203 protein-coding genes, 2 tRNA genes, 4 pseudogenes and 2 riboswitches (2 of these 211 running past the window's edge) are annotated in these 230,686 nt (G+C 54.0%); of the genes and pseudogenes, 95 read left to right on the top strand and 114 right to left on the bottom strand.

The window, feature by feature from the left end; genetic code table 11:
- A protein-coding gene (locus tag SOJ49_RS19350; RefSeq protein ID WP_369856106.1) for a disulfide bond formation protein B crosses the window boundary here: on the bottom strand, nucleotides 1-476 show its 5' portion. The gene continues 37 nt to the left of window position 1, outside the view; 476 of the gene's 513 nt are visible here — the first part of the coding sequence; its start codon is at nucleotides 474-476; its stop codon lies off the left edge, out of view.
- A 176-nt stretch (nucleotides 477-652) separates the two neighbouring features.
- On the opposite strand from SOJ49_RS19350, the gene SOJ49_RS19345 reads away from it, so the two are divergent.
- Nucleotides 653-1,060, top strand: a complete 408-nt coding sequence (locus SOJ49_RS19345) for a flagellar basal body-associated FliL family protein (RefSeq protein WP_369856105.1) — start codon at nucleotides 653-655, stop codon at nucleotides 1,058-1,060.
- Between the two features lie 90 nt (nucleotides 1,061-1,150).
- Here the strand turns inward: SOJ49_RS19345 and gshA are convergent, their stop codons facing one another.
- Together gshA and SOJ49_RS19335 are read right to left on the bottom strand one after the other, a co-directional pair.
- Nucleotides 1,151-2,749, bottom strand: a complete 1,599-nt coding sequence (gshA, locus tag SOJ49_RS19340) for a glutamate--cysteine ligase (protein WP_369856104.1) — start codon at nucleotides 2,747-2,749, stop codon at nucleotides 1,151-1,153.
- A 387-nt stretch (nucleotides 2,750-3,136) separates the two neighbouring features.
- Complete coding sequence (locus SOJ49_RS19335; RefSeq protein ID WP_369856103.1) at nucleotides 3,137-4,012, bottom strand: helix-turn-helix domain-containing protein; 876 nt, start codon at nucleotides 4,010-4,012, stop codon at nucleotides 3,137-3,139.
- 161 nt (nucleotides 4,013-4,173) lie between these two features.
- Between SOJ49_RS19335 and SOJ49_RS19330 the strand changes: the two genes are divergently transcribed.
- From SOJ49_RS19330 to SOJ49_RS19320, 3 genes are read left to right on the top strand one after another with little or no spacing between them, the layout of a single operon-like run.
- Complete coding sequence (locus SOJ49_RS19330; protein ID WP_369856102.1) at nucleotides 4,174-6,219, top strand: TonB-dependent receptor; 2,046 nt, start codon at nucleotides 4,174-4,176, stop codon at nucleotides 6,217-6,219.
- Nucleotides 6,220-6,263: 44 nt separating this feature from the next.
- Nucleotides 6,264-7,394 carry a PepSY-associated TM helix domain-containing protein gene (locus SOJ49_RS19325; RefSeq protein WP_369856101.1) on the top strand — a complete coding sequence of 377 codons (1,131 nt, stop codon included), beginning with the start codon at nucleotides 6,264-6,266 and terminating at the stop codon, nucleotides 7,392-7,394.
- Nucleotides 7,391-7,612: a hypothetical protein gene (locus tag SOJ49_RS19320; protein WP_369856100.1), complete on the top strand. Its 222-nt coding sequence runs from the start codon at nucleotides 7,391-7,393 to the stop codon at nucleotides 7,610-7,612. Before SOJ49_RS19325 ends, SOJ49_RS19320 begins: the two co-directional genes overlap by 4 nt.
- Before the next feature lie 46 nt (nucleotides 7,613-7,658).
- Here the strand turns inward: SOJ49_RS19320 and SOJ49_RS19315 are convergent, their stop codons facing one another.
- Nucleotides 7,659-10,016: a Tex family protein gene (locus SOJ49_RS19315; RefSeq protein WP_369856099.1), complete on the bottom strand. Its 2,358-nt coding sequence runs from the start codon at nucleotides 10,014-10,016 to the stop codon at nucleotides 7,659-7,661.
- Here SOJ49_RS19315 and SOJ49_RS19310 point away from each other — a divergent pair.
- Entirely contained in the window at nucleotides 10,000-10,494 is a 495-nt protein-coding gene (locus SOJ49_RS19310) for a hypothetical protein (RefSeq protein WP_369856098.1), read from the top strand. The genes SOJ49_RS19315 and SOJ49_RS19310 overlap by 17 nt on opposite strands.
- A gap of 216 nt (nucleotides 10,495-10,710) precedes the next feature.
- Here SOJ49_RS19310 and rho read toward each other — a convergent pair whose 3' ends face one another.
- Both rho and trxA read right to left on the bottom strand, forming a co-directional pair.
- On the bottom strand, nucleotides 10,711-11,973 hold the full coding sequence (gene rho / locus SOJ49_RS19305) for a transcription termination factor Rho (protein ID WP_369856097.1): 1,263 nt from the start codon (nucleotides 11,971-11,973) through the stop codon (nucleotides 10,711-10,713).
- Nucleotides 11,974-12,145: 172 nt separating this feature from the next.
- On the bottom strand, nucleotides 12,146-12,472 hold the full coding sequence (gene trxA, locus SOJ49_RS19300; protein WP_369856096.1) for a thioredoxin TrxA: 327 nt from the start codon (nucleotides 12,470-12,472) through the stop codon (nucleotides 12,146-12,148).
- 159 nt (nucleotides 12,473-12,631) lie between these two features.
- Here trxA and ppx point away from each other — a divergent pair, with 159 nt between their 5' ends.
- Complete coding sequence (gene ppx / locus SOJ49_RS19295) at nucleotides 12,632-14,137, top strand: exopolyphosphatase (protein ID WP_369856095.1); 1,506 nt, start codon at nucleotides 12,632-12,634, stop codon at nucleotides 14,135-14,137.
- A gap of 68 nt (nucleotides 14,138-14,205) precedes the next feature.
- Here ppx and ppk1 read toward each other — a convergent pair whose 3' ends face one another.
- The 4 genes from ppk1 to rpiA form a co-directional block, all read right to left on the bottom strand.
- Nucleotides 14,206-16,305, bottom strand: coding sequence for a polyphosphate kinase 1 (ppk1, locus tag SOJ49_RS19290; RefSeq protein WP_369856094.1), 2,100 nt, complete (start codon nucleotides 16,303-16,305; stop codon nucleotides 14,206-14,208).
- 9 nt (nucleotides 16,306-16,314) lie between these two features.
- Entirely contained in the window at nucleotides 16,315-17,325 is a 1,011-nt protein-coding gene (gene hemB, locus SOJ49_RS19285) for a porphobilinogen synthase (RefSeq protein WP_369856093.1), read from the bottom strand.
- Nucleotides 17,326-17,489: 164 nt separating this feature from the next.
- Nucleotides 17,490-20,270, bottom strand: coding sequence for a YdbH domain-containing protein (locus SOJ49_RS19280; protein WP_369856092.1), 2,781 nt, complete (start codon nucleotides 20,268-20,270; stop codon nucleotides 17,490-17,492).
- Nucleotides 20,270-20,944 carry a ribose-5-phosphate isomerase RpiA gene (rpiA, locus tag SOJ49_RS19275; RefSeq protein ID WP_369856091.1) on the bottom strand — a complete coding sequence of 225 codons (675 nt, stop codon included), beginning with the start codon at nucleotides 20,942-20,944 and terminating at the stop codon, nucleotides 20,270-20,272. Before rpiA ends, SOJ49_RS19280 begins: the two co-directional genes overlap by 1 nt.
- 136 nt (nucleotides 20,945-21,080) lie before the next feature.
- Here rpiA and ilvA point away from each other — a divergent pair, with 136 nt between their 5' ends.
- On the top strand, nucleotides 21,081-22,598 hold the full coding sequence (ilvA, locus tag SOJ49_RS19270) for a threonine ammonia-lyase, biosynthetic (protein WP_369856090.1): 1,518 nt from the start codon (nucleotides 21,081-21,083) through the stop codon (nucleotides 22,596-22,598).
- A gap of 8 nt (nucleotides 22,599-22,606) precedes the next feature.
- On the opposite strand, the gene SOJ49_RS19265 is transcribed toward ilvA, so the two are convergent.
- The 3 genes from SOJ49_RS19265 to smrA all read right to left on the bottom strand — a co-directional run bounded on the left by SOJ49_RS19265 (nucleotide 22,607) and on the right by smrA (nucleotide 24,357).
- On the bottom strand, nucleotides 22,607-22,921 hold the full coding sequence (locus SOJ49_RS19265; protein WP_369856089.1) for a ribbon-helix-helix domain-containing protein: 315 nt from the start codon (nucleotides 22,919-22,921) through the stop codon (nucleotides 22,607-22,609).
- Between the two features lie 94 nt (nucleotides 22,922-23,015).
- The gene (locus tag SOJ49_RS19260) at nucleotides 23,016-23,582 is read right to left on the bottom strand and encodes a DJ-1/PfpI family protein (protein WP_369856088.1); all 567 of its coding nucleotides are present in this window, start codon (nucleotides 23,580-23,582) and stop codon (nucleotides 23,016-23,018) included.
- Nucleotides 23,583-23,772: 190 nt separating this feature from the next.
- Entirely contained in the window at nucleotides 23,773-24,357 is a 585-nt protein-coding gene (smrA, locus tag SOJ49_RS19255) for a DNA endonuclease SmrA (RefSeq protein ID WP_369856087.1), read from the bottom strand.
- 201 nt (nucleotides 24,358-24,558) lie between these two features.
- Here smrA and SOJ49_RS19250 point away from each other — a divergent pair, with 201 nt between their 5' ends.
- Nucleotides 24,559-25,347: a hypothetical protein gene (locus tag SOJ49_RS19250; RefSeq protein ID WP_369856086.1), complete on the top strand. Its 789-nt coding sequence runs from the start codon at nucleotides 24,559-24,561 to the stop codon at nucleotides 25,345-25,347.
- Between the two features lie 21 nt (nucleotides 25,348-25,368).
- Here the strand turns inward: SOJ49_RS19250 and SOJ49_RS19245 are convergent, their stop codons facing one another.
- The gene (locus SOJ49_RS19245) at nucleotides 25,369-26,088 is read right to left on the bottom strand and encodes a YdiY family protein (protein ID WP_369856085.1); all 720 of its coding nucleotides are present in this window, start codon (nucleotides 26,086-26,088) and stop codon (nucleotides 25,369-25,371) included.
- A 136-nt stretch (nucleotides 26,089-26,224) separates the two neighbouring features.
- A complete protein-coding gene (locus SOJ49_RS19240) occupies nucleotides 26,225-26,380 on the bottom strand; it encodes a DUF2798 domain-containing protein (RefSeq protein ID WP_369858091.1) in 156 nt (51 codons plus the stop codon).
- A gap of 346 nt (nucleotides 26,381-26,726) precedes the next feature.
- Here SOJ49_RS19240 and SOJ49_RS19235 point away from each other — a divergent pair, with 346 nt between their 5' ends.
- On the top strand, nucleotides 26,727-28,166 hold the full coding sequence (locus SOJ49_RS19235; protein WP_369856084.1) for a polyhydroxyalkanoate depolymerase: 1,440 nt from the start codon (nucleotides 26,727-26,729) through the stop codon (nucleotides 28,164-28,166).
- A 187-nt stretch (nucleotides 28,167-28,353) separates the two neighbouring features.
- On the opposite strand, the gene SOJ49_RS19230 is transcribed toward SOJ49_RS19235, so the two are convergent.
- Entirely contained in the window at nucleotides 28,354-29,532 is a 1,179-nt protein-coding gene (locus SOJ49_RS19230) for an acetyl-CoA C-acetyltransferase (protein ID WP_369856083.1), read from the bottom strand.
- 137 nt (nucleotides 29,533-29,669) lie between these two features.
- Complete coding sequence (locus SOJ49_RS19225) at nucleotides 29,670-30,182, bottom strand: MarR family winged helix-turn-helix transcriptional regulator (protein ID WP_369856082.1); 513 nt, start codon at nucleotides 30,180-30,182, stop codon at nucleotides 29,670-29,672.
- Between the two features lie 256 nt (nucleotides 30,183-30,438).
- Here SOJ49_RS19225 and ectA point away from each other — a divergent pair, with 256 nt between their 5' ends.
- The 11 genes from ectA to SOJ49_RS19170 all read left to right on the top strand — a co-directional run bounded on the left by ectA (nucleotide 30,439) and on the right by SOJ49_RS19170 (nucleotide 47,919).
- Complete coding sequence (ectA, locus tag SOJ49_RS19220; protein WP_369856081.1) at nucleotides 30,439-31,047, top strand: diaminobutyrate acetyltransferase; 609 nt, start codon at nucleotides 30,439-30,441, stop codon at nucleotides 31,045-31,047.
- 13 nt (nucleotides 31,048-31,060) lie between these two features.
- The gene (gene ectB / locus SOJ49_RS19215; protein ID WP_369856080.1) at nucleotides 31,061-32,332 is read left to right on the top strand and encodes a diaminobutyrate--2-oxoglutarate transaminase; all 1,272 of its coding nucleotides are present in this window, start codon (nucleotides 31,061-31,063) and stop codon (nucleotides 32,330-32,332) included.
- Between the two features lie 80 nt (nucleotides 32,333-32,412).
- Nucleotides 32,413-32,814 (top strand): ectoine synthase, encoded by a 402-nt coding sequence (locus tag SOJ49_RS19210; RefSeq protein ID WP_369856079.1) that lies wholly within the window; start codon nucleotides 32,413-32,415, stop codon nucleotides 32,812-32,814.
- A gap of 53 nt (nucleotides 32,815-32,867) precedes the next feature.
- Nucleotides 32,868-34,328 carry an aspartate kinase gene (locus SOJ49_RS19205; RefSeq protein WP_369856078.1) on the top strand — a complete coding sequence of 487 codons (1,461 nt, stop codon included), beginning with the start codon at nucleotides 32,868-32,870 and terminating at the stop codon, nucleotides 34,326-34,328.
- Nucleotides 34,304-35,248, top strand: a complete 945-nt coding sequence (locus tag SOJ49_RS19200; RefSeq protein WP_369856077.1) for a hypothetical protein — start codon at nucleotides 34,304-34,306, stop codon at nucleotides 35,246-35,248. The genes SOJ49_RS19205 and SOJ49_RS19200 overlap by 25 nt, the downstream gene beginning before the upstream one ends.
- 171 nt (nucleotides 35,249-35,419) lie before the next feature.
- Nucleotides 35,420-38,896: a hypothetical protein gene (locus SOJ49_RS19195; RefSeq protein WP_369856076.1), complete on the top strand. Its 3,477-nt coding sequence runs from the start codon at nucleotides 35,420-35,422 to the stop codon at nucleotides 38,894-38,896.
- Nucleotides 38,897-39,015: 119 nt separating this feature from the next.
- Nucleotides 39,016-40,110, top strand: a complete 1,095-nt coding sequence (locus SOJ49_RS19190) for a hypothetical protein (protein ID WP_369856075.1) — start codon at nucleotides 39,016-39,018, stop codon at nucleotides 40,108-40,110.
- Nucleotides 40,111-40,276: 166 nt separating this feature from the next.
- The gene (locus tag SOJ49_RS19185) at nucleotides 40,277-41,584 is read left to right on the top strand and encodes a sugar ABC transporter substrate-binding protein (RefSeq protein ID WP_369856074.1); all 1,308 of its coding nucleotides are present in this window, start codon (nucleotides 40,277-40,279) and stop codon (nucleotides 41,582-41,584) included.
- Between the two features lie 139 nt (nucleotides 41,585-41,723).
- Nucleotides 41,724-42,674, top strand: a complete 951-nt coding sequence (gene tal, locus SOJ49_RS19180; protein WP_369856073.1) for a transaldolase — start codon at nucleotides 41,724-41,726, stop codon at nucleotides 42,672-42,674.
- A 230-nt stretch (nucleotides 42,675-42,904) separates the two neighbouring features.
- Complete coding sequence (gene sbcD, locus SOJ49_RS19175) at nucleotides 42,905-44,179, top strand: exonuclease subunit SbcD (protein WP_369856072.1); 1,275 nt, start codon at nucleotides 42,905-42,907, stop codon at nucleotides 44,177-44,179.
- Entirely contained in the window at nucleotides 44,176-47,919 is a 3,744-nt protein-coding gene (locus SOJ49_RS19170; protein WP_369856071.1) for an AAA family ATPase, read from the top strand. Before sbcD ends, SOJ49_RS19170 begins: the two co-directional genes overlap by 4 nt.
- Before the next feature lie 17 nt (nucleotides 47,920-47,936).
- Here SOJ49_RS19170 and SOJ49_RS19165 read toward each other — a convergent pair whose 3' ends face one another.
- The 9 genes and pseudogenes from SOJ49_RS19165 to SOJ49_RS19125 all read right to left on the bottom strand — a co-directional run bounded on the left by SOJ49_RS19165 (nucleotide 47,937) and on the right by SOJ49_RS19125 (nucleotide 55,758).
- The gene (locus SOJ49_RS19165) at nucleotides 47,937-48,296 is read right to left on the bottom strand and encodes a 5-carboxymethyl-2-hydroxymuconate Delta-isomerase (RefSeq protein WP_369856070.1); all 360 of its coding nucleotides are present in this window, start codon (nucleotides 48,294-48,296) and stop codon (nucleotides 47,937-47,939) included.
- Nucleotides 48,297-48,340: 44 nt separating this feature from the next.
- Nucleotides 48,341-48,586, bottom strand: a complete 246-nt coding sequence (locus SOJ49_RS19160) for a hypothetical protein (protein ID WP_369856069.1) — start codon at nucleotides 48,584-48,586, stop codon at nucleotides 48,341-48,343.
- Nucleotides 48,499-49,803 carry a glutamine synthetase family protein gene (locus SOJ49_RS19155; RefSeq protein WP_369856068.1) on the bottom strand — a complete coding sequence of 435 codons (1,305 nt, stop codon included), beginning with the start codon at nucleotides 49,801-49,803 and terminating at the stop codon, nucleotides 48,499-48,501. Before SOJ49_RS19155 ends, SOJ49_RS19160 begins: the two co-directional genes overlap by 88 nt.
- A gap of 80 nt (nucleotides 49,804-49,883) precedes the next feature.
- Nucleotides 49,884-51,125: pseudogene (locus tag SOJ49_RS19150) on the bottom strand (Rieske 2Fe-2S domain-containing protein).
- A gap of 119 nt (nucleotides 51,126-51,244) precedes the next feature.
- Nucleotides 51,245-52,537, bottom strand: coding sequence for an NAD(P)/FAD-dependent oxidoreductase (locus SOJ49_RS19145; protein ID WP_369856067.1), 1,293 nt, complete (start codon nucleotides 52,535-52,537; stop codon nucleotides 51,245-51,247).
- Nucleotides 52,534-52,869: a hypothetical protein gene (locus SOJ49_RS19140; protein ID WP_369856066.1), complete on the bottom strand. Its 336-nt coding sequence runs from the start codon at nucleotides 52,867-52,869 to the stop codon at nucleotides 52,534-52,536. Before SOJ49_RS19140 ends, SOJ49_RS19145 begins: the two co-directional genes overlap by 4 nt.
- A gap of 27 nt (nucleotides 52,870-52,896) precedes the next feature.
- Entirely contained in the window at nucleotides 52,897-54,195 is a 1,299-nt protein-coding gene (locus SOJ49_RS19135; protein WP_369856065.1) for a TRAP transporter large permease, read from the bottom strand.
- 15 nt (nucleotides 54,196-54,210) lie between these two features.
- A complete protein-coding gene (locus SOJ49_RS19130) occupies nucleotides 54,211-54,699 on the bottom strand; it encodes a TRAP transporter small permease (RefSeq protein ID WP_369856064.1) in 489 nt (162 codons plus the stop codon).
- Nucleotides 54,700-54,723: 24 nt separating this feature from the next.
- The gene (locus SOJ49_RS19125; protein ID WP_369856063.1) at nucleotides 54,724-55,758 is read right to left on the bottom strand and encodes a TRAP transporter substrate-binding protein; all 1,035 of its coding nucleotides are present in this window, start codon (nucleotides 55,756-55,758) and stop codon (nucleotides 54,724-54,726) included.
- Nucleotides 55,759-55,951: 193 nt separating this feature from the next.
- Here SOJ49_RS19125 and SOJ49_RS19120 point away from each other — a divergent pair, with 193 nt between their 5' ends.
- Entirely contained in the window at nucleotides 55,952-56,719 is a 768-nt protein-coding gene (locus SOJ49_RS19120) for an IclR family transcriptional regulator (RefSeq protein ID WP_369856062.1), read from the top strand.
- A gap of 227 nt (nucleotides 56,720-56,946) precedes the next feature.
- A complete protein-coding gene (locus SOJ49_RS19115; RefSeq protein WP_369856061.1) occupies nucleotides 56,947-57,612 on the top strand; it encodes an OmpA family protein in 666 nt (221 codons plus the stop codon).
- Nucleotides 57,613-57,747: 135 nt separating this feature from the next.
- Here the strand turns inward: SOJ49_RS19115 and SOJ49_RS19110 are convergent, their stop codons facing one another.
- Together SOJ49_RS19110 and SOJ49_RS19105 are read right to left on the bottom strand one after the other, a co-directional pair.
- Entirely contained in the window at nucleotides 57,748-58,044 is a 297-nt protein-coding gene (locus tag SOJ49_RS19110; protein ID WP_369856060.1) for a hypothetical protein, read from the bottom strand.
- Nucleotides 58,045-58,281: 237 nt separating this feature from the next.
- Nucleotides 58,282-58,366, bottom strand: a tRNA-Leu gene (locus tag SOJ49_RS19105).
- A 137-nt stretch (nucleotides 58,367-58,503) separates the two neighbouring features.
- Here SOJ49_RS19105 and SOJ49_RS19100 point away from each other — a divergent pair.
- The 4 genes from SOJ49_RS19100 (at nucleotide 58,504) to SOJ49_RS19085 (ending at nucleotide 63,177) form a co-directional block, all read left to right on the top strand.
- Nucleotides 58,504-59,520 (top strand): AI-2E family transporter, encoded by a 1,017-nt coding sequence (locus SOJ49_RS19100; protein WP_369856059.1) that lies wholly within the window; start codon nucleotides 58,504-58,506, stop codon nucleotides 59,518-59,520.
- Nucleotides 59,521-59,627: 107 nt separating this feature from the next.
- The gene (locus SOJ49_RS19095) at nucleotides 59,628-60,323 is read left to right on the top strand and encodes a response regulator (protein WP_369856058.1); all 696 of its coding nucleotides are present in this window, start codon (nucleotides 59,628-59,630) and stop codon (nucleotides 60,321-60,323) included.
- A gap of 3 nt (nucleotides 60,324-60,326) precedes the next feature.
- On the top strand, nucleotides 60,327-61,703 hold the full coding sequence (locus tag SOJ49_RS19090) for an ATP-binding protein (protein ID WP_369856057.1): 1,377 nt from the start codon (nucleotides 60,327-60,329) through the stop codon (nucleotides 61,701-61,703).
- 211 nt (nucleotides 61,704-61,914) lie between these two features.
- On the top strand, nucleotides 61,915-63,177 hold the full coding sequence (locus SOJ49_RS19085) for a malic enzyme-like NAD(P)-binding protein (RefSeq protein WP_369856056.1): 1,263 nt from the start codon (nucleotides 61,915-61,917) through the stop codon (nucleotides 63,175-63,177).
- Between the two features lie 78 nt (nucleotides 63,178-63,255).
- On the opposite strand, the gene htpX is transcribed toward SOJ49_RS19085, so the two are convergent.
- Nucleotides 63,256-64,137 (bottom strand): protease HtpX, encoded by an 882-nt coding sequence (gene htpX, locus SOJ49_RS19080; RefSeq protein WP_369856055.1) that lies wholly within the window; start codon nucleotides 64,135-64,137, stop codon nucleotides 63,256-63,258.
- Nucleotides 64,138-64,293: 156 nt separating this feature from the next.
- Nucleotides 64,294-64,399: riboswitch (TPP riboswitch) on the top strand.
- Between the two features lie 114 nt (nucleotides 64,400-64,513).
- Here htpX and SOJ49_RS19075 point away from each other — a divergent pair.
- From SOJ49_RS19075 to SOJ49_RS19060, 4 genes are all read left to right on the top strand, one after another.
- Nucleotides 64,514-66,658: a TonB-dependent receptor gene (locus SOJ49_RS19075; protein ID WP_369856054.1), complete on the top strand. Its 2,145-nt coding sequence runs from the start codon at nucleotides 64,514-64,516 to the stop codon at nucleotides 66,656-66,658.
- 66 nt (nucleotides 66,659-66,724) lie between these two features.
- Complete coding sequence (locus SOJ49_RS19070; RefSeq protein ID WP_369856053.1) at nucleotides 66,725-66,994, top strand: hypothetical protein; 270 nt, start codon at nucleotides 66,725-66,727, stop codon at nucleotides 66,992-66,994.
- Between the two features lie 32 nt (nucleotides 66,995-67,026).
- Nucleotides 67,027-67,698, top strand: coding sequence for a nicotinamide riboside transporter PnuC (gene pnuC, locus SOJ49_RS19065; protein WP_369856052.1), 672 nt, complete (start codon nucleotides 67,027-67,029; stop codon nucleotides 67,696-67,698).
- Nucleotides 67,699-67,700: 2 nt separating this feature from the next.
- Nucleotides 67,701-68,588 (top strand): phosphotransferase, encoded by an 888-nt coding sequence (locus SOJ49_RS19060; protein WP_369856051.1) that lies wholly within the window; start codon nucleotides 67,701-67,703, stop codon nucleotides 68,586-68,588.
- On the opposite strand, the gene SOJ49_RS19055 is transcribed toward SOJ49_RS19060, so the two are convergent.
- Both SOJ49_RS19055 and SOJ49_RS19050 read right to left on the bottom strand, forming a co-directional pair.
- Nucleotides 68,551-69,579 carry a homoserine kinase gene (locus SOJ49_RS19055; protein ID WP_369856050.1) on the bottom strand — a complete coding sequence of 343 codons (1,029 nt, stop codon included), beginning with the start codon at nucleotides 69,577-69,579 and terminating at the stop codon, nucleotides 68,551-68,553. The genes SOJ49_RS19060 and SOJ49_RS19055 overlap by 38 nt on opposite strands.
- Before the next feature lie 23 nt (nucleotides 69,580-69,602).
- Nucleotides 69,603-69,905 (bottom strand): DUF2782 domain-containing protein, encoded by a 303-nt coding sequence (locus SOJ49_RS19050; protein WP_369856049.1) that lies wholly within the window; start codon nucleotides 69,903-69,905, stop codon nucleotides 69,603-69,605.
- A gap of 103 nt (nucleotides 69,906-70,008) precedes the next feature.
- Here SOJ49_RS19050 and polA point away from each other — a divergent pair, with 103 nt between their 5' ends.
- Nucleotides 70,009-72,819, top strand: a complete 2,811-nt coding sequence (polA, locus tag SOJ49_RS19045; RefSeq protein ID WP_369856048.1) for a DNA polymerase I — start codon at nucleotides 70,009-70,011, stop codon at nucleotides 72,817-72,819.
- A gap of 224 nt (nucleotides 72,820-73,043) precedes the next feature.
- Here the strand turns inward: polA and yihA are convergent, their stop codons facing one another.
- Nucleotides 73,044-73,745, bottom strand: a complete 702-nt coding sequence (gene yihA, locus SOJ49_RS19040; protein WP_369856047.1) for a ribosome biogenesis GTP-binding protein YihA/YsxC — start codon at nucleotides 73,743-73,745, stop codon at nucleotides 73,044-73,046.
- Nucleotides 73,746-73,915: 170 nt separating this feature from the next.
- On the opposite strand from yihA, the gene SOJ49_RS19035 reads away from it, so the two are divergent.
- The 11 genes and pseudogenes from SOJ49_RS19035 to SOJ49_RS18985 all read left to right on the top strand — a co-directional run bounded on the left by SOJ49_RS19035 (nucleotide 73,916) and on the right by SOJ49_RS18985 (nucleotide 83,036).
- Entirely contained in the window at nucleotides 73,916-74,224 is a 309-nt protein-coding gene (locus SOJ49_RS19035; protein ID WP_369856046.1) for a cytochrome c5 family protein, read from the top strand.
- 60 nt (nucleotides 74,225-74,284) lie between these two features.
- A complete protein-coding gene (locus SOJ49_RS19030) occupies nucleotides 74,285-74,911 on the top strand; it encodes a cytochrome c (protein WP_369856045.1) in 627 nt (208 codons plus the stop codon).
- A 178-nt stretch (nucleotides 74,912-75,089) separates the two neighbouring features.
- A complete protein-coding gene (locus SOJ49_RS19025) occupies nucleotides 75,090-75,722 on the top strand; it encodes a thiol:disulfide interchange protein DsbA/DsbL (protein ID WP_369856044.1) in 633 nt (210 codons plus the stop codon).
- Between the two features lie 259 nt (nucleotides 75,723-75,981).
- Complete coding sequence (glmS, locus tag SOJ49_RS19020) at nucleotides 75,982-77,805, top strand: glutamine--fructose-6-phosphate transaminase (isomerizing) (protein WP_369856043.1); 1,824 nt, start codon at nucleotides 75,982-75,984, stop codon at nucleotides 77,803-77,805.
- Between the two features lie 195 nt (nucleotides 77,806-78,000).
- On the top strand, nucleotides 78,001-78,123 hold the full coding sequence (locus SOJ49_RS19015; protein ID WP_369856042.1) for a hypothetical protein: 123 nt from the start codon (nucleotides 78,001-78,003) through the stop codon (nucleotides 78,121-78,123).
- Nucleotides 78,124-78,197: 74 nt separating this feature from the next.
- Nucleotides 78,198-78,374, top strand: coding sequence for a hypothetical protein (locus SOJ49_RS19010; protein ID WP_369856041.1), 177 nt, complete (start codon nucleotides 78,198-78,200; stop codon nucleotides 78,372-78,374).
- 42 nt (nucleotides 78,375-78,416) lie between these two features.
- The gene (locus tag SOJ49_RS19005) at nucleotides 78,417-79,520 is read left to right on the top strand and encodes an AAA family ATPase (RefSeq protein WP_369856040.1); all 1,104 of its coding nucleotides are present in this window, start codon (nucleotides 78,417-78,419) and stop codon (nucleotides 79,518-79,520) included.
- Nucleotides 79,517-80,191, top strand: a complete 675-nt coding sequence (locus tag SOJ49_RS19000) for a DUF4276 family protein (protein WP_369856039.1) — start codon at nucleotides 79,517-79,519, stop codon at nucleotides 80,189-80,191. The genes SOJ49_RS19005 and SOJ49_RS19000 overlap by 4 nt, the downstream gene beginning before the upstream one ends.
- 508 nt (nucleotides 80,192-80,699) lie before the next feature.
- Nucleotides 80,700-81,011 (top strand): IS66 family insertion sequence element accessory protein TnpB, encoded by a 312-nt coding sequence (locus SOJ49_RS18995; protein ID WP_369856038.1) that lies wholly within the window; start codon nucleotides 80,700-80,702, stop codon nucleotides 81,009-81,011.
- Nucleotides 81,011-81,397 (top strand): IS66 family insertion sequence element accessory protein TnpB, encoded by a 387-nt coding sequence (gene tnpB, locus SOJ49_RS18990; RefSeq protein WP_369856037.1) that lies wholly within the window; start codon nucleotides 81,011-81,013, stop codon nucleotides 81,395-81,397. Before SOJ49_RS18995 ends, tnpB (SOJ49_RS18990) begins: the two co-directional genes overlap by 1 nt.
- A 26-nt stretch (nucleotides 81,398-81,423) precedes the next feature.
- Nucleotides 81,424-83,036: pseudogene (locus SOJ49_RS18985) on the top strand (IS66 family transposase).
- Nucleotides 83,037-83,252: 216 nt separating this feature from the next.
- Here the strand turns inward: SOJ49_RS18985 and SOJ49_RS18980 are convergent.
- Both SOJ49_RS18980 and SOJ49_RS18975 read right to left on the bottom strand, forming a co-directional pair.
- On the bottom strand, nucleotides 83,253-84,449 hold the full coding sequence (locus SOJ49_RS18980) for an alkene reductase (protein WP_369856036.1): 1,197 nt from the start codon (nucleotides 84,447-84,449) through the stop codon (nucleotides 83,253-83,255).
- 234 nt (nucleotides 84,450-84,683) lie between these two features.
- Entirely contained in the window at nucleotides 84,684-86,162 is a 1,479-nt protein-coding gene (locus tag SOJ49_RS18975) for an MFS transporter (RefSeq protein WP_369856035.1), read from the bottom strand.
- 432 nt (nucleotides 86,163-86,594) lie between these two features.
- Between SOJ49_RS18975 and SOJ49_RS18970 the strand changes: the two genes are divergently transcribed.
- Together SOJ49_RS18970 and SOJ49_RS18965 are read left to right on the top strand one after the other, a co-directional pair.
- On the top strand, nucleotides 86,595-86,861 hold the full coding sequence (locus tag SOJ49_RS18970; protein ID WP_369856034.1) for a hypothetical protein: 267 nt from the start codon (nucleotides 86,595-86,597) through the stop codon (nucleotides 86,859-86,861).
- Nucleotides 86,862-86,936: 75 nt separating this feature from the next.
- Complete coding sequence (locus SOJ49_RS18965; RefSeq protein WP_369856033.1) at nucleotides 86,937-87,989, top strand: NAD(P)-dependent alcohol dehydrogenase; 1,053 nt, start codon at nucleotides 86,937-86,939, stop codon at nucleotides 87,987-87,989.
- Between the two features lie 198 nt (nucleotides 87,990-88,187).
- Here the strand turns inward: SOJ49_RS18965 and SOJ49_RS18960 are convergent, their stop codons facing one another.
- From SOJ49_RS18960 to SOJ49_RS18930, 7 genes are all read right to left on the bottom strand, one after another.
- Complete coding sequence (locus tag SOJ49_RS18960) at nucleotides 88,188-89,087, bottom strand: LysR substrate-binding domain-containing protein (protein WP_369856032.1); 900 nt, start codon at nucleotides 89,085-89,087, stop codon at nucleotides 88,188-88,190.
- Nucleotides 89,088-89,165: 78 nt separating this feature from the next.
- Complete coding sequence (locus SOJ49_RS18955; RefSeq protein WP_369856031.1) at nucleotides 89,166-89,804, bottom strand: NTP transferase domain-containing protein; 639 nt, start codon at nucleotides 89,802-89,804, stop codon at nucleotides 89,166-89,168.
- Complete coding sequence (locus tag SOJ49_RS18950) at nucleotides 89,791-90,852, bottom strand: XdhC family protein (RefSeq protein ID WP_369856030.1); 1,062 nt, start codon at nucleotides 90,850-90,852, stop codon at nucleotides 89,791-89,793. Before SOJ49_RS18950 ends, SOJ49_RS18955 begins: the two co-directional genes overlap by 14 nt.
- Complete coding sequence (locus SOJ49_RS18945) at nucleotides 90,839-93,241, bottom strand: molybdopterin cofactor-binding domain-containing protein (RefSeq protein ID WP_369856029.1); 2,403 nt, start codon at nucleotides 93,239-93,241, stop codon at nucleotides 90,839-90,841. The genes SOJ49_RS18950 and SOJ49_RS18945 overlap by 14 nt, the downstream gene beginning before the upstream one ends.
- Nucleotides 93,238-93,705: a (2Fe-2S)-binding protein gene (locus SOJ49_RS18940; RefSeq protein WP_369856028.1), complete on the bottom strand. Its 468-nt coding sequence runs from the start codon at nucleotides 93,703-93,705 to the stop codon at nucleotides 93,238-93,240. Before SOJ49_RS18940 ends, SOJ49_RS18945 begins: the two co-directional genes overlap by 4 nt.
- 290 nt (nucleotides 93,706-93,995) lie before the next feature.
- Nucleotides 93,996-95,177, bottom strand: coding sequence for an asparaginase domain-containing protein (locus SOJ49_RS18935; protein ID WP_369856027.1), 1,182 nt, complete (start codon nucleotides 95,175-95,177; stop codon nucleotides 93,996-93,998).
- Nucleotides 95,174-95,617 carry a winged helix-turn-helix transcriptional regulator gene (locus SOJ49_RS18930; RefSeq protein ID WP_369856026.1) on the bottom strand — a complete coding sequence of 148 codons (444 nt, stop codon included), beginning with the start codon at nucleotides 95,615-95,617 and terminating at the stop codon, nucleotides 95,174-95,176. The genes SOJ49_RS18935 and SOJ49_RS18930 overlap by 4 nt, the downstream gene beginning before the upstream one ends.
- A gap of 107 nt (nucleotides 95,618-95,724) precedes the next feature.
- Between SOJ49_RS18930 and SOJ49_RS18925 the strand changes: the two genes are divergently transcribed.
- Nucleotides 95,725-96,582 (top strand): SDR family oxidoreductase, encoded by an 858-nt coding sequence (locus tag SOJ49_RS18925; protein ID WP_369856025.1) that lies wholly within the window; start codon nucleotides 95,725-95,727, stop codon nucleotides 96,580-96,582.
- 121 nt (nucleotides 96,583-96,703) lie between these two features.
- Here the strand turns inward: SOJ49_RS18925 and SOJ49_RS18920 are convergent, their stop codons facing one another.
- Complete coding sequence (locus tag SOJ49_RS18920) at nucleotides 96,704-99,400, bottom strand: S8 family peptidase (RefSeq protein ID WP_369856024.1); 2,697 nt, start codon at nucleotides 99,398-99,400, stop codon at nucleotides 96,704-96,706.
- 232 nt (nucleotides 99,401-99,632) lie between these two features.
- On the opposite strand from SOJ49_RS18920, the gene SOJ49_RS18915 reads away from it, so the two are divergent.
- The 4 genes from SOJ49_RS18915 to rep all read left to right on the top strand — a co-directional run bounded on the left by SOJ49_RS18915 (nucleotide 99,633) and on the right by rep (nucleotide 104,963).
- Nucleotides 99,633-101,156, top strand: a complete 1,524-nt coding sequence (locus SOJ49_RS18915; protein ID WP_369856023.1) for a YifB family Mg chelatase-like AAA ATPase — start codon at nucleotides 99,633-99,635, stop codon at nucleotides 101,154-101,156.
- A 193-nt stretch (nucleotides 101,157-101,349) separates the two neighbouring features.
- Nucleotides 101,350-102,567 (top strand): YbfB/YjiJ family MFS transporter, encoded by a 1,218-nt coding sequence (locus tag SOJ49_RS18910; RefSeq protein WP_369856022.1) that lies wholly within the window; start codon nucleotides 101,350-101,352, stop codon nucleotides 102,565-102,567.
- Between the two features lie 81 nt (nucleotides 102,568-102,648).
- The gene (locus tag SOJ49_RS18905) at nucleotides 102,649-102,879 is read left to right on the top strand and encodes a hypothetical protein (protein ID WP_369856021.1); all 231 of its coding nucleotides are present in this window, start codon (nucleotides 102,649-102,651) and stop codon (nucleotides 102,877-102,879) included.
- 56 nt (nucleotides 102,880-102,935) lie between these two features.
- A complete protein-coding gene (rep, locus tag SOJ49_RS18900; RefSeq protein ID WP_369856020.1) occupies nucleotides 102,936-104,963 on the top strand; it encodes a DNA helicase Rep in 2,028 nt (675 codons plus the stop codon).
- Nucleotides 104,964-105,079: 116 nt separating this feature from the next.
- Here rep and SOJ49_RS18895 read toward each other — a convergent pair whose 3' ends face one another.
- From SOJ49_RS18895 to SOJ49_RS18840, 12 genes are all read right to left on the bottom strand, one after another.
- Nucleotides 105,080-106,420 (bottom strand): NAD(P)/FAD-dependent oxidoreductase, encoded by a 1,341-nt coding sequence (locus tag SOJ49_RS18895; protein ID WP_369856019.1) that lies wholly within the window; start codon nucleotides 106,418-106,420, stop codon nucleotides 105,080-105,082.
- Nucleotides 106,421-107,102: 682 nt separating this feature from the next.
- Nucleotides 107,103-108,095, bottom strand: a complete 993-nt coding sequence (locus tag SOJ49_RS18890) for a formamidase (RefSeq protein ID WP_305474940.1) — start codon at nucleotides 108,093-108,095, stop codon at nucleotides 107,103-107,105.
- A gap of 214 nt (nucleotides 108,096-108,309) precedes the next feature.
- Nucleotides 108,310-108,906 (bottom strand): HupE/UreJ family protein, encoded by a 597-nt coding sequence (locus SOJ49_RS18885; protein ID WP_303431056.1) that lies wholly within the window; start codon nucleotides 108,904-108,906, stop codon nucleotides 108,310-108,312.
- A complete protein-coding gene (locus SOJ49_RS18880) occupies nucleotides 108,903-109,631 on the bottom strand; it encodes a cysteine hydrolase family protein (protein ID WP_303431055.1) in 729 nt (242 codons plus the stop codon). Before SOJ49_RS18880 ends, SOJ49_RS18885 begins: the two co-directional genes overlap by 4 nt.
- Entirely contained in the window at nucleotides 109,628-110,017 is a 390-nt protein-coding gene (locus SOJ49_RS18875) for a nitrile hydratase accessory protein (protein ID WP_303431054.1), read from the bottom strand. Before SOJ49_RS18875 ends, SOJ49_RS18880 begins: the two co-directional genes overlap by 4 nt.
- A gap of 1 nt (nucleotide 110,018) precedes the next feature.
- On the bottom strand, nucleotides 110,019-110,639 hold the full coding sequence (nthA, locus tag SOJ49_RS18870) for a nitrile hydratase subunit alpha (protein ID WP_303431053.1): 621 nt from the start codon (nucleotides 110,637-110,639) through the stop codon (nucleotides 110,019-110,021).
- Nucleotides 110,636-111,334 carry a nitrile hydratase subunit beta gene (nthB, locus tag SOJ49_RS18865; RefSeq protein ID WP_303431052.1) on the bottom strand — a complete coding sequence of 233 codons (699 nt, stop codon included), beginning with the start codon at nucleotides 111,332-111,334 and terminating at the stop codon, nucleotides 110,636-110,638. Before nthB ends, nthA begins: the two co-directional genes overlap by 4 nt.
- A gap of 12 nt (nucleotides 111,335-111,346) precedes the next feature.
- On the bottom strand, nucleotides 111,347-112,117 hold the full coding sequence (locus SOJ49_RS18860) for an ABC transporter ATP-binding protein (protein WP_305415484.1): 771 nt from the start codon (nucleotides 112,115-112,117) through the stop codon (nucleotides 111,347-111,349).
- Complete coding sequence (locus tag SOJ49_RS18855) at nucleotides 112,117-112,905, bottom strand: ABC transporter permease (RefSeq protein ID WP_303431050.1); 789 nt, start codon at nucleotides 112,903-112,905, stop codon at nucleotides 112,117-112,119. Before SOJ49_RS18855 ends, SOJ49_RS18860 begins: the two co-directional genes overlap by 1 nt.
- Nucleotides 112,906-112,907: 2 nt before the next feature.
- Nucleotides 112,908-113,897: an ABC transporter substrate-binding protein gene (locus tag SOJ49_RS18850; protein ID WP_303431049.1), complete on the bottom strand. Its 990-nt coding sequence runs from the start codon at nucleotides 113,895-113,897 to the stop codon at nucleotides 112,908-112,910.
- Between the two features lie 136 nt (nucleotides 113,898-114,033).
- Nucleotides 114,034-114,972, bottom strand: a complete 939-nt coding sequence (locus tag SOJ49_RS18845) for a LysR family transcriptional regulator (protein WP_303431048.1) — start codon at nucleotides 114,970-114,972, stop codon at nucleotides 114,034-114,036.
- Between the two features lie 230 nt (nucleotides 114,973-115,202).
- Complete coding sequence (locus SOJ49_RS18840; RefSeq protein ID WP_303431046.1) at nucleotides 115,203-115,688, bottom strand: nucleoside deaminase; 486 nt, start codon at nucleotides 115,686-115,688, stop codon at nucleotides 115,203-115,205.
- A 387-nt stretch (nucleotides 115,689-116,075) separates the two neighbouring features.
- Between SOJ49_RS18840 and SOJ49_RS18835 the strand changes: the two genes are divergently transcribed.
- On the top strand, nucleotides 116,076-117,857 hold the full coding sequence (locus SOJ49_RS18835) for a DEAD/DEAH box helicase (RefSeq protein ID WP_369856018.1): 1,782 nt from the start codon (nucleotides 116,076-116,078) through the stop codon (nucleotides 117,855-117,857).
- Nucleotides 117,858-118,017: 160 nt separating this feature from the next.
- Here SOJ49_RS18835 and SOJ49_RS18830 read toward each other — a convergent pair whose 3' ends face one another.
- On the bottom strand, nucleotides 118,018-118,476 hold the full coding sequence (locus tag SOJ49_RS18830) for a MarR family winged helix-turn-helix transcriptional regulator (protein WP_305452951.1): 459 nt from the start codon (nucleotides 118,474-118,476) through the stop codon (nucleotides 118,018-118,020).
- 388 nt (nucleotides 118,477-118,864) lie between these two features.
- Here SOJ49_RS18830 and SOJ49_RS18825 point away from each other — a divergent pair, with 388 nt between their 5' ends.
- A complete protein-coding gene (locus SOJ49_RS18825; RefSeq protein WP_303431042.1) occupies nucleotides 118,865-119,929 on the top strand; it encodes an efflux RND transporter periplasmic adaptor subunit in 1,065 nt (354 codons plus the stop codon).
- Nucleotides 119,929-122,982 carry an efflux RND transporter permease subunit gene (locus SOJ49_RS18820; RefSeq protein WP_369856017.1) on the top strand — a complete coding sequence of 1,018 codons (3,054 nt, stop codon included), beginning with the start codon at nucleotides 119,929-119,931 and terminating at the stop codon, nucleotides 122,980-122,982. Before SOJ49_RS18825 ends, SOJ49_RS18820 begins: the two co-directional genes overlap by 1 nt.
- A 300-nt stretch (nucleotides 122,983-123,282) precedes the next feature.
- Here the strand turns inward: SOJ49_RS18820 and SOJ49_RS18815 are convergent, their stop codons facing one another.
- The 4 genes and pseudogenes from SOJ49_RS18815 to SOJ49_RS18800 all read right to left on the bottom strand — a co-directional run bounded on the left by SOJ49_RS18815 (nucleotide 123,283) and on the right by SOJ49_RS18800 (nucleotide 135,450).
- Nucleotides 123,283-125,115, bottom strand: coding sequence for a ShlB/FhaC/HecB family hemolysin secretion/activation protein (locus SOJ49_RS18815; protein ID WP_369856016.1), 1,833 nt, complete (start codon nucleotides 125,113-125,115; stop codon nucleotides 123,283-123,285).
- A gap of 24 nt (nucleotides 125,116-125,139) precedes the next feature.
- Nucleotides 125,140-132,309, bottom strand: a complete 7,170-nt coding sequence (locus tag SOJ49_RS18810; RefSeq protein WP_369858090.1) for a beta strand repeat-containing protein — start codon at nucleotides 132,307-132,309, stop codon at nucleotides 125,140-125,142.
- Nucleotides 132,310-133,239: 930 nt separating this feature from the next.
- Nucleotides 133,240-134,109: pseudogene (locus SOJ49_RS18805) on the bottom strand (filamentous hemagglutinin N-terminal domain-containing protein); the annotation flags it as partial.
- Between the two features lie 231 nt (nucleotides 134,110-134,340).
- Nucleotides 134,341-135,450, bottom strand: a complete 1,110-nt coding sequence (locus SOJ49_RS18800; protein WP_369856015.1) for a helix-turn-helix domain-containing protein — start codon at nucleotides 135,448-135,450, stop codon at nucleotides 134,341-134,343.
- A gap of 533 nt (nucleotides 135,451-135,983) precedes the next feature.
- Here SOJ49_RS18800 and SOJ49_RS18795 point away from each other — a divergent pair.
- The 8 genes and pseudogenes from SOJ49_RS18795 (at nucleotide 135,984) to SOJ49_RS18760 (ending at nucleotide 140,967) form a co-directional block, all read left to right on the top strand.
- On the top strand, nucleotides 135,984-136,466 hold the full coding sequence (locus SOJ49_RS18795) for a GFA family protein (RefSeq protein WP_369856014.1): 483 nt from the start codon (nucleotides 135,984-135,986) through the stop codon (nucleotides 136,464-136,466).
- Between the two features lie 811 nt (nucleotides 136,467-137,277).
- Entirely contained in the window at nucleotides 137,278-137,928 is a 651-nt protein-coding gene (locus SOJ49_RS18790) for a hypothetical protein (RefSeq protein WP_369856013.1), read from the top strand.
- A 53-nt stretch (nucleotides 137,929-137,981) separates the two neighbouring features.
- A pseudogene (locus SOJ49_RS18785) lies at nucleotides 137,982-138,089 on the top strand (IS3 family transposase); the annotation flags it as partial.
- A 47-nt stretch (nucleotides 138,090-138,136) separates the two neighbouring features.
- On the top strand, nucleotides 138,137-138,301 hold the full coding sequence (locus tag SOJ49_RS18780; RefSeq protein WP_369856012.1) for a hypothetical protein: 165 nt from the start codon (nucleotides 138,137-138,139) through the stop codon (nucleotides 138,299-138,301).
- Nucleotides 138,302-138,408: 107 nt separating this feature from the next.
- Nucleotides 138,409-138,678, top strand: coding sequence for a hypothetical protein (locus SOJ49_RS18775; RefSeq protein WP_369856011.1), 270 nt, complete (start codon nucleotides 138,409-138,411; stop codon nucleotides 138,676-138,678).
- A 54-nt stretch (nucleotides 138,679-138,732) separates the two neighbouring features.
- On the top strand, nucleotides 138,733-139,032 hold the full coding sequence (locus tag SOJ49_RS18770; protein ID WP_369856010.1) for a hypothetical protein: 300 nt from the start codon (nucleotides 138,733-138,735) through the stop codon (nucleotides 139,030-139,032).
- Nucleotides 139,025-139,381: an IS66 family insertion sequence element accessory protein TnpB gene (tnpB, locus tag SOJ49_RS18765; protein WP_369856009.1), complete on the top strand. Its 357-nt coding sequence runs from the start codon at nucleotides 139,025-139,027 to the stop codon at nucleotides 139,379-139,381. The genes SOJ49_RS18770 and tnpB (SOJ49_RS18765) overlap by 8 nt, the downstream gene beginning before the upstream one ends.
- A 23-nt stretch (nucleotides 139,382-139,404) precedes the next feature.
- On the top strand, nucleotides 139,405-140,967 hold the full coding sequence (locus SOJ49_RS18760; protein WP_369856008.1) for an IS66 family transposase: 1,563 nt from the start codon (nucleotides 139,405-139,407) through the stop codon (nucleotides 140,965-140,967).
- A 454-nt stretch (nucleotides 140,968-141,421) separates the two neighbouring features.
- Here the strand turns inward: SOJ49_RS18760 and SOJ49_RS18755 are convergent, their stop codons facing one another.
- Both SOJ49_RS18755 and SOJ49_RS18750 read right to left on the bottom strand, forming a co-directional pair.
- A complete protein-coding gene (locus SOJ49_RS18755) occupies nucleotides 141,422-142,291 on the bottom strand; it encodes a TIR domain-containing protein (RefSeq protein WP_369856007.1) in 870 nt (289 codons plus the stop codon).
- A gap of 167 nt (nucleotides 142,292-142,458) precedes the next feature.
- On the bottom strand, nucleotides 142,459-142,707 hold the full coding sequence (locus SOJ49_RS18750; protein WP_369858101.1) for a hypothetical protein: 249 nt from the start codon (nucleotides 142,705-142,707) through the stop codon (nucleotides 142,459-142,461).
- On the opposite strand from SOJ49_RS18750, the gene SOJ49_RS18745 reads away from it, so the two are divergent.
- On the top strand, nucleotides 142,627-142,794 hold the full coding sequence (locus SOJ49_RS18745) for a phage integrase N-terminal SAM-like domain-containing protein (RefSeq protein WP_369858089.1): 168 nt from the start codon (nucleotides 142,627-142,629) through the stop codon (nucleotides 142,792-142,794). The genes SOJ49_RS18750 and SOJ49_RS18745 overlap by 81 nt on opposite strands.
- A 117-nt stretch (nucleotides 142,795-142,911) precedes the next feature.
- Nucleotides 142,912-143,388, top strand: a complete 477-nt coding sequence (locus tag SOJ49_RS18740) for a tyrosine-type recombinase/integrase (protein ID WP_369856006.1) — start codon at nucleotides 142,912-142,914, stop codon at nucleotides 143,386-143,388.
- A gap of 150 nt (nucleotides 143,389-143,538) precedes the next feature.
- Here SOJ49_RS18740 and SOJ49_RS18735 read toward each other — a convergent pair whose 3' ends face one another.
- From SOJ49_RS18735 to SOJ49_RS18725, 3 genes are all read right to left on the bottom strand, one after another.
- Nucleotides 143,539-144,429: a transporter gene (locus tag SOJ49_RS18735; RefSeq protein ID WP_369856005.1), complete on the bottom strand. Its 891-nt coding sequence runs from the start codon at nucleotides 144,427-144,429 to the stop codon at nucleotides 143,539-143,541.
- A 165-nt stretch (nucleotides 144,430-144,594) separates the two neighbouring features.
- Nucleotides 144,595-145,833 carry an MFS transporter gene (locus tag SOJ49_RS18730; protein WP_369856004.1) on the bottom strand — a complete coding sequence of 413 codons (1,239 nt, stop codon included), beginning with the start codon at nucleotides 145,831-145,833 and terminating at the stop codon, nucleotides 144,595-144,597.
- 124 nt (nucleotides 145,834-145,957) lie between these two features.
- Entirely contained in the window at nucleotides 145,958-147,586 is a 1,629-nt protein-coding gene (locus SOJ49_RS18725; protein ID WP_369856003.1) for a GMC family oxidoreductase, read from the bottom strand.
- A gap of 322 nt (nucleotides 147,587-147,908) precedes the next feature.
- On the opposite strand from SOJ49_RS18725, the gene SOJ49_RS18720 reads away from it, so the two are divergent.
- Nucleotides 147,909-148,853, top strand: coding sequence for a helix-turn-helix domain-containing protein (locus SOJ49_RS18720; RefSeq protein WP_369856002.1), 945 nt, complete (start codon nucleotides 147,909-147,911; stop codon nucleotides 148,851-148,853).
- Nucleotides 148,854-149,010: 157 nt separating this feature from the next.
- Here the strand turns inward: SOJ49_RS18720 and SOJ49_RS18715 are convergent, their stop codons facing one another.
- Entirely contained in the window at nucleotides 149,011-150,417 is a 1,407-nt protein-coding gene (locus SOJ49_RS18715) for an aldehyde dehydrogenase family protein (protein WP_369856001.1), read from the bottom strand.
- 220 nt (nucleotides 150,418-150,637) lie between these two features.
- On the opposite strand from SOJ49_RS18715, the gene atzF reads away from it, so the two are divergent.
- Together atzF and SOJ49_RS18705 are read left to right on the top strand one after the other, a co-directional pair.
- Nucleotides 150,638-152,443: an allophanate hydrolase gene (gene atzF / locus SOJ49_RS18710; protein WP_369856000.1), complete on the top strand. Its 1,806-nt coding sequence runs from the start codon at nucleotides 150,638-150,640 to the stop codon at nucleotides 152,441-152,443.
- The gene (locus SOJ49_RS18705; protein ID WP_369855999.1) at nucleotides 152,444-153,166 is read left to right on the top strand and encodes a GntR family transcriptional regulator; all 723 of its coding nucleotides are present in this window, start codon (nucleotides 152,444-152,446) and stop codon (nucleotides 153,164-153,166) included.
- Between the two features lie 95 nt (nucleotides 153,167-153,261).
- Here the strand turns inward: SOJ49_RS18705 and hemW are convergent, their stop codons facing one another.
- The 19 genes from hemW to SOJ49_RS18610 form a co-directional block, all read right to left on the bottom strand.
- Nucleotides 153,262-154,407, bottom strand: coding sequence for a radical SAM family heme chaperone HemW (gene hemW / locus SOJ49_RS18700; RefSeq protein ID WP_369855998.1), 1,146 nt, complete (start codon nucleotides 154,405-154,407; stop codon nucleotides 153,262-153,264).
- Nucleotides 154,408-154,410: 3 nt separating this feature from the next.
- Nucleotides 154,411-154,896, bottom strand: a complete 486-nt coding sequence (locus tag SOJ49_RS18695; RefSeq protein WP_369855997.1) for a hypothetical protein — start codon at nucleotides 154,894-154,896, stop codon at nucleotides 154,411-154,413.
- Between the two features lie 95 nt (nucleotides 154,897-154,991).
- Nucleotides 154,992-155,600, bottom strand: coding sequence for an RdgB/HAM1 family non-canonical purine NTP pyrophosphatase (gene rdgB, locus SOJ49_RS18690; RefSeq protein WP_369855996.1), 609 nt, complete (start codon nucleotides 155,598-155,600; stop codon nucleotides 154,992-154,994).
- Between the two features lie 16 nt (nucleotides 155,601-155,616).
- The gene (locus SOJ49_RS18685) at nucleotides 155,617-156,084 is read right to left on the bottom strand and encodes a DUF4426 domain-containing protein (protein WP_369855995.1); all 468 of its coding nucleotides are present in this window, start codon (nucleotides 156,082-156,084) and stop codon (nucleotides 155,617-155,619) included.
- Nucleotides 156,084-156,680 (bottom strand): methionine biosynthesis protein MetW, encoded by a 597-nt coding sequence (gene metW / locus SOJ49_RS18680; RefSeq protein ID WP_369858088.1) that lies wholly within the window; start codon nucleotides 156,678-156,680, stop codon nucleotides 156,084-156,086. The genes SOJ49_RS18685 and metW overlap by 1 nt, the downstream gene beginning before the upstream one ends.
- A 20-nt stretch (nucleotides 156,681-156,700) precedes the next feature.
- Entirely contained in the window at nucleotides 156,701-157,855 is a 1,155-nt protein-coding gene (locus SOJ49_RS18675; RefSeq protein WP_369855994.1) for a homoserine O-acetyltransferase, read from the bottom strand.
- Between the two features lie 64 nt (nucleotides 157,856-157,919).
- A complete protein-coding gene (gene tatC / locus SOJ49_RS18670) occupies nucleotides 157,920-158,681 on the bottom strand; it encodes a twin-arginine translocase subunit TatC (protein ID WP_369855993.1) in 762 nt (253 codons plus the stop codon).
- Nucleotides 158,678-159,100: a Sec-independent protein translocase protein TatB gene (gene tatB, locus SOJ49_RS18665; protein WP_369855992.1), complete on the bottom strand. Its 423-nt coding sequence runs from the start codon at nucleotides 159,098-159,100 to the stop codon at nucleotides 158,678-158,680. The genes tatC and tatB overlap by 4 nt, the downstream gene beginning before the upstream one ends.
- Complete coding sequence (gene tatA, locus SOJ49_RS18660) at nucleotides 159,100-159,369, bottom strand: Sec-independent protein translocase subunit TatA (protein WP_369855991.1); 270 nt, start codon at nucleotides 159,367-159,369, stop codon at nucleotides 159,100-159,102. Before tatA ends, tatB begins: the two co-directional genes overlap by 1 nt.
- Before the next feature lie 21 nt (nucleotides 159,370-159,390).
- Nucleotides 159,391-159,723 (bottom strand): histidine triad nucleotide-binding protein, encoded by a 333-nt coding sequence (locus SOJ49_RS18655; RefSeq protein WP_369855990.1) that lies wholly within the window; start codon nucleotides 159,721-159,723, stop codon nucleotides 159,391-159,393.
- Between the two features lie 36 nt (nucleotides 159,724-159,759).
- Complete coding sequence (locus tag SOJ49_RS18650) at nucleotides 159,760-160,092, bottom strand: phosphoribosyl-ATP diphosphatase (protein WP_369855989.1); 333 nt, start codon at nucleotides 160,090-160,092, stop codon at nucleotides 159,760-159,762.
- Between the two features lie 41 nt (nucleotides 160,093-160,133).
- The gene (gene hisI / locus SOJ49_RS18645; protein ID WP_369855988.1) at nucleotides 160,134-160,517 is read right to left on the bottom strand and encodes a phosphoribosyl-AMP cyclohydrolase; all 384 of its coding nucleotides are present in this window, start codon (nucleotides 160,515-160,517) and stop codon (nucleotides 160,134-160,136) included.
- A gap of 229 nt (nucleotides 160,518-160,746) precedes the next feature.
- Complete coding sequence (gene ubiB / locus SOJ49_RS18640) at nucleotides 160,747-162,384, bottom strand: ubiquinone biosynthesis regulatory protein kinase UbiB (protein WP_369855987.1); 1,638 nt, start codon at nucleotides 162,382-162,384, stop codon at nucleotides 160,747-160,749.
- Nucleotides 162,385-162,387: 3 nt separating this feature from the next.
- The gene (locus tag SOJ49_RS18635) at nucleotides 162,388-163,092 is read right to left on the bottom strand and encodes an SCP2 domain-containing protein (RefSeq protein ID WP_369855986.1); all 705 of its coding nucleotides are present in this window, start codon (nucleotides 163,090-163,092) and stop codon (nucleotides 162,388-162,390) included.
- Complete coding sequence (gene ubiE, locus SOJ49_RS18630; protein ID WP_369855985.1) at nucleotides 163,092-163,853, bottom strand: bifunctional demethylmenaquinone methyltransferase/2-methoxy-6-polyprenyl-1,4-benzoquinol methylase UbiE; 762 nt, start codon at nucleotides 163,851-163,853, stop codon at nucleotides 163,092-163,094. The genes SOJ49_RS18635 and ubiE overlap by 1 nt, the downstream gene beginning before the upstream one ends.
- Before the next feature lie 104 nt (nucleotides 163,854-163,957).
- On the bottom strand, nucleotides 163,958-165,733 hold the full coding sequence (gene dauA / locus SOJ49_RS18625) for a C4-dicarboxylic acid transporter DauA (protein ID WP_369855984.1): 1,776 nt from the start codon (nucleotides 165,731-165,733) through the stop codon (nucleotides 163,958-163,960).
- Between the two features lie 149 nt (nucleotides 165,734-165,882).
- Nucleotides 165,883-166,473 (bottom strand): YggT family protein, encoded by a 591-nt coding sequence (locus SOJ49_RS18620; RefSeq protein ID WP_369855983.1) that lies wholly within the window; start codon nucleotides 166,471-166,473, stop codon nucleotides 165,883-165,885.
- A gap of 57 nt (nucleotides 166,474-166,530) precedes the next feature.
- Nucleotides 166,531-167,349, bottom strand: a complete 819-nt coding sequence (gene proC, locus SOJ49_RS18615) for a pyrroline-5-carboxylate reductase (RefSeq protein WP_369855982.1) — start codon at nucleotides 167,347-167,349, stop codon at nucleotides 166,531-166,533.
- A 33-nt stretch (nucleotides 167,350-167,382) separates the two neighbouring features.
- Nucleotides 167,383-168,087 (bottom strand): YggS family pyridoxal phosphate-dependent enzyme, encoded by a 705-nt coding sequence (locus SOJ49_RS18610; RefSeq protein ID WP_369855981.1) that lies wholly within the window; start codon nucleotides 168,085-168,087, stop codon nucleotides 167,383-167,385.
- 148 nt (nucleotides 168,088-168,235) lie between these two features.
- On the opposite strand from SOJ49_RS18610, the gene SOJ49_RS18605 reads away from it, so the two are divergent.
- Together SOJ49_RS18605 and SOJ49_RS18600 are read left to right on the top strand one after the other, a co-directional pair.
- Nucleotides 168,236-169,270, top strand: a complete 1,035-nt coding sequence (locus tag SOJ49_RS18605) for a type IV pilus twitching motility protein PilT (protein WP_369855980.1) — start codon at nucleotides 168,236-168,238, stop codon at nucleotides 169,268-169,270.
- Nucleotides 169,271-169,304: 34 nt separating this feature from the next.
- Nucleotides 169,305-170,420 (top strand): PilT/PilU family type 4a pilus ATPase, encoded by a 1,116-nt coding sequence (locus tag SOJ49_RS18600; protein WP_369855979.1) that lies wholly within the window; start codon nucleotides 169,305-169,307, stop codon nucleotides 170,418-170,420.
- Between the two features lie 107 nt (nucleotides 170,421-170,527).
- Here the strand turns inward: SOJ49_RS18600 and SOJ49_RS18595 are convergent, their stop codons facing one another.
- The 9 genes from SOJ49_RS18595 to pyk form a co-directional block, all read right to left on the bottom strand.
- Nucleotides 170,528-171,340, bottom strand: a complete 813-nt coding sequence (locus SOJ49_RS18595; protein WP_369855978.1) for a class III extradiol ring-cleavage dioxygenase — start codon at nucleotides 171,338-171,340, stop codon at nucleotides 170,528-170,530.
- Nucleotides 171,341-171,415: 75 nt separating this feature from the next.
- The gene (locus SOJ49_RS18590; protein ID WP_369855977.1) at nucleotides 171,416-171,877 is read right to left on the bottom strand and encodes an isoprenylcysteine carboxylmethyltransferase family protein; all 462 of its coding nucleotides are present in this window, start codon (nucleotides 171,875-171,877) and stop codon (nucleotides 171,416-171,418) included.
- Between the two features lie 76 nt (nucleotides 171,878-171,953).
- Nucleotides 171,954-172,451, bottom strand: a complete 498-nt coding sequence (gene moaE / locus SOJ49_RS18585) for a molybdopterin synthase catalytic subunit MoaE (RefSeq protein WP_369855976.1) — start codon at nucleotides 172,449-172,451, stop codon at nucleotides 171,954-171,956.
- Nucleotides 172,452-172,453: 2 nt separating this feature from the next.
- Nucleotides 172,454-172,705 carry a MoaD/ThiS family protein gene (locus SOJ49_RS18580; protein ID WP_369855975.1) on the bottom strand — a complete coding sequence of 84 codons (252 nt, stop codon included), beginning with the start codon at nucleotides 172,703-172,705 and terminating at the stop codon, nucleotides 172,454-172,456.
- Entirely contained in the window at nucleotides 172,702-173,160 is a 459-nt protein-coding gene (gene moaC, locus SOJ49_RS18575) for a cyclic pyranopterin monophosphate synthase MoaC (protein WP_369858087.1), read from the bottom strand. The genes SOJ49_RS18580 and moaC overlap by 4 nt, the downstream gene beginning before the upstream one ends.
- Nucleotides 173,161-173,304: 144 nt before the next feature.
- Complete coding sequence (gene moaB, locus SOJ49_RS18570) at nucleotides 173,305-173,850, bottom strand: molybdenum cofactor biosynthesis protein B (protein ID WP_369855974.1); 546 nt, start codon at nucleotides 173,848-173,850, stop codon at nucleotides 173,305-173,307.
- 5 nt (nucleotides 173,851-173,855) lie between these two features.
- Entirely contained in the window at nucleotides 173,856-174,473 is a 618-nt protein-coding gene (locus tag SOJ49_RS18565; protein WP_369855973.1) for a molybdenum cofactor guanylyltransferase, read from the bottom strand.
- Between the two features lie 32 nt (nucleotides 174,474-174,505).
- On the bottom strand, nucleotides 174,506-175,495 hold the full coding sequence (gene moaA / locus SOJ49_RS18560) for a GTP 3',8-cyclase MoaA (RefSeq protein WP_369855972.1): 990 nt from the start codon (nucleotides 175,493-175,495) through the stop codon (nucleotides 174,506-174,508).
- A riboswitch (molybdenum cofactor riboswitch) is annotated at nucleotides 175,483-175,655 on the bottom strand. It overlaps the preceding gene by 13 nt.
- Nucleotides 175,656-175,773: 118 nt before the next feature.
- The gene (gene pyk / locus SOJ49_RS18555) at nucleotides 175,774-177,210 is read right to left on the bottom strand and encodes a pyruvate kinase (protein WP_369855971.1); all 1,437 of its coding nucleotides are present in this window, start codon (nucleotides 177,208-177,210) and stop codon (nucleotides 175,774-175,776) included.
- A 513-nt stretch (nucleotides 177,211-177,723) separates the two neighbouring features.
- On the opposite strand from pyk, the gene SOJ49_RS18550 reads away from it, so the two are divergent.
- From SOJ49_RS18550 to SOJ49_RS18530, 5 genes are all read left to right on the top strand, one after another.
- Complete coding sequence (locus tag SOJ49_RS18550) at nucleotides 177,724-179,082, top strand: ammonium transporter (protein ID WP_369855970.1); 1,359 nt, start codon at nucleotides 177,724-177,726, stop codon at nucleotides 179,080-179,082.
- Nucleotides 179,083-179,158: 76 nt separating this feature from the next.
- Nucleotides 179,159-179,329, top strand: coding sequence for a hypothetical protein (locus tag SOJ49_RS18545; RefSeq protein WP_369855969.1), 171 nt, complete (start codon nucleotides 179,159-179,161; stop codon nucleotides 179,327-179,329).
- 239 nt (nucleotides 179,330-179,568) lie between these two features.
- The gene (locus SOJ49_RS18540) at nucleotides 179,569-180,960 is read left to right on the top strand and encodes an ethanolamine ammonia-lyase subunit EutB (RefSeq protein ID WP_369855968.1); all 1,392 of its coding nucleotides are present in this window, start codon (nucleotides 179,569-179,571) and stop codon (nucleotides 180,958-180,960) included.
- A 1-nt stretch (nucleotide 180,961) separates the two neighbouring features.
- On the top strand, nucleotides 180,962-181,789 hold the full coding sequence (gene eutC, locus SOJ49_RS18535) for an ethanolamine ammonia-lyase subunit EutC (RefSeq protein ID WP_369855967.1): 828 nt from the start codon (nucleotides 180,962-180,964) through the stop codon (nucleotides 181,787-181,789).
- Between the two features lie 45 nt (nucleotides 181,790-181,834).
- The gene (locus tag SOJ49_RS18530; RefSeq protein WP_369855966.1) at nucleotides 181,835-182,038 is read left to right on the top strand and encodes a hypothetical protein; all 204 of its coding nucleotides are present in this window, start codon (nucleotides 181,835-181,837) and stop codon (nucleotides 182,036-182,038) included.
- Here the strand turns inward: SOJ49_RS18530 and SOJ49_RS18525 are convergent.
- On the bottom strand, nucleotides 182,008-182,262 hold the full coding sequence (locus SOJ49_RS18525; protein ID WP_369855965.1) for an accessory factor UbiK family protein: 255 nt from the start codon (nucleotides 182,260-182,262) through the stop codon (nucleotides 182,008-182,010). The genes SOJ49_RS18530 and SOJ49_RS18525 overlap by 31 nt on opposite strands.
- Before the next feature lie 324 nt (nucleotides 182,263-182,586).
- Here SOJ49_RS18525 and SOJ49_RS18520 point away from each other — a divergent pair, with 324 nt between their 5' ends.
- The 3 genes from SOJ49_RS18520 to SOJ49_RS18510 all read left to right on the top strand — a co-directional run bounded on the left by SOJ49_RS18520 (nucleotide 182,587) and on the right by SOJ49_RS18510 (nucleotide 184,970).
- A complete protein-coding gene (locus SOJ49_RS18520; RefSeq protein WP_369855964.1) occupies nucleotides 182,587-183,240 on the top strand; it encodes a TorF family putative porin in 654 nt (217 codons plus the stop codon).
- A gap of 68 nt (nucleotides 183,241-183,308) precedes the next feature.
- Entirely contained in the window at nucleotides 183,309-183,647 is a 339-nt protein-coding gene (glnK, locus tag SOJ49_RS18515) for a P-II family nitrogen regulator (protein ID WP_369855963.1), read from the top strand.
- A gap of 54 nt (nucleotides 183,648-183,701) precedes the next feature.
- The gene (locus SOJ49_RS18510) at nucleotides 183,702-184,970 is read left to right on the top strand and encodes an ammonium transporter (RefSeq protein ID WP_369855962.1); all 1,269 of its coding nucleotides are present in this window, start codon (nucleotides 183,702-183,704) and stop codon (nucleotides 184,968-184,970) included.
- A gap of 407 nt (nucleotides 184,971-185,377) precedes the next feature.
- On the opposite strand, the gene SOJ49_RS18505 is transcribed toward SOJ49_RS18510, so the two are convergent.
- A complete protein-coding gene (locus tag SOJ49_RS18505; protein ID WP_369855961.1) occupies nucleotides 185,378-185,566 on the bottom strand; it encodes a PA3496 family putative envelope integrity protein in 189 nt (62 codons plus the stop codon).
- 112 nt (nucleotides 185,567-185,678) lie between these two features.
- The gene (locus SOJ49_RS18500; RefSeq protein WP_369855960.1) at nucleotides 185,679-186,566 is read right to left on the bottom strand and encodes a MurR/RpiR family transcriptional regulator; all 888 of its coding nucleotides are present in this window, start codon (nucleotides 186,564-186,566) and stop codon (nucleotides 185,679-185,681) included.
- Between the two features lie 147 nt (nucleotides 186,567-186,713).
- Between SOJ49_RS18500 and uvrD the strand changes: the two genes are divergently transcribed.
- On the top strand, nucleotides 186,714-188,894 hold the full coding sequence (gene uvrD / locus SOJ49_RS18495; protein WP_369855959.1) for a DNA helicase II: 2,181 nt from the start codon (nucleotides 186,714-186,716) through the stop codon (nucleotides 188,892-188,894).
- Between the two features lie 109 nt (nucleotides 188,895-189,003).
- Here uvrD and SOJ49_RS18490 read toward each other — a convergent pair whose 3' ends face one another.
- Nucleotides 189,004-189,405, bottom strand: coding sequence for an acyl-CoA thioesterase (locus tag SOJ49_RS18490; protein WP_369855958.1), 402 nt, complete (start codon nucleotides 189,403-189,405; stop codon nucleotides 189,004-189,006).
- A gap of 292 nt (nucleotides 189,406-189,697) precedes the next feature.
- On the opposite strand from SOJ49_RS18490, the gene SOJ49_RS18485 reads away from it, so the two are divergent.
- The 7 genes from SOJ49_RS18485 (at nucleotide 189,698) to SOJ49_RS18455 (ending at nucleotide 195,704) form a co-directional block, all read left to right on the top strand.
- A complete protein-coding gene (locus tag SOJ49_RS18485; protein WP_369855957.1) occupies nucleotides 189,698-190,738 on the top strand; it encodes a substrate-binding domain-containing protein in 1,041 nt (346 codons plus the stop codon).
- Nucleotides 190,739-190,845: 107 nt separating this feature from the next.
- Complete coding sequence (gene pstC / locus SOJ49_RS18480) at nucleotides 190,846-192,219, top strand: phosphate ABC transporter permease subunit PstC (protein WP_369855956.1); 1,374 nt, start codon at nucleotides 190,846-190,848, stop codon at nucleotides 192,217-192,219.
- Nucleotides 192,212-193,486, top strand: a complete 1,275-nt coding sequence (gene pstA / locus SOJ49_RS18475; protein WP_369855955.1) for a phosphate ABC transporter permease PstA — start codon at nucleotides 192,212-192,214, stop codon at nucleotides 193,484-193,486. Before pstC ends, pstA begins: the two co-directional genes overlap by 8 nt.
- Nucleotides 193,487-193,511: 25 nt before the next feature.
- A complete protein-coding gene (gene pstB / locus SOJ49_RS18470) occupies nucleotides 193,512-194,315 on the top strand; it encodes a phosphate ABC transporter ATP-binding protein PstB (protein WP_369855954.1) in 804 nt (267 codons plus the stop codon).
- A 13-nt stretch (nucleotides 194,316-194,328) separates the two neighbouring features.
- Nucleotides 194,329-195,084: a phosphate signaling complex protein PhoU gene (gene phoU / locus SOJ49_RS18465; RefSeq protein ID WP_369855953.1), complete on the top strand. Its 756-nt coding sequence runs from the start codon at nucleotides 194,329-194,331 to the stop codon at nucleotides 195,082-195,084.
- A gap of 106 nt (nucleotides 195,085-195,190) precedes the next feature.
- Nucleotides 195,191-195,266: transfer RNA gene (locus SOJ49_RS18460), tRNA-Thr, on the top strand.
- Between the two features lie 117 nt (nucleotides 195,267-195,383).
- Nucleotides 195,384-195,704, top strand: a complete 321-nt coding sequence (locus tag SOJ49_RS18455) for a DUF3392 family protein (RefSeq protein WP_369855952.1) — start codon at nucleotides 195,384-195,386, stop codon at nucleotides 195,702-195,704.
- Between the two features lie 789 nt (nucleotides 195,705-196,493).
- On the opposite strand, the gene trmH is transcribed toward SOJ49_RS18455, so the two are convergent.
- Nucleotides 196,494-197,201: a tRNA (guanosine(18)-2'-O)-methyltransferase TrmH gene (trmH, locus tag SOJ49_RS18450; protein WP_369855951.1), complete on the bottom strand. Its 708-nt coding sequence runs from the start codon at nucleotides 197,199-197,201 to the stop codon at nucleotides 196,494-196,496.
- A 74-nt stretch (nucleotides 197,202-197,275) separates the two neighbouring features.
- Between trmH and cysZ the strand changes: the two genes are divergently transcribed.
- Entirely contained in the window at nucleotides 197,276-197,995 is a 720-nt protein-coding gene (cysZ, locus tag SOJ49_RS18445) for a sulfate transporter CysZ (protein WP_369855950.1), read from the top strand.
- A gap of 56 nt (nucleotides 197,996-198,051) precedes the next feature.
- A complete protein-coding gene (locus SOJ49_RS18440; protein WP_369855949.1) occupies nucleotides 198,052-198,933 on the top strand; it encodes a response regulator in 882 nt (293 codons plus the stop codon).
- Here the strand turns inward: SOJ49_RS18440 and phoR are convergent.
- The 4 genes from phoR to SOJ49_RS18420 form a co-directional block, all read right to left on the bottom strand.
- Nucleotides 198,914-200,221: a phosphate regulon sensor histidine kinase PhoR gene (gene phoR, locus SOJ49_RS18435; protein ID WP_369855948.1), complete on the bottom strand. Its 1,308-nt coding sequence runs from the start codon at nucleotides 200,219-200,221 to the stop codon at nucleotides 198,914-198,916. The two genes, SOJ49_RS18440 and phoR, sit on opposite strands and share 20 nt — an antisense overlap.
- A 5-nt stretch (nucleotides 200,222-200,226) precedes the next feature.
- Nucleotides 200,227-200,925 carry a phosphate regulon transcriptional regulator PhoB gene (gene phoB, locus SOJ49_RS18430; protein ID WP_369855947.1) on the bottom strand — a complete coding sequence of 233 codons (699 nt, stop codon included), beginning with the start codon at nucleotides 200,923-200,925 and terminating at the stop codon, nucleotides 200,227-200,229.
- A gap of 109 nt (nucleotides 200,926-201,034) precedes the next feature.
- Entirely contained in the window at nucleotides 201,035-201,940 is a 906-nt protein-coding gene (gene ubiA / locus SOJ49_RS18425; RefSeq protein WP_369855946.1) for a 4-hydroxybenzoate octaprenyltransferase, read from the bottom strand.
- A 2-nt stretch (nucleotides 201,941-201,942) separates the two neighbouring features.
- A complete protein-coding gene (locus tag SOJ49_RS18420) occupies nucleotides 201,943-202,527 on the bottom strand; it encodes a chorismate lyase (RefSeq protein WP_369855945.1) in 585 nt (194 codons plus the stop codon).
- Nucleotides 202,528-202,674: 147 nt separating this feature from the next.
- On the opposite strand from SOJ49_RS18420, the gene SOJ49_RS18415 reads away from it, so the two are divergent.
- The 4 genes from SOJ49_RS18415 (at nucleotide 202,675) to SOJ49_RS18400 (ending at nucleotide 204,270) form a co-directional block, all read left to right on the top strand.
- Nucleotides 202,675-202,839, top strand: a complete 165-nt coding sequence (locus SOJ49_RS18415; RefSeq protein ID WP_369855944.1) for a rubredoxin — start codon at nucleotides 202,675-202,677, stop codon at nucleotides 202,837-202,839.
- 78 nt (nucleotides 202,840-202,917) lie between these two features.
- Nucleotides 202,918-203,157 carry a hypothetical protein gene (locus SOJ49_RS18410; RefSeq protein ID WP_369855943.1) on the top strand — a complete coding sequence of 80 codons (240 nt, stop codon included), beginning with the start codon at nucleotides 202,918-202,920 and terminating at the stop codon, nucleotides 203,155-203,157.
- A gap of 249 nt (nucleotides 203,158-203,406) precedes the next feature.
- Nucleotides 203,407-203,679, top strand: coding sequence for an HU family DNA-binding protein (locus tag SOJ49_RS18405; protein WP_369855942.1), 273 nt, complete (start codon nucleotides 203,407-203,409; stop codon nucleotides 203,677-203,679).
- Nucleotides 203,680-203,685: 6 nt separating this feature from the next.
- Nucleotides 203,686-204,270 (top strand): DUF1415 domain-containing protein, encoded by a 585-nt coding sequence (locus tag SOJ49_RS18400; protein ID WP_369855941.1) that lies wholly within the window; start codon nucleotides 203,686-203,688, stop codon nucleotides 204,268-204,270.
- A gap of 135 nt (nucleotides 204,271-204,405) precedes the next feature.
- Here the strand turns inward: SOJ49_RS18400 and SOJ49_RS18395 are convergent, their stop codons facing one another.
- The 3 genes from SOJ49_RS18395 to SOJ49_RS18385 form a co-directional block, all read right to left on the bottom strand.
- Nucleotides 204,406-205,800: an HDOD domain-containing protein gene (locus tag SOJ49_RS18395; RefSeq protein ID WP_369855940.1), complete on the bottom strand. Its 1,395-nt coding sequence runs from the start codon at nucleotides 205,798-205,800 to the stop codon at nucleotides 204,406-204,408.
- Nucleotides 205,801-205,891: 91 nt separating this feature from the next.
- Nucleotides 205,892-207,970 carry an ATP-dependent DNA helicase RecG gene (gene recG, locus SOJ49_RS18390; RefSeq protein ID WP_369855939.1) on the bottom strand — a complete coding sequence of 693 codons (2,079 nt, stop codon included), beginning with the start codon at nucleotides 207,968-207,970 and terminating at the stop codon, nucleotides 205,892-205,894.
- Between the two features lie 12 nt (nucleotides 207,971-207,982).
- The gene (locus tag SOJ49_RS18385) at nucleotides 207,983-208,879 is read right to left on the bottom strand and encodes a hydrogen peroxide-inducible genes activator (RefSeq protein ID WP_369855938.1); all 897 of its coding nucleotides are present in this window, start codon (nucleotides 208,877-208,879) and stop codon (nucleotides 207,983-207,985) included.
- A 282-nt stretch (nucleotides 208,880-209,161) separates the two neighbouring features.
- On the opposite strand from SOJ49_RS18385, the gene SOJ49_RS18380 reads away from it, so the two are divergent.
- The gene (locus SOJ49_RS18380; protein WP_369855937.1) at nucleotides 209,162-210,010 is read left to right on the top strand and encodes an SDR family oxidoreductase; all 849 of its coding nucleotides are present in this window, start codon (nucleotides 209,162-209,164) and stop codon (nucleotides 210,008-210,010) included.
- A gap of 21 nt (nucleotides 210,011-210,031) precedes the next feature.
- Here SOJ49_RS18380 and spoT read toward each other — a convergent pair whose 3' ends face one another.
- Both spoT and rpoZ read right to left on the bottom strand, forming a co-directional pair.
- A complete protein-coding gene (gene spoT, locus SOJ49_RS18375; RefSeq protein WP_369855936.1) occupies nucleotides 210,032-212,149 on the bottom strand; it encodes a bifunctional GTP diphosphokinase/guanosine-3',5'-bis pyrophosphate 3'-pyrophosphohydrolase in 2,118 nt (705 codons plus the stop codon).
- A 35-nt stretch (nucleotides 212,150-212,184) separates the two neighbouring features.
- On the bottom strand, nucleotides 212,185-212,415 hold the full coding sequence (gene rpoZ / locus SOJ49_RS18370) for a DNA-directed RNA polymerase subunit omega (protein WP_369855935.1): 231 nt from the start codon (nucleotides 212,413-212,415) through the stop codon (nucleotides 212,185-212,187).
- Nucleotides 212,416-212,689: 274 nt separating this feature from the next.
- On the opposite strand from rpoZ, the gene SOJ49_RS18365 reads away from it, so the two are divergent.
- The gene (locus SOJ49_RS18365; RefSeq protein WP_369855934.1) at nucleotides 212,690-213,601 is read left to right on the top strand and encodes an intradiol ring-cleavage dioxygenase; all 912 of its coding nucleotides are present in this window, start codon (nucleotides 212,690-212,692) and stop codon (nucleotides 213,599-213,601) included.
- Between the two features lie 2 nt (nucleotides 213,602-213,603).
- Here the strand turns inward: SOJ49_RS18365 and gmk are convergent, their stop codons facing one another.
- From gmk to SOJ49_RS18340, 5 genes are all read right to left on the bottom strand, one after another.
- Nucleotides 213,604-214,230, bottom strand: coding sequence for a guanylate kinase (gene gmk / locus SOJ49_RS18360; protein ID WP_369855933.1), 627 nt, complete (start codon nucleotides 214,228-214,230; stop codon nucleotides 213,604-213,606).
- Between the two features lie 72 nt (nucleotides 214,231-214,302).
- Entirely contained in the window at nucleotides 214,303-214,863 is a 561-nt protein-coding gene (locus tag SOJ49_RS18355; RefSeq protein WP_369855932.1) for an AEC family transporter, read from the bottom strand.
- Nucleotides 214,864-215,193: 330 nt separating this feature from the next.
- Complete coding sequence (locus SOJ49_RS18350; protein WP_369855931.1) at nucleotides 215,194-215,454, bottom strand: hypothetical protein; 261 nt, start codon at nucleotides 215,452-215,454, stop codon at nucleotides 215,194-215,196.
- A gap of 118 nt (nucleotides 215,455-215,572) precedes the next feature.
- Nucleotides 215,573-216,148, bottom strand: coding sequence for a glutathione S-transferase family protein (locus SOJ49_RS18345; RefSeq protein WP_369855930.1), 576 nt, complete (start codon nucleotides 216,146-216,148; stop codon nucleotides 215,573-215,575).
- Nucleotides 216,149-216,322: 174 nt separating this feature from the next.
- The gene (locus SOJ49_RS18340; protein WP_369855929.1) at nucleotides 216,323-216,997 is read right to left on the bottom strand and encodes a glutathione S-transferase N-terminal domain-containing protein; all 675 of its coding nucleotides are present in this window, start codon (nucleotides 216,995-216,997) and stop codon (nucleotides 216,323-216,325) included.
- 306 nt (nucleotides 216,998-217,303) lie between these two features.
- On the opposite strand from SOJ49_RS18340, the gene SOJ49_RS18335 reads away from it, so the two are divergent.
- From SOJ49_RS18335 to SOJ49_RS18320, 4 genes are all read left to right on the top strand, one after another.
- Entirely contained in the window at nucleotides 217,304-220,594 is a 3,291-nt protein-coding gene (locus SOJ49_RS18335) for a TonB-dependent receptor domain-containing protein (RefSeq protein ID WP_369855928.1), read from the top strand.
- Nucleotides 220,595-220,637: 43 nt separating this feature from the next.
- Nucleotides 220,638-225,083: a hypothetical protein gene (locus tag SOJ49_RS18330; protein ID WP_369855927.1), complete on the top strand. Its 4,446-nt coding sequence runs from the start codon at nucleotides 220,638-220,640 to the stop codon at nucleotides 225,081-225,083.
- Nucleotides 225,084-225,552: 469 nt separating this feature from the next.
- Entirely contained in the window at nucleotides 225,553-226,878 is a 1,326-nt protein-coding gene (locus tag SOJ49_RS18325; RefSeq protein ID WP_369855926.1) for a hypothetical protein, read from the top strand.
- Nucleotides 226,879-227,096: 218 nt separating this feature from the next.
- On the top strand, nucleotides 227,097-227,501 hold the full coding sequence (locus SOJ49_RS18320; protein ID WP_369855925.1) for a hypothetical protein: 405 nt from the start codon (nucleotides 227,097-227,099) through the stop codon (nucleotides 227,499-227,501).
- Nucleotides 227,502-227,615: 114 nt separating this feature from the next.
- On the opposite strand, the gene SOJ49_RS18315 is transcribed toward SOJ49_RS18320, so the two are convergent.
- Nucleotides 227,616-230,603, bottom strand: a complete 2,988-nt coding sequence (locus tag SOJ49_RS18315; protein ID WP_369855924.1) for a hypothetical protein — start codon at nucleotides 230,601-230,603, stop codon at nucleotides 227,616-227,618.
- Between the two features lie 68 nt (nucleotides 230,604-230,671).
- On the bottom strand, nucleotides 230,672-230,686 hold the final stretch of the coding sequence (locus SOJ49_RS18310; protein WP_369855923.1) for a FecR family protein. 1,041 nt of this gene lie beyond the right edge of the window; 15 of the gene's 1,056 nt are visible here — the last part of the coding sequence; its start codon lies off the right edge, out of view; it ends in the stop codon at nucleotides 230,672-230,674.

The raw sequence follows: 230,686 nt of genomic DNA, 5'->3' as shown, positions 1-230,686 counted from the left end.
AGCGCAATCAGACCCGCGATGGCAAAGGCAATAAAGAACAGACGAGTCCATTCCGGCATGCTCATGTCCCAGAACATCCAGGACACATCGGCGCAGTTGCCGTCGCCATGCAGCATGATGCTGATCAATTCGTTCATGGGCAGGGTTTCAAGCAGGTAATCAAAGCTGGGGCCACAGGCCGGCACGTCTTCTGGCGGCAGATGCTGAATCCAGATGTGATGGTCAGCAACAACGGCACCAAAAATGGCAGACCCGGTAGTCAGCGCCAGTGCCAGGCGCGACATCCAGCGAAAACCATCAAAAATAAATGCCAGCAAGCAGCCAATGCCGATTAGCAGGGTTGCCAGGCGCTGCACCATACAGAGCGGACAGGGCTCCATGTAGAGCACAATTTCAAAATAATAGGCTGCGCCAAGCAGGGCAGCACAGGTCAGAAATCCGGCCAGATAGCCAAAACGCAATAATCTCGGGCTCATGGGTTTGCCTTATGCGAAATCGTGATGATGGGCGAGTGTATCACAGCCTTTTGTACGGGAACCCGATCGTGGCGGTGCAAAACCTGCGTTTGCAGCAGGGCCTGCTAAGCTTGTTTCAGAGGTTCTTCAATTCAAAGTGGCCGCGATGGCGGATGTCAGTCAGCGGGGAGTGAAAAATGTTCCGTCTGGTCGGGTTTTTGTTGTTTATCGGGATATTGGCAGGTTCTCAGGCGTATGCTGAAGATGAGCAGGACGCGGTGCCAGCAACCCAGTACATTTATTTTGAGCCAGCGCTGGTGATCAATTTTGGCAGCAGTGGCCGTATACGTTATTTACGCACCGAGATTGCGCTCAAGGTGTCATCGAAGGAAGCGGCGGGCAAGGTCAGTCAGCACAAGCCTTATCTGCGTAATACGTTGGTATTTTTGCTCAGTGGACAGGAATCTGACGCAGTGAATACGTCCCAAGGGCGTGAAATACTGCGCAAGCAGGCGCTGGAAGCGGTGCGGGTTACCTTGCAAACCCTGGAAGGGATGCCTTATGTCGACGATCTGTTTTTTAATACGTTTGTGGTTCAGAACTGAGGGGATGCCCCACGGTTTTGAACCACAAACACCATTGTCATCGTCTTGTTTCAATTCTGGTTGGCTGAACGCTGATCCTCTGATTGATGCTCAGCGTTTCAGGTAATCGGCAAGGAAGTCTTCGAACGAGAGGGTATCACTGGCTTCAATCCGGGCCTGTTCGTCCAGCGACTGGCGCGCCAGAGCTTGCCAGTGACGGTTAACCTCGGCTGCCAGTGGTTGTGACAGGGCTTTACGGTGTTGCCTGGCCTGTTGCAGGGTAAATTCGCTGAACTCCAGTCCTTGCTCCTGCAGTGCCGCCAGTACTTGTGCCGACGGTGTGTGCGACGGATCCGTCAGTTTCAACCCTTGTTGACCGAGTGTGTCGATGTGAAAGCTGTGGTGGTTGGCGGCGTCCATTTGTTGCGCCAGTGTTTGCATGTCATCCAGTAGAGCCAGTCCCCATTGCTGCAGACTGCGCTCCTCGCCTTGGCAAATCAGTGTCAGCCCTGGCTCCCGACCACGCATCACAGTGCGTTGCTGATTGGTCTGGATATCCTGATATTCGTTGTCGGCAATGGCATCACTGGATTGCAGCAGGCAGTAGCACAGGAACAGATCCATAAAGGCCGTTTGTGGCACATCGATGCCAACGGGCATAAAGGGGTTCAGGTCGGTATTCCGCACTTCGATGTATTCCACGCCAAATTTGTCCAGTGCTTCCAGCGGTTTTTCACCCTGGCGAGCGATCCGTTTCGGGCGGATATCGCTGTAGAACTCGTTCTCGATTTGCAGCAAGTGGGTATTGAGCTGCTGGTATACGCCGTCGTTGTTTCGTACTCCCAGCTTTTCGTACTCGTCGACCTGAACATGAATGGCATCGCCGAGTGTCGCGACGTAGTCGTCGACGCTGTTGTAACACACCCGCAAGCTGGACTGGGCATTGTTCTGATAGCCCAGGTCACTCATCCGCAAGGAGGTAGCGTAGGGCTTGTACAGCGTGTGCTGATGCAAGGTGTCGAGGTTGTGTTCTCGTCCGGCGAGGAAGCTGCTGCTGACCGCTGGTGACGCGCCAAACAGGTACAATAATAACCAGGAGTACCGGCGGAAGTTACGGATCAGGCCGAAATAGCGTCGTGAGATAAAAGACTGCATGGATTCGTCGGGCCGGTTATCCAGTGCTTTCAGGATTGGCCAGAGTTCGTCAGGGAGCGAGAAGTTGTAATGGATCCCGGCAATACATTGCATGGTGCGGCCATAGCGGTGCCACAAGCCATGACGATAGACATGCTTGAGCTGACCCAGATTGGAGCTGCCATAGGTCGCAATCGGTATGCTCATCTCGCCCTCCAGAATACAGGGCATGGAGCTGGGCCAGATCAGTTCGGCATCCATCTGGCTGAAGGCAAAGCGGTGTGCGATATCCAGGCAGGCGATCGCTTCATGGCCGCTGCGGTAGACCGGAGTAATAAATTCCAGCAAGGCTTCAGAGTAATCGGTGGTGATACTCGGGTGCGTCAGGGTCGAACCGAGACCTTTGGGATGGGACTTTTGGCTGATCACGCCGTCGTTATTGCAACGCAAACCTTCCTTCTCGATACCGCGCTGTAACCGGGTCAGCAGGGCTGCGTGTTGCGGGTTTTGCAGCAGAGCCAATGCGTCACGATAGGCTGCATCTCGGAAAGTATGAGGAAGGGTTGTTGTCGCCAAGGTCGTCTCGATTCAGAACAAATGTTGGCGGAGTATAAAAGAAACTTCGCTGCTGTAGTACGGGGGTCTTTTAGTCGCCCGGAAAATCACTTTTCCACTGCGGGGTATCGATGATCCCCCGGCGCTGATGATTTGTGGGCGGGGTCATGCACAATTTGATTTTTCGACACATCTTCACGGCGGGTGTTTGCTGAACAAAGCCAGTTATTTTTGTGGCCTATGCTCCCAGCGCTGAGAACCTGGCTTTGGCGAGACGGAGCTATTTCGCTGGCTATATTCGAAACCATCCGAAACCATCCGAAACCATCCGAAACCATCCGAAACCATCCGAAACCATCCGAAACCATCCGAAAGCCCAAAGCGGGCACCGGATTAAATAGATGTCCCCTATTGGTTGTGTGAATTTTTCCACTGATTGGGGAGAATGCCGACCCAGTGCCTGAACGCAGCGGCGAATTTGGCTGGGTTGGAATAGCCCACCCTCAGGGCTGTTTCAGTGACCGTCGTGTCATTCAATAAGAGCAGCCGAGCCAGTTTCATTCGTTGAAACGTCAGGTACTGATAAGGGGTGTAACCGGTTTGGCGCTTGAAGGTGCGGGTGAAGGTTTTGGCATCCAGACCGCAGGCATGAGCCAACTCCGTGACTCGCAGGTCACCGTCCAGCCGGGTATCCATCATTGCCATTGCGGCCTCCAGTTTTCCGCAATTACTGGCTGTTATGCGCGTCGGGTAGCGCTGACTCTGCAGTAGCTGGGTTAACCGGTAGATCAGCAACGATACCCCATGGTCGAAAAAGGCCGATGCTGCGCCATGGCATTCGGCGTTGCGTAGCAGGGCCAGCATCAGTTCCGTCAGCAGGGTGTCATCCAACAGTTGTCGGGTAGCCGGGCGCAATTCTTCCGGGTTGATCGAGCCACTGTGGCAGGCGGGAATATCGTCGATATCAAAGGCGATAGCCAATGTGTCCATGGCGGGGGTGAAACCTTCGGCAGCGCTTTCCGGCAAGGCAAAGCCCGCTCTGCCTGGTTGCCAGACATCGTCTAGCAGGACGCTGTTGTTTTTCCTGACCGTTCGCCCACCACCCCCAACGCATAACATAAATACGGCATAGGGCCGGTCGCGGCCGATTCCTGAAAATGCCCCGTAGCTGGCCTGGCTGATAACGACTGAACCAGACGGATTGGAAATCAGTGTGTTGCTGCCCTCGCCAAGGGAGTTGAGTTGTTGGTAAAGCTTATCGCGGTGGTTCGACCAGTTCGTCATGGCGTCTTCAGTTTGTCGTGATGACCTTGCCAAGTGTCCTTTTTGGAGTGGTCGGAGTTGGTTGTAACGCTACTATTAATACGAAGGATTTTCAATTGCAACTATTGAAGGTCACGTATCCCATAACCAACTGACAATGTAATCAAGCCAGGAGAATCGTCGTGAACCTGAAGATCAACCCGCTGGTGTGGCTGGGCAGTGCTGTGGTGGCAACCACATCTGTTGCATCTTTGGCAGAATCTGGCCAGCAGATAGAAGATAACCGGATTGTGCTCATTGAAGAAATCGTGGTGAGGGGAGAGAAAACCAGTCGCCCCCTGAGTGAAACGGCGTCCAGTGTGTTGGCCAAGACAGGAGAGGATCTGGACAGTATGGCGGGGGTGCAGATGTCTGGCGATTTGCTGGAACATATTCCCAATATCGTAACCGTTGAGCCGGGTAACGATGCTCCGGCCGTGCGTGGTATTGATGGTACCGGGCCAGCGTCTGGCGCCAATGCCTTTCTGGCCGGCACCCGACCGCGCCTGACCTATCAGGTGGATGGACGTACACTCGGTTTTAATGAGTCGGTTTTCCAGTCTGCGAGTTTGTGGGATATCGATCAGGTCGAGGTCTACCGGGGGCCTCAGAGCACGCTTCAGGGGCGTAACTCTATTGCGGGTGCGGTTGTAATGACAACCGCAGATCCCTCGTTTGAATGGCAAGGAAAAGTTCGCGCCATGGTCGGTCAACAGCAGCATCGTGGCGGTTCATTCGTGGTGTCTGGTCCGCTGCTGGGTGACACGCTGGCTTTTCGTTTGGCGGGTGACTCTCAGCAGCATAAAACAGCGGTGGATTTTACCCCGTATGCGGAAGAGGACGAACCGGATCGCTATCGAACCCAAACGCTGCGAGGCAAGCTGCTATTTGTACCTGTTGAGGGTTTTCGTACCCTGCTGACGGCAGGTGTGACAGATGGTCGCGCTCCTCAGTCCGAGCGAGTTGTGCGACCGTTTGAAGAACGTGAAGCTGAATTTCCCAATCAGCCGACATTTCATTCCCGTAACGTTTACGGGGTGCTCGATAGCCAGTGGCAAGTGTCGGATCTGATCGCGCTGGATGTTGCTCTTCAAACCACTGACTTCCACACCGACCGCCATGCTTTGACGGGCCAGGGTAACCTGGAGATTGATGGCGTGGAGAAGGTCTTTCAGCCCATGCTGCGTATTGGTGATGCCGCGTATGACACTGTCTCCGGTTTTCTTGCGGCCTATGTGTTTCGCAGCGAGCAGGATGAATATATTGATCTGTTCGGCGGCGGTACTTTCCGCGATGAAACGGATAATGATGCCGTTTTGGGTGAACTGAACTGGCGCATCAGTGAGGCAATGGCATTGATACTGGGCGCTCGTTACGAAGAAGAATCCCGCTACCGGGTCGGTGGCGCTGGCCCGTTGCTGATTGACTTCGAGGATGAGTACAAAGAATTTTTGCCAAAGATCAGCGTCAGCTTTTACCCCGACGAACTTTGGACGCTGGGACTCTCTGCCGGTCGAGGATACAACGGCGGTGGTGCCGGAATTACGCTCAGTTCGCCATTTGTAGATTACAGTTATGACCCGGAATACATCTGGAATTACGAAGGCTTTATGCGTGGGCAGCTGATGGATCAGCGGATGGGCGTTACGGCCAACGTTTTTTATAACCGCTTCAGCGATATGCAACTGCCGTTCAATCTCGCCTCCGGTTCGACGGTAATTCGTAATGCCGACAAGGCAACCACCTGGGGCCTGGAAGCGGGCATGGACTACTATTTATCGGAAGGGAATGAAGTGTATCTGAACCTGGGCTTGCTGAAGACGCGGGTCGACCGTTACGACGACGATACGGTTGAGGGCAATCAGCTGGCACGTTCCCCGGCCTACTCTCTGGACACTGGTGTACTGGCGACACCATACGATGGTCTCGAACTGACACTCAGCGTGCTGTATACCGATGCGTACTACTCGGATGCGACCAATACGCCGCGTGGCAAGGTCGATCCGTACGCCGTCGTCAACGCTCAAGTCAGTTACGCGATCAAGCAAACCCGGCTGTTCCTCAGCGGTAAGAATCTGCTCGATAACGACAGCGAAGTCTCGATACTGACGGGCGACACCGCCGCCGATGATTCCGCGACCTTATTGCAACCCAGAACGCTGTTGGCCGGCGTTGAGTTTGGGTTTTAGGTGGCGCTATGACATTAACTGGGCGAACGGTCAGGCGTTGGTATTTGGTTCACAAGTGGTCCAGCCTGATATGCATGCTGTTTATGTTGCTGCTGTGTATTACCGGGCTACCACTGATTTTTCACAGTGAAATTGATCAGTTGACTCACAAACCGGAGTTTATCGGAGCGGTGCAGGGGAACTCGTCTGCCAGTCTCAACGACATTGTTGAGCAATCAAAGATGGCAAAGCCGGGTTGGGAATTGGTGTTTTTGGTCTGGGATGACGAGCAGCCGATCATACGTGCCGTCATGGGTGAAAGTATGAACGTCAGTGAAGGCACGGCGTATTTTCTTACGTTTGACCGACGTACTGGCAAGCGTTTGCTGGCCCGCTCTCCCAATGAAGGCATCATGTTCTTTCTGCTTGATTTGCATGGCAGCTTGCTGGCGGGACTACCGGGAGCCTTGTTCCTGGGTTTGATGGGAGTGCTGTTTGCGGTTTCTGTCATCAGTGGCCTGGTGGTCTATGCACCTTATATGCGCCGCTTGCCCTTTAGCGCAGTACGGCGTGAACGGGGGCCTCGCATCCAATGGCTCGATATTCATAATACGACAGGCATGGTGACGACCAGTTGGGTCATGATCGTCGGAGTGACCGGTATCATACTGACGCTGGTTCAGCCGCTCAGTTTGTTGTGGAAACATGGCCAATTGGCCGAGATTGCTGCGGAATATCAAGGTACTGCCCTAACAGCCACGGTGGTCGGCCCGGACAGGATTCGAGATGCGGTGTTCACCAACGTGCCGGATGCGGATATCTCTTTTATGTCGATGCCTGGTAGTCCATACGCGACACCGCACCACTATACCGTGGCCTTGAGAGGTAATACGCCACTGACGGAACGCCTGATCAAGCTGGCGATTGTGGATGCGGAGACTGGCCAGTTGGAGGATATCAAGAACACACCCTGGTACCTGACCATGGTGAACCTGTCAGTGCCATTGCACTTTGGCGATTATGGTGGGTTGCCACTTAAAATTATCTGGGCAGTGCTGGATCTTATAACCATCGTCGTGTTGGGATCCGGGGTGTATCTGTGGCTGGCCCGTGGCCGCAAGGGCGCAAAACGAGTCGAGGAAATATACGACGCTGCAGCACAGCAGCAAGAACCACCCCATGGAGACAGCGTATGAACAACCCCGGAAGATTACGCTCTGGCTGGGAAATTTATCGCTGGCCGCTGCTGGTTAATATGATGGCGTTAGCGGGGATTTTTGCGGCACTGATTGGTAATGGCTGGTGGGATGGATTTTCCTGGCTGACGCTGGGGTTGTTGTCGGTCGGAGTGTCATTGACTATCGGGACACGGCGACTCAATGTCATGGCGAGAAAGCATATAGGCCCTGAATAGGGGCAGTAACACCCCGCGTTACATGCGGGGTGTTGATCGTTTCAACTTATTTCTTTTTGGCGTTGGACAAAGCCGCTGCCAGTGCCCCGGCCATGGCGCCCTGGCCTTGTGGCTGTTTGTCGCCAAACGAGGTCTGATTGCTGCCACCGCCACGTTTATTACCACCGTTGCGTTGCCCCCGGTTTGCCTGTTCGGCGGCTTTTTCATTGGCGTCGTCGCTCAGCCGCATTGACAGACCGATACGTTTGCGGTTGGGGTCGACTTCCATGACTTTTACCTTGACGATATCACCGGCTTTGACGACATCGCGCGGGTCTTTGATATAGCTGTCAGACAGCGCGGAAATATGCACCAGTCCATCCTGATGCACGCCGATATCCACAAAGGCACCAAACGCAGCAACATTGGTGATCACGCCTTCGAGCACCATATTGGGTTTCAGGTCGGAAATTTTTTCGACACCCTCCTGGAATTCGGCAAAGCGGAACTCCGGGCGCGGGTCACGACCCGGTTTCTCCAGTTCGGAAAGAATATCTTTTACTGTGATTAATCCGGCCTGCTCGCTGACAAACTGCTCGGCATTAACCGATTTGAGAAACGCGTGGTCACCGACCAGGCTGCCGATATCCTTGCCGAACTGCTTGGCGATGTTATTCACCAGCGGATACGACTCGGGGTGTACGGCGGAGGCGTCGAGAGGGTTGCTGCCGTTCATAATACGCAGGAAACCGGCCGCCTGTTCGAAGGTTTTGGCCCCCAGTCGTGGCACCTTGGCCAATTCCTTACGGCTGGTAAAGGCGCCGTTTTCGTCACGAAAGGCGACAATATTGTTAGCCAGGGTACTGTTCAAACCAGAGATGCGGCTCAGCAACGGGACAGAGGCGGTATTCAGGTCGACGCCGACCGAGTTCACACAATCTTCTACTACGGCATCCAATGAACGGGCCAGCTGACTCTGGTTGACGTCGTGCTGGTACTGGCCAACCCCAATGGACTTGGGTTCGATTTTCACCAGTTCTGCCAGTGGATCTTGCAGACGTCGGGCAATAGAAACGGCGCCACGAATGGTGACGTCGAGATCCGGAAATTCTTTTGCTGCCAGCTCTGATGCCGAATACACCGAGGCACCGGCTTCGTTGACCATGATTTTTTGCACTTTCTGGTTGGCATCCAGCGCCGGATTGATCTTTTTCAGCATATCGCCGACAAACTTGTCGGTTTCACGGCTGCCAGTGCCGTTGCCAATGGCAATCAGTTGCACGCCGTGTTTGGCGATCATGACTCTCAGTACCGCTTCCGATTCAGCAAATTTGTTCTGCGGCGGCGTGCAGTAAATCGTGCTGTGGTCGAGCACCTTGCCGGTACTGTCGACCACGGCAACTTTTACGCCGGTACGCAAACCAGGGTCGAGACCCATGGTGTTTTTGGCGCCAGCGGGGGCGGAAAGCAGCAAGTCTTTCAGGTTGTCAGCAAAGACCTTGATGGCCCCTTCTTCGGCACTTTCCCGCAACTGCCCGACCAGTTCGGTTTCCAGATGCGTCAACAGCTTGATGCGCCAGGTCCACTTGACGACTTCGGCGAGCCAACGATCTGCGGCCCGGCTTTCATTTTTGAGGCGGAAGTGCCCCGCAATCATGGCTTCGCACGGACTGCCTGCTTGTTTGTCTGCCAGCTCGGCTTGTGTCACCAGTGAGAAACCCAGTATGCCTTCGTTACGACCCCGCAGAATCGCCAGCGCACGGTGACTCGGCACGCTTTTTAACGCTTCGTCGTGTTCAAAGTAGTCGGCAAACTTGCTGCCTTCGGCTTCCTTGCCGGGGATAACCCGGACAGACAAGGTCGCTTCTTGCTTGAGAAACTGGCGTAGTTTGGCCAGCAGGTTGGCATCTTCGGCAAACCGCTCCATCAGGATGTATTTGGCTCCATCCAGCGCGGCCTTGGTATCTTCCACGCCCTGCTCGGCATTGATAAAGCCTGTGGCTTCGGATTCTGGCGTCAGGGTCGGGTCTTGCAGCAGGCGTTCGGCGAGTGGTTCCAGCCCAGCTTCAATGGCGACTTGGCCCTTGGTGCGGCGTTTTTTCTTGTAGGGCAAGTACAAGTCTTCAAGCCGGGTTTTGGTATCGGCAGTGAGGATGTCGCGTTTTAACTCGGTGGTCAGCTTGCCCTGCTCTTCAATGCTTTTCAGGATACTGCCGCGACGATCTTCCATCTCGCGCAGATAGCGCAACCGCTCTTCCAGATTCCGCAGCTGGGTGTCGTCCAGTGCGCCGGTGACTTCTTTCCGGTAGCGGGAGATAAACGGCACCGTAGCACCTTCATCCAGCAAGGTAACGGCGGCGGAGACCTGTTGCGGGCGGATGTTGAGTTCTTCTGCAAGGCGTTGGCCTATGGATTCGAGCAGCATAAGGAAAAGATCCAGGTTCGATTTTCAAAGCAGCGCGAAGTATAGCGGGATTGGCGGGCCGGTGCTGCAGGTCGCTTTTTTCTCAGGCGTTGACGGTTCCATGTGTGCCAGAATTGTGACACATCGAGCAGCTTGGAAGGGCTGTTCAATGTGTCAGCAAGCAGGAGTAGGCGGTTCAAGAAAATTGTCGCTGACAGTTAGGGGGCGGTCGGTTTCGACATGTTTATACTGCTACTGGCAAAAGGAAAATGAAGAGGAAGCAAACAAGGCATTTGCAGCGGCTCTGGCCAATTTGCCGCTGATTAGCCGCAGTTCGGCACTTACCTTGGTTTGCCAACTTTCCGGGGTACTGGAATCCCGTCCTGAATGTGCCGAGGTCTATGCCTCGTTGCTGGAAAAAATAGCGTTGCGGCGATGGACCCGAGAGCACCCCGCGCATTTTGGTGACGAGCGAAAGGGCTTGCCAGTCAGAGAGTGAAGAAATTGATTCAGTGAGGTGTGCTGAACAAGCTCAATGGTATTGACGAAAGTGCACTTGAATTCAAAGCATAAAAAAAATCCAGAACCCGGTGTGAGTTCTGGATTTTTTGTGTTCGATCATTCAGACAAAGCACTTAACGGATAAAAATCAACCGAACGGTGCTTTTTGTTATCCGCTCAAACATGGTCTGAGCGGATATTTAGCGCATAAACATTACTTGCCGCCACGCATGGAATCGAAGAATTCATCGTTGGTCTTGGTTTGGCTCAGCTTGCCAAGCAGGAATTCAATCGACTGTACGTCTTCCATTTCTGTGAGCAGTTTGCGCAGAATCCACAGACGTTGCAGGGACGATTCATCAAACATGATGTCTTCGCGACGGGTGCCGGAACGGCGGATATTGATCGCAGGGTAAATCCGCTTTTCCGCGATCTTGCGATCCAGATGCAGCTCCTGGTTACCAGTACCCTTGAACTCTTCGTAAATCACTTCGTCCATTTTGGAGCCAGTGTCTACCAGTGCGGTGGCGATAATCGTCAGGGAGCCGCCTTCTTCAACGTTACGGGCGGAGCCGAAGAAACGTTTTGGCTTTTCCAGTGCGTTGGCATCAACACCACCGGTCAGTACCTTGCCGGAGCTGGGTACTACGGTGTTGTAGGCCCGTGCCAGACGGGTGACCGAGTCGAGCAGAATCACCACGTCACGTTTGTGTTCAACCAGACGCTTGGCTTTTTCGATCACCATTTCGGCGACCTGGACGTGACGCGCAGGAGGCTCATCGAAGGTTGATGCGACGACTTCACCACGAACCGAGCGTTTCATCTCGGTCACTTCTTCCGGCCGCTCGTCAATCAGCAGCACAATCACATCACATTCCGGGTTATTCCGGGTGATGGACTGGGCGATGGTCTGCAGCAGCATGGTTTTACCGGCTTTGGGCGGCGCAACAATCAGACCGCGCTGTCCTTTACCAATCGGGGCTACCAGATCCAGTACGCGGGAAGAAAGGTCTTCGGTCGAGCCATTGCCTTGTTCCAGAAAGAAGCGATGGTCAGGGAAGAGCGGGGTGAGGTTTTCAAACAGAATCTTGGATTTGGCGTTTTCAGGTTTGTCGTCGTTGATTTCGGCGACTTTTAACATCGCAAAATAACGTTCGCCATCTTTAGGGGGACGGATTTTTCCTGAAATCTTGTCACCCTTGCGCAGATTAAAACGGCGAATCTGGCTGGGTGAAACATAAATATCATCAGGACCGGCAAGATAAGAGCTACTGGAGCTTCTTAAAAAGCCAAAACCATCCTGCAGGATTTCCAATACCCCATCACCATAAATATCTTCCCCGCTCTTGGCATGATGCTTGAGAATGGCAAAGATAATATCCTGTTTACGGGTACGACTCACATTCTCGAGATTCATTTCCTTGGCGATATCAAGGAGTTCGGGAACGGCTTTCAATTTAAGGTCGGAAAGATTCATAGGGAAAGATAAGTGCAATTTAGTGGGTGTTGGGGCGGAGCTTGAAACGATATCAAGAGGAGAAATGCTTTGGAGAACCCAAGGCGTAAAGAAACTATAGACTCAATATATGGGGGTGTCCAGCCCAAAAGGTGCGGTGGCACCTTTTGGGTGTTGCAAGCAGGGTGAATACTTACAGAGCTTGCTGGATAAAGGCCGTCAGTTCGGATTTGCTCATGGCGCCAATCTTGGTCGCTTCAACGTTTCCGCCCTTGAACAGGATCAGGGTCGGAATGCTGCGGATACCGTATTTGGGTGCTGTTGCTTCGTTCTGGTCGATATTCAGTTTGGCAATTTTCAGCTGACCCTTGAATTCTTCCGCAATTTCTTCCAGCACAGGAGCAATCATTTTACAGGGGCCACACCATTCAGCCCAAAAATCTACCAGTACCGGCAGGTCGTTACTCAGTACGTCCGTTTCAAAACTGTCGTCACTCGTCATCAGAATGAGATCGCTCATGGTTTCCCCTTGCGTGTTGAGGTCATAATTAATGTCATTGTACGCTGGACCCTGTGGGAATCAATCGCAGAGATAGATCAAAGATCTACTGGACGCATGCTCTTGTGAGTTGCATATTCGGGGCTTGCCCTAAAAAAGACAGTTTCAGGACTTCGAGTTATGTCAGATACCTCAGCCCAGCCAGGCGAATTGATTGCAGCGGTTGATCTGGGCTCCAACAGTTTTCATATGGTCGTCGCCCGCGAATTTCATGGTGAATTTCGTACTCTGGAACGGCGTGGACAAAAAGTGCAGCTAGCTGCTGGTCTGGATGAGCACTACATGCTGTCGGAAGAGGCACAGCAACGCGGTCTGGATTGTTTGCGAGAGTTTTCCCAGCGTTTGCAGGGCATGGATCCTGCCAAAGTGACGGTGTTGGCAACCAACGCGCTGCGTGCCGCCCGTAACCGCCAGGAGTTTATTGAACGGGCCGAGGCGGTACTGGGTTATCCCATCGAAGTCATTGCCGGGCGCGAAGAAGCCCGCCTGATTTATCTGGGCGTTGCGCATACGCTGGCGGATGATATGGGGAATCGTCTGGTGGTCGATATTGGTGGCGGCAGCACCGAGTTTATTATTGGTGAACGGTTTGAACCGAAGGCACTGGAAAGCCTGCATATGGGTTGCGTATCGTTCACCCGGCGATTTTTTGCCGATGGCCTGATTACCGAAGCCGCGTTTGAGCAGGCAGTTGCCGCTGCTCGTCAGGAGTTGCTGAACATAGAAACCCATTACAAGCAGCTTGGCTGGCAAAACGTGGTGGGATCTTCCGGCACGATTCGGGCAGTTGAGCAGTCCGTGGTGGAATTTGGCTGGTCAACGGAAGGGATAACACGTCCGGCGCTAAAAAAATTACGCAAGCAGGCACTGCAATTTGCCACGCTGGATGATGTGGTATTACCTGGGGTCAAGGTCGAGCGTCGTCAGGTGTTTATTGGTGGACTGGCGATTTTGACGGCGGTATTTGACACCTTTGATATTGAACACATGGTGTATTCCGATGGTGCCTTGCGTGAAGGGGCGTTGTGGGATTTGTTCGGGCGCTCGAGTCACGAAGATGTACGCCAGCGCACAGTTCAGTCGCTGAAAGAACGCTTCTATGTCGATGATGCGCAAGCGGCCAGGGTGAGTGACATGGCTCGTGCCCTGTTTGTGCAGGTGAATCAGCACTGGGGGATGGACGACAGCCTGGTGCGCTGGCTGTTGTGGGGGGCAGAGTTACATGAGATTGGCTTGAGCCTCTCTCACAGTGGTTTCCATAAACACGGTGCCTATCTGCTTCAGCACGCAGACATGCTGGGCTTTACCCGCCAGGGGCAAGTGAAACTGGCAGCTCTGGTACGTTGTCATCGGCGTAAATTCAGCCTTGAGGAATTTGCGGCGGTATCTCCCGGACGTCGTCAATTTGTGATTCAGTTGACCCGACTGCTTCGCATCGCGGTTATTTTAAACCACAGCCGTGGAGCGCATCCGGTGCCGGTGCCTGTTGTTACCATTGCTGAGGATAATCAACTGCAACTGCAACTGCCTGAAGGTTGGTTGGCGGAGCATCCGCTGACGGCCGGTGACCTGATGGCGGAAGTGGAATTCCAGAAAGCTGCCGGCATGGCGCTTGGTGTGATGTAGCCGTATGGAAGTGGATTGGCCGCACGATATGCCGTGCGGCTACTTAACCCGGAACCCGGTGATATCAATCAGCTTGATGTGGTTGCGAGCGTGGCCAGCAAAATACTCTGGGCGCGGATGGTTTCTTCACCCTCGGCGGGTTGGAGGCGAACATAGCGGCCATCCGACTGCAGTACCCAGGCCTGGCTGTTGTCCAGCATATAGGCTTCCAGCTCCGATTTGACCCGATCTTTCAGTTTGTTGCTTTCGATCGGGAAGGCGGTTTCCACCCGATTCAACAGGTTACGTTCCATCAGGTCGGCACTGGCGGCATATACTTCGTCCTTGCCGTTATTGAGGAAGTAATACACCCGGGTGTGCTCCAGGAAGCGGCCAATAATCGAGCGTACTTCAATGTTCTCAGAGACACCGGGAATCCCAGGTTTGAGACAGCACATGCCGCGAATGATCAACTCTACCTTCACGCCAGCCTGCGAGGCCTTGTAAAGCGCCCGGATCAGTTTTGGTTCGGTCAGGCCATTGGCTTTCAGGCGGATCAGTGCCGGATGGCCTGCTTCTGCATGAACCCGTTCCCGTTCAACCAGTTCGATCAGTTTTTTGTGCAGTGTGAACGGTGCATGAAACAGCTTCTTTATTTTTAATGCGGCGCCCATGCCGGTCAGTTGCTGGAACACGGCGGCGACGTCTTCACCCATGACATCATTGCTGGTCAGGAAGCTGTAGTCGGTGTACGCCCGTGCGTTGCCAGCGTGGTAGTTGCCGGTGCCGAGGTGCACGTAACGTTTGTAGCGGTCTTCTTCTTTACGCACTATCAGCATCATTTTGGCGTGGGTCTTGTAGCCGACCACGCCATACACCACCACGGCACCGGCTTCCTGCAGGCGGTTGGCGAGGTAGAGGTTTTCTTCCTCATCAAAGCGCGCACGCAGTTCAATAACAACCGTGACTTCCTTGCCATTACGGGCGGCATCCACCAGCGCATTAACAATTTCAGATTTGGCACCCGTGCGGTACAACGTCTGTTTGATCGCCCGCACCGCCGGGTCTTTGGCGGCTTCGCGCAGCAGGTCGACGACGGGTGTAAAGGATTCAAACGGATGTAGCAGCAGCGTATCGCGCTCGCGCATGCTTTCGAAAATGCTCTTTTTGAACTTGATGTTCTTGGGCAGCCCGGGTGTAAAAGGCGTGTACTGCAAATCCGGGCGGTTGATCTGACCAATCACTTCCATCATCCGGCCCAGATTCACCGGGCCATTGACCATGTACAGGTCGTTGGCTTCCAGGCTGAATTTGTGTAACAGGAAGTTCACCAGCTCGGACGGGCAGTTATCTGCCACTTCCAGACGCATCTCTTCGCCAAAGTTGCGTGAGTGCAGCTCATCTTCAAGGGCAGAGGCGAGGTCGTTGGTGCCGTCTTCGTCAATCTCCAGATCGGCGTTGCGGGTAACCCGGAACTGGTAACAGCCCTTGACTTCCATGCCAGGGAACAGCTCATCGGCATGTTCGTGAATCATGGACGACAGGAAAATAAAGTGATCACCGCCATTAGTCAGATGATCTGGAATACGAATAATACGCGGCAGCGAGCGCGGTGCCGGAATAATGGCCAGCCCTGTTTCACGACCAAAGGCATCCTTGCCATCCAGTTCAACAATAAAGTTCAGACTCTTGTTCACCAGACGCGGGAACGGATGGGAAGGATCCAGCCCGATCGGACTGATCAGCGGCTGGATACTGTCGCGGAAATAGCCTTCAACCCAGAGCCGTTGCTCTTCGGTCCAGTCACGGCGGCGCTGGAAGTGGATATTTTCCTGTTCCAGCGCTGGCAGAATGGTTTCATTGAGAATTCGGTACTGACGTTCAACGGTTTCGCTGCAGAGCGTATGAATAGCGCTCAGCACCTGTTGTGGGTGCATACCGTCAGCCCCTGCCTGTTCGCGGGCGAAGGTCAGCTGCTGGGTCAGGTTGGCGACTCGGACTTCGTAAAACTCGTCCAGATTGCGGCTGAAAATACACAGGAAAAACAGCCGATCAAGCAGTGGGTGGCTTTCATCCAGTGCCTGCTCCAGCACCCGGATATTGAACTGTAAATGGCTCAGTTCACGATTGAAGTAATACTCACTGCTACTCAGGTCGATACTTGCTTCGGTTGTCTGTACGTCGCTCATTCTGCTTCCTTAAGCGTTGATCCACTCTGCGTATTGTTTGGCGTAATAGGTAAGAATGCCATCGGCACCGGCGCGCTTCATGGCGGTGAGGGCTTCCACCATAACGGCGTTATCATCCAGCCAGCCATTCGCCACTGCCGCTTTGTGCATGGCGTACTCACCGCTGACCTGATAAACGAAGGTGGGGGCGCGGAATTCATCCTTGATGCGGCGAACGATATCCAGATACGGCATGCCCGGCTTGATCATCACCATGTCGGCACCTTCGGCCAGATCCATAGCCACTTCATGCAGCGCTTCATCGCTGTTGGCCGGATCCATCTGATAGGTTTTCTTGTCGGCTTTGCCGAGGTTGGCCGAAGAACCGACCGCATCGCGGAAAGGGCCATAGTAGGCCGATGCATATTTGGCGGAATAGGCCATGATGCGGGTGTTTACAAAACGATCTTCTTCCAGCGCAACGCGGATATCACCAATGCGGCCGTCCATCATATCGGAAGGAGCGACAACGTCGGCGCCAGCTTCGGCATGAGACAAAGCCTGTTTCACCAGCGTATCGACGGTGCGGTCATTCAGTACATAGCCATCCTGATCAATGATGCCATCCTGGCCATGGGTGGTGAACGGATCCAGGGCAACGTCGGTAATCACACCCATCTCGGGCACGGCATCCTTGATCGCCCGCACAGCGCGTTGAGCCAGACCATTAGGATTAAATGCTTCTTCCGCCAATTCGGACTTGGCACTGTTCGGCGTTACCGGGAACAGGGCAACCGCCGGGATACCGAGCTGGTACAGGTGCTTGACCTCGGCGACCAGCAAATCAACGGACAGGCGTTCGATACCTGGCATGGAAGCAATCGCTTCACGTTCCTGATGGCCTTCGAGCACAAACATCGGGTAAATCAGGCTATCGGTCGTCAGCTGGGTTTCGCGCATCAACCGACGGGAAAAATCATTGCGGCGCATACGACGCAGTCGAGTTTCTGGAAACATGCGTTGAGAGTCAGTGAAGGCCATGATGTGCTCCTGAGTTACCCGTGAAAAAACAACCCGGATTGTAGCTCGCTTTGGCCGGGGCTGGTGACTTTATCCTGGAGGATAGCGCCGAATTCCGAACCTGAATCAAAAGACGGGCAGCCTAGATCAAATACATGACGGTTTTGCGGCAATCAGAAAGGTTGTTATTGGTATTTCTGTTCCAGCCGATTGATCACGTCGTCGGCCACCCGCAGGCTGGACAGCAGGTCGAGCAGGTTGTATTCCAGATTGACGTTGAGGTGAGTGGCCTGGCCGTTGAAGAAATCGGGGTTGTTGCCTTCAAATTTGAGGCTGAGGTTAAGTGAACCATCGGGTTGGTAACGCACGCCGGAGCTGAGCTCTTTGAAATGAAAATTTTCCAGTAATTGCATTGCCAGGGCGACACTGGGGTCACTTTGTTTGAGGGCTTCACTGGCATCGGTTTGATAGCGGATAGTGCCGCCGGGGGCGCGGGCAAACAGATTGCCTCCCGGAATACTGGGGCCTTGTTGAGTCAATACAATTGGCAGTACGCCATCGAGCAGGCCATCGGCTTCCAGTTCGGCGCTGGGTTCCAGCTGCGCCAGGCTGGCCAGCTGTAATTGGTCAATCGCAATGCCGAAAGAGTTGATTTCCTTGCGGCTGTCGTACATGACCGCCGGAATGTAAATACGACCCCCCAGCAGGCGGGTATGCAGCTCGCGGATGTCGGCGCTGGCCCAGCTGAAGTCGTGGGCGAGGGTGACGTCTGCTCTGGCCAGCAGGTCGGTCATTTCGACCCCGGTGTTGAGAGTGTCGCCTCCCACCTGGCTGTTGATCTGATAATTACCCTCACTGCCCGGCCGCATCGCCATTAAAAACTGCCAGTTGTCCAGGGTGATGCGGTTGTCGTAGACCAGGCTGATATTGTCGCCACGTAGCATGATGTCGGGCTGGAAACGTTGCTGCTCAAGGTTCCAGTCAACCCAGCCCTGACCCGACAATTCGCCGCTGAGAATATCGACGCCGGTCAGGTCGGGCATGCTGTTCAGCCCCAGTTTGTTCCAGACAATACTGCTGTTGAGGAGCTGAAATTGCCAGGAACCGGCACCGGATTCGAGTTGGTGCTGGAGTTGGCTACGCAGCTGCAACTCGCCGTTGCCCAGGCGAATCTCGGGATTGGCAGTGAGCTGCGTAGTGGCGACGTTGTAACGAATATCGGCGCTCAGGCGAGCATCTGGCAGCGGCCATTGCTGCCACTGTGATGGCCGAAGTAATAGCCGCAGATGGCACAAGGGTTGTACCAAATCGACGGTGCAGCGTAGTTGTGAGGCGCCGGTACGAATAATCCGCTCTGGTTGTTGCAGTGTCAGCGGATCGAGGTCAAATGCCAGCTCGGAGAGCGGCGTAAAAGGTGTCTCGAGTTGATTGCTGTCCCAGGTCGCGCCAAAACGGCCGCTTTGGCGGATGTGTAAGGCGGCGACGCGCCACTGTTCAATCGGTTGCGGACTGGCGTTGAAGGCGGTGTCGTCGAGGTGAAGGGTCAGTGGGCCGGTACGATTGAGTGTGAGTTGCAAGTGACTGGTCATATCCCAGGCACTGGTAATGGCAGCGCTGCGCAGGTTGCCCTGGGCGGCCAGCTGAATCTGTGCGGTTAGCATGGGCTGGTCGGTCGTGCTGACGCGATTCCAGTCCAGTTGCAAAGGCAGATTGGCGGTGCCATCCAGATGTTGTTGATCCTGATCTTGCTGAAAACGCAAGGTGGGGCTGGCACTGGCATGGCACTGAGACAGTAACGGGTTGCACTGTATCTCTGCTTCCCAGGGGCTGATATCCAGGGTCTGGTTTGGTAGCTGAAGCCGGATGGCGGGGCCACTCAGTTGGCTGTGCCAGGCATCTTGCTGATGTTGTAGCTTGAGCTGCCATTGCCTGGAGAGGGTGTTGGCGGTGGCTTGGGTTTCGATTTGCAGCTCTGGCAGATCTCGACGGATCAGGTGCTTGCCGGGTGCCATGGTTAACCGGGTGACCGCTTCCAGTTGCAGGTCTTGTGGTAAGCGAAAACGATTGTTAACGGTCAGGGTAGCGGTGGATTCCAGTGTATCAAGGGTCGCCAGCACCGGGTGAGCGGTGAACATCTGGCGTATTTCTGGCGGCAAGCGATAGGCCTGACGGGACAGCTCGGGCAGTATCAGTACTTGTCGTAACTCGGCTCGAGTGGTGGTTGCATCCTGTTGCAGTTGGATAAACCAGTGCGCCAGCAGGGTGGACTGATCGGATAGCTGCGCCAGTATCTGGCCATTGGCCAGCAGCTGCAGATTGAGGTTCCAGGGTGGCGCGGGTGGTACGTCGGCGGTGATCTGGGTAGCCGGGAACGGCGTCAACTGACCGAGCAACTGCCAGTGTTGCGCATTCAACTCGACAGCTAATCTGGCCTGCAGCAGGGGGTGATCGAGTTGCAGTGTCTCAATGCTGATGTCTTTGATCGGCAGACTTGTCAGTAGCTGGTTCAGTGCCGGCAACTCGATCCATTCATTGTCCAGCTGTGCGCGGGCGGCGGCCTCGGTGCTGTTGGCTTGGGCGGCAGCGAGGCGGGTACTGGTACTGCCAAGCACAATGTGCAGCTCGCGGATACGCAGTTGCTCCAGCTGACCGCCGAGCAAGCCCAAGGAATCGTATTGCAGCTCGCCATCCAGCAGCGCAAGAGTGGTGCCGTCAGCCAGCCGGGCAGTGAGGTAATCCAGTTCGAGTTGATGCCATTGCAGGGTTTTTATCTGCCAGCTGACTTCGATTCCGGTGATTTGTTGCACCAGCGCCGGAAGCCACTGGTTGGCAGCGGATTTCACCAGGGTTGGCAGCGACACCAGAACAACAAGCAGCAGGCACACGACCAGCAGCCCGAATGCCGCCAGGCCCCGGCTGAGCCAGGTAAGCGTGATCCGCCAGCCGCTCGGGGGCCGGGTACTCATTACTGTGCGGTCAGGGTTTTAACGCCCTCATCGGTGCCTAGCAACAGGGTGTTGGCCGGACGCATGGCGAACAGACCGTTGGTGATCACGCCGGTGATCTGGTTCAGCTGTTTTTCCAGCGTGATGGCGGCATCAATACGGAGGTTGTAGACATCCAGAATCTGACCGCCGTTGTCGGTGATTACACCATCGCGATAGACCGGATCGCCACCGAGTTTGACGATTTCCCGTGCCACATGGGAGCGAGCCATGGGAATCACTTCAACCGGTAGCGGGAAGCTGCCCATGGTAGCGACCAGCTTGCTTTGATCGGCAATGCAGATGAAGTGGCGGGCGACGGCGGCGACGATTTTTTCACGGGTCAGCGCCGCACCGCCGCCCTTGATCATCTCCAGCCGGTGGTTAATCTCATCGGCGCCATCAATGTAGTAGTCGATGCTATCAACGGCGTTCAGATCGTAAACCGGAATGCCATGCTCGCGCAGGCGTTGGGCCGAGGCTTCAGAGCTGGCGACGGTGCCATCAAACAGATGTTTGTGCCGGGCCAGGGCATCAATAAAGCAGTTGGCGGTAGAGCCGGTGCCAACGCCGACAATGGTGCGTTCTTCAAGGTGAGGCAGAAGATATTGTGCTGCGGCGTCACCGACGGCTTGTTTGAGTTCGTCTTGAGTCATGTTGATTCCGTATGTCCAAGAGGTGCGGGTCGTGCTTAAACGGCACCCATTATAGAGCGCTGTGCGTTACAATGCCTGGCTTCATTCTTCCTTGCCAGGCAATCCGGTCTGGCCTTGCTTCAGGATTGGCCACTTCATGTTGAACGAGTATCTGAAAAAAATCCTTACCTCGCGGGTTTACGATGTTGCCATCGAGACGGCGCTGCATATTGCCCCATTTTTGTCAGAGCGACTGGGTAATCAGATCTGGATTAAACGTGAAGACCAGCAAGGTGTGTATTCCTTCAAGATTCGTGGTGCCTACAACAAGGCGGCACAGCTGACTGATGAAGAAAAAGCCCGTGGTGTGGTGACGGCTTCTGCGGGTAATCACGCCCAGGGACTGGCATTGGCAGCCCGTGATCTGGGATTAAAAGCCGTGATTGTGATGCCCCGCACCACGCCGGAAATCAAGGTGCGCTCGGTCAAGGCCAAGGGGGCCAAAGTGGTGCTGCATGGCGATGCCTTTGACGATGCCTTTGCCTATTCGCAAAAGCTGGTCGCTGAGAAAGGCATGACCTATATCCATCCGTACGATGACCCGGATGTGATTGCCGGACAAGGCACCATCGGTATGGAAATTCTGCGGCAGATGCAACAGCCCGTGGATGCGGTGTTTATTCCGGTTGGCGGTGGTGGTCTGGTGGCGGGTGTGGCCGCTTATATCAAGGCGCTCAAGCCGGAAGTCCGGATTGTCGGGGTTGAATGTACCGAGTCCGCCTGTCTGGCGGCGGCGCTGGCGGCGGGTAAGCGTGTCACCTTGCCGGCAGTGGGTATTTTTGCTGATGGCGTTGCCGTGGCCACCATCGGTGAGCATACCTGGGCGATTGCCAAGGATTGTGTTGACGAGGTGATTACCTGTACGCCGGATGAAATTTGTGCCGCGATCAAGGATGTCTTTGATGACACCCGAGCTGTCTGTGAACCCGCCGGGGCACTGGCGATTGCCGGGGTGAAAAAGTACGTTGAGCGCGAAGGCTGCGAAGGCCAGAATCTGGTGACCATTCTGAGTGGCGCTAACGTCAATTTCGATCGCTTGCGCTATATCTCGGAAGTGGCAGAAATCGGCGAAGGTCGTGAGATCATTCTGGCGGTCACCATTGCCGAACAGCCTGGTAGCTTCCAGCGCTTTTGCTCGTTACTGGGCAAGCGTCCGATCACCGAGTTCAACTATCGTTATGGCGATGATGACAAGGCGCGTATCTATGTTGGTGTCAAAGTCGGCCCTGAGCCAGGTGCGCGGCAGGCCCTGCTGGCGGAGTTGCAGGCGGACGATTACCCGGTGCTGGATCTGACCGATGATGAAATGGCCAAGTACCATATTCGTCATATGGTCGGTGGTCATGCGCCCGCTGCGGTCGATGACGAACGCCTGTATCGATTTGAGTTTCCCGAGCGTCCGGGGGCGTTGTTGCTGTTCCTGAAAACCCTGGGCAAGCGCTTTAATATTTCGTTGTTCCACTACCGTAACCACGGCGCGGCCAGTGGCCGGACGCTGGTGGGGTTGCAGGTGCCGGAAGAAAAGCTGGCCCAGTTGCACGGTTATCTGGATGAACTTGGTTACCCCTACTGGGACGAGAGCGACAATATGGCCTACCAGTTGTTTTTGCGCTGATTCAGTCGTCAGTGCTGAATATCCGGGCTCAAGCGGGCCCGGTCTGGTGGTACTGTCAGGCGCTGGCCCTGGTTGAGGTGCGTGGTGCAGGCGACTCGCAGCAGTGAGGCAAAGTTACCGACCTCGCCTCGCCGTGCAATCACTTCGCGGTGAATGCGGCTTAGAAACGTACCCAGTGACAGCTCCGCATCACTGGCGATGTCTTCTAGCAAATGCCAGAAAACCGCCTCCAGCCGAATACTGGTGACAACACCATCCAGGCGGATGGAACGGGTTTTTAATTCAAACAACTCAGGTTCGGCAGCGGAATAAATTTCACACATATCGCCTCCTCTGGCACCGGCCAAATTCAGAATGCCCTGCGGATATGGCAGGGCGTATCTGGACGATTCTAGCGGGTTTGGCCAGAAGGGAAACTCACAACGCCATTAGTAGCTGATTAAATTGAGCCAACCATGACGGATGAGCAGGCCAGGCCGGAGCGGTCACCAGATTGCCGTCGGTAACGGCTTCGGTCACCGCGATATTGGCGTAAATACCACCGGCCATCGTAACTTCTGGCGCGCAGGCGGGGTAGGCGGAAATCGTACGCTCACGAATAACATCTGCCGTGGTCAGAATCTGGGCGCCATGGCAAACGGCCGCAATCGGCTTGTTGGCGTCGGCAAAGTGTTTGACCATGGTGATCACGTCGCTGTTCAAGCGCAGATATTCCGGGGCGCGACCACCGGGCAGTAGCAGGGCGTCGTAATCCGCGGGGTTGAGGCCCGCAAAATCAGCGTTCAGCGCAAAATTATGGCCTGGTTTCTCCGTGTAGGTCTGGTCGCCTTCAAAGTCGTGAATGGCCGTTTTGATGATGTCGCCCGCGGCTTTATCCGGGCAGATTACATGCACTTCGTGACCCACCATCTGCAATGCCTGAAAGGGCACCATCAGTTCGTAGTCTTCAACAAAATCACCGGCAATAAACAGTACCTTGGCCATGAGTCAGTTCCTTATTGTTATCTGGAATTGTTATCTGGACTGTCGTCACAACGACGACGGGCTTTTACTTTAAGGGCTGGTTAACGGCGGTGGGTAACAGCGGAGTACTACATGATGATGCCATGCTGGGTGGCCGACATCCCGGATGCGGCAATAGCGGTAGTCGGAGTTGGTTTGCCGCTGGCTGATATTACAGCCGTCCCTTGCTGTACAGTTCTCTGGCTTGCTGTTTCTTGCGTTCGCTTTTTCGCAGTAATACATAAAACACCCCGGCTCCGCCGTGCTGCGGTTGGGCGGTATGGTAAGCCTGGACGTCATCAATCTGTTCCAGCCAATGCACCAGGTAGCTTTTTAATATTGCGGAATCACCTTCACTGCGTTCACCTTTACCGGGCAACACAATCACACTGCGAATGTCGTGTTCCATGCAGTCCTGAAAAAATCGGAACAGTTGTCGGCGGGCCTCTTCTACCGTGCGGCGATGCAGGTCGAGACGCGCCTCGCTCTCATATTTTCCCAGACGTAACTTGCGAAATACGCCATCCTGAATCCCTGGACGTTTAAAGCCAACGACATCGTGTGGGCCAATACGTTTGATGTTGCTTGTCTGTAAATAATTGGGGTCGCGTTTGGGGCTGTCATCAATGGCCGCAAGGCGGCGTGCCTGTTGTGAGGCCAGTGTAATATCCCCCTTTCGAAGAGCGACTTTGGCTTGGGTTTGCAGAGGTTTGACGTCTTGCATCTCCTGGAAAAACGTATCGTCGTGATCGGTCATGGGGCTGCGCTCTAACGAATGTTCCCACCTATAATAACCAGTATTGGTGCTGGACGGTAACCGGGTGGACGGATTCAGGTATGGATACTTGCAGATGAACTGTGACAATTCTTTGCTCAGGCTCACACATCCAGGACGGTTAGATGTCTCAATGTGATATATCGTTGAGTGGTTTATAAATAAGATTGCAGAAGGCGTGACATGAGAATTTTACGACAATGGTTGCTTCTGATCAGTCTGCTGCCCGTGCTGGGCTTTGGTATGGAAGTTTGTGCGTTCGAAGGGCCTCATCGGGTGATGGACTGGTCGGAGTTGCTTGATCTCAGCAGCAAACAGCAGGCTGAAATGGCACGTATTGAAACCGGTTTTCGACAGCACTTTCAGCAACTGCGTGACGAATCTATTCCACGCTGGGGGCAGGGGTTTGACGAGCAGCAATGGCTCAAGCAACGGGCGCAAGAGCGTGAATTGGAAGTCGGGATGCGAAAGCAGTTGCAGCAGGTACTGACTGAGGCTCAGCGTTTGCAGGCGGATACCATTGTGCAGCGCTTTCACCGCAAAGCGACCGCAGAAATGCTGGAGCGTATGGTGCAAGAGTTGGCGCTTTCTCCGGCTCAGTGGCAACGGCTGGAACACTCGCAGGCTGCCATTACGGCTGATTTTGATTGGCCAATGGATCATAGTCAGATGGAAGCCGCTCGGATTGGAATAGAAAAGCTGTTGAGTAATGTTCTGACGCCAGAGCAGCTGGCGGAGGTTCAGCAACAACAACGACGGCGTGAGAAAAGGAAGCGCTGGCCGAAACCGGAAGATTTTCGGGATGGCCCTGGAAAAGGTGGTGCAAGATTGCCTTGGAATTTACCTTCGCCGCCTGAACCCTCAGCCAAACCGGATCGATGCTTTGACGAACCGGCAGGCAATAGCAAGTTCTGCCAGCAATCCGGGAGCGACTATCCGGAATGGCCCGCCTGGGAGCCAGACCGGTCATGATGGTCTGGCTCCAGCGTATCCTCAGAAGCTGTATACGAGGGTAACGCCGAATTCCTTGTCCAGGTTCTTGTTTTCTTCGGGAACCTGATCAACGTATTTTATTTTATAAGTCAGCTTGGTGGCCAGTGAGCCATTGATCTGGCTTTTCAGGCCGGTTTCGCTTTTATAGGTGCTGTTGTCACCACCCATTTCCGCGCTGGCTGTTTGGGTAAAGACGGTGCCCTTGTTGATTTCCCAGCCATATTTCAGTACCAGCCGGGCAATACCCTGATCTTTAATCTCGCCAGAGTTTTCCAGCTTGTCACGGTTGTAACCGGGGCCAGCTTCGAGATCCAGTTTCATGGTGTCCGATTCGATGACCCGGTAACCGTAGCCAATTGAGACGGTACTTTGATAGGTAAAACCGGAAAAACGCGCCCGTTCCTGATCGGCGTGAATGGCCAGGTAGGAGTGTTCGCCGAAGTTACGATCAAACTGCACCGAGCCGTAGTAGGTTTCCTTGGAGACGGTGCCATCTTCCTCGCTGGTCAGAGCCTCAAGGCGATAGTTGGTATCCCAGTCGATACCTTTGCGCCACAAGGCGAACTTGCCATTCAAACTGCTGGTCTCGGTATTGCCGGAGGTAGTAATACTGCCCAGCTCGGCAGCTCCTCCCCAAAACGGTGGCGTCTTTTCTGCGTCTGATGCCTGGGAGTGTGCGGCGAGAGCCAGTAAGGTCAGAGCAAGGGCCTGTTTGATCATGGATATCTCCGTAAGAGGCGTAGCAATTTAATGCGGCAGGGTAACGGCGCATGTTTGACAATTCAACCTCAGCAACGGCGTTTTCGTCATGGGTGCTGACTGGGTGGTTTTACGGGACGGGGCATCTTGACCAGGCTTATTTCGACAGCTTTTGCGCTAAGTGGAGAAGGCTTGGGCCTGCAAGAAACGAAATGACCAATGCGGGCGGCCACGCCAGCCCCCAGGCTTTCATCCAGAGTGCAAAAAAATGACTGGAGTAGCCGAGGTTGATATATAGAATCCAGCAGCTCATCAGCAGGCTGAGTACGCCGGACATCATGGTGCTGTGTATCAGTCTTAGTTTCAGGTGCATCGATAGGTTTCCGTAACGTTAGGGGAATGTGCCACTGGCAATTGTAAACCGTCATTATGCCGCCATGACGGGGCCGCAGTTGTAAACACTGTTGCGTGATCCTGCCTATTGTACAAAGGGATGGGGTAATACAGGACAAACATTACAAACGTCCATGTTGGTTATTTGTTGTTCGGTTTATAGATGATTTCGACCTAATCCTTCATCATACGGATCAACCGATTTCTGTTACGATTTTGGTTACTTATCAGGCCTGTGTGTCAGGCGGAAGCGAGGGAAACAGATCATGCTCTATAACATGAATGCTCAAATGATGGACGCCATGCGGCCCATCCACATCCTGTCTCGAATGACCAGACAGTTCCTGTATCAGCCTGTTAACCCTCTTAATTACGGCTGGACTTTCCGTACCATGCGAGCCTGGCTGGAAACCGTTGAGCGACTGACCGATTGTTATGAAACCCCTACCTGGGAATTGGATGCAACCGAGATTGATGGTCGCGAAGTTGCCATAGAATACGAAGTGATCGTGGATCGTCCTTACTGCAATCTGTTGCATTTTCGTCGTGAGAATGCGCCCGAAAATCAACCCAAGGTAATGATGATCGCGCCTTTGTCAGGCCATTATGCGACCCTGTTGCGGGGGACGGTACGGGAGTTTTTGCCTGATCATGAGGTATATATCACTGACTGGAAAAATGCCCGTGATGTACCTATGGCAGATGGCGCTTTTCATTTTGATGATTATGTCGACTACCTGATTGAATTCTGTCGTGCCCTGGGGCCAGACGTTCACGTGATTGCGGTGTGCCAGCCGTGTGTACCAGCTCTGGTGGCTGCCAGTCTGATGTCGAAGGATAACGACCCTTGTTTGCCAGCCAGTATGACGCTGATGGGTGGGCCGATCGATGTCCGTATCAATCCGACCGAAGTGAATGATTACGCCTCGGGCAAGGATCTTGAGTGGTTTGAAGATAACGTCATTTGTCGGGTGCCTCGTGGCTTTACCGGCCGTGGTCAGTTGGTGTATCCAGGGTTTATTCAGCTCTCCGGTTTTATGTCCATGAATATGGACTCTCACGTCAGTAAACACTTCAAGTTCTTTGCCGATTTGGTCAAGGGCGATGGTGAAAGCGCCGAAGGGCATCGGCTGTTTTACAACGAGTATCTGTCTGTAATGGATATGCCAGCGCATTATTATCTGGATACCATTCGTCGGGTGTTTCTGGATCAGGCGTTACCCAAAGGTGAAATGGATTACCGTGGCAGCAGGATTGATCTGGCTGACATCACTGACATGGCGATGATGACGGTTGAAGGTGAGCTGGACGATATCACTGGTCGTGGCCAGACATCGTGTGCGCTGGAGCTGTGTTCCGAGATTGCAGAGGATCGCAAGCAACATTTGGAAGCGGAAGGTGTGGGCCACTACGGCATTTTTAATGGCCGTCGGTTCAGGGAGATGATTGCACCGAAAGTGAAGGCATTTATTGCGGAGCAGCCAAAAAGAGCCAGTGAACATAAAGATCTTGCGGTTGTTGAGGCGGTAGAGCCGGTTGTTGAAGAAGCTACGCCGCAGCCAGCGCCTGTTGCTGCCATCAGTAAGTCGTCGCCCAGTGCCAGTGCGCCAGAACCCGCCAGCGCCATATCACCGCCCCCGGCTCGTAAGCCTCGTGCGCCAAGAAAGCCTGCTCCGAGCAAGCCAAAGACTGAAACTCCGGAGTAAGTGACGTTGCCGCTGATCGGCTCTTGCCGAATAGCGGCTTCTTGACGCCAGAGAGGGCAACGGCAGCATCCTTGCTACAAATTGTTATAAAAGACAAAAAAGGCCAGCGACTGAAACAGTCCTGGCCTTTTTTGTCTTACACTGTCTGGGCGATAGCTGTCATGCGGCTATCGCCAGATCTGACTGACTAGCGTTCGATAGCCAGAGCGACACCCATGCCGCCACCGATACACAGGGTGGCCAAGCCTTTTTTGGCATCCTGACGAATCATTTCATGCAGCAGGGTAACCAGGATGCGGCAGCCAGAAGCGCCGATCGGGTGGCCCAATGCAATCGCACCGCCATTGACGTTGATTTTCTCGACATCCCAGCCCAGCCCCTTGTTGACGGAGAGAGCCTGCACGGCAAAGGCTTCGTTGGCTTCAATCAGATCCAGGTCTGAAATTTCCCATCCTGCTTTTTCCAGACACTTTTTGGTCGCAGGGATTGGACCAGTACCCATGATTTTGGGGCTCACACCCGCGTTGGAATAGGCCTTGATGGTGGCCAGAACAGGCAAGCCCAGAGCGTCGGCCTTTTCCTTGCTGGCCAGCATGACAGCGGCGGCACCGTCATTCAGGGAGGACGCATTGCCAGCGGTGACGGAACCATCACGCTTGAATGCCGCACGCATGCCCGCCAGTTTTTCAGCCGTTACACCGGCGCGAGGGCCTTCGTCAGTATCAAAAATGAGTGGATCACCTTTGCGCTGTGGAATCTCAACGGCGGTAATTTCATCTTTGAACTTGCCAGCTTCAATGGCAGCAACAGCCTTGGCCTGGGAAGCGGCGGCAAAGGCATCCTGCTCTTCTCGTGTGATGTTGTATTCGTCGGCGATATTTTCGGCGGTAACACCCATGTGGTAGCCATTAAATGCATCCCACAGGCCGTCGGAAATCATGGTATCTACCATGTTCCAGTCACCCATGCGTTGACCATTGCGGGAGTTTGGCAATGCGTGGGGAGCGTTGGACATGGACTCTTGTCCGCCTGCGATCACCAGATCGGCGTCACCGCAAGCGATGGATTGTGCTGCCAAGTGCAATGCCTTGAGACCTGAACCACAGACCTTGTTGATGGTCATGGCCGAGGTCGTTTCTGCCAGACCTGCCTTGATTGCACTTTGGCGGGCCGGGTTTTGTCCGCAGCCAGCGGTCAGTACATGACCCATGATTACTTCGTCGATTTGATCGTCAGCAACGCCAGTCTTGTTCATTAGTGACTTGATGACCTGTGCGCCGAGTTCGACAGCAGACAGGCTGGCCAAGGAGCCGCCAAAGCTGCCGATGGCGGTACGGGTTGCTGCAACTATTACTACGTCTGTCATGGACTCTCTCCGTCCTGGGTTGATAGGGGCTGTCCTATTGAGTATCACAGCCGGCGTGACAAGTGTATGACCAACGTCAGTTAGCCCGCCTAAGTCGGACAATCACTGTTGGGGTTGTCCTGAGATGTAGCGGATGGTCAGGGGTTCCCTGATGAATGCTCTGTCGGGGAATTATTTCCTATTCGGTCGAGGGCGCCAACATCCAGTACCGGGGAGGCGTCGATGTGTTGCGCATCCATCATGTAGGCCACTCGCTCCAGAGAGCTGAGGATCATGGTCTGCTCCCACTCTTGCAAATCCTGGAATTGTCGGATGAAGCTTTCCTGCAGTGGCCGTGGTGCATTCATCAGCGCTTTGTGTGCCTCTTCCGTCAGGTGAACGTAAACCTTGCGCTTGTCACTGCTGCCACGCTCTCGGACAACGTAACCACGCTTTTCCAGACGATCAATGATCGTCGTGACTGTGGCCTGGGACAGGCTGACCTTGCGCGCCACTTCGCCCACTGTCATGTCATCGTTGTGGCGCAGGGTCTGCAGGATCAGGAGCTGGGGAGCGGTTAACCCTGACGTTTTACTCAGTTGTTTTGAATGCAGGTCAGTGGCGCGAATAATACGTCGCAAGGCGACCAGGACTTCATCATAACGTTTCATGAGCAGCACAACTGTGGATAGATCGGATGATTCTACCTTGCTGGCAATGATTAGAGTACGAAGAAAATGGTTGTTGCCCGATTGTGGCGGATCTTACAGCTGCGGCCATGAATGGCGCTGACACAGGTGGTGAATAAAAAAGCGGGTCAATAAAAGACTTGCCTGGTTAAATTTTGATCTAAATATTGCTTAGGGTTGTAAGTATCTTGGTGAGCGGCTAAAATGCTTCGTGTACTAAATAAATGGTTGGGCCGTAATGAAGCATCTTTTGGCTTCAGTAGGCGGCTCTAGAAAATGTGTGACTGATATATTGTCAGAAATGTCCGAAATTACCAATACAGATCAAAGTAATATTCTCTTCCGGAAACCAAATTCCACTGATGGGAATCGGGTTTTCAAGCTTATCAATGAGTGTAAGCCCTTAGATGTCAATTCAATGTATTGCAATCTTTTGCAATGCTCTCACTTCCGGGATACCGCTATCTTGGCTGAGTCACAGGGGCAGCTGGCTGGGTTTGTCTCCGGCTACCGGGTGCCGGAACAGCCAGATGTACTGTTTGTCTGGCAGGTTGCTGTTGCGCCACATGCCCGTGGCCAGGGACTGGCCAGCCAGATGCTGGCACGACTGATCGAGCAACAAGGGCCTCTCGTTCGTTTTGTTCACACCAGCATCACCGCTGCCAATGAAGCGTCCTGGAGTACCTTCCGCCGTCTGGCGCGGGATCTGGACGCAGAGCTGGCTACTGAGGTGATGTTTGATCAGCAACAGCACTTTGATGGTGCGCACGCTACCGAGACCCTGGTCTCGATCGGGCCATTTGCCGAGACGGCTACCCCTTCACTTGAACCACTGGAAAAGCAATAAGGAGCACTGGATTATGGGTATTTTTAAAGACATCGAATCAAACGTTCGTGGTTACTGCCGTGCATTTCCGGTGGTGTTCCGCAAAGCATATAACGCTACTCTGGTGGATGATCAGGGTAAAGAGTATGTCGATTTTCTGGGTGGTGCAGGGACGCTGAACTACGGCCACAACAACCCTGAATTCAAGCAGGCGCTGATTGATTACATCGAGGCTGACGGCATTACGCACGGTCTGGATATGCATACCGAAGCCAAGCGAGATTTTCTCGAGACGTTCCAGAGTCATATCCTTGAACCTCGTGGCATGGACTACAAGGTGCAGTTTACCGGCCCGACCGGCACCAATGCGGTGGAAGCGGCGTTAAAAATTGCCCGGATGAATACCGGTCGTCAGACCATTGTGTCGTTCACTAATGGTTTTCACGGTGTCACTCAGGGAGCGGCAGCGGTTACCGCTAACGGCTATTACAAAAAGGCCAACGGCATGCCAACGACAGGTGTGCAGTTTATGCCGTTTGATGGTTATCTCGGCGATTTCGATACGCTCAAGTATTTTGAAAAGGCTCTGGAAGACGGCTCTTCCGGTCTTGGCCATCCCGCCGCAGTGATTGTGGAATGTATCCAGGGTGAAGGCGGTCTGAATGTCGCCAGTGCTGAATGGATGCGCGGCTTGCAGGCACTGTGTCGTCGCCACGATATGTTGCTGATTGTCGATGATATTCAGGCGGGTTGTGGCCGCAGTGGCACCTTCTTCAGCTTTGAAGAATTTGATATTCAGCCCGATATTATTACCCTGTCCAAGTCTCTCGGCGGCTATGGTCTGCCGATGGCAGTGGTGTTGCTGAAAGAAAAATACGACACCTGGAAGCCGGGCGAACACAACGGCACATTCCGGGGGAATAACCATGCCTTTGTTACGGCGCGCCGGGCGCTGGAAACCTACTGGAGTGATGATCGCTTTGCGACAGAGGTCAAACATAAGGCATTTTTGCTGAAAAGCCGTCTGAAAAGTATTCAGGCGCGACATGCTGGCGATTGCAAGCACAAGGGACGCGGTATTATGCAGGGGCTGGAGTTTGCTTCCGGTGAGGTGGCGTCCGAGATTACCGAGCTGGCGTTCAGCCGGGGGCTGATTATCGAAACCAGCGGCTCCGATGATCAGGTGGTCAAGATTCTGACACCGTTGACGATTGAAGAAGCCAATCTCAATAAAGGTCTGGATATTCTGGAATCCTGTATTGACGATGTGTTGGCTGAACGACTCAAGGTAGCCAACGCTTCCTGATCCTCTTGCTCGCGGGTGGCCCGCTGTCGTGGTTACCCGCCCCGCACTTTCCCTATCTCAAAAAACTCAAGGTTATATTCATGATTGTTCGTACTTTGCAGGACTGTGACAACTCTGAACGCGCAATTGATGGCGGCACCTGGAAAAGCGTCCGCATGCTATTGGCTGACGATAACATGGGCTTTTCATTCCACATCACGACGATTTTCAAAGGCACTGAAACCCCTATCTGGTACAAAAACCATCTGGAATCGGTTTATTGCATCAGTGGTGAAGGCGAGATTGAAACCTGTGCCGATGGCAAGGTGTATCCCATCAAGGCTGGCACTCTCTATGTGCTTGATCAGAACGACAAGCATTTGTTGCGTGCCACCACCGAGGATATGCAGATGGCGTGTGTGTTTAACCCGCCATTAAACGGCAAGGAAATTCATGATGATGATGGTTCCTACAAACTGAACGATGAACCTCTCTCGCTGTAAATCGGGAATATGGCATCACGCTCAGTCAGAACCTATCAGGAGATCATTTTTACATGACACACAGTGTCGAAAAAATCGGCGGCACGTCGATGAGTCAATATCAACATGTACTGGAAAATATCTGGATGCGTCCGCGTTCGGTAAATGGTGCAGAAACAAGCCTGTATCGACGGATCTTCGTAGTGTCCGCTTACGGCGGGATCACCAATGGCTTGCTGGAGCACAAGAAAACCGGTGAAGCCGGTGTCTATGCCTTGTTTGCCGAAATGGATGATGGCCGCTCCTGGCAGTCGCGCTTGCAAGATGTGCTGAATGCCATGCTGGCGGTGAACATGGGCATATTCGGTTCCGGGGGACTCAACAACGACATGGTACGCAAGCGTGCCGACCAATTTATCTCCAGCCGTATGGCCGATGTGCGGGATTGTCTCGAGCATCTGGAAGCGGTGTGCAGCTTTGGTCATTTTCAGCTCGACGACCACTTGCATCGTGTCCGTGAAATGCTCAGTGCCATGGGTGAAGCCCACAGTGCCTACAACTCGGTGCTGTTGTTGCGTCAGCACGATGTCAATGCCCGGTTTATTGATCTTACCAACTGGCGTTCAGATACCCAGATGAGTTTTTCAGATCATATTCTCAAGGCGTTTCAGGGTGTCGATCTTGATAAGGAAATGCCCATTGTCACGGGGTATACCCAGTGTCGCGAAGGCTTGATGCGCACCTATGATCGTGGCTACAGCGAAATGACCTTCAGTAAAATCGCGACCATGACAGATGCCTGCGAAGCGGTTATTCACAAGGAATACCACTTCAGTACGGCCGATCCGCTGCTGGTGGGTGCAGACAACGTCAAGCCGATCGGCATGACCAATTACGATGTCGCTGATCAGCTGGCGAACCTGGGTATGGAAGCCATCCATCCTCGTGCCGCAGCCGGTTTGCGTAAAAAGAATATTCGCCTGATCGTACGCAACACCTTCGAGCCGGAACACCAGGGCACCGAGATTCGCCGCGACTATTGCAGCAGTACGCCAAAAGTCGAAATCATCGCCGGAACCCGTAACGTCTGGGCGCTGGAAGTATTTGATCAGGATATGGTCGGTGATGCCACCCACGGGCAGAAAATGGCCGATCTGGTGTTTGAATCAGGCGTACGGGTACTGACCAAGGATTTTAACGCCAATACCGTAACTTTTTACCTGAAAGGTAACAAGCGCCGTATTAACTGGTTGATGGATCGCCTCCAGCAGGTTTACGCCGATGCCGATATTCGGGTTGAGAAACTGGCGATGGTCAGTGCGATTGGCAGTGATATGAAAGTGCCTGGCTTGCTGCAAAGTGCGGCGGGTGCCTTGTCTGATGCGGGGGTCAATATTCATTCAGTGCATCAGGCGATGCGTCAGGTGGATATGATGTTTCTGGTCAGTGATGCGGACTACGCTACGGCCGTCAAGGCACTCCATTCCCGGTTGGTAGAGCAGGCAGATATATGGCAACAGCAGCAAACAGCATAACGCATACGACGAACTTGCTGCTTCGGCTTGGCGCAGCAACCGGCTTCTGGCTGGTTGCTGCGTTTTGCTTTGCCGCACCCGAACCTGCCGCCGAGGGTGTCTCAATATCCGCAGACGAAAAAGCAGCAACCACCATAAACCACCTGCAAGCACCGCTTTATACCGCCTTCACCGAACGTTACATCCTTGATGAAGTGAAAAACCTGCGCCAGATGCTCGCCGATGCACGGGTCGAATTTACTGAAAAAGTGGTGGAACGCGAGTTTCAGGTAGCTGATCGGGCACTGACCTACGCAACCGATACGGTGACCTATTTTTTCTACCTGATTGCCGGAGCCTCAACCTTATTGGTGCTGGTTGGCTGGAACTCCCTGCGCGACATCAAGGAGCGCGTGGGCGCCTACGCCAACGATGAAGTCAAACGGATTACCGACTCCTACGAAGCCCGACTGGACAAGCTGGAACTCGAGCTACACAGCAAATCACGGCATATTGCTGCTGCGCAGGAAGAAATAGAACTGACCAACGAAATACATTCGCTCTGGCTCAAAGCATCACAGGAAAGCAGCCCGCAAAGCAAGATAACCATCTATGACCAGATTTTGTTACTGCGCCCGGATGATGTTGAAGCATTAACCTACAAGGCCGATGCCGCACTCTTGCTGGGGCAAGCGCAGTGGGCCAGCCGTCTGGCGAACAAGGCACTGGATATTGATCCGGAAAACAGTCACGCCATGTATCAGCGTGCCTGTGCGCACGCCGAATCGGGTTACATCGACGAAGCATTACAAGATCTGGAGCAGGCCATCAATCAATCCGAAACCCTGCGTTTGCAGGCCCGCGACGACAGCAGTTTTGCGGCGATGGCGGAACATGAGCAGTTCTTGATGCTGGTGTCTGGCTTGGCGCCCGAAGAGTAGTTGCTGTTGCTATTGTAGCAGACCGAAGGTTGGCAGATTTTGGTGCTCTTAAAGGGGGAGAACGGTTTTCCTTTGAGCGATTTTCAGCCATTATTAGTACAGTTGCATCTGATCTGACAGATACGCTGTTGCGTTGGATGCCTGACAATCCAACCAACACGGACAGTGAATATGATACGGTTTTCCTTAACGCCACTGGCATTCGCCATGGCGCTGGCTCTCACCGCATGTGGCGGCGGCAGTAGTGATAGCGATAGTGGCAGTGATGCTGGCACAGACAACACTGGTACGGATACAGGCACAGATACAGGTACAGGTACAGGTACGGATACGGGTACCGAAACGGTTACCCGGGTCAGCCTGACCGGTCTGGCAGTCAAGGGTATTCTGACTGGCGCTGACATCACGGTGACCAGCCTCAATGGCAGCACCGAGTATGGCACGACGACGACGAATGCGACCGGCCGCTATACTCTGGCAGAGATGGATATTCCATCCGATGTGCCCGTCAAGGTCACCATGACCACCAATTCCTCTACCCAGGTCAAGTGTGACGCCGCAGGGGGATGTACCTGGGGAGGCAACAGCTACACCTTCGGCCAGTTCTATGACTACGACAATGCCGATTTCAAATTGACCGCCATTTTACCGTCTTATGGCTCCGAAACGGCCAAGACCCTGATGGTAACCCCGGTCACTCACCTGGCGGCGACCCGTGCGGCAGCGGCTTATCCCAGTGGCGCGACTGCGGCAGAAGTAACGGCGGTGAACAAGGCAACCGCGACTTTGCTGGGCCTGGATAACGTTGATATCACCAATACCTCTCCTGCCGACATCACCAGTTCAGACTCTGCCAGTGCCAATATTGATAGCCAGAAGTACGGTGCCATCGTGGCGGCCATTGCCACTGTTGCCAGCCGGAAAAATACCGATATTGCCAACGTCGTGAATAGCCTGGCAGCAGACTACAGCGATGGCGGAGTGGTGATTAATTCCAGCGATGAAAATGCTGTTGATCTGGAAGATGTCTTTGCTGGTGCCGCCGATGCGGCGGAAGAAGCGGGGACTAATCTGGGTGCTACCGGTGTGGCGATTGCTACCGAATACCATCTGGATGAACTGGAAGCCAGTGTCGCAGCAGAAGACGAAGAAGAAGTGGCTGAGGTGGTGGTTGAAGACGAAACCACCACCGAGCCAACCGAAGAGGAACTCAAAGCGCAGGCGGTGGCCGCTTCGATCAGCCTGATTGAAGATCTGAACAACTGGAATGATGCGATCCAGAGCGTGGATACCGACACTCTGGTGACCGCTCTGGATACCGAAGCGGCAGAAACTGATGCACTGGTGAGTGCAATGGAAAGCAAGGCAGATATCTTCCGTGGTTTTCAAGAGCTGGTGGTTGAAAGTGAGCTGTATGAAGACTGTTACTGGTGGGATAGCAGCGACAACTGCCTGGAGTACGATACCTACGAAGAAACTCATCCGGGTGTGGTATTCCAGGCAACCGGCATCATGCTGCAGAACGTTGCCTTGGGTGCCTATATCGTGCAGAACTATAACGATTTGGATAGCACCGATAACGGTGATGGCAGTTTCACCATTACGGCAACCGGGTTGTTAGCCAGCGGTGTTCCTCTACCCATTATTGATTTTCTGGATGCAGACGAGGATGGCCAGCCAGACGATGGCAAAGACGTCAGCGTCACCTATACCACCACCACGCTATTTGGTGCCACCTATGTTGATGCCCTTAGCTTCTCCGGTGAAGGTGTTGGTGCCACGATTGATGATGGTTCTGCGATGACCGTGAGTATCAGCTTGAGCGGTGCCCTGACGGCGAACATCACTGCTTTTAATATGACGGGTCTGGAGGATGGCGAATCCTTCTCCGCCAGCGGTAGCCTCGGCTTGACTTTTGATTCTCTCGACAGCCTGACGGCCTTTGTTGAAACCGAAGCGATCGATGGCCTGAAAGACATGAGCATCCAGCTCGACAGCAGCATTGACGGCATCAGTGAATTGGCGGACGACACCGACTTTGCCCAGGCCAGTGCTGACCTGAGCATTGATCTGACAGTCAGCCGTGCGGTCGATGGCAGTGGTGACTACACGGGTGATCTGCAAGGTTCACTGGCAATGGGTGTATTACTGCAAAATGATGCTGGTAACGATGACAAGATTGAAGGCACCCTGACGGCTACTATCGGTGGCTCTTCAGACGACATCAATGACCTTGAGAGCTGGTTTGTGGCTGATACTGCCGCCATCACTTTTGTTGGTGCGCTACAGGCAACGGATACCGACGGCAATGTGCTCACCTTCGACGGCAGTATCGGCATCGTACCGACGCTGGCTGATGGTGAAGATGCCGGAGTGGATCTGAACTTCGACGGTGCCACCAAGCTGGTCAAGGCGAGCGGATATTCAAGCGCTTTTGATGGTTCGATCGGCATGCGTGACGAAGCTATTCTCGCGGCCAATGGCTCGATCATAAAAGATGGTTATGACTCTCCGATCTATGTGCTCACCGAAGCATCGCTGTCGGGTGATCTGGAAGTGATTAATGGGGCCGGTACCACCCGCTTGCATCTGTCCGGCTATATCGGTGCCAACAATCTGCAGGAAGTGGCGGCGTTGGCGGGCTTTGGTAGTGGCCCGGTTGATCCTGGTTATGGCACGGTGATCGACAGCATTACCATCACCGGAGTGACGGTAAACTATAACGACGATAACTCTGTCAGTCTGACGTTTGAAAGTAACTACGACCCATCGTTTGCCAGTCTGTTAACCAATATGACCGGGTATGGCTGGACTGGGTATGTGTCTGATGGCAGTGCCTATATTCCATCCGAGACGCAGATTACGCTTGAAAATTGCGTTGGTGATACAACCGCTGGCTACGATTGTGAAATCTATATTGCTGGTATCAGTGCTCAGGATGTCCATCTGGACGGTAGTGTTGATATTGATGATGCGACTGACTGGTGGGCCGCAGTATCCGACAGTCTTTCCTATTATGAATATGCGTCAGCCTCTTTAACCGTTGCCGATCAGAATAGTGCACAAGCCTGGTTATACGGCTCTGAGTACGTTTATCTGGAAGACTTGTTAGCGGGTAATGCCGTTACGCTGGAGATTTATGTTGAAGGGGTCGATCTCTATGACGCCAGTACTGAGAGCCGCATTCTGGATGCTGAAACCGCCGAGACTTACCTCGAATACTCCGTTGCTTTGGACGTTGATGCCGCCGCCATGGGTATGGACGATGCCAGTATCCGCCTGGTCGGTGAACGCACTGGCCTGGAAGACGGCATCGGCTTGCTACGACTGAAATATGGTAGCAACTCGATCACCATCAACCTGGATTCTGAACAGTTAACTACAGCGTCCGTTACTAACCTGAAAATCAGCAATGGCGATGTCACCATGACCATCGCCGCCACCTGTGCCTCTGGCGATGTCACGGCTCAGGGTATTGCGGCCTGTGACGGTGATCTGGAGTTTGCTGGCAACATCACCTCCGGCGGCTATGATGTGGGTACGCTGGAAGTCCGTAGTGGCTTGCCGGTATTCGTGTTCGACGATGGCAGCAAATACAATCTGGTGGTAACTCCCGCCTTTATGGTGGAACTGGCAACCGGCCAGTAACTGTTCGCCAGGTGTAAAAAACAGGGAGCCAACGGCTCCCTGTTTTTTTGCCTGTTTGTTTTTTTTATCGGTTTGTTTTTTTGTTATTGCTGGAATCAGCAACCCCCAAGGAAAGATCTATGACGATAAGGAACCGCCGGTGGTTGTTATGCCCGCTACTGATACTGGCCGGAGCGACCCTTATTGGGCCGGTTCAGGCTGAGGACTGGCGTGTCGCCTACAGCCAGGATATTTACGCCTGGTCTGGTGCTATGGCAGTGGCGGAAATCACCAACGACTGGAACGGCACCCTGAAAGATGGCGATGACGGCTTTCTGTGGATGCAGGAAGTGGCAACGGTCGGCTATGGCCCTTTCTCCATCGGCTACGTTTCTCGCCATCATGCCGAGTACGAATTCCCCAATGCGCTGGCGCGCGGTTTTTATTATGAGGCCAACGATGTTGAGCTGGATGATAGGTACGAAGTTGAGGCTGAAGTACGTGCCAGGCACTATCAGGGTGAAGGCCTGAGCCTGTCCTGGGACTTTGAATCTGCACGAGCCAATCAGTGGTCGATCACCCCGTCGATTACCTGGTTGCGTTTGTATCGGCTGATCTGGGGGGACGTGAGTGGCACCATGAACTATCTGGATGCTGATCACTGGGGTGGTGATCTGGATGTGGATTATGGCTATACCGAAGATAAAATCCCGCCTGCCCGAGCGCTGGATGGGCGCTCGTACGGTGACCTTTACAGCCTTGATCTGGCGTTTCATTGGCGTTGGCAGAATTATCAGATCGATTATCAAGGCTACAATCTATTGGCCAGGATCGACTGGCCGGATATGCCAGGGACGATAGCCAACAAAAACTGGCAGTATGATAATGGTGCCCTGACAACCGATAGTGATTATTTTGTTTATGGTTACGAATTTTATGACGACCGTGTACTGCGCCCGCCACGGGTGCATACCCTGCGCCAGCAATACGCGCTCACCAGTGAGCTGGATATCACCCTCCGTAGCTATCTGAACCGGATCCGCAATGGCCATGAATTGGGTCTCCGCTGGCAGCCGGATACCTTTGCCTGGACACTGGCGCTGGATTCCAAAGGCGAGGCCTTCCGGGTGGGCATGCACCATCGCCGGGTGCAGATCGAGCTGCTGAGCGAAAGCCTGAATATCTCGCGCAGCCGCTTGCTGGGGGTGCAATTCGGGGTAGTGCTGGTGTTTTAAAGAGACATGAGTTCCGTGCGACAGGGGTAATCCCTTGACTGCTGAATCTGGCGAAACGTCCGTGTGATATCCACGTTCGCAGCTAAAATAATGGTAACGTGAGGTCACGTTGCCTATCGTCAACAGCCCAGACCTCACAAGAATAACAAGTCGTCAGGAGATCGAAATGCCATTCAAGTTAGCTACTGCCGTACTCAGTGCCATGATGGCGCTGTCTTTCGCTGCGCAGGCCGCTACCGAACTGGTGATTGCGACGGTTAACAACGGCCACATGATCGAAATGCAAAAGCTGACGCCGCAGTTCGAAAAAGCCAACCCGGATATCAAGGTGAAGTGGGTCACTCTCGAAGAAAGTGTGCTACGTCAGCGCATAACGACTGATATCGCTACCAGGAATGGCCAGTTTGATGTGATGACCATTGGTATGTACGAAGCCCCGATCTGGGGCGAGCGAGGCTGGCTAAAAACACTGGAGTTTGGCCCGGAGTACGACGTTGATGACCTGCTACCTGCAATTCGCAGCAGTCTGTCGAACAACGGTAAATTGGTAGCAGCCCCTTTTTACGGTGAAAGCTCGATGTTGATGTACCGTGCCGATCTGGTTGAAAAGGCTGGATTAAACATACCACCGCGTCCGACCTGGAACTATATCGCCAAAGTCGCGGCTGCGATTCATGATGAAAACAACGGCGTATACGGTATCTGTCTGCGTGGCAAGCCAGGCTGGGGGGATAACGTGGCCTTACTGACGACGATGGTCAATACCTGGGGTGGTCAGTGGTTTGATATGGACTGGAAGCCGCAACTCGATACCCAGCCCTGGCATGATGCTATCAGCTTCTACGTCGACTTGATGAAACGCTACGGGCCGCCCGATTCGTCTGCCAACAGCTTTAACGAAATCCTGGCACTATTTAATGAAGGTAAATGTGGTATGTGGGTGGACGCCACCATTGCCGCGTCCTTTATCTCCGACCCGGCCTTGTCCCGCGTCGCAGACAAGGTGGCTTATGCCCAGGCTCCCACCCAACTGACGCCCAAAGGCTCCCATTGGCTATGGGCCTGGGCGTTGGCGATACCCGTTTCTGCGCGGCACCAGGACGAGGCTCTCCGTTTTATTTCATGGGCCACGTCCAGGGAATACATTAATCTGGTCGGACAGGACACTGGTTGGGCTCGCGTACCAACAGGAACCCGTTACTCGACCTATGAGAACGAGCAGTTTATCAAAGCCGCCACCTTTGCCGATGCTGAGTTGCAGGCCATTAGCAGTGCCAATTCAGAAAACAGTACCCTGCACCCGTCGCCTTATATCGGTATTCAATTTGCCGCCATTCCTGAATTTCAGACGATAGGCATTGTGGTTGGCCAACAGATCAGCGCTGCGCTGGTGGGCAAACGTAGTGTCGAGGATGCGCTAAGGGCGAGCCAGAGTTTTGCCGACCGCGAAATGCGTAAAGGCCGTTATTACTGACCAGTCATAAACCCGGATCCGAATTGCGCTGGCAAATGAACAGCATATGGGTACTATTTGTTATCAATTGTTACCGCTTGCGGCCAGCCCAATTCAACCGCTGCTAACCCCGCACCAATACGATCAAAAGGAACCTGTTATGCCAAGCCTGTTTGCGCAACTGAAACACTACAGCACACTGGTTGCCGACACTGGCGACCTGGCTGCCATTCAGACTCTGAAACCGGAAGATGCCACGACCAATCCCTCACTGGTGTTAAAAGCTGTTCAGTCCGGCCAGTACGATGCCACCGTCGATGCCTCACTGGCAGCGGCAGAGGGAGACAGCATAGCGACTCGAATCGATGATGCCTGTGACCGGCTGTCGGTTGCCATGGGCGCTGCGATTCTGCAACACATCCCCGGTCGCATTTCGACCGAAGTGAATGCCCGTCTGTCATTCAACAGCGCTGCCAGTATCGACAAGGCCCGCCGACTGGTGGCGTTGTATAAAGAACAAGGCGTTGGCCGTGACCGTATCCTGATCAAACTGGCGGCTACCTGGGAGGGCATCAAAGCCGCTGAAATCCTGGAAAAAGAAGGCATCCAGTGCAACCTGACGCTGATTTTCAGCTTTACCCAGGCCCGCGCCTGTGCCGAAGCTGGCGTCTTCCTGATCTCACCCTTCGTGGGTCGCATTCTGGACTGGTTCAAAAAAGCCAACCCGGGCGTCGACTACGCTCCGGCGGAAGAACCCGGCGTACTTTCTGTTGCGGGCATTTATCAATACTTCAAACAGCATGGCTATCAAACGGTCGTGATGGGTGCCAGTTTCCGTAATAGCGGTGAAATTCTGGCCCTGGCCGGTTGTGACCGCCTGACCATCAGCCCGGCATTACTGACCGAACTGTCGGAAACCAAGGGTGAGCTGAACCGTGCTCTGAGCTACGCAGGCGATGTGATTGAGCGTCCAGCTATCATGACGGAAGCCGAATATCGCTGGGATCTGAACCAGGACGCCATGGCGACGGAGAAACTGGCTGAAGGGATTCGTGGTTTCGAAAAAGACCAGAAAATTCTGGAAGGCTTACTGACTGAAAAGCTGGGTTAATGATCCGAATTGATCGGGAATACATCATTTCCGCTTTTGTCGTCTTTCCAGTGTGGGTTTGCATCTGTTCAGTGAGTGCCGTCGGTCATACAGAAGCGTATCAATCGTTGTCGATGCGGGCCAGCGGCCCGTGCGCTTCGTAGAGCAATAGGTGACCCCTCGCCTGACCATCCGTTCCACCTCTCTGTGATAGTCTATCCGCCATTCATTCATGGTTACGGATAAGCGGCATGAAAATTCTGCATACGTCTGACTGGCACCTGGGTCAGAGCTTTTTTACCAAGAGTCGCAAGGCCGAGCATCAGGCGTTTTTGAATTGGTTACTGGAGCAGGTGCGGGTCGAGGAAATCGACGCAGTGATTGTGGCGGGGGATATTTTCGATACCGGCACGCCACCGAGTTATGCACGAGAAATGTACAACCGCTTTATCGTCGCGATCAGTCAGTGCCGCTGTACCTTGGTGGTGTTGGGTGGCAATCACGATTCGGTATCGACCCTGAACGAATCAAAACAGTTGGTGGCATGCCTGAATACCTATGTCGTTGCCAGCGTACAGGCGTTAGCACACAGCCAGGAGCTCGGCACCCAAAGCCAGGCTCAAGCCCATGATCAAATTATTGAGCTTAACGACCGCCACGGCAATACGGGCGCGATCGTGTGTGCGATTCCGTTTATCCGCCCTCGGGATGTGTTGCAGAGCAGCGCGGGGGAATCCGGGCTGGAGAAGCGTCAGGCGTTAGGCGAGGCGATCAAGCAGCACTATCATCAGTTGTATCAGGCGGCGCTGGCGCTCAAAACGGCCAAACAACTCGACGTACCGGTGATTGCTACCGGTCATTTGACCGCACTCGGGGTCAGTCAGTCGGATTCGGTGCGAGATATTTACATCGGTTCGCTGGATGGCTTTGCGGCGGATGGTTTCCCGCCGGCGGATTACATTGCCCTGGGGCATATTCACCGGCCTCAGCGGGTCGCCAAAACCGAGCATATTCGTTATAGCGGTTCGCCTATTCCGCTCAGTTTTGACGAGCTGAAAACCACCAAACAGGTATTGATGGTGGAGTTTGCAGCGGCTAAAACCGTAGCGATCACGCCGCTGGAAGTCCCTGTCTTTCAGGCACTGGCAGTGATCAAAGGGGATCTTGTCGCGATCGAAGCAGCGTTAAAAACCTACGCTCATGTACCGCCAACTGAACCGGTCTGGTTGTGTATTGAGGTAGAGGGGCAGGACTACCTCGCCGATTTGCCGCAACGCATCCAAGTCTTGACCGATGGCCTGGCGGTGGAGGTGTTGCAGCTGCGTCGTGCACGTAATACCGCCCGGCAGGGGTTAACTCAGCAGGTGCGAGAAACGCTGGCGGAGTTAACCCCAGCCGATGTCTTTGCCAAACGATTGGCACTGGAAACCTTTGACGGCGAAACGGAGCAAGCCCGACGGACAAGAATCGAAGCGCAGTTTCGGCAGATCCTCGCGGAAATCGAGCACCCGGAGCACACGTCATGAAGATTTTAAGCCTTCAGTTCAAGAATCTGAATTCGCTCAAAGGCGCGTGGAAAATCGACTTCACCCAACCGCCATTTGTTGATAACGGCTTGTTTGCCATCACCGGCCCCACCGGGGCCGGTAAAACCACCTTGCTCGATGCCATCTGTCTGGCGCTCTACCATCAGACGCCCAGGCTGGGGCAAGTTACGTCGTCCTCCAACGAGATCATGACGCGAGGTACCGCAGAGTGTTCGGCGGAAGTGCAGTTTGAGGTAAAAGGTACGGCTTATCGGGCGCACTGGAGCATGCGCCGTTCGCGTGGCAAGGCCGATGGCAATCTGCAACAGGCCGATGTCGAGCTGGCAGAAGTGGCCAGCGGCAAGGTGTTGGCGACTCAGGTACGCCCTAAAGGAGAGATGATTGAAGCCATTACCGGGCTGGATTTCTCCCGTTTTACCAAATCCATGTTGTTGTCCCAGGGGCAGTTTGCGGCCTTTCTGAATGCCAAAGAAGGTGAGCGAGCAGAGCTGCTGGAAGAACTGACCGGCACGGAAATCTATGGCCAGATTTCCGTGCGTGTGCATGAACAGTATTCACAGGCCAGGCAAACACTGGCCGAGTTGGAGTCACAAGCCAACGGTGTGCAACTGCTGACCGCAGACCAGCAACAGCAGTTACAGGAGGAGTTAATCCGGCTGCAGCAACAGCAAGAGGTGCACAGGCTCAAGCTGGCTGCTACGTCTGCTCATCGTGACTGGTGGCAACAGCACGATTTGGCCCAACAGCATAAAACTACCAATACCAAACGCTTGCAGGCCGCGAAAGCCCAACAGACTGCCGCTGAGCCAGAGATGCAACGCTTGCAGCAAAGTGAACCGGCGGTGCAGTTGAATACCCCGTTCACTCTGTTAAGCGCCACTCGCGAGCAAGTCGAGCAGAGTCAGGCACTCTGCCGTGAAAAACAGGCACAAGAACAAACCCTGACAACGCAAATGACAACCGCCGCAGAACAGTTTGCGCAGCAGGGCGTGCTGCTGCAGGCGGCAAAAGTGCGCCATGAACAGCAAGAACGATTGTTGAATGATCACGTTGTGCCGCTGGATCAGCAGATCGCTGCCGAGCAGGAAAAACTGCACGACAGAAACGGTCGTATCAAAGCGTTCAGTGATAAAAAAGAGACGTGCCAGCAGCAACTGGCATTACTGCATGAGCAGATTCAGCACCAGACGCAGCAGCTCAAAACCGTTGAGCACTATTTACAGCAGCATCCGGCTGACCAGTCGTTAAAACAGCATCTGGGCCAATGGCAGTTGCAGGCGCGGCAGATTCAGGACGCACAGCAGCTGCTGAGTCAGTTGGCCGAAAAAGAATCCAGCGTGCTGCAACAGCTGGCCCAACAGCAAAACACACAGGCTCAGGACGAACAGCACTATCTGGCGGCTCAGGCCGACGCATTGAATAAAGAACAGGCCTGGCAACAGGCCAATCACCGGCTGATGGGGGCCACCAGTGAACATGGCCATCTGGATGCACTGGAGCAACAGCGTGATCAGCTGACGGCTCACTATGCGGTGCTGTTGAAAATGCAGCAAATCCGCCGTCAGTGGCAACAGCTTGCAAAGGAGCGGCAAGACAAGCAAACAACGGAACAAGTCGAACGGGGCCGTTACGCCATGGTTGAGCAGACGCGTACCCAGCTGCTACAGCGGTTTCAACAGCAAGAACAGCTGGTAAAGGCATTGAGCAAGCTGGTGACTCAGGATGAACAGTTGGCTCATTACCGAACGGCGTTACAGGCAGGAGAGGAGTGTCCTTTATGTGGCTCCCATGAGCATCCAGCGTTGCATCTAACGTTGCATCCAGGGCTGCCCACCGATGGGTTAACCGGCGGGCAAAACAGCGCGTCGCACAACATCCAAAACAAAGAGGCCGCCGAACAAGCGCTCAGCGTGATCAGAGAGCAGGGGCTGGAAGCCAAAGAGACGCTCAAGTCCATCGAGCGCTATCTGCAAGACGTGACACAACGCCTGACGACGATCCAGACCGAGCACGCCAGTTTGGAACAACAATGGTTACAGGGGGCGGCAAGCCTGAATTTCGACGGCTCCATTACCGATGCCGTGGCATTGCAGCAGTACGAAGACAACGAAAAAGCCAAGCAGCAATACTACACCAACGCCATTCAGCAACTGAAAGCCCTGCGCCAGCAGTACGATGACAGCAAACAGCAACGTGATACTGCACAACGGCAGGTGGAACAATGGCGCGCAGCGCTGAAATTGACCGAACAATCTATTGCTAACACCCGCCAGAATCTGGCCGACAGCCAGCAGCAACAGGCCAAGACAACAGGGCAGCTGACCTCGCTGCGGCAGACTTTTGCCGCGCAACTGAGTGAGCAAGGTTATCAGCTGCCACCGTTGGTATTAGCGCCAGAGTCCGGGCCGGAACCATTACAGTCGTGGCTGGCCGCCAGGCAGCAGGATGCCGGGCAATGGGATGCTTATAGCCAGGAAAAAGAACAGCTCAAGGTCAGTCTGAACCGTCTGGACACTGATCAGAAACACAGCCAGCAGCAGCTGAATGAAGGCAGCCAGCAACTGGCTCAGCTGCAGCAAGAGCAGACGCAGCTGAGCCAGTCGTTGCAGTTACTTCGAGCTCGACGTCATGACCTGTTTGGCGACAACATTGTGCGGGAAGAGCGGGAAAAGAGCCTGCAACGCCTTCAAGGAACCGAGTCCGACTACAACACCGCACAGAGTAAGCACCACGCAATATCCAGCCACCATCAAGCGCTGGTGGCAGAGTTGAACAACCAGCAACACAGCCTCAATGGGTTGCAAATCCGGCTGCAAGCACAGCAAGCGAACTGGCTGTCGCTGTTGACGGCCAGCCCGTTTGATAACGAAGCGGCTTTTCAGCAAGCACTGTTGTCTGAACCGGAACGCCAGTTACTGACGGCACAAAAGCAGCAACTGGACAGCGAACTCGAACGCGCCAAGGCCTTGCTCGATCATGCTGAACAAGCGTTGAAGGCAGTTCTGGAAAACCCACAGGCCGCTGACTACCAGTCAATGCCGCCAGCAGACGTTGAAGCGCAACTGACAGCGCTGAACGGGGTGTCCGAGCAGCTGGCCAAACGCGATGGCGAAATCAGTCACGAACTCACTTCGGATCAGTCCCGCCGCCTGGGCCAGCAAGCGCTGTTCGAAAAAATTGCCGAATACACCCGCCACTACGATGATATTCACTCGCTGCATTCGCTGATCGGTTCGCAAAACGGCGATAAATTCCGCAAGTTTGCCCAAGGGCTCACACTGGATAATCTGGTTTATCTGGCGAACCAACAGCTGCAACGGCTGCACGGTCGTTACCTGCTGCGGCGCAAGCAAAACGCCAGTCTGGAACTAGCCGTACTGGACACCTGGCAGGGAGATAGCGAACGGGACACCAATACCCTGTCTGGCGGCGAAAGCTTTTTGGTGAGTCTGGCACTGGCACTGGCGCTTGCTGATCTGGTGAGCCACAAAACCAGCATCGACTCGCTGTTTCTGGATGAAGGCTTTGGCACGCTGGACAGCGAAACGCTGGATATCGCCCTCGACGCGCTGGATAACCTCAACGCCTCCGGCAAAATGATTGGCGTGATCAGCCATATTGAAGCCATGAAAGAACGTATTCCAACCCAGCTTCGGGTGATCAAAAAGAGCGGACTGGGAATCAGCGAGCTGGACTCAGGCTATCGCGTGTCTGGATGAGTGAGCAACCGGGTAAATTATTCCGGGTTATGTAACGGTAGCAGCCGTTTTTTGTAGGCGATGGCATTCATATCCCGAATGTCGATACTCAGACTGGTGACGTTGGGTAATTGCTCTGTCAGCACCTGCCGGAGGTTGATGGCGAGTTGTTCTTTTTGTGTGTCGGTGCGTCCTTCCAGGAGCGACAGGGTGATGTGCAGGAAGGTTTCGTCCGGTGTTCGCAGCAAAAACTGGTCGTAGGGTAGCGCCCGTAGCTTGAGGTCTTGCGGCTGGATAATGCCACCCTTGCAGGCGGCCTCGAACAGCTGTTGCAGCAGTGGCTGGAGCGCTGTTTGATGCTCTATTTTACGAGCGTATTCAATGACCAGATGGGGCATATAGACCTCTGCCTGTGTATGTATTATTCGGTATTCATTGCCGGTTAGAACAAAGTAAAGTATTCCCGCTCTTCCCATTCCGAAACGGTCGTCAGATAGCGGTTCCATTCTGCTTTTTTGATATGGCTGTAATAATTCACGAAAGTGGTGCCGAATGACTGGCGGTACAGCTCGCTGGTTTCGAACAGTGTCACGGCATCCATCAGGCATTGCGGCAGGGTTTCGGCACTGCTGTCGTAGGGATTGGAAACCGGCTCTGGTGGTTCCAGTTGGCGCTTGACGCCATCCATACCACTGATGATCTGGGAGGCGAGATACAATACAGGTAAGGGTTGGCGGCCGGTTCGCCGACGCGGTTTTCAATGCGGCTGGCGTTGTCTCCGGGGTTGGCGAGGCAACGCACCATGGCGCCGCGATTGTCTTTGCCCCATTGAATGCGGTCCGGTGCCAGGGTAAACGGTCGATAGCGTTTGTAGCCGTTAATGGTCGGCGTGGATAACACACAGCTGGCTTTGGCGTGGGCCAGAATACCGGCAATCCAGTGTTGGCCGAGGCGAGATATGGGTTCGCCAACAGCGGGTTCAAAGCAGTTTTTGCCGCTGTCCAGCGCCACAATGGACTGGTGCAGGTGCCAGCCACTGGCCATGGAGTCTTCAAAGCGTGGCCGACACATAAAAGTGGCGTGCAGGCCGTTGCGCTGGCACACCTGTTTGACCATGGAGCGGAACAGCACCATGTTGTCGGCTTGTTGCAGCGCCGGAGCCGGGTCAAAGGTGACTTCGAACTGGCTGGGGCCAAATTCCACTTCCAGTGAGCGTACCGGTAAACCCAGACCCTGGGCGTTACGGCGGATCAGGTCGAAGACGTCTTCCATTTCGTCGTAACGTTCTTCGGTCAGATATTGGTAACCCTGATTCAGCAGTTCGGTGGTGGGCGGTGTTCCTGGCTGACCGGCATCATTATGGTTCCGTGGTTTGTCGATGGTGCGAAAAACATGAAATTCCACTTCCAGCCCGGCAATAAATTCATAACCCGTGGCGTTGAGCTGTTGCTGGGCTTGTTTCAGAATGGCGCGGGTCGACAGTTCAACCGGTGTGCCATCGGTTTGATACAGATCGGCCAGTATCCAGCCGGTGTGAGGAGACCACGGCAATATCTTGAAGGTGGTAGGGTCGGGCAACATCAGCACGTCGCTGGCTCCGGTCATTTGCCCTTCACCAAACCCGGCATCGTCTTGCCAGACGGAAAACACGGTGCGGTGCGAGGTGTCTTTCAGCAGCATGGTCGAGCTCATGGTGATGCCTTTGCTCAAGGCTGAAGCCAGGCCGCTGGCAACGATGGTTTTTCCTCGCAGTACACCGTGCTGGTCAACAAATGACACCCGGATTACTTCAAGGTTGTTGGTTTGCATCGTGTCGAGCAGGGTTTTGCAGGCCGATACCTGCTCCGCGCTCCAGAGGCTGTGTCTACCGGAAAAGCTGTTCTCATGGTCGAATACCGCAGTCATGGTGTTCTCCTCGCAGGTCTGCCTGCCAGCCGTTAGCAATGGGCAAGGCGGGATCCTGACGCGTTAAAGTGAGTTTGCGCTTACCGTTCAGCATCCCAGTCGCAGGCGGCGCGGCGCTGCTGGTCACTGGTTCGCCATACGGTTTCCCAGTCCTGGGTCGGGGCGATGGCGTCAATGGCGACAGGGCCTTTGATTGCTTGAGCCTGGGCCGCGTTAACTTGCAGTGGCAACTCGCTCAGGTCGCCGCCTTCGCTGACAATCTTGATGGCCTTACGCAGTTTGCGCCGATGCTGGATGATGGCTTTGTCGGTGGTGCCCAGATGTTCGTTGGTGCGATCCTGAATCTTGCCCATGGATTCACACGCCCACTGGTCGTGAACGTTGATGTCCAGTCCCATGCCGGTCCAGGTCAGGGTTTCCTATTCGGCCCGGTTATAACCATAGTGGTTGCGTTTGTTCCGGATCGGGGCGTAGTCGGGCAGGGTGTGTTCTTGCAGGCGCTGGGCACGCATGGTGTCTTTATCGACCGGCTTGCCAAAGCTGGTGAACATCGAGAACCAGTAGCAGTTTTCGTCGTCGATGGGGACGTGCCATTGGGTGATGGTCATTTCATTCGACATGGGAATGGTAATGGCGCAAGGGAAAACCTGGTTGGTCAGGCGTACATGGCTGGTGCCGTTTTGCAGGTCGCGCAGGGCGATGATGCGCAGGCCGTAGTCGGTGTCCTTGACGATAATCTCGGGGCGATCAAACTCGCGTAATACCTGGGTCATGGGGATGTTGGTATCGGCGGCGGTATCGCGGAACTGCTTGCCGTAGCTGTCTTCAGGGTCTTCATCCAGCAGAAAGCGGTGCAGGAACGAGGCGTGGGCCGGATCGATACCGACTTCCAGCGCTTGCAGCCAGTTGCATTCCCACAGGCCTTTAAAGGCAAAGACATGGCTGTCCGGTGCCTTGAAGCAGTCGAAGTCCGGGAAGGCGGGTGGCTCTCCGCTGCCCATAAAGGCGAAAATAATGCCGTTCACTTCGTGCAACGGGTAGGTGTTGATACGGATTTTTTCGTGGAATTTTGAGCCTTCCGGCTCGGCTGGCTGATCCAGGCATTGGCCGCTGGAGTCGAACTTCCAGCCATGGAATGGGCAGCGAATACCGCCGTCTTCTTTGCGGCCAAAACACATATCGGCACCCCGGTGCGGGCAATGACGATCCATCAGCACCAGCTCGTTGTTTTCGTTGCGGAAGAGCGCCAGTTCTTCGCCCAACAGGTTGACCGGCACCACCGGGCGATCGCTTTCCAGTTCTTCCGACAAGGCGGCAGGCATCCAGTATTGGCGCAACAGTTTGCCCGCCGGGTCGGATGCCTTTACAAGGCTGAGTTCGTCGTTTTTTTCCTGGCTCATCATTAGTAAGTATCTCCTGCTGTCAGGCAGTCATCAGCGAATTAGGTAAAGCTTTTCAGACGCACCGTGGTGTCGGCGGCGGCATCTTTGGGCAATGGGTAGCGTTGGCTGACCAGCTTGCGCGCCGCAAGGTGGTCGGCGGGTGAATTCACTGAATCCACCCGGCACAAGCGGTTGTGCTGGTAATACAGCAGCGAGAATTTGCCGGTCTCCAGCTCGCCACGAACAATCAGGTCGTCGTAATCCAGTGCTGTGCCGACCATTTGCAGCTTGATGCCTTGCTGGTCTGACCAGAACCAGGGTGCGACACGTGCGGGAGCTGGTTGGCCGGTAATGACGGCGGCGACGGTTTTGGCTTGGTCTACGGCGTTTTGTATCGATTCGATATGGCTTGGCGGGTGACGCTGGCCCTCTGTTGGGTCTGGGTCTGGGTCTGGGGCAATGGTGGTGGTGCAGTCACCGCAGGCGTACACCGCCGGATCTGAGGTTTGGCCGTTCAGATCGACCAGAATACCGTTGTCACAGACGATTCCTGCCGCTTGCGCGAGCTGGTCATTGATGGTGGCACCAATACCGACGACAACCAGGTCGGCACTGAGTGTCTGGCCATTGCTCAGCCGCAGATGGGTCTGGCCGCTGTCGGCAAGAGCGAGAACCTCAACCGCCGTGTTGAAGCAAAAGCTGACGCCGTTGTGCTGGTGAATCTGCAGCAGAAACGCGGACAGCTGTGGGGGCAACAGACGTTGCAGAATACGACCGCCGTGTTCGACAACGGTCACCTGTTTACCCAGTGTGACGGCCGTTGACGCGACTTCCAGACCAATAAATCCGGCGCCGATGATGACGACGGTTTGAGCGTTATCGAAATCGGCTTTAAGGGCGATGGCATCGTCCATGTCTCGCAGCACCCTGACGCCTGTTACTCCGGACGCCAGCGGCAGTTGGCGGGCTGCCGCACCGGTGGCGATCACCAGCCGGTCGTAGTCGAAGGTGACGCGGCGACTGCCATGCTGTGCGGTTATGCGTTGGTTGGCGCGGTCAATCTGACTGACCCGGTGGTTACACAGCAAAGTGATGTGTTTCTGTTGATAGAAGGCAGCGCCCCGTAACGCCAGCTGGCTGTTGTCGAGACCGTCTTTCAGGTATGTCTTCGACAGTGGTGGGCGTTGGTACGGCAGGTGTGCTCCGGCTTCCAGCAGGGTAATCGGCAAGCGGTAGCCCTGGTCTCGTAATGAGGCCGCGACCTGTACCCCGGCATGGGAAGCACCAATAATCACGGTGCCTGTCTCTGCGGCCTGTCGTCGGTTGGCTGGCGGCCGTGAGACGGAAGTCATGACTGGCATTCCGGCAGTTCGAAGATATGCCCCGCCATGGCGTCGGTGACCAGCAGTTGGCAGCCCAGGCGGCTGCTTGGCCGCCGCTCGGCGGCGGTTTCTTCCAGCATTTCCGCTTCTTCATCGTTGGCTGGGATCAGGCTGTTCAGCAGGCTGTCGGGTACATACAGGTGACAGGTGGCACACATACAGCTGCCGCCACACTCCGCTTCGATACCGTCAATATTGTTAACAATAGCGGCCTGCATGATGCTCTGGCCCAGGGGCGCGTCAATGTGCTGGATGTTGCCGTCCGGGAGTTTGAAACCGATGTTGATCGTTGTGTTGCTCATAGTGTTATCCCCTGTGAAAACGGCGTGTCAGTTGCCCAGCAGCTCGGGTAAAAAAAGTGAAATAGCGGGAAAAGCCATCAAAATGGCCAGCCGCACAAAATCGGCCAGGACGAAGGGAATGACCCCGACCATGACATCGTTGATATGGAGGTTTTTGGTCGCCCCCTGTACCACAAACAGGTTCATGCCCACGGGTGGAGAAATCAGACCGGTTTCTACCGTGACGACGGCAATAATGCCGAACCAGATCGGGTCGAAGCCGCTGGCAACAATCACCGGGTAGAAAATGGGGACGGTCAGCAGGATCATGGCCAGACTTTCGAGGAAGCAGCCCATGACAATGTAGAAACCGACAATCAGTGCCATCACCATCCAGGGCGACAGCTGGTAGGCGTCAATCATATCGACCATGGCGAACGACACCTGGCTGACCGACAACAGAAAACCAAACACCTCCGCACCAATCAGAATCACAAAAATAGTGGAGGTCACGGCCACCGCTTCAATGACGGCCTCGCGGAAATCTTCCCAGCCCAAGCCGCGAAACAGGGCGAACACCAATGCGAGTCCGGCACCAACACCACCGGCTTCGGTGGGCGAAAACAAGCCGCCATACAAACCGCCCATCACCAGGCCAAATAACAATCCTACCGGCGCAAACTGGATCAAGGCTTTACGTAACGAGCTGTTTTCATCCGGTGCTTGATCGCCGGTGGGCTGCCACTTGCGTACCATGATCACCACGGTGGCCAGATACAGGGCGTAGGCCAACAAGCCGGGCAGAAATCCGGCCAGAAACATGTCACCGACCGACTGCTCGGTAATCAGTGCATACAACAATAGCGCGACCGAAGGTGGAATCATGATGCCCAGCGTGCCTCCGGCGGCCAGCGATCCGGCCGCCAGGCGTGGGTGATAACCCTGTTTCATCATTTCCGGGTAGGCCACCCGAGTCATGGTCGAGGCGGTCGCCAGCGATGAACCGGAAATGGCCGAGAACGCCGCACTGCCACTGACGGCCGCCAAGGCCAGGCTGCCGTTCCAGCCTTTGGTGAAATAGCGGGCGGACTCAAACAGATCTTTGGAAAACCCGGCACGGGCGGCCAGGCTGCCCATCAGCAGGAACAAGGGGATAAGAGTAAACGAGTAGTTAGACGCGGTTTCAAACGCGGCCGTTTCCAGCACGTTTAAAGCGGGTTCAACCCCGACAATCAGTGCGAACCCTGACGCCCCGACCAGAATCATCGCCAGCCCGACCGGGCAGCCCAATGCCAGCAATAGCAGAATGACCACCATGCCACCCAGACCAATTACAAGAGGATCCATCGTATTACCTTCCGGTTAGTCGTGATGGGAAACAGGGCGTTGCGGGCGCAGCGCGAGCCAGAGTCCGGTAAGCACAATGGCACCGCAACATACCGCCAGGGCGCCATAAAACAGGTACAGCGGAATGCCCAAATCCTGGGAGCGATCGCCGCGATCGATCATTTCCTCCATGGTGCCGAAAAACAGCCAGCCAACAACGGCGGCGAAAGCCGCCAGTAGCAGGTGCCAGACACGCTCGAGTCCGCGTTTGACGCAGTCGGGAAATTTGTCGATCAACAGCTCGACGCTCACCAGTCCGTGAGTCGCTGCACGTGGCAGCGAGGCAAATACCATCATGAGCAGGGAGTAACTGGCCAGCTCGACCGAGCCGGGTATGACCCATTGCAGTTCACCACCACTGAGATCGAACACCAGCCGTCCAAGGACACTGGCAACTACCACAAACAGCATGCACACCAGGGCGACGAAGGCCACTTTGTCGAAAAATCGGATCACTGCTTCCACGTTATTTCTCCCTGCTCAACGGCTTTAATTCAGCTCGGTTTCACACTCGCTGACATAGCCTTTCACACTACGGTAGGTCGTCGTACCGGGCAGGCCTTCACTGTCCAGCTTGGCGATGTACTTCTTCGTGACGCCATCGGCAATGGTTTGCCACTGGGCGCGTTCTTCGGCAGAGAGTTCGTTAATAGTGCCGCCTTCTTCCTTGATCTTGGCGAGACCAACAATATCTGCATCGTCATAACCCTGACCGGCGTTAACTGCCCAGTCCATGCCGGAATTGTCGTCGATCACTTTCTTCAGGTCGGCGGGCAGTTTGTCGTAAGCGCGCTTGTTCATGGTGGTGACAAAGGCCAGAGAGTAGAAACCGAAGTCGAGGTGTTGCTTGGAAACTTCATACGCCCGAAAGCTGTTGACCGCAGACCAGGGCAACATGTAGCCGTCGATTACACCACGCTGCATGCTCTGATAAATCGAGGGTGCCGGCATACCGACCGGCTCGGCACCCAGCTCGGAAATCAGCTCGCCAATCAGATCGGTTGGGCGGCGAATTTTCAGGCCCTTCAGATCCTCCAGTGAGGTCACAACCTGATCTTTGGTGTGCAGGTGGCCGGGGCTGTGGGTGTGGACGTACAACACCTTGGTTTCTTCGTATTCCTTGTCGAGTACGCCACTGTCATACAGTTTTTGGAAGGCACAGGAACCAACCGCCCCGGTTTTGAACAGGCCCGGCAATTCCATAATCTGGCTGAGCGGGAAGCGACCAGCGGTATAGCCCTGAACTGTCCAGGCAATATCGGCAATGCCATTTTTGGCGTTGTCATATCCGGCAGGGGCCTTGCCGAGCGTTTGTGCCGGGAATACCGTGACCTGAATACGGCCAGCGGATTGTTCTTCGACGGCTTTTTTCCAGGAATCGAACATGCGTTCGCTTTGCCAGCTGTTTTTCGGCATGAAATGGGCAAAACGCAGATTGGCTTCGGCAGCCAAGGTTGAGGCGGAACTGATCACCAGCAGGCTGGACAGGGCAAATCTCGACAGATTTCTTTTCACGGCTTTCATCAATGGCTCCACGGCGGCTTATAAGATTTGATCGATAATCGAACCTATGTTTGAATATCGATCAAATCTTATAGGTCTTGGCCTTGAGCCAAGTCAAATTCTTTCCAAATGATCGAATTACAAAGAAAACAAAGCAGATGCGCTCGGAAGCCAGCAGCGTGAGAGAGGGATAGCCTGGGGCAGGTGACTCAATATGTTTGAAAACTACAATGAAAAAGACATCTCGATGACCTTTGTGAAAGGTCTGGAAGTCCTGGCTGCGTTTAATGGCCGCGATCGCGCAATGACCATTCCCGACATTGCGACCAAGACCGGGCTCAACCGAACGGTGGCGCGCAGGCTGGTACTGACACTGCAGTATCTGGGTTATCTGGAGTGCAGCAACCGGGTGTACAAGTTGACGCCCAAAATTCTGGGATTGGCTGGAGAATTCCTGCAAGGCCGGGACATTGGCAAGCATGTCACGCCGATTTTACGGTCGTACTCGCAGACGCTGGGCGACAGCATTTCATTCGCCATGCTGGACGGGGTTGAAGCCATCTATGTTGCCCATTCTCCGGGGGATCCGGGCATGATTACCCAAGGCTTTACCGTCGGCTATCGGCTGCCATTACACGCTACCGGTATTGGTCGTGTGCTGGTGGCATTTTCGCCCGTCGACATACAAGATCAGCTGTTGCAGCAGGCTCCGCGTACGGCCTATACGGAAGCCACCAGAACCCGTATCGATGACCTGCGTGCCGATCTGAAAAAGACCCGCATGAACGGTTATGCGCTGGTGAGCAATGAATTTGAACGGGGCGTCACATCGTTGGCAGTACCTGTGATGCGTTCGGGTCAGGTTCTGGTCGGGGCGCTGGGGATTGTTGGCCCAACCCCCCGTTTTGAAGATGCCAATGCCCTCTTCGAGCGGGTGCTGATGCTGCGTGAATGCGCCGAGTCGATCGCCGTGTTTGCCTGAGTACAGCCGCTGATTGGTATCCTGAAATTACAATAATCCAGTAAGCCCTGTGGCGAGCATCCGCCGTTTGGCGTTGATGACTCAGCCCGGAGGATGGCCTTGCCAGGCGAACGGCGTATTGCTTACCGAAGTGCCTGCTGAAAATGTGATAAAAAGCAGCACAAAGCCGTACTATGGCGGCTTGTTTTGGTTTTTTAATGTTAATGTTTTCAGGAGCTAGAGCTAGTATGAAAAGGATTGCTGCAGTTGTTTCAATAATGATGTTGACCAGCGGTTGTACCACGTTCGATGCCTACACTGGCGAAGAAAAAACATCCAAAACCGCGATAGGAGCGGGTATTGGTGCCAGTGTTGGCGCTGTGGTTGCATACGCGACCAACAAAGATGAAAAAAGCGGCACCCGTAATCGCCGTATTCTGGCTGCTGCTGCTGGTGGCGGTCTGGTCGGTGGCAGTATCGGGTATTACATGGATGCTCAAGAAGCGAAATTGCGTAAGCAATTGCGGGGGTCGGGTGTCAGTGTTGAGCGGGTTGGCGACAACATTAACCTGATTATGCCGGGCAATATCACTTTCTCCTCTGGCCGTGCGGCGATAGCATCCGACTTTTACGATGTGCTGAATTCTGTGGTGGTGGTGCTGAAAGAATATGATTCAACGTTGGTTGTGGTGTCTGGCCATACTGACAGTGATGGCTCCGAAGGCTTTAATCAGGCCTTATCGGAACAGCGTGCCAGGTCGGTCTCCAATTACCTGCAATCTCAGGGGATTAACTCCGTGCGTCTGGATGCAGTCGGCTTTGGCGAGAGTCAGCCGGTTGCGACAAACAGCACGGCGGCAGGCAAAGAGTTGAACCGTCGTGTCGAGATCACACTACTGCCAATCACAAAATAGTGGTATCTGGCGGTATGTGATGACTGCCGTGACTGGCTGTGACGTACCAAAAAGCCGCCTGATTCAGGCGGCTTTTTTTATGTTCCAGGGGCTGTTTGGGAACTAATAAGGAAATGTGACGATGCCGTTTTTCACTCAATCATCCATGAAATAATGTATAGGACTGCTGCTGTTGGCCAGCATCAGTGTTTGCGGTGGCGGTAGTAGGAGTGGTGAGGGAAGCGATATTCCTGCCACTAATGGCTCTGGCAGTGAGTCAGGCTCCAATGATGTGAAACTTTTCAGGATGGCGGAATATTCGGTGATGACCTGCTCGTTCGCCTGGAAAGCAGTGACGGCGATCAGCAGGAAATATATCGAGTAAATGTCGAAGATGGTTCTTTTACCCGGGCTGTCTGGTGATATGAAGGCAGGTGGCAAGATTGCCATCATGCAAGCCTCTCCCGATGGTCGTAAGGTGGCCTGTCTGGCAATGCGTGTATCGGCAGGCTTCAGGAAGGCAAGAGAGCGGTGCTTGAACTGGTGTTCTCAGTGACGACCGAAGTCGTGAATCCAAGACCGTAACCAATGGCAGTAACCAATGACCGTAACAAGAGCGCTTGAAGCGCTGATTTTCCACACTTCCAAAAAAGTGGGAAAAATATCAGGGTCTGGAGATCTGAAACAAGATGGTGCGGAAGGAGAGACTCGAACTCTCACACCTTGCGGCGCTGGAACCTAAATCCAGTGCGTCTACCAATTTCGCCACTTCCGCAAAACAGCCGCAGATAATACAGAAATCTCAAGTGGTTGCCAAGCCCGTCGCACAGCCGTATCAGGATGGATGCGTCCTGGCGCTGGCTGGTGTAAGTTGGCGGTATTTAGCCTCCATAGACGTTCAGGGAAGGATTTATGTCGACCAATAGCCATGTGACCAGCAATTTGTTAGTGACACTGGCGGCGGCCATTATTGTTATCGCCGGTGTCCGCAGCGCTGCCGATATGATGGTGCCCTTTCTGCTGGCCGTTTTTATTGCGGTGCTCAGTGCGCCGATCATGCATTGGCTCTCGCGCCGTGGTATCCCGGATGTGCTGGCGGTCTTGATGATGATGCTGGGGTTTCTGATTATTGGTTCCGGGTTGACGCTGTTTCTTGGTGGCACGGTGAACGCGTTTTATCAGGACATACCGCTGTACGAAACAAAATTGCAAAATCTGATGCAAGGGGTTGTGACCTGGCTGAATGCTCAGGGCGTTGAGGTGCCTGCCAACCTGCTACGTGAATACGTGGATCCTGGCGTTGTCATGAGTATGGTCGCCAGTGTGTTTAATGGTCTTGGCGGTGTCTTGACCAATGCCTTTCTGATTTTATTTACCGTGGTGTTTATCTTGCTGGAAGCATCGGGTATGCCGGAAAAACTGAAGCGTGCTTTTGGTGAGCAAACCAGCGCGTTTGCCCATTTTGAGCGCTTCAGTGATCTGGTACAGCGCTACCTGGCAATCAAGACTCTGATGAGTCTGGGAACTGGCGTCAGTATTGGTCTGGTGCTGTGGGTCATTGGTGTGGATTATGCGCCGGTATGGGCGTTGGTCGCCTTCTTGCTGAATTATATTCCCAATATCGGCTCTATTATTGCGGCGGTTCCGGCGGTGCTGATTGCCTTGATTCAGCTGGGGCCCGGTTCTGCATTGGTGACGGCTATTACCTATGTGGTGGTGAATACGCTGTTTGGTAATGTACTGGAGCCGCGCATGATGGGCCGGACGCTGGGATTGTCGACCCTGGTGGTGTTTCTGTCGTTGGTCTTTTGGGGGTGGGTGCTGGGGCCAGTCGGGATGCTGCTGTCGATTCCCCTGACCATGGTCGTCAAGATTGCACTGGAAACCCGCCCACAAACCCGCTGGATGGCGACCTTGCTGGATCACTGAGTGTTGTTGATGTTGGCTCTGTCAAGATCCAACACCTGTTGCAAAAAACCGTAAACCCGTTAGAGCGCAATCCATGGACTATCTAGACTGAGAACGGGAGGAACCGAATGAAATCAATATTGCTGATCGACGACGATACCGAACTGGGCGAACTACTGCAGGAATACCTGGCGCTGGAAGGATTTGAACTAACCCCCGTGCATGATGGAGAAAGCGGTCTGGAGCAGGCGTTGAAAGGTCACTACGACCTGATATTACTGGACGTTATGCTGCCCAAAATTAATGGGTTTGAGGTCTTGCGCCGTATTCGTGCCGAGTCGCAGGTGCCAGTGATTATGCTGACGGCGCGGGGAGAAAGTGTTGATCGGGTGCTGGGTCTGGAGCATGGCGCAGACGACTACATTGCCAAGCCCTACCATCACCATGAGTTGGTGGCTCGTATAAGGGCACTGTTCCGTCGTATCGACATGACGGGCGACAGCACCACGACGGCTGCAGAAGGCGCGATTCAGGTCGGTACTCTGGTATTAACACCGAGTGATCGTGGCGTCTGTCTGGATGGCGAAAACCTGGTGCTGACCGGTGCCGAGTTTGGTGTGCTGCAATGCATGATGGAACACGCGGGCGAGCTGGTCAGTAAGGATACCTTGTCAATGTCAGCACTGGGGCGTTCGTTGATGGCTTACGACCGTTCGATTGATATGCACGTCAGCAACTTGCGTAAAAAACTCGGCCGCCGTGAGGACGGCAATGACTGGATCAAGACGGTGCGCAGTCGTGGCTATTTGCTGGTGAAATCCTGAGCCATGGCCAGATACCCCGCTGTCACTCGGGTAAGCTGGTATCGCTCACTGTATTTCAAGGTGTTTGTCTGGTTCTGGCTGGTCATTTTCCTCGCCATGGGGCTGGCGGTGACCACCAGTGACTGGGTCGATAATGACTTTATGAGGACGGCGGATCTGGCCGATTCCCGTTTGCTGTTGAGCCTGATGGAACGTCAACCGCCGATTGTCGCCGAGGGACGGATGCTCTGGCGTGAGCTGCAACCGGGCTGGAATCTGGTATCGGTCCCCGTCGATCGGGTGGATGAATTACCTCATGACCTTGAAGAGTTTGCCGACCGCGCCGGTGATCTGGGAGTATCACTGTATGGCCAGAACGATGGCTGGCTGATGCTTGGGCCGGTACAAAGTGGTGGTTATCTTTATATTGGCGTGTCTCGCCAGGCCTGGGAAAATTTTCTGGACGATAATCGCCGCTGGGTCGTACCGCTGGTCATTGTGGTGGTAGTGACGCTGCTGTGTTTTTTACTGGTATGGAACCTGACCTTGCCGATGCGCCGTTTGCAGCGGGTAGTGCGGCAAATGGCCGAGGGTAACTTTGATGTGACCGCGCTTGCTGCAGATATCAGCCGCAAGGATGAAATCGGGGTGCTGGTGGCGGAGGTCGCGAGTATGGCCGGTGCAACCCAAGGTTTGTTGCACAGCCATCGTCAACTGTTGCATGACGTCTCCCATGAGCTGCGTTCACCACTGACCCGTCTGCAGATAGCGCTGGGTATCGCCCGTAAAAAAGATCAGCAGGGGGTGGTTGCCGCAGAACACAACCGGATTGAGCGGGCTGCCTTCCAGGTGGAGAACCTGATCAGTCAGATCCTCGATCTGGCTCGTTTATCACAACTGAGTTCCGGGCAATTACAGCTGGAAACACGGAGTCCCTGCCAACAGCTGGATATCTGGTTACAGGATGCCGAGCTGGAGCTGGCAGCCCGATACATTGTCGTGCGTCGAGACTATGCCGGGGCACCGCAGCAGTGCTGTTGGGACTGGGTGCTGATCGAACGGGCTGTCGATAATCTGCTGCGTAACGCCATCCGTTATTCCCCGGACGCCGGGCGCTTGACGATTCGTGTGATGGAGGTTGACCAGCGGGTGGATATTTCGGTCTCAGACCAGGGGCCGGGAGTTCCCGATGACATGCTGGAGCGCATCTTTTCTCCTTTTACCCAGGTCGATCACGCTCGCAGCCCTGCTGCTGGTGATATGGGCTATGGGTTAGGGCTGGCGTTAGTCAGGCGGGTTGTGGAGCTGCACGGTGGCAACGTGATTGCTGAGAATGTTTATCCGGGCTTGCGTGTGGTTCTGCAATTGCCGAGGGTCAATATCCCTACAACTTTTGTCTGAATGCATTGGTCTGAAATTGCTGCATGTCAGGACAGATAAAATCAACGCAAAAGAACTGCAGCCGCTGGGCCTATTTCAAGGATATAGTGGAAAAACCTCAGGCTTTTTGCTATTAAAGACGCCCCTTTCGCGGATGTTGTCTTGTCAGGCAATAGCGTTACGCGTCGAGCCCAGGGATATTTACAATACAAAAAACGACTGGATGAGCACTATGTCAGAAGATCTCAAGCAAGCAGCTCTGGATTATCATCAATTTCCCAAGCCCGGCAAGATCAGTGTCGAACTGACCAAGCCTGCCGCAACTTCTCGCGATTTGTCGCTGGCGTATAGCCCTGGTGTGGCTGAGCCGGTCAAAGAAATCGCTGCCGATCCAGAAAACGCTTATAAATATACCGCCAAGGGCAACCTGGTCGCCGTGATTACAGACGGTACCGCTATTCTGGGACTGGGCAATCTGGGGCCGTTGGCATCCAAGCCGGTTATGGAAGGCAAGTCCTTGTTGTTCAAGCGTTTCGCCGGTGTTGATTCTATCGATCTGGAAGTGGAAAGCGAGAGCCCACAAGCCTTCATCGATACTGTACGCCGTATTGCAATCACCTTTGGTGGTATCAATCTGGAAGACATCAAGGCACCAGAGTGTTTCGAAATTGAACGCACCCTGATCGAGCAATGTGATATTCCGGTATTCCACGATGACCAGCACGGTACAGCAATCGTCACGGTTGCTGGTGCCATGAACGCACTGGAAGTTGTCGGCAAGAAAATCGAAGACGCCAAAATGTGCGTGTTGGGTGCCGGTGCCGCTGCGATTTCATGCTCCAAGCTGATGATCCTGGCGGGCATGAAGCCTGAAAACATCTTTATGTGTGACCGTAAAGGTGTGATCCACAGCGGTCGTGATGACCTGAACCAGTACAAGGCCATGTTCGCTGTCGAAACCGACAAGCGTACTGTGGATGATGCACTGGACGGCGCTGATATTTTCCTGGGTCTGTCTGGCCCTAATATGGTGACTGGCGAACAGATCAAGGCGATGGCGGCCAACCCGATCATCTTTGCCTGTGCTAACCCAACTCCGGAAATCATGCCGGAAATCGTGGCGGAAGCACGTCCTGATGCCATCATGGCAACCGGTCGTTCTGACTACCCGAACCAGGTAAACAACGTACTGGGCTTCCCGTTCATTTTCCGTGGTGCTCTGGACGTCCGTGCCAAGCGTATCAACGAAGAAATGAAACTGGCTGCAGCCAAGGCGTTGGCTGGTCTGGCGAAAGAGCCGGTTACCCAGGAAGTTCTGGATGCCTACGGTCTGGAGTCGCTGTCTTTTGGCCGTGAGTACATTATTCCAAAGGCGGTTGATACTCGCCTGCTGGGTGTTGTGTCTCTTGCGGTGGCACAGTCCGCGATCGATAGCGGTGCTGCTGCTGGCCCACTGCCTGCCAACTATCCGCTGAAGTCTATCGCTGACATCTGATCAGTCGACTGATTTTTGGGTAATAAAAAAACCGCCAACTCGCAAGAGTGGCGGTTTTTTTATGGCGGCTATTGGCTATCAGACACCGTAACGCTGGCGCAGGGCCTGGATGCGATCACCCAGTGGTGGGTGAGAGGCGGCCAGCGCTGACAACTTGCCTTCGCCACCAATACCAAACGCCACCAGTTCGCCATTCAATTCGGACGGTTGGTCATAGCTTTCTTGTAATCGAGCCAAAGCATTGATCATCGAGAGCGGGCTGACCAGTTCGGCCCCGGCGATATCGGCGCGATATTCACGACGACGGCTGAACCAGGCGACGATAAACGAAGCCAGAAAACCGAGGATAATTTCTGATACAAAGGTAGCAATAAAAAAGCCGATGCCAGGGCCGTCCTCATTTTTCAGAATCGCCTTGTCGACAAAGTTACCGATGATACGGGCGAAGAACATCACAAAGGCGTTGATTACCCCCTGTATCAGCGCCAGCGTGACCATATCGCCGTTGGCGACGTGGCCGATTTCGTGGCCCAGTACGGCTTTGACTTCATCTTTGCTCATCCGCTGTAGCAGACCGGTTGATACCGCCACCAGCGCATTGTTACGGTTCCAGCCGGTGGCAAAGGCGTTGGGCTGATGAGAGGCAAAAATACCGACTTCCGGCATGCCGATACCGGCTTTTTCTGCCAGTTCCTGCACTGTGCTGACCAGCCATTGCTCGCCAGAGTTATGCGGTGAGTCGATCACCTGAACATTCATGCTGCGTTTGGCCATCCATTTGGAAATCAGCAAGGACACCAGTGAACCGGCCATACCAAAGACCAGACAGAACACCAGCAGGTTGCCGAAATCCAGCCCTTGCTGTGTAACGTAGCTACCGACCCCGAGGATCGACAGGGTGATACTGGCAACCAGAATCACGGCCAGGTTGGTGGCCAGAAACAGGATGATGCGCAACATGATATTCCTCCTGTGGAATGAGTTGGGCGCAAAGATTGAACTCGCTATATGACCACAAGATTGAGGCAATTACGGCGTATTTCAAGCAAAAGAGTTGGGAATGCAGGATGAAACCCGGTCTCGTGATTGGTATCCGGCTGAATATACGTATAATGGCCAAGTCCCAGGGGGTGGCTCCAAGAGTCTGAGAATTGCCAGTCGGCATAAACTCCTAGAACCTGATCCGGTTAGTACCGGCGTAGGAATGGGCGAGTGCCTCGGGTTATTCACCAGCATATCGACAGTCTTCTTGTTGCTGATCTGATCAGCGACCTACGCAATATCCTGTACACCAAGCCGGGTCTCCTTTTTGCATTATTTAAGAGGACAGACCCAGATGTCATTCCGCAAAACTCCGTTATCTTTGGCCGTGTTGACGATGGCAGTTGCCATACCAGCGCATGCCGACAGTGCCAGTCAGGTGCCAACCGAAGAAGTGATCGTGACGGCTGACTTTCGTCAGACCGATGTGCAGTCCATTGCAGAAGCCACTACCGTGGTCGGTGCGGCCGCCATCGAACAGCGTTCCGCCGATCATCTGGAAAGCCTGCTGGCGCTGGCTCCGAACGTGAACTTCTCTTCCGGCGCTTCCCGTGGTCGTTATTTCCAGATTCGCGGTATTGGTGAGCGCTCCCAGTTTATCGATCCGGTGAACCCGTCGGTGGGGTTGCGGGTGGATGGCATCGATATGACCGGACTGGGCGGTGGCGCGGGTTTGTTTGATGTGCAGCAAGTCGAAGTGCTGCGTGGCCCACAAGGCACCCGCTTTGGTGCCAATGCGCTGGCGGGCATGATCAATATCGAAAGTAATGATCCGACCGCAGACTTTGAAGGCATGGTGTCGGGCAAGCTGGGAAACTACAACACCAAGGCTCTGGGTGTGGTGGTATCTGGCGAAGTAGGGCCAGGCCTGAACATGCGCTTGTCTGCGCATCAGAACCGCTCCGATGGCTATATCCACAACGCCTATTCCGGCCGGGACGACACCAATAATATTGATGAACAACTGCTGCGCCTGAAAGGTAACCTGGAGCTGGACGAGCGTAACACGCTGGCCTTCACCGGGTTGTATATCGACGTTGACAATGGCTATGACGGCTTCTCGCTCGACAACACCCGCACCACCTATTCCAACTATCCTGGTCAGGACAAACAAAACACCCACGCGGCCGCGCTGACCTGGACATCGGAAGTATCTGCTGCCTTCGACTTGCGGGTACACGCTTCCGGCAGCAACAGCAAAACCGACTACGGCTTTGATGAAGACTGGGCGTACGGTGAATACGACGATTCCACGGGAACCTGTGTTACGCCGGGCACCTGTCTGGCCAATCAGGAGGGTGCCTGGGGCTATAGCTCGACCGACCAGTACTTGCGTGAGTATCGCCGTCGCGAGCTGGACGTGCGGTTGACGTCGACCGCCGCCGGTCGTTTGTTTGCAGACTCCACCGACTGGGCAGTCGGTGTGTATTCCATGACCCGTGCAGAAGATATGACACGCTTCTATACCTGGAATGCCGACACCTTCTATAGCGACCTGAATACAGAGTCCAAGGCTGTCTACGGTGAATTATCGGTGCAGGCCAGCAATGACCTGACCGTTACCACAGGCCTGCGCCGCGAACAGTGGCATACGGACTACGACGACAGCAACGCCATTGCCAACGACCGCACGGAAGACTTGTGGGGTGGCAAGATTGCACTGGAGTATCTGCTCAATGATAACCAGCTGGTTTATGCCTCATTGGCACGAGGCTACAAGGCGGGTGGGGTGAATACCGACCCGGACATCAGCGAAGACAACCGCACCTTCGATACCGAATTCAACAACGCGCTGGAAGCGGGGCTGAAATCCAGCTTGCTGAATGATGCCCTGCAAACCCGTGTGGCGGCGTTTTTTATTCAGCGCAAAAACCAGCAGGTCAAGAGCTCCTATGCCGTTTCCAATGGCGCGGGTCAAGGCTTTACCTTTCAGGATTATCTGGCTAATGCCGCCGAGGGTCAGAACTACGGGCTGGAACTGGAAACCGAATGGGCACTGACAGAACAGCTGAACTGGATGTTCAGTGGCGGCTGGCTGCAAACCAAATTTATCGACTACCAGTACGACACCGCCGATGGCAACTTCAGCATGAACGGTCGTGAGCAAGCCCAGGCCCCGGCCTACAGCTTTGCCAACAGCCTGACGTATGCCGTAGGTAACGGCCTGACGCTGGTGCTGGAAAACGAAGCCAAGGACAGCTTCTACTTTTCCGACAGCCACTATGAAGAATCCAGAGCCTACGTTATGTGGCATGCCCGCGTGGCCTACGACGGCAGCAACTATCAACTGGCGTTGTACGGTCGCAACCTGACGGATGTGGATCAGGAGGTGCGTGGTTTCCACTTCGGCAACGACCCCCGTGACGGCTACGCCAACGAACGCTGGGTGCAGTACGGTGACCCGCGTTTAATCGGCGTGGAAGGTAAATTCTACTTTTGATCAAACCCCGTTCAGACCGGCCACTGGTGACTGGTCTGAAGCTAACTCTAACTCCAGGAGCAGGTTATGGAACTCTCAGTTGATATCAGCGCATACCCCTTGGCCGATGACTACATCCCGGCCATCAAGATGTTTATCGAACGCCTGCAAGGCACCGCAGGCCTGACCGTGGTGTGCAACACCATGAGCACTCAGATATTTGGTGAGTACGATCTGGTCATGAACACCATCGCTACCGAAATGAAACACTCGTTCGCAACCTATGGCAAAGCCATTTTTGTCTACAAGATGATTCCCGGCGTGAACCTGGATCCGGCGCTCAAGCCACACGGCTGAAGACGATTCGGTATCAATAGCGAGGTGTCCTGATGGACGAAATACTCAGTAGTGTTGTCAGTGCGTTTGTTGCACAAAGTATCCCCGAAGTGATCGCCGTGGTACTGGGTGTCGTCTACCTGGTGCTGGCCATGCGCCAGAGTAATGGGTGCTGGTATGCCGCTTTTGGCAGTACCGCGATTTTCAGCTGGTTGTTCTGGGATGTCAGCCTGCTGATGGAATCGGCATTAAACGTCTATTACCTGGTGATGGCCGTGTATGGCTGGTGGGCCTGGCAACAGGGCAACGGCAGTCATGGTTCCGCTGACGAGAGTGAACAAGAATTGCCAATACAGCGCTGGGGGCTAAAACAGCATCTGTTGACGCTGGTGGCCATTGCACTGCTGACGCTGATTAGCGGCACCTTGCTGCATGGAAATACCACTGCGGTGATGCCGTATCTGGATTCCTTTACCACCTGGGGCGCGGTGATTACCACCTGGATGGTAACCCGCAAGGTACTGGAAAACTGGCTCTACTGGATCGTGATTGATGCCGTGGCTATCTTTTTGTACATCGACCGTGAGCTGTATCTGACCGCCCTATTGATGGCGATTTATGTTGTGCTGGCTGTGGCTGGCTGGTTTCTCTGGCAGCGCGACTATCGTGCCCACTGTGCCCGGCAGACCGATAGCCTTGAGTCATCCGACTGGCAGCAGGCCTGATCGTGTTGTTTCGGCGGCGGGCACAACAATCGTTAGGGCAAGAATGTCAGCGCATGCTGGCAGACTGGCAAAGCTGGGGTCTGTGTGAGCACCCGCCTGGGCCGCATCGTATGGCCGCGCTTGAAGGCGGGCTGACCAATCGCAGTTGGTCGCTGACGCTGGATTCCGGCAAGTACGTGGTGCGTGCCAGTGCCACCAACAGTGAGACTCTGGATATTCGCCGAGAGGCCGAATTCCGCATTCAGCAACGGGCCGCGCAGGCTGGACTGGCACCGCGAGTGCGTTATCGCAGCCCGGATGACAGCTACTGGATTATTGATCGGGCGAATGGGCCTGAACTGGCGGAATGCATCAGTGCCGGTCTGGACACCGGCACCATGATCGCGTTGGCGCAACAACTCAAACAGTTGCACCAATTGCCGTTTGGGCCGGACTTGCCCGAGTTGCATGTTGCGGTCAAGGCAGATCACTACTGGCGAGGCATCGAAGCCCGCTGGCCCTGCGACTGGAGCCAGCAGAAACTACCGTTGCAGCATTGGTTGGCAGAGGCACCGGGGCCAGAACGATCGCTCTGCCATATGGATCCGAATCCACATAACTGGCGGCTGCATCAAGAGCGCTGGTTATTAATCGACTGGGAATATGCCGCTATCGGCCATCGCTACTGGGATATCGCCGGGCTGGCCGTGTCGGCCAATATGAATGCGGCTCAACAACGGCAATGGTGCGCGCTGTTTGGTATTGATGTGATGGATCGGGGCTGGCAAAAGGCATTGCTGCAAGAACACTATTTTGGTGTGCTTTGGTACGGCGTACAGGGGCTGATGGATCGAACCCGGCTGCTGGCGGAACTCAGCGAGTTGCACCGGGCTGCCCGCCAGTTGGGGTGATCTGTTTTATCGCTGACTGCCGCCTGTGACACAACTTGTTGCGGTATTCATTCGGGTCTTTGGAAATCGCCATCTGCCCGTCTGCCGACGTCAGCTGCGCGGCTTGCAGTTGCCGGGTCAATATCCGGCTGAGCCAGAACCTCAGTGCTGCTGCACGTAACGCCATTGGCCAGAGGTTTTGCTCTGACATAGTGAATGGCCGTACCGATTGATAACCATCCAGTAACGCCGTCAACAAGGTTTCGTCCCAGTGGCCATCAACATCGCAACACCAGTCGTTGGCGACAATGGCGAGGTCAAAAATCCATGCATCCTGACAAGCGTTATATAAATCCAGAATGGCCCCCAGTTTCGGGCCAGCGGCGGTATTCTCAAACAGAACATTGTCGTGGAAGAGGTCGCCATGAATCCATCCGTGTGGCAAGGCCAGCCAGTCACTGTGAATCAGACGTTGCTGCTCAATTTCATCGCGCAACAGCGCCATATCGCTGTCATCCAGCGCCGCTGTCAGCGTTCCCGCCATCGTGATCCACCAGTCCAGGCCGCGAGCGTTCGGGCGTTGGACCTTCAGGTCGGCAGCGGCCAGATGCAATTGGGCCAGTGCGGCAGCGGCCTGACAGGTATGACTGGCAGCGGGAAACTCAACATGTTCGCCAGCCAGGCGCGGACACAGAATGGCCGGTTTATGTTCCAGACAAAACAGCCACTGGCCGTCACGATTGGAGACAGGCGCGGGTACCGGTAACGACGACTGGGGATGACGCCGATTGGCCACACCCAGATGGTTGGCCAACGCCACAAACTGTTCGACTTCATCGGCGGCATGGTGCTCAAACAGCGTCAGCACAAACTCACCGGCCGTGGTGGTGACAAAATAGTTGGTATTTTCAATCCCCCCGGCGATGCCACGAAAAGACAGCAGCGGGCCAAGCTCGAACTGTTCAAGCCAGCTTGCCAGGGATGATTGCGGAACCGGAGTATAGACAGACATAGAATGGTTATATCGAATCCGCTTTACCAGCGGAAGATCACCCACTTGGGCACGACGATATCCGGGTTGTCCTTGCGGACAAAGTCCTCGCCCTGAGCTTCTGGCACCAGGTAGTAAGGCTTGCCAACTTTAGGCTCGACCTTGATTTCGACCAACTTGCCGTTGACGCGGAACTCGTAGAAGGTTTTGTCGCCATCATTCCGAATCGTGACCGATTCACCGCTTGGGTCGGCAGCAAAGCCAGAGGTTGAAAACAGCGCTGAAGCCAGAGTGACGCCAAGCGCGGCGGCAATACGACGGAGGTTCAGACGAGTCGGGGTCTTCATGTTAGGATGCCTTCCAATTTTAGTTCTTCCTCATTGTATGCCGACCCGGACGCGAACCCCAGCGCTAGCGTCCGGGTTTTGCCGAGTCTACAGGAATTCTGTTATGTCCAAGTCTGTTGTTCTTATCGACGGATCTTCCTATCTGTTCCGCGCCTTTCACGCCATTCCGTTGCTGACCAACTCCCGAGGTGTTCACACCAATGCGGTGAAAGGCGTGATCAGCATGATCAAACGACTGCAAAAAGACTATCCAGACGCTCAGATGGTGGCGGTGTTTGATGCCAAGGGCAAAACCTTTCGCAACGACATGTACCCGGAGTACAAGGCCCATCGTCCACCGATGCCGGATGAGCTGCGTGAACAGATTGAGCCGATCCATAACATCATTCGTGCCATGGGCTTGCCGTTGCTGATTATCGACGGCGTTGAAGCCGACGATGTGATTGGCACCCTGGCGGTGCAGGCAGAATCGAGCGGCTGTCAGGTGATTGTCTCCACCGGCGACAAGGACATGGCGCAGCTGGTGGATTCTCATGTCTCGCTGATCAACACCATGACCAACACCTTTTTGGACGTGGAAGGGGTGAAAGAGAAATTTGGCGTACCGCCTGAGCATATCATCGACTACCTGGCGCTGATGGGCGACAAGGTCGATAACATTCCCGGCGTGCCCAAGGTCGGTGAAAAAACCGCCGTCGGGCTGGTGGCCGGGCTGGGCTCACTGGAAGAGATTTACGCCAACCTCGACAAGGTCAAAGACCTGGCGTTTCGCGGTGCCAAAACCATGGCCGTAAAGCTGGAAGAGCACCAGGAGCAGGCGTTTTTGTCTAAACAACTGGCGACCATCAAATGCGATGTCGCGCTGGAACAGCCCCTCGGCGAGCTGAAAAGCACAGCGACCGACAAGACCGCGTTGCTGGAACTGTACCGCAATATGGAATTCAAGGCCTGGATTGCCGAGCTGACGGATGAGACGACGAACCGTCCTGCTAACACCAGTGCTGCCACCAGCTCCGAGACAGCCAGCTCAGAGGAAAGCCGTGCGACGATGGCAGAAGCGGGAGCAGACACTGACAAAGAAGACGTCATTGTCAGTGCCGAGCCAGGCCAGTACGACATGGTACTGACACAAGCTGTGCTCGACGGCTGGATTGAACAGCTAAAAACCAGCGAGTTGTTTGCCTTTGATACCGAAACCACCTCGCTCAACTACAAGGATGCCCGTATCGTCGGCGTCTCGTTTGCGGTGGCCGTCGGCAAGGCCGCCTATGTGCCACTGGCGCACGACTACGAAGGCGCACCAGTACAGCTCGACCGCGAGGCAGTACTGGCGCAACTCAAACCGCTGCTGGAAGACAACAAACTGAAAAAAGTTGGTCAGCACATGAAATACGACGCCCACGTACTGGCCAACCACGGCATTAACCTGCAAGGAGTCCAGTTCGACACCCAGTTGGAAAGCTACGTGCTGGATTCCGTGGCGACCCGTCACGATATGGACAGCCTGGCGTTAAAATATCTGGGTTACAAAACCACGAGTTTTGAAGACGTGGCTGGCAAGGGCGCCAAACAGAAAACGTTCAATCAGGTGGAACTGGACGTCGCCGGGCCATACGCAGCCGAAGATGCCGACATCACCCTGCGACTGCATCAGACGTTATGGCCAAAACTGCAACAACAGGGCGCGCTGGCCAAGGTGTTTACCGACATCGAAATGCCCGCCATGCCGATATTAACCGCGATGGAGTCTCTCGGGGCCTTGATCGACGCGGATAAACTGCATGAGCAAAGTGCCGAGCTGGAGCAAAAGCTGCAACAGCTGGAACAGCAGGCCCACGACGTTGCCGGACAGGTTTTTAACCTCGGTTCACCGAAACAGCTGGGAGAAATTCTCTACCAGAAACTCGGGTTACCGGTAAAAAAGAAAACCCCCAAAGGCGCGCCGTCTACCGCTGAAGACGTGCTGGTCGAGCTGGCGGACGAAGGTCATGAACTGCCAAAAATCATTCTCGAAAACCGCAGCTTATCGAAGTTAAAAAGCACCTACACCGACAAACTGCCGACCATGATTGCCGGTTCCACCGGTCGGGTGCACACCTCCTACCATCAGGCTGTGGCGGCCACCGGGCGTTTGTCGTCCAGTGATCCGAACCTGCAAAACATCCCGATTCGCTCCGAAGAAGGACGCCGGATTCGCCAGGCCTTTATCGCTCCTCCAGGCTACAAGCTGGTGGCGGCTGACTACTCTCAAATTGAATTGCGCATCATGGCACACCTGTCCGGTGATGCCGGGTTGCTGAAAGCCTTCAGCGAAGGGCGCGACGTACACCGCGCCACCGCAGCGGAAGTGTTTGGCGTTAGCGAAGCTGACGTCACCGACAACCAGCGCCGCAGCGCCAAGGCAATCAACTTTGGCCTGATCTATGGTATGTCGGCGTTTGGACTGGCCAAGCAGCTGGGCATTGGTCGTGGCGAAGCCCAGGATTACGTCAATCTCTACTTCGAACGTTACCCCGGTGTCCGTGATTATATGGACAATACCCGCGAACACGCCAAAGACCTGGGCTATGTCGAAACCATCTTTGGTCGCCGCTTGTACCTGCCAGAAATCAAATCCCGCAACGCTCCCCGTCGCCAGCACGCTGAGCGCACGGCGATCAACGCGCCGATGCAGGGCAGTGCCGCCGACATTATCAAGCGCGCCATGATCCGGGTAGCCAACTGGTTGCCGGATTCCGGTTTTGATGCTCGCATGATCATGCAGGTACACGATGAACTGGTGCTGGAGGTAAAAGCGGATCAGGCCGAGGGGTTTGCCGAAGCGCTGAAGCAGCAGATGCAGGACGCCGCCGAGTTACGCGTGCCCTTGCTGGTTGACGCCGGTATTGGCGACAACTGGGACGAGGCACACTGAGTCAGGCCGATAAAAAAAGACCCGGACGCAGTGGAGACGACGGCCGGGTCAACTTCGGATTCTGGGGGAATGACCGAAGGATAGAACTGTTTGTGCCGCAGCTGTCTGCGTCACCATTCCGTGCGGGGAATTGTTTCACTATAGAAGAGGGAAACGCTGACAAAGTTCCTGTGGGCAGAAATTCTGTAGCGTTTTGTAATAAGATGTGACGCTGTTCGCAGCCGTCAGGGATCGGGGGACTGATCAGCGATATCCTGGCTGACAGGCGTAGCATCGGGGTCTGCATCGAGGTCTGAATCAACAGGGGTGTTGGTTTCTGGCAAGAACCAGCTGTTCAGACGCTGTTTTAGCTCATCTAGACCATCGCCATTCAGTGACGAGAACATCTGTACCGAGACGGCAGTCGAGCTGTTACGAATTGCCTGAGAAACCTGCAACAGCGCACTTTTGGCAGCGCCACGCTTGAGTTTATCGGACTTCGTCAGTACCAGATGCAGTGGCATACCGTTATCATTGGCCCATTCAAGCATGCGCTTGTCATAATCGGTCAGTGGATGACGTATATCCATTAGTAGTACCAGACCCGCTAGTGCATCGCGTTTTTGCAGGTAATTGCCGAGCTCTTTCTGCCAGGCATTTTTGACACCGATAGGGACTTTGGCGTAGCCGTAGCCCGGTAAGTCGACCAGTGCCAGCGGCAGTTCACCGAGCTGGAAATAGTTGATCAGCTGCGTACGGCCAGGCGTTTTACTGGTTCTGGCCAGTTTTTTCTGACCCGTAAGCCGATTGAGTGCGCTGGATTTCCCCGCGTTGGAGCGGCCGGCAAAGGCGACTTCACGGGTAATTTCGCCAGGACATTGGCTCAATGTGGCGGCACTACGAAGGTAGTGGGTCTTGGTGTAAGTCAATGAATCCTGGTTTGGCATAGGGTAAACGTAATGACCGTCCGGTTTTTGATGATATATAATGCTTGGCCTTTAAAAGGCGTCGCCAGTCTACCACAGGGTGTAACATTCCGGGCGGAGTCTCTGGTGCAAGCCGAGTATAGTGAAAAATTAGCCTGATCTTATAACGACCGATGAGAGAGAACTTCACAATGACCAAATTTCTGGCCCTGCTTGCGGTGTCTGCCGCCGCGATGTCTGCCAACGTTAACGCATTTGATGCGGAAGCCAAATTCAATACATCATGCGGTGCGTGTCATGCCCCACAAGTTGCGCCGATGATCGGTTCTCCTGCTGCCTTCAGTGCTGAAGCCTGGGCTCCGCGTCTGGAAAAAGGCATGGATACACTGGTAAGCCACGTGACCAACGGTTTTAATGCCATGCCTCCACGCGGACTCTGCATGGATTGCACCGCCGAAGACTACAAAGCGCTGATTACTTATATGTCGACGCCCAAGTAAAGCAGTAGCGACGAACGTCGACTGCGACGACAAGAATTAACTTACTAACTGGATCTGACGATGAAAAACCTGTTGATTGGCCTGATTGTTTCAGCCGGACTGATGTCCGCGGCCCACGCTGGTGAAGCGGCCTCCGCCTACCAGGGCGATGCCGATGCTGGCAAAGCAAAGTCTGCTACCTGTGCTGCTTGCCACGGTGCAGACGGTAACAGCATGGTGCCAACATTCCCTAAACTTGCTGGACAGGGAGAGCGCTACCTGATCAAGCAGATCAAGGATATTCGTGACGGTCGTCGTCAGGTTCTTGAAATGGCTGCGTTTGTAGCCGCATTGACCGACAACGATATCGCCGACCTGGCAGCCCACTTCAGCGCCCAGACACCGAACGGTGCCGGTGCCAAAGAAGAACTGGTTGAACTGGGACAGAAAATTTACCGTTCCGGTATCGAATCCAAAGGCGTACCCGCCTGTATGGCGTGTCACGGCCCCAACGGTAAAGGTGTTGCTCTGGCCGGGTTCCCGATGCTGTCTGGACAGTACGATGCCTATATTTCCAAGCAGCTGCATGATTTCAGCTCCGGTGCCCGTACCAACGACGGTGACAGCCGCATGATGCGTGACACTGCTTACCGTTTGCACGATTCCGAAATCGCAGCAGTCGCGTCTTACATTCAGGGTTTGCGTTAATCGCAGCCTGATAAAAAAGCGGCCTTGGCCGCTTTTTTTCTGTGTTTTTTTGCCTGAATGATCTGGCACTAAACAGAATACATGGCCACTGGCCGGGTAGGTGATTCGGAACCTTTGTGTGAAAATGCACCTAACTGGCCAACCTGACTGGCGACTTTAACTCTGAATGGAGATGTTTATGCTTATGCTGATCAAACGATGGATGGCAGTCCCGCTGCTGTTGATTAGCTCTCTCACCTTGGCGGCAGAATACGAAGCCGGTGTGAATTACGATGTTCTGGCCGATCCTGTACCGGTCATGGCAGATGGCAAGGTGCATGTGGAAGAAGCCTTCTGGTATGGCTGTCCGCACTGCTTTCACCTTGATGAATCCTTGAGCCAATGGGTAAGCAGCTTACCCGCTGATGTCGAATTTACCCGCGTACCGGCAATGTTTGGCCGTGCCTGGGTATCCCATGCGCAATTATATTACGTTGCCGACGTGCTGGGCATTCTCGACAAGGTACATACCCCGATTTTCCGCGCCATTCATCTGGAAAAGCAGCGCTTGCTCGACAAGGATGACCAACGTGATTTTCTGGTCAAGCATGGTGGCATTACGGCGGAACAATTTGACAAGGCGTATGACAACTTTGCCGTCAAATCCCGCATGAGCCAGGCTGACAAACGTATTCGTTCGTTCAAAATCAGCGGTGTACCAGCGCTGATTGTTGACGGTAAATACGTGGTCTCTGCCAGCACCGCAGGTGGTCAGGATAAAATGACCGCCGTGGTGGATTTCCTCATCGAAAAAGAACGCGCCGCCAAATAGTGGCACAAACAAAATAGTGACACAGAGGGGTTGGCCTGAGACATTGGGCCAATTCCTTGCCTTCCTTCCGGTTCTACCCTCACCATCATGGCCGCTGCATGGCCTCATTAAGACCCTTGCATGGCCTCAGATCGTCAGAGGGTGCGTACTGCACACCATCTAGCGCGATTCCACAGATCCCTGCGCATCGAAAATAGCGGATTGTGGTAACCTCTCGCCTTCCAATTCAGTGTGTCGGGTTATCTTCAGGAGTATTGGTATGTGTGGCATTGTCGGAGCCGTGGCCCAGCGGGATGTTGTCGAAATATTGCTGGAAGGCCTGCGCCGCCTCGAATACCGGGGCTACGATTCCGCCGGAGTCGCCATTATTGATGCCACCGCTGCCAACCCCCAGCTAACCCGAGTACGGCGTCTGGGCAAGGTACAGGCATTAGCCGACGCCGTGGCGGAAAACGGTCTTCCCGGTGGTTTGGGTATTGCCCATACTCGTTGGGCAACCCACGGCGAACCTTCGGAAGCCAACGCCCACCCCCATGTCTCCGGTGATATCGCCGTGGTACACAACGGCATCATTGAAAACCACGCCAGCCTGCGTCGTGAACTGCAGGCCGACGGCTACCGCTTCCAATCCCAGACCGACACCGAAGTGATCGCCCACCTGATTGCCCGCGAAGTAAACACCGGTGCAGCGCTGCTGGATGCCGTGAAAAACACCCGCAAGCGCCTTGACGGTGCTTACGGAATGGTCGCCATCAACCGTGCCAGCCCAGACCGGATGGTCGTTGCCCGCTCCGGCAGCCCGCTGGTGATTGGTTACGGTATCGGCGAACACTTCATCGCCTCCGACCAGCTCGCACTGCTGCCCGTGACCCGCAAATTTGCCTTCCTGGAAGAAGGCGACGTGGCAGAAATTACCCGTCAGAGCGTACAGATATTCAATATCGACAACGAACGGGTTGAGCGAGAAACCCGCGAAACCTCCGTCGAACACGATGCCGGTGACAAAGGCGAATATCGCCACTACATGCTCAAGGAAATCCACGAACAGCCCCAGGCCATCGCCAACACACTGGAAGGTCGCTTGCACAATGGCCAGCTCAACCTCGAAGCGCTGGGCGACCTCAGTGGTATCGACAACGTCCAGATCATCGCCTGCGGCACCAGCTACCATGCTGGCGTCACCGCCCGCTACTGGATCGAAGCACTGGCCGGAATCAGCTGTAACGTCGAAATTGCCTCCGAATTCCGCTATCGCAAACCCGTTGTCAAACCCAACACCCTGCTGGTGACCATCTCCCAGAGTGGCGAAACCGCCGACACCCTGGCGGCCTTGAAACTGGCCAAACAACTGGGCTTTCGCAAAACCCTGACCATCTGCAACGTCCCCGGCTCATCACTGGTACGCGAATCCGACATGGCCCTGATGACCCGCGCCGGGGCAGAAATAGGCGTGGCCTCGACCAAAGCCTTCACCACCCAGCTCACCGCACTGTTACTGCTTACTGCCGGGCTGGCGCAACAACACCCGGATGCCAGCGGCATTCAACAGCGCATTGCCACCGCCCTGGAACAACTGCCAGGGCTGATCCAGCAAGCGCTGGAAATGAACGACCAAATAGAACAACTGGCCGAACGTTTTGCCGACAAACACAACGCCCTGTTCCTTGGCCGTGGCGACCAGTACCCCATTGCCATGGAAGGTGCGCTCAAACTCAAGGAAATCTCCTACATCCACGCCGAAGCCTACGCCGCCGGAGAACTCAAACACGGCCCACTGGCGCTGATCGATGCCGAAATGCCCATCGTCGTCGTGGCACCCCACAACGACCTGGTGGAAAAACTCAAATCCAACATCGAAGAAGTCCGCGCCCGTGGCGGAGAACTCTACGTCTTCGCCGGACAAGCCACCGAAATCACCCCCGCCGACAATATGATCGTACTGTCGATGCCCACCTGCGACGACCTCATCGCCCCGATTGTCTACACCTTGCCGCTGCAATTGCTGAGCTACCACGTCGCTATTATCAAAGGCACCGACGTTGATCAGCCGAGGAATCTGGCCAAAAGCGTGACGGTGGAGTAAAGCGGGTGGGAGAGTACTCGTGCTTTGTGTCGTATCGAAATAAAGTGAGTCACTAACTAATAAAATCGATAACCTTGAACGCCTGTGGCAGAGTCATGTTATCTCCATCGGTGTTCATGGAATGACCAATTCAAAGCTGAACGGGACGAGTGCCCGATAGACCACAATCAGGGTCTTACCTTGCAGGGAATTGTTATGTCGTCTTCTTCCATTACTGACTATCACGCCAAGTACTTCGCCTTTGAGCTGACTCGCCAGCGTCGTGGCGGTGATGTCGGTCGATTGAGCAATTCGCTTTTGACGCCTCGGCCGATCTGAATCCCCACCAGATCGGTGCTGCTTTATTTGCTTTGCAAAGCCCGGCCAATGCCAGTATCCAGCTGGATGCCTTTTTGATCTCCAATACTCCCAAAGCAACCTTGCTAGGAGACTGGCGAGACGATCCCGGTAATCCGGTGACAGAGCAGCAGTTGGAAGATTGGCATGTACTGTTTGAACAGGATGGGGTGGAAGCGATTCGGGGATATGGTCAAATTAATAGCCTGAATGGTGTCGGTTCAGGCTATTAATGATGAATATTGAGAGTAGATTGAATAAAAAACGAGGTAGTGATGAAACTCACTGAACTGGAAATCAAAGGGTTCAAGTCTATTGACGGCGCAGGGCAAACAATTGCCTTTGGTGATGTCACCATACTGCTGGGTGCCAATGGGGCGGGTAAAAGCAATCTGATTTCTTTTTTCCGGATGCTGGGTTACATGGCCACGGCTTCGATACAGGTATATGTAGGTAAACACGGAGCCAGTCAATTACTTCATTACGGCCCAAAAGTTACTGATTGTATTGAGTTTTCAGTCTCTGTTTGCAGTGAAGGTCGAGTTGAAACCTATGTGATTGAATTGATGTGGGGAACACATGACCGATTATTCGTCAGCAAGAATTCAATAATCACTACTAATCTTCTTACTGGTGAGAAAGTTGAATCGTTAATAGGTTCTGGTGAATTTCTTGAAAAAGATGGCGAAACACCAATACGGCCCCCTGTGGTGGATTGGCTAAGTAAAGTCCGCGACTACCAGTTTCACGACACGTCTGACACAGCTCGTATCAAAGATCGGGTTTATATTGATGATGCTGCTTGCCTGCGCAGTGATGCCGGTAACCTGGCGGCCTTTTTGAAAAATCTCAAAAACACCGAGAAATACAAGCCGTATTACCAGCGTATCGTTCGCCATGTGCAAAAAGTGATGCCTCAGTTTGGTGATTTTGCGTTGGATACCGTGCCGGGTAACGAGCGTTATGTGCGATTAAACTGGCAAGACAAGCTGCGCCCGGATTACCTGTTTGGGCCTGATCAGATTTCCGATGGTTCGTTACGCTTTATGGCACTGGCGACTTTGCTGATGCAGCCTCCGGAGCTGATGCCCAAAGTGATTGTGTTGGATGAACCTGAGCTGGGTCTGCACCCGGCAGCCACTATGGAGCTGGCGGGTTTGATCAAGCGTGCATCACATCATGTACAGATTATTGTAGCGACTCAGTCTACCCGGCTGGTCGATGAATATTCTCCCGAGCAAGTCGTAGTGGTAGAGCGAGATGAGCAAAGTGGTGCCAGTCAGTTTCGCCGCCTGGATACGGTGAAACTGGCCAGTTGGCTGGATCGTTACAGCTTGTCAGAGTTGTGGGAAAAGAATGTGCTGGGAGGCAAGCCGTGATTCGTCTGCACTTTATTGTGGAAGGTCAAACGGAAGAGGCCTTTGTGAACCAGATATTAAAGCCATACCTGGCCCAATATCAGGTCTATGCGGATGCTCGTTGTGTGGAAACCAGTCGTGACCGTCGAGCAGGTAAAGTCTACAAGGGTGGGATGACAACCTATGCCAAAGCAAAAAATGACATTATGGCGTGGGTTGCAGAAGACAGAGGTAAAAGCGTGCGCTTCACCACCATGTTTGATTTATACTCACTCCCTGGTGATTTTCCGGGGTATGAGCAGGCAATTCGTGAACTGAATGCATACCGTCGGGTTGAGCAGCTTGAAACTGAGCTGGCACAAGACATCAATGAACGTCGGTTTATTCCTTATATTCAGTTACACGAATTTGAAGCCTTGATACTGGCACAGCCCTCCGCGCTGGATTGGGAATACCTGGAACATGACAAGGTTATTCAGAACCTGGTGAATATGGTTGGAGAGCAAAACCCGGAGTTGATCAACCAGGGACGTGAAACAGCGCCATCCAAGCGAATCCTCAAGGAAATACCAGAATACGACAAAGTGACGTCAGGGGTGTCTGTGGCTGAATACATTGGATTGGATGTATTGCGGCAGAAGTGTGGTCACTTTGATCAATGGCTGACAAAACTGGATCGGTTGGAGAGTTAATAGTAATAATATCGAATCAGCGGTTGATGTTATCCACTCAAAAAAGAAAAAAGCACATCATCCGATAGCGGCTTTTTCTATCTCGAATAAGCTTGATTTCAACAACGCAAGATCCAGTACCATCACGTTGAATTGAAACAGCTTCTCAACATGTCGGTTTGTATCCCGACGCCCACCAGTTCAATCCCATTGCGTTCACAGGCTGATGATGTCCTGAGTTTGTTCTTGATGATCCGGTTTTCCATCGGTAATCACCATGATGATTTTCCGTTCCACCTGACGGTAGATCAGTTGGCTGGCGGCGTACTAAGGAATCTGTGGCATTTTGTCAGAACCCTTTTGAAACCTTTCCCGGAGGGGAGGGGGTCAATACTTGCCGTATTCTGTGTACAAGATCGTGTCGAACCCATCAACCCGTTGATTCGTAAGCGCCCAAGAATCAGCACCTGTTTTTCATCCAGTCGCCGCTCCAGACTGATTCCATCGTCACACACACGAGGAATCCGTCATGACCCATCAAGAACGCACCCAGCATTGGCAACAGCAACTCGATAACTGGCGCGACTCTGGATTATCCGGGGCCGTCTTCTGCAAGCAGCATGAGCTGTCGTACCATCAGTTCACCTACTGGCGTCGCAAGCGTCTGAAGGCTGACGGTGACCCACTTCAATCAGAGGGCACCTCGGGGTTTGCCCGTGTCACATGCCTGCCAAGTCAGCCGATGGATGAGCTGACCCTGGCCCTCCCGGGTGGCCTGACGATCACTGGCATGCACGCTGGCAATATTGAGCTATTGGGCATGATCCTGAGGCAGCTTTGATGAAATCCCGTTATCTGCGTCCGGCAGTGGACACACCCGAGATCTATCTCTACCGTGCACCGGTCGATTTTCGCAAACAGGCCAGTGGCCTGGCGCTGTTGGTCGAGCAGGAACTGGGGCGCAGCCCCTTTACCGGCGCGCTCTATGCCTTCACCAATCGCCAGCGCAACAAGATCAAATGCCTGATGTGGGAAGACAACGGCTTCGTGCTCTATTACAAGGCGCTGGCCGAGGAAAAGTTCAAGTGGCCGAAGGTGGCAGACGAACTGCTGCCGCTGACCGGTGAGCAGATCAACTGGTTACTCGACGGCTATGACATCAGCCTGCTCAAGGGTCATAAAACCCTCCAGTATGAGGCCCTGGATAGCACTTATTACATGCCATAACTGGCTGTTTTGCTATAACTTACGGCATGCAAAGATCACCGAAACAGCGTGTTGGAACACCCGGTATCAGCGGCTTGTCTGCCGCTGAACTGCTGTCGTTTGTGGCTGATTTGCAACAACAACTGGTCGTTCAAGAGGCTGAGCATGATCAAGCACTTGCGCAACGCGACCAGACGATCAAGCAACGCGAGAACTACATCCAACTCCTCGAAGAACTGCTGCGTCTGAAGCAGGTATATCCAGAAGTTCGCCGCCAGCAGCGAGAAGCAGGCTCACCAACACCACCTCTTCGATGAAGTCGAGCTGGAAGCCGAGATCGAGGCCCTACGCGATCAGCTTCCAGATGATGTCGACGAAAATAATCCTCGCACTTCGAGCAAGCGCCGCTACCGTGGCTTCTCTGATACGTTGCTGCGTGAGCGCATCGAACTGACTCTGAGCGATGAAGAGAAAACGGGGCCCAACAAGACCTTCTTCACCAAGGTGAAGGAAGAACTGCAGTTCATTCCGGCGCAGCTGAAGGTGCTGGAATACTGGCAGGAAAAAGCCGTCTTCGAGCACGATGACGCAGAACGTATCCTTGCGGCACCGCGACCGCTTCACCCGCTGGGCAAATGCATCGCGACGACATCACTGCTGGCCTACATCATCATCTCCAAGTACGCCGACGGGCTCCCCTGTACCGCCTGGAGCAGATGCTCAAGCGGCACGGCCATGAAGTCAGCCGTACCAGTATGGCGCACTGGATCATCCGGCTGGACGAGGTGTTCAGTCCGCTGATCAACCTGATGCGCGAAGTGCAGAACAGCAGTGACTACCTGCAGGCCGATGAGACTCGGATACAGGTGCTGAAAGAGGATGGCAAAACGGCCCAGTCCGACAAGTGGATGTGGGTCATCCGGGGCGGGCCACCCGATCGGCCATCCGTGTTGTTTGCCTATGATCCGTCCCGTGCCGGCAGCGTCCCTGTGCGCCTGCTCGACGACTTCACTGGCATCCTGCAGGCGGACGGTTACTCCGGTTATGGGCCGGTGTGCTCTGCCAACGGCATCACCCGAATTGGGTGCTGGGATCATGCCCGTCGTAAGTTCGTCGAAGCCTCCAAAGCGGCGCAGACAAAGGGAAAGGCAAGAAGGCCAAGGTCTCCAAAGCCGATATAGGCTTAAGTCACATCAACAAGCTGTATGTGATCGAGCGACAGATCAAAGACCTGAGCGCTCCCGAGCGCCACCGTGTCCGCCAGGAGATAAGCCTGCCCCAACTGAAGGACTTGAGAACATGGCTCGAAGCCAATGTCGGTAAGGTGATGAAAGGCTCCCTGAGCCGTAAAGCCATGGAGTACACCCTGAACCAGTGGGATTATCTGGTGGGTTACTGTGAGCGCGGCGATGTGCATATCAGCAACGTGCTGGCCGAAAACGCCATCCGCCCCTTCGCCGTGGGTCGCCGAGCGTGGTTGTTCGCCGATACACCACAAGGCGCCCGTGCCAGTGCCACCTGCTATTCCCTGATCGAAACCGCCAAGGCCAACGGACTGGAGCCGTCAATATATATTCAGCATGTACTGGATCACATCGCCGAGGCGGATACCCTGGAAAGGCTTGAAGCACTGCTGCCGTGGAATGCGACATTAAGCTGAGTTTGTAGCAAGGAATGAGATTGAGTAACAGGGGGCTGATTTAAGGGCGCTTACGTTGATTCGAACCGACAACCGGCTTTAACCCAATCCATTCGCAAAAGTAACCATTTTAAACCGGGGTACTGACGACTTGTTGTTTCTTCAATAATGGCACTTCTTAAAAAAGGAATCTGGCCATGAAACTATCTCTTGTTGCTGATTCGGGGGTGTTCTCAATCATAGAACGAAGCCTGCTGTCGGTGAACAAGCAGGATCAGGACGCAGCATGATCAGGGTTGAACACCAGATTTGGCAATAACTCGCCTGCTCTCCTCTCCTCTCCCCCCGCCTAACTCCCCGCCTAACTCCCCCGCCCCAACCGCCAGCCAACACCGGATAGTCGGTATACCCTTCGCTACCGGAGGCGTAATACGTTTCCATATTGCCTTCGTTGAGGGCGGCTCCGGTTTGCAGCCGTGCCACCAGATCCGGGTTGGCAATAAAGTCGCGGCCAAAGGCGACGGCATCAACAATACGACCTTCCAGCCGCTGAATGGCGTGGTCGCGGCTGAGGTTCATATTGCCAATCCATACGCCGCTGAAGCGTTGGGCAAGGTCGGGTGTCAGGGCGTTATCATTGCTGAGGTCTTCACGGCTGAAGATGAACGCGATGTGACGTTGGTCAAGGGCTTCCACTACGTAGCCGAAGGTGGCCGCCGGGTCGTCATCTCCCATATCCTGGGTGTCGCAAGCGGGCGACAGGTGGACGCCGACGCGGCTGGCTCCCCACACAGCAATCAGGGCATCGGTGGCTTCGAGCATAAAGCGGGCGCGGTTTTCAATCGGGCCACCGTAGGCATCGGTACGCTGGTTGGTGCTGGTTTGCAGGAACTGGTCGGGCAGGTAGCCATTGGCTCCGTGTAATTCGACGCCATCAAAACCGGCGGCTTTGGCGTTTTCAGCCGCTTGCCGATAAGCCTCGATAATGGCGGGTATTTCATCGGTTGCCAGTGCGCGTGGTACCGGGTACTCGACCTGGGGGCGCAGTAGCCGGACATGGCTGCGCAGGGCAACAGCGCTGGAGGATACTGGTGTTGCTCCGTCCAGGTAGTGCGGGTGCGAGACCCGGCCGACATGCCACAGCTGGCAAACTATTTTGCCGCCTGCTTGATGCACTGCCTCGGTGATGAGTTGCCAGCCTTTGACTTGCTCATCCGACCAGATGCCTGGTGTATCCGGGTAGCCAACTCCCATCGGCATGATGGCGGTGGCTTCGCTGATGATCAGTCCGGCGCTGGCCCGCTGGCGGTAGTACTCAACCATCAGGGCATTGGGAAGACGGCCGGGTGCCCGGCAGCGGGTCAAGGGAGACATAACGATGCGGTTGGCTAATTCCAGATCACCCATCTGGATGGAATCGAACAGGCTGGGCATGGCGGGTGTGCTCCTGAGGTGGTGGCTGTCGGGCATCACTATGCAACATCCGAAAGTGGGAAAACAACCGTACGGGGGGCGCTGCAATAGGACGGTATATTCCGTCTGGAGTCTTATTTTGTGTCAGACAGCCATGCTGCTGTGGCATGTGTATGAACCGGCAGCATGTCTTTAATGTAAACCGGCTTGGCGGTCTCTCCCCGGGTTTTTTGATGAGTAATAAAGACGGGCTGCTCAAACCGTTTGCGGTACGGGTTTGCGGTTAAGGGTTGTCATGATCACACCGGCCAGAATCACAAACACCAGGCAACCTTCGAAGCCGACGGTCAGCTGATGAGCGAGTTGCGTTTCATCGGTCAGCGCTGAGCTGCTACCCGCTTCGGTTGCAGCAACAATGACCACCAGAATGCTCAGGCCCAGGGTGCCACCAAGCTGGTGGGCAACATTAACCATACCGGAGGCTGCGCCGGAATCTTCTTCCCTGATGCCAGCTACGCCGGCGATTGTCAGTGGCCCAAGTACCGCACCGTTACCCAAACCGATCAGCAACATGGGTAAACCAATGGCCAGCCAGTAGTCGCTCCTGCCATCACTCATTGCCAGCCAAGCCATGCCAATACCCAGGATAACCAGCGCCAACAATGCCACGTTGTGGTTGCCGAGTTTGCGCGTCAGGCGCGGTACTTGAGTGGAGGCAACAAAAGTCAGTACGGTGAACGGCAGAAAGGCAATACCAGCCTCAACCGGAGAAAAGCCAAGAATCCGTTGCAATAATTGAGTGGCGAAAAACAGGAAACCAACCATGGCGCCTAAAAACATCATACGGGCCAGATAAGCACTGACTCGTTCACGGCTTTTGAACAAACGCATGGGGAGTAGCGGGGTGGGGTGGCGTGATTCGATACGCAGAAACCAGCCCAGAAAAAGCACTGCTGTGGCGAGACTTGCCAGAGTTATCGCATCTGTCCAGCCTGCCTGGGTGGAATGCACGGTGCCGAACACCAGAGCGCCCATTCCCAGCGTTGAAGTGATGGCTCCGGTGATATCGTAATCGGCCAGCGATTTTTTACCCGCGGGAGGCTGGGCACTCTGGTCGCGCAAGATTTTCCAGGTCGCCAGCATCAATAACAGGCCTACGGGGGCATTCACCCAAAAACCAACGCGCCAGCTTAACAATCCGGCAAACAGCCCTCCAAGTACCAACCCCAAACTGGCTCCGATACCGGCGGTGGCGGCATACCAGGCCAGCGCTTTGATGCGCTTGGGGCCTTCTGGAAAGTAGGATGACAGCAAGGCCAGTGTGGAGGGCGCAAGAATGGCTGCACCAAAACCTTGCAGGGCGCGTCCCCCCAACAAGGCCAGCGGAGATTGAGCCATGGCAATCAGCACTGATGAAAGGGCAAACAAGGCCAGCCCGATCATTAACATACGTTGACGACCCAGCAGATCACCACTGCGTGCGCCCAGTAATAACAGACTGCCGAAGGTCAGGGTGTAGGCATTCTGAACCCAGGACAGCATGGCATTGGAAAACTTCAGCTCGGCCTGAATTTCCGGCAGGCCGGTAATCACAATGGAGATGTCCAGAATAATCATCACATAACAGGCCAGTACCAGTGCGAGTACCTGATTGGGGTTGGTGGTGCTCTTGGTGTTTGTGGTGTGGATGTTGTTGGAGTTCGACAAGCTTGTCTTTGATGCCTGCATCTTCATCGCGGTTTGATCCAAAAGAGTGTATGGCTATATGGAAGCGTTAGCTGAAAAAGTTGGGTGAACGGCCATGCTAAGAGATTTGTATCTATCAATATACTGGTGTAAACCGCTTAAGCTTGTGTGAGTAATTCATGAATTATGGCCGGTGAAGTCTGAGCGGATACAGTCAGCGCAGCATCTCTACGACTTACTGATATGAAAAATCTGTTTGTTTCATGAGCTGAGTGCATTAATGCAACCCAGTTGCCCTACCTAATCAAAAACGCGGATTCCACTTACTATTGATAGATGATCCCTCTAGATGAATATGACGGCTGATACGCCGAACCATTGCCCCACAGGAGAATCCACTCATGATTTCCGTGATCAAAAATGCTTCGCAGCCGTCCTGGCGTGGTTCATCCGACTGGTTTACCGGCACGGTGCGTGTTGATGGCCTCTTTAACGCCCCGGCATCAGCACCCACAGGGACAAACACTGCTGGTGACGGCCGGGCGTGGTTTTGTGCAACAGTGGGATCATGAGCATCAGGTGATTCAGCCTGGTGGCATCGTGTCGATTCCGACCAACAGCAAACCTTGGCACGGTGCTGCCCCAGACGTTGCCATGACACATATTGCCATGCAGGAAGCGCTGGATGGCAAAGTGGTGGAATGGCTGGAGCAGGTAACGGATCAGCAATACCTATCCGTAGAATAATCCGTATAAGGCACCGCAGTGGTGCCCACAACGTACCGATCGCTATTATCAAATGACATCGAAGAGAGAATTGTTATGAAAACTGCAAGTTATGCTGCCCAAACTGCAGAATCCCTGCTCGCCCCCATGACCATTGAACGTCGTGAACCTCATGCCAATGATGTGTCGATTGATATTCTGTATTGCGGTGTCTGCCACTCGGATTTACACACCGCTCGTAACGACTGGGGCTGGACGGTATACCCGGCAGTACCGGGTCATGAAATTGTTGGTCGGGTGTCGGCGGTGGGTAGCGAGGTGGCCAAATACAACATTGGTGACCTGGTTGCAGTGGGCTGTATGGTCGACAGCTGCCAGCATTGCAAACCCTGCCATGCCGGAGAAGAGCAATACTGTGGCCACCGGGTGGATACCTACAATACGCCAGATGGCAGCGCCATGGGTCATACCATGGGGGGGTATTCCAACCATGTGGTGGTACGTGAAGAATTCGTTCTGAGCGTGCCCGAAAATCTTGAGACCGCCCGTGTCGCACCGCTGGTGTGTGCCGGTATCACCACTTATTCACCGCTGCGTACCTGGAACGTGGGGCCAGGCAGTCAGGTCGCGGTGATTGGCCTCGGTGGTCTTGGCCATATGGCGGTGAAGCTGGCGGCGGCGATGGGCGCGCACGTAACGGCCATCACCCGCAGTGCGTCGAAAGCCGACGAAGCGAAGGCTTTGGGAGCCGATGCCGTGCTGATCAGCACCGATACGGCTGCCATGAAGCATGCCGCTGATCGTTTTGAATTGATCATTGATACCGTACCGGTAAAACACGATATCAACCCGTATATGCCGTTATTGGAACTGGATGGCACGCTGGTGATTGTTGGTCAGGTGGGGTTAATGCAGGAATTGCACACAGCCCCCATGATTCTGGGCCGCCGCCGGGTGGCTGGTTCGCTGATTGGCGGTGTTGCCGAGACCCAGGAAATGCTCGATTTTTGTGGCAAAACCGGTGTCTTGCCAGAGGTGGAAATGATCCGTATGGATCAAATCAACGAAGCCTACGAGCGGCTGGAAAAGTCCGATGTGCGTTATCGCTTTGTGATTGATATGTCATCGATGCCAGCCCTCGAAGGCTGATGGCCGTCGCCTGCTGGAGCGTCTGGCTGCCGCCAGCATCAGCCAGCCTTATCGGCTGCTGATGCCCGTGATCGGTGAGCGGGTTAAACCGGCAAATACCGAGCAAACGCTTACCCGCTGGTGGGAATCGGTAAAGTAGCCTCATTTGGTTTACGGCTGCCAATACCAACTGCCAATACCAACCGATGGGCATCGCCGTCAGAAACGAGGTGGCCAACGTAAGGCTTCCACCACAATCTGGAAAGCCGGGGTTGGTTCGCGGCGGTTGGGGTAGTACAGGTGATAGCCGGAAAAGGGTGGGCACCAGTCTTCCAGTACGCGTATCAACTTCCCTTCACGGAGGAATTGGATGGCGGTGTCTTCGGTCAGAAAACCGATGCCAGTGCCATCTAATGCTGCCGCAACGACCTGTTGGCTGGTGTTGCAGGTGAGCTGTCCCTTTACCTGAATATTCAATTCCCGGCCATCTTTCTCAAACTCCCAAGCGTACAAGCCGCCGTAAGTCGGCAGGCGGAAATTGATGCAATTATGCATCAGTAAATCTTGTGGAACCTGGGGAATCGGGTTGCGCTGGAAGTAGCCGGGGCTGGCAATCGCGGCCATGCGTACTGCCGGGCTGATAGGCACCGCAATCATGTCTTTTTCTAGCTGCTCTCCCAGGCGAACACCGGCATCCAGACGTCGCTCGACAATATTGGTGAGGGCAAAATCGATATTAATTTCCAGCTGGATGTCGGGGTATTGGCGCAGTACCGGTGCCAGTCGGGGCCAGAGGAGGCTTTGAGCGACATTATCGCTGGCGGAAATTCGCACACTGCCAGCAGGCTTGTCGCGCAGGGCGCTGATAGCGGCAATTTCAGCATCAATATCATTAAAATGAGGCGCTATGCGCTCAAGCAACCGCTGTCCCGCATCGGTGGGCGATACGCTACGAGTGGTGCGGTGTAACAGGCGAATTCCCAGATGGGCTTCCAATCCCCGAATGGTATGGCTCAGAGCCGATTGGGAAACGCCCAGCAGCGCGGCAGCCTTGGTAAAGCTGCCTTCACGGGCAACGTTGAGGAAGGCTTGTAGTTCGCCATAGCGGTCGCGGGACATAAAATCGTTACCTGTGCTTGGAGCTGGTTGAAAATGGGAAGGCGATGTGGGTCTTGACGTTAACGTTGAAGTCGCCCGTCAGACTGATCGATGTGATGCCACTGTCAGGGCTTCAAGCGTATCGATGTCCTGCACCACACCAGGGTCATCAACCGCAATGTGCAGAACGTGACTCAGGTGTTGTTGAATCACTTGCCGGGCGCCGCTGGCTGCTGGTAATTGTCGCAGCGCCGGCCAGTATGCCCGACCAAATACCACCGGATGGCCAGGCCTGCCCTGATAGGTAGGACGTACAATGTGTTGCCTGCTGGCACGCTGCAATAACTGGCGCACAGAGGTCGGCTGAATGGTGGGCATATCTCCCAGCATCAGGGCAAGGCTGTGCCGTTGGCTCCATGTGGCAGACGCCTGAATGGCGCCAAGGGCATCGGCAATACTGGCCCCCAGACCTTGCTCGGCATGGCGTGCGCGGATGATATCGCTGTCGTCGGGTATCCCCAGAGACTGAGGCTGATCGTCAGGCCTAATGACCACCACCACGTCAGCCAAGACTTGTCGGAGCTGATGAATCGTTTCACCCAGCAGTGTTCGGCCAGTCGCGGGCCAGCGTGCCATACGCTTGTCACCCGCGCCAAACCGGCTGGAGTAACCGGCTGCCATAACCACTCCGAGTATCTGACGGTGAGGGCTTTCGACGGTTGCTTCAGAGTTGGTCACGGGGTTGGCCTTTTTGTACGCGTACGACATCGGCCATTACCGCCAAAGCAATTTCTGCCGGTGTCTTACTGCCCAGTGCCAGACCAATGGGCATATGCAGGCGTTCGACCTGCTCGGCAGTCAAACCGCCAGACCGCATCAAGCGTGCGGCGCGGGCGTCCGAGGTGCGGCGCGACCCCATCACTCCAATATAAAACGCAGCGGTTTTGACAGCTGCCATCATCGCCAGATCATCAATGCGGGGATCGTGCGTCATGGCCACCACTGCGGTAGCCGCATGACAATGGCCTGCCTGGCGGATAAACGACGATGGCATCTGGGTCTCGAGCCTAATGCCCGGCAGGTTAAAACCGAGGCGTTCCTCTTCGCGTGGTTCACACACAATCACCTCATAGCCCAGCGCCACGGCAAATTCTGCACAGGCTCTGGCAACGGTAGATAAGCCAGCAATGATTAATCGACAGGCCGGGCCTATGAGTATTCGAACTCTGCCGTCGAGTCGTTGCACCCGCCCTGTTTTATTCTGGTGGATCGGGATGTCATGACGTGAGGTTAAAGCGGAATGGGCCGGGGTCAGTTGGCGTTTGCTGACGGCACCGACGATATTGTTCAGGGTCACTTCCCGAATTGCCGGTTGGCTGCCCGTCAGGCAATCAAGCATGGCCTGAGCATGTTGAAGGGAGTCCGCATTGGGTGGCCAGCGTTCAATCAATACGTCCAGAGTCCCCCCGCAAGGCAGCTGGATTTTGCTGTTGGCACCCGTCGTCGACAGCGCGTCAAAAGTGGCACCGTAGCGCAGGATCTCGGCCGGTTTTGCAAACTCACCGGCTAACAGCCGATCGAGAAAATCGTCTTCAACACAACCACCCGACAACGAGCCGATATGCTCAGTCTGTTGCGTCCGAGGGTTAATACGAGCCACCATCATCGAACCGGGTTCGCGCGGGGACGAGCCAAAGGTCGACAAGACAGTACAGAGCCAGACCGGTTGCCCGCTGCGCAGCCAGGCTAATGCCTGTTCGACAACCTGCTGGTCAAGATACTGCATGGCCATTATCTCTGCTGTTGACTGTCGCTCCGGCGGTTTGCAACTGATCGGCGACAGGCAAGGTGCGAATACGCTGGCCGGTGGCGGCAAAAATGGCATTACACAAGGCCGGTGCTACGGGTGGCAGCCCTGGCTCACCGGCCCCGCCGATCGGGACATTGAGCTGGTCATTGACGGGGTGTATGTGGATTTCAGTGGGTGCCTGGCTGTTGCGCGGCACCAGGTAGTTATGAAAGTTATCCTGTTGCACTTTACCTTCGGCGGTGGTTATTTGCGTCATCAAGGCGATGCCTATACCCATGAGGCAAGCGCCTTCCAGCTGCGAGCGAATCCGCTCCGGATTAACCTGAGGGCCGCAATCAAACGCAATGTCGACCCGGTGAATCGTTACCTCGCCCCGGTCACTGACGGCGACGTCCATCACTACCGCCGCGTACGACATAAAGCTGTGGTGTACTGCCAGGCCAAGACCCCGGCGTGGGCCGCGCTGGCTGCCGCTGGACGAGTGCCAGCCCGCTTCGCGGGTAGCATGTTCGATCACGCCCCGATAGCGAGCAGTGTCGATCGGATAGTGTTTGGGGTCTTCCCGGTAATTCCAGCTTTCGTTCTGGCTGCGGGGATCAATTTGCCGATCTGGCCCCAGCAGCTCCAGCAGAAATTCACGATGATCCCGACCGGCAGCAGCGGCCAGCTCGGCAACAAAACTCTGAATCGCAAAGGCGTGAGGAATGTTGTACACCGAACGGAACCAACCAATCCGCAGATGAGCCATGGCTTCGCCGGATTCTTGTTGAATGGCGGGTATATCAAACGGCATGTTGCGGATGCCCTGGGCGAGTTCCATGTCTGACATATGACCGGAGTCTGGCGCAAACAGGGACATGATACTGGGAGACAGCGACCGATGACGCCAGCCCGTGACTTTGCCCGCGTCGTTCAAGGCCGCTTCCAGGCGGTCGAGGGACACGGTATGGAAAAAGCCATGGTGCAAGTCGTCTTCTCGGCTCCACTGCACCCGTACAGGGCGTCCCGCCATGATGCGGGATAGGTCTGCGGCTTCAAAGACAAAGTCCGGCTTGGCTTTGCGGCCAAAACCGCCGCCCAGCAAGGTTGAGTGAACCGTCACGTTTTCGGGTTTGAGAGACAGCCTTCCGGCGATGCCGTCACGGGTCGCTTGCGGGTTTTGGACCGGTGCCCAGGCTTCGGCACGGTCGCCTTCGATTTGCACAATCGCCACCGGTGGCTCCATGGGAGCTTGAGCCATGTGGGGAGCATAATAACTGGCGACCAGACGGCGATCTGCATGCTCCAGCGCGTGTTCAATATTGCCGGTTGAACGCGCCACCTTGCCAGGTTTTAACGACTCGGCTTCCATGGCCGCCTTGAACGCGACAGAATCGTAGTGGGCATTGTCTCCGGCGCTACGGTTGTCCCACTCGATCGACAGGGCGTTGCGGCCCTTCATTGCCGCCCAGGTGCTGTCTGCCACAACAGCAACACCGCCCAGAGGAGCAAATGCAGATGGCATGCTGGCGGTTGGCAGTTGCACGACTTTAACGACACCGGCAACTTTTAATGCTGCGCTAGCGTCGACCGATTGGAGGCTGGCACCGTACACCGGGGGGCGGGCAATCACGGCGAACAGCATGTTATCAAGTATGACATCTGCCCCATAAACGGCCTTGCCAGAGACGATGTCGCGGCCATCAATGGCCATGGGCTGACCGGTTTTTTCTGTGGTGCCTTGCGGAAATTGCTCAGGCTGTTTGTTGATGTAACGCCACTGATCCGGGGTTTTTAACGTCAGCGACTGCCGCTCTGGCACGGCCAGTTCCGACGCCCGCGTGGCCAGCTCACCAAACGATAAGGTGCGACCGGTTGGGGTGTGAACAACCTGGTGAACGGTAGTTTTACAGTCGGTGACGGCAACTTGCCACTGCTGTGCTGCAGCTTGCTCCAGCATGATTCGGGCAGCAGCACCACAGCGTCGTAGCGGCTCAAAGAAATGCCGCATGGAGCGCGAGCCGTCGGTGTTCTGATTGCCATAGCGGGCTTCGTCGGCAAGTGCTTGCTTGACTTTTACCTCTGACCAATCCGCTCCCATCTCATCGGCAATGACCATCACGATACTGGTACGGATGCCCTGACCCATTTCGGCACGATGGTTCACAATGGTGACCTTGCCATCGGTGGCAATGCTGATAAATACATTCGGGTTGTCTACCCAGCCATTCGGCATGGCATCCGCACCGTATTTTGGCACGTCAGCCGTGACCAGATCCCAGCGGGCCGCAAGCACCAGAGCACCTGCAGCCCCAAGGCCTTTTAACAGGCCCCGACGGCTGACATTGGCCAGTAATAACGTATCCGTCTTGGATGAAGAGTTCATGCCTTCACCTCCGTATATAAAGCCGCACGATGAATGGCCTTGCGGATGCGGGTATAGGTGCCACAGCGACAGATATTGCCGTTCATGGCGTTACTAATATCGGCTTCTGTCGGATTGGGATTGGACTTCAGCAGGGCAACCGCACTCATGATCTGACCGCTCTGACAATAGCCACACTGGGCGACGGCTTCATCCATCCAGGCATCCTGAACGTGTCGACCAACAGTGTCATTTGCCATGGCTTCAATGGTGGTAAGGTGTTTTCCGTTGGCGAAGCTGATTGGTGTCGAGCAGGAACGAATCGACTGACCATCCATATGCACGGTGCAAGCGCCACACAGTGCCATGCCGCAACCGAAGCGGGTGCCCGTCATTTTTAAAGTATCGCGCAGCACCCAGAGGATCGGGGTGTCTTCAGGCACGGTTAGCTGATGCGGTGTGCCGTTGATTGTGAGTGAAATCATGAGCTTTCCCTTATGACGTGGTATTGGCTAGCACGGCTGAACAGGACTGGCTGTTGCATCGTCAGTGCAGCACACCTTGTGGATATCCGACACTGCCTGTTGGTGGAACGGCGTGTTTTGATGAGTGAGCCTGCCAGCGATTCAGCATTGGAGCTTCTGGTCGTGCTGCAAACGGGGAGTTGATCATGCAAAAAAACAGGCGTTGAGAAGCTCTGCATCAACGCCTGATCCGGCCATCATTCTCACAGGCTGTTTTTGTCGATGATATAGATGGAATTCGCTAGCTCTTATTAGCCTGTCTCATGAATCCTCGGGCTGCATTCTCCGCAGATCGGAGTGGCGATCTGTTGTCGAATAACTTCGGTGCTGCCCCCTGTTGCTAGCAGCCAGTGCAGTTTGGCGAAGGCGGCTTCCAGGGTCAGATCGACCCCGCTGATTACGCCAATGCGGTTTAACGTTGCGCCGGTGGCGTAGGTTCCCTGAATCACTCGGCCGTGTTGGCACTGACTCAGGTTCAGAATCACCACACCGCGTTGGCTGGCGTGTTCCAGTGCCGTGATCAGTGCCTGGTTGTTATCCGGTGGGTTGCCAACGCCATAGCTGCGCAGGATCATTGCCCGAACGGGTGTTGCATTCAGCATGGCCTTGACGATGTCGGCGCTGATGCCGGGGTACAGGGTCAGTACGGTGACGGCGTCAGGCTGAAACTCTGGCAGGTTAAACGCCGGGAGGTTAACCCCCGCCGCAGTGGCCAAGTGTGGTTTTACTGAGACCGTGGTTGCTGGTGCTGGTGCTGGTGCTGGTGCTGGTGCTGGTGCTGGTGCTGGAGTCGGAGTCGGAGTCGGAGTCGGAGTCGGAGTGGTTGGTGAAGATGTCGACGGCAAGCGGCGTTGTGTCTGCGGGAGTTGGCAGCCGTGGTTACTATTGACCGTCCCTAGCCAGGGATAATTGGGAGAGTCGAAGGCGTCCCGCTGGTTGGCGTTGACCTTGACGCTGCGATTACCGCGTAATACCCGGCCATAAAAGCAGAGATACACTTCTGGCAAGGCATCTGATGACGCCAGTAGCAGGCTGTGGAGCAGGTTGTCTACGGCGTCGCTATTGGCTTCGACCAGAGGAATCTGCGAGCCGGTAATCACCACGGGTTTGTTGATGGCTCCCAGTATAAAAGACAGTGCCGAAGCGGTGTAGGCCATGGTGTCGGTGCCGTGCAGCACGATAAAGCCATCATAGTGGTGCCAATGCTGTTGCAGTGGCCGGGCAATTCTTGGCCAGTCTGCGGGCGTCAGGTTGGCGCTGTCGATCAGGGTTTCAAGCTCCAGCACTTCAAATTCGGGCAGTGCCGGGTAGCGGGTTGTTGGCAGGTACAGCGCCAGTTGTTCGCCAAAGCCGCTCACCGGGGCGTAACCCTGAGCACTTTGGGCCATACCGATGGTGCCGCCGGTATACACAATGAGCAGGCGTTTTTTCATTGGGAAGTCTCGCCAGGTGTGAGCTGGTCGCTCTGCTGTGGCGTATCCGCGATACCGGCAATACGTGGCATATTCATTTCAATCCAGTCGGCCAGGGCGGCCACCAGGCGTGCGACTTCTTCGCCGCTGGTTGTCAGGCTGTATTCAACATGAGGCGGTACCACCGGATAGGCAATCCGTTCAACAAAGCCATCCTGCTCCAGTGCTTGCAGGCTCTGGGCCAGCATTTTTTCACTGACGCCCCCGATGCGTTTGCGGAGTTCACTGAATCGGTGTGTTCCATCACGCAGGGAGATCAGTATCAGCACTCCCCAGCGGCTACACACGTGTTTGAGTACATCCCTTGAAGGGCAAGGAACAGCGAACAGGTTGCCGGTTCTTAACCGTTCGGTAAGGGGGAGATCCTGGTCGAGAGTGGTGCTCGGTTCTGTATTCGTCATGATATATTTCCATACTTACCTTTTTGTTGGTACTTACTTAAAGTTAGCATTAGAGCTAGCCTGTTGTCATTCGATGAATACTCGCCAACCAAAAAAGAGGAATGATCATGATTGTTGTAACAGGTGCATCCGGCCAGCTGGGCCGTCTGGTGATCGACGCATTGCTGCAAACACTGCCTGCGGCAGAGATTGTGGCGGCGGTACGCAACCCTGAAAAAGTGGCCGACCTGGCGGCTCTGGGGGTGGTCGTGAGAGCGGCGGATTATAGCCAGCCAGCGACACTGGCAGCGGCGTTTGAAGGCGCTGACAAGGTACTGCTGATTTCTTCCAGCGAAGTGGGGCAGCGTTTTCCCCAGCACCAGAATGTGATTGCTGCTGCGCAGGCGGCAGGAGTTGGATTGCTGGCGTACACCAGTATTCTGCATGCTGCCGAGTCACCGTTACCGCTGGCTCTGGAGCACCAGCAAACCGAGCAGGCGTTGGCCGAGTCCAGTGTGCCGTATGTGTTACTGCGTAATGGCTGGTACACCGAAAACTATACTGCCAGCGTGCCGGTGGCACTGGAGCACGGCATGGTTTTTGGGTGCGCCGGGGAAGGTCGTATCGCCTCGGCAGCACGGGCGGATTACGCTGCCGCTGCCGCTGCGGTGCTGACATCCACCGCGCCGCAGGCGGGCAAGGTCTATGAATTGGCGGGTGATGACGCCTACACGCTGACCGCGCTGGCAGCCGAGATTGCAGGCCAGACTGGTAAGGCCATTGTGTATCAGAATATGCCCGAAGCAGACTACGCTGCGGCCTTGATGGGGGCTGGTTTGCCCGATTATATCGCGACCCTGCTGGCGGAGTCGGATACCGGCGCATCAAAAGGCGGGTTGTTTGATGACAGCAAGACCCTGAGTCAACTGATCGGACGCCCGACCACACCGTTGGCGGAGATGGTCAAGATAGCGTTGGCTGTGTAGTCGATCTCGCGTTTCCACGTTCTGGTGTGAAAATGCTGGCAGTACCGGTGGTTACTGAATACCGCAACAGCTATCAAACTTGCCAACCGCAGAGGACGGAGCCTCTGCGGTTGTTCTGGTCTCACGGGAGCGTGAGGGATCGCTGTCGGGCCAGGCTGCCACTGCGTTGCAGCAGCGCGGATGCCGAGCTGGTGGTGTCGGTGTCGGTTACCGTCGGTGTCTGAATCGATACGGTCATGGCCAGTCCGCTCACCGGGCTATCACTCACGGTCACGGTTTCCGGGTTGTTGAGTGTCGGGTAAGCACCGCAGGTCTCACCATCGGTACAAATCACGTAGTCGACATCAATATCCGAACCCACGTACAGCACGTAGTCTCCGGCTGTTACGCTTGCCGTAAAGCTGCCGTCGCTGTTGGTGACGGCTTCCTCAACCACATCGCCGTTGCTGTCCATAAACAGAACGTATTGTATGGTCAGTTCACCGTCTCCGGTGATGGTGCCCACGGTCATATTGACGCTTAATGTCACGCTGTTGCCCGTGTTGCTGGTGATGGTGATTTTATCGCTGTAGTAACCATCGGCGAGGTCTGTCCGTGTCACGCTGACCAGATAACTGCCAAAGCCCTGCGCGTCGATCGTCTCGGGAGTTACGCTCAACCAGCTGGCGGTTGCGCTGACGCTGGTGATGGCGGGTTCGCCGCCGCCCGCATTGGTAAGGGTAAAGCGGGCGCTGTCAGTGCTGCCAATCGACATCAGCGAGGGGCTGGTTTGCAGCAAGACCGGCAGCACCACGGTGCCGGTGGTGGCCAGCTCCAGTGCGGCGTTAACCGCCTTCAGAGCGTTGATCCGGCCATAGCCAAAGTCGTTGTCGTGGCCGCTATCGCCGAGGTCATCACTGATGCTGCCACTGGCAATCAGGCTGTCCAGGTTGTCGGGGGTCAGTTCCGGATAGACTGCTTTCATCAGGGCAATCACACCGGCGACATGAGGCGCGGCCATGGAGGTGCCATTGTAGTAGCCGTAGCTGCTGCGCCGGGTGCCGCTGCTGTCGTTGACCAGGGTGCTGAGAATACCGTCCTGATAGCCGTCGTTGTTGAGGTCGCGGTTGGTATCGCCACCGGGTGCCGCCAGATCGAGGTGACTGCCATAGCTGGAGTAGTAGGCGATATTATCCGCCGCGTCGGTGGCACCAACGGCAATGACATCGGTATAACCGGCGGGATAGTTCACTGTTGAATTACCGTCGTTGCCCGATGCCGCGACGATGATCACCCCCGCATCGTGAATTGCGGTAATGGCATTCTGCTCCGCCTGGGAGCGACTGGTGCCGCCGAGGCTGAGGTTGATAATATCGGCTGGCTGATCCGGTACCGTGCCACTGTCATTACTGAGTCCCGCCGCGTAATACATGCCCTGCAAAATGTCGTAGCTGGTGCCACCCTGCAGGCCCAGTACCCGCACCGGCATGATTTTGGCGGCCCAGGCGATACCGGCGACGCCGAGGTTGTTATTGGTGCTGGCGGCAATGGTGCCTGCCACATGGGTGCCGTGCCAGGAGCTGAGTCCGGCGGTGGTGTTGTCGCCGGGATCATCCGGGTTGTTGTCGATGCCATCACCGTCGTTGGCATTACTGCTGGACGAGATAAAGTCGTAGCCGTCGCTGGTTAACTGACCGGACAGGTCGCTGTGACTGAGAAACACGCCGGTATCGACCACGGCAACAACAACGTCGGTGCCATCACTGCGCTCACCGGTGCTCAACTCCCAGGCCAATGGCAGGTCGATGGCGCTGTAGTTCCATTGTTCATTGTAACGGCGGTCGTTAGGAGTGGCGAAGGCGGTGCGGAGGTAGTTAGGTTCGGCCAGCAGGACATCATCCTGTTCTGCCACCTGTTTGATGGCCATCAGGGTGGCAAATTTTTGCTGATAGTTACCGCTTTCTGCCGGGAGTTGAGATGTGGTGGTGGCGAGGGCCAGAACGCTGCTGGCAGAGGCATCAAAGCTCAGCAGGGCAGGTCGTTGCTTGCCCATTGTGCTGGTCGATAAGGTCTTGATGCCACTGTTGGTCAGCTTGTTGCTGACCAGATTGCTGGCGGATAGCAAGCTGGTCGGTTTCATCTGGATCAGCATCTGGTTGCTGACAAAATCGTCGCTGATGGCCGTGCCAGTGGTCGTGTTAGTGGCCGCCAGACGGTTGGCTACCGAGCTGCTGGAAGTGGTAATCGACATCACATATTTGCTGGTGCCGTCATAGGCATAGACGCGAATGTAATAGTCACCGCTGGTGGGCACCGTCATCGATTCATAAGTGGAGGTGGAAATCGACGAAGCAACGCTGTTGCCGGTGTCATCAATCAGCTGAATATCCACATCGCCGTTGTAGAGCGCATTAGGGTTGCTGCTGTCATCGACGACATGGACGACAATGGTCTGTCCGGCTTGCAGGCTGGCAGCGTAATAATCTTCCTGGTCGGCGCTATCGGCAAACCGTTCCAGTGAGGCTGCTCCCGAAATCCGGCCCCGGGTTCCGGACTTGGTGACAAACCCCTGTACCGTCACCAGGTTGGTAATGGCTTGCGCGGTTGCGAGGGAGTTGTTACTGCTGTAGTCGGCATAAATGTCGTTGATGTCGCTATCGACCAGGGTATTGCTGGCGGCACTGACGGTACCGCTGACGGCATGGGTTTCCGGCTCTGTGCCGCTGCCGTCGTCATCGTCACTGCTGGTAATAGCACTACTGCCACTGCCGCAGCCCTGTAGGGCAACGGCTATCAGGCTCAGGGTGATAGGGTTGATGAACCAGCGTCTGGCCGACATAAATTTCTCCGGGGATATTGGGGCGTGTGGTGTCGTACTCAGAAATTCACACGCCGGACAGTCATCACAGATCGTGAATCTACCATAATCGTTACAACAAACCTGCCCTTGCGCGGGCATCTTGATGTTTGTTTACACGCCGGACAAAGGCGTTTTTTAGTCGCTGCGACTGTTCCTTGCGGTGCACTCGCGCTAGTCTTTGACGTCTCTATCTGACAGGCAAGGAACGCGTATGTCATTTGCATCGGTATTTACCCGCGCCCAGCTGGGCGTAGAGTCTCCCGAAGTTCGGGTTGAAGTGCACCTGTCGGGTGGGCTGCCATCACTCAGTCTGGTCGGCATGCCGGAAGCGGCGGTACGAGAAAGCAAGGACAGGGTACGCAGTGCCTTGCTCACCTGCGATTACGAATTTCCTTCCAAACGTATCACGATTAATCTGGCACCCGCCGATTTACCCAAAGACGGCGGGCGGTTTGATCTGGCGATTGCGCTGGGCATTCTGGCGGCATCCGGGCAGATTCCCGCCGTCGCACTGGACCATCATGAATTTCTGGGTGAACTGGCACTGAACGGTGAATTGCGGCCGATCAGTGGCGCTTTGCCCAGTGCGGTGCAATGCGGACAGGCACAAAGAACGTTGGTACTCAGTGACGGCAATGCCGGTGAAGTGGCTCTGACTCATACCGGCCGGGCGCTGACGGCTCGCTCGTTAACGGAGGTGGTTAATTATCTGCTTGGCAAGGGAGCCCTGACGGACGTCTTGCCGACGCCAGGAGGTAGCGGAGGGCTGCTGGATGTTCCGGATTTGGCCGATGTCCGGGGCCAGCCACAAGCACGCCGGGCGTTGGAAATCGCCGCAGCGGGGCAACATAACCTGCTGTTTATCGGCCCGCCGGGCACAGGAAAAACCATGCTGGCCAGCCGCTTGCCCGGCATTCTGCCGCCAATGAACGAGGAAGATGCGCTGGTATCGGCCTCGGTGTATTCGATCTCCACGTCGGGCGAGGGCTGGCTCGAACGCTGGCGGCGGCGGCCATTTCGAGCGCCGCATCATACCGCCTCAGGGGTGGCGCTGGTGGGCGGTGGCAGTAACCCCCGGCCGGGAGAGATTTCACTGGCACATGCCGGAGTATTGTTTCTGGACGAATTGCCAGAATACAGCCGCAAGGTGCTGGATGTACTGCGAGAGCCGCTGGAAAGTGGCCGAATTGTGATCAGTCGTGCGCAGCGCAGCGTCACCTTTCCGGCCCGGTTTCAGCTGGTGGCGGCAATGAACCCCTGTCCGTGTGGCTATTTTGGTGATCCGTCTGGCCGGTGTCGTTGCAACGAAGAACAAGTACGGCGTTATCAGGGCCAGGCATCCGGCCCCTTGCTCGACCGTATTGATCTGCATGTCGAGGTGCCCGCGATTCCGGCGGCGCTGCTGCATCAGTCAGCCCCTGGCGAAAGCAGTGCGGCGGTTCAGCAACGGGTTCTGGTCGCACGCCAACGGCAGTTGCACCGACAGGGTTGCTGCAATGCCGAACTGGGCGGCAACGAACGTGATCGGGTCTGCCAGTTGGCCGAGGCCGACAGTGTCTGGTTTCTGGCGGCGGTGGAAAAACTCAACCTCAGTGCGCGGGGCTATCACCGGGTACTCAAGTTGGCGCGCACGATTGCCGACCTTGATGGGGCTGAGCAGATTGGTCGTCCGCATTTGCTGGAAGCGGTTGGTTATCGCAGTCTGGATCGGTTTATCCGAGCCTCCGAGACGTAGGGACGCCCTCCGTGGCTGTCCTAATAACGGCCACGCAATACGAATCCGTAATACGGCCACGGACGGAGCCGGGCCCTACGTGACCCTGCATTTTAATGCAGATAATGGACGGGAGCCGTACACTCCGGTGGCTGACGTGGTTGTGTGATTATTCACGTAGGTATCTGATAACAACAATAAAGGGAAATATCCTGTGCAAACATCCGATCATGACGCGCCGCTGACCAGCGACGCAGAGCGCTACCGCGTTGTTTTTGCGGGTGTGTGTGCGCTGATTCTCAGTGTCGGTCTGGCGCGTTTTGCTTATACCCCGCTGCTGCCGGTAATGCAGCTGGAGGCGGGCATGTCGCCCTTGATCGGTGGCTGGCTGGCGACTTTTATTTATATCGGTTACACCGCTGGTGCATTGATGGCGACCCTGATCAAGGATCCGTTGCGCAAGTACCACCTTTATCGGCTCTGTCTGGTGCTGGCGGTGGTCAGTACCCTGGCAATGGGTTTTGTCAGTCATCCGGTCGGCTGGATGCTGTTGCGTCTGGTCGGGGGCTTTTCCGGCATTGCCGGTTTATTGCTGGCTTCCGGGTTGGTGCTGAACTGGCTGATACGCCATCGGCATCGGCCCCAGCTGGGGCTGCATTTTACCGGTGCCGGGCTGGGGATTATCGTGTCTGGCCTGGGTGTCACGGGCATGGCGGGTTGGCTTAGCTGGGATCAACAATGGATCGGGCTGGGCATATTGGGCATGCTGTTTTTTATTCCGGCCTGGCGCTGGATGCCGCGCCCGGAAGTGCTGCAGGCTGGTAGTGCACCCGCTCATACACCGACGACTGCCACCTCCCGGCGCTGGCTGATGTTAATGGTGGCAGCTTACTTCTGTGCCGGATGTGGCTATGTGGTCGGCGCGACGTTTATCGTCGATATTCTGGAAGCGCTGCCGTTGTTGTCGGGTAACGGTGCCTGGGTCTGGATTGTCGTTGGTCTGGCGGCGACGCCATCGACCTTTTTGTGGGACAAGGTGGCCCATGGTCTCGGACAAATTCCGGCGCTGTTACTGGCTTATGGCCTACAAACCCTGTCGATGCTGTTGCCCGCGATCAGCGACAACCTGGCGGTTAATCTGATCAGTGCTGCGCTCTGGGGTGGGACCTTTGTGGGCATTGTGAACCTGACGCTGACGCTGATTGGCCGTCGCTTCCCTCATAATCCCGCCAGTGCCATGGCGGGGCTGACTCTGAGCTACAGCGTGTCGCAAATGGTGGCTCCGGCGATGACCGGTTATGTTATGACGCTCACGGGCAAATACGAAATGGCGTTGCTGGTTACAACGGCGGTGATGATGGTGGGGATGTTGCTGTTAGTGCTGACCCATTGGCTGGAACCGGAAAACCGTCCGCACGCGTCAACCGCGTAGCACGACGATCGCGGCTCCCTGGTGGTGGCGTCGATACTGGCAATCGCTGGCGCTTGATCCACACTGTAGAAAACAGTGTGGATGAATAACCTCATGTCGGATGACCCCAAGGGCAAGCACAAACCAACCCCGAAACCGCCACGCGGGCCATTGGCGGGTCTGATGATCTTGCTGGTCGTCGTGGGTCTCATCGTCTGGCTGTTGTTGAGCTATCACGAGAATACGCCCAGCCCATTTCATAATAAGCTGTTCTTCGGGCCGTCGGATGCGGCCGAACCGCTCGACGGACAAGCTCGCAAACCCGACAGCTGAGCCTGATTTTATTGCGCCTCTGAGCTAGAATGCAGGCCTGATTCAGAGGACATTACGTGGTCGATTTAACCCAACTCAATCCCCGTCAACGCGAAGCCGCCAAATACGTTGATGGCCCGCTGCTGGTACTCGCAGGTGCCGGTTCCGGCAAAACCAGTGTGATCACTCGCAAGATCGCCTACCTGATCGATGCCTGTGGCATCAAGTCTCACCATATTGCCGCCGTGACCTTTACCAACAAGGCCGCCCGCGAAATGAAAGAGCGGGTCACCGCCCTGACCGGCAAAGGTGGCGCGCGCGGATTAACGGTCTCGACCTTCCACAACCTGGGTCTTAATATTATCCGCCAGGAGCTGGCCGCTTCGGGCTACAAGGCTGGCTTTTCCATCCTCGACCAGGACGACTGCAAGGGTATTATCCGTGACGTGATGCAACGCGAACACGGTGATGACGGCGATATGGTCGAGCTGGTGCAAAGCACCATTTCCAACCTCAAGAACGACCTGATCGCTCCGGCCGACGCCATCCAGCAGGCACAAAGCCAGCAAGAAATGCTGATTGCCCAGACCTACTCGATTTACCAGCGCATGCTGAAAGCCTACAACGCGGTGGATTTTGACGACCTGATCATGGTGCCAACGCTGCTGTTCCGCGATTTTCCTGATGTACTAACGCGCTGGCAGAAAAAAATCCGCTACCTGCTGGTGGACGAATACCAGGACACCAACACCTCCCAGTACGAAATGGTCAAGTCGCTGGTGGGGCATCGCACCGGGCTGACCGTGGTTGGCGACGACGACCAATCGATTTATGCCTGGCGTGGTGCACGGCCGGAAAACCTGTCGTTGCTGAAACAGGATTTTCCGACCCTGAAGGTCGTCAAGCTGGAGCAAAACTACCGCTCCACCGGCCTGATTCTGAACGCCGCCAACCGCGTGATCGACAATAACCCCCACGAGTTCCAGAAGCGGCTCTGGTCCGATATGGGCTACGGCGACCCGATCCGTATTCTCAAATGCCGCAACGACGAAATCGAAGCCGAGCGTATTGCTTCCGAAATTGTCGAACGGCGGCTGCGGTACGGCGCAGGCTACAAGGACTTTGCCGTACTGTATCGCGGCAACCATCAAAGCCGGATGATGGAAATGAAACTGCAAGGGTTTCAGGTGCCGTACAAGATCAGTGGTGGCCAGTCGTTTTTTGGTCGCAACGAAATCAAAGACATCATGGGCTACCTGCGGCTGCTGATTAACCCCAGCGATGACGCCGCCTTCCTGCGCATCATCAACACCCCGCGCCGGGAAATCGGCCCGACCACTATCGAAAAGCTCAGCGAATACGCCATGAAGCGTGGCACCAGCATGCTGTCGGCCACCACTGAAATGGGCCTTGAGCAACTGCTGACTCCCAAAGCCGTGGATCGGTTGCGCCGTTTTGGTCATTGGCTGGCAGGCATCACCCGTAATGCCTACAGTGACGACGCCATTGCTGCCATCAAGGAAATGATCGAAGACATCGATTACGAAGGCCATCTGGCGCAAAGCTCCGCAACGCCAAACCAGGCAGAACGGCGGATGAAAAACGTCTGGTTTCTGGTGGACTCCATCCAGAAAATGATCGACAAAGCCGAAGAAGTCGGTGACGAAGTCACCATCGAAGACGCCGTTGGCAAACTGATCTTGCGTGACATGCTGGAACAGCAGGAAAACGACGACGACTCCGACCAGGTGCAGCTGATGACCCTGCACGCTTCCAAAGGTCTGGAGTACCCCCACGTTTACATCGTCGGCATGGAAGAAGAACTGATGCCGCACCGCAACGCCATCGAAGCCGACACCATCGAAGAAGAACGCCGCCTGATGTACGTAGGCATCACCCGCGCCAAACGTTCGTTAACCCTCACCTACGCCGGTAAGCGCCGTCAGTATGGCGATGTCTCCGATACCACCCACTCCCGTTTCCTCGACGAACTGCCGCCGGACGATATTGAATGGGAAGGCAAAACCGAAACCACCCCGGAACAGCAAAAACAGCGCGGCCAAGAAACCCTGGCCGGGCTGAAAAACCTGTTTGGGGATTTGTAGGCGGGGATTTGTAGGAGCCAACGCGGACACCCACAGGAGCTAACGCGGACACCCACCATACGGCCGGAACCGGGCCCTACGCAATTATCCGCAATAAAATCCGGTATCCATGGCGGCTAATGCAATTTCATCTTCGGCTTGATCACCCGGGTCAGCCAGTCCAGAACCACAATAATGGCTCCCCGGAATTTGCCGTGAATCGCCAGCTGGTGCATGCGATATAACGACACATAAAACAGGCGGGCGAGGTTACCCTCAACAAACATGGACTTGCTGCTGAGGTTGCCCATCAAATTACCGACGGCGCTGTAACGGCTGAGGCTCACCAAGGAACCATGGTCGTGGTATTTGAACCCCTTCAGCGGCTTGTTCTCGCGTTCGTTAAGAATATTTTTATAGACGCAGCTGGCCATCTGATGGGCAGACTGGGCGCGGGGTGGCACCTGACTGCCGTCTTCCATGGTGAACGCACAGCAGTCGCCGATCACCCAAACATCCTTGAGTGGTTCGCCATCCGGATTATTGGCCTGCAAAAAATCGTTCACAATAATCTGATTGGGGCGGTTCAGCCCAAGTCCTTCAATCTGACGGATAAAATCCGGTGCCTTCACGCCCGCGGCCCAGACCATCAGGTCGGCATCGATACGGCTGCCGTCCTTGGTTTGCAGCCCCTGTTCATCGGCGGCACTGACCATCACCGCAGTCTGGATAGACACCCCCAGCTCGCGCAACTCCCGAGTGACGGCGGTGGATATACGCTCCGGCAGAGCAGGCAGTACCCGTGGCCCGGCCTCGACCAGCGTTACCTCCAGCTGATGCCGCGACATGCCCGCCATTCCGTAAGAGCGCAATAACTCAGTCACCCGATGCAACTCGGCAGACAACTCAACACCCGTTGCTCCGGCACCGACGATGGCAATGCGCAAACTGTCTCCCGGACGGTTCTGGTGAATATCGGTGAACTGATCGATCAGCGCGGTATGAAAGCGTCCCGCCTGCTTGTGGGAATCGAGCATATAACAGTGGGTCTGAATGCCCGGTGTACCGAAATCGTTGCTGATACTGCCAACCGCCAACACCAGCGTATCGTACTCAAGGCTGCGCGGTGGCATCAGGGTTTCTCCCTCCGCGTTACGACGAGGCGCCAGCGTCAGCGTTTTGCTGGCCAGATTCACATTGGTCAACTCGCCCAGTTCAAACTGATAGCCGTGACGCGCGCCATGGGCGTGGTACGACACGCTCTCGGTGCCGGTATCCAGCGTGCCTGTGGCCACCTCGTGTAACAGCGGTTTCCAGATATGGATGCGATTGCGGTCGAGCAGGGTAATACGGGCCTTGCCCTTGCGCCCGAGGGTGTGGCCCAGTTGTGTGGCCAGTTCCAGCCCTCCGGCACCCCCGCCAACGATGACGATATGCTGCAAGCTGTTGCTGGGGGGCTGGGTGTTGTTTGTGTTCATGTCCGCTCCTGTGAAAAGGTAAAAAGGTGAAAAACGGGTCGGGAAAAGGTGGAGCCTAACGGACGTACCATAGTCTGTTGTTGTTCATGTGGGCAATGATCCCGATGTCTCAGAATAGGACCGCAGGCCTTGTACCAGAGGTGGTCGCCTTGTCTACGAATAAAACGCTACGATGAATGTACGACGATATGTGTACGACAGATGATGGATACAGGCGGAGGCGACGAGGCATCTGACTATAATGAGAGGCGAAAATTCATCGTGCCTGGCTGGTGTGGTGGGGTCGGCTTCAAATAACACCGTTGCAGGGAGATTATCTTTGGCGTGATATTGACCGTTACTCTATTTATTCCGTGGATAAAGTCTCTGCTGTTCGGGAGCGAAAAAATGGCGTGTTTTTCCGTCGGCGATCAGGGACTCTTTGGCCCTTTCAAAATCAGCGAGCAGTATTTGGCTTCTCAACAGGAACAGAAAGGCTGACCATGATCCTGATGATCATTTGTAATGGATCAGGATCAAGGCGTCTATCCGCAGCGGCAGCGGGTACGAGGCGTTGAAAAACCAAACGGAATGGGCTTTATAGAGGATCGGCGGCTAGCCTGGATTCGGTACGAGCCGCCTGACGAGCGTTCAGTCATGTGAGACCTGTACTGACAACACTCGCGTCACGATTTGCCAAGGCTTATGGCTGGTACGTTCGTTCTGGGATCGGGAAGCCGAAATCCCGGCCGTCAGTCACCCGTACATCGTTTTCCCAAGGCAGTTGGTAACGGTGGTTAACCATGTCTTGCATAAAGGTATAAGGGCAATCCTGTGCGCCCCCCTTGACCGCGACGTAACCCCGGTGGCCAAACTGGTAGATGTTATTTTCGACACCCCAGTGAATGCGGGCTTCGTCGATCAGATCAGGACGTACTTCTGCGCTGATAATCTCGTCCGTCAGGCCGTTGCCTTCCACTATGGGAACTCCATCAAAATTCACGAACATACCTTCGCCCATGGAGTTGAAGGTGCCTTCACTGCCAGCCAGACAAACACTTGCCGTTACCATCAGGTTACAGAAGGCGTTGGCCTGGTTGGTGATTTTCCAGGAATGGCGAATCGGTGCCGTATAGCCTGCTGTCCGTAGCATGATGTTGGCACCTTTGTAGGCACATTCTCGGGCCACCTCAGGGAACATGCCGTCGTGGCAGATCGCCAGTGACAGTGTACTGCCGTTGGGTCCTGCACACACAGGGATACCCAGATTGCCCGGTTCCCAAGGTTCGACCGGCACCCAGGGATGCAGCTTGCGATAGAAGAGTTTGATTTCACCTTCGTTGTCAATAATCACGCCGGTATTGTACGGATTACCTTCGGGGTTGAATTCCATAATGGAGAAGCAGCCCCAGATATCATGCTCCCGGCAGGCTGTCCGGAAGGCGGCCATTTCTGGCCCGTCCCGATTGCACATGATCTCGGGGTTGGTATCCATCGACAGTCCGTGCAGACAGTATTCCGGGAACACGACCAGGTCCATTACGGCCGACTGGCGCCGAGCCTTGCCGACCAGTTCACACACTCGCTGGGTCTGTTTTGCCAGTTGTGCTGGCGTCGATACGTCTGGCAACTGCAGTTGCACCAAACCAATAACCACTCCTGACGGTGATTTGTTCAAGCCACCAAGTCCACTCATGTTTTTCTCCGAGTCATATCGCCCGTGGCACTATCATTACGACGGGCGTAAAAAAACAGGGCACGTGTTGAGACACGGCCACTCAATATTGTCAGATTGCTGGCGCGAGCAACCGCTGTGCATGCCAATCTTCATGGGCCCAGTCGCGTCGCGCAGATGGTTGTGGCGCTGATTCAGCGCCTTTGTTGGATCGTTGATCCAGGCCAAGTACGACCTAGACGATCAGTGCTAGTCCGATTAAAAGAGAGCCAGCGGCGGTGCGATAGTTTGCGGCGATGGTGGCAAGGCGATCGCCTGCCAGATGCTTCAGGCCGAAGACAATACCCAGTATCAGAGCTGCCTGAATCAGGCAGTAACCCACCAGATAAGAGAGCACCGGCGTGGCTTCGGCACCGACAATCGCTTCACCGTAGGCGTAGCCATGCAACAGCCCGGCAACGGTCGCCAAAGCCCATAGCAATTGGGTGCGGTCCAGTTTCTGCACGATCATAAACACTCCGACCAGTGCACTGGTGGCAACAATGCCAATTTCAAAAAAGTGGATTTCAGGCACTGCCATCCGGCTCAGGGTGCCGATAATCGCCAACCCCAGGAACAGACTCACCTGAGAAAATACATGGCGGCTACAAAACGCCAGCAGCGCGGCAAAGCCGACCACAAACAGGAAATGATCCAGCTCGATGATTGGGTGCCCGATCCCGGATAACAGCCCCTGTACGGCCGTTTCCGGGGTCTGTCCTCCCATGGGGTGGTGAGCTTGCGCAGATAATGGCAATACCAGCAACATCAGTTTGAGCGGTAGATATTTCATTTTGGCATCTCCGAAAGTAGAGTGTTCTGAGTGTTCACTTGGGTAGCTATTGACGTGATAGTTGTCAGAAATTGCGCAGCATCAGAGATCGTTGACAGATAACCACCCTCGATCTTCAGCAGCTCAATGGCAATGTCATGAGTGTGCTTGTCCGGCTCGGCGCAACAATCTTCCAGTACCAGTACGTTATAGCCCCGATCGGCAGCTTCTCGTACGGTGGAGCTAACGCAAACGCCCGTGGTTACGCCGGTGATGACCAGGTTCTCAATTTTTTTGTGGCGAAGAATGTCGTGCAGGTCGGTGCCATGAAATGCGCCGGTTCCTGCTTTGTCTATGATGACTTCGTCGGCACCGGGTTGCAGTTCGTCGATAAAATCCCAACCGTGCTCGCCGCGTACCAATAGCCGTCCCAGCGGGCCGTCACTGCCTATTTCGGCACCCGCCAGGGCGGTTTTCATTCGCTTGCAACGGGGTAAGTCAGACAGGTTGGGGCGGTGCCCTTCGCGGGTGTAAACCACTTCGATGCCGATCTGTTGGCAAGCTTTACGGACTGCCTGGATGTGAGGAATAACCGCCCGAGCAGGTCGCAGGTCGCCGCCGCGAGTATCCATGTAGCCGGAAGGGGCGCAGAAATCCCGCTGCATATCGATAATTATCAAGGCGGTTTTGCCTGGCAGTAACGGCCCTTCAATCGGGAAATCGTATGGATCACCTGGAATCATCATTGCACCACCTCCGGCCGAACGGATGTGTGGGAGTGGGTATGGGAGTGGGCCTGACGTTGCAGTTCCTGTCGATGTTCACCGGCTTCGAAGACTTCAACTTCTCGCGCACTGAGCTGCTCTGGCTGCCATAAATTGCGCGCTTCCAGCAGGCTTTGCAGAGCTTCCAGCCAGCAGCTGTAGTAGTCGTCATCGGTGGTTATGCAACCACCTTTCTCTTGCCGTTGGATACGTTCGATTAATGACTGCTGGAATTGTGGAAGGGTGAACAGTTGTTTTTTACTGGCCGCCAGCGTCATGCCAAACAGACGTGCGGACCAAGGGGTGTTAAAGGTCAGGTTTTCAAAACCAGACTGGCGCAGGGCCGTTACCAGAGAGTCTGATTGCATCTTAATTGTCCTGGCTGTTGGGTGAAATGGCGATGGTGCGGGAAACCCCGATCATATGATCACGGCTGATCAGCTCGATCAGTTCCTCTTCACTCAGGTGTTCTGTCTCGGCCGGGCGTTCGGGCATGACCAGATAACGAATTTCAGACACGCTATCCCAAACCCGGACTTCGATATCGTCGGTCAGCGTGACCCCCATTTCGGTCAGCACCTTGCGTGGCTCGCGCACCAAGCGGGAACGGTAAGCGCTTGATTTGTACCACACCGGCGGTAATCCCAGAATCGGCCAGGGGTAGCAGGAGCAGAGCGTACATACCACCACGTTATGTACTGTGGGTGTGTTTTCCACCACATGCAGCATCTCGGTCTCCGGGCCACCGATGCCCAGTTCATTACAGGCATCCAGACCATTGGCCAGCAGTCGCTGTTTGAAGGCGGGATCGACCCAGGCGCGAGCAATGACGCTGGCCCCGGTTTTGGGGCCAACATTTTCTTCGTAGTGCTTGACCACCTGGTCCACGTCGTCTGACGACAGCACGTTGATTTCATTCAACAGGCTCTCGATCGCTTCAGTCCGAATGGCCTGCCAGGCTTTTTTCGGATGTTCGTGGTTATGGCTCATTGTTGCTTCTCCTGCTCTGGTTCCAGATGGTCTTCACTGAGGTCGATATAAACGTATGAATTGGGTTCGGCATGGGCTTCTCCCCAGAGCACTTGTGCTTCAAACCGCACCGTATAGACCGCCTGCAGGTTCTCACCCTGATGATGCGCGCGGGTATCTGGTAACACCCAGGCCTGATCATTTACTCGGAACACCTGCCCTGACTTGCCTCGGGTGTACCCCGTCACCCGGGTATGGCCGGGTGGATGGATATTGCGCACCCGTACCCATTGCCCTTCCGCAAAAATCGGTTCAACGGTGACTTCTTTGCGCCAGGCGCCCCAGGGGATTTTGTCGGCTTCCGCCAGCGGCCAGTTGCGGCCTTCGGAATGGAGTGGTGCAAACTCGCGCTTGTCGGCAGCGATTTCGGCGACTCGCTGTTCCACTTCGTTCAAACTCAGAATATTACGCCGATAGAGAATCCGCTCCATGGCAAACATCCAGCGCCCATAGTAGGTGTGGCTGATGTAGTCTTCCGGTTGCATCAGCTCGATTTCGTGCCGATGCTCATCCAGATTCCAGACGCCTAGCCCGTCAATCACCTGTACCATGCAGAAAATACGACTGCCCCATTCGGTGGTGAATACCGGTTCGTTAGGGTCAACGTTCACCAGACCAAAGCCATGTAAACCGCCCATATCATGAATGCCGTTCATCAAGTGCTCCTGTTAGTAAATGACGCGCTCGACCTTTTTTTGCAGTTCGAGGTAGTCGTATGAATAACGGTCGAGCATGGCCGACGCTGTTGTGTTTGCATCAATCAGAAAATCGGCCGGATTGCCGCCCAGAACCAGTACCCGGTCTCCCACGGTAATGGCTTCTTCCACATCGTGAGTCACCATCACCATAGAGGTGCCAGTGTCTGCTTGCAGTTCTCGGATCAGGGTGTGCATATGGCGTTTGAGGCTGATATCCAGAGCACTGAAGGGCTCATCAAGCAGCAGCACTTTGGGCCGAGTAATCAGCGCCCGAGCTATGGCTGTGCGTTGCTTCATGCCGCCAGAAAGCTCGTGTGGATACTGTTTTGCAGCGTCAGTCAGTCCGACGCTGGCTAGAATTTCCTTCACGGCTGTTACCTGGTCGCGGGTGTCATCCTTGCGAAACCGCAGGCCAAACTTGACGTTGCCTTCAACCGTCAGCCAGGGGAACAGGTTGTTCTCCTGAAAGATCATGACGATCTCTGGCGTCGGGCCATTCATAAAGCGCTGCTTGTACAACACACCGCCGGTATCCTCGGGTTGGATAAACCCGCCCAGCGTTCTCAGTAATGTACTTTTGCCACAACCGGAGCGACCCAGAATCGTGGTAATACGCCCGGCATCGATCTCCAGGTTCATGTTTTGCAGGGGGCTGGGGACAGAACCCTTTCGGGTTGGAAAATTCACCGTCAAATTGTCCAGCGAAAACACCTGACGAGGCTCAGTATTGAAGCTGTTCATTACACTCTCCACCACAAGATACGCTTGCCAATAAAGGCCAGAATGCGGTCAACCAGAAATCCGGATACGCCGATAATCAACATGCCGAACATGATCAGTTCGTTGTTGAACAGGTTACGTCCCATCATGATGATTGCCCCGAGGCCATCTCGCATGCCAACCATCTCTGCAACCAGGACTGCCATCCAGGCGGCAATAAAGTTGGTGCGCAGTAAGGTAAATACCCCCGGTAGAATGGCGGGAAAAACAACCCAGACCCAGCGCTGCCACTTGCTGGCTCCAAGGTTGCCAGACACGGTGATGTATTCTTCCGGCACCCGGCGAATCTCTGCCAGCGTGCCAATGGTGAGGATGAAATAGACCCCCATAAAGACGATGAATACCGCGGTGCCGTTGTTGATCCCAAAGACGACAATAGCCAAAGGGATCCAGGCGATCGGTGCAATCGGTGCCAGCACATACAGCAGCGGTGAGATGCACCAGGTAACGAAGCGAGACAGGCCAATCAGCATGCCGGTAATCAGTGCCGCGACAAACGCCAGCGCCATACCCGCAAACACACGCCCGAAGGTAGCCAGAATCGCTTCATCCAGAGAGGCAGCCTGGGAACCCAGGCCAATCCGGAAACCACTTTCCACAACCATTGAGAGAAACTCGCTGGGGGGCGGCATAACGGTGGTGAACGTGAGTTCGTTATGGCCAGCCACTTCCCAGAGCACAATGATCAGGCAGAAAAACAGAGTGCCAACCCCCCAAGGGGCCACTCGTTCCCAGGCAATGGACTTCATGCTCACTGCTCCAGAGATTCAATCATGCCTGTGCGGAAAATATCGGTTGCGGCAATCTTGCCGTCGATATAACCCAGCTTGGACATTTCATCGACAACGTACTGTATGGACTCAACATCCGGCGAGAACGAAATAGGTGACGGCGCGCTGTTAAAGGCTGTTTTCAGTACTGCATCTGGCACGCGATAGTAATTGCCGCCCTGCAGTAGAGACATGGCTTTGTCGACGTCGGTGTTGATGATATCGGCTGCGCAGATCATTCCTTTGAGCAAGGCTTCCACGACTTCAGGTTTTTCATCCAGGGTCGATTGCAGCACGCTGACTACAGTATTCGGAGCTCTCTCAGCCCAGGCGGTGGCGTTGTCAGTCAGGCGGGTCGCAGTGCCCTTTTCGATCATCTCGGAGGTGTATGGTTTGATGTGACTGAGAATATCGACGCCGCTGCGGAAGGCTTGCACCATGGCTAGCAGGTCATCGAAGTAAATGAACTCGACGTCGTCGGCCGACAAGCCGACACGTTGTAGCTCGGTAATCATGATCAGCTCCAGGGTATCGCCCTGCAGCACGGCAATTTTCAGTTTCTTGCCACCGGAATCCACATGTTTTTTCAGATCTTCCATTGAGTTCAGATCAAGCCCGCTCTGGGCGATGACTTCCATCACACCCCAACCGCCAGCGGCAGCCACCACTCGGATCGGTACACCACTGCTGGCGGCAAAGAATGGCAACGTGAAAGGGTTGATATTGAAATCCAGAGAGCCACCAGCCAGCGCGGCATTGTTATCGCCAGGGTTGGCAAAAAAACGGGTATCGACCGCCAGACCTTGCTGCTCAAAACAACCACTCTCAACACCGACAAACAACGGAGCCATATCCAGAGCCACCAAATGTCCGACCGTTACGGGAGTCAGGTTCGACTCTGCGTTGGCTGGTAACGCGGTGCTTAATGCAATGGCAGTGGCCAGCGCGGTAATAGTGCTTCGAATAACCATAATATTTCTCCGGTTTACTAAGTATGAATCGGGTTGAAGTTACCAATTAAGACTAGTCCACCGGATAGGGTCTAAAAATAGTCGTGAATCCATGTTTACTTTCACGAACTGGAGGGTATAGGCGGGATTTAAATACTTACGCCTCAATCGAGAGCGAGTCTGTAATCAAGCGCTCTTTATTAGTGCGGTCGGCCAGCATTCTAGCCGCCGATTTTTGTTCGAGGTTATCTTTTCGGTAGGCCATGAACACCTGAGAATAATGCACAAAATGCTCTGGCATCAGCGCAACCAGTCGTCCTTCCTCCAGCCAGGGGCGGGCATAGTGCTCGGGAAGGAAGCCAATAAACGGCCCATGCAGGATCATCATCGCGGATTCTTCCACATTGCAGACCGTCGCAATCACACTCTCATGATCTTGGGCAATAAAGGCGAATTCGCGCTTCTGCATAAAATGGCGCACCACTTTTTTCTCATTAACAATCGTGTTGGCAAGTTCCCGACGATCTTTCACTCCTGCCAGTCGGTGATCTGGCCGACATACCAGCACATCCCGCTCGAAATACAGCGGTTCATAAGTGAGATCACTGTGGTGTTGATCAAAGATACCAATGCCAATATCCAGACTATTGTTGATCAAGCCTTTTTCGATGGCTTCGGGCGAAAGCACTTCGATTGTCAAATTGGTGGGCTTGTCTGGCTGGTAGGTACTGTAAAACCAGGATAATGCCCGGTGTAATGGGCAGGTGTCATCCGTTGCCAGGTTATCGATAATGCCAAGATGAATGGCATCCTTCTGGCTGTTGCGCAGCTGCTGCGTTTTGGCTTGAAAACTTTTTACGGCGGCGAAAAACTCCACCATGGTCTGATGAAAAACTTCACCTTTTTGCGTCAAGCGAAAGCCACTACGGCCACGCTGGCAGAGGCGGAATCCAACCCGTGCTTCCAATTGGTTCATATGGTTGCTAATGGTGGATGTACTGATGTTCAGCTCTTCCTGAGCGCTGTGAAATCCTTTGGTTTCTACAACGGCTTGAAATACTCGTAGTAGTCGAAGGTCAATATCAGAAAGGTTCATGCTCAGCTCTCGGTAAACAGAATCGCAAGAGGACGAAGCAATATCGCGACCACAAGCCTGGAAAAGACTGGGAAATGAAAGTGACTATAAGAAAAATACTGTCTTAGTGGGCATGAGTGTAGATGGTCATTCCGTTTGTGCCAGCTTCCCTGGCGGGTCATCGCGCAACCCGCCAAAGGAGATACCTCGGAGCTTCTGGCTTCCGATCTCTGGTCAGACGACCAAGGACATTACAGGCCGCGTGATGTATACAACGTTTGCAGCAAACCCCGAACCCGCTCAGCCAGCTCGGGCACTGGGCCTTCGACCGGAATGAATGGAGAGATAGCGTTGATTGGCATTGGATTTACCGTAGGAGTAGGAACCCCCATTTCGATCAGCCATTTGCCGTATTGCTCTGCAGAGCTGGCGTAGACAATCCGTCCCAGACCAACCAGGCCATGAGCGGCAGCACACATCGGGCAATGTTCGCCAGAGGTATACACGGTTGCTGTTGCACGCTCGCTTTCTGTCATGTTGCTGGCCGCCCAGCGGGCAACTGCAAACTCAGGGTGCAGAGTATCGTCACCGGTGCCGATGTGGTTGTGATCTTCAAACAGCACTTCACCTGTTTCCGATACTAATACAGAGCCGAAAGGCTCATTGCCTTTGCTCAAGGCCGTTTCTGCCAGTACGACAGTGCGCTCAAGATGAGTCTTGTCGATATCAGTAATCATGGGGGCATCCTGTATAAATTGATTGGGTTAACGTGACCCGGCAAAGACTAGCCTGTCGAATTGATGCCAAAAATAGTCGCGACTCCATGTTTACTTTCACCAACAGCGAGGTATCGGTGCCGCCCTCGGAGAATATAGAGAGGGTTGTTGGTATATCAGCGCTGATGTGATCTGGTGTGCGGAAGGGTGAAAGGCACTTCATCCGTGCGCGTGCAATGTCAGAGACGACCGGGCTGGCAATACGACTTCCCCCCTGTTCAGGGCATATTCCCCAATCCAAGTGCCCAGCCCACTGATTGTGCTGTTTTCCAACTACCGGCTATCCATTAAGCTGTTTATCAAACCGAAGTTTGAGAGACATCCACTGACAGCGATCAAGCTCTATATATGAAAACCCCTTTTCAGCTCCGCCCCTACCAGCAGGAAGCCGTTGATGCCACGCTGAGACACTTCCGAAAATCCGACGATTCGGCGGTTATTGTGTTGCCCACTGGTGCCGGGAAGAGTCTGGTCATTGCCGAGCTGGCCCGTCTGGCTCGGCGCAAGATTCTGGTGCTGGCCCACGTCAAAGAGCTGGTTGAGCAGAACCACGCCAAATACCAGAGCTACGGGGTGACGGCTGGCATTTTCTCCGCCGGGTTAAAACGCAAGGAGAATCGGCACCAGGTCACTTTCGCCAGCGTGCAGTCCGTCTCCGCCAACCTTGATCAGTTCGGGGATGAATATTCCCTGCTGATCATCGACGAATGTCACCGGGTCAGTGGTGAGGAAACCAGTCAGTATCAAAAAATCATCGATCAGCTACGGCAACGGAACCGCGCTCTCAAGGTACTTGGGCTGACCGCCACGCCCTACCGTTTAGGCATGGGCTGGATCTACCGTTATCACTACCGGGGTTTTGTTCGCAGTGAGCAGGACAAGCCCTTTGTGCGCTGCATTTATGAGCTGCCGTTAAGGTACATGATTAACAACGGCTACCTCACCCGCCCGGAACTGGTGGACGCCGCTGTGGCGCAATACGATTTCTCCGCCTTGACGCAAAACCGCTTTGGTGAATACGCCGAAAAAGACGTGAATCAGCTGTTAGGCAAACACCAACGGGTGACCCGGGCCATTATCGAACAGGTGATGGAACTGGCTGCTGAGCGCCAGGCGGTGATGATCTTTGCCGCCACGGTGGAGCACGCCAAAGAGATCACCGGCTATCTGCCGGAACAGCAAACTGCCTTGATTACCGGGGCTACCGAGCAGAATGAGCGGGACTCCTTGATCTTGCGCTTCAAGCAGCGGCAGCTGAAGTATCTGGTGAATGTCTCCGTACTCACCACCGGCTTTGACGCCCCTCATGTGGACGTGATCGCCATTCTGCGCCCAACCCAGTCGGTGAGCCTGTACCAACAGATCGTCGGGCGCGGCTTGCGGCTGGACACCGGCAAACAGGACTGCCTGGTGATTGATTACGCTGGCAACCATATCAACCTGCATCACCCGGAAGTGGGGGAGAAAAAGCCCAACCCGGACAGCGAACCGGTACAGGTGTTCTGCCCGGCCTGTGGGTTTGCCAATATTTTCTGGGGCAAAACCGATGGTCACGGCCATGTGATTGAACACTACGGGCGTCGTTGTCAGGGGTTGCTGGAACCTGAGGAAGAGGATGGGCCGGGAGCGCAGTACGAGCGTCCGCAGCAGTGTGATTACCGCTTCCGCTTCAAGGAGTGCCCCCACTGCGGTAGCGAGAATGACATCGCCGCCCGTAACTGCCACCAGTGCAAACAAGCCATTATCGACCCGGATGATCAGCTCAGGGACGCCCTGAAACTGAAAAATGCCATGGTGATCCGCTGTGCCGGGATCACCCTGAGCAGCCACAGAGACAAACCCGATAGCAAGCTGAAGATCACCTACCACGGTGAAGACGGGGAGGAATTGGGCGAGTCCTTCGATTTCAGCAAGTCAGCACAACGCCACGTCTTTAACCGATTGTTTGGTCGGCGTTGCGGCAATAGTCAGACCCCGAAAGAGTTCAGCCGGATCGAAGAAGTGCTTGAGGTGCAGGCCCAGCTACCGGCACCGGACTTTGTTATAGCCCGCAAACAAAAACACTACTGGCAGGTGCAGGAGCGGATCTTTGATTATCAGGGGAATTACCGCAAGGCAAACGAAGTGTAGGGACGCCCTCTGTGGCGGTTCGTAACGCAAGGATACGGACAGCGCCGTTCTCCTGCTACTCCATGCCTTGGCAATATCCTGGAACAGATAAAAGCGCAAGGATGCCGGTGTCTGGCTATACAGTTCAAGACGCTCGCTGCAGGTTGAAGATGGTGATTGGTTACTTGCTCAGGTCTTTGCGGCAGCGTTGATCTAACTGTCGAATCAAATCAAGCGCTTGTTGCAGCTCTTGTGCCGTCAGGTTGTCGGATAAGGCCTCAACCCAGTGGTGTTGCCGTACATCCGCCAGCCGGTATTTTTCGCTACCTGCCTCTGTCATGACAATCAGTTTTGCTCTTTTGTGATCCGGGTTGTCTTTGCATATTAAAAGACCCTCTTTGACCAGATCGTTCACGACCCGTTGTACTGACTGTCTTGCCAGACCCATTCGGCGAGCAATGCTGGCAACAGTAGGGTTGTGTTCTTCCATTGTGATTGCGCCAAGCACTTGCCACCGAGCGCTTGTTAATCCCAAACCGCGTACCAGGTTGTCACCTGTTTCGCGCAATGTGCCATTAAATCGGAAGATTTCAAGAATAAGATCGGTAAGTACTTCACTACGCTTCACGCGCTGGGTCATTGGTTGATTTCCTTTACGATTTTGTAATGCCACTGTATTCGGAGCGCCGCGGATAGTACTGGCGCCAGGTTCTCTGTACCAGTACACCGCTCTTATTCTACTTGAGGATGGGCACTGATACTGATCGGTTGGTGAATTGCGATGGTTTCGTGGGAGATCCCTTGGTCTAGCATGATAAAAAACTTCTGCCTTAAGCCTCGATTTTTTGGGGAGGCATACAATTTGACGTTGTTCTTGAGACTAATAATAGTCACAATGACAGTATGCTGTCATCTTTCTGCTGTAGATTAACTTACTCTGCAAAAGGGAATTCGAGTGAGTTGTAATCCAGGCTGGACAGCCCTGGTTGCTGTGACGCCTGCCCAAACTGCTTGCTGAGGAAATATTAATGAATCGTTTTTTTACTATTCTGATAACCACTTATGTTTTGTCTGGGTGCTCACAGTCTACCGAGAGCACGGTCGAGGCAGCCTCTGATGCTGCTCGCTGGGTAAAAATAGAAAACCTGGTCGAGGCTACAAAACCCGGCCATGAGTTGACCGGGACAGTCAAAGCGCGCCACGAGGTCGAGTTGGCTTTTCAGGTTGGAGGCAAGGTTGATCAGCGGCTGGTCGATGCTGGGCAGTCTGTTAAAAAAGGGGAGGTGCTGTTCACTCTCGATCTGCGAGACCTGCGCGAGTCTGTTGTGACTGCACGTGCCAACCTGAGGGCAGCAGAAGCAACGCTGAAACTTGCTGAAAAAGATCTGGAGCGTGACTATCAATTGGTAGATCAGGGCTATACCAGTCGGCAGGAATACGAGAGGGCGTTACTGACCCAGGAAGAGACGCAAGCGCGTCGTGATGTTGCTGAGGCCCAGCTGTCCCAGGCCTTGAATATGTTGGAATATGGGGTACTCAGAGCAGAGAGCGACGGCATCATACTGGATGTGTTTATCGAACCGGGAGAGGTGGTCAGTGTGGGGCGGCCAGTTGCAAAACTGGCTAAATCGGGAGAGCGGGAAGTTGAGGTGGATTACCCTTCTGGCGCATATCCTCCAGAGCAAGGAGGGTTACTGCATGACGGAGAGGCCATAGCACTGACGCGGAGAGAGATGGCCGGGGCGGCCGACCCGGAAAGCCGTACCTGGAAAACACGCTACACGATAGATCAACCACTGTCAGACCTAAGGTATGGCCAGCTTGTCAGAACACGGTTCCTGGTCAGCAACGATTCAATACCACTTTATAAAATGGCCATTTCTGCCCTGGATGAACGTGGTGAGACCCCCTTTATCTGGACAATAGTGGATGGCGAAGCAGTGCCGCTCAACGTTGATATCCAGCGTATCGACAAAGATCATGCCTGGGTCACTGGTTCAACTCTGGAAGAGGGGCTGATTGTTATTTCTAGCGGTACACACCTGCTCAAGCCCGGCATGGCAGTGCAATCACTTGATGCCAGGGGGGCGTGATGGCTTTTCCCAATCTCTCCAGAATCGCTGTGCGAGAAAGCTCGGTTACGCTCTTTTTTATTACGCTTTCCTTGGTTGCAGGCCTTTACGCTTTTACGTCTTTGGGTCGGGCCGAAGATCCTGATTTCACGGTAAGAGTCATGATGGTGACTGTTCTGTGGCCGGGTGCTGCCGCTGATGAATTACAAGATAGTGTGGTTGATCGGTTGGAAAAACGCATTCAGGAAGTGGAGGATTTGTACAAAATTGAGACAACGGTGCGGGCGGGGCGGGCCGACTTGCAGGTTGAGTTCCAGGATTACACCGACGCCAAGCATGTCCCCGATCGCTTTTATCAGGTCCGGCGTCGCATGCAGGATGAAGCATCCCAGTTACCGGACGGGGTTATCGGGCCTATCGTAAATGAGGACTTCGGTGATGTGTATTTCACCCTGGTTGCGCTGACGGCATCAGGTGTCGCGCAGCGAGAATTGATCCGGGATGCCGAGGCGATTCGGGACAGGGTACAGCGCGTTCAGGGAGTTGAAAAAGCCGAGATTTTAGGTGAGCGATCAGAACAGGTATTTGTTGATTTCGACATGACGAAGTTACAAGGGTTAGGAGTGTCTCTTACCGATATTATCGAGGCTATTCAAGCCAATAACCGACTCTTGCCTGCGGGCCATATTTCCACGGCAGGCCCTAAAGTCTACCTCCGCCTGGACGATGATTTATCGAACCTGGAGGCTTTGCAAGAGGTACCTGTCCGAATTGATGAACATCTGATCAGACTGGGTGATATTGCCACTATATCCAGAGGGTACGAAGATCCTCCCAGCTATCTCATTCGCTCATCCGGAGAGGACGCTCTACTGATTGGTGTGGTCATGCGGCGTGGAGAGAATGGCCTGGCGTTTGGTAAACGGTTAAGAGCATTCTGGGAAAACGAAAGAGTAATGCTTCCTCTGGGAATGGAGCTTGACCTGCTGACAAATCAGGAAGAAGCCATTATTGGTGCGGTCAACCTTTTCCAGGTTAAGTTTCTGGTTGCCGTGCTCGTGGTGATGGCCGTTACAATGCTGGCGGTTGGCCTGCGGGCCGGGATCGTGGTGGGAATTGCTATTCCAGTCACTCTTGGACTCTCATTTATTGTGATGCTCGCAATGGGCATTAACCTTGATCGTATTACACTCGGGGCGCTCATTATTGCACTGGGGCTGTTGGTTGATGATGCCATCATTGCCATCGAGATGATGATTGTGAAGCTGGAAGAAGGATGGGACAAGCTACTGGCGGCGTCTCATGCCTGGAATGTGACCGCCGCTCCAATGCTCTACGGGACTCTGGTAACGGTTGCCGGTTTTGTACCTATAGGATTTGCCCGCTCCAGTGTCGGTGAGTACGCAGGCAACATTTTCTGGGTATTGGCCATTGCGTTGTTACTTTCCTGGGTGGTTGCCGTTGTGTTTACTCCTTATCTGGGGGTGAAAATTTTGCCAGATAACCTGTATCACAGCTCTCATAGCAACAAGGAAGCCTATTCCTCACGTCCCTACCGTATGCTCAGGAAGCTTATTATCGGCACCCTGGCGCATCGAAAAATCGTTGTTCTGAGTACGTTTGCATTATTGTTTATATCTATAGTGGGCATGATTGGTCCAGTCCAGAAGCAGTTTTTCCCCGTCTCTGATCGTCTTGAGGTGCTGGTCAGTATTTATCATCCACAAGGCACTTCGATTGAAGCCACCGACGCTACCGTCCAAAAAATAGAACGACTGATGGAGGGCACCAGCGGCATCAAGTCCATGTCGGCTTATATTGGAGCAGGGGCTCCCCGGTTTTTTATCTCTGCCAGCCCGGAGCAGCCGAACAGTGCTTTCGCCAAGCTGGTTATCGTGGCAGAAGACATCGCAGCCCGAGACGGCTTGATCCGATTGATTCGTAACCGGGTAGCGGCCGGTGATTTTCCGGAGTCACGAGTCAGAGCTGAAACACTCCTTTACGGCCCACCGGTTGACTGGCCAGTCAGTATTCGAGTGATGGGGCCAGAGGCCAATCAGCTGCGTACTATTGGTAAAAAGGTGAGAGATATTATCGCGAGCCATGCCAACACTGAAAACAGTCATCTGGAATGGGATGAACGCACACCTGGTATCGATATTCGCTTCGACAAAGACCGGCTCCGGTTGTTTGGCTTGACGCCAGAAGAAGTTGCTTATCAGCTGCAATTTCAACTATCCGGGTTGGCCATTACAACGTTAAGGGATGGTATTCGATTGACCCCGGTGGTTGGTCGGGCCAAGGCAGAAGATATTACACAGATTCAGAATCTTGAAATTGTCAGTGAAGAGGGGCGACGCATTTCATTTAACCAGGTTGGCGAAGCGGATGTCGTCTACGAAGAACCTGTAATCCGGCGTTATAACCGGGAACCGTTTGTGGCGGTTAATGCTGATGTTCGAGGAGCACAGGCCAAAGATGTTACGGCCGACGTATGGGCAGCGCTAGCGGAGTTGCGCGCACAAATGCCAGTTGGCTATTCTTTGCAAATCGGTGGTTCAGTTGAGCAATCCTCGAAAGGCGAGCACTCCATTCAAGTGCTACAACCCCTTATGATCGTGTTGATGCTTGTTTTTGTGATGCTGCAGATGCGCTCCTTCAAAGGTACGCTGGTGGTGATATTGACGGCACCACTGGGTTTGATTGGTGCTGTGGCCGCGCTGCTGATCTTTAACCAGCCATTTGGCTTTGTGGCAACGTTGGGGATTATTGGTCTCGCCGGTATTCTGATGCGTAACACCCTAATCCTGACCCAGCAAATTTCAGATAATATGAAAGAGGGCATGCTGATTCGAAGTGCCGTCATTGAAGCGGGTGTGCAGAGATCCCGGCCCGTTATTCTGACCGCTCTGGCTGCGGTGTTGGCGTTTGTACCACTGACCATCGATAGCTTCTGGGGCCCGCTGGCTTACGTTCTTATTGGTGGCGTTTCACTGGGCACCGTGGCCACGCTGGTATTTGTACCGGCGCTTTATGCCATATTCTACCGAATACCTGATAGCGATTATTCGTAGGGGAGACCTTGGCCAGCTATCCCATTGCCGCAAGGTTGATCGGCACCGGACCTTGTTATAGCCCGCAAACAAAAACACTGCTGGCAGGGGCAGATCTTTGATTATCAGGGGAATTACCGCAAGGCAACCGAAGTGTAGAAGTGTAGTAGGGACGCCCTCTGTGGCGGTTTGTAACACAGGGATACGGACAGCGAGCGCTGTTCCCTGTGAACGATACGGCAAACATGACGTTCTTTTTCTCGAAGCCCAGCAGAAAGCGGAAGCTTCCTCTGTCTGCTGCATCCGTTCCGTTGGGTTATTCTAATAACTCGCTTGCAGTGATACATGCAGGCGGCCATGGTCGCCGGAGTCGTTACTGCCGCTGTCTCGCAGTTGCCAGCCATAACTGATCTGGGCGTTGAGGTTGGGGAATAATTGGTAACGCAGGCCTGTTCCCATGCTGTGCAGCACAAAGTGTTTTTCTCCAACCAATGGGTCGGTACTCCATGCTCGGGCAGCATCCTGAAACAGGTAGAATCGCAAGGACTCTGGTGCCCGGCTGTTGAACAGCGCCTGGGCTGGGGCAAACGGCGGTAGAATCAGTTCCTGGCTGAACAGCCGGGCGTTGTCGCCAACCACTTCACTTTCTTCATAGCCGCGTACCGAGTTGGCTCCGCCAGTGCTGTACTGTTCGCTGCTGAGCAGGTTGGCCCAGGATTTTTGGGCGGCTACTCGTATCATCCAGTTCCAGCCTTCAAACAATCCTGTCAGGGTGGTGTCTCGTGACAGGTCGAGGTTGGCGTAAACGTAGTCTGCGGTAGCGTCGGCGCGGGTTTGCTGGAAGGTGGCGTCGTTGTTATCGCTGCCGAGCCCGCCGGGCGACGCTGTCAGTTGGAGACCCAGGCGGCTGGTGCTGAGCAGTTGTTTCCAATTGCCTTGGTAGCGGCTGCGAAACTGGACGATGCGTGTCAGGTTGTCACTGATGGGGATAATGATCGGCGGTAAAGACAGTTCTAGGGTGTTGTCGCTGGCTTTGCTGTCGAGGCCGAGAATCAGGCTCTGGGTGTAGTCTGTGCCGATTTTTTGCAGCGGGATTTCGTAGTTCAGGCCCAGTTGCCAGCTTTTGCCTTCCTGATTAAACAGCGGGTCTGTGATGGCATTAATGCGTGAGTAGGCCCCGAACAGGGTGAGGTAATGCCGCCATGGCAGGTCGATCTGATAATTCCCCGAGACTGAGCGCGAGTGATGAATATCAAAATCGGTGGTCCATTGCAGCGATGCCTGATGGCCTAGTCCGAAGGCATTACCCCAGTTGGCTCCTGCGTTGAGGCGATCCATGGTGGTGGTGGCTGAGCCGTTGTTGCTGTAACCGGTAAACAGCCGTAGCGGGTATTTCTCTTTGGCTTTGATGACGATGTCGGTGGTGGCCGGTTCGCTGCCTTTTTCTACCTGGAGTGCCGTTGCCCGAAAGGGGTTGCGGTTAATGCGCTCAATATCTTCATTCAGAGCCTGGGTATTAATCTCTGTACCCGGTTGCTGGCGCAGACGCGACAGGTAGCTGTCGTCGGAGAAATAATGGGCTCCTTCGACGCGGATGTGTCCGGCCAGACTGGGCTTGATCACAATACGCACAACCCCGTCGGTAATATCCTGGGGTGGGGTGTAGACCAGTGAGAAGGGTTTGCCTTCACTGCTCAGTTGCAAACGGATGGCCATCATCATGCGGTCGAGCGATTGCCGGGACACTGGCAAGCCGATAAAAACGTGAGTAATGGCGTTTAAGGCGGGAGTATCCCAGCGGTGAGCAGGGCTGTGGTTGTCCAATTCTGTCTCATCTTCCAGTAACACTACATCGACCAGTTTATCCAGTAACTGCTGTTCATCCGGCAATGCCCCAAGGGCCTCGTTACGAAAGCGTTCTATGGCTGCGGCTGGTGATTCTGGTGGCTGCCCATCAGCTAGTGATTCTGCTTCTGCTTCTGCTTCTACTTGGGGTGGCACCGGTTCCGGCATGATGCGGTCGAGATCCTGGGCTGCTGCCGGAAGATTGATGCCCAGCGTTGATAACAATGGCAGTAGTAACAGCGCTCTGGTCGATATCCGGTGATCCTGGTGCTGGTGAGCGCGCACGGAATTCAGCAGTCTGTTGGTCATATTCAGATATTTCATGTGTCTGCCTTATCCCGGAAACAGCATGGAGGCGAGTGCGCCCACCATGATGGTGCTGTTGAGAACATCTTCTTCACCTTCGCTGTCTGTCACGCTGAACTGGCTAGTCGTGATGCTGTCACCCTTGCTGGCGAGGAGTGTGTCGAATTGTTTTTCTTGCTCGAGGTTGTCAAACACTTCAATACCACGGGCGATGCTACCAACTACGGCGGTCACCACGATGGTGACGGGTATCGCTACCAGACCGGCACCGGTGGCTCCGGTAAAGATTGACGCTTCGGCAGCAATAGCAGCCCCACCTTCTACTACTCCCCCGACAGAGACTGCGGCGTTAACTCCGGCAAAAACAGAAACGCTTGCGGTACTGACCATACCGGCGGCACCGGATGCAAACGGCATGATAAAGGACGTCAGTCCGCCAACAACCAGAGCGGTGGTTGCCCCTGCACCTCCGGCAATGGCGGTGGTGGTGGCAATGCGCTCTCCCACGTCATCTACCAGGTAGTCACCGGCGGCCTCGCTCATAAAGGTATCCCAGGGAACATCGGCTCCCAGGGTGTCGGCCATATTGCTGCCATTGGTTTGTTTGGCTGTGAGCCAGTCGTCATAGTTCTGCTGGGCATTGTCAACGATATCATCGCGGGCACTTTCCAGGTGTTCGGCGAGGAAATCGGAAAATACGGTTTCCGATTCGGTATAGGTCGCCGGATCCTTGCTCAGAAATTCAGTGCTGTAATACGCCAGGGGTTCTGCCAGCAGGGTCATGGCTTCCGGATTGTCGGCGTTGCGTTCCAGCCAGCGCTGGATCATAAAGGGCGTGACATCTTCAATACTGCCACCACTGGTTCGGGTGATTTCTGCCAGCAGGCTGCCGGATTCATAGGTGTAGGTTTCACCGGATTCCATGATGCTTTGCAGGAAACTGCTGATGATGTCGATACCGAGCTGGCTGTTGCCATCGGCGATCAGGGCCTGAATGCCACTGGGTTCACTGGAAGACGAGCTGCCATCACTGCCACTCACCACCAGGGGATCACGGGATACAGTGGGATCATCGCTCTCTGTTAAACGAAAGCCTGACAGGTCGATGCTGTTGTTGGTTTCGTCCAGACTCGGCGGATAGCTGGCCGCCGCGACATTCAGTGTGATATTGCCGTTGCTGACGTCGGTCAGTACATAGTTGGATTCGGTGTTGTAACCATCAAATACCGTAATGTAGAGCTGCAGTGTCAGGCCGTCCGTGCCAACGTCGGTCGAGGTGTAGGTGCCAGGCACCCGGCTGATGCTGGACGATTCGCTACTGCTGGTATTGAGGATCACACCACTGCCAACCAGTGTCGGGTTTTCAAACAGCTCGGCGGCGGTTGGAATATAGATATTATCCAGCGTCGGGACGGTGGGCAGGGTCGGCACCTGGTTACTGCTGACAATCTGGTAGCGAATAATCGGGAAGGCATCGTCGATATCTTCGCCGTCGGGCAGGTTGCCGACGGTGGCATCCAGTACCAGATCCTCGTTATTGAGGAAGCTGTTCAGTTCTTCAACATAATCAAAACCGAGATCCTGATCGCTGATATCCAGCGTGATAGCACGTGGCAGAATGGTGAAAACACCGGGGATGCTACCGTCGAGAATATAGTTGGTGCTGTCACTCAGATGGTATCCCCAAATACTGTAATAACCGGCATTGTCTGGCGATTCGAGGAAATCCAGCACCAGCAGGCTGGTCAGGGAATCGTCTTCGGCGAGGCCGTCACCACCGATACTAATGGCATTGATATCACTGTCGCCGTACCAGGAATACAGGGTGTTGCCACCAACGGAAAGGGTACGTGGTGTGATGACCATTTCACTGCCGCTGGTGTAGCGGATGTTGTAGTTGGGGTTGATCTGGGTGACCAGTTTATAGGTGCCAGCATCGGCATATTGATCCGGCAGCGCCGCGATCTGGATGACGCTTTCGAGTGAGTCGAAATCAGACAGGCCAACGCCACTGATGGTTATCTCATTGCTTGAGTCGGGGTTGGCATCACCGTACAGGCGTTCGACGGCGTTGGTCAGCGTCAGGGTCATCGGACGTGTCTGAATGTTCAGGCTGCCTGGATCCAGAGTCACAATGTTGTAGTTGCTGTTCTGCAATGTGTAATAACCGGAATACAGGCCGACACCGGCCGACTGGTCGGGCAGGCTGAATACCAGCAGGTCATCAATGCTGTCAAAACTGGCCACTCCCTGTGCTTCGTTAACGCCGGTTACCTCGTCAATGCGGTAAAGGTCGCCCAGTGTGCTGTTGGCGTCACCATACAAGCGGTCGAGATTGAAGAAGGTCAGGCCGATGGTGCGTGGCGTGATTTCCACCGTGGTCGAAAGACTGCTGCCGTAATCAATAGCGTAGTTGTTGTAACGGCTGCCGCGATTGAAGGTGATGGTATAGCTGCCAGCGTCAGCTTCCATGTCCGGCAGGCTGTAGGTGAGCAGGTCATCAATGCTGTCGAAGGATGCCAAACCGGTGCCAGCGACGTCGCCGCTGTAGACGGTGATCAGTGATCCATCCGGGTTCTCTTCACCATAAACACGGCTGTAACCGTCGGATATTCCCAGTACCAGTGCACGGGGTGTGACCGTCAGATTGCCGCTGAAACCCATAAAAGTGTAATTGTCAGAGATCAGGCTGGCGCTGAGGTTATAGCTGCCAACGCTGGCGGTTGTGTCTGGCATGGTGATGTCCAATACGGTATTGAGCGGGTCAAACGCGGTCAATCCATAAGACAGGTCGCTGTCGATATAACTGCCGAGGTTCAGCGCATCACTTTCTCCGTAAATACGCTCCAGTTCGGTCAGGGTAATGGCCAGTGGTCGTGCTGTAATGGTCAGTTCACCGGTCACACTGTTAACCCGGTAGTTGGAGTTGATGCTGCTGATATTGATGGCATAACTGCCGACATCACTGGCGATATTGGTGCTGGTTGTGGCAGCGGTGAATACGGTGTCCAGAGTATCTCCCGGTGCCAGCAGATCGGTGGTGTCGAGATAAAAGCGCCAGTCAGAGTCTTCTTCACCGTAGACCCGGCTGACATTGGAGAAGGTTAAATCCACCGATTTCTGTTGAATCACAAAGCTGTTATTGGCAAATGACTGCAACTGGTAGTTGCCATCCAGCACCGTCGCCTGCAAGGAATAACTGCCTGTATCGGTCGTGGCATCGGTAGGGTCATAAACACTGACGACATCGGCGGCCAAGGCTCCAAACTGCAAGCCTGCCACATTCAGGGCGCTGCTGAAGTCGATGCTGTCATCACCGTAGGTGCGAGTCAGATCAAAGTCAGAATCAAGCAGCAGTACCAGCGCTGCCGGGGTAATCGCCAGGTTGCCGTTACTGACGTTCAGGTTGTAGTTGGGGTTGGCCGAGCTGACGCTGATGGCATAGTTGCCGACGTCAGACGTCGGGTCAGCCGCAGTGTTGTAGAACAGGAACAGATCGTCGAGGCTGTCGTCGAGTTTCAGATCACTGTTGAGGGTCGTGCTGAACTCCGGATTGGCCGTGGCATATTGGCGGGTGGCGTTATCCACAATCAGCGAAATCGCTGCCGGGGTAATGGTCAGCAGGCCGCTGTTATAGGTGATGGCGTAATTGGCATTGGCCGCTGATGAGGTCGCTGACGAGCTAGCCGTCAGGCCATAACCACTTTCCAATACACCGGAAGAGGCGGTTGCGGTGGTGTTGACGACAACACCGGCAATATCGTCCTCGCTATCAAAACTGGCCAAGCCGTCCATGCTGACGGTAAACACCGGGTTGTCTTCGCCGTATTCACGGCTGACATTGTCGGCGCTAATGGTTAACAGGCGTGGCAGCACATTCAGGGTGCCGGTGCCAAAGGTCAGGTTGTAGTTACTGGCGCTGCCGGCCACAACACTGACGTTATAACTGCCAACCCCGGCCTGGGTTGAGGCGCTGCTGACAAACTGTTCACCGGTGACCACCGCTGCGCTATCGCCGTTACGCAGACCAACGGCGGTGAGCACAAAGTCCGGATCATCATCACCGTAATAACGGGAAGACAGTTCTGGCAGTATCAGCAGGTTGGCGCGGGTAATGGTCAGGGTGCCGTTATTAAGGGTGACGTTATAGTTAGAGTTGATCACATCGGCTGTGGCGGTGATGGCATAACTGCCTGCGTTTGAACCCGTGGTGGCGCTGGTGGACAGGCTCAGATTGCTCAAGACATCCGCAAGGCTGTCATCCAGTTTGTAGCTACTGGCATCGTTGAGGGTCAGTTCGGCGTTGTCGAGACCGTATTCGCGGCTTTGATTATTAGCATTAAAAACCAGCGTGGCCGGGGTAATCGACAGGGTGCCGTCAACATAGGTGAGGTCGTAATTGTTATTCATGATGCCATTGGCACTGACGGCGTAACTGCCAACATCCGAGCTGGCCGAAGCCAGTGTGGTGACATTCAGTCCATCGGTGCCGACGGCTGCACCAGAGACCTGATTACTGATCTGGATGCTGAAATCGGCATTGTCATCGCCGTATTCACGGCTGCTGTTTAGCACGGTGACGGTCGCGGCGCGCGGGGTAATGGTCAGCAACCCGTTGACACGGGTAATGCTGTAGTTGCTGTTATTGCCACCACTGACGCTGATGGCATAACTGCCAACATTATTGTAAATCCCGCTGACTCCCGTGGCCGTTACCGTGCCGATAGCGGCGGCAGTATCAAAGCTGGCGAGGTTGTCATAACTCAGAGTGTAAGCGGACAGCTCATCACCAAAAATACTGCTTTGGTTATCCGCGCTGATGGTCAGCTGGCGCGGATCAATGGTCAGGGTGCCTGATTGGTAACTGATATTGTAGTTACTGTTCACTGCCCCGGTTGGGGTAATACCGTAGCTGCCAACATTAGACTGCACTGTGGCACTGGTGAGGAAATCAAGCCCGTCAATATCGTCGGCGGTATCACCCGCTACCAGCCCGTCCAGCAGGGCGGTGAAATCCGGATTGTCATCCCCGTAGCTGCGGCTGACATTATTGGCGCTAATGGTGAGGCTGGCCGGAGTAATGTTCAACCAGCCACTGACGTAGTGAATGCTGTAGTTGCTATTGCTGGCACCACTGGCGTTGATGGCATAACTGCCAACATCGGAGCCAGTGCTGGCGCTGCTGGTGATGGTCAGGCCACTAATGTCGGTGCTGTCGTCTCCGGCCACCAGACCCGAGTACAAAACACTGAATTGCGGATCGCTGGCACCATAGATGCGTGACTGGTCGTTGGTGGTAATGGTCAGGGTTGCTGGTGTGATCTCCAGGCTGCCACTTTCGTAACGGATACTGTAATTGGCATTGGAAGCATTGGCCGGGGTAATGCTGTAGGAGCCGTTAACAGAGGAGGTGACCACCGCATTGGTGGTGAACGACAGGCCATTAATATCACTGGCGTCGTCACCGGCGGTGAGGCCGACATAGGTCGCACTGAACAGCGGGTCTGATGCGCCATAAATACGTGTAGCGTCATTGGCTTGGATGGTCAACAGGGCTGGATCAATAGTCAGAGTGCCGCTGGTAAAGCTGAAGTCGTAGTTATCGGCGCTGGCACCGTAAGGGGTGATGGTATAGGTGCCCACGTTGGAATTGGAAGTGGCGACGGTTGAGTAACTGATCGAGGTTAACAGCACGGACTCATCGTCATCATCAACAAAGCCGCTGATGATGGCAGTAAAATCCGGGTTGTCCTCGCCATACAAACGGCTTAGATCATTGGCCGTCACCGACAAAATCTGGTTACTGATGGTCAGTGTGCCGGGCTCGTAACTGACGTTGTAATTGCCATCGGTAATACCGGCGACATTGATATTGAAGCTGCCGGTGCTGCTGCCATCGGCTGTTGTACTGAACAGCAACTGGCTGCTGTAACTGCTGGCCAAATCACCGGCGACCAGTCCTGACAGGGTGGCGGAGTATTCGGTGCTGTCCGGTGTCAGGCCGTCGTAAACATGGGCGAGGTTAGCCGCCGTGACGGTCAGCTCGGCCGGGGTAATGCTGAGCGCGCCATCGACATAAGTGCAGGTGTAGTTGGCATTGGTCGCGCCTTGCGGACGGATGGCGTAGGTGCCAACATCCGATGTCACCCCCGAATCTGGTGTGGCAAAGCCCAGTGTCAGGAAGTCCTCGGCGCTGTCGTCAGCTTTCAGGCCGCTGAACGTGGCACTGAAGGTTGGATTGCTGTCGCCGTAAAGGCGACTGGCATCGCTGGCGGTAATGGTCAGAGGTGCGGCGGTGACGGTCAGCAGCCCGGTGCCGGTCTGGTAATCAAAGGCATAGTTATCGGCAACAGCGCCGCTGGCAATGATGTCATAACTGCCAACATTGGAGCCGAGAACGGCGGTAGTGGTGTAACTCGGCCCGGTGGTTAACACGGCCTCTGTTTCACCATTTTTAAAACCAGTGATCAATCCGGTCAGTGCCGGATCTGCATCCCCATAGATACGGCTAGCGGCGGTTGGGGTCACGGTTAGTAACGCCTGATCGATGGTCAAATCGGCGGCTATACCGGCAAACTGGTAGTCATAGTCTGACAACAGGATACTGCCCAGCGATACCGTAATGGCATCGCTATAAACACCGGCATTGCTGCTGGTGTTCAGGCTGGTGGTGAGGCTGGCCGTACCCGTGAACACATCGGCCACAAGGTCGCCATCCACCAGACCACTGACGGTATAAGTAAAGGTCGGGTTGTTATCACCGTAACTGCGGCTGGTCTCATTGGCGGTAATGGTTAATACCGGAGCCAGACTGTAGAGGAAGCGGTTACCGGTCTGGGTAATGCTGTTTGGTGAGTTGTTGGCCCAGGTTTTGTTATACACCGGGGTGCCGATCAAACCACCGGTGACGGTATTGGCCGGGTCATCGGAATAGATCAGAAAACGCCCGCTGCCGGTGGTGGTGACGGCATTGGCTCCGGCCTGGTTGATAAAGGAGCCGGACTGCGCTGCCAGTACAATATTCTGGTCTGCGCCGCTGGCAATGACGGTGCCAGCAGCCAGGGTCAGGTCACCCGTTGTCACCAGGCTGATGGCTCCGCTGATATTCGAAAAATCGCCGTCAACGATCAGGCCATCTCCGCCCTCTGTCAGCGAAAAATCCCCCTCAATCACACCGTTTGCAACCGTGGCTGTCAGGGTGCCGATGCGGTTATTGCTGTTGTCGATATGTACCGAACCGGCAATGCCTTCATCGAAAGTATAGCCGTACTGCTGGCGGTTATCGGTTTGGATATCGAGGGTATCGGTGACCAGGGTGCCATCAATCCGGATGTTGCCCATCGGACCGAGACTGCTGTTGGATCTTTCTATTTCAACGTCGGTGTTACGTTTGATCACCACCGAAGCGGCTGTGATCGTAGCGCTGCTGTCAACGGTGAGGTCGGCACTGTTACCGAGGTCGCTACCAAAGGGGTCGGCTTCTTTAACCACCCCCAGGCCCAATGTCAGGTCGCTGCCATCCCCCTCCAGCGAGCCGTTAATCCGGATTTCATTACCCGAGTTGAGTGTCAGGTTATTGCCGGAACTCCAGCTGACATCGTCATTGATTTCAATCGAGCTGTCGGTGACCAGCGTGCCGGGGGCATAGACATGGGAGGTGTCCAGTATGACATTGCTGGTGGTCAGCAGATTGGCCAGATCCGCGCCTGCCATAAGATCTCCGGCATTGCTGCCGATGGTCTGGTCCGCACTGGTTATGGTCAGGGTGCCGGTATCACCCGCTGTTGCACCAAGATTGGCACTGCCTCCAAATTGCAGCGCCAGTGCACCGGTAACGGCCGCCGAGCCGCCATTACCGCCAACAGTACCTGCGCTGGCATTGATCTGGCCGTCAAAAACGGTGTTGTCCTGTGCCGTAATCTGTACTGAACCACCGTCGCCGCTGGTGGCTGTGGCAGCAACATCAATCACGGCGGTGGCTGCAACCGTTGTTGTGCTGGCAATGCCATAACCGCTGTTATCGTCGCCGATCAACACCTCACCACCGCTGCCATCGTGGTTGTGCGCCGAAATAGTACCGCTGTGCTGCAGATCACCCGCTTCTGCGGTCAGCAAGACCCGGCCGTTCAGGGTGGCGGAACCGCTGGCGCGCACCACGCCGGTCTGGTTGATGGCAAGATCATAAACACTGCCTCCGGCTGCTTTCAGTTCAGCCTGGGCCGCTGCAATCACTCCGCTATTTTCAACGCCGGTAAGGTTGCTGTCAGCAGCAACGGCGGCGCGGATCAGAATATGGCTGTCGGCATTGGGGCGGAAGATAATGTTGTCACCCGCTGCCAGCGCGGCGACACCTTCGGGTGCCGAAAGGCTGCCTTCGTTGCGCACCTGATAGGCAATCAGAATCACATCACCACTGGCTGCCGTGATCTCCCCCAGGTTGATCACACTGGCCAGTGAGTTGCCGGAGAACTCCAGATCGTCACCGGCCATAAACAGCTCGTCGCTGACATCCAGTGCCGAAGCCAGAAACTCGGCGGTGTTGATATGGGCACCGGCTCCCACCAGGACGCCGTTGGGATTGATCAGGTAGACCCGGCCGTTGGCCTGCAGCTGCCCCAGTAATTCCGATGGATTGGCACCGCTGACCCGGTTCAGCGCCACGCTGTTGCTGCTGAGCTGGTCAAAAATTACCGTGGCATCGGCACCAATGCTGAAACTGTCCCAGTTGGTGACCATACGGTCCGTCAGCTGCTCCACCGTCAGGGTATTGCCACTGCTGGAAATGTTGCCAGTACCGTTGGTAATAACACCCCCGCCGGGCAATACATCGGCAAACACTTGCAGTGGCAGTAACAGAACGCTGGCGGCGGCTGACAGGGCAATTCCCCGGCTGCTGCCTTTACCCGGCGAGCGTTTGCCCGAGGCACTGGCCAACTCACTGACCACTACGGTGGATTGCCGGGCATGAGACCAAATAATGCGAAAGACAGTATTCATAAGAGTGTCCGTATATCTGTATAGCAGTACCGGCAATAGGCTGTACCGCTGTTATCCGACTGACAGATACTGACTGGAAGCGCGTTCCGGCTGGCCATACAAAGGGCAGCCAGACGCCAGCAGCAGCGCCGCAACGCATAAAGAGAAGTGTTTGTCGATTGGTGGAGGAAACTATCAAGAGGCTCTGGTACGAACTATCCCATTTCCGCAAAGCACGTATTCGAGGCCGAATCAGCCCAGTGCGCAGCGCAAGGTCGAGGACGGAGATTCACCAAACAGGGCGGCGTAGTCGCGGGAAAAGCGGCCAAGATGCCAGAAATGCCAGTGCATGGCGGCCTCGGTCACCGTGATACCAGCATGGGATGGATTGCGCAGCAGGTTGCGTACCCGGTTGAGCCGGAATATGCGCAGATAAGTATTGGGCGAAAGCCCCAGCTGGGCTTTGAAGCTGTATTGCAGAGTGCGTTCACTGACGCCGGTTTCACGGCAGAGATCAATAATACCGGGGCAGGAGCGGGCATTGGGGACGGATTCAAGGTAGGTGCTGACATGATGAACCAGGTGTGCTGCCCGGCGGCGGGTATCAATGGCTGAGAAGGGAATCGCCGTAGGGGGCTGCGATGACTGCAACATCATCAGCAGGGTTTCGGTTATATAACGTTCCACACCGTTATGGGTCAGGTGATGGTTGCCAGACGACAGCTGCGTCAGAAGCTGGTTGATATGCTGATCAAGAAGATTCTGCCCGAGTGTTTCAAAACACAGCAACTCTGGGTTGTAATGTCTGTCCCAGCGCTGAGGGTCAAGCAACAGGGTCTGCTGCTGGAAATATTCCTGATCCAGACGGAAATACACCGTCTCGGCCTCACCGCCCACCTGCACATCCACTTCGGTTCCGGCCGGAATCAAAAACAGAGCCTGATGGCTGGCCTGATGTTCAGAAACCCTGGCGGAATCCGTCGAACCCCTGACATAAGACAGAGTGCAGGACTTTTCATCCATAATGCCGCGCTTGTGAACCGTACAGTTCTGGCGTTCGATCACCATCTTGATGCCTGGCAGATTCAGCTCTTGATAGTGACCGGAATAACTGCCACTGCTGATCTGATCTATGGTTACTGGCAACCAGTCCTGAGCCGACGCCTGCTCGGAAGCATCGGCAAGTTGCAGGTCACGGAAGTGGGTATCGTTTGTGATGATCAGGGATAAAGGGTTTTCCGCAGTGTTCAGATAATCGCTGTTATCGTTCAATGCCTGCGGGTCTTGAGGCCGATGTCTCTGGCTGCTGTCTTTGTGGAAGCAATCACTCAGAGGGACGTTGTTCGAAGCGGAATGTGTCATGGAATTATCTATGTGTTCAGCCATTTGGCATGGGCTAATCCACCATGACTGCAAATCTACAACATGGCATTCACGAGCTGGCCAGCATATCCCTCAGCAAAGACGTGTCAATTAATGGCAGGGTATATGGCCTGTGTGGGGGAAATGTCAGTCCCGGTATATGAACTGGGTCCGGTTTCGGGGATCTTTTGAATTCCGCCGGGTGCGCCCTGCCGCTCACCATTGCCTGGTTCTGACAACCTGCAGGCTCTTGCGCAGAGCGGTGCAGCGTTATTCAGAGTGTCCCGGAAAAAACCGGTCGTGGGTCTGCATCCTGACCCTGATTGCAAAGTATTGACCCGGTGCGCGGCAAACCTCAGCCTTCTGGCCGGGGCAGGCGTCCTTTCGGCGGTCAAAGACCGGCGAGCGTTAGCGAGAGGCAGGGGAGGATGTTACTAACTCATGTTCAGCGGGTAATATGTCAGAGAGACGTTCAGCCTGATGCCCGTAGCGGGCATTGAGGTATAAGGGCTTTGTGGTCCCATAGCCAATGTATGCCAGAACACAGTCGGCTGTTTGCTATCGGAATCGTCAGATATTGGTGTGTTGTTCAGGGGGTGAGTATGAGTGTTACAACTGGCGGCTGTCTGTGTGGACAGGTTCGATATCAGATCAGCGCAGAACCAGGCCCGTCGCGGATTTGCTGGTGCCGGGATTGCCAGCGCATTGCCGCTAACGGCACGGCCAATGTGGTTTTCCCGACCGATAAAATCGCAGTAACTGGAGTCGTGAGCCGTTTTATACGGGTAGCGGACAGCGGCAACGAAGTAACAATGGGGTTTTGTAACCAGTGTGGCACCCAGCTGTTTTCGGATTCCACCGGCCGTATGGGGCTTACCGTTGTCAGAATGGGCACGCTGGATAATCCTTCAGCAATCAGGCCGTCATCGAATATCTGGTGTTCCAGTGCGCCGACCTGGGCCAGTATTGACAAGTCGCTGGAAATCCGGGAATTCGGGCCTGCACCTGCCAAGTGAGACTCTGATTGCCGGGGCAAGTTGGGCCGGTTGGGCAAAAAGGATGCAATAGCATCAGAAGGACAGGGCTGAAGAGGATTCCTCTCCAGTCCTTATTTACCAAATACTATTGTGCGGGCGCTCTTGTATCACATAAGAGAAACGAAATATTGCAGGAGGAGGTATTCCTGACCTGAGCGTAATGTATGAGAGAATTTATTCCCGATCCTGAATCGTAATAATCAGATCCATTGTAGGAGGGAATTTATTCCCGACCCTGACCGTAATAATCAGATCCATTGCAGGAGGGAATTTATTCCCGATCCTGAACGTAATAATCAGATCCATTGCAGGAGGGAATTTATTTCCGATCTGAGCTGCGCGTTGGATGTCGCGGTCTTTGCCAGGTGCTCGATAACGCAGATAAATTCAACAGTCTCATCTTCTTGGGGTTCCGCAAACCGCTAAATCTGCCTCAATACGGACTATTGCTCATGGCCCTGCTCCTGCCGAAAAAGTTGTTTTAACCGGTGTATGTCAATGCCAGGAAGAATTCTGTGCTGAATGGCTTGCTCGTTTTGACGGCGGTTGTTAGCGTAAGTGCCTGAAATCCGTGATATTGATGTTTGACTGGATTGCTTTGCCTGGTTGAATAGCAGGCAATCCGGGCATGCGTATTTGATGATTGACGGCTCGTTCAGTGATAAGGGTGTTTTTAATAAACATCCTGTGGTTATCTCTGTTTTGCAATAAAATGAGCCGCCGACAAAATGCAAACGCTCGAAAATAAAACTGTTGATGGATAGATTTTTTAATTTAATGGGAGCATTAAATGGCATATGCAAAAAATGGACTGGCAGCTTTGACGATTTTATTGTCTGCGTGTGGTACTTTGACCGAGAAACCAAAAGTATCTATGTATGAAGAGCCAGCAAATGGCGAATTTGCGTCAATTGAATTTGAAAACTCCGAACCTTTTATATATGAAAATGGAAAGCCAAGTACAAATTATTTTTCTGTAATCAAGTGGACTGCTGGTACTTTCAAGGATAAAGCTGTCAAGATCTACAGTGATTCAAATAATTGCGTTGATTACCAGGTTCTGGATTTGAAAAAGAAGAGTAGTTTTAATATACCTGCTGATCAGTATGTGACGTTCGAATATTCGGCTTTTGTAAATTCGGATAAGGTCTTTGTGTGGTGCCCGAATCGCATAACCTTTACGCCGGAAGCCAACAAGAAATATATAGTAAAGAATACCTTGCATGTTAATGATATCCGATTTGCTACATGTACGGCTCAGTTGTTTGACGCCAGTGAGCCTGAAAAACCTTTGCCTTTCATTTCTCGAGATGAACACCCCGTTTTTTGGGCACCAACCAGCCCGCGATGCGAAGCCAAGGATTTAGAAACGGTCAAGCTGGTGACGGAGTCCAGGGGCAATTTTGAGTGTACTGTAAAACTTGGTTCGCGTAGCTGCTAACACGTTGTTCAAGCCGACCCTGTTCACGGGACGGCTTGCCTGGGGAGCTGGTGATGACGGCCAGTCATAGCCGCCCTCGGGTGAGTAACGATAACGCGATGAGTGAAGCCCGGTTCAAAATCCTGAAATACCAGCCGGACTACCCACGTCGCTTTGACAGCTATAGATTTTCACTGTAGCACGAGTCAGGCAGAAGGCGCTGGAGAGGATGTATGCTCGTTATCCAGAACGCTTCAGCAAAGGGTGTCCGGTGGTGAACTCCCCGGCCAATAAAGTCTGTATCAATCCCGTTCCAGAGAATGCCGATCAGGCGGTGATTGATAAGGGAGTGAACTTCCCGACGCTGCAGCGCGTCATCGCAAAGGCAATTTAATCATTAGAGAGTTGGCTCAAACAAGGTTGACACGTTCCGGATGCAAACCTACTCTTCGCTCCGGTTTTCCTCGGAGAGCGGCGTTATATTTTCAGAGGAACTGGGTGGTGAATTTAGAGCTGGATCACATTTTTATACTTACCGATAAACCAAAAGAGGCGGGTGATCTTTTGGTTTCGATGGGGCTTGAAGAAAGTTTTAGTCGTGATCACAAGGGGCAGGGGACTTCAAATCGTCGATTTGGGTTTTCTAATGGAATGCTCGAAATACTATACGTACGTGATAGTGAAGAATCGAATAATGGTCCAGCTAAAAATTTGAGATTTTCTGAGCGGATACAAACAGAAAATGGTAAGCGCTCAATAAACCCCATCTAAAATCACTACTTAATTCATCCTAAGCTGTCTTCAAATTCTTCAACGAGACAGTTCATGACTAAATCCGAACAATGGCAGCAGCACATCAGCCTTTGGCGTACCAGTGGTTTATCCCAGGTCGCCTTTTGCAAACAACACAACCTTGCTATGCATAACCTTCAATATTGGCGTAAACGTTTATCGCCCGGTGCTGAGTCGGTGGTGGACAAGCCAAAGGCTTTGATTCCAATCACCGTGACCTCATCCTCTCCGGCGCGGTTAAGGTTGGGTGCACAAGCCATCATTGAGCTACCAACTGAAGCCTTACCGGATCTGTTGCTGGCATTAAAAGATCGAGGGCTTTTATATGCTTAGGCCCAGTGCAGCGGTTCAGGTATATTTATACGCAGGCACCGTGGACATGCGCAAGTCGATTAATGGCTTGTCGGCATTGGTCGAGCAAGAGCTGGAGCTTAGTCCTATGGCCAATGCCCTGTTTGTCTTTTGTAATCGCGACCGGGATAAAATCAAGTTACTGTACTGGGAGCGCAATGGCTTTGTGCTCTGGTACAAACGCCTGGAAAAGCAGCGCTTTAAATGGCTAAAGCCGACCGACAGCGCTGCCATCTGTATTGACGGCCATCAACTGAATTTATTATTGGATGGTCTGGATATTTTTAATAATAAACCGCATGAAACCTTATTTTACACTGCCATGAATTAACCAGGGTTGGTATACTCCAACCCATGAAAATACCACCGACGGATCACTTACCTGATGACATTTCTGCTCTAAAACAACAGCTTTTAGCGCAGCATCAATTATTGGAAGAAAAAAATAATCAGTTAAAAAATAAAGAACAATTAATTAACCAAAAACAATCACGCATCCAGTTTTTGGAAGAACAGATCATTCTGTTTAAGCAGCGCCAGTTTGGTAAAAGCAGCGAAAAAAGTGATCAACAAGTCGAACTGTTCGATGAGGTTGAATGCGAGGCCGGTGCCTCTGCAGTGGATACGGCCGAGTCGATAGACGCCGAGTCCTTACACTCGGAATTGCCCCTGGCTGAAACACCCAAGCCCGTTAAAAAAACATCCGGCCGTAAGCCTTTACCGGCTGAATTACCCCGTGTACGCATTGAACATGATCTTCCTTTGGCCGATAAAATCTGCGCCTGTGGTTGCACCAAAAAACACATCGGCGAAGACACCAGCGAGCAATTGGATATTATTCCGGCGGTGGTTCAAGTCTTGGTGCATGCACGACAAAAATACGTTTGCGAAGCCTGTGAAAGCGGCGTGCAGATGGCCGCTTTACCGGCGCAGCCAATCCCTAAAAGCAATGCCAGCCCAGGCTTACTGGCGCACATTGCTGTGGCCAAATATCAAGACGGATTGCCACTCTATCGAATGGAAACCATCTTCAAACGCATGGGCATACATTTACCGCGCAACACCTTAGCCAACTGGATGATGAAAAGCAGTGAGTTGCTGCAACCACTTTACAACCTGCTCAATGATCAATTACTTGAAAGCGGTTATATCCATATGGATGAAACCCGAGTTCAGGTCTTAAAAGAACCGGATAAAACAGCCGAAAGCCTCAGCTACATGTGGGTACGAAAAACCGGTGATCGAGAACACCCCATTATCTTATTTGATTACGCCAGTCGTCGTCGCACCGATGTGGCCAGATCGCTGCTTGGTGATTATCAAGGCTACCTGCAAACCGACGATTATATTGGCTATCACCGTATTGGGCAGCAAAAAGGCATCGTCGCACTGGCCTGCATGGCCCACGCTCGACGTAAGTTTATCGACGCTCAGAAAGTCAGCCCAAGCCCGAAAGGAAAAGTCAGTAAAGCCGACATGGCCGTGACAATGATCAAAGGACTGTACGTCATCGAAGCCGCGATTAAAGACCAACCAGCCGAACAGAAATATCAAATTCGACAAGAAAAAAGTCTGCCCCAGCTCAATAAACTCAGAGCATGGCTGGACAAAGCGTTGCAACAAACCCTGCCAAAAGGAAAAACCGGCGAAGCCTTAGCCTACCTCGATAAAAACTGGGACAAACTAACGGTCTACCTCACCGATGGGCGACTTCATATCGATAATAATCCCGTCGAAAATGCTATCCGACCGTTTGCGATAGGGCGCAAAAATTGGTTATTCAGTGACAGTCAGCGTGGCGCCAAAGCCAGCGCCATGATGTACAGCCTGATAGAAACCGCCAAAGCGAACGACCTGGAGCCTTACGCGTATTTACGGAGAGTGTTTGCCCAGTTGCCGTTATGCGAAACCGCGTAAGACATCGAAAAACTGCTGCCTGAGAATATGAAAGCGGCCGTTATTTAAATCGGTAGATGGGGTTGTTTGAGCGTTTACCTCGCAGGTGTTTATGATGGGCGGAGAAAGCTACCGGCTGAAGCAGAAACTGGGCAGTTAATGCTCAAAAAGTGGGTCAATTTTATTGGCCAAAGGTGGATCAAAATAGATGGCCATTGACAGTCATCGCAACGAACAAGTGATGGTTAACAGGAAATAAATCAAGGGCATATGGCAGGTGTCAGGGCCAAGTCATCCTTGATATTGGGGAAGCGTCTATATATGTCCCCTTCAGTAAATCCGATCGACGGAATTAAGGTAAATAGTAAGAACAAGGCTCTCAACATGCTATGACTCATAACGCCGTGCTCTGGGGCAAACTGGAGCGTAGCGTAAGTTTGTCCCTAGCAGCACTTTGTTAGGCTTTTTTATGGGGTTAGTAGAAGTCTTTGATTGCATAACCGCACGCCTTTAATTCTTTAGCTATTTCGGTTTTCCACGCCCCAAGTGGGTCCAATGCTACGTAGACAACCCCGCTAATATCGTTTGGAGTTTCTATATCACCTTTTACCAGTGAGCATACATTTTCCCTTCCAAGTTTTGCCATGAGATAACCGTGCTCGAACACCACATTTTGCCGTGCTCGATTTCTTGGGGAGATATTAGACTCGTGAGCACCACGCCCGTGATCACAGGCCGTGTAAAGGACAAGTGCGAAATCAGCATCATTTGAATAGTGCTCAATTTTTTCTATTATGGTCATTCCTGCGCTAGCTTGTTCATGCAAGATAATCGCTTCTAAACCGAGCTTTTCAATAAATCGGCTTACCTCTTGCTTTGCCTCATTGTCTCGACCATGGACGATAAATACCTTTCGTTTGTTTCTTGCAACAACTTTAGGTATGCCAGAGGGTGTATTTTGAAACTTACTGGCCTGCGGTGGAGTTGGCGTAGGCTGTCCAAACTCTAACGCATCAAGAACAGGAGTAAACTCTTCCGAAATATATGTACGGCGCTCTGCGTATGTTCCATATTTCTGTTTTATAAAACCCCAAAACGTATCAAGGTTACGGTGCTGCTTTAACCATTGAGGTAATAGCGGAGAAAGCTTTGAATTGCTCAGCAATTCGTGACGCAAAATTTCAAATTCGCGCGAATCAGCGGCTAGACCTGTCGCTCTTGACGTCAAGAGATTCACTAGGTAACTCACCTTGTCAAAATCACTCTCTAAGAATTCGATACTCAAAATTAAATTACCTGACGTGTGCAGAGTGCGTATAGAGCCTAACAGTTTATTCATGCGCATGCGCGTTTTTCTGGTGGCGTTATTTATTGCGAAAGGATGATAGGCATTTGGATTGATTGATAATTTCCATTTTCATAAAGCCATCCTCCCTGGAAAAACACGCATGCTCGTTTTTCTGTTTTAACGTGCGCATTAATTCTGCGCCCAAAACGCAAAACCATTGAACTTCATGGACTTACGTTAACAGCATCCTGAAAAACACGCAACCACTCTGGAAATACGGGCATGGATTTTTTCTCAAACATGATTATGCTGTTCATATATACAGTTATTTCAGGAGGAGTAGAACCATGGGTAAAAGTCCGTTTTTGAACCAGATCTCTCGCTTCATGCGGCTGAATGGATACAGCCTTAGAACAGAAAAAACTTACCTTTACTGGATCAAGGCCTACATACGCTTTCATCAATGCCAACATCCGAATGCAATGATCCTGTTGAGGTCATGGGTTTTCTTGATCACCTGGCATCAGACCAGCACGTATCATCGCCAGCATGAGTCATAGAATAGCCAGCGAGTTGCCTTGAATGCTCTGGTGTTTTTGTATGACAAGTTTCTCCAGCGTCCTTTAGGCGAGCTGGATTTCAATCGAGCGAATAAACCCAGGCGTCTTCCTGTCGTTTTGAATCGCTCCGAAGTTCAGGCCATTTTTAATCAACTGGACGGCCGTAACCGTCTGTTATTTGCACTGCTCTATGGCTCCGGGTTGCGAATCACTGAATGTTTGAGGCTTAGAGTCAAGGATATCAACTTCGACGCCGGATCCTTGACAGTTCACGATGGCAAGGATCGGGTCACGCTGCTCCCCTCGTCGTTACATGATCCGCTACACCAGCAAATAGAAGAATCACTACAAATTCAGCGAGAGGATAATCAACGCGGGATTGGCCCCTCCCTCCCTGGCATATTGGGCAAAAAATACCCAAATGCCTTCCGCCAATCGGCCTGGATGTTTTTATTTCCCTCCAGTGGTTTGTGTTTGCATCCCGACACCGGAATCAATTGCAGACATCATTTGCACGACAGTGTCCCTCGAAAAGCGCTAAAAATCGCCATGGCAAACAGCGGCAATGCCGTTACGGCAGAAGCTGTTTGCTAGCGGAATCCGTCAGACATTGGGGTGTTGTTTCTTACTCTTCTTGCGGGCGTAACGCAGACCTGGCGGGACATGCCTTGCTCAACGTTCAAGCAGACATGTCCCACTAGTCGATCACATCCTGGAAGGGGGCGGATCAGGAGGTAGGTAAAATCAGAACACTCTGACAATTCGCAGCTGGAACTGGGTGTCTTGCTTGATGCCTTGTTTTACTTCCAGATCTTTGCCAAATAATCCCTGTAGTTGCCATTGCGGCGCGACAAAGTGGCTGATGGTTGCCCGCAGGTAAGTGGTCGACTGTGAGTCGTTCTGGCTGACGCCATTGATGCGACGTTCTGCTCCACCAATATGGCCGAGACCGGCACCCAGCATGGTGTTGTCGTCCATTTTGTAACGCAGGTAGCTCTGCAGTTCGTAACGCATGCCCTGTTCCAGTTTGCTGGTGCCATTTTGGTAGTCATTGTTGGCACTGTACCAGGAAGCATCTGCCGCAGAATCCAGTGCCCAATGGGCATTGAAGTGGCGAATGTAGGTCGATTGCAGCAGCAAGCGCCAGCGATTTTCCCCCATGTTCAGCTCCTGGCTCTTGTCGTAGTTGCCGCTCGGGGTGTACAGAAAGGGTGCCAGTGCCAAGACGTCCTTGTTGGCTGTGTTGAGTGTCCATTTGAACGGCAGGCCCAGTATGGCATCGCCCTGACCATCGGCGTCACCCAATACATTGGCCTCTCCAGAGGTGGTCAGCGAGCCGTAGGGCACCACAATTTGTGGCTCCATCATGACGCCATTGGACAGTTCAATGTTGTGTAGCAAGCGGACAATGGCCACCTGGGTATCCAGCTTGAAGTTGTCGGATACTTTTTTGCCCTTGTTGTAGTAATCGGAGCCTGAGGTGGTGTTGAGGTACAAAATGGCCAGGTTGAGTTGGTCTGGCAGTGGCTCGTAGTCACCGACACTGATTTCCAGAGCCTGGGTTGAGACAGAAGAAAGCAATCCGGCGCTCAATAAGCCCGTCAGAGTGATTGCGTTGTAGGTGTGATTAGCCATGGTGGTTCCTTGTTTTTGTTTTTGTTTTTGTTTTTGTTTTTGTTTTTGTTTTTGTTTTTGTTGTTTTGGGCAGCTTGTCTGCCCGATGACGGCAACATTTAATAATCAGCAGGACTGCCAGCCCCAGCGTCTGGCAAACAGGCAGCCCCTCGTCGTTAGCGGTGGTTATCCATGGGTTGTGGCCAGGGCTTCGGTTGCGGTGAGATGACCGACCTTGGCCGGTGCGGTTTCTTTCAGGAACAGCGCCAGTACCATGGCGATCAGTGAGCCTGCGGAAGCAATCCACATGACGATGTCCAGCCCATAGGCATCGGCCATAAAGCCCGCCACGGTTGGTGTAATAAAGCCTCCAAACAGCTCACCAACCCCCATAATCAGACCCAGAGCCGTGGCCACTTGTGAGGCCGGGACGGTTTCAGCGGGAATGGTCGCCATAAACAGGGTGAAACAGCCGAGGCCGGTGTAGGTCAGGAACACCAGCGGCAGCATGGAATCGGCATCGGCGTACAGCAGTACCATCGGGCAGGCGGTGGCAATCAGGGTGAACAGAATCATCATGGGTTTGCGACCAAAACGGTCAGACAGCGCCGAAATTACAAAGCCCCAGATCATCCAGGCAAAGCCCAGGGAGCCCATGATGCCGCCCATGGCGTCTGGCGCGAATCCACGTGCCTGCATCAGGAAGGTGGGAGTAAAAGAAATCAGGGTAATAAACCAGGAGATGTAAAAGCAGGAGATCAGTACACAGAGCAGGATATTGCGGTTTTTCAGCAAGGCCTTGATGTCGCCCTTGCCTCCCAGATGATGGGTCGCTGCCATGGATTCATGCACATGCTTGTTGCGCACAAACAGCATGATCAGCGCGGCAATGATTAATCCCGGCACCATGGTGGCATAGAAGGCGGTGCGCCAACCGTAGTCCGTCGCCAGCCAGATCAGGATGGGGGGTGCAATGATGGCACCAATCAAACCCGGTGCAGAGGCATTCACCAGCCCCATGTTGAGGCCACGACGTTTGGGGTTGGAGGCTGCTGCCAGCAGCGACTGGGAAATAGGCAGTACCGGGCCTTCGGCGATGCCCATCAGGCCTCGGAAAATCAGCAGGCTGACAAAGGTGGTGACCAGACCCGACAGTGCGGAGCAGAGAGTGAAGGCGATGACGGAAATCACCAGAATGTATTTTTTTGACTCTTTCTTGTCGGCAATATGGCCCAGCGTCATGCCAGACAGTGCCCACATCAGTGCCAATACTGACGACAACATGCCCAGATGGCTGTTGTTCAGATTCAGGTCCGCCGCCACAAACGGAAACAGGAATGACAGTGCCAGGCGGTCGAAAAAGACGAAGCCAAAGCAAACGAACAGAATCAGCAGCAGCCGATTTTCATAGGTATTAACGTTCATGAGTACACCGTATTGTTGTTGTTTTAGTGGTCAAAAAAACCGGCCTGCCAGTCAGTACAGGGTGCGGCAGGCCGGGTCGAGCAAACATGCTAGTTAACGGACGAGTGCCAACGGGATAGAACAATCAGCCTGTCTTGTGCTGCTGAGGGCGATTGGCACAAGCCTCCAGACCAAGGATGAATTCGGCACAACGTTCGGCAATCATGATGGTCGGTGCATTGGTATTGCCGGAGACCAGCGCGGGCATCACCGAGGCGTCGCATACCCGTACGCCTGCTACGCCGTTCACTTTCAGGGTTGGATCAACCACGGCGTCCGCATCGCTGCCCATTCGGCAAGTACCTACCGGGTGATAGACGGTTTTGGCATGGCTGCGGACGTGGGCTTCCACTTCGGCGTCGGAGATGTGTTCTTCACGGGATGGACGCAGTTCGTGACTCACCAGTTCGGCCAGTGCCGGAGCGCGGAGAATCTTGCGGGCCAGTTTGACGCCGCGTATCAGGGTGTCGACATCGTCCTGTTCTTGGAGCGCACCACTTTCGAAGATCATTGAATCGACGGGATTGGCGCTGCGCAATTTGGCGAACCCGCGTGATTTTGGCCGTAAAAAACAGGGGTTGATGGAAATACCGTGGCCTTCAATCGGCTCTCGATCGACATCCCCCACCAGCGTTGGCAATACGTGGAACTGAATGTCCGGGCGGCCACAGTTGGAGGTATCAACAAATCCGCCGGATTCAACCACGTTGGAAGTCAGCAGGCCGGTTTTGAACAAAGACCACTGAATGCCGTGTTTGAGTGCTTTCAGGCCGCTGTCGTTACCGAGCAGGCTGATGGGTTCTCGGGTGCGACCGTAGATCGATACTTCCAGGTGATCCTGGTAGTTCTGGCCCATTTGAGGAGCATCGTGCAGCAGGTTTATGCCGTGTTCGTGCAGGTGATCTTTCGGGCCAATGCCCGACAGCATCAGAATCTTGGGTGTCGACAGGGCTCCGGCAGTCAGAATCACTTCTTCTTTCACGGCAATCTGGCTCAGGGCTCCGGTCTTTTTGTCGATCAGCTCGACCCCGGTGGCCTTGCGTTGGGCATTAAACACAATGCGGGAGACATAACTGCCGGTCTTGATGGTCAGGTTCGGGGCATTTTTCACGGCGGCCAGGTAGGTCGCGGCGGTACTGCCACGCTGACCATCAAAGGTAGTGGTGTGGTAAAAACCAATTCCCTGTTGTTGCTCGCCGTTAAAATCGTCGTTGTAAGGCAACCCCAGTTGTTGAGCCGCTTTGACAAACGCCAGGCTGAGCGGATGACGGAAGCGGGTATCACTGACTTTCAGCGGGCCGTCGTTGCCATGGTAAGCGCCACTCAGGCGCATATGGTTTTCAGAGCGCTTGAACGCTGCCAGCACGTTATTCCAGCTCCAGCCGTGACAACCCTGGGCTTCCCAGTCGTCGTAATCCTGCTGCTGGCCGCGAATATAGACCATGGCGTTGATTGAGCTGCCGCCGCCCAGCGTGCGTCCCTGCGGTACGTAGGTTTTGCGTCCGCCCGCTTCCGGCTGGGGTTCACTTTGGTAAATCACTGAGCGTTCGGAGCCAATCACGCGGATAAACGTGGCAGGCATATGGATATACAGGGAGTCATCGGCGGGGCCATCTTCCAGCAGCACAACCTGTTTACCGGCATTGACCAGACGATGCGCTATGACACAGCCAGCGGAGCCACCACCTACGACAATGTAGTCAGGGTTATTCATAAGATTTCTGAACTCGTTATTGTTATCTGCAAGGTACTGACGGGGTGTCAGCGACGGCTGAAACCAGAGGCAGCTGTCAATTCAGTGGAAAATTATGACGAGGGAAAAACGGGCTGGCTTAATCAGGAAAGTCGCCTGATTTGATTACTCAGGACAGGGCACTAGCCGTGCAAGGGCGGTGTGAGAAGCCTGTGGCGAGACATAACAGGACGAGTCTTTTTATAGTTACTTAACATATTTACTATGTTTGGTGGGCGTCGTAGCATGGGACGGGAAGGTGATAAAAAAATACCAATAAAAAGAAATAACAGCAGGAGGATGTATGGCACTGACCCGCTCTCTGTGCATCTCCACCAGCCAGGTTCCGGCCGCCATCAAACGCCAGTTCTGGGAAGAGCATGTACGCCAGCATGTCATTAAGGTGGACTGTCCCACCGAGTCCAAAAATGGCATCGAAGCCACTCTGGAGCAGACCGAGTGTGGCCTGATAACCATCAACCGGATTCAGGCCAACAGCCATGCGGTGCAACGCAGCCGGACCGAAATTCAAGCCGATCCCCGGCAGTCGGTATTTTTATGTCTGATGCTGGCAGGTCATGGATACTCTTGGCAGGGTACTCGCTGCGCTAACCATGTGCCTGGCGATATTGTCCTGTACGACACCACTCGTCCGTACGGTCAGGGTTTCCCGCATGATATGGAAATGCTGGTGGTCGACATCCCGCGTCAGGTGTTGGAGCAACAACTGGGGCATTGGCAACCGACTGACCTGGTACGGCTCGACCGTCATGCGCGTGTGGGGGTTTATAGCAGCGAGAATCTGTATCAATTACTGACCCGTCCCTGGCATTACAATCACCAGGGGATGAGTATTTCTGAGCAGGTACTGGATAACCTCGCGAGTCTGATCAAGACACAACAGGTGCCTGCTTGTAGCCGTTCGCGTCATGCCTTGCTGCAGCGTAGCCTGAGTTACATTGATGGGCATCTGGAAGCGGATTATCTGACCACCGAACACATCAGTGACATGATGAAAGCCTCTCCCCGACAGTTGTCACGGGCGTTCGAGCTGGCAGGGGTGACGCTGAATCGTTATATCTGGAACCAGCGACTGGAACGCTGCCGGGTGGATATTCTGGCGCAGCCGAATACCAGCCTGACGGATATTGCCTTTACCTGGGGGTTTAACCATTCCGCCCATTTCAGCCGCAGCTACAAGAAGTATTTTGGCGAAACGCCGACGGAAACCCGCAAACTCGATCGTTAGCCCGCCAACCGCAGTGAGCAAACCACCATGGCGCTGACGAGCATGGCGCTGACGAGCATGGCCGTTCGTATTGCTGGCCTATTGCTGGCCCGAACCAAAAAAGGCGCTCAGGGAGCGCCGAAAACGACTGAGTGTCAGTCAGTGAAAGCGGGTAAAATTACAGAAACAGCACTTGAATATTGGTATTGGCCAGCAGCCCTTCCTTGCCAAACTCAACCCCCACACCGGAACACTTCACCCCACCGAATGGCACATCGGGTTGAATGGCTCCATGCTTGTTATGCCACACCGAGCCACATTCCATACGGGAAGCCAGCTGGCGGAACTGTTGCTGGTCGTCGGTCCAGATGGAGCCACCCAGTCCATTCTGATTATCATTGGCCGCAGCGATGACAGCGTCGATATCGCTGAACGGAATAATCGGCAGTGCCGGGCCAAACTGCTCATGCTGTACCAGCGGGTCACTGACAGCGTCCGTCGCGATCAAGGTGATCGGAAAGAACAGCGTATCGGGATCATCCACCGGGCCGCCGAGCAGTAATTGGCTACCCAGCTCCAGTGACTGGCGCACCAGGCGGTTCACCTTGTCAAACTGCATCCGGTTCTGGATGGGGCCAAGGTCGCTGTTGTCGTCAAATCCGTCACCGACCTTGATCGTCCGGGCAAAGGCCACCAGCTCGTCACACACCTGTTGGTAAATGCTGTCGTGGACGTACAGGCGTTTCAGGGCTGCACAGGTCTGGCCGTTGTTGATAAAAGCGCCCCAGAACACACCCGGTGCGATTGCTGCCGGATCGCAATCCGGCAGCACAATGCCAGCGTCGTTGCCGCCCAGTTCCAGCGTCAGGCGTTTGAGGGTATCGGCGGCAGAGGTCATGATTTTCTGGCCAGTCGGTGTTGAACCGGTAAACACAATCTTGCCAATTTTTGCGTGGGATGACATTGCCGCCCCAAGGCTGTCGTCACCGGTAAGGCTGTTCACTACCCCGGCTGGTAATACCTCATTCATCAGTTCGATCATTCGCAGCGTTGACAGCGGTGTGAAAGGTGACGGCTTGTTCACCACGGTGTTACCGGTACGAATGGCCGGTATAATATGCCAAACCGCAATCATGACCGGCCAGTTCCATGGCGTAATAGAGCCGACAACACCAATCGGCTTGCGATGCATCTCAACCCGGCCGTTGTCGTTGTCTTGTAGTACCTCGACGGGTATTTCCAGCGCGGCGTTGTAGCGGGCCCAGGCAATGGCACCACCAATTTCAAACATCGAACCCATGCCCGCCATGGGTTTGCCCTGTTCAGATGTCAGAATCCGGGCCAGTTCTTCATGGTGCTGTTCCAACTTGTCGGCCACCCGGTGGCAGTAGTCCTGACGCTCTGCATCCGACAGACCTGACCAGGCAGGAAATGCCGCTGCCGCTGCCGCGACGGCCTGATCAAGGTCTGCGCTGGTCGCCAACGGTGCCTTGCCAGCCAAGTCGTGTGTGGAGGGGTTGATAACGTCGAATGAGGCATTGGCCGACAGGGTCTTGCCTCCCACCATGTTGCTGAAAGAATACATACCGGGTTCACCTTTTTTGTTTTTGTAGAAACAGTGCTGCAGTTTGGTCTGGCAGTTTGACTCAGCCCCAGCCCGCCAGCTTGATCCCAACGGACAGGTATTTGATCGGTTATGACCGTGGTGGGTGAGCGAGATCACTTTCCTGGTTGGATCTTTGTACTAGCTGGCACGGCTCTCGCTCAGTATCTTGTATACAAGTTTGAACACCATGGAGAAACCAATGACCGCTAGCACATTATCCCCGTTGTCGGGCTGGAATCTGAGTGACTGGGCCAAGGCGTATCAGTCGGGCCAAACCCCACAGCAGCTCTTGCCACAACTGCTGCAACAGATTCGTGAGGAAGAGTGCGACAACGGTAAACCGGTTTACGGCAGCCCCTGGATAACACTGGCGACCGATGCGGTGCTGGCGCAGCAGCTTGCTTCACTGGAGGGCAAGGCTCCGGCGTCGTTGCCCCTTTTTGGTGTGCCGTTTGCGGTGAAGGACAATATTGATGTGGCTGGTTTTGCAACCACGGGTGGTTGCCCTGAGTTTGCCTTTACCCCGCAACGCGACGCGACCGTGGTGGCGTTGCTTCGGGCTGCTGGTGCGGTGGTAATAGGTAAAACCAATTTGGATCAGTTTGCTACCGGTCTGGTCGGCACTCGCTCCCCTTACGGGCCGGTGGCTAACAGCTTCAAGCCGGAATACGTCAGTGGGGGTTCCAGTTCTGGCTCTGCCGTCACGGTGGCGCGTGGGCAGGTGGCGTTTTCGTTGGGAACGGATACCGCCGGGTCGGGTCGGGTACCTGCCGGTTTTAATCATCTGGTGGGGGTCAAGGCCACCAAGGGATTGGTCAGTACAAATGGCGTGATTCCTGCTTGTAAGAGCCTGGATGTGGTCTCCATCTTTGCTTTGAACAGCCGGGATGCCGAACAGTTGCTGGATGTGGCGGCGCAGTTTGATGCAGCTGACCCTTATTCTCGTGAGTCTGTTGCGGTGCCTCAGCGTCGTATCAAGCGTCTGGCGATACCGCTGTCGCCGCAATGGTTTGGCGATGTCGAACAGCAACAGGCTTATGAACAGGCTTGTGTGTTGGCCAGAAAACACGGTTTAGAGCTGGTTGAAAAGGATTTCGGCCCCCTATTCGAAATGGCCGCGTTGTTGTATCAGGGCCCCTGGGTGGCTGAACGCTACGCGGCTGTGGGCGAGTTTATGGAGCAGGATTTGCCCGGACTCGACCCGATTGTCAAAAGCATCGTACTGAGTGGCAAGCTCCCCAGTGCGGTAGATCAGTTTCGGGCAGAATATCGTCGCCTGGAGCTGATGCGCTACGTGACGGCCTTGTTCGACGATGTCGACGCGCTGTTTGTCCCAACTTCCCCTCATTTCCCGACCCATGCCGCACTGGCAGAACAACCGATTGAGGTGAACAGCCGCAACGGCGTGTACACCAACTTTGTTAATCTGGCCGATCTCTCGGCATTGTCGCTGCCGGCGGCGTTACGTCGCGATGGACTTCCCTTTGGCATCACCCTGATTGCCCCTGCCTGGCAGGATCGTGCCTTGCTGGCCTTTGCCAACCGTTGGGAAGCAGCACTCAAGCTGCCAGAAGCGCCTGTCTTATTGGGACGCAAGGCGGATGAGTCGGTAGTGATTGCTGTGGTTGGCGCGCATTTAAGCGGTATGCCACTGAATCACCAGCTCAGCCATCGTTCTGCCCGGCTGGTCGAGCAAACCGTTACCGCCGACCAATACCGCTTGTACGCCCTGGCGAACACCACGCCACCCAAACCGGGCCTGGTACGGGTCGGTGATGACGAGCAGGGTGTGGCGATTATCGTCGAGTTGTGGCGGCTGACAGCGGCTGCCTTCGGCAGCTTTGTGAATGAAGTGCCGCAACCGATGGGCATTGGCAATGTGGAGCTGGCAGATGGTCGTATCGTGAACGGCTTTATGTGCGAAGCAGTGGTGCTTCCTGCGGCCACCGATATCAGCGAGTTTGGCGGCTGGCGGGCTTATATTGCCAGTTTGCAGGCCGGGTAAATGGCCACTGATCAAGGTGGCAGCAGACATCAGCAATCGCGGCCGGTTAACGTTGCGGAGCGCATTTACCAGCAGCTTAAAACCGATATTTTTGATTTTCAGCTGCTACCCGGCGACCGCTTTAGCGAGTCGGAAATTGCCAAGCGTATGAATGCCTCCCGAACGCCTGTTCGGGAGGCGCTCTACCGACTCGAGCGGGATGGTTTTGTGCAGGTCTATTTTCGCAGCGGCTGGCAAGTGCGGCCGTTCGACTTTCAGTATTTTGAAGAGCTGTACGATGTTCGTACCCTGATGGAAACCGCAGCGGTTCGACGGCTTTGTGGGCTGGAAGATCCGGCTGCGCATCTGCAGGAGCTGACGAATCATTGGTGTGTAACGCCAGACAAGCGCTTGTCCGACAGTGATCAGGTGGCGGAACTGGATGAGAATTTTCATTTTCAGCTGGTGGCGCTGGCGGGTAATAAGGAAATGGCGCTGTTGCATCGCAGTGTCTGTGAACGACTGCGCATTATCCGGCGACTCGACTTTACCCAGCGTGGGCGGATTGCAGCCACTTATGAAGAGCATCGGCATATTTTGGCATTGATCGGACAGCGTCACGGCGACGCCGTTGTGGCTGAGTTAAGTGGGCATATTGAGAGCAGCAAAAATACCGTGCGTGCGATCACCTTGCAGCGGATTCAGGAAGCCAAGAGTCGTTATAACCTGAATATCCGGGTATAAATACCGGTTTGCGGTATCACTGCCGGGTAATGGTGCAAGCCGGGTAATGATGTGTGGTTGTTCGCAACGGCGGCGCGAGTGTCTTGTGCTGGTATTCAGAGAAACAAGCCCAACAGTTCATTCAGGTATTGTTGGCCACGTTCGGTAGCACGAATATCCTCTCCAACTTCCAGCAAGCCCATGGCTTTGGCCTTGGCGATTGGTTCAGCCACGCTCGCCAGTGTTTGTCCGGTACGTTGCTCAAAGCGTTCGACCGTGATACCTGCACGCAAACGTAACGCATTCATCAGGCATTCCAGCCCCATCTCTGTGCTGGCAATGTCGTTACTGCCAGCCAGGAAAGCCTTGTCGGGGTTCAGGTAATCGCTTGGCTGGCGGGTTTTCCAGCGTCGGGTCGCGTGGATCTGGCCGTTGTTATCCCGTTTGCTGACTTTGCCATGCGCACCGGCACCAATACCGAGGTAGTCGCCAAACTGCCAGTAGTTGAGGTTGTGGCGGGCCTGTTTGCCCGGCTGGGCAAAGGCGGAAATCTCGTAGTGGGCAAAACCGGCTGCTGCCAGGCGCTGCTGTCCGGCATCCTGGATGTCCCAGAGTGTCTCGTCTTCCGGCAGGGCTGGTGGACGTTTGTAGAATTCGGTGTTGGGTTCGATGGTGAGCTGGTACCAGGAGAGGTGCGGCGGGTTAAAGCTCAAGGCCGTGTTGATGTCTTCCAGGGCATCGGCTAGCGACTGTCCGGGCAGACCATGCATCAGGTCGAGATTGAGGTTGTCGAATCCGGCCGTGCGGGCTGCTGTTATGGCGGCTTTGGCTTGGGCGCTATCGTGAATGCGGCCGAGTTTTTGCAAATGCAGGTCGTTAAAACTCTGAATGCCCATCGACAGCCGGTTGATGCCTAATGTGCGATAGGCGGCAAAGCGATCCGCTTCAAACGTACCGGGATTGGCTTCCAGGGTGATTTCTATGTCGGTGGCGAATGCCAGTCGTTGCTGCAACCCCTCGAACAGTTGTTCGTAGGCCTGGGCCGATAACAGGCTGGGGGTACCACCGCCAATAAAAATGGTCTGGATAACACGCCCGTAAACCTGCTCCCGTTCGCTATCGAGGTCACTCAGCAATGCAGCCACATAGTCTGCTTCCGGCAATTCGCGGCTGGCCGTGTGCGAGTTGAAGTCGCAGTACGGGCATTTACGAATACACCAGGGAACGTGGATGTACAGACTGAGTGGCGGCAACTGGCGCATTACTCAGTTCCCGTTGTTTGGGTTGCTGTTGTGATGATCGTTGTGGTGTTCGTTGTGGTGTTCGTTGTGGTGTTCGTTGTGGTGTTCGTTGTGGTGTTCGTTGTGGTGTTCGTTGTGGTGTTCGTTGTGGTGTTCGTTGTGGTGTTCGTTGTGGTGTTCGTTGTGATGTTCGCCGTTGTTGTCCGGGTTTGCGTCGGCCTGGGTATCGGGATCGGTAGCGGGCAGCAGGTCAGCAACGGCAACGTCGAGTGTTTGTAACAAGGCTTGAACCTGAGCTTCCATCTGGTGTTGCTCGTGGGAAAGGCGGGTTTGTTCCTTATTCAGTTCGTCGTTCTGTTGCGTCAGCGTGTCATTTTTTTGTTCAGCAGCCGTCAGCGCCTGTTGAGCCTGTTCCAGGTCTTCTTGCAGCTGAAGATTTTCCAGTTGCAGATTTTCCAGGGTTTGAATGGTTTGGGTAATCTTGTTTTGTAATTGTTCGAGTATTTCCACGATGTGCTTCTTTTCTCAGATAAACAATGCACCACATAGGGTGCTGGAAGTCCCTCACCAGGCTGAAGACAGAGTGTGAAGGGGTAAAAAAAGCGTCAGGGCTGCCAGCGTTGCAGCAGCTGCTGAATGGCCTGGCCCCGATGCGAAAGAGCGTTTTTACGCCCCTTGTCGAGATCGGCGGCAGCACACTGCTCCGCTGGCAGGTAAAACAGCGGGTCATAACCAAAGCCGTTGCTGCCGGAAGGCCGGGTCAGGATGGAGCCTTCCCAGCTGCCCTGAAAAACCTGGGGCGTCGGGTCTGTGGCATGGCGCATGTAGACCAGTACGCACTGAAAACGTGCGGTGCGTTGTGCCGCCGGGACGTCGACAAGACGTTGTAATAACAGGCTGTTGTTGTCGTTATCGCCGTTTCCCGCGTTGTTCATGCTGGCAAAACGGGCAGAGTAGATACCCGGCTGGCCTTGCAGGGCGTCCACTTCGAGACCGGAGTCGTCAGCCAGTGCTGGCAAGCCGGTGATGGCGGCAGCATGGCGGGCCTTGATAATGGCGTTTTCTACAAAGCTGAGTCCGGTTTCTTCGGCATCGCTAACACCCAGCTCGCCCTGTGCCACCAGCGTGATGTGTTGTGCGGCAAAATGGCTGTCGAACAGTTGGGAAAATTCCCGCAGCTTGCCAGCATTGCCGCTGGCGAGAACAATTTTCATAACAGCTCCTTGTCGGTCAGTCTTCTTCGTAAAAACGCTGGCTGAAGCGTACATCGAAGTGTTTGTCGCTGCCATCCGGGGCAACGTCGAGCCGGATACGGTAGGTTTCTTCTTCATCAAAGCGGAACGTCGCGATGTAATACACGGCGTTGGTTTCCTTGATTTCCTTGAACTCCAGTTCGCTTTCCTGGCCAATCAGGTTTTTTATGGTGCCATGGATGGTGGCGGTAACCGGCAGCGGCAAGACGTCGTCATTGGGGTTGTTTAATACCGAAATACTGAGGAAGCCGAGCTTGCGCGAGCGTTCTATGCCATAGGCGCTGGCGACATCTGGACTGAGAAAGCTGCTGGTCAGACCAATGTAGTGAACTTCATAGTCGCCAAACACTTTTTTTTGTTCACCACGGTCAGCCAGTACAGTCGGGCTTATCAGGGCGCTCAGGCTTAACAGCAGTGTTAAACAGGTGATCCATCGTGTTTTCATCAGGTTCTCCGGGTCAGATGATAAATGGCAATTTCTCCCAGCAGCGAAGGCCAGAAGTGAATTGCCCAGTGTTCCTGGTGATGATCGTCCAGCACGGTTTTGCTGAGGATCCGAATATTTTTTGCTACGCACAGTTCTTCAAAGTCGGTCACGGTGCACAGGTGAATATTCGGTGTGTTGTACCAGGCATGGGGCAGGGTTTCGGACATGGGCATCCGGCCCTTGAGAGCCAGATACAAACGGGTACGCCAGTGGCCAAAATTTGGGAAAGTGACAATCGCCTCGTCGCCGATACGCAGCATTTCGTCGAGCAATTCGTCGGGTCTCTCAACCGCTTGTAATGCCTGGGTCATGATGACGGTATTGATGCTGTTGTCTTTGTAATTGCGCAGGCCGTCGTTGAGGTTTTGCTCAACGACGTTGACACCATTGGCGATGCAGGCCGTGATTTTGTCGGGGTTGATCTCCAGACCATAACCGCGCACGTTTTTGTGTTCCTGCAGGTAGCGTAACAATTGGCCTTCACCACAACCGAGGTCAAGTACCTGGCTGTTGGGCTGAATCCATTGCTGGATAATGGACAGGTCGGTACGCAGGGAGGCAAGGGAGATGCTGTTCATGAACGACCCTCCAGTTCGTTGGCGATGCGATTCATATAGGCATCCAGTACCTGGTGGTAACGGGTAATGGGCAACAGAAAGGCATCGTGGCCACCATCGGAATCAATACAGGCGTAGCTGACGTTCTTGTCGGCTTCGATCAGGGCGCTGACAATTTCTTCGGAGCGTTCCGGTGCAAAACGCCAGTCGGTGGTAAAGGAGACCACCAGGAAGTCACAGGATGCATGGCTCAGGCATTTGACCAGGTCGTGATCGTAATCGCCAGCCGGGTCAAAGTAGTCGAGCGCCTTGGTCATCAACATGTAGGTATTGGCATCAAACCGGGTGCTGAATTTTTCACCCTGATAGTGGAGGTAGCTTTCGACCTGAAATTCAGGCGCGAAGCTGTAGTTCAACTTGCCTTCCTGCAGTTCACGGCCAAATTTCTGCCGCATGGCGTCATCGGATAGATAGGTCAGGTGACCGAGCATGCGTGCCTGGGTGAGACCAACCTTGGGAATGGTGTTGTGTTCCAGGTAGTTGCCATCGTGGAAATCCGGGTCTTTGGCAATGGCCTGACGGGCGACTTCATTAAAAGCAATGTTCTGCGCCGACAGCTTGGACGCCGAGGCGATCACGACGGCATGTCGCAGGCGCTCGGGATGCTGGATCGCCCAGCGTATGACCTGCATGCCGCCGAGGCTGCCACCGACAACCGCTGCCCACTGCTGAATACCCAGGTGATCCGCCAGTTGCGCCTGGCTGGCGACCCAGTCACGCACGGCAACAATCGGAAAATCGGGGCCATAGAGCTTGCCGGTTTCAGGGTTGTGGCTGACCGGCCCGGTAGAGCCCGAGCAGCCCCCAAGATTGTTCAGCGAGACGATAAAAAACCGTTGGCTGTCAAACGGCTTGCCCGGCCCGATGGCGTTATCCCACCAGCCGGGTTTGGCCTCATCCATGCTGTGATAACCGGCGGCATGGTGATCGCCGCTGAGAGCATGACAAATCAACACGGCATTGGAACGATCGGCGTTGAGTTCGCCGTAGGTTTCGTAAACGAGATCGTATTCTGGCAGCACGCGACCACTGCGAAGTGTCAGTGGTACATCTGAATGAAACTGCTGGGGAGTAACCAGACCGACGGAATCGTCAGGGATAACTTCCGGCATGGTAGGCGTATTCCTGGAGTGTATAAACTGGGTAAAGCGCGAGTGTATCAGTAAACGCGGGGAATCACAGGTTGTCGGTAGCGTCCGGCTGTTCGCCCTCGGTGGCCGGTTTGCGGATCAGGCGGGAAGCCAGTACGCCCCCTTCAAACAGCGCGTACATGGGCAGCGCCAGAATGGTTTGGGAAATGATATCCGGTGGCGTGACCAGCATCCCAACGACAAAACAGCCGAGAAAAATATACGGGCGTTTTTCGCCCAGCGCAGCAACCGTGGTAAGACCACTCAGTACCATCAAAAACGTCGCCACCGGGATTTCAAAGGCAAAGCCAAAGGCAAAAAAGATTTTCAGGATAAAATCGAGAATATTGGCAATGTCCGGCATAAACGAAATGCCATCCGGCCCGGCCATGGTAAAGAAACCAAATGCCAGTGGCAGCACCACGTAGTAGGCAAACAGAATGCCGGAGTAAAACAGCACGGTGCTTGAGATCAGCAAGGGTACGGCAAAGCGTTTTTCATTCTGATACAGGCCCGGCGAAATAAACCCCCAGACCTGATGCAGCATAAAAGGCATGGCGATCAGCACTGCCAGCACCAGCGTCAGTTTGAACGGCACCAGAAACGGCGATGCCACACCGGTGGCGATCATTTGTCCTTGAGTGTCGGGTAGCAATACTGACAGCGGTTGCACCAGAATCAGATAGAGGTCGTTGGCGAAATAGAACATGCCAAGGAACAGCGCCAGTACCACCAGTACCGATTTCAGCAATCGGTTACGCAGTTCGACCAGATGGGCAATAAGGGGTTGTTCCTGATCCTGGCTCATGGTTCGGGTTTGGTGTCCTTGGCGGGCGTGATTGGCCCGGTGGGTGTGGTGGGCAAAATGCGTGGTTGGCTATCGGCACTGGCTGGCGGGTTTTCGACGGCCGTGTTTTCAATTGCCAGATTGTCGACGGTCTGGCCGTCAGCTGCTGCGGTATTTTGCTGCTGGTTGTAGTCACGCACGGCAGCAGGCCGACGAACATCATCATCGAGAAAGGTAGCGTAGGGATCCTTGAGTTTTTCGCGCAATTCATCGGCACGCACCTGACGTTCCAGTTCATCCTGGAAGTTATTCATGGTGCGGCGCACACGGCCAATCATCAGGCCAACGGTGCGTGCCGCCTTGGGCAAACGCTCCGGGCCGAGTACCAGCAAGCCTAAAACACCCACCACGACGAGCTCAAGAAAGCCGATATCAAACATCAGGGGCGACTCTGATCCTTGTCTTTCTGCTCACTGAAATCGGCATCCTTGTTGATGCTGTCGGATTGGTCTGAAGTCAGGGGCTTGGGTTTGGCCGTCGTGGCAGCACCGTCGTCGTCCTTGTCAGCACCCTCGTTCATGGCGCTTTTGAAGTTCTTGATTGCGCCGCCCAGATCGCCGCCCATATTACGCAGTTTCTTGGTGCCAAAAACCACGATCACAATGACCAGAATAATGGCCAGTTGCCAGATGCTGATACCGCCAAGCATAAGAGTGTCCTCGTTGAGTACTCAGAATCCGGGCAGCGCACGGCCGCCCAGAATATGAAAATGCAGATGAAATACTTCCTGACCACCTTCAGCACCGGTATTGGTGATGGTGCGATAGCCGGTCAGGTTCTGTGTGGCGGCAATATGCGGAATGGTCAGCATCAGCTTGCCCATCAGGACACCGTCGTCTTCACCCAGGTCGTTGAGGTTGACGATGTGCCGCCTTGGAATCACCAGCACATGGGTATCTGCCTTGGGGGCGATATCATGGAATGCCAGGAACTCTTCGTCTTCATATACCTTGTTGGCGGGGATGTCACCTGCCACTATCTTGCAAAAAATACAGTCAGTCATGTGGATGTCCTTGCTGATGCACGACCTGCGGCACGGTTATTTGTCGCTGCGCGAGGCTTTTTCTTCCAGCCCGGACATATTGAAGCGACGGGCCAGCTCGTTAATCACGGCTTCCGGGCGTTCGCCCAGATGGGCCAGTGCTACCAGGCTGTGAAACCAGAGATCGGCGGTTTCGTATATAACGTCCTGGTTGTCGCCACTGTGCTCGGCATCTTTGGCTGCGAGAATGGTTTCGGTGGCTTCTTCGCCTACTTTTTCCAGAATCTTGTTCAGGCCCTTGGCGTACAAACTGGCGACATAGGAGGAATCTGCCGATGCGCCTTTGCGTTCGTCAAGGATGTCACCCAGGGCGGAGAGAATATCACTCATTTTGATAACAACTCTGTGAATTATGTAATACCGAAAATGACTTAGTAGATTTCTTTCGGGTCTTTTAATACCGGGTCGACGGCGACCCACTCGCCGTTTTGCCAGACCTGATAAAAGCAGCTTTCGCGGCCGGTATGGCAGGCGATACCGCCGATCTGTTTGACCTGCAAGACAATCACATCGGCATCGCAGTCGAGACGCACTTCGTGTAATTGCTGGACGTGGCCGGATTCTTCACCCTTGCGCCACAGTTTTTGGCGGGAGCGTGAATAATAAATGGCGCGGTTTTCCTCAACCGTGAGGGCGAGGGCTTCGCGGTTCATCCAGGCCATCATCAGGATGCGACCGGTTTGGTAGTCCTGGGCGATGGCTGGTACCAGCCCGCTGTCGTCCCATTTTACGGCATCTAGCCAGTTGCTGTTCATTCTGCGTATTACCTGCTGATCGACACGCCGGGCGATCAGCTGCCGATGATTCAAACATGTGTCGCACACCTTGCCGCTGTGTGCGACACATGCGTTTCAAGTGTTATTGACCGTCGCGAGCATACCGCAAGCCAGGGGGCGTGCGCAATTATTGGATCGGGCCTGCTGAGTGCCGGTGGCTCTCAGAACAAGGCATGAGGAACGCTATTGGCGTGCTAAATAAGCGACGTCAGGCCTTGAGCAGTATCCAGAGCAGCCCCAGCGCGCTGATGCTGATGCCGATAATATCCGGGATTCCCAAAGCAACCGCTTGCCACCAGACAAACAGACCACCGACGCCCATCAGACTGGCGAGAATATGATGGCGTTTTTGCTGGTTCTGATACTCCAACGCTTGCCGCAGCGCGACGATTTCCCGTTGCAGTTGTTGCTGGTTTTCGTCCATATGGTTGATTCGGGTCAGGGCGCCATGAATCAATCCCGGCATTTTTGGGGCTTTTTCGATCCAGGTTGGCAGCTGGCGCTTGAGTTCCTGTAGCGCCGCTTTTGGGCCAAAGCGGTCACGCACCCAACGCTCCAGGTAAGGTTTGGCAGTACTCCACAAGTCCAGTTGTGGATAAAGCTGACGGCCCAGACCTTCGATATTGAGCAGGGTTTTTTGCAATAAAACCAGTTGTGGCTGCACTTCCATGTTAAAGCGCCGGGCGGTACTGAATAGCTGGATCAGTACCTGACCAAAGGAAATCTCTGCCAGCGGCTTTTCGAAAATGGGTTCGCAGACACTGCGAATCGCTGCGGCCAGATCGTGTACCTTGGTGGTGGCAGGCACCCAGCCGGAATCAACGTGTAGCTGGGCGACCTGATAATAATCCTGATTAAAAAAGGCCAGCAGGTTCATGGCGAGGTAATGCTGGTCTTCATCCGTCAGGCTGCCGACGATGCCGCAGTCGATGCCGATATATTGGGGTGATTCCGGGTGCTCGCGAGAGACAAAGATATTGCCAGGGTGCATATCGGCATGGAAAAAGCTGTCGCGGAAGACCTGGGTAAAAAAGATCTCGACACCACGCTCGGCGAGCAATTTCATATTGGTGCCCTGGGCGCGCAGTTCTTCGATATTGGCGACGGGAATACCGTAGATGCGTTCGCTGACCATAACCTTGGGGCGGGTGTAATCCCAGTAAACCTCAGGAATATAGAGGTAATCGGAACCGGCAAAATTACGTCGCAGCTGGGTGGCGTTGGAGGCTTCGATTTTCAGGTTCAGTTCGCCATAAATGGTGTGGCGATAATCATCCACTATTTCCATCGGTTTCAGGCGGCGGGCGTCAGCGGAGTAGGCCACCGCCAGACGGGCCATGGTTTCCAGCAACTGCAAGTCCCGCTCTATCGTGTGTTCGATTTTGGGTCGCACGACTTTGACCACCACGTCCTTGCCATTGTGCAACTTGGCGGTATGTACCTGGGCGATGGACGCCGATGCCAGTGGCGTGGATGAAAATTCGGCAAACAGCTGCTCCACCGATTGGCCCAGTTGAGCCTCGATCAGGGCAATCGCCTGATCTTCCGGAAACGGCGGCACCTTGTCTTGCAGGCGTTTGAGTTCCTGCACGATATCTTCTGGCACCAGATCCGGTCGGGTTGAGAGGATCTGACCAAACTTGATAAAAATGGGGCCGAGGGCTTCAAGCGCCAGGCGCAGACGAGCCCCGCGACTGAGATTGGATGGCACCGGGCTTAGTCGCCATGGCGCAATCCATAACAAGACGCGTAAACCTGGCGGCAGGTGCTGCAGCGGGATCAGGCTGTCGAGGCGGTATTTGGTGAAGACAAACAGGATTTTCCATAAACGCCAGAGTCGCGACACGGTTTATACCTCTCCCACGTGTGGCTGAGCGCTGCCGTTGGTGCCATTCGCTGCCGCCGCCGCTTCCAACTGCTGGATGCGTGCCGCCACCCGGTCGGCGGCCAGTGTTAACTGGTCGATCTGGTCGGCGCTGTCATTCATTTCTGCCTGGGATACAACCAGCCCGGCTTCATCGACGGCGTAATCATGGGCGGCAGTGGCAAAGGTCTTGCCGGTTGATTTACCCCAGTTCATCAGGCTACGAATGCCTTCGCCGAGCTGGTGGGCGATCAGGCCGCCGGTGACCGGGCTGAGCATGGCTTCCCAGTCGATATCGAGTTGATCAAGCAGGCCACTGACTGCCATGGCCAGTTCGGTGTCGCCCTCAAGCGCCAGCGAACCCGACATCAGCGCGCTGGCCTTGTTGCTGGCGCGGGCTAAGGCGACAAAGTCAGGCAAGGTGCCAGTCAGGGTGACATCGGCCAGCGTCACATCGGCTGTTGCCATGTCGTCTTTAGCGGGGTCGAGGCGGGTCATGCCCAGCTGCACACCACGGTCGAGTATGCGTACAGAGAGCGTTCCGGTTCCGGTGCAGCGGATATGTATCAAACGGCCGTTATGGCGCTCCAGCTGTTGCAGGGTCGCGGGATCATATTTGAGAGCATGATTGATCGCCGCTTCCCATGGTAGGCACAGGGCGTGAGTGAGTTCTGCTGGCAGAAAAAACATCAGGGCTTGATTCCCCGGTGCAGCGCGACGACGCCACTGGTCAGATTATGGTAGGAACAGCGTACCAGACCGGCGGTCTCCATCATGCCTTTAAGGGTTTCCTGATCCGGGTGCATACGAATGGATTCCGCCAGATACCGATAGCTTTCTGCATCATTGGTAACCAGCTTGCCCATAAACGGCAAGGCCGAGAAAGAGTAAAGGTCGTACGCTTTGCTCATCAGCGGGTTGGTCGGTTTGGAGAATTCCAGTACCAGCAGGCGTCCGCCGGGTTTTAATACCCGTGCCATCGAAGCCAGTGCGGCATCCTTGTCGGTGACGTTACGTAAACCAAAGGCGATGGTGACGACATCGAAGCTGTTGTCTTCAAACGGCAGGCATTCGGCATTGGCCTGTACGTATTCAATATTGCCAACATAACCCTGATCGGTCAGACGGTCGCGGCCGACATTGAGCATGGACGAATTGATGTCTGCCAGTACTACCTTGCCCTGGGGGCCGACAATCCGGGCGAATTTTTTGGTCAGGTCACCGGTGCCTCCGGCCAGGTCAAGCACCTGGTTGCCAGGACGAACACCGCTCATCTCAATGGTGATGCGTTTCCACAGGCGATGCACCCCGAACGACATCAGGTCGTTCATCAGATCGTACTTGGCGGCCACCGAGTGAAAGACATCGGCCACCATCGCCTGTTTTTCGTCGGTAGCGACGGTTTTATAGCCAAAATGGGTGGTTTTTTGATCCGGCCGTTGTTGCGACATTGGGCACCTCCAAACGTGGTCGGCCATTTTAGCCATGCGCGCGGCGAAAGTCTTGCGCTGTGCCCGTTTGTGGCACAGCGCTATTAAATCGGTAAGTGGTTCAGTTAAACCGGTGAGTAGTTATCGGAGCGACTGATCCAGTCGAGGGCATCGGTCAGGGTTGGTGCAAAGTGCAATTGCTCCGAGTTGCGGATCGTTCCGGCCCGCGCCAGGGTTTTTAACGGTTGAAACTGCAGGTCGGCCAGTACCAGCTGCACCGCATGCTGCTGACATTGCTCAATAAAGCGGTCGAGTGCGGCCAGGCCCCCGGCATCCAGCAGGGTGACGGCATCCATATACAGTACCAGGCCGCAGATTTTATCCGTCTTGGTCGGCAGCGGGTTGTTGCTGTGTTCCAGCGCGGTCAGTAGTTCACCAAACAAACGGTCGGCAGCGGCAAAAAACAGTGGCCCGTTGATTTTATAAACGCGCCAGCCCGGCGGCAGTGGCGCAGGAATCAGCCGGCTATGGTCGCTGATATCGACACAGCGTGTCATGGCGGCCACATTCTGTACAAACAGCAGCGCTGCCAACACAATACCGACAGCAATGGCGATGACCATATCGAACAGCACCGTGAGGGAAAAACAGGTAATCAGAACCAGAATATCGGAGCGCGGAGCGGTGCGAATAAAGTGAACCAGTTTAGGGGCTTCGGAAATATTCCAGGCCACCATCAAGAGTAACGCTGCCATGGCCGCCATCGGCAAGTGAGCCAGAACGGGTGCCAGCAGGAGCAGGCCGATCATCACCACAATGGCGTGGGTCACTGCGGCCAGTGGTGAACTGGCTCCCGCGCGGAAATTGGCCGCCGAACGGGCAATCGCTGCGGTGGCGGTAATGCCTCCAAAAAAAGGCACCAGCATGTTACCTAATCCCTGACCCAGCAGTTCACTGTTGGCGCTGTGGCGGGTCTGGGTCATACCATCCAGCACCACGGCACAGAGCAAGGATTCGATAGCACCCAGCATGGCGATGGAAAACGCCGCTGGCAGTAAGGCTTGCACCATGGCCCAGTTCCATTGTGGCACTTGGCCGTTGGCATCCGCGACCTGCCATGGCCAGGCGAACTCGGGCCAGAAGGGAGGAATTCCCTGACCGGCGGAGCCATCTGGCCAGGTAAAACTGAAGCGGGAGCCGATGCTGGCAATGTCATACCCGGCCGCTTGCAGTAACAGGGCAACGCCAGTACCGGCCAGCAGTGCCGGAAGATGTGCGGGAAATCGGCGGCCGAGGCGATGCCAGCCGAGCAATACCGTCAGCGTTACCGCGCCGGTCACCAGGCTGGGCCAGTGCGTTTGGCCAAGGCTGGTCACCAACATGGTGGCCTTTTGCCAATAGTGGCCAGACAACGGCCCCAGGCCGAGGCCGAGCAGATCGTCTATTTGCAGGGTGGCAATTACAACGGCGATACCGGCAGTAAAGCCGAGGGTGACGGCTTCGGGAATGTATTCAATCAGGCGGCCAAGACGCGCCAGCGCCATGGCGATAAGAATCACCCCGGACATCAGCGTTGCCATCAGCAAGCCACCAAGGCCAAATTGCTGGGCAATCGGCAGCAGAATTACCACGAAAGCCGCTGTCGGGCCGGAAACACTGAAACGGGAACCGCCAGCCAGGGCAATCACCAGACCGGCGATCATGGCGGTGTACAAGCCGTGTTGCGGCGCGACACCGCTGGCAATAGCAAGGGCCATGGACAGCGGGATGGCGATAATACCTACGGTCAAGCCCGCAGTCAGATCCCCTGTCAGTTGCGGCAGACGATAAGGGCGTTCAAAACAGGTCTGACGCAGGGCATCGCCCAATCGCAGCGAAAACAGAAATGCACGATGTGGCACGGCGACTCTCCGGCAGCAATGGGGTACGCAGTATAACGCCGGTGCTGCCGGTTTGGGTGAACGAAAGTCAAGTATTCAGGGAATCGTTGATCTGCTGCCCGTGAGGTTCCGGCCCGGTATGCCCAACGAGTGCATACCGGGCCGTCGGCTCACATGCCCATTGCCAAGCCGTGCGGCATGCCGGTGAGGGCCGCGAGCTGGCCAATGACCATGATTTGCAGTACCTGGATCAGCAGGAAAGCAATAATCGGTGACAGATCCAGACCACCAAGATTGGGCATGGCATTACGTATCGGCCGGATAGCAGGCTCGATAATCTGGTTAATCAGAATCAATGCCGGGTTGTAGCTGTTGGGGGCAATCCAGGAGGCGATGACGATGATCACCAAGCCCCAGAAATAAATATTAAGCCACAGCGACATCAAACCAATCACTGCCCATACCAGCAGGTAACCCCAAGGCAACGAAAATTGGCCAGCGACCAGCAAGATAGCGATCATCAACAGCAGCTGGGCGAGATAGGCCAGTACCAGTGATGCGATATCCAGCCCACCAAAACCGGGAATAACCCGCCGCAGCGGAATCAGTAACGGATTGGAAAAGCGCAGAATAAATTGTGAAATCGGATTATAAAAATCCGCTCGTACCAGCTGCAGTAAAAAACGCAGCAAAAAAACCAGCAATACCATACTGCCGATGGTGTTCACCAGCAGCATACCAACTTGTGACAGGGGAGACATGCTTACTCCATTTGTTGCTTGAAAACTGCAATTATAGTCTTGTCAGGAAAAGCGCTGTTATTCGCTCAGTTCCCGGTTCATTTCTGCCGCCCGCTCTTGGGCTGCCGACATGGCCGCCTGCACGATGTCACGAATATGAGCGCCTTCAAAGGTGAATATTGCCCGCTCCGTGGTGCCTCCAGGCGAGGTGACCCGGCGGCGTAATTCGGCGGGGCCAACATCTGACTGCGATGCCATCATACCGGCACCCAGGGCCGTTTGTACGGTCAGGGCACGGGCGGTGTCTTCACTCAGACCCAAGCGGGTTGCGGCGGCGATCATCGCTTCCATCATCAGGAAGTAATAGGCCGGGCCGCTGCCTGAGAGTGCGGTGACGATGTCGAGTTCCTGCTCGTCTTTTAACCACACGGTGGATCCCGTTGCCTGCAGCAGGCGATCGGCACCGTTACGCTGGTTGATGCTGACCCCGTCACTGGCGATCAGTCCGGTGGCACCGGCTCCGAGCAACGCTGGAGTGTTGGGCATACAACGGACGATGGCGTTGCAGCCACTCCACTGTGACAGGTTACTGAGGGTAATACCGGCGGCGATCGACACCAGCAACGGCTGTCGCGTCTTGAGGGTTTCCCGCAGTGGTTGCAGAACGCCTTTCATCATTTGTGGCTTGACTGCCAGAATCACGGTATCAGCGTTACGAATTGCTTCCAGGTTGTCGGCAAAGGTCTGGATGCCAAAAGTGTTGGCCAGTGTCTGACGCTTGTCTTCGCCAGGATCACTGACCTGGATCAGCTGGGCAGACAGGTCCCCCTGGCGCAGCAGACCACCAATAATGGCGGTTGCCATGTTGCCACCACCAATAAATGCAATTTGAGTCATAGGGAATCCTTGTTGTTATCGTGAGCGTCAACGTCAGGCCACACCCGGCTGTTCGTTACGTGCACCAAAAATATCAGTGCCGATCCGTACCTGGGTTGCGCCATGGCGGACTGCCAGTTCCAGGTCATTCGACATACCCATCGACAGTGTGTCGATCGTCGGGTACTGCTGTTGCAAGTCTTCAAATAATAGCCGCATCTGTTGAAACTGGCCGACCAATATCGACTCGTGTTCGCTGGCTTCCGGGATGCACATCAGCCCGCGCAGCTGCAAGCGGGGCAGCGAGTCTACCATAGCGGCCAGTTGGGCGACCGCTGCGGGTGCCAGGCCAGCCTTTTGTGGCTCGGCACTGATGTTTACCTGAATCAGGACATTCAATGGCGCTAAATGATCTGGCCGTTGTTCGTTCAGGCGCTGGGCGATCTTGTCGCGATCCAGTGTCTCCATCCACTGGAAATGTTCGGCGACGGCGCGAGTTTTATTGGACTGCAGTGGCCCGATAAAATGCCATTCGATATCGGCCAGCCCGGCCAGGGCGGTGATTTTTTCGACGGCATCCTGCAAGTAGTTTTCTCCGAAGCGGCGCTGCCCCTGCTGGTAACATTCCTGCACCATACTGGCAGGCTTGGTTTTGCTAACCGCCAGCAGGGTAACTTCTTCGCTTGCCCGGCCACTGTTCTGGCAGGCTTGCCGGATACGTTGACAGACGTTCTGGTAGTGTTCAGCAAGTGTAGACATTAGTGACACTTTGGTTAGGATGAGTGGTCTTTCAGAGTGTTGAATACTCTGGCATATGACAATCATATAAAAGGTTGATCCATGCCGTCACCTGGCTCATATATCAGCTGTACGAATATTGTGTTGCGCCGACAGAGGAGAACAGGCGATGGATATTACCGAATTGCTGGCATTCAGTGCCAAACAAGGCGCTTCGGATTTGCATTTGTCGGCGGGCTTGCCCCCAATGATTCGTGTTGATGGCGATGTCCGCCGGATAAACGTTCCGGCGCTGGCTCATAAAGAGGTGCACTCGCTGGTGTACGACATTATGAACGATAAACAGCGCAAGGATTTCGAAGAATATCTCGAAACCGATTTTTCCTTCGAAGTGCCCGGCGTCGCCCGTTTTCGTGTCAACGCCTTTAACCAGAATCGCGGTGCCGGTGCGGTATTCCGGACGATTCCATCCAAGGTGCTGAACATGGATCAGCTGGGTATGGGCGAGGTGTTCAAGGATCTGGCTAATATACCGCGTGGTATTGTGCTGGTGACCGGGCCAACCGGTTCTGGCAAGTCGACGACGCTGGCGGCCATCATCGACTATATCAACGACACCAAACACGACCACATCCTGACCATTGAAGATCCGATCGAATTTGTGCACGAGTCAAAAAAGAGCCTGATTAACCAGCGCGAAGTACACCGTGACACTCTGGGTTTTAACGAATCCCTGCGCTCTGCCTTGCGGGAAGACCCGGATGTGATTCTGGTGGGCGAGATGCGAGACCTGGAAACTATTCGGCTGGCGCTGACGGCGGCAGAAACCGGTCACGTGGTGTTTGGCACATTGCACACCACCTCGGCGGCCAAGACCATCGACCGGATCGTCGACGTTTTTCCGGCCGAAGAAAAATCGATGGTACGTTCGATGCTGTCGGAGTCCCTGCAGGGGGTCATTTCCCAGACCTTGCTGAAGCGGGTTGGTGGTGGCCGGGTAGCGGCCCACGAAATCATGATTGGTACACCGGCGATTCGTAACCTGATTCGTGAAGACAAGGTGGCGCAAATGTATTCGTCGATCCAGACCGGTGCAGCCTACGGCATGATTACCATGGATCAGTCGCTCAAGACGTTGCTGGCCCGTGGTCTTATTTCTCGCGAAGCGGCGCGGGAAAAAGCCAAAAATCCGGATTCTTTCTAGGCCGGTGTATTTCGACGCAATGGAGTAAGCAGTCATGTCGATGGACAAGTTTCTACGATTGATGGTCGATAAAGGCGCATCGGATCTGTTTATTACAGCCGGTGTAGCGCCATCAATGAAGGTGAATGGCCAGATTTTACCGCTGGGTAAATCGCCGCTGGCGGCGGAGCAAACGCGGGATATCGTGCTCGGGTTGATGAACAGCAAGCAGCAGGATGAGTTTGAAAGCACCAAGGAACTGAATTTTGCCATTAATGCCCGAGGCATCGGGCGTTTTCGCGCCAGTGCGTTTTATCAGCGTAACGTCGCGGGCATGGTGCTGCGGCGAATCGAGACCCGGATTCCGGGTGTTGACCAGCTTGGCTTGCCCGATATCATCAAGGAACTGGCGATGACCAAGCGTGGCCTGATCCTGTTTGTCGGCGCGACAGGAACGGGCAAATCGACGTCGCTGGCGGCGATGATTGGTCATCGTAATCGTAACAGCAAGGGCCATATTCTCAGCATTGAAGACCCGATTGAATATATCCATCAGCATGACGGCTGCATCATCACCCAGCGTGAGGTCGGCCTTGATACCGCCAGTTTTGAGGTGGCGCTGAAGAACTGTCTGCGTCAGGCACCGGATGTCATCATGATTGGCGAGGTACGTTCACCGGATATTATGGAGAGTGCAGTGACCTTTGCCGAGACGGGTCACTTGTGTCTGGCAACGTTACACGCCAACAACGCCAACCAGGCGCTGGAACGGGTGATTCACTTTTTTCCGCCGGAACGGCATGGCCAGGTCTGGATGGATTTATCGCTTAATCTGAAGGCGATTGTTGCCCAGCAACTGATACCGACGCCGGATGGCCGTTCGCGTCGGGCGGTGATTGAAGTACTGATCAACTCACCACTGGCATCGGATCTGATTCGTAAGGGTGATGTACACGCGCTCAAGCCATTGATGAAAAAATCCAACGAGATGGGGATGCAGACCTTTGATCAGGCCTTGTATCAATTGTATGAGCAAGGCGAAATCACCTATGAAGATGCGCTGGCGCATGCGGATTCACCCAACGATCTGCGACTGATGATCAAGCTGGCATCGGAAACCGATGCGGAGCATCTGGTTGGCATGAGCAAGAGTTTCAAACTCGAAAACTAGGGGCGTTCTCAATTATTTGACACGGCCTGTCAGGAGGATATATCCCGTCAGGCAAGGTATTCGCTGTCACCACGATAGATCGTGGCGTTCTGGACAGGGGGTATTGATTATTGGCTGTATTCGATACCGGATACCCAGGCACCGCCAAACAGGCCGTTAAATACAATACGGCCAGGATCCTGTCCCGCCGCTCCGGCAATCACCATCATTGGTATCAGGTGTTCTTCACGCGGATGAACCAGACGTGCGTTGGGTGCCGAGACCCAGTCTGACAGTTTGCGCTCTCGTTCCTCAGGGGTTTTCAGCGCGATCTCTTGCAGCCATTCGTCAAACGGTTTGGACAGTTGTTTGCAGGCCGGTGTGCGCAGCTGACGCAGATTGTGGAACGACATGCCGCTGCCAATGATCAGAATCCCTTCCTCTCGTAAGGGCTGCAACGCCTGGCCAATTTGAATGTGCTGGGCCGGGTTCATGCTACGCAGCATCGACATTTGCAGCACTGGAATGTCCGCATCTGGAAACATCACTTTCAGTGGTACAAAAGTACCGTGATCATAACCGCGCTGGTCGTCGGCATCGGTGGCAAAGCCCGCTTTATGGAGCAATTCGGCAACCCGTGGGGCGAGCTGTGGATAACCGGGGGCTGGCCACTGGATGTCGTAGGATTCGGGTGGAAAATTGTAATAGTCATACAGCATGGGGGGATGAGGTGACGTTCCCAAGGTGATAACCGGTGCTTCCCAGTGTGCAGAAATGACCAGCAAGGCTTTGGGCCGTTGGGGCAGGGTATCGGGGTAGCGCCGCAGAAACTGGCTCAGGGCGCGCATTTCATCGTCGCCGAATCGCCCGTGCAGATCCACAAATGGCCATGGGCCTCCGCCATGGGGAATAAAAACCGTGGGCATTTTGACCGGCGACATACTGAGCTCCAGCGAATAATTCTGAGGAAAAGCGGGTAGTGCGAAAGCAGTGGCCCGAAAGTCCTGTCAGTTTACTCATAGCCAGCGTGGGACAGAATCCCGATAGCTGGTGAACTCTGTTCCAAAACGCTCTGCCAGTCGCTGTTCTTCCGGTTCGATCTGGAAGCGATTGAGGTAATAAACAAATATCGGCAGCAGCAGCAGCGGCAGTACGTGGGTGAGGTAAATCGCCCAGCCTGCGAGGTTGAGCAGCAGACCAACGTACATGGGGTTACGGGTATGGCGGTAAATGCCGGTTTTGACCAGACGGGAAGTTTTTTCCGGCGTCATCGGGTTGATAGTGGTGCGGCGGCGGATAAAACTGGTCAGTGCCATCAGATCCAACCCCAGCCCGGCAGTCACACAGCATCCCACCAGAATTTTGTCCATCAGGCCAAGCTGGGCCAGAGTGGGCAGGTTCGGGGAAATCAGCCACATAAGCAGTCCGATGAGCATGGCCACCAGTGGCGGGGGAATCAGTAATTCCAGTCGTTTCAAGCGTTGTCGTCCTTTTGGTCAGGGCAAGGGTGCGTCAGGCTGACCGCAATGTATTGTGACGAATTAACGTGACGGGTTATGGTAACGAATCCGGCATCTCAAGGTCATTCCACTTCTGTAGGGCTTGCGTGTCGCTGTGGCGGGCTTCGACCCAGCGTTCCGATACGTCTGCTCCGCTTGCGGCGGTGAGGGTTTCCTTTTTCCAGAAGGGAGCCTGGCTTTTGAGAAAATCCATAATAAAAGCGGCAGCATCAAAGGCGTTTTGACGATGCGGACTGGAGACGCCGACAAAAACAATCTGGTCTTCGATATCCAGCGCGCCAATCCGGTGAATCAGCCGCACACGCCCCAATGACCAGCGCGCTCGGGCAGCGCTGACGATGTCGGACAAGGCGCGTTCAGTCATGCTGGGATAGTGCTCCAGAAACAGACGGGATATGGAATCGTGCTGATTCAGCTCACGTACCCGACCAACAAAAAAGACCACGGCACCGTCGTTGCGATTAGTCTGGCAGAGCTGCTGGTATTCTTCGGCAACAGTAAAGTCGTCAGTTTGTACCTTGATCACGTCCATGCTCAACCTCCCGTCATGGGTGGAAACAGCGCCACTTCGTCACCGTTGTGAATAACGGCGGTTTCATCATTGATTAAGGACTGATTGATGGCGACCAGGGCCTGTCCGGCTGCCAGAGAGTCTGCGTGCTCGGCAAACTGTTGTTGCAACGCCTGTCGCAGGTCATGCACGGTGGCAGGCGTTGACAGCGTCAGGTTGACGACCGGTGCGCCGAGCTGATCGCGCAAGCGGGCGAATAACAACACTTGAATCATGATGCCTCCGGCGCTGCGGTAGTGTCGGCTTGCCAGTGGCCGGTTTTACCGCCAAGTTTTTCCAGCACCCGGATACCGCCAAGTGTCATGCCTGGGTCGACGGCCTTACACATATCAAACAGCGTCAGGGCTGCTACCGTCACGGCGGTCAGGGCTTCCATTTCCACACCGGTTTGGCCGCTGAGTTTGCAGTAGCTGGTGATACGAATCCGGGTATGATCGGGCTGTGGTTCAAATTCAACGGCGACCTTGCTCAGCATTAAGGGGTGGCAAAGGGGAATCAGCTGGCTGGTTTGTTTGGCTGCCTGGATCCCGGCGATACGGGCAACGGCAAACACGTCGCCCTTGTGGTGGTCTCCTGCCAGGATCTTGGCCAGGGTGGCCGGCAACATGTTGACGAAACCCTCGGCGCGGGCTTCACGGGTGGTCGGCAGTTTGTTGCTGACATCGACCATATTGGCTTCGCCGCGCGCGTTAACGTGGGAAAACTCTTCCGAGTGTTCCGACGGGTCAGATATTGTTTCAGACGTAGTTCCAGAGGTAGTTCCAGACATAGTCCCAGGCGTAGCGTTAGACATGGAGTGATGGCCTCAAACGTATCAGCCGCGACTATCGCACAGCTGATTGGCGGTATTTTTCAGCCGCAGTACAAAATTGCAGGGCTTGAAGCGGCTGTCCAACTGGCTGGCAATGATCTCGTCCCAGGCAGTACGGCAGGCGTTGGTGGAACCGGGCATACAGAAAATCAGTGTACCGTTGGCCAGTCCGGCAACGGCACGGCTCTGGATCGTGGAGGTGCCGATTTGCTGGTAGGAAATATGCCGGAACAATTCCCCAAAGCCGTCGATGGTCTGGTCAAACAACGGGATCATGGCGTCTGGTGTGGTGTCGCGCTCGGTGAAGCCGGTGCCGCCAGTTATCAGCACCACCTGGGTCGTGGTATCCGCAATCCAGCCTGAGACGGTGGCTCGTAGCTGGTACTTGTCGTCGATAACAATACGCTTGTCCGCCAGCTGGTGGCCAGCTTCGGTCAGTTGGCTGACCAGCAGTTGGCCGCTGGTGTCGTTCTCTTCTGTGCGGCTGTCGGAAACCGTCAGTACGGCAATATTCAGTGCTATAAATTGATCAGTAAAGGTTTTGGACATTGGAATTACTCACGTTCAATAACTGTAGGGGTGGCGCTGACCTGTTGGCTGGCGAGCCATTCTTCATGGGTATTGGTATTGGTCAGTGCTGTGGAATTGGCGGGCTGGAGCGATAAGGCCTGGCAATAGCTCAGTAGTCCTCGAATGGATTTATCGGCGGTTGCCAGTGTCAGTTGATCTTCCAGATACTGCCGGATTCGGGTTGATAACGGCAGGTAGAGCGGCAGATATTCCTGCAGGAAGTAGACGGCGCGATCGTCGGCGTCGCCAATATTCAGCAGGTAGCGCAGGGTGGCCAGATCCATCAGTGGCAAGTCGACCGGCATGACCAGTAAGGCCTCTGCTTGCGGGCAGGCTTTGGCAATGCTGAAAATGCCCGCCAGCGGGCCATCGTGATACTCGTCATTGATGTCGCTAATGACCAAATGCTGCAGGTCAGCGGGTGTTTGCAGGGTGATATGGCGGCTGATAAACAGCTGCTCCAGCCCGAGTTGCTGCATCAGGGCAACCTGGTGGTGTAGCAAACTGGTGTGGCCCCTGGCGGGTAGCATCGCCTTGTCTTGTCCCATTCGACGGGAGGCGCCTCCTGCCAGAATCACCCCGGTTGTTACTCTCGCTGTCATATCGCCTCCGCAGTCGGGGGTTTACCCCGGTGTTAGCCACCCAGCATGGCAAAATGGCGGGTCGCGCCGGTATTGCCACTTTGCAGGTAATGGGTTTCGTGTTTCAGCCCTAACAACTGTTCCAGTTCGGCCACCAGTTGCGCTGGTGCGATGCCGGGCTGCAGTAACGGTCGTACGTCATAACCTTGTTCGCCAAACAGGCAGAGATGCAATTTCCCCAGTGACGATATGCGCAGGCGATTACAGCTGGCACAGAAGTCTTTGCTGTAGGGCATGATCAGCCCCAGTTTGCCACGATAAGCGGAGTGGGTGAATTCCAGTGCCGGGCCGTCATGCTGGGCGCGTGTTTTGGCCTGCCAGCCTGAAGCCTGCAGCTGTTGTCGAATGGCTTCGCCGCTGACATGGTGCTCGGCGAAAAATACCGGATTGTTACCGGTTTCCATTAATTCGATAAACCGCAGGGTTACTGGCGTGTCTTTGATCCAGTCGAGGAACTGTTGCAAGCGTTCGGTATTGAATCCACGCAACAGCACGGCATTGATCTTGACGTCCAGCCCCAGGGTCAGAGCGCGCTCAAGACCCGCCAGAATTCGATCGAGATGGTGGTAGCCGGTAATGGCACCAAACTGCTCCGGGTCGAGGCTGTCGATGCTGAGGTTCAGCCGTTGCAGTCCGGCACGGTGCCAGTCATCAATCTGATCTGCCAGCCGGTAGCCATTGGTGGTGAGTGCGACCTGCTCGATGCCAGGAGTGCGGGCAGTGAGGTCAATGATCTCGGTGAGATCCTTGCGCACACTGGGTTCGCCACCGGTAATACGCACTTTGCGTGTTCCCAGTTGGGCAAATGTTTGCAGCAGTGGGGCGATTTCTGCCAGCGTCAGCGGTTCTGGCTGATCAGTTTTCTGATAGCCATCGGGTAAACAGTAGTGACAACGAAAATTGCACACATCGGTAACCGACAGGCGCAGATAGCTGAAACGGCGACCAAAGCGGTCGCTCAATCCGGGTTCATAGTGGGTCATATACACCTTTCCAAATACGGGAGGCCCGGTGGTTTCCCACAGAACCCTGGTGGCAGGGGCGTTATGCCCGCTGATCCTGTGGGATCAGTGCCACGGCTGAAGCGTCATGAGGTGTTATTCACAGCCTGTTAGAGACAGCAGCTCGGCGTTTGTAAGTTGTCAGTGTATGCGCTTTGACCGCAAATATGTAGCGACCAGAAATGGGGAGCTGGGTGTCTTGCAGGAGGGGGAGGTTGCCCGGCTGAGCAGCAAGAGTGCAGCGCCGGGCCAAACAAACGTCAGTCGACGCGGACAATCTTCATGGTATTGGTGCCACCCTGGGCGTTGAGGTAGTCGCCACGGGTGATCACAACGTAGTCGCCGCTGCTGACTTCGCCAGTTTCCTTGAGGATGGCGATGGCGGCCGGGTTAATGGCATCCGGTTCCAGTTGATCGGCATAAAAAGGCACGGTTTGCACGCCGCGATAGAGAGCGACGCGCGATTGGGTGTCTTCCCGACGGCAGAAGGCAAAGATCGGCAAGGCTGAACGCAAACGTGACATCAGCCGTGGTGTTGCACCGGTTTCGGTCAGGGAAATAATCGCCTTGACGCCGACCAGATGATTGGCGGCATACATGGCAGACAGGGCGATGGTTTCATCGATGTCGTGAAAGTCTTCGTAGAGCCGGTGCTTGGAGCGCTTGGCCAGTGGATGACGCTCGGCGCCCATGATGATGCGGGTCATGGCGGCAACCGCTTCAACCGGGTAATCACCAGCGGCGGTTTCGGCTGACAGCATAACGGCATCGGTATAGTCCAATACCGCGTTGGCGACGTCGGAGACTTCGGCACGAGTTGGCATCGGGCTGTCGATCATGGATTCCATCATCTGGGTCGCAGTGATGACCGGCTTGTTCAGCTGGCGCGAACGGGCAATGATTTTTTTCTGTACGCCAACCAGTTCGGCATCGCCGATTTCTACGGCGAGGTCTCCACGAGCGACCATTACGGCATCGGAAGCGCGGATAATGCCATCCAGTACGGCATCGTCGGCAACGCATTCGGCGCGTTCGATTTTGGATACCAGACCCGCATGGCCGCCAGCGGCAGTCAGCAGTTCGCGGGCTTCGATCATGTCATTTTCGTCACGCGGGAAGGAGACGGCGAGGTAATCGACCAGTAGCTCGGACGCCAGCTGGATGTCAATCTTGTCCTTGTCGGTCAGGGCTTTGGCGGACAGGCCACCACCCAGTCGGTTGATGCCCTTGTTGTTCGACAACCAGCCGCCAATACGAACGCGGGTATTCAGTTTGGTTGGAAAGGTTTCAGTCACTTCCAGTTCGACCCGACCGTCATCCAGCAGCAGGATGTCACCGACCTTGGCGTCTTCGATCAGTGCCTTGTAGTCGATACCGACCTGTTCTTTGTTGCCGGCATCGCGGTCGAGGGTCGCATCCAGTACGAATGGCTGGCCGATATCAAGGTGGACTTTTTGTTCAGCAAAGCGGGAAATGCGGATTTTCGGGCCTTGTAAATCCCCCAGAATCGCCACGTGACGATCCAGTTTTTTCGCCGCACGGCGCACCATGGCGGCACGGTCGCGGTGGTCATCGGCATCACCATGAGAAAAGTTGAGACGGAATACATCGGCGCCCGCTGCGATCAGCTGTTCGATTTTTTCATCTGTATTGGTGGCGGGGCCAAGGGTGGCCACAATTTTGGTGCGTCTTAGCATGAAGAATCTCCTGGGCGAACGGTGGGGTGCATGGTGTGATACCAAAGTATTATCTATCAAGAGTGGTGCGGAATCTTTACATGTATGTAACAACTGCAGTGATTTCAGCGTGTTTATACTGATTTTGCCCAGGGTTTGTTCGATTACCTGTGGCCGGTGCATTAAGAATGAATCGTTGCTCTTTTCTGGGGCGAATGTCGGTGTTTTTCGCACCTTTCTAGCGCGCAGCTGTTGTGGTTTGAACGCACGGAGGTTCTTGATACGGGTGTAGAATCGCATTACTAACGACAATGTGGACACTAAACGCAACCTTATACCTCTATCTACCCCTTCTGAAATGGACAAATTTGTCATTTTTCGAATATTGGAACCGGATGCTGGCTTGGCACCGGCCATGCAATATTCCCTCTGAGAATATTTTTGTCTGGTCAGTATTCCCGCACCCGGTGCGACTCTGACCAGTCTGAATTGGTTTGGCTAAAAAACTTACTCAATCAGAGAGGGGGAACTCCCATGACTCCAGAAGAATTGGAAGCCTTTAAAGCGGCTTTCGAAATGCACCAGGCAATGAATGTCGAGGTGTTTTATTGGTGGTGTACCGCCATCATGTTCATGATCCACGCAGGCTTCCTGGCGTATGAAATCGGTGCTTCGCGAGTAAAAAACGCGTTGGCATCCGGCATGAAAAACATTCTGACACTGGCGGTAGTGGTACCGACTTTCTATTTCTTCGGCTGGTGGATCTATAACGCTTTCCCTGGTGGTCTGATTCCTATTGATGCTTCGGGTGCGCTGCCATGGTCAACCAGTATGGGGCCTGATGTCACTGATATGGGCACCGGTATTTTCTGGGCTGCTTTTGCCATGTTTGGCGCAACGACTGGCTCGATTCTGTCGGGTGCAGTGATTGAGCGTATCCGCATGAGTGCTTACCTGATCCTGACCATTGTGGTTGGTTCGGGTGTCTGGATTCTGGCAGGTGCCTGGGGATGGCATCCAGATGGCTGGTTGCTGTTGGATCTCGGTTATCACGATGTCGGTGCTTCCGGTGTGGTTCACGCCGTCGCGGGTTTCTTTGCGCTCGGGGTGCTGATCAATCTGGGGCCGCGTATTGGCAAGTTCGTCAACGGCAAGGCAATGGCTATTGTGCCGCATAATCTGCCGATGGCACTGATTGGCCTGATGATGATTATTGTCGGTTTCTTCGGTTTCCTTGGTGGTTGCATCATCTTTAATGGCGGTGATACCGGTTGGACAACTATTTATGGTAACCCGACCAACTTGTCTGCGTTTGCGTTTAACACCTTGATGGGTTTCTCCGGTGGTGTGATTGGCGCTTATCTGGCTTCTCGTGAGCCATTCATGACCATGTCTGGTGGTCTGGCGGGCATTATTACTGTTGCTGCTGGTCTGGATGTTTATTACCCGGGTCTGACGTTCTTCCTGGCCGTTGTTGGTGGTATCACCATGCCAATGGTTGGCAAGTTTGTTGAAAAATGCGGCATTGATGACGCAGTAGGCGCAGTTGCCGTACACGGCTGGTGCGGTTTCCTGGGTGTGGTTCTGGTCGGCATCTTTGCCGCTGGTTACCCAAGTGTTCCAGAAGGTGCGCCAGATATTACTTTCTTCGGCCAGCTGCTGGGTGCTGTGATCATGTGTGTTACCGGCTTTATACCTGGCTATGCCATCTCACTGTTACTGAAGAAGATGGGCATGCTGCGAGTACCACCGAAAGTGGAAGCTGCAGGTCTGGATCTGGTGGAAATTCCCGCCATTCCTTACCCAGAGCGTGTTCCTTCTCGTGACATTGTTGAAGGCACGATTCCAGCGGATGCCGCCGGTCTGCCTGCCAATGGTGTATTGGGTAGCTGATCGACGTCTTGATTGTTTAACTCGCGGGGCATCTGCCCCGCCTGTCTTAACCCTGTAAATAAAGAGAGGAATGCATATGGATACTTCACCGATTGATAGCTGGGAAGGCGTAGGCGCTTATTTTACCTTTGCTGACCAACCTGGAATGGTGGCGTTTTTTTGTGGTCTGGCGGTCGTGACCTTTCTCGGGTTTATGTACGCACTGATCAAGCATGAGAACGACGCGTTCAACAAGCACGAAGGCTGATCCGGTCAGTCTTGATGGCAGAAGCGTCCGCAGCAGTCTGACCCCGCACGCCCGGCTTGTTCCGGGCGCTTCCTGTTTTATCTGGCAGACATTATGCACATGATCACTGTTATGCGAGTGCGCATGCGTGAGTATGTATGAATATGAAAGCGTAGTGGTTTGAACGAATGACAAGAACGAATGACAAGTAAGTGGCCGCGACCGCTGGTTAAACACACCTTCAGCAAAGACCCGTTGCTATGAGTTATCAGATATCGCTTGGCCAGCAGCACTGGCAATTTAATGACCTGAAAACCTTGTTGGCAAAGGCATCACCGCTGCGCTCGGGGGATTGCCTGGCGGGTGTAGCTGCACTCGACGAGCAGGAACGGGTTGCTGCCCAGATGGCGCTGGCCGATGTGCCGCTAAAAACCTTTCTGAATGAATTGCTGGTGCCTTATGAAGACGATGAGGTTTCCCGGCTGATTATTGACCGCCACGATGCGCTGGCATTTGCGCCGATATCCCATCTGACCGTTGGCGACTTTCGCAACTGGTTGCTGAGTGAGCAGGCGTCTACCGTTACCCTGGCACAAATCGCCCCTGGAGTGACCCCGGAAATGGCAGCCGCAGTCAGCAAGATTATGCGGTTGCAGGATCTGGTGCTGGTCGCCTCCAAATGCAAAGTCACCACACAATTTCGGAATACCATCGGTTTGCCGGGGCGCATGTCGACGCGATTGCAGCCTAATCACCCGACGGATGATCCGGCTGGCGTCGCCGCTTCGGTGCTGGATGGCTTGTTGTACGGCAGCGGCGATGCCGTGATTGGCATTAATCCGGCCAGCGATAATACCGAAGCGGTGATTACCCTAATGAAAATGCTGGACGATGTGATCCAGCATTACGATATACCAACCCAGAGCTGTGTCTTGACCCATGTGACCACGCACATCGAGGCGATGAATCGAGGTGCGCCGGTCGATCTGATTTTCCAGTCGATTGCTGGCACTCAGAAAGCCAACGACAGTTTTGGCATCAATCTGGCTTTGCTTCGGGAAGCCTATGATGCCGGCCAAACGCTGGCACGTGGCAGTGTCGGTCAGAATTGTATGTATTTTGAAACCGGGCAGGGCAGTGCCTTGTCGGCCAATGCGAATTTCGGGATGGATCAGCAAACCTGCGAAACCCGCGCCTATGCCGTTGCACGGGAGTTTAAACCGTTGCTGGTGAACACCGTGGTGGGCTTTATTGGTCCTGAATATTTGTACAACGGCAAGCAAATCATCCGCGCCGGTCTGGAAGACCATTTTTGCGGCAAATTGATGGGTGTGCCTATGGGCTGTGATATTTGTTACACCAATCATGCCGAGGCTGATCAGGATGATATGGATGTACTATTAACTCTGTTCGCGGCGGCGGGGGGGAGTTTTATTATGGGAATTCCAGGCTCTGACGACATCATGCTTAACTATCAGACGACGTCATTCCACGATGCCTTGTACGCACGTGAATTACTGGGTCTCAAACCAGCCCCGGAATTTGAAGCCTGGTTACAGCGCATTGGCATTTTTGATCAACAGAATCATCTGGCTTATGGCAATCAGAGTTTACCCGCTCCCTTTGAGCATGTGATGCGGGGAGGCCGATGATATGACCGACACCCTCCTGGTGGAAAACCCCTGGCAAGTCCTGCGCGAATATACCGATGCCCGTATTGGTCTTGGCCGTGCCGGTGTCAGCCTGCCGACGCGGGCGCATCTGGAATTCCAGCTGGCTCATGCCCGAGCCAGGGATGCCGTGCATTTGCCGCTGGATTTTGTGCAGCTGCAGCAGGATCTCGAACAGACGCTATTACAAGCCGGACTCAAGGGGCCTGTGCTGAAACTGGCCAGTCAGGCCAATGATCGACCTCAGTATTTGCAACGACCGGACTATGGTCGCCAACTGTCTGTTGCTAGTCGGGAGTGGCTGGCGCAATGGCTGACTGACAGCCAACCGGCGGCGTTTGATATTGCGATTGTTGTTGCAGATGGATTGTCTTCGCTGGCGGTACAACGACATGCCGCACCGCTGCTGGGCAGTTTGCTGGCTTCGCTGGCCGATACGCCGCTGCGGGTGGGGCCTGTGGTGATGGTTGAGCAGGGGCGGGTGGCAATTGGCGATCCTATCGGCGAGATCCTCAAGGCTCGTATGCTGGTGATGCTGATTGGTGAGCGCCCTGGATTAAGTTCGCCGGACTCGCTGGGCATCTACTTCACCTGGCAGCCTGCCAGTGGCAAGCACGACGCCAACCGTAATTGCATCTCCAATGTGCGTCACGAAGGTCTGCGTTATGAAGAAGCAACTCATAAACTGATGTACCTGCTGCTGGAAGCCGGTCGCCGTCAGCTGTCCGGGGTGGCATTAAAAGATGAATCCGATAACGGTCAGCAGCAGCTGAAGAACAAGCCCGGAAACTTGCTGCTGAATACACTCTAACTATTAATAATCACTACATTTACTGATACCAGCCGGAGAACCGCCATGAACAAATTGCAACTCGTCCTTAAACGCACGCTTTTTTATCCCAGTTTTCTGATGCTCTCGAGCGGCTTCTTTTTGCTCGAATTCCGCGGTTTGAGCGCTATTGCTACCGCAGCAGGGTTGGCATTGGCGCTGCATCTGGCCGTGAATGGCTACGATGTCTGGAAAGCGCGTCAGGTGGGGGTGTCGTCGGTAGACGGCTGATTTTCCAGCTGAGCCAGTCGGCTTTCCAGCTCGAGCAGCAGTGTGTGGGTTTTTTCCAATACGCGCTGCTGTGACTCGAATTCTTCCCGTGTCACCAGATTGGCACTACTGAACAGCAACTGCAGTCGGGATGCCATATTCTTGTGCATTTCTTCTGACAAGGATGCAAAGGGTGACTGTGCCAGTAACTGCTCGATTTTAAAGCGTATTTCGTTGGCGTTCATTTTTTATCTCCCGCTGTTTTGACGGCTGTTGCACGCTCAGAGAGCTGCTTGGCTAGCATGGCACTGTTGTGGCGCCAATGGTTACGAATATGCGCACCAGTATGGTGCTAAAAGAAATACAGTGCTCGATAAATGAGCAAATGGATTCTCAGAACCCAGAAAATTATATCAGGAAACCCACTAATAACGGGGTTTTCAAAGTTGGCACGGTCACTGCTAACTCTCACTCACAGAATTAAAACGGTGCTCAAGGTCGCAATTCCGGATCCCAAAGCATCGAGTCTGATCAATGACTAGCTTCGCTAACCGATGAAGGAAAAAACGATGAAAAAATTGTCTCAAGCTATCGTTCTTGCTGGTGCCATGACTGCAGGTCTGACCGCTGTTCAAACTGCCCAGGCAGAAATTTCTGCTTCTGTCGACATTGCCAGTATGTACCTGTGGCGTGGTCAGGATCTGGGTCTGGATAAGGGCACGGCAGTTGTATCCGGCGCTTTGGACTACAGCCATGAATCTGGCCTGTACGCTGGCGTATGGACCTCTTCCGGTGATTCCTCTCTGGGTAATGAAACTGACTTCTATGCCGGTTTTGCTGGCGCAGTCGGTGACTTTGGCTATGACCTGGGTTATGTCACATACATTTATTCAGAAACTGCTGCTGACGAATTCGACGACGCTGCAGAATTTTACCTGGGTCTGTCTTACAGCATGGTTGGTATTACTTTCTACGTACCAAGCGATTCTGATGCAGATGGCCTGTACACCGTACTGGGTGTTGATATTCCTGATACCAGCTTCTCTGTTGCTCTGGGTAACTACAGCGATATCGATGATGAGTACACTCACCTTGACGTGTCTTACGCTTACAACGACAGTGTTGGATTCACTGTATCCAAGATTGTTGATGAAGCCAACGAAGACAGCTACGACAAGTCCATGCGTTACGTTGTGTCTTACAGCCTGCCTATCGAGATGTAAAAAGCATACAATGGCCTGTGCCCTCGCACAGGCCATTCCCATCCTTTAGCTTAAAATAGGAGTTTTCTATGAAACTCATTACTGCTGTTGTGAAGCCGTTCAAGCTGGACGACGTGCGTGAAGCACTGTCTGAAATCGGTGTTCAGGGTATCACTGTGACTGAGGTCAAAGGCTTTGGTCGTCAGAAAGGTCATACCGAGTTGTACCGTGGTGCCGAGTACGTGGTCGATTTCTTGCCTAAAGTCAAAATCGAAGTGGCTGTTGCCGAAGATCTGACAGACAAGGTTATTGAAGCTATCACCAAAGCTGCCAATACCGGCAAAATTGGCGACGGCAAGATTTTTGTTACAACTCTGGAGCAGGTTGTACGTATCCGTACCGGTGAAACCGGCGCTGACGCGCTCTGATCCTTTTCAGTTCTAACTAACAGATAAAATCTAGCCTGATGCGGGGGGCTTAGAATGGAAAACAATATTTACGAATTGCAATACGCCATGGACACCTTTTATTTCCTGGTATGTGGCGCGTTGGTTATGTGGATGGCTGCTGGTTTTGCCATGCTGGAAGCGGGCCTGGTTCGCGCCAAAAACACGACCGAAATTCTGACTAAAAACATCGCGCTGTATGCGATCGCTTGCACCATGTACTTGGTGTGTGGCTACGAGTTGATGTACGGCGGTGGTTTCTTTCTGGACGGTATTGCAGATGTGGATCCTGCTGCTGTGTTGGGTGACTTTGCGGCACGTGAAGACGGTTTCCAGGGTGGTTCAATCTACGCCGGTGCGTCTGACTTCTTCTTCCAGGTTGTCTTCGTAGCAACTGCCATGTCTATTGTGTCTGGTGCGGTTGCTGAGCGTATGAAGCTGGGTGCTTTCATGGTCTTTGCCGTTGTTATGACTGGTTTTATCTATCCAATGGAAGGCAGCTGGACTTGGGGTGGCAACTCCGTGTTCGGAATGTTCAGCCTGGGTGATGACTTCGGTTTCTCTGACTTTGCTGGTTCCGGTATTGTTCACATGGCGGGTGCTGCTGCTGCTCTGGCGGGTGTTATTCTGCTGGGTGCACGTAAAGGCAAGTACGGTCCAAATGGTGAAATCCGTGCAATCCCTGGTGCCAACCTGCCGCTGGCAACGCTGGGCTGTTTCATCCTGTGGATGGGCTGGTTCGGTTTCAACGGTGGTTCTGTACTGAAACTGGGCGATATTGCCAATGCCAACGCAGTTGCAGTTGTGTTCACTAACACTAACGCAGCGGCTGCTGGTGGTTTGATCGGTGCTCTGTTGCTGGCCTTCGTACTGTTCCGCAAGGCGGATCTGACCATGTGTCTGAATGGTGCACTGGCTGGTCTGGTGGCGATTACTGCTGAGCCTTCAACGCCGACTCCTTTTGTCGCGACCTTGATTGGCTTTGTGGGTGGCTTGATTGTTGTTGTCGCTATCCTGACTCTGGACAAAATGAAGATTGATGATCCCGTTGGTGCGATCTCTGTTCATGGTGTTGTGGGTCTGTTTGGTCTGATGGTTGTACCGGTTACTAATGACGGTGCTTCTTTTGGTGGCCAGCTGATGGGTGCAATCACTATCTTTGTATGGGTCTTTGTTGCTTCTTTCATCACTTGGATGATCATCAAGGCGGTGATGGGTCTGCGTGTGAGCGAAGAGGCCGAGTACGAAGGTGTTGATATTTCAGAATGTGGTATGGAAGCTTACCCAGAATTTACTGGCAAGTAAGTTCGTCTGATGCGGTAACGGACTCCCGCAAAAAACCCGGCCATTGTTGGTCGGGTTTTTTTATGTCTACTGTTTAGGGGACAATCTATTTAATCCTGCACGGCGGCAACCCGGGGGCTGCCGGATGATCTCGACTCTGTGTCGCCGACGTTTGACAGGACCCGTCAGGCCTGCAAGTCGGCTTCGTGATTCGACACCATCCGCTAGCCCAGAGTGAGCACCGGATTAAATAGATGTCGCCTTTAGTGCGGTACAAATACTTAAAGCGGCGCGGTGGGGTCAATATCAATAGCGACTTTGTCTGTGAGTGTCTGTGAGCGAAGCGCTCGGGCCAGTGCTGCGAGGCTCTTGGATATTATTGCTAGTGGGGAGCGGCAGTCCGGCTGCAGGGCAGCCGGACAAAAAAATCAGAGGTCGATAAAATCGTAATAGCGATCAAGGTCTTGCTCCAGATGCTTGCGTTCGCGATGCGCTTCAATCGCTCGGCGCGCAACTACTTTGGCGGGCATCTTGCTGGCTTTGTTGACCACTACATTACCTTGGGGGTCAAACGTCACAACCTGTTCATGAGTTTCAAACTTGATTGCAGCTTCCATTGTCACGCTCCTTGGGTTGGTTTGGCAGGGCTATGACGATTTTTGATTTTCCAAGTTGCATTCGAATGACAGTAATGACCTGGATTGATGTATCTGCCAACCGGTTAGCTATTTAACCGATAATATTTTTCGGATTGAAGGGTTCGTTACCCTGCTCCAGCCGCAATGATTTGATGCTGCGTTTGATATTGATGAGATGGCGAGCAAACTCGGGACCTCGACGCTGTGTGACGGCGACTGCCAGCATGTCGATCACCATCAGATGGGCAATACGGGAGGTCATCGGGGTAAATTGTTCGGTGTCTTCTTCAATATTGATATGAATCGGGTAGTCGGCTTGCAAGCTGACCGCAGTATTGGCGGGCGCCAGGCTAACGACTTTGGCACCATGATGCTGGGCCAGGGCAATGGAATTGAGCAGATCCTTGGTGCGGCCACTTTGAGAGATGGCGACAGCGACGTCTTCAGGCCCCAGAGTCACTGCGGACATGGCTTGCATATGAGGGTCACTGTAAGCCGCTGTCGCAACTTGCAGCCGAAAAAACTTGTGTTGTGCATCAATAGCGACGGCCCCAGAGGCACCATAGCCATAAAATTCGACACGGGTGGCCATGCTGATGGCATTGGCAGCGACCCCTACCTGTTCTGATTTCAGCTGCGATTTGACTTGATGCAGTCGCTGGATGGTGGTGTCGGCAATCTTGCTGCAAATATTACTGATGCTGTCGTCTGTGGCGATGGCAAATTGACCAATGTTGTTGGTAATGGCCATTTCCTGGGCGACGCGAACCTTGAATTCCTGAAAACTGTTGCAGCCGATGCCACGGCAAAACCGGACGATGGTTGGTTCACTTACCTGGGCTTCCTGGGCGAGGTCGACGATGCGCATGTGCATCACTTGCTGTGGCGACCGCAACACGTATTCCGCCACTTTGATCTCGGATTTGCGCAAGTTGGGTATGGCAGCAGATATTTCGGCCAGAATCGGGCTGTTTCTCACAATAATGAGTCCGAATAATTGAAATTTGGTCACAGATTATAGAGTGCCTCTCTCTCATCGTCCTGTTAAATATCCTGCTGTACGGATAAACAGGGGATTTGTTGATCAGCATCTTCCGCAACGGGTGCAATCTGATAGACTCGCGGCATGGATACTTCACTGATAATAGATCAATTAAACGATGGCCAGCGTAATGCGGTGGCTGCGCAATCCCCCCATCAGCTGGTACTGGCAGGCGCAGGCTCGGGCAAAACCCGCGTGCTGGTGCATCGCATTGCCTGGTTGCTCAAGGTTGAAAATGTATCGCCTTTTGCCTTGATGGCGGTGACCTTCACCAATAAAGCGGCAAAAGAAATGAAAGGCCGTCTGGAGCAGTTGCTGGATGTGCCGGTCAGCGGCATGTGGGTGGGTACGTTTCATGGCCTGGCTCATCGCTTGCTGAAGCAGCATTGGCGTGAAGCCCGTTTGCCCCAATACTTCCAGATCCTGGACAGCGATGACCAGCTGCGGCTGATCAAGCGGTTGATGAAAGCGAACAATATCGATGATAGCCGCTATCCACCGCGACAGATGCAGTGGTTTATTAACGAACAAAAGGATGAAGGGCGGCGTGCCGCCCACGTCATTCCCTCCGCCGACCCTTTTACCCGTACCTTGCAGCAGTTTTACCAGGTCTATGAAGAAAACTGCCAGCAAAACGGTATGGTCGATTTTGGTGAAATCCTGCTGCGAGCTCATGAGCTCTGGTTACATAACCCGGAGCTGCTGCAGCATTATCAGCAACGTTTCAGCCATATTCTGGTTGATGAGTTTCAGGATACCAACAACATTCAGTACGCCTGGATTCGTTTGCTGGCAGGCAATGCGGTGTCTGTGATGGCGGTAGGGGATGATGATCAGTCCATTTATGGCTGGCGAGGCGCTAACATCGGTAATATTCGCAATTTCCAGCAGGATTTTGCTGGAGCGGAAATGATCAAGCTGGAACAAAATTACCGCTCAACGGCGACGATTCTGGATGCCGCCAACGCCGTCATCAGTAACAACAGCGGACGGCTGGGGAAACAACTGCATACAACGGGTGAAAAGGGTGACCCTATCCGTTTGTACCGCGCCTTTAATGAGCAGGATGAAGCCCGTTACATCGCCGACCTGGTAGACAGCTGGGCCAAAAAAGGCCATGCCAGGGCCGACATGGCGATTCTCTATCGCTCCAATGCCCAGTCGCGCACCTTGGAAGAGGCCATGCTGCGGGCGGGTATTCCCTACCGCATCTATGGTGGCCAGCGTTTTTATGACCGACTGGAAATCAAGAATGCCATGGCGTATCTGCGACTGTTGTTAAATCGGCAGGACGATGCTGCGATGGAGCGGGTGATTAACGTACCGACCCGTGCGATTGGTGAAAAAACTCTGGATACCTTGCGTTCAATCGCCCGAGATCAGGGCTGCTCGTTATGGGATGCTTGTACCGAGGTGACTGCAACGGGGGGCTTGCCGAAACGGGCTGGTGCTGCCGTCACGGGTTTTATGACGCTGATTGACGAGATGTGTGTCGGGATTGATGACATAGAATTGCACGAGCTGGTGGATCAAGTGATTGCCCAGACGGGGCTGATAGAACATCACCGCAAGGAAAAGGGCGAAAAGGGCCAGGCTCGAGTGGAAAACCTGGAGGAGCTGGTGAATGCTGCCCGAGTTTTTGAAGGCAGTGGTGATGACGAAGAAGCCAGCCTGCTGGTGCAATTTCTCGATAGCGCTGCCCTGGATGCGGGTGAAGGTCAGGCCGATGAGCATGAAGATGCGGTGCAAATGATGACGCTGCATTCTGCCAAGGGGCTGGAGTTCCCCCAAGTGGTGCTTACCGGGCTGGAAGATGGCTTATTCCCGCACAAAATGTCGATGGATGATGCTGATGGCCTGGAAGAAGAGCGGCGTTTGGCCTATGTCGGTATAACGCGTGCCATGGATCATCTGGTGATCACTTATGCTGAAAGCCGCCGCTTGCATGGTCAGGAGAATCTCAGCACACCGTCGCGTTTTATTCGTGAAATCCCCGCCGAGCTGGTGGATGAAGTTCGCCTGAAAAATACCGTATCCCGTCCGTTGAGTTCGCGTCGGCCTCGCTCTGGCAACCATAAACTGGTGGCGGCGATATCGGCCGATTGGCCGTTTGGGTTGGGCAGCCGGGTATTCCATGAAATGTTTGGTGAGGGGACGGTATTGCAGTTCGAAGGCCAGGGGCCGGGTTTGCGAGTGCAAGTGAATTTTGATGAAGCAGGTAGCAAGTGGCTGGTACTCAGCTTCGCCAAACTGAAACCGGTGTAAGTATATAGGGGTGACGGTCGGGCTACTGTTTGGGTGGCTTCACCTGCTTATCCGTTCTTGCCTGTGCCTGTCGCGGAACACTTCCTGCGCCCGTGGTGCCGCGTATGAATCAGCGCGGCACTCGGCGAATTCGTCCGGTGTCATCAATCGCAACGTAGACGAAAACGGCATCCACCACTTTGCGGCGTTCGCTTTCGTTCGGGTTCTGGGTCCAGACTTCAATAGCGATACGAATTGACGATGAACCTATCTCCAGCATACGGGTATAAAAACACACCGCTGCACCTATGCGTATTGGCGACATAAAGACGACGGACTCCAGCGCCACATTGGCGATGCGTCCGTGTGCCAGCCGACTTGCCACGGTTTCGGCAGCATGATCCATTTGTGCCACCACCCAGCCACCGCTGATGTCGCCGTGGGTGTTGGTATCTCCTCGGGATGGAATCAGGCGGAGTGTCAACTCGCCATCGGGTTTGGGTTCGCAATCGTCCTTCGATCTGGCTTTCATAGGGATTCCTGATTCAAATTATTTTTCGGAAGTTTACTTCTTTTTGATCGTTGACAATACAGACTGGTCGGAGATTGGTACGAACAAAAAACGGTCATGCAACACGACAAAGGTGACATCGTGCCTAGCTGTGTGCTGTCATGCCCGAAAATAAGTACCTGTAACCAAAATGAAACATTTTTGTAATAAACAGGTGCGCGTCATGTAGGTGTAATACAGTTACTGGACAATACCTCTCTTTTGAAAACGATCTGCCTGCTGGGTATCATCAGGTCACATTGAAGGAAATAGCATGAAACATTCTCTCGTTGCCGGTGTGGTTTTGCTGGCTTCAGTGTTTAGTCAAAGCGCTTTTGCTGAGCGTAACTACATCAGCATTGTTGGCTCCTCAACGGTCTATCCGTTTTCTACGGTCGTTGCTGAACGTTTTGGCAAATCGACCAAGTTCCGTACTCCTAAAGTCGAGTCTACGGGTTCCGGTGGTGGCCTGAAGTTGTTCTGTACTGGTGTTGGTGATACCACACCTGACATTACTAATGCGTCTCGTCGTATCAAGGCGTCTGAAATTGCCTTGTGTACCAAAAATGGCGTCAAGGATATTGTCGAAGTCATGATTGGCTTTGATGGCATCGTGTTCGCAAACGCAGCATCCAATCCTCGTACCTCTTTGTCGCGCAAAGATATCTTTCTGGCGTTGGCGAAAATGGTGCCAGCGGCGGACGGTTCAGACAAGCTGATCGCCAACCCTTATAAAACCTGGAAACAAGTAAACCCTGCCTTGGCTAATACACCGATCAAGGTCTTGGGGCCTCCGCCAACCTCCGGAACCCGTGATGCGTTTGTGGAATTGGCGATGGAAGGGGGCTGTACCCAGTTTCCGTTTATCAAGGCGCTGAAAAAATCCGATCCAGACAAATACAAGGCGATTTGCCATGGTTTGCGTGAAGACGGTGGCTATGTCGAAGCCGGTGAAAACGACAACCTGATTGTACAGAAACTGGCTGCCAGCCCGGATTCCTACGGCATTTTTGGCTACAGCTTTCTGGAACAGAATGAAGACAAGGTGCAAGGCTCTCTGGTTGATGGTGTTGAGCCTACGTTCGACAACATTGCTGCCGATAAATACCCAATCAGTCGTTCACTTTATTTCTACGTCAAAAAGGCCCACGTCGGGGTGATTCCGGGTATTGCAGAATACCTCGCCGAATTTACTTCAGCACGGGCTATCGGTGAAGATGGTTATCTTGCTGACAAGGGGATGATTCCGATGGAAGAATCCCGTCGTCGGGGAGTCGCGGCCAGCGTCAAGTCACTGACCCCGATCGGCCAGTAACCGTCAGGGTGCGGAGCCATACCATCGGCTCCGTTTCTGTCATACGGATGTGTTATTCAGGCCGGTAAGATCGACGGCTGTTCCTTGTTCTGTTCAGGCTAGTCATTATGACCTTCAGCATTTTGCTACTTGTCATCGCGATTCTGTTTGTAATCGCATACATTGGCGGCGCTCGCCGAGCTCGTTCTCTGGTCAGCCCCGGCGTCACTTTGAATTCATTGCCGGGCCACTATGGCTCACTGGTCGCCCTTTGGACCTGTTTGCCACCCTTATTGTTAATGTTGTGTTGGGGCATGCTCGAAAGCCCTGTTATCGACCGTTTGCTGGAAGCGCAGTTGCCAGCCGGGATCCAAGCCGAAGGAGGCAACCGCGTGAGCCTGGCGCTGAGCAAGGTTCATAATCTGGCGGGTGGTGCGAATGTGGAGGCCGATCCGGAATTGGCCCCTGTGGTCTTGCACCTGGTTGATCTGCAGTCGCGCAACCGCATGTTGAGTACCGCGTTGGTGCTGGCATTGGCGTTGGCCGGATTTGGCTTCAGCCTGCGTCGCCTGGCACCCGCGCTACGAGCCAGAAACGAAGTGGAAGGTATTGTCCGGTCACTGCTGTTCTGCAGCTCCGGTGTGGCAGTGCTGACGACCGTCGGGATTCTTAGCAGTGTGCTGTTTGAAGCCTGGATGTTTTTTGGCAAAGTGAATGTCTTTGATTTCCTGTTTGGCACGACCTGGTCACCCCAGGTGGCATTGCGGGCAGATCAGTCCGGTTCTTCCGGCAGTTTTGGTGCCATTCCGCTGTTTACCGGTACCTTGCTGATTTCCATGATTGCCATGCTGATTGCTGTCCCGATTGGGCTGATGTCTGCCATTTATCTGTCTGAGTATGCCACTCCCCGTATTCGTAACTACGCCAAGCCGGCACTGGAAGTGCTGGCCGGTATTCCGACCGTTGTTTATGGCTTTTTTGCTGCTCTGACGGTGGCGCCTATCCTGAAAAGTCTGGGGGCGGATGTGGGCCTGGAAGTTTCGTCCGAGAGTGCATTGGCGGCTGGACTGGTGATGGGAGTGATGATTATCCCATTTGTATCGTCCTTGTCTGATGACGTTATTAATGCCGTGCCACAGTCTCTGCGTGACGGCAGTTACGGCTTGGGGGCGACCCAGAGCGAGACGATACGTCATGTTGTTATTCCGGCGGCATTGCCCGGTATCGTCGGTGCCGTCATGCTGGCAGTTTCCAGAGCCATTGGTGAAACCATGATTGTTGCCATGGCGGCGGGTCTGGCAGCGAATCTGACGGCAAATCCGCTGGAAAGTGTGACGACAGTGACGGTGCAGATTGTGACCTTGCTGGTCGGTGATCAGGAGTTTGATTCTTCCAAGACTTTGGCGGCATTTGCGCTGGGGCTGGTGTTGTTCCTGGTGACTCTGATTCTCAATTTTGTGGCGCTGAAAGTGGTACAGAAGTACCGGGAGCAATATGACTGATCAAGTGACTACCCGTGCCAGGGTAGAGCAAAGCATGACGCGTCGCCGTCGTGCAGAAGTGCGTTTTCGTCTGTATGGCATGTTGTCGATAGGGTTTGGCTTGCTGTGCCTGGTTGTGCTGTTTGGGAATATTATCCTCAAGGGCGGTTCTGCGTTTGAGCAAACGGTGTTGCAATCGGAAGTGTACCTCGACGGAGACTATCTGGGGCTGACTCCGCAATCGTCGGTAGAGGCGCGTCGCAACGCGGACTATGAAGGGCTGATCAAACAGTACCTGAAAGAGTCGATACCGGTTTCTGGTCGCAATGAGCGCCGTGCGCTGTATAGCCTGGTCAGTGTGGGTGCACATTGGCAGTTACAAAAAGCAGTACTGGACAACCCGGATCTGATTGATACCACCCTGAATATCGAACTGATCATGGATGATGATGTAGACCAGTGGTTCAAGCATGATCGTGATGAGGGCCGTGCCGGACGGCTGAGCGAGTTACAGCTGGGCTGGCTCGAACAGTGGGCGTCTGAGGGGCGATTGAAAAGCCGCTTCAGTACAACCTTCTTTACCAATGGTGATTCGCGGGAACCAGAGTTGGCCGGTGTTCATGGTGCCATGATGGGAACCTTCCTGACGCTGATGGTAACCTTCCTGTTATCGTTCCCTATCGGGGTGGCGGCAGCGATTTATCTGGAAGAGTTTGCTCCTAAAAACCGTGTCACCGAAATTGTTGAAATCAACATCAATAACCTGGCGGCGGTGCCCAGCATTACGTTTGGCTTACTGGGGCTGGCGATTTTTATCAACATCTTTGGTGTCGCCCGTTCAACGCCATTGATTGGTGGTCTGGTGCTGACATTGATGACATTGCCGACCATTATTATTTCCGGTCGAGCGGCGATCAAATCCGTACCGCCCTCCATTCGTGAGGCCGCCTTCGGGTTGGGTGCCTCAAAGATGCAGGTGGTCTTTCATCATGTATTGCCACTGGCGCTGCCGGGTATGCTGACGGGAACCATTATCGGTATGGCTCAGGCGCTGGGTGAAACGGCACCATTATTAATGATCGGCATGATTGCTTTTGTGGTCGATGTGCCAGGGTTTATTACGGATCCGTCGACGGTGTTGCCTGTGCAGATCTTTCTTTGGTCCGACAGCCCCGAACAAGCATTCACTGAACGGACTTCGGGAGCCATCATCGTATTGCTGGCCTTCCTGATCATGATGAACACTGCTGCAGTCTGGCTGCGTCGTCGTCTTGAACGACGCTGGTAAACGCTAACTATCCGGATTTTTTGTTATGAGTATTATCGAAAACCACAAAACCGACGGCGAACCGTTCTGCGACTCTCCCAAGCTGAAAGCCCGCAGTGTTGGCGTCTTCTATGCCGACAAACAGGCCATCTTTGACGTAAGTCTGGACATTGGTGCCAACGAAGTGATTGCATTGATCGGGCCATCGGGTTGTGGCAAGTCAACTTTCTTGCGTTGTCTTAACCGGATGAACGATACCATTGATATCTGCCGGGTTACGGGGGATATTCTGCTTGATGACGAGGATATTTACGGCCCAAAAGTCGACGTGGTACCTCTGCGGGCGCGGGTCGGAATGGTTTTTCAGAAACCGAACCCGTTTCCAAAATCCATCTTCGACAATGTTTCCTATGGCCCGCGTATTCACGGGCTGGTGAATCATCGTGATGAACTGGATGAAGTGGTCGAGCGCAGCTTGCAGCGGGCAGGTTTGTGGTCGGAAGTGAAAGACCGGTTACATTCACCGGGTACTGGTCTATCGGGTGGTCAGCAGCAGCGTTTGTGTATTGCGCGAACAATTGCGGTTGACCCTGAAGTGATTCTTATGGATGAGCCATGTTCTGCGCTGGATCCGATTGCAACTGCTAAAATTGAAGAATTGATTGACGAATTGCGAGAGAACTACACTATCGCGATTGTTACTCACTCAATGCAGCAAGCGGCTCGGGTATCCCAACGCACCGCGTATTTTCACCTGGGTCAGTTGATTGAGGTAAACCCGACTGATCTCGTGTTTACCACGCCGCAACATGCACTGACTGAGGCGTATATTACTGGCCGTTTCGGCTAAAAGGAGAGCACAATTGCCAAACAAGGGCGCACCGGTTGAAATGAATTTCAGCCAGCATATATCCGGTCAATTCAATTCGGATCTCGAAGCCATTCGTAGTCAGATGATGGAAATGGGCGGACTGGTCGAGCGCCAGGTCGCCAACGCCATTGAAGCGATTACCACCGGTGACACGACCCCCGCAGATGACATCATTCGCCGGGAAGATGACGTGGATCGTATGGAAGTCGCTATCGACCGGGAATGCACCCAGATTCTTGTGCGTCGACAACCGGCGGCTTCCGACCTGCGTATGGTTCTGGCCGTCTCTCGCGTGGTTCGCGATCTTGAACGTATCGGCGATGAAGCAACCAAAATTGCCGTTCATGCACTGGAAATCAGTGGCTCGACCAATAGTGGCTATTGCCAGCAGTCGATTCGTTATATGGGCGCAGAAATTGGTAAAATGATTTCAGGAGCGCTGAATGCCTTTGCCCGTAATGACGTCGATGGCGCACTCGATGTGGTTCGTAACGACAAGCTCGTGGATCAGCAATATTCTGCCGCGTTGCGAGAGCTGATTACCTATATGATGGAAGATCCTCGCTCCATCGGTCAGGCGATTAACATACTCTGGATTTTGCGCGCGATCGAACGTATTGGCGACCATGCCCGGAACATATCTGAGCAAGTGATCTACGTTGTCAGTGGTGCCGATGTGCGTCATAGCTCCATTACGGAAATGGAAGAGCGCGCTCACAAGGATGATTTGCCTCATACCGGAGAGTAAACGGCGTTCGTGCAGGAATTTTCCAGAAAGCGTGGGTTTTTCAGTATGTTAGGTGAAAAAAACATTGACGGGTATCGAAAGCATCTATAGTATTCCCGCCCACTTAGCCGGTATAGCTCAGTTGGTAGAGCAACTGACTTGTAATCAGTAGGTCCCGAGTTCGACTCTTGGTGCCGGCACCAGTACTTTAAACCCGCGTATATCGCGGGTTTTTTTATGTCTGCTATTCTGACTGTTCACGGTAAACCCGCAGTATATTTGACCAAACTATTGGCGCTGGATAGAAGGAGCCGTCGTAAATGGCATTGTTGATTTCTTTGTCCGGGTGGTTACGCCCCTACAATGATGAAATAGCGTTGGCGATTATTGCGACTCTGCTGGTGGTCTTTGGAGACAGTATTAATCGAACGGTACGGAAGCTGGTGAGGCAGTACTGGGTAGGCTTTCGGGTCTTGATCTTTGTCGCGCTCTGTACCTTTGGCTACGGCACGTTAACGGTCTGGTTGGTACCTTTGCTGGCCCGAGTATTAATCGGTCTGTCAGCGCCTGTCTATGTGGCCTCTGTTGTTGGGAGTTTTTTGGTGCTGGGGATTCTGGCGGAGAGATACCACAAGGGGTAACGGTGATTGGTTGGTACACCGGGTGGGTAATCGAATAGCGCGGTGAGAATCTGGCAAGATGCAGATAGTGCGGAGTACAGCTGAAGAAGCAATAGGGGCTAAAAAATTGGGCGACTAGTACATCCTGTACAGGCCGCCACAGCACCCTGGAACAGTCCTGGTTCCTCTGGCATCGTCCTTGTCACAGTCCATCGTGTTGGTCATCCCTGAGCAAATCCATTGCTCTCATTGTCCTTTTACCTTCCTGGTAGGCCTCCTGGCCGGTCTTCCGTGGGCAATCCAATCCATTTGCCTTGCCTTCCTGGCTGATCATCCAATGACGAATATCCCTGAACCTCTTCCAGAGGTGTGTCCTGACATTCCCTTGTGTTGCTCAACCGAGCCGTCCTGATCCCTTATCGCCAATCCCTGGTTTGTCCGGCACATCATGTGCTATGTCCATTTCCTTTGCCGTCCTGGCTGCACTTGCCTGTGCGATATCCTGCTCCGCTTCTTCCTGAAGCGGGTGCCATCCTGGCAATCTTCCGTTGATTTCCTGTCCCTGTGATTGTCACTTTACCAAAGTTGGCCGTGAGCAGAAGTTCCACAAAGCTGCCAATTGCTTGCCATAAAATTGAAATGAAAAATAAATTCCATGAAAAACAAAGGGTTATATTTTTTGGTTGGGACGAATGAGGGGAGTATTGCAGGCCAGATTACGGATTTCCCACACGTTTGTGCGATATCTCGCACAGGTATGTGGGTGTATCTCTCTTTTTCTGTCGTGGGAAGGAAAATAACGCTGGCTGATTACCGGGAGGTGTGTGCGCTCTGTGCGTTCACTTGTTGTGAAAAAGCTTGCGGATCAGCAATTTCACCGTCTTCCCGTAGTGCCGGATAGGGAAGGTTGTGCTTTTGGCAGAGTCTGGCTGCCGATGGTTGGCACCATTCAAATAACAGGGTACTGAATCGTATATCGTTCAGGTGGCGTTGTTCAAACATGCCGGCCAGTTGGCGCTGGCGGGCGGCTTCACAAAGAATGATGGCGGCTGCAACGGAGACATTAAAAGAATGTACCATACCCAGCATGGGAATGATCAGGTGTTCGTCAGCCAGTTCGGAGGCCGCATCACTGACCCCTTCTTTCTCCGTGCCCATCAGTATCGCGGTTGGTTGGGTAAAGTCATAGGCACGGAAGTCGATAGCCCGGTCTGTCAGATGGGCTGCACAGACTTTGATGCCGCGCTGCTGGTGGCTACGGATGGCGGCTTCGATATCCGGATGCGTATTGACCGTGACCCAGCTCTCTGAGCCTGCAGCGGCTGCACTGGTGACGCTGTTGAGCCGGTAAGTGGTGGTCGGCCATACGCAGTGCACATCCTGAACGCCAAAGGCATCACAGGAGCGGGCAATCGCAGCGAGGTTGTGCGATTTGTAGACTTCATCGGTAATCACCGACAGGTCTGGCTGGCGTCGGTTGAGGGTGTTGATGACACAACTCAGGCGTTCTGGCGTCATGGTCGGCAATGTCTCTCTGGCTCAAAACGGGGCGGCATTGTATAAAACCTTCCAGTTTTATGCACGGAACAGGTATGAAAGACAATTTATTGATAGGAGCCGGCTATTTGTGGCGCGGCTTTGCACTGTTGAATGAACCGGGAATACGCCGTTACGTCTGGCTGCCCATTCTGATTAATCTGGTGTTGCTGGCGCTGGGTATTTATTGGCTGGTTGAGTCTGTTACCAGCTGGGAGTGGCTGGACTCCGGTTGGTTCGGATGGCTTGCCTGGCTGGTTGTGCCCTTGATGTTATTACTCTCGACACTGATTTCAGGTTATCTGTTCAGTGCAGTGCTGTTGCTGTTGGCAAGCCCGTTTTATGGCTTGCTGGCAGGCAAGATCGAACGGCGCCAGGGCCATGTGGTCGAGGATGAATCCATTGCTGCACTGATTCCCCGTACGCTGATGCGTGAACTGGTCAAAATGGGTTATTACCTGCCGCGTTATTTGCTGCTGTTGTTGCTGTCGTTTGTGCCTGGCCTCAATTTGTTGATGCCGCTGGCCTGGTTCTGGTTTGGTAGCTGGGTGATGGCGTTGCAGTACAGCGACTATACCCTGGACAACCAGCAGCAGGATTTTCGTGCCAGTCGCGAACAAGTGGCGACGCAACGCTGGACGGCCTGGGGCTTTGGTGCCTCGGTGTCGGTATTGATGACGATTCCGCTGCTGAACTGCCTGGTGCCACCGGCAGCGGTGATCGGTGCAACCTTGTGGCAGCTGCAACGGCAATCTGATCAGTCTCGGCTAAGCTGAAGATTCGGGGCGCCGTCAGGGTGCCAGGATATAAGTTGCTGACCGAGGTGCAGCAGATGGCTGAGCTGACAATTCTGCTAGTCGACGACGCGGCGTTTATTCGTGATCTGGTGAAAAAAGCCGTGCGTCAAACCTATCCCGGTTGTGAGCTGATTGAGGCGACCAATGGCCGCAAGGCGGTGGCGCTATTGGATAGCCATCGTTTTGATCTGGTTCTGTGTGATTGGGAAATGCCTGAGATGTCGGGTATCGAGGTATTGAAATGGATGCGCGAGCAACCGAATTACAAAGCCACGCCTTTTATGATGATCACCAGTCGTGGTGATCGTGATCACGTACTCAAGGCTGTTGAAGCCGGTGTTTCCAGCTATATTGGCAAACCGTTTACGCGGGATGCCTTTGTCGACAAGCTGAGCCGTATGGTGTTTCGGCATTTGAAAGTAAGACCAGCTACCGTATCGGAACAAGCAGTACCTTCAGCAGACCGTAGTGGCGCTTCGGTGTTGATGGGGAATGTGGGCAATCAGGCGCTGGTAGGCAAGACTGCACCAGGGGCGGCCAGAGCCGCCGTTGTTTCTCCCTTGCTGGCCAGATCCCCGCATCCTGAACCGGTGTCAAAAACCGGCGCAAAAGGCCAGGCCAATGTCCGTTTTGCCTCTGGCGTTGAAGCCCGGCTGGTTATCCGGGACATCAGCTTGCAGGAAATGATTGGTGTTTTTCGGCGTCAGGATGCACTGCCGGTGTTACTGGAGCAGGCCGTTGTTGATGTGATTCATCCTGACAATGGTGATATTGCCCGGATTAATGCGTTTGTTCGCATGTTGCAGGCGCAAGAGCCGCATCCGGACGCCGAGACTGTCCAGATTCGACTGCGCATTGTCGATGACGATCCGGACAAGCTGGATGCCTTGTCGCGGTTTATTGGCCAGGCGCGCTAGTGTCAGAAAGACGACTGCCGGGGAAAACGCAGGTAAACGTGCTGCCCTTGCCTTCTTCGCTGCTGATTTGCAGTTCACCATCATGATGCAGCAATACGTGTTTGACGATGGCCAGTCCTAGACCGGTGCCGCCGGTGGCGATGCTGCGGCTCGGGTCGGCGCGATAGAAACGCTCGGTCAGGCGAGGAATATGATGATGAGCAATACCGATGCCGTTGTCAGTAACACTGAAATAACCTTTGCCGCCCTCTGAGTACCAGTGCAGCTTCACATGGCCGCCTTCGGGGGTGTATTTCACCGCATTAAATACCAGGTTGGAAAAGGCACTGCGGAGTTCGTTATAAAACCCCATCAGCTTTTGGTCGTGGTCAATACTCAGCGAGAGAGTGTGTTTGTTGCTGCTGAGAGAGGCTGCGTCACGGCGAATCGCTTCCAGCAGCGGTTGCAACGCCACTGGCTGAGCCTGCTCATTCTCACCTGTTTCCAGCCGCGACAGCATCAGCAGATCCTTGAGCAGATTTTCCATGCGATGACTCTGCTCGCTCATCTGTTGCAGCATGCGTCCCCAGCGGGGTGGCAACATTTCAGAAGCAGCTTGCATGGTTTCGACGTAGCCGGAAATCACCGTGAGGGGGGTGCGTAACTCGTGGCTGACGTTGGCGACGAAGTCTTTGCGCATTTCTTCCAGTTGCTTCAGGCGGGTGACGTCATGCACCAGGATCAAGCGGTCTTTACGGCCAAACAAGGTGATATTGAATTGCAGGTAAATACGCGGGTTGATTGGAGAGCGAATGGTCAGCGGTTCGTGGTAGTCCGCCTTGTCGAAGTAGGCCTTGAACTCCGGCGTTCGAATCAGGTTGGTAATGGGCTGGCCAATATCAACCGGGCTGCGTAAGCCAAGGTAGTTTTGAGCGGCCTGATTCCAGAACTCCAGTGCCCCGGTGGCGTCGACCATCAATACCGAATCCTGCAGCGCGGCGGTTGAATCCTGTATGCGGTTGATAATGGCCTGCAAGCGCTGTTGATGTTTGATGCTGCTTTGTTGCAAGCGCTGGTTTTCCGTAAAAATGGAACCCCAGATACCGAGTGTGCGTGGCAAGACGGTGGTTTGTCCCTGATCCAGCCAGCGATGCAGGCGATAGAGCTGCAGCCACTGCCAGGAGATATAGATGCCCATCATCAGGCACAGGGCTTCCAGTGGCTTGCCAAAATAATAGTAGCCACAGCCAACGGCAAGTATCAGCAGATAAAGGATTCGGCGCAGCTCTCTGCGCCAGACAGGGGTCATCAAAATCAGGAGGCTTTGATCGAAAAGCGATAGCCCGTGCCACGAACGGTCTGAATCAGCTGTTCGTGGGATTCGCCAAGCGCCTTGCGCAGACGGCGAATATGGACATCGACGGTACGTTCTTCAACGTAGACATTACCACCCCATACCTGATCCAGTAGCTGGGCGCGGGAGTAGGCGCGCTCCTGATGGGTCATGAAAAATTGCAACAGGCGGTACTCGGTAGGGCCAATATCAATCGGGTTACCATGGGCGGTCACCCGGTGACAGACCGGGTCGAGCATCAGGCCACTGACCTCGATTGGTTCTTCAATGCCTTGCGGCGTTGAGCGCCGTAAAACGGCCTTCAGGCGCGCCACCAGCTCACGCGGTGAAAACGGTTTGGTGATGTAATCGTCCGCCCCCGCTTCCAGTCCTTGAACCTTGTTATCTTCTTCGCCCTTGGCAGTCAGCATGATGATCGGCAGCTCGGCAGTTCGATCTTCGCGCTTGAGGCGGCGAGCAAACTCGACACCGCTGGTGCCTGGCAGCATCCAGTCAAGCAAAATCATATCTGGCTTTCTGTCGATAATCTGCGCATGTGCTTCCTGTACATTCGCTGCTTCAAGGCATTCATACCCGGCCATTTCCAGGGCCACGGCTATCATTTCCCGGATCGGGGCTTCATCGTCCACAATAAGAACGGTCTTGCCTGCTTTGGTCATAACGGCTCGTCACGCAAATGTCACAATAGGAATAATGCGGGGGTATTACACTGATCCAGTGTTACAAGCATGTGACACTGCTGAGATTGGCGTCAAGCATATTGCCTGATCAGGGCAAAGATGGCGTCGCCAGGGCGTAGTTCAGCACCAGGCCAACCCAAATAATCGCGCCATACCAGTGAGCTGCCAGAAACTCCTTTAAACAGGCCATACGCTCACGGCTGCGGATGGCACGTAATTGCCACCACAAATAACCACCTGCAATTAACCAGGCGAGGTAGAATGGCCACCCTGCGTCTAATTGGCTGCCTGTCAGTAGCAGACAAAAATGCGCCATGCCATAAAGAATGGCAATCATGGTGACGTCCAGATCACCAAACAGGATTGCGGTGCTTTTGACACCGATCAACAGATCATCGTCGCGGTCGACCATGGCATAAATGGTGTCATAGCCGACGGTCCAGCAGACGTTAGCAATAAATAACAGCCAGCAGAGGGATGTCAGTTCATTGGCTTGCGCAGCGAACGCCATGGGAATTGCCCAGGAGAACGCAGCTCCGAGAAACACCTGTGGCAGGTGCGTGTGGCGTTTCATGTAAGGATAAAGTGCTGCCAGAGCAACCCCGCCGAGTGACAGCCAGAGGGTCAGGGTATTGGTCATTAACACCAGCAGCAAGCCGATCAGACAGAGCATAACAAAACCGATCAGCGCCTCGCGGTCGGCTATGCGGCCCTGCGTCAGGGGCCGATCCTGCGTGCGTTTGACGTGGCGGTCGATATGACGATCGGCGTAGTCGTTGATGACACAACCGGCGGAGCGCATCACAAATACTCCGAGGGTAAAAATCACCAGGTTGGCAATCGATGGCAAACCTTCGGCGGCCACCCATAGCGCCCATAGCATCGGCCATAACAGCAGGTAGGAACCGACCGGTTTGTTCAGCCGGGTCAGCTGAATCCACTGATGCCAGCGTGGCCAGAGTTTATCGAGTGTGGCAGACAGAGGTGATTGCATAATCAATGCCTTGTGTCGTCTGGCGAATGGAAGCGTGGTGATAGCAGTAGCGAAGAGAACGCCTCCGTTACCAGTAGAGGCGCACCGTTGATTGTAAACACGGAGCGCCTTGTCCAGCAAAAACAATGCGCACTGTCGGTTACCGGTTGACAGGCTTGACTGAACTTCAATGGTTGTCGGCGCAAGCTGGCCTGGCTGAATAAGTAGCTGCCAAGAGAACGATTGCCAAGATGACGAATTGGCTGACCAACCCTTGCCAGGCTGGTCAAGGGAATGACGGTACGGGCTCTTACCAGCTCGTATTGCCCCTGGCGCAGTGATACTTCGCGTACCCATACCGGTTGCCGCCAGCGCAATTTCAGGTCGGCACATTCAGAGGGCAAGGCTGGGCCGTGATATTGTCTGACGACATCGACCGAAAACTCAGCGGGATTCAGCGCCTGCAAACGTTTGGTCAGCGATCCGGCGTCATCAAGCCAGTAGCGCCAGGGTCGGGGAATGCCCGCCAGCGCAGTTTGAAAACGTCCACTCCAGCGAGGCGCGGTTGCCAACAGCCGGGCGTGGTATCGGGGTGTAGTGCTTTTCATGGCGGCGCAGCATGCGGCAAATCGCATTTACTGGCAAGAGGATTGCCCTGTCCATTGATTTTATCCGGGTTGGCCAGTAGCTTAGGCGCCTTTACCGCTGACACGAGTGATAAACGGCGGGTAAACAAGCGATTGACAGGTATTTGCATGAAAAAGTGGCAGTGCGTGGTGTGTGGCTGGATTTATGATGAAGCCGAAGGCGCACCGGAAGAAGGTATTCCACCAGGGACTTGCTGGGAGGATGTACCGGATGACTTTACCTGCCCGGATTGTGGTGTTGGCAAAGACGACTTTGAAATGATCGAGATTTGATCATTGGCTCCTGTCTCTCCTTCATCCCCGGTCACTCTCCCTGAAGCCCCTTGGTCATTGATCATTCTGGGTGCCGGAATGGCAGGCTACCGTTTGGCTCGCGAATACCGCCAGCGTAACGCAGACGCCACAGTACTGCTGATTTGCCCTGACGGCGGGCAACTGCTGCAGGCCAGTGCCGCCGAGATGGCAGATACGCTGGGCATCGCCGTACTGAATAATACTCGTGTCACCGAGATCGACCGGCTCAACGGCAACCTTGAGACACCACTGGGGCGTTTTGTGTTTGAGCGGCTGATGCTGGCGACGGACGCCTGAGTGATGGGAGATTGCTGCCTTGCTGACAAACCATGAAGCGTATCAGCATCTTGATATTGATGATCGTGGTATATAGCAGAATTTCAGGATTCATGCCTTGATTGCTCGACTATGCTTTAGCGCATGCGGCGCTGACGAACAAGCCGTATTCCAATACCGATTGACCGATAACCACTGTTTTTCTGAGCCTGCGCTGCAGGCCTGTACAATCCGGGCGTTATGCCCAACTTATTGAGAGGATTCAACTCCATGCGTAAACCAGAACTGGCGGCAGCCATTGCTGAAAAAACCGACCTGAGCAAGGAAAAAGCGACAGAAATCATCACCGTGGTGACCGATCGTATTGCCCAGGCGTTGGCTGAAGGCGACAACGTAAGCCTGATCGGCTTTGGTACGTTTGAGGTGCGTCAGCGCGCTGAGCGTCAGGGTAAAAACCCGCAGACCGGCGAGCCAATTACCATTGCTGCCGCCAAAGTACCTGCGTTCAAGCCTGGCAAGGCGCTGAAAGACTCGGTGCAGTAAGTCGCCATGACGGATGCCGCAACGCTCACCCGACGCTGGGTCGAACTGCTGGTGGTAGGTGAAGGACTGTGTCCTTTTGCCGAGCCAGTGATGCCAGGTCTGCGGATTGACGTCTGCGAGCATCCGGATCTTGATCAGGCCACTGCGGAGTTTATGGATTTACTCACCGAAGTGGCCAGGGCCGATGCGGATGCACTGCCAACTGCCCTGTTTGTAGTGCCAGGGTTGGTCAAGGAATTTGATGAATACTGGAACTGGAGCCTGATTTGCGAGCAGTTACTGGTACAAATGGGGTATGAAGGCCTGTTACAACTGGCCACATTTCATCCCAACTACTGTTTTGATGGTGAACCGCTGGATGATCCAGGCAACTTCACCAATCGATCACCCTTTCCCATGCTGCACATTATTCGTGAAGCACATATTGAACAGGCGCTGGCGTCGGTGCCCTTCCCTGAGCGTATTCCCGTGCGTAACCAGAAACATCTGCGACGCTTGGGTATTCAGGGTGTGCTGGCATTAATGCCGGCGCTGGCGGATACCGCCGTACTGTCTGATCAACCTGCGGGCCGGTGTTCGCCGCAGGAGTAGTCGGTGCAGGTTACCCCTGATGGCTGTGGCTCTTCTGATCAAACGATGTGGAATTCACACCTGAATTCAACGATTAACCGCAACACTTGACTATTCACTGCGAGAGACAAGTGACCGGTGAGTGACAAGTGACGCCTAGGCCGACAGTGCCTGCACCAAATCGCTTAATTCCCCAACATGGGAGACCAGCTCTTCGGTCGCCTCTCCGGCAGCATTGTCACTCAGACCCAGCGCGCTGAGCGTGTCCGGGTCGAGGGCTTCTTGCGGGCCATCACCATAACCGTGGGCGCGTAAGCTGCGAGTGGTGACGTTCAGAATCCGGGCGTAAACGGCGTGTTCACCGTCGTAGTGGGGATTATGTTGCTGACGCAAGGCGACCACGACTTCTTCCGGCAGATCCCACTGCTGCAGCAAGCTGGCGGCGATCTGTTCGCGGGTAAGCGCCAGCAGGTGGCGCTCGATATAGCAGCGATTGATATGAGGATTGGCTTCTATATGGCGATTTATCAGCGAAAATTGCGGCGGAAAGACGTGCGCCAGTACCAGAAAACCAAAGTTATGCAGCAGTCCGCAGAGATAGGCGAGGCCACTATCCGGGCGGTTTTTTAACTTGCAACGGCGGGCCAGGTCGCTGGCCAAAGCGGCCCCCAGTACGGCTTGTTGCCAAAAAGGAGTGTAGCCTTTCGGGCCTTCACGAGGCACATCAAGGCTGCGCCCCAGCGCCAGGCCGAGAGCCAGGTTCATCACCAGGTCAAACCCTAGCACTCGTAAGACGGCTTCTTCGACCGTGGTAATATTGCCTCTGGATCGATAGTAGGGTGAACGGGCCCAGCTGAGGATCTGGGCACTCATGCTGGGATCCAGTTCAACGGCCTGTGCCAACGATACCGTGTCGGCATTAGGATCGATCCGCAATTCAATGATACGGCGAGCGGTTTCTGGCAGTGGCGGCAAATCGAGGGTGTCTTGCAGGCGCTGCTGAATACGCAATGGAGTGAATTGCCGTACGGCAGCGTTGATGTCATTGGTATCTTCTGCGGTGGTCGCATGATACAGGTCGGTCTGGATCGGGGCCGAATAATGGCCAATATGCGAACGTGTGGTGAGTGCCCGGAATTGATCCGCAGGCAAGCGCAGACAAGTGTTGGTCGTACTGGACTGTATATACAGCTCATCCAGCTCCAGCAATGAGTGATCAATCAGGCTTTCTATCTGGGTCAGTTGTGGCAGCGCAGGAGAGTCATCAAGCCCCAGTTTTTGCTTCAGCGCTTGCAATTCATCCGGTGACAGGGCAGTAAATTGCCGTCCCAGCTGATGTGCCAGCTGGTTCAGATCCAGTAGCCGATTGGATGGAATCAGCACCTGTACTCTGCCGTGGACATCTTTCAGAAAAATAACTTTTGCCAGGCTGCCAGGCGCTGGCGTTGCACTATCCATGATCATGGTTGGATCACCCGTTGTGTCGTCGCTGGTTGTGTGATGAATATTCCATTGCCCGAGTGCCTTTTTAACTGAGGCCAGAAACGCCATGACCACTCCGTTGATTTCAGTGTTAGTACAGACAATATAGATCAGATAGTCGTCTTTGCCCGTGCTGAACAATCAACGGATCATGAACGGCTTATACTGCGGCATAACGTTCGGCATCTCCGAGCCAGCGCAGGATCAACGGCTCGACCCGTTCAGGATGCTGCTGCCAGAGCTGGGTTGCCATCTCCCGTACCTGGGGGAGCAGTTCGGCATCGCGTTGCAAGTCGGCCACCCGCAACATTTGCAGTCCGGTCTGGCGGGTGCCAAGTACTTCGCCCGGCCCGCGCAACATCAGATCCTGTTCGGCAATATAAAAACCGTCCTGACTTTCACGCATCACTTGCAGGCGTTGCTTGCTGGTGAGTGACAACGGCGCCTTGTACAGCAATACACAATGGCTGGCGAGGGAACCACGGCCGACGCGGCCACGTAGCTGGTGCAGTTGTGCCAAGCCCAGGCGCTCCGGGTTTTCGATCACCATCAGGCTGGCATTGGGCACATCAACCCCCACCTCGATCACGGTGGTGGCGACCAGCAGATCCAGCTCGTGAGCTTTGAAGGCGGCCATTATGGCGGCTTTTTCGCTGGTTTTCATACGCCCGTGTACTAACCCGATACGCAGATGGGACAGTTGTTCGGCCAGCTCGGCGGCGGTGTTTTCTGCGGCCTGGCATTGCAAGGCTTCGCTTTCTTCAATCAAGGTACACACCCAGTACGCCTGGGCCTGCTCACGACAGGCGTTATCGACGCGCTGAATCACTTCCTCGCGGCGCTGGTCAGACACCGCCACCGTGGTGATAGGGGTACGACCAGGTGGCAGTTCATCAATGATCGACGTGTCCAGATCTGCATAAGCACTCATCGCCAGAGTACGGGGAATAGGGGTTGCGGTCATAATCAACTGGTGAGGGGAGAAGCCGCCGAGGTTACCCTTTTCTTTTAATGCCAGGCGCTGGTGGACACCAAAGCGATGTTGCTCATCTACAATCACCAAGCCGAGGCGATGAAACTGTACCTCATCCTGAAACAGGGCATGAGTGCCTACAATCAGCCTGGCTTGGCCGCTGGCGATGGACTCCAGTGCAGCGACTCGGGCCTTGCCCTTGGTTTTACCGGCCAGCCAGCCACAATGAATACCTAACGGCTCGAACCAGCCGCTCAAGTTCTGAAAGTGCTGTTCCGCGAGGATTTCCGTCGGTGCCATCAGCGCGACCTGAAAGTCCGCCTCTAACACATGACAGGCTGCCAGTGCCGCGACCAGTGTTTTACCAGACCCGACATCTCCCTGTATCAGCCGCAGCATTGGCAGTGGCTGGGCGAGGTCGGTAACAATGTCCGCTGTTACCCGTTGCTGGGCGCGGGTAGGAGTAAACGGCAGCTGTTCGAGCAGCGCATTGTGCAACGTCCAGGTGTCCTGAATGGCGGGTGCACCTTGCTGTTGCAACTTTGAGCGCAAGCGTTGCATTGACAGTTGATGCGCGAGTAATTCTTCGAGAATCAGCCGACGCTGAGCCGGGTGGTGGCCACTGGCCATTTCGGCCAATTCTACTTCTCGGGGTGGGCGGTGCAAAAACAGCAATGCCTGTTTGAGCGATGGCAGCCCCCATTGTTGCAGCCAGTCGAGTGGTAACAAATCGTCCAGTGGAATGTTGTTGGCTGCCAGCCACTCCAGCGCCTGCTCCATCAGCAAGCGGATACGCTGTTGGCTGATACCTTCGGTGGTGGGGTACACGGGGGTCAGCTGCGGTTCTGGCAGGTCATCCAGACTGTTTTCCAGCAGTTGGTATTCCGGGTGGTAAAGTTCCAGCCCGCTGGCACCACGGCGGGCTTCACCATAACAGCGTACCAGTGCGCCGCGCCGGAACTGGCTTTTCTGTGCGGCATTGAAGTGATAGAAACGAATGCTTAATACGCCGCTATGGTCGGCAATTTTTACCAGCAGACTGCGGCGCTTGCCGAACAGTACATCGGCCGACCGCACTTCTCCCTGAATCACAGCCGGTTGCTGATGTTGCAAGCTGCCAATCATCTGGATACGACTGCGATCTTCGTAGCGGAAGGGCAGGTGGAACATCAAATCGGCCAGCGAGTGAATATTCAGCCGTTGTAGCTGTTCTCGCAGTTTTGGGCCGACACCCTTGAGCCGGGTCAGATCAAGCTGTTTGTCCATAGCGGGATGGGCTTAGCTAATACGGCACTGACGTGCGGTATCCAGCAGCAAATCGACGGCTTGTCCGCGTGGAAAGCTGGCCCGCCAGGCCAGTGCAACGGTACGAAATGGCTGCGGATTGGTGAACGGGCGGGTGATTACCAGGGTGAGATCAAGGTTGTTCACCGCGCTTTCCGGCAACACCGTAATACCCAGTCCAGACGCCACCATGTGCTTCAGGGTTTCCAGTGAACTGCCCTCCAGTACGCTACCAAGGCGGGTATGGTGCTTGTGGCCGAGCACCGGACAATATTCGAACACCTGATCGCGAAAGCAATGGCCTTCGCCGAGCATCAACAGATCTTCATCGGCCAGTTGGTCGGGGGTGATGGTTTGCTGGGATTTCCACGGATGGTTCTTTGGTAACACCACGACAAAATTTTCATCATAGAGAGGACGGGTCAGTACATCCGGCTCATTAAATGGAAGCGCTACAATGATGGCATCGAGATCGCCGTCGCGCAGCTGACGCCGCAATACTCCGGTATAGTTTTCTTCCAGATACAGTGGCATGGTTGGCGCACGCTGGTGGATCTGTGGCACCAAATGCGGAAACAGATAGGGGCCGATGGTGAAAATTGCGCCAATCTTGAGCGGTGAGCTGAGTTGATCCTTGCCGGAACTGGCCAATTCACGAATGGTTCTGGCTTCCTCTAACACCCGTTGTGCCTGGGCGACGATACGTTCGCCAATGGGCGTGATTGAGACCGCACTTTTACTGCGTTCGAAAATAGCAATATCCAGTTCACCTTCCAGCTTCTTGATGGCGACACTGAGGGTGGGTTGACTGACAAAACACTTCTCGGCAGCTCGGCCGAAGTGTTTCTCCTGGGCGAGCGTCACGATGTACTTGAGTTCGGTCAGGGTCATAATTGGCTGCCTTCATGGCTATTTTAAGTTTGATTTAGTCTACCTATGGAACGGGCGGAGTAAAAGCCTGAACTGCGGGATCGTGCTCAGGCGTTGACTAATATAGTAAACAGGTAAAAATACGTTCGCACGAGAGGGTGGAAAAGCGGAACCGCTGAATTTACCCCCGGTGGCGTTATCGGTCGCTTGTGTTACACGGCCTCTGCCCGGCTTGCCGTGGTCGGCGGGCTGATCGATGTACCAGACAACGCTCAGTAGCAGTTTGATCACCAGGAGAATTTGATGGCACGTATTCTGATTGTGGGTGCAGGCGATGTTGGCGGCACGCTGGCCATGCAACTGGCTCAGCACCATCAGGTGTGGGGTTTGCGGCGTAGTGGCGGAGCAAACAGCGCTAACCTGCAATGGTTACAGGCCGATGTGACCGACCCGGAAACACTACAGGAGTTACCAGCGGATCTTGATCTGGTGATATACAGCGTGGCATCGCCAGTGTTTTCGAAAGAGGGCTATCACGACTATTACGTCAACGGGGTACGGCATGTTTTGCAGGCCTTGGCAGATCAACGTTTGCGGCGCTTTATCTTTGTATCCAGCTCCAGTGTGTATCATCAGATGGATGGCGAATGGGTCGATGAAACCTCGGCGACCGCGCCTCATTCCTTTGCCGGCAAGGAGCTGTTACAAGCCGAGCAAGTACTGCAAGACAGTCGTTTTGAGAGTACAGCCGTCCGTTTTACCGGCATCTATGGCCCCGGTCGTAATCGGCTGATTGAGCAGGCGCGTCATGGTGGCCATTGCGACCCTGAGCCACCGGTGTGGACCAATCGCATCCATCGTGATGACTGCGTTGGGGTACTGGCGTTACTGTGCGAAAAAGCCTTGGCTGGTGAGCCGTTGGAGACGTTGTATCTGGCGACCGACGATGAGCCTGCCACCTTGTTTGATGTGTTGGAATGGCTGAAGGATCGTATTGCTGAAGTGGATCCGGATCACGATATGCCAGAAGTCACGCGGCGGGCCAATCGCCGTTGTCGTAACGATCGCCTCAAGGCGTTGGGCTACGTATTTCGCTTCAGTAACTACCGGGAAGGGTATGACGTTATGCTGAGTGAGCTGGGTTACGAATGAGAGCCAGGCAAAAACGTCAGGTCAGTTTTTCAGTCTGACTATTTTGTTAACACCGGCAACGTTACGTAACTTGCGGATGACCCGCGCCAAGTGTTTGCGCCCCTGAATATTGACCTTTAGCTGAGTAACGCTGAGGCGGGCATCGCGTTCCTCGACACTGATCTTGTCGATACTGGCATCCGCCATGTGAATGGCACTGGCGAGATCAACAATCAGACCACGGCGGTTTTCCATATAGACCTTGAGAGTGACGGTAAACTCGCTGTCGATGTCTTTTTCCCAGCTGAGGGTGACGCACTTTTCCGGGTTATTACGAAAATCTTCAATATTGCGGCAGGTTTCTGTGTGTACCACCAGACCCTTGCCAGAGCTGACGTGGCCGAGAATCGGGTCGCCAGGGATGGGGCTGCAACATTTGGCGAAACTGACTACCAGGCCCTCGGTACCACGAATAGAAAGGGGACGTTCTGCGCTGGCTTGCAGATCGATATCGGTGCCCCGATAAGCGGCCAGGAAACGTCGTGCCATCAGTGGTGCCATGCGATTGCCTGAACCAATTTCTTCAAGCAGATCGTCAAACTGTTCCAGACCGGTTTCTTTCAGCACCAGATCGATCTGGTCGCGATCAACATCGGCCAACGACTTGTCGAGCCCGGCCAGTGCTTTATTTAGCAGCCGTTCACCCAGAGCCACGGATTCCGAGCGGCGCTGGTTTTTCAGATAGCTGCGGATATTGGAACGTGCCTTGCCGGAGACAACAAAATTAAGCCAGGCTGGATTCGGTTGGGCATTGGGAGCGGTCACCACCTGTATCGTCTGACCACTTTGCAGCTTGGCGCTGAGCGGTGACAGTTGCCGATCGATGCGACAGGCAATGCACTGGTTGCCAACATCGGTATGCACGGCGTAGGCAAAATCAATAGCGGTGGCACCGGCTGGCAAGGTAAGAATCTTGCCTTTTGGGGTGAAGACGTAGATCTCATCGGGAAACAGGTCGACCTTGACGTGCTCGACAAACTCCAGCGGACTGCCCGCGTTTTTTTGCAGCTCCAGCAGGTTCTGCACCCATTGGCGCGCCCGCTGGGAGCCACTGGTCTGATCACTTTCGGATTTATACAACCAATGCGCAGCAATGCCATAGTTGGCCATGGCATCCATTTCTTCGGTACGAATCTGGATTTCGATGGGGACGTTGCCAGCGTTAAACAGCGTGGTGTGGAGCGACTGGTAACCGTTCGCCTTGGGAATGGCGACGTAGTCCTTGAAACGGCCAGAAATCGGCTTGTAGAGGCTGTGCATCAGCCCGAGGATGCGATAGCAGGTATCGACTTCATCGGTGATGATACGGAAGCCATAAACATCCATGATTTCATCGATGTCTTTTTTCTTCGACTTCGCCATCTTGCTGTAGATGCTGTACAGATGCTTTTCACGGCCCACCACTCGGGCCGAGATGTTGTACTCGCTCAGGCGGCCGCGAATGCTGCTTGAAATCTGCGAAATAATTTCGGCGTGGCGGCCACGGTGGTTCTTGACGGCTTTGCGAATCAGCTCTGAGCGCATCGGATGCATGGCTTCAAAGCAGAGGTCTTCCATTTCGACACGGATGCTGTTGAGACCCAGCCTGTGCGCAATAGGAGAATAGATGTCCAGGGTTTCACGGGCAATGCGGCGGCGCTTGTCGGGACGCAGCGGCCCAAGTGTCCGCATGTTATGCAAACGGTCGGCGAGCTTGACCAGAATCACGCGAATGTCTTTCGCCATGGCCATGGCCATCTTCTGGAAATTTTCGGCTTGTTGCTGCTCTTTGTCTTCAAAATGGATGTGCGTCAGTTTGGAGACACCATCCACCAGATCCGTCACCACATCGCCAAATTGGGTGGCCAGCGCAGGCTTGGGAACGCCTGTGTCCTCGATCACATCGTGCAGCATGGCCGCCATCAGGCTCTGGTGATCCAGGTGCATGTCGGCGAGGATGCTGGCGACTGCCAGAGGATGAATAATGTAGGGTTCACCACTGCGCCGACGCTGGCCGTCATGGGCCTGCTCGGCGTAGTAGTAAGCCCGGCGCACCTGCTGGATTTGCTGGCGGCTGAGGTAATGCGACAGTCGTTCGGACAAGGCATCAAGAGTGGGCATGAGGGTCTCCGAAGGGTTGATGCGCTGTCGTGGACTTAGTACTGCTCGGCTTTGGCTGCCTCTTCCTGTGCCGCGATCGTCGCTGGAGTGACCAGCTCCGCTGAAATTTCGCGCAGGGCAATAACGGTCGGCTTGTCGTTCTCTTCCGGTACCAGTGGCTCAAAGCCTTCGACTGCGAGTTGGCGCGCGCGCTTGGTCGCAAGCATTACCAATTCGAAGCGGTTATCAACGTTGGTCAGACAATCTTCAACAGTTACGCGTGCCATAAAATTCAAAGTTCCCGTCAGATGAGAAATCGGTAGAACCGGGCATTTTAACTGATTTTCTTGGATATGGAAGCTGCTTTGTTGGTGATCATGCGGGTCAACCGGGTATTAAATTGTCGGGTTATATCAGCGCTTGTAGGATTTGGTCAGTACTGGCAAGGGTTGCAGAGCTGTTGGCGACAATATGCGATTATCAAAAACATCGGGTTTTCAGACAGAGTAAGCCCACCAAAGTCCATCTCTGTTGCAAGCAGAGAATGAAAGTGAGGTTACCTTGATACCAACGGTCAAAATTCTCAGCCGTCGCCGATTGCTGGCGCGGGCGACATCTCTGGCTGCGTCTCTGGCCATTACGCTACCGGTCACCGGCCTGGTTGGATGTGGTGGTTCGGAGTCAGTATCGGACTCTGACAGTCGTACGGATACTACTGATTTAGCGGAGAGCGATTCTGATTCATCAACCGATACTTCGTCTGACAGTGACAGTGTTGCCTCAGATGAGTCGCTGGCACAGGATAATTCAGCAATCGACTGGGCTTCCGGTGGCACCGACAGCATGTCGGCAGAATACCCGAACCCTTTTGATGCAGGTTATGGCAATACCTGTGATCTGACCAGTCAGACCACGGCAGGGCCGTGTTATTCCGACACCGTGGCGCGGGAAGACATATCCGAAGGTCGGGTCGGCTTGCCAACTCGATTGTGTTTCCGGCTGGTGGATGCTAATTGCGATCCGGTTGCCGGAGCGGTAGTCGATATTTGGCACTGCGACCGCCTTGGGGTGTACTCGGGCGATGCGATGCAGTCGGTAAATTTTTGTACTGGGGGCGATAGCGAATATACCAGCAACGATTTCTTTCGTGGCACTCAGACAACCGATGCCGATGGTGTCGTCTGGTTCAGTACCTGCTTTCCGGGCTGGTACAGCAGCCGAGCGGTGCACATTCATTTTATTGTTAGCATTAACAATACCAGCTACGTAACGTCGCAGGTGGGTTTTGTGGATGACCTGGTCGATGACATTCTCACCAGTCACGCTGAATACAGTAGCCGGGGAACGCCAGACACGCACAATTATAACGATACTGTCTTCCCGTCATCTGGCTATGAGGAGTATTTGCTCGATACCCATAAAATGTCGGATGGCTCGATGCTGGCATGGAAAACGCTGATGATTAACGCTTGATTTCAGGCGTGAGTATCACCCTGAAGCAGCGCCGTCAGTGTATCGGCATGCCGTGCTTGCTGGGCTTCGATGCGATGACGGCGGGCAATCACGATAGCGCAGAGTTCTTCCAGCGTGTTGTTGAAATCGTCGTTAATGATCAGGTAATCGTATTCGCCGTAATGGCTCATTTCTGACTGGGCATCGCGCATCCGGCGATTGATGGTGGCTGCGTCATCCTGGCCACGGCCTTGCAGACGTTGACGCAAGGCACTGATGGATGGTGGCGCAATAAAGACGGAAACCGCTTCCGGCATCAGTTTGCGTACCTGTTGCGCGCCCTGCCAGTCGATCTCCAGGATCACATCGCGGCCTTCGGCCAGTTCGCTTTCGACCCAGCGTTGGGAGGTGCCGTAGAAATTATCGAATACCTGGGCGTGTTCCAGAAACGCCCCTTCGCCAATCATTTGCTGAAACTCATCGACATTGACAAAGTGGTAGGCAACGCCATTGTCTTCGCCAGGGCGAGGTGTACGAGTGGTGTGGGATACCGATACACCGATATAGGGCGTGGTTTTCAGCAAGGCATTGACCAGGCTGGTTTTACCGGCGCCAGAGGGGGCGGAGAAAATAAACAGAGTGCCAATCATCAGGGAAAGTCTTCTTGCTGGTTCGGGAATTCAGCCAGTATATCAAAATCTGTTGGTCAGGCTTGTTTGCGGTCAGTTGGCCACCCACCAGATACCGCTGACAACCAGTAGCGAAAAGGGCATGGACAGCAGAATCATCATGGCCACTTCATCGGCAGGGCCTTTGTAACGCGCTGTCAACATGTAACTGATGACGGCCATGGGCATCGCTTGCTGCACCAGCATGGTCAGGGTTTCGGTCTCGGATAGTGGCACGATCCGGGTAACCAACAAGGCCACCGCGACTCCGATGAATGGGCGCCAGGCAGAAAACAGCAAGGTACGACCGAATGCCGATCGATCCGACCAGCTCAACTGTGCTACGGAACGGCCCAGTAGCATCAACATAATGGGTAAGGTAATGCCGCCGAGCATCGACAGGGTTTTCATTACTGGATCCGGCAACGACAGCCCAAGAGACAACACCGCGGCACCGATGATCAATGCCAGAATCGGCCCGTTTTTGATCAGCTGACGCGGAGAAAAGTCCCCCGACATACAGCCTACACCCAAGGTAAAGTGGCTGATTTGTACCACTGAAGAGATCACCACGGCGGCGGCCAGACCTTCATCCCCAAACAGGGCGTAACACACCGGAATACCCAGATTGCCTGTATTCGGATTGGTTAGCGGTGGTAAATAGAAGCGCGGACTTTGGCCAATCAGACGCAGAAATATCTAGGGGGCGTTCTCAATTGGTCAATCGGACCTGCTGAGAGCCCGTTGGCTTCAGAACAAGGCATGAGGAGTGTGGTTTAGCGTGCTCAATAAGCGACGAATAACACCGTTCTGGAGTCAACAGGCCTCAGCCCGAAGGGTTATGGTTAAAAATCCATCATGCGGTGTTGTTGAACTTGAAAAGGGCCCACCATTCTCTGCGTTCAACGCCTTGCCTGATGGATTTTTTCTCCATAACAGGACGCGTTAACTAATTGAGAGCGCCCCCTGGGTCACGACGGCAACTATTGCCAGAATCAACACGGTCGTACCGACCAGCTTGGCCATGCCCAGCACATCCATTTTCATCGACAGGACGGACGTCAGCAGTAAGGCTGGTACACCAATATGACTGACCAGGGCACCCAGTGTCGGGCTGTCGAGATAATCGGTTTTTCTGCTTAACAAGATGCCTAATAGCATCAGCAAAAAAATCGGGGTGAGGGCACTGGCAAGAGCCTGAAGCATGGAACATTTACCGTACGACAACGATCGGAGCCGTATTCTAGCAGGCGGCAGACAATCTATCTGCGTACGGTTAGTTCGCGGGCGGTTCACTTGCTCGGCCGTTGATAATCCAGGCTGATTACCGCGGGCGGGTGCTGGCGCAAATATCCCGGTGATCAAACTGGCGGGCTGCAGCCACCAGATTGGGGTAATCCGTCAAGGTGTGCAGCTCGCGGAACAGAATCCAGTCAACCAGGCACACGATACAAATTGCCGCGTAATTCCAGGCATCAAGCTGACCTGTGGCCGCTTGCTGATCGAGCCAGCCGAGGGAATCCTCAATACGTTCCCGTTGCAGTTTGAAGATCAGGCGATCCTCTGCGACTGGCAGCTCAGAGCGCTTGCTCATTAACAGGATGACCATGGAGTCGGTCACCGCATCGATCACGCTGACCTGATTCGCCTGTGCAAGCGTCAGCTCCGGCTGCTGCAAGCGTTTTTGCAGGTAGTGGTGAATCACGTGGGAGTCGAAAATACGGCTGCCGTTATCTTCCAGCACCGGCATTTTGCGGATCGGAGTAATGGTGGCGAACGATGCCCGGTCTTCGTCTGTCAGAATGTTGACTGGCTGGAGTTGGTATTCCGTACCCTCCAGCTGCATTCTGATGCGTCGCACAAAGGGGGAAGCCAGGCTGCCGTACAGAGTCATCGTCATGAAAATCTCCTGAAAATATAACGCTCAAGGGGACATATATTTAATCCGGTGCTCACTCTGGGCTACCGGATTAAATAAATGTCCCTCAAGCAATAAAACGTTGCCAGGCAATATCATGCAATGGATTGACGTTGCAGGACAGCCCCGCTTCTTTATTAAACTCGTTGCGGCCAATCAGGGCGTCAGTACCGCCACGCTACCGGTGCGCTCCATACACAGATTCAGCCATTGGGTGACGTGGTGGTAAGATTCCAGCTCCAGCACCTGTTTGGCGTCATACACCTTGCTGAGCGCCCTGACCCATATATCCGCGATGCTGTAATTATCACCCATCACGTACCGATGATCGCTCAGGCGCTGGTTCAGCACCTTGAGCAGACGGCCGGTTTCATCCTGATAACGGGCCAGCGCCCGCTTGTCCTCCCAATCCGCACCGCCAAATTTCTGGAAGAAACCAAATTGGCCGAACATCGGGCCAACACCGCCCATCTGCCACATCAACCATTGGATCGTTTCATAACGGGCATGGCGGCCGGTAGGCAGGAAACGACCGCTCTTCTCCGCCAGATACAACAAAATGGCGCCACTTTCCCATAGCGCCAACGGTTTGCCGTCCGGGCCGTGGGGATCGATGATGGCCGGAATCTTGTTGTTCGGGTTTAACGCAAGAAACTCCGGGCTGTGCTGGTCAGCATGACTGAAACTGAGGCTGTGTTTCTCGTAGGGCAGGCCGGTCTCTTCCAGCATTGCCGATACCTTCAGGCCATTCGGCGTATCGACGCTATAGAGCTGGATAATATCGGGATTATTGGCAGGCCAGCGTTGGGTAATCGGAAATTCGTCAAGCATGGTGCTGATCCTCTTTTTTAATGAACACCTTTGTGGCACTCCGCGCTGGGGTTGGTTCCTGAGCGGCATTGATCACTGCCGAACGCTTTGGTGCAACAGTGGCTGTTGTCGTCGCCTTGGGCTATCACACGGAGCGTGGGGCCAGTTGGTTCTCGTTTCATCCCCCCCGTTTCCATGCTCCTGCGCGCAGTCACAAAAACTTAATGTCGCCACCCCATCAAAATCCCGTCTTTAGCTCTGTTCCTTGGGGGCGCAGCTCGGCTGTGTTCACAAACTTTTATCTTTTATCAAAAGGGAAGAGACGTAATGAGGGCTGGACATACTCGGCTAATCACCGGCACGTTAGGGCTGCTGATCGCCAGTCCGCTGTGGGCAGCGGGCATCAAAGTAGATTTTGTCATGGATGGTCAACCGGTGGGTGATGCCATCGTACTGGAGGATGGTCAGGAACTGGGCCGTACCGACGCCAATGGCAGCTTCTGGATCGACAATCTCGATGGCGGCCGCAAGGCGCTGGTGGTTGAAGCGGCGGGTACGCGTATACCCGTCAGCTTTACACTGGACAGCGACGAAGCAGCGTTCGTTAGCATCAGCAAAACCAGCGGCGTGGCCAGCGCAGAAAAATCCGTTAAACGCATTCCACTGAGTCAGCTGAGCCGCGACAATGGCCAGGTCAGCTCTGACGATGCCGCTCTGTTCGGTGTGATTGAAGGTGCGATCACCGACGACATAACTGGCGCAGCCATCGCCAACGTGGTGATCTCGGTAGAAGGAACCGATGTCAGCGCTCGTACAGACGGCTACGGCACCTACGACATCGAGCTGCCTGCCGGTAACTACCGTCTGACCCTGCAACATCCTGATTATCGCAGCCAGACGCTCTCCGGCGTCAAAGTCGTGTCACAGTTGTCAGTCAACCTCGAAACCCTGATGGCCAGCAGCGATGACGGCTACGACGGCACCATCGAAGAGGTCATCGCAACGTCCAGTTATCAAGCCTACAACCCGGTAGATATGGAACGTATGTCCAGCTCGGTAATGGACACCATGGACTTTACCCAGATCGCCCGCTTTGACGACAGTACCGTCAGCTCGGCGCTTAAACGGGTGGTCGGGGTCAGTTTGGAAGACAGCCGCTATGCCATTGTGCGTGGTATGAAAAGCCGTTACCAATCCACTTATTTTAACGGCGCAGTGCTGCCTGCTACCGATCCGGCCCGTCGTGATCTGCCGCTGGATATCTTCCCGGCCAGCATTATGCAAACCCTGTCGTTGCAAAAAAGTGCCACTGCCGATGTGCCTGGCACTGCCACTGCAGGCCATATTGAAATGAAAACCAAGCCAACGCCGGACGAAGGCTTCTTCAAAATATCGGCCACGCTGGGCTACGGCAAAGCCAACAGCGAAGAAGGCTATATGAGCAAAGAAAGTGGCGGCAGTGACTGGACCGGTTATGACGATGGTTTCCGCGAGATGCCAGACATTGCCAAACAGGCGCGTGGTTCCTATTTCTTTGGTGATCCGGACTCAGCAGGCAGTAATGGACTTGGGTATAGCGAAGAATTTCTCCAATACCGTGAAGACCTGGGTGAGTCCTTTGAAAACTACGGTATTTACAAAGGTGATCTGCCCGCTGACGTGTCCTTCAGCCTGGCTGGCGGTGACAGCTGGCTGACAGAAGACGGTCAGCGACTGGGGGTGATTGGAGCTTTCCGTTACAGTAATAAATGGACCAACGACGAAAAAATACAGAATGGTTTTGATCTGTATACCGTCAATAATTCTGATACTGGAGAACAGGAAAATATTATCGCTTTGACCTCATCCAAGGTCACTTACGATACCAATAATATTATTGACCTCAGTGCCATGCTAAACGCCGATTGGCGTATTACAGAAAACCACACCCTGGGAATAAACAATCTTTTACTGCGCCATACCACCAGCTCCGCAGAGTTTGAAGACCAATATAATATTGCCAGTGGTTACTGGATTGCCCAAAATGATATCGTTCTGCCAGAAGACCCGCGTGATTGGGCGGTGGACTCAGGTATTGAAAAATTTCAGACCCAAAGTATTGATTGGATAGAAGAGCAGTTGGTCAGTCATCAGCTATGGGGCGAGCACTATTTTGATATATCCGAAGTTTCTGGGATCTTGGGTAACCTTAAGGCCAATTGGCAAGTTGCCCGCTCGTCCAGCGAATACGATCGCCCCAATGCCCAGCGCTATACCTACCAGGGAAGCCAGACCTCAGACCCTGCTCTTTTGATTGGCTATAGTACGGCTTATAATCTTTGGGAGTATTCTGAAGAAGATGGTAATGCCTCGAGTATCGATCTGGAACTACCTATTAACGAAACGGGTAATATTGCCGTTACTGCTAAAGCCGGTTTGTACAAATTGGACCGCACTCGGGATGGCTATGAAGACCGATTCTCCTATCGCGATAATAAGTTAGAACAGGGAACCAGGGAAGATATCCTTTTGTATCCTGATCCTGCGGATATCTTTGTCGATGAATATGTTGGTGATGGCACTAATGGTAGTAATGGTTTATATGTTAATTATGGCGGCTCTTTAAACGACGAAGATGATATTGGTATCGATAAAGGCTATCAGTACCGTGTTGAACAACACACCAACGCCATGTACCTGCAAACTGATTGGAACCTGTGGAATACGGTCACCGCTAATTTGGGGGTACGTCGTGAATCCTTCAAGGTAGAAGCCGACCAGTACTACTACAATCCGGAGCCATTGTACGAACTGCTGGACGAAACCAAGACCTTGCCATCCGTGGGGGCTACCTGGCTTATTAACGAGCGCTGGCAATTACGTGGTGCTTTCAGTAAAACTGTCAGCTGGCCAGAAACCTTCGAGCTGCTACCGCGTACCTATCGGGATATCGAAACCCTTACCGCGTATAAAGGTAATCCGGATCTGAAACCTGCGGATATCAAAAACTACGATATGCGTCTGGAATGGTACCCGAGCGATACCGAATCCGTCAGCTTGGGAGCCTATCGTAAAGATATGGACAACCCGATCGAAAACGCTTTCGACAGCATTGGTAATGACTACGATTACTACACCTTCGTCAACGTCGATTCCGGCAAGGTCAGCGGTTGGGAGCTGGATTTTCGTACGGAATTTGACCTGGGTTACAGCCATGCCTTCTTTGTTCAGGGTAACTACACCGATATCGAATCGGAAGTAACTCTTGCTGAAGACTCCAAAGAAACTGATCTGAATCGTCCATTACAAGGCCAGCCAGACTACATTGCTAACTTGCAATTGGGATACGATCATATTGAAACCGGCCAGGAAATTACCTTGGTATTTAACCGCAAAGGGAAAGAACTGGTCATTGTAACACCAGATGCGGGCAGTAACGTCACCAATGTGTATAGCGAACCTTATGATGATCTTAAAATTATCTATACCAAGCGCTTTGGTGACGATTTAAAGGTATCTTTATCAGGTGAAAACATCCTGGACTCTGAAAAACGCCAATATTATGAAAAATACAATGTGGCATATTTGAGTTATAAGTCTGGCCCTAAATACAAGCTAAAAGTCAGCTACGACTTTTAGTGCCGAATTTCCTGGATATCCAACATAAGTAACAGGTGAGAATATGTTATTGAATTATTCGTTTCAGGCGGCTCGGTATATACCCCGGTCGCTGCCAAAAGTACTGGCCACAGCGCTGACAGCCGCTGTACTGGCCAGCTGTGGTGCCGATGTATCTGATGAAACCGCCATGCAGGAAAGCATGGAAGTATCGCTGGCCCAGTGTGAAATTTTGCAGTACGGAGTGGTTGGTACCCCCACTGAACCGGTAGTGGTTGATGGCGAAGAGGTGAATGCCTGCCTGCTCAGCACTAGTTTTGGTCAATTAGAGAATACCCGTTCTATCACCGATAACCTCAACATGATTCAGCTGAAAACCAGCTGGAACTACGAGCCACTGGTCTGGGTATTGGATGGTGTTTACCAATTGGGTGAAAGCAAGCAATACCAAACACTGGATGAGCTGTTCGCAGATCACAAAGCGTTCCGGTTAGGTTCCAGTTCAAGCGCGGTTTACGCCAAAGAAGGCACGGTTGTGATTGTGCATCGTAACGCCCAGCTCTCTGCCAGTATTCAATCGCTGGACGATAATCTGGTTGGTGGTGGAGAATGGGGTGGTGTCATCATCAATGGCATCGGCGCTGCGCCGGAATGCCCGCAAACTGCCAGCCCGGAAGCACTGTGTAACATCGAAGGCCCATTTGGTTATTACGGCGGTGTCAGCCCCGGCACTGACCTGATTGCTTATGGTTTGGGGTTCAATACCAACACCAGTCAGGGGTTGCCCGGTTTATACACCCTGGGCTCTGGCACCAGCTCGGTGATTGGTGAAGCCGGTGCTGAAACCCAAGTAACGCTCGAAGGTTACGAAGGCGGCACCATTCATTCCGCCGTTACCGCCTATGCCCCGGTAGCAGGACAAGTGGGTAACGTGATTGCTTATTCTGGCAATACCGCGATAACCGCCTATGGCGGTAGCTGGAACCTGTTTACAGATACTTTCACCGGATCTGTTCCCACGCCATATATCACCGAATCGGCCAGTACTGCGGTTGAGCTGAACGAATATCAGGGCGGCTTTGCTGCTCGGGTGAGCCACAGCAACAGTACGGCTGCTCTTATTCTGAATGGCGGAGAGGTTGATCTGATCAACACCACACTGTACGACCAGTACAATCAGGCGGGCAGTGCACTGGCATTGACCAGTACTTCAATGCTGTCCATCGATGATGTGGTGATACAGGGTTTTGACACCTGCCTGGCACCACAGGATTCGGCCAGCCAGATCAGCATCGGTTCTGCTTTGCTCAACTGTAGCAATATCACTAACAGCACCAGTAATGCATTGGCAGCAATTGCAGATGCTACCGACCTGGTAACCGGTGTGGATCCTTACCTGAACTACATTTGGGCGGTTAGCAACGACAGTTTGAGTTTTACTAATGTGGATGACGTGAGTCAACTGGGGGCGGGTAACTCTAATACAGGAGGAACTTACAGCCCGGTAATTATTTACCCGGAGTGTATGGGTGTGGGCTCATTAGCAGAAGACACAATGCTGTTGGGTGGTGTCACTTATCAGGTCTGCGATCTGAATGCTACGGTTGTTCAATCTGTAACTTTATACAGCAACTTCAGTATTGAAGGCCGATTGACTAATGGCGGCAGTGCGGACTACAACCCGAAAAATATCGCCTGGCGTATTAACGGTCAGATACAGGTTGGTAATGACTTCTCTGGCCTGAGCGATGGCGAACAACAAGCTGCTCTGACTGATCCGGTCAGGTTTAATCTGGTGTCCGGCAGTCAGCTGATTGCCTCATCAGGCAGTGACTCTGAACTGATTATTCAGCCGGATGTTCTGTTTAAAGCAAAAGGTTCTTCAGCGTCGGCTATCGAAATTACCAGTGACAATACCGGTGCTGGTGAAATCACCTCTGCCTGGCGTGGCATGACCATTAATGGTTCCGATGCGCTGCCAGAGGATAACACCCAGGTGGATATCCAATATCTGCGACTGTTCGATACCGGAGAAGACGGTCAGGCCGCCTTAACCCTCAATAACGTCGGTGCCGGTTCTGACATTGCTTATCTGGATATATACGGCGCCGGTGGCGATGGTCTGACTATTAATGCGGGTGCCGTCAACGTCGACAATCTGGTGATGGCCAATATCGCTGGCGATCAAATCGCCTGGAGCACAGGCTATACCGGAACCATCGAAACCGCGGTGATCAGTCCGGGTGACAGTAGTACAGGTTCAGTGTTGCACGGCGTTAATGACAGTACTGATTACGATGCCGAACCACGCTCACGTCCGGTACTCAGCAATATTACCGCGACGGGTATGGGCTCTGACAACACCGCTATTCTGCTGGAACAGGGATCGGGTCTGCTGCTGTTTAACTCCGTGTTCTCAGAATTCGCTACCTGTCTGGATATCGACGATGCCGAAACCGCAGCACTGTTAAGCAGTGATCCACTGGGTATTGTATTTGATGGCGTGGTGCTCGACTGCGACAGCACCCTGGCCGCTGAAGACGAAGACAGTGGTTACGACTACGGTTATGACGTTGCCAACAGCAGTGGTGTATACGAAGAAGAAGCCGTATTGGATACTGGCTATGTGGTCACTGGTGCAGAAACCGCAACGTCAACCGATCTGAGCAGCTATGCCGATTTAATCGGCGATGCCTACAACTATCTGAATGGTGATGGTTATATTGGTGCCGTCGCCGACAGTGATGACGACTGGTATGCCAACTGGAGTGACTCTGTTGTTATTTCTCTGGATGAGGCATGTGACTATTCCGGAATGCTATCTGACTTTGAAATTTATGGGGAAAAATTTGAATACGATGTGAATGGGGACGGTGAGATTTCTTTTGAAGAAGGAAATTTTTATCCGGCTATTAAAATATGCCGGATCATCAGTGGTACCTATACCGAAGACCTTACGATTTCCCCTTATACCGGCGAAACAAAAGTAGCGGTTGATGAATACCTGAATAATGGTGGAAATTACGAGAATATTGAATCAGAGGTTCTAGTTAGTGGCTGGGCTATTAACAGTTTTACTGGCGAGATTCTTTATGTTGAAGATGAGGTTGTACAGGCAGCACCTACACACTGGAGTGTTAAAGGTGTGGTTCATATTGGAGAAGGGCATAAGGAAATTACTGATTCTTCTGTTGTGCCCAATATGAAAACAGATCCTGTTACACTGACGGTTAAGGCCGGTGTGGAGTTATCAGGCGAGACTGCTGGCAGTACTATTCATATTACCCGTGGCGGGCACCTGGTGCTGCAGGGGGAAGAAGAGTACGACGCAGAGGAACAGACTCCTGAAGGCAGCAAAAGGTATCTGAATATTAATATGAATCTGGTTGTTGATGGATTTGGCCGTCATAACCAGTGCCCGGATGCAGCAACGGCTGAAACGGGGTCTCAGGTTTGTAATATTGAAGGTAAGTACGGTTATTACGGCGGATATGATAATGATTACTCTAATTTCGATATTCAGTATGTGAACCTGTATAAAACGCTGGCGTTAAATGCGGCTGGTTCAGGGGTGATTGATCACCTTGTCTTGCGCGGTGATCGTGATGAGGTTCCTGATATTTATCTTGGTGCAGACCGGGTGGTGATTGATGGTGGTGTTCCGGCTTTTACTGATCTGTATTTCGATGCTGATTATAACCGCTGGGGGAGCGTCATTGTCTGGAATCATGGTTATCAGGGAACCATTCAGTATGTGTGGGCTTATGAGCGGCTACGTTTGAATCGTGATGGGTATAATGCTGAATTGATGAGCGATGACAGCAACCGTTTTTACCCGATGTTGCGTGGTCAGAATGTTACCGATGCTGAGAGAGAGATTTCAGGTTCTGCCTCTGCTATGCCTCAGTCTATGCCGACGATTGCAAACCTTTCAGCTTATTTCCAGGAGTATGATCCCTGGAATGAAGTGAGTAGTGCCATTGATCTGAGCAATGGCAGTGGCCTTTTTCTCTACAATAGTGTTCTTGGTGGCCGGGACGATGAATATAATAAAGGAGAAGGTGTTGATATCTGTTTCTATATTGATGACACGGTTAAAGCACAGCTGGATACCACTCTGGTGGTCGATAATCTCGCCTATTCCTGTGCCGACTTTTCCAATAATCCTGACAGTGATACCTATCTGGTTGATCAGGTTGCTGCCAGCACTATTTCTGATGCGCATTCTTATAACTGGGTATTCGCAACAGGTCAGCCAAAATTCTATGATGCCGATGAGGCAGAAGAAGCCGTTGATGGTGTCTATGCGCTACCTGATATGAATGTCCGTTACCCTTCTGAAAGTGTGATGATGGGGGATGATCTTAACTGGAATGAGTCGATGGATGAATGGTTACTGGATTATTCAGCTTCACAGTCTGTTAATGCTGATGTGATTGAAGATAATAATTATATGGGAGCTTTTGATTATACTTTGGTTCTGGATGCCGGTATGTCGATCGGTGATTGATTGCTGACGGAATTTTAAGAGGGGGCTTCGGTCCCCTTTTTTATTTTGGGGATTTATTTGTTATTTTTAGGTGGTTTTCTGTTATCTGGTATGTAACTGTTAGTCGGTTCTATTTGTTTAATGTTGTTTGTGAATAATTTATGCGTTTTAAATAATTTCTTATTTTTAAATAAATTCTACCGCTAGTAAATATGGTTGATATTAAAAGAGTTTTTTGTTGCTGGAATTGCTTGTGTGACGGTTAGGTTAAATATTAAGAATTTTGGTGCTGGATTAAATTTTTTGTCGGCCCTTTTTGTTATTGATAAGACTCATTCCTGTAACGCCTACTGAGTCATTATAGCTGTGCTCCTAAGGAGCTAATGACCAGTAATTCGCTGGTAAGCCGGGTTAGCCGGACTGTTCGATCGACACGATGTCTGTACTTTTGTACAGATATTTATATGGAAATACATTGAAGGAGATTGATATGAAAAAGCTTATTCTCGCTGCTTCTGTAATGGCGGCATCTGCAGGCGTCTGGGCTGTTGATCCTGAATGTAATGATGTGGGGGTACTGGTTTCTGAAGAAGAAACCTGGGAAGGTGATGATTACACCGTTTGTGAGATCCCGGCCAGTATCACCGGAGGTAATATTACACTGGCTTACGAAAGTGACGATACCGGTTTGCCTGTTCTTTGGCAACTGACCGGGATTACCACCGTGGGTAATGGCTATGTGCAAAATACCAGCTATGCCAGCGCCGATAAGTCAGTATTAAGCATTGAAGCGGGTGTTAATGTTGTAGCAAGCAATGCCAATGCTGCGCTGGTAATTGCCCGTGGTGCCAAGATGAATGCTCAGGGTACGGCCAATGACCCGATTGTTTTCTCTTATCTGGATGATGATGATTTTTCCGGTGACGATGAAGACTATAGCGGTGAAGGTCAATGGGGCGGTGTGATTCTGTCCGGTTACGGTGTGGCCAATGAATGTACTTCTAGTGATTCCTGTCTGATGGAAGGTATTTCTAGCAATTACTACTTTGGTTTTGGTGACGAGCCTGTTGATGAAGACACAACAGGGCTGACTGCCGAAGAAATCCTGGCTCTGAAAGTGGAGCAGCAAGGTAATGCCAAATACAGCAGCGGCTCTCTGAGCTATGTTGTGATCACCGAAGGTGGTACCGAAATTAACGTAAATGATCCTGATGCTGTTGCCAATGGCGGTGACGAAATCAACGGTCTGACTCTGTACGGCGTGACTTCTGCCACGACCATCAATAACATCCACGTTAACGAAAACTTCGATGACGGTATCGAGTTCTTCGGTGGTGATGTGGCTGTTTCTGACATCTGGCTGACTTGTAACGGTGACGACAGCGTCGATTGGGACTACGGTTTCCACGGTTCTATCACACGTGTTTACATCGAACAAGGCGACAAAAACGGTGCTGAAGACCACGCTTTTGAGCTCGCTGGCAACCCCAATAACTACGCAGCCACGCCACTGGCTACTGCGTCTGTTGAAGGAGCCTATGTTGAGTTTGTTGGTGACAACGCCAATGCCGATACCGACTTCGTTTTCAAACTGAAAGAAGGTACTGACGGTTACTTCAACAACATCGTAGTGACTGGTTATACTACGGGTACTACTCAGGATTGTGATGCCATCAGTTCCACGAACATTACTTCAGCTGACTTTGGCGCGATGACGGTTGATTGCTCTGTTGTTGATCCAACAACCTTTTCGCCTTCTGGCTCCTCTTCTTTCGCCAAAGTGGCTTCTTTTTGGACTGCTCCAGCCTGCAACTAAGCCTTTAACCCTGATATTTTAGTCGGGTTATACAGGCCAAGGCCCATACCATAAGGTATGGGCCTTTCTGGTATCTGCACAGGCGCTATTGGTTATTGGTGGAATATGTTCGTTTTCTGGCTGGGTTGTTGGATTGGGCATGGTGTTGGGGGTATTCAGGAATAAAAACATATGAGGAGTATCAGGCCTCGCTGCGGTATTGGTGACAAGGTAACGCGATGAAAACATTGGATCAGTTGAGCGAGGTCTCAACCTTTGAGGAATACCGTATATACCAGTGGTTTATTCATGGTGGGCGTGAGCAAGCAACCGAACGACAGCTGGAGTCTTTTGAATGCTGGTTACGAGGTCAACCTGGCCGTTGGCTGAAGGCCGAGGAGGTTGTGAATATCTGGGAGGCGCCAGAGTTCGCTGCCGCCATCCTGGCATTGGAGCCGCCGGAGAGCATTGTAACGTCTGATGATTGGGATCCATTTGACGAGGTGGATTCCAAAGGGCTGGTGGCATTGTGTTTCGCTGTTTGTATGGTGATTAGAGCTGTGGTTTTGGTGTTTCGGGGTGTTTCTTGGGCTGTCATGCGCCTTGGCGCTGCTATGGGTTTGCCATGCCGTATTCGGTCGTGATTTTTTGTTCTGGCGGCTTTGGGGGCAGTTTTCCGTTTGTTTGTCTTGTGATGTCGTTTTGGAATATCGGGTTTGTATCGTGGCTTTGATATAAAAATCCATCTTCAAGTATTGTCAAAACCCTACATCAAGGCTTAACCAATATTCCCTTCCGGTGCGGTAACTGAGGTAATGGTAGCCGCCTTGTTGGTAGCGGTGGGCGGTGTCGATGAGGTTGTTGATGTTGAAGGTCAGGCGGGCTGGTTTGAGTTGATAGGTCCAGTTCAGGTCAAGGTGGTTTCTTGGCTGTTGGTAAACCGCAGGCAGGTCGTCGCGGTCGCTGGTGATGTAGAGCTGGGTGCCGCTGCGCTTGTAGACGAGGCTGAATGTGTGTGTATCGCTGGGTTGGTATTGCAGGCGCAGGGCGCTGATGTAGGCGGGTTGGCCTTGTAGTGGGCGGCTGCCTGATGTCGTTGTCTCCGTGATGACGTCGGAGTCCGACTCGGTTTCGTCAATATTTTGCTGGTTGATAGCGCGTTGTTGAACACGGGAGCGGATGCTGGCGTAACGGCCTTGAATCTCGATGTTTTGTCCTGACCATTGCCATTGGTAGTCGGCTTCCAGTTCCAGGCCTTGTACTTGTCCAAAGGGGGAGTTTTGATAGCTGTAGTTGCTGTAGCTGGCTTGGTCGGTGGCTTCACTGTTATCGGAGAATGTGCCTTCTATGGGTTGGTGGATACGTTTCAGGTAGAGCGAGCTGCCCAGTCGCAGTGGGTTGTCGAGTGGTTTCCACTGCCATGACAAATCCCAGTTGTGAACGTCAGAATTGTTCAAATTCGGGTTGCCAATGGTTTTGGTGCGAGTGTCCAGGTCTTCGTAAATCACGGGCAGTAGCTCGTTGAATCGTGGCCAGACGACGGTTTGGCTGTAATTAGCCCGCAGTTGATGAAAGCCTGGGCGGTATTCGAGTGCGAGGGATGGCAACCAGCGACTGGCGGTTTGCAGGGGTTCTTCTGCGTGTGCTTCGGTATTCCAGAGAGCCGCTTTCATCTGGTTGTACTCGCGCCGGATGCCGCTGATAAGTTGCCAATGTTCGCTCAGATCCAGGTCGTTCAGCAGGTAGGTAGCGCGATTGATTTGGGTGGCGCGATAGAAACGACCACTAAGAGAGGTGCCGCTGTCGGTATTGAACAAGGTGTCTTGTAGTATAAACCCACTGGATGAGGCGTCGCCGGTAATAAGTTCGGGGGTCAGGATGTCGTTGGGATTGGGTTGTTCCATCAGTTGGCTATTACTGGTCAGGTCGTCACTGCCGCTGTACGTGTAGAGCAGGTTGTAGCCGTGACGCTGCTTTTGGCTGCTCTCCCAGCCCCATTTCAGCTCTCCGGTGAGGAGATGGTTGTCTGTTCTGAGGCTGTATATCCGGTTCAGATGCAGGCTGACCGAGCGGCTTTGCTGTTGCATGCTGCGCCAGCCGATGTTGGTGGTGGATGGACTCAGCTGGAGGCTGTAGTCACTGTTTTCAGAGATGGCTGAGTAGCGGTAATCCAGGTCGTGGGGTCGGTCGTAGTCGGTCTGGGTTGAGGCTATTTGCCAGTACAGATCGGTGGCAGAGGTCAATTGATGACGGCCATAAAGTTGGCGTTGCAACAGGCTGCGCTCGGTCCAGTTGATCAGGGCGCGGCGGTAGGCTGTGTTGCTGGGAAAGTTGTTTTCGCTCTTTCCTTGGGTTTCGATCAGTTCGGCTCTGTGGGTGCTTTGGTGGAGCCAAAGTACATTGAATCCGAAGTAGTGTTCGTCGTTGATGTCGAGGCCCAGTGCTGTCATGACGCTGAGGTCGATAATGTGTTCGCTGCGTTGGTGGGTTGAGTCTTCGTGATGGAAGTCGGCAGAGGAGCCGGAATACCCGGTTCCTGTACTGTAGCTGGTGGATTGGATCCAGGTGTTTTGCCAGTGATCCCGCAGGTTGAACGATAGGGTTCCACCCAGAGTGGCGTTGCTGATCTGACGGCTTAATCCTGTGCTGATATCCAGGCCGCCACTACCTTGGCTATTAGCCTGATAAAGCCCCATGTCGCCGGCAGCGGCTTCTCCCAGTTGCTGGCGTTGGGTGTTGCTCAGGTCATCCAGGCTTCCATGGCGGGCTGTGTGCAGTAGCAAGCCGGGAATGCGTCGGCTGCCATCGTCAAACCCGTACCAGTCGCTGCTGCTGACGTAGCCCTGTAGCGTCGAGCTATGGTTGCTGCCTTGGCGATAGAGATAGCTGGTAGCCAGTTGGGCGTAGTCGTGTTCAGGCAGTTGCATGGTGTCGAGGTTGAGAATGCCAGCACTGGCCTGGCCGGGGGCATCGGCATACACGGATTTTTGCAGATCGACACTGTTGAGAATTCCGAGCGGGATGAAGTCGAGCGGAAAGTTTTGCCCGGCAGGATCCAGGCTTGGGAGCTCTCCTCGATTGATCTGAATAGTTTGGTAACGTCCGGTCATGCCACGAATGATGGCGTAGCGATTATTTTCTATCTTGACGCCAGAGGCCAGTTCCAGTGCTGCAGGCAGGTTACGGACTCCGGTTTGGCGGAGTTGCTCACGGTCAAGCTTGAAATCATGGTTGCCGGTCAGTTCTGGAGCACTGCGTCGGGTAGCGCCAGCTTGTAGCGCGGCAGTGACTAATATTTCATTGGGAAAGTCGGTGTTGGCAGTTGGTGTCGCTTTTATTGTGGTGGTCGTTGTGGTTTGCGCGGCTGGTGCCAGGTGTGCCGAGAGCACCAGGGTGTCTTCAATCACTCGATAGCCGATGTGGTCGGGCAGTAGCAGGCTTAGCCACTGGGGCAGAGTTCGGCAGGCCGGGGTGGGGTTATTTTTAACTGGTAGTGCCACAACGTCAGCGCTGCTGACCAGTTGTAAGCCAAAACGGTTGGCTAATAACTCGGTGGCTTCTTGTAACCCGGACGAAGCCAGTTGCAGGTAGCGCTGATCGCTATTGCTGCACTCGGCTGTTGGAGACGTCGCTGGATTCGTCGCTGTCTGGCTGCCGAGTGCATGTACTTGTGATTGTAGTGCTAGGCCGATGATCAGGCAGATACCGGGATACTGCGCCAGAGCTGGCCGCTGAATACGGGGCATCCGATGATTTGTCTGGAGGCATTCACAGCAACGGCGGATCAGTGGGGCACGGCTGACAGTGCCCATGATCAGCCTTGATTCAT

Origin of the sequence: Candidatus Thalassolituus haligoni (genome assembly GCF_041222825.1) — a bacterium.
Taxonomy (GTDB): domain Bacteria; phylum Pseudomonadota; class Gammaproteobacteria; order Pseudomonadales; family Oceanobacteraceae; genus Oceanobacter; species Oceanobacter antarcticus.
The sequence above is the reverse complement of the archived record's forward strand: the minus strand, read 5'-3'. Positions and strand labels throughout refer to the sequence as shown.

Bases quoted from the DNA above. Each gene is read 5' to 3' on its own strand.
- SOJ49_RS19345 (WP_369856105.1), top strand. From the start codon at position 653: ATGTTCCGTCTGGTCGGGTTTTTGTTGTTTATCGGGATATTGGCAGGT.
- SOJ49_RS19335 (WP_369856103.1), bottom strand. From the start codon at position 4,012: ATGACGAACTGGTCGAACCACCGCGATAAGCTTTACCAACAACTCAAC.
- SOJ49_RS19320 (WP_369856100.1), top strand. From the start codon at position 7,391: ATGAACAACCCCGGAAGATTACGCTCTGGCTGGGAAATTTATCGCTGG.
- SOJ49_RS19310 (WP_369856098.1), top strand. From the start codon at position 10,000: ATGGATTCGAGCAGCATAAGGAAAAGATCCAGGTTCGATTTTCAAAGC.
- SOJ49_RS19315 (WP_369856099.1), bottom strand. From the start codon at position 10,016: ATGCTGCTCGAATCCATAGGCCAACGCCTTGCAGAAGAACTCAACATC.
- rho (WP_369856097.1), bottom strand. From the start codon at position 11,973: ATGAATCTTTCCGACCTTAAATTGAAAGCCGTTCCCGAACTCCTTGAT.
- trxA (WP_369856096.1), bottom strand. From the start codon at position 12,472: ATGAGCGATCTCATTCTGATGACGAGTGACGACAGTTTTGAAACGGAC.
- ppx (WP_369856095.1), top strand. From the start codon at position 12,632: ATGTCAGATACCTCAGCCCAGCCAGGCGAATTGATTGCAGCGGTTGAT.
- ppk1 (WP_369856094.1), bottom strand. From the start codon at position 16,305: ATGAGCGACGTACAGACAACCGAAGCAAGTATCGACCTGAGTAGCAGT.
- hemB (WP_369856093.1), bottom strand. From the start codon at position 17,325: ATGGCCTTCACTGACTCTCAACGCATGTTTCCAGAAACTCGACTGCGT.
- SOJ49_RS19280 (WP_369856092.1), bottom strand. From the start codon at position 20,270: ATGAGTACCCGGCCCCCGAGCGGCTGGCGGATCACGCTTACCTGGCTC.
- rpiA (WP_369856091.1), bottom strand. From the start codon at position 20,944: ATGACTCAAGACGAACTCAAACAAGCCGTCGGTGACGCCGCAGCACAA.
- ilvA (WP_369856090.1), top strand. From the start codon at position 21,081: ATGTTGAACGAGTATCTGAAAAAAATCCTTACCTCGCGGGTTTACGAT.
- SOJ49_RS19265 (WP_369856089.1), bottom strand. From the start codon at position 22,921: ATGTGTGAAATTTATTCCGCTGCCGAACCTGAGTTGTTTGAATTAAAA.
- SOJ49_RS19260 (WP_369856088.1), bottom strand. From the start codon at position 23,582: ATGGCCAAGGTACTGTTTATTGCCGGTGATTTTGTTGAAGACTACGAA.
- smrA (WP_369856087.1), bottom strand. From the start codon at position 24,357: ATGACCGATCACGACGATACGTTTTTCCAGGAGATGCAAGACGTCAAA.
- SOJ49_RS19250 (WP_369856086.1), top strand. From the start codon at position 24,559: ATGAGAATTTTACGACAATGGTTGCTTCTGATCAGTCTGCTGCCCGTG.
- SOJ49_RS19245 (WP_369856085.1), bottom strand. From the start codon at position 26,088: ATGATCAAACAGGCCCTTGCTCTGACCTTACTGGCTCTCGCCGCACAC.
- SOJ49_RS19240 (WP_369858091.1), bottom strand. From the start codon at position 26,380: ATGAGCTGCTGGATTCTATATATCAACCTCGGCTACTCCAGTCATTTT.
- SOJ49_RS19235 (WP_369856084.1), top strand. From the start codon at position 26,727: ATGCTCTATAACATGAATGCTCAAATGATGGACGCCATGCGGCCCATC.
- SOJ49_RS19230 (WP_369856083.1), bottom strand. From the start codon at position 29,532: ATGACAGACGTAGTAATAGTTGCAGCAACCCGTACCGCCATCGGCAGC.
- SOJ49_RS19225 (WP_369856082.1), bottom strand. From the start codon at position 30,182: ATGAAACGTTATGATGAAGTCCTGGTCGCCTTGCGACGTATTATTCGC.
- ectA (WP_369856081.1), top strand. From the start codon at position 30,439: ATGAAGCATCTTTTGGCTTCAGTAGGCGGCTCTAGAAAATGTGTGACT.
- ectB (WP_369856080.1), top strand. From the start codon at position 31,061: ATGGGTATTTTTAAAGACATCGAATCAAACGTTCGTGGTTACTGCCGT.
- SOJ49_RS19210 (WP_369856079.1), top strand. From the start codon at position 32,413: ATGATTGTTCGTACTTTGCAGGACTGTGACAACTCTGAACGCGCAATT.
- SOJ49_RS19205 (WP_369856078.1), top strand. From the start codon at position 32,868: ATGACACACAGTGTCGAAAAAATCGGCGGCACGTCGATGAGTCAATAT.
- SOJ49_RS19200 (WP_369856077.1), top strand. From the start codon at position 34,304: ATGGCAACAGCAGCAAACAGCATAACGCATACGACGAACTTGCTGCTT.
- SOJ49_RS19195 (WP_369856076.1), top strand. From the start codon at position 35,420: ATGATACGGTTTTCCTTAACGCCACTGGCATTCGCCATGGCGCTGGCT.
- SOJ49_RS19190 (WP_369856075.1), top strand. From the start codon at position 39,016: ATGACGATAAGGAACCGCCGGTGGTTGTTATGCCCGCTACTGATACTG.
- SOJ49_RS19185 (WP_369856074.1), top strand. From the start codon at position 40,277: ATGCCATTCAAGTTAGCTACTGCCGTACTCAGTGCCATGATGGCGCTG.
- tal (WP_369856073.1), top strand. From the start codon at position 41,724: ATGCCAAGCCTGTTTGCGCAACTGAAACACTACAGCACACTGGTTGCC.
- sbcD (WP_369856072.1), top strand. From the start codon at position 42,905: ATGAAAATTCTGCATACGTCTGACTGGCACCTGGGTCAGAGCTTTTTT.
- SOJ49_RS19170 (WP_369856071.1), top strand. From the start codon at position 44,176: ATGAAGATTTTAAGCCTTCAGTTCAAGAATCTGAATTCGCTCAAAGGC.
- SOJ49_RS19165 (WP_369856070.1), bottom strand. From the start codon at position 48,296: ATGCCCCATCTGGTCATTGAATACGCTCGTAAAATAGAGCATCAAACA.
- SOJ49_RS19160 (WP_369856069.1), bottom strand. From the start codon at position 48,586: ATGGATGGCGTCAAGCGCCAACTGGAACCACCAGAGCCGGTTTCCAAT.
- SOJ49_RS19155 (WP_369856068.1), bottom strand. From the start codon at position 49,803: ATGACTGCGGTATTCGACCATGAGAACAGCTTTTCCGGTAGACACAGC.
- SOJ49_RS19145 (WP_369856067.1), bottom strand. From the start codon at position 52,537: ATGACTTCCGTCTCACGGCCGCCAGCCAACCGACGACAGGCCGCAGAG.
- SOJ49_RS19140 (WP_369856066.1), bottom strand. From the start codon at position 52,869: ATGAGCAACACAACGATCAACATCGGTTTCAAACTCCCGGACGGCAAC.
- SOJ49_RS19135 (WP_369856065.1), bottom strand. From the start codon at position 54,195: ATGGATCCTCTTGTAATTGGTCTGGGTGGCATGGTGGTCATTCTGCTA.
- SOJ49_RS19125 (WP_369856063.1), bottom strand. From the start codon at position 55,758: ATGAAAGCCGTGAAAAGAAATCTGTCGAGATTTGCCCTGTCCAGCCTG.
- SOJ49_RS19120 (WP_369856062.1), top strand. From the start codon at position 55,952: ATGTTTGAAAACTACAATGAAAAAGACATCTCGATGACCTTTGTGAAA.
- SOJ49_RS19115 (WP_369856061.1), top strand. From the start codon at position 56,947: ATGAAAAGGATTGCTGCAGTTGTTTCAATAATGATGTTGACCAGCGGT.
- SOJ49_RS19110 (WP_369856060.1), bottom strand. From the start codon at position 58,044: ATGATGGCAATCTTGCCACCTGCCTTCATATCACCAGACAGCCCGGGT.
- SOJ49_RS19100 (WP_369856059.1), top strand. From the start codon at position 58,504: ATGTCGACCAATAGCCATGTGACCAGCAATTTGTTAGTGACACTGGCG.
- SOJ49_RS19095 (WP_369856058.1), top strand. From the start codon at position 59,628: ATGAAATCAATATTGCTGATCGACGACGATACCGAACTGGGCGAACTA.
- SOJ49_RS19090 (WP_369856057.1), top strand. From the start codon at position 60,327: ATGGCCAGATACCCCGCTGTCACTCGGGTAAGCTGGTATCGCTCACTG.
- SOJ49_RS19085 (WP_369856056.1), top strand. From the start codon at position 61,915: ATGTCAGAAGATCTCAAGCAAGCAGCTCTGGATTATCATCAATTTCCC.
- htpX (WP_369856055.1), bottom strand. From the start codon at position 64,137: ATGTTGCGCATCATCCTGTTTCTGGCCACCAACCTGGCCGTGATTCTG.
- SOJ49_RS19075 (WP_369856054.1), top strand. From the start codon at position 64,514: ATGTCATTCCGCAAAACTCCGTTATCTTTGGCCGTGTTGACGATGGCA.
- SOJ49_RS19070 (WP_369856053.1), top strand. From the start codon at position 66,725: ATGGAACTCTCAGTTGATATCAGCGCATACCCCTTGGCCGATGACTAC.
- pnuC (WP_369856052.1), top strand. From the start codon at position 67,027: ATGGACGAAATACTCAGTAGTGTTGTCAGTGCGTTTGTTGCACAAAGT.
- SOJ49_RS19055 (WP_369856050.1), bottom strand. From the start codon at position 69,579: ATGTCTGTCTATACTCCGGTTCCGCAATCATCCCTGGCAAGCTGGCTT.
- SOJ49_RS19050 (WP_369856049.1), bottom strand. From the start codon at position 69,905: ATGAAGACCCCGACTCGTCTGAACCTCCGTCGTATTGCCGCCGCGCTT.
- polA (WP_369856048.1), top strand. From the start codon at position 70,009: ATGTCCAAGTCTGTTGTTCTTATCGACGGATCTTCCTATCTGTTCCGC.
- yihA (WP_369856047.1), bottom strand. From the start codon at position 73,745: ATGCCAAACCAGGATTCATTGACTTACACCAAGACCCACTACCTTCGT.
- SOJ49_RS19035 (WP_369856046.1), top strand. From the start codon at position 73,916: ATGACCAAATTTCTGGCCCTGCTTGCGGTGTCTGCCGCCGCGATGTCT.
- SOJ49_RS19030 (WP_369856045.1), top strand. From the start codon at position 74,285: ATGAAAAACCTGTTGATTGGCCTGATTGTTTCAGCCGGACTGATGTCC.
- SOJ49_RS19025 (WP_369856044.1), top strand. From the start codon at position 75,090: ATGCTTATGCTGATCAAACGATGGATGGCAGTCCCGCTGCTGTTGATT.
- glmS (WP_369856043.1), top strand. From the start codon at position 75,982: ATGTGTGGCATTGTCGGAGCCGTGGCCCAGCGGGATGTTGTCGAAATA.
- SOJ49_RS19015 (WP_369856042.1), top strand. From the start codon at position 78,001: ATGTCGTCTTCTTCCATTACTGACTATCACGCCAAGTACTTCGCCTTT.
- SOJ49_RS19005 (WP_369856040.1), top strand. From the start codon at position 78,417: ATGAAACTCACTGAACTGGAAATCAAAGGGTTCAAGTCTATTGACGGC.
- SOJ49_RS18995 (WP_369856038.1), top strand. From the start codon at position 80,700: ATGACCCATCAAGAACGCACCCAGCATTGGCAACAGCAACTCGATAAC.
- tnpB (WP_369856037.1), top strand. From the start codon at position 81,011: ATGAAATCCCGTTATCTGCGTCCGGCAGTGGACACACCCGAGATCTAT.
- SOJ49_RS18980 (WP_369856036.1), bottom strand. From the start codon at position 84,449: ATGCCCAGCCTGTTCGATTCCATCCAGATGGGTGATCTGGAATTAGCC.
- SOJ49_RS18975 (WP_369856035.1), bottom strand. From the start codon at position 86,162: ATGAAGATGCAGGCATCAAAGACAAGCTTGTCGAACTCCAACAACATC.
- SOJ49_RS18970 (WP_369856034.1), top strand. From the start codon at position 86,595: ATGGCCTCTTTAACGCCCCGGCATCAGCACCCACAGGGACAAACACTG.
- SOJ49_RS18965 (WP_369856033.1), top strand. From the start codon at position 86,937: ATGAAAACTGCAAGTTATGCTGCCCAAACTGCAGAATCCCTGCTCGCC.
- SOJ49_RS18960 (WP_369856032.1), bottom strand. From the start codon at position 89,087: ATGTCCCGCGACCGCTATGGCGAACTACAAGCCTTCCTCAACGTTGCC.
- SOJ49_RS18950 (WP_369856030.1), bottom strand. From the start codon at position 90,852: ATGCAGTATCTTGACCAGCAGGTTGTCGAACAGGCATTAGCCTGGCTG.
- SOJ49_RS18945 (WP_369856029.1), bottom strand. From the start codon at position 93,241: ATGAACTCTTCATCCAAGACGGATACGTTATTACTGGCCAATGTCAGC.
- SOJ49_RS18940 (WP_369856028.1), bottom strand. From the start codon at position 93,705: ATGATTTCACTCACAATCAACGGCACACCGCATCAGCTAACCGTGCCT.
- SOJ49_RS18935 (WP_369856027.1), bottom strand. From the start codon at position 95,177: ATGAAAAAACGCCTGCTCATTGTGTATACCGGCGGCACCATCGGTATG.
- SOJ49_RS18930 (WP_369856026.1), bottom strand. From the start codon at position 95,617: ATGACGAATACAGAACCGAGCACCACTCTCGACCAGGATCTCCCCCTT.
- SOJ49_RS18925 (WP_369856025.1), top strand. From the start codon at position 95,725: ATGATTGTTGTAACAGGTGCATCCGGCCAGCTGGGCCGTCTGGTGATC.
- SOJ49_RS18920 (WP_369856024.1), bottom strand. From the start codon at position 99,400: ATGTCGGCCAGACGCTGGTTCATCAACCCTATCACCCTGAGCCTGATA.
- SOJ49_RS18915 (WP_369856023.1), top strand. From the start codon at position 99,633: ATGTCATTTGCATCGGTATTTACCCGCGCCCAGCTGGGCGTAGAGTCT.
- SOJ49_RS18905 (WP_369856021.1), top strand. From the start codon at position 102,649: ATGAATAACCTCATGTCGGATGACCCCAAGGGCAAGCACAAACCAACC.
- SOJ49_RS18895 (WP_369856019.1), bottom strand. From the start codon at position 106,420: ATGAACACAAACAACACCCAGCCCCCCAGCAACAGCTTGCAGCATATC.
- SOJ49_RS18890 (WP_305474940.1), bottom strand. From the start codon at position 108,095: ATGAGTGGACTTGGTGGCTTGAACAAATCACCGTCAGGAGTGGTTATT.
- SOJ49_RS18885 (WP_303431056.1), bottom strand. From the start codon at position 108,906: ATGAAATATCTACCGCTCAAACTGATGTTGCTGGTATTGCCATTATCT.
- SOJ49_RS18880 (WP_303431055.1), bottom strand. From the start codon at position 109,631: ATGATGATTCCAGGTGATCCATACGATTTCCCGATTGAAGGGCCGTTA.
- SOJ49_RS18875 (WP_303431054.1), bottom strand. From the start codon at position 110,017: ATGCAATCAGACTCTCTGGTAACGGCCCTGCGCCAGTCTGGTTTTGAA.
- nthA (WP_303431053.1), bottom strand. From the start codon at position 110,639: ATGAGCCATAACCACGAACATCCGAAAAAAGCCTGGCAGGCCATTCGG.
- nthB (WP_303431052.1), bottom strand. From the start codon at position 111,334: ATGAACGGCATTCATGATATGGGCGGTTTACATGGCTTTGGTCTGGTG.
- SOJ49_RS18860 (WP_305415484.1), bottom strand. From the start codon at position 112,117: ATGAACAGCTTCAATACTGAGCCTCGTCAGGTGTTTTCGCTGGACAAT.
- SOJ49_RS18855 (WP_303431050.1), bottom strand. From the start codon at position 112,905: ATGAAGTCCATTGCCTGGGAACGAGTGGCCCCTTGGGGGGTTGGCACT.
- SOJ49_RS18850 (WP_303431049.1), bottom strand. From the start codon at position 113,897: ATGGTTATTCGAAGCACTATTACCGCGCTGGCCACTGCCATTGCATTA.
- SOJ49_RS18845 (WP_303431048.1), bottom strand. From the start codon at position 114,972: ATGAACCTTTCTGATATTGACCTTCGACTACTACGAGTATTTCAAGCC.
- SOJ49_RS18840 (WP_303431046.1), bottom strand. From the start codon at position 115,688: ATGATTACTGATATCGACAAGACTCATCTTGAGCGCACTGTCGTACTG.
- SOJ49_RS18835 (WP_369856018.1), top strand. From the start codon at position 116,076: ATGAAAACCCCTTTTCAGCTCCGCCCCTACCAGCAGGAAGCCGTTGAT.
- SOJ49_RS18830 (WP_305452951.1), bottom strand. From the start codon at position 118,476: ATGACCCAGCGCGTGAAGCGTAGTGAAGTACTTACCGATCTTATTCTT.
- SOJ49_RS18825 (WP_303431042.1), top strand. From the start codon at position 118,865: ATGAATCGTTTTTTTACTATTCTGATAACCACTTATGTTTTGTCTGGG.
- SOJ49_RS18820 (WP_369856017.1), top strand. From the start codon at position 119,929: ATGGCTTTTCCCAATCTCTCCAGAATCGCTGTGCGAGAAAGCTCGGTT.
- SOJ49_RS18815 (WP_369856016.1), bottom strand. From the start codon at position 125,115: ATGACCAACAGACTGCTGAATTCCGTGCGCGCTCACCAGCACCAGGAT.
- SOJ49_RS18800 (WP_369856015.1), bottom strand. From the start codon at position 135,450: ATGACACATTCCGCTTCGAACAACGTCCCTCTGAGTGATTGCTTCCAC.
- SOJ49_RS18795 (WP_369856014.1), top strand. From the start codon at position 135,984: ATGCCAGAACACAGTCGGCTGTTTGCTATCGGAATCGTCAGATATTGG.
- SOJ49_RS18790 (WP_369856013.1), top strand. From the start codon at position 137,278: ATGGCATATGCAAAAAATGGACTGGCAGCTTTGACGATTTTATTGTCT.
- SOJ49_RS18780 (WP_369856012.1), top strand. From the start codon at position 138,137: ATGTATGCTCGTTATCCAGAACGCTTCAGCAAAGGGTGTCCGGTGGTG.
- SOJ49_RS18770 (WP_369856010.1), top strand. From the start codon at position 138,733: ATGACTAAATCCGAACAATGGCAGCAGCACATCAGCCTTTGGCGTACC.
- tnpB (WP_369856009.1), top strand. From the start codon at position 139,025: ATGCTTAGGCCCAGTGCAGCGGTTCAGGTATATTTATACGCAGGCACC.
- SOJ49_RS18760 (WP_369856008.1), top strand. From the start codon at position 139,405: ATGAAAATACCACCGACGGATCACTTACCTGATGACATTTCTGCTCTA.
- SOJ49_RS18755 (WP_369856007.1), bottom strand. From the start codon at position 142,291: ATGCGCATGAATAAACTGTTAGGCTCTATACGCACTCTGCACACGTCA.
- SOJ49_RS18750 (WP_369858101.1), bottom strand. From the start codon at position 142,707: ATGTTGGCATTGATGAAAGCGTATGTAGGCCTTGATCCAGTAAAGGTA.
- SOJ49_RS18735 (WP_369856005.1), bottom strand. From the start codon at position 144,429: ATGGCTAATCACACCTACAACGCAATCACTCTGACGGGCTTATTGAGC.
- SOJ49_RS18730 (WP_369856004.1), bottom strand. From the start codon at position 145,833: ATGAACGTTAATACCTATGAAAATCGGCTGCTGCTGATTCTGTTCGTT.
- SOJ49_RS18725 (WP_369856003.1), bottom strand. From the start codon at position 147,586: ATGAATAACCCTGACTACATTGTCGTAGGTGGTGGCTCCGCTGGCTGT.
- SOJ49_RS18720 (WP_369856002.1), top strand. From the start codon at position 147,909: ATGGCACTGACCCGCTCTCTGTGCATCTCCACCAGCCAGGTTCCGGCC.
- SOJ49_RS18715 (WP_369856001.1), bottom strand. From the start codon at position 150,417: ATGTATTCTTTCAGCAACATGGTGGGAGGCAAGACCCTGTCGGCCAAT.
- atzF (WP_369856000.1), top strand. From the start codon at position 150,638: ATGACCGCTAGCACATTATCCCCGTTGTCGGGCTGGAATCTGAGTGAC.
- SOJ49_RS18705 (WP_369855999.1), top strand. From the start codon at position 152,444: ATGGCCACTGATCAAGGTGGCAGCAGACATCAGCAATCGCGGCCGGTT.
- hemW (WP_369855998.1), bottom strand. From the start codon at position 154,407: ATGCGCCAGTTGCCGCCACTCAGTCTGTACATCCACGTTCCCTGGTGT.
- rdgB (WP_369855996.1), bottom strand. From the start codon at position 155,600: ATGAAAATTGTTCTCGCCAGCGGCAATGCTGGCAAGCTGCGGGAATTT.
- SOJ49_RS18685 (WP_369855995.1), bottom strand. From the start codon at position 156,084: ATGAAAACACGATGGATCACCTGTTTAACACTGCTGTTAAGCCTGAGC.
- SOJ49_RS18675 (WP_369855994.1), bottom strand. From the start codon at position 157,855: ATGCCGGAAGTTATCCCTGACGATTCCGTCGGTCTGGTTACTCCCCAG.
- tatC (WP_369855993.1), bottom strand. From the start codon at position 158,681: ATGAGCCAGGATCAGGAACAACCCCTTATTGCCCATCTGGTCGAACTG.
- tatB (WP_369855992.1), bottom strand. From the start codon at position 159,100: ATGTTTGATATCGGCTTTCTTGAGCTCGTCGTGGTGGGTGTTTTAGGC.
- tatA (WP_369855991.1), bottom strand. From the start codon at position 159,369: ATGCTTGGCGGTATCAGCATCTGGCAACTGGCCATTATTCTGGTCATT.
- SOJ49_RS18655 (WP_369855990.1), bottom strand. From the start codon at position 159,723: ATGACTGACTGTATTTTTTGCAAGATAGTGGCAGGTGACATCCCCGCC.
- SOJ49_RS18650 (WP_369855989.1), bottom strand. From the start codon at position 160,092: ATGAGTGATATTCTCTCCGCCCTGGGTGACATCCTTGACGAACGCAAA.
- hisI (WP_369855988.1), bottom strand. From the start codon at position 160,517: ATGAACAGCAACTGGCTAGATGCCGTAAAATGGGACGACAGCGGGCTG.
- SOJ49_RS18635 (WP_369855986.1), bottom strand. From the start codon at position 163,092: ATGTTTTTTCTGCCAGCAGAACTCACTCACGCCCTGTGCCTACCATGG.
- ubiE (WP_369855985.1), bottom strand. From the start codon at position 163,853: ATGTCGCAACAACGGCCGGATCAAAAAACCACCCATTTTGGCTATAAA.
- SOJ49_RS18620 (WP_369855983.1), bottom strand. From the start codon at position 166,473: ATGTCTCCCCTGTCACAAGTTGGTATGCTGCTGGTGAACACCATCGGC.
- proC (WP_369855982.1), bottom strand. From the start codon at position 167,349: ATGACTCAAATTGCATTTATTGGTGGTGGCAACATGGCAACCGCCATT.
- SOJ49_RS18610 (WP_369855981.1), bottom strand. From the start codon at position 168,087: ATGTCTACACTTGCTGAACACTACCAGAACGTCTGTCAACGTATCCGG.
- SOJ49_RS18605 (WP_369855980.1), top strand. From the start codon at position 168,236: ATGGATATTACCGAATTGCTGGCATTCAGTGCCAAACAAGGCGCTTCG.
- SOJ49_RS18600 (WP_369855979.1), top strand. From the start codon at position 169,305: ATGTCGATGGACAAGTTTCTACGATTGATGGTCGATAAAGGCGCATCG.
- SOJ49_RS18595 (WP_369855978.1), bottom strand. From the start codon at position 171,340: ATGTCGCCGGTCAAAATGCCCACGGTTTTTATTCCCCATGGCGGAGGC.
- moaE (WP_369855976.1), bottom strand. From the start codon at position 172,451: ATGGACGTGATCAAGGTACAAACTGACGACTTTACTGTTGCCGAAGAA.
- SOJ49_RS18580 (WP_369855975.1), bottom strand. From the start codon at position 172,705: ATGATTCAAGTGTTGTTATTCGCCCGCTTGCGCGATCAGCTCGGCGCA.
- moaC (WP_369858087.1), bottom strand. From the start codon at position 173,160: ATGGTCGATGTCAGCAACAAACTGCCGACCACCCGTGAAGCCCGCGCC.
- moaB (WP_369855974.1), bottom strand. From the start codon at position 173,850: ATGTCCAAAACCTTTACTGATCAATTTATAGCACTGAATATTGCCGTA.
- SOJ49_RS18565 (WP_369855973.1), bottom strand. From the start codon at position 174,473: ATGACAGCGAGAGTAACAACCGGGGTGATTCTGGCAGGAGGCGCCTCC.
- moaA (WP_369855972.1), bottom strand. From the start codon at position 175,495: ATGACCCACTATGAACCCGGATTGAGCGACCGCTTTGGTCGCCGTTTC.
- pyk (WP_369855971.1), bottom strand. From the start codon at position 177,210: ATGCTAAGACGCACCAAAATTGTGGCCACCCTTGGCCCCGCCACCAAT.
- SOJ49_RS18550 (WP_369855970.1), top strand. From the start codon at position 177,724: ATGACTCCAGAAGAATTGGAAGCCTTTAAAGCGGCTTTCGAAATGCAC.
- SOJ49_RS18545 (WP_369855969.1), top strand. From the start codon at position 179,159: ATGGATACTTCACCGATTGATAGCTGGGAAGGCGTAGGCGCTTATTTT.
- SOJ49_RS18540 (WP_369855968.1), top strand. From the start codon at position 179,569: ATGAGTTATCAGATATCGCTTGGCCAGCAGCACTGGCAATTTAATGAC.
- eutC (WP_369855967.1), top strand. From the start codon at position 180,962: ATGACCGACACCCTCCTGGTGGAAAACCCCTGGCAAGTCCTGCGCGAA.
- SOJ49_RS18530 (WP_369855966.1), top strand. From the start codon at position 181,835: ATGAACAAATTGCAACTCGTCCTTAAACGCACGCTTTTTTATCCCAGT.
- SOJ49_RS18525 (WP_369855965.1), bottom strand. From the start codon at position 182,262: ATGAACGCCAACGAAATACGCTTTAAAATCGAGCAGTTACTGGCACAG.
- SOJ49_RS18520 (WP_369855964.1), top strand. From the start codon at position 182,587: ATGAAAAAATTGTCTCAAGCTATCGTTCTTGCTGGTGCCATGACTGCA.
- glnK (WP_369855963.1), top strand. From the start codon at position 183,309: ATGAAACTCATTACTGCTGTTGTGAAGCCGTTCAAGCTGGACGACGTG.
- SOJ49_RS18510 (WP_369855962.1), top strand. From the start codon at position 183,702: ATGGAAAACAATATTTACGAATTGCAATACGCCATGGACACCTTTTAT.
- SOJ49_RS18505 (WP_369855961.1), bottom strand. From the start codon at position 185,566: ATGGAAGCTGCAATCAAGTTTGAAACTCATGAACAGGTTGTGACGTTT.
- uvrD (WP_369855959.1), top strand. From the start codon at position 186,714: ATGGATACTTCACTGATAATAGATCAATTAAACGATGGCCAGCGTAAT.
- SOJ49_RS18490 (WP_369855958.1), bottom strand. From the start codon at position 189,405: ATGAAAGCCAGATCGAAGGACGATTGCGAACCCAAACCCGATGGCGAG.
- SOJ49_RS18485 (WP_369855957.1), top strand. From the start codon at position 189,698: ATGAAACATTCTCTCGTTGCCGGTGTGGTTTTGCTGGCTTCAGTGTTT.
- pstC (WP_369855956.1), top strand. From the start codon at position 190,846: ATGACCTTCAGCATTTTGCTACTTGTCATCGCGATTCTGTTTGTAATC.
- pstA (WP_369855955.1), top strand. From the start codon at position 192,212: ATGACTGATCAAGTGACTACCCGTGCCAGGGTAGAGCAAAGCATGACG.
- pstB (WP_369855954.1), top strand. From the start codon at position 193,512: ATGAGTATTATCGAAAACCACAAAACCGACGGCGAACCGTTCTGCGAC.
- SOJ49_RS18455 (WP_369855952.1), top strand. From the start codon at position 195,384: ATGGCATTGTTGATTTCTTTGTCCGGGTGGTTACGCCCCTACAATGAT.
- trmH (WP_369855951.1), bottom strand. From the start codon at position 197,201: ATGACGCCAGAACGCCTGAGTTGTGTCATCAACACCCTCAACCGACGC.
- cysZ (WP_369855950.1), top strand. From the start codon at position 197,276: ATGAAAGACAATTTATTGATAGGAGCCGGCTATTTGTGGCGCGGCTTT.
- SOJ49_RS18440 (WP_369855949.1), top strand. From the start codon at position 198,052: ATGGCTGAGCTGACAATTCTGCTAGTCGACGACGCGGCGTTTATTCGT.
- phoR (WP_369855948.1), bottom strand. From the start codon at position 200,221: ATGACCCCTGTCTGGCGCAGAGAGCTGCGCCGAATCCTTTATCTGCTG.
- phoB (WP_369855947.1), bottom strand. From the start codon at position 200,925: ATGACCAAAGCAGGCAAGACCGTTCTTATTGTGGACGATGAAGCCCCG.
- ubiA (WP_369855946.1), bottom strand. From the start codon at position 201,940: ATGCAATCACCTCTGTCTGCCACACTCGATAAACTCTGGCCACGCTGG.
- SOJ49_RS18420 (WP_369855945.1), bottom strand. From the start codon at position 202,527: ATGAAAAGCACTACACCCCGATACCACGCCCGGCTGTTGGCAACCGCG.
- SOJ49_RS18415 (WP_369855944.1), top strand. From the start codon at position 202,675: ATGAAAAAGTGGCAGTGCGTGGTGTGTGGCTGGATTTATGATGAAGCC.
- SOJ49_RS18410 (WP_369855943.1), top strand. From the start codon at position 202,918: ATGGCAGGCTACCGTTTGGCTCGCGAATACCGCCAGCGTAACGCAGAC.
- SOJ49_RS18405 (WP_369855942.1), top strand. From the start codon at position 203,407: ATGCGTAAACCAGAACTGGCGGCAGCCATTGCTGAAAAAACCGACCTG.
- SOJ49_RS18400 (WP_369855941.1), top strand. From the start codon at position 203,686: ATGACGGATGCCGCAACGCTCACCCGACGCTGGGTCGAACTGCTGGTG.
- SOJ49_RS18395 (WP_369855940.1), bottom strand. From the start codon at position 205,800: ATGGCGTTTCTGGCCTCAGTTAAAAAGGCACTCGGGCAATGGAATATT.
- recG (WP_369855939.1), bottom strand. From the start codon at position 207,970: ATGGACAAACAGCTTGATCTGACCCGGCTCAAGGGTGTCGGCCCAAAA.
- SOJ49_RS18385 (WP_369855938.1), bottom strand. From the start codon at position 208,879: ATGACCCTGACCGAACTCAAGTACATCGTGACGCTCGCCCAGGAGAAA.
- SOJ49_RS18380 (WP_369855937.1), top strand. From the start codon at position 209,162: ATGGCACGTATTCTGATTGTGGGTGCAGGCGATGTTGGCGGCACGCTG.
- spoT (WP_369855936.1), bottom strand. From the start codon at position 212,149: ATGCCCACTCTTGATGCCTTGTCCGAACGACTGTCGCATTACCTCAGC.
- rpoZ (WP_369855935.1), bottom strand. From the start codon at position 212,415: ATGGCACGCGTAACTGTTGAAGATTGTCTGACCAACGTTGATAACCGC.
- gmk (WP_369855933.1), bottom strand. From the start codon at position 214,230: ATGATTGGCACTCTGTTTATTTTCTCCGCCCCCTCTGGCGCCGGTAAA.
- SOJ49_RS18350 (WP_369855931.1), bottom strand. From the start codon at position 215,454: ATGCTTCAGGCTCTTGCCAGTGCCCTCACCCCGATTTTTTTGCTGATG.
- SOJ49_RS18345 (WP_369855930.1), bottom strand. From the start codon at position 216,148: ATGACGATGACTCTGTACGGCAGCCTGGCTTCCCCCTTTGTGCGACGC.
- SOJ49_RS18340 (WP_369855929.1), bottom strand. From the start codon at position 216,997: ATGCTTGACGAATTTCCGATTACCCAACGCTGGCCTGCCAATAATCCC.
- SOJ49_RS18335 (WP_369855928.1), top strand. From the start codon at position 217,304: ATGAGGGCTGGACATACTCGGCTAATCACCGGCACGTTAGGGCTGCTG.
- SOJ49_RS18330 (WP_369855927.1), top strand. From the start codon at position 220,638: ATGTTATTGAATTATTCGTTTCAGGCGGCTCGGTATATACCCCGGTCG.
- SOJ49_RS18325 (WP_369855926.1), top strand. From the start codon at position 225,553: ATGAAAAAGCTTATTCTCGCTGCTTCTGTAATGGCGGCATCTGCAGGC.
- SOJ49_RS18320 (WP_369855925.1), top strand. From the start codon at position 227,097: ATGAAAACATTGGATCAGTTGAGCGAGGTCTCAACCTTTGAGGAATAC.
- SOJ49_RS18315 (WP_369855924.1), bottom strand. From the start codon at position 230,603: ATGCCCCGTATTCAGCGGCCAGCTCTGGCGCAGTATCCCGGTATCTGC.